This window comes from Citrobacter sp. Cm038 (assembly GCF_030333105.1).
Taxonomy (GTDB): domain Bacteria; phylum Pseudomonadota; class Gammaproteobacteria; order Enterobacterales; family Enterobacteriaceae; genus Citrobacter; species Citrobacter murliniae.
Genome location: NZ_JAOWGO010000016.1, coordinates 519044 through 749074, shown reverse-complemented (window position 1 = coordinate 749074; position 230031 = coordinate 519044). Strand labels below are relative to the sequence as shown.

Sequence of the window (230031 nt, the reverse complement as noted above, 5' to 3'; positions counted from 1 at the left end):
TATGTTTATCTGCGCCGGGTTAGGTTCTTCCACGCTCTACTGGGGCGTTGCAGAATGGGCCTATTATTACCAGACACCGGGCCTGAATATCGCCCCCCACTCGCAAAAAGCACTGGAATTCAGCCTGCCCTACTCTTTTTTCCATTGGGGGATCAGCGCGTGGGCAACCTATACGCTGGCCTCATTAACCATGGCTTATCACTTCCATGTGCGTAAAAACAAAGGGTTGAGCCTGTCCGGTATTATTGCTGCAATTACTGGCGTTCATCCGCAAGGCGTCTGGGGGCGCTTAGTCGACCTGATGTTCCTGATTGCCACCGTCGGCGCGTTAACCATCTCCCTGGTCGTCACCGCAGCCACCTTTACTCGTGGCTTATCGGCTCTCACTGGTCTGCCGGATAACTTTACGGTGCAGGCATTTGTGATCCTGTTTTCGGGGGGCATCTTCTGTCTCAGCTCCTGGATTGGCATCAATAACGGCTTACAACGTCTGAGCAAAATGGTTGGCTGGGGCGCATTTTTGCTGCCGCTGCTGGTATTGATCGTCGGCCCAACCGAGTTCATCACTAACAACATCATCAATGCCATCGGCCTGACAACACAAAACTTTTTGCAAATGAGCCTGTTTACCGACCCTCTCGGTAATGGTGAGTTTACCCGCAACTGGACGGTATTTTACTGGCTGTGGTGGATCTCCTATACCCCTGGCGTGGCGATGTTTGTTACCCGCGTTTCCCGTGGACGCAAAATTAAGGAAGTGATCTGGGCATTGATCCTTGGTAGCACCGTCGGTTGCTGGTTCTTCTTCGGGGTGATGGAAAGTTACTCTATCCATCAGTTTGTTAACGGTGTAATTGATGTTCCGCAAATAATGGCAACGCTTGGCGGCGAAACGGCCGTCCAGCAGGTACTGATGTCACTACCCGCCGGGAAACTGTTCCTGGTGGCCTATCTGGCTATCATGATTATTTTCCTCGCCTCACATATGGATGCTGTGGCCTATACCATGGCGGCCACCAGCACGCGCAATCTTCAGGAAGGTGAAGATCCCGAGCGCGGCTTACGCCTGTTCTGGTGCGTGGTCATTACCTTGATTCCATTATCGATTCTGTTTACCGGTGCTTCACTGGAAACCATGAAGACTACCGTGGTACTGACCGCACTTCCCTTCCTCGCCATTTTGCTGGTGAAGGTCGGTGGTTTTCTTCGCTGGGTTAAACAGGACTATGCCCATATTCCTGCTCACCAAATTGAAAGTCATCTTCCCGACGCACAGGGCGGCGAGCCAGTTACGCCACCCGCCGGGGCATTACTCAAAGGCGACAGTTGAGCGCCAGTACAAAAACATCCTCTTACTCACAAATTAAAGGTAATCCAATGAGCAATCTGAGCCCTGAGTTTATTCTGCCGCAAAATTTTTGTGCCAACCCGCAGGACGCATGGACCATCCCGGCACGGTTTTATACCGATCAACAGGCGTTTGAGCACGAGCAAGAGAACGTGTTTGCCAAAAGTTGGATTTGCGTAGCCCACAGCAGCGAACTGGCAAAACCAAATGACTATGTCACTCGTGAAGTGATTGGCGAAAATATCGTGCTGGTACGGGGTCGCGATAATGTGCTGCGCGCTTTCTACAACGTCTGCCCACATCGGGGTCATCAGTTGCTAAGCGGCGAAGGGAAAGCGAAGAATGTCATTACCTGTCCCTATCACGCCTGGGCTTTTAAGCTCGATGGCAACCTGGCACACGCCCGTAACTGTGAAAACGTGGCCAATTTCGATAGTGAGAAAGCCCATCTCACACCGGTACGTCTTGAAGAATATGCCGGATTCGTATTTATCAATATGGATCCGAATGCCGGCAGCGTTGAAGATCAACTCCCGGGACTGGCAGCGAAAGTTGTCGAAGCCTGCCCTGATGTACACGATCTGAAACTGGCTGCGCGCTTTACGACTCGCACACCTGCCAACTGGAAAAATATCGTTGATAACTATCTGGAGTGCTACCACTGCGGTCCGGCACACCCTGGTTTTTCCGACTCGGTACAGGTTGACCGCTACTGGCACACCATGCATGGCAACTGGACTCTGCAATACGGTTTTGCCAAACCATCAGAGCAGTCATTTAAGTTCGAAGAAGGCGTTGATGCCGCCTTCCACGGTTTCTGGTTGTGGCCATGCACCATGCTCAACGTCACGCCAATTAAAGGCATGATGACCGTTATCTATGAGTTCCCGGTGGATGCAGAAACCACACTGCAAAACTACGACATCTACTTCACCAATGAAGAACTCACCGAAGAGCAGAAAGAGCTGATTGAATGGTATCGCAATGTCTTCCGCCCTGAAGATTTACGTCTGGTCGAAAGCGTACAAAAAGGGCTGAAATCACGCGGCTATCGCGGTCAGGGACGCATTATGGCAGATACCAGCGGCAGCGGGATTTCTGAACACGGTATTGCCCATTTCCATAACCTGGTAGCCCAGGTGTTTCAGGATTAATCCTTGAAGGAGTTCGTCATGACCGTCTTTCAGACTTCACTTTTCCGCCAGCAGGCGTTTATCGCCGGGAACTGGTGCGACGCCGATGACAACAATACGTTATCGGTCAGCAATCCGGCGACAGGCGCTATTCTGGGGAAAATACCCAATATGGGAATGTCAGAGACTCAGCGGGCTATTGATGCCGCCTCTCAGGCGTTACCCAACTGGCGTGCAATGACCGCAGCCCAGCGTTCCACTCTGCTCAAAGCCTGGCATCACTTAATTCTCGACAACAAAACGGCGCTGGCGCAAATCATGACTGCCGAACAGGGAAAACCGCAGACAGAAGCGGAAGGCGAAATTGTCTATGCCGCTTCGTTTATTGAGTGGTTTGCCGAACAGGCAAAACGCACCAACGGTGAAATCATTCCCTCTCCTACAACGGACAAGCGGTTGATGGTGATCCGCCAGGGCGTCGGCATCTGCGCCGCGATTACGCCGTGGAACTTCCCCGCCGCCATGATCACCCGCAAAGCCGGTCCGGCACTGGCTGCAGGCTGTACGATGGTGATAAAACCGGCCAACGAGACGCCGTTCACAGCACTGGCGCTGGCCGAGCTCGCACGTCAGGCCGGCATTCCCTCAGGCGTCATCAACGTCGTAACAGGAAAATCACGCGAAATTGGCGCTCAGTTCACCGCTGATGATCGTGTACGTAAGCTCTCGTTCACGGGTTCAACAGAAGTCGGACGCGTCCTGATGCGCCAGTGTTCTGACTCCATCAAAAAGGTGTCACTGGAGCTGGGGGGTAATGCGCCGTTTATTGTGTTTGATGACGCAGATATTGATAAAGCCGTCGAAGGGGCGTTGGTTGCCAAGTTTCGCAACGCCGGACAGACCTGTGTCTGTGTGAATCGTTTTTATATTCATCAGGCCATTTACGACACGTTTTGCGAGAAGTTTGTCGCCCGTGTCGCCGCGCTGAAGGTAGGCAATGGTGAGCAACCAGGCGTACAGACCGGACCACTGATCAACAGCGCCGCCGTAGACAAAGTGCAGTCACTTCTTGATGACGCCCTGACGCGTGGTGCCACGCTGTTAACCGGCGGCCAACGCCATGCGCTGGGCGGAAACTATTTTACCCCTACCGTCATCGGCAACGTGCAGCCAGGCACGCAACTGTTACAGGAAGAAATCTTCGGACCGGTCGCCGCGCTGGTGAAATTTGACGATGAACAGGACGTGATCCACCAGGCAAACGATACGATCTACGGTCTGGCATCTTACTTCTATAGTAATGACGCTGCGCGTATCTGGCGAGTTTCTGAGCAGCTTGAATACGGCATGGTGGGGATCAATACCGGGCTTATCTCTAATGAAGTTGCCCCGTTTGGCGGCGTCAAACAGTCCGGCCTTGGGCGTGAAGGCTCTGAACACGGTATCGAAGATTACCTGGAGATGAAATATCTCTGCCAGGGGCTGTGACACAGATTCCGGCGCGCAGGGTTAACCCGCGCCGGACAGATTTTTAAGGGAGTGCCGCGATGTCTGAATATCAAATGCATGAAGTGCGGGTCAGCCGGATTGAGACCATTACTCCACATGTAAAACGTTTCACCTTAGTTGCCTCTGCAGGCGGCTCGTTACCCGCGTTCAGTGGAGGCAGCCATATAATCGTGCAGATGCGCGATGGCGAAAATCTCTACAGCAATGCCTATTCGCTGATGAGTTCACCGCTTGATACCACCGCTTATCAAATAGCTGTACGACTGGAGGATGAGTCCAAAGGCGGCTCACGTTTCTTACACCAGAACGTGAACGCTGGCGACACGCTGACGATATCCACACCAAATAATCTCTTTGCCCTCGAACCTCAGGCACGAAAACATATACTGATTGCAGGAGGCATTGGCATAACCCCCTTTTTATCGCAGATCCCGGAGCTGGAACAATCACACGCTGAGTGGCAACTGCATTACTGCTCCCACAGCCCGGAAAGCTGCGCATTTCATCATGAACTCACTCAGCACATCAACGCCGAGCGCATTCATCTGCACCTTTCTACCGAAGGCACCCGCCTTGACCTGGCGCGTCTGCTGGCCGATGTAGAACCCGGCACGCATATTTACACCTGCGGCCCTGCTGTACTTAACGATGCCGTAAGACGCGAAGCCGCCCGCCACGCTCTGGACAACGATACGCTACATTTCGAACAATTTGCCGTGGAAGATAAGAGCGGTGATGCGTTCACCCTTGTGCTGGCACGTTCTGGACGTGAATTTGTCGTTCCGGAAGAGATGACTATTTTACAGGTTATCGAAAATAACAAAGCGGCCAGGGTGGAATGTCTATGTCGCGAAGGCGTGTGCGGTACCTGTGAAACAACAATTATTGAAGGGGAAGCGGATCATCGCGATCAGTATTTCAGCGACGATGAGAAGGCCAGCCAGCAAAGTATGCTCATCTGTTGCTCGCGCGCCAAAGGCAAACGTCTGGTCCTTGATTTGTAATCACATCAGGCCGGGTAAGCGATAGCGCTACCCGGCTTAGTCTGGTCAACTTACTGCGGATATTCCAGCAACAGTGCGTTAAGACGCTCGGCCATCAGTTCACCACGCCAACCGGAAATCAGTTCCGGCAGGGAAGCCTGCGGCTTTAGTTTCCAGTGCCAGTTGAGGAGCTGATTAATCTGACGGCGCGAAGCCAGTAACTCAACGCTGAGATTATGTTCCGCACTCACCTCTGCAACCAGTGCCTTAATGGCCTTGAATGCCTTGCGATATCCCGGCATATCCATCAGGTTCAGCAACGGTTCCGGCAATGATTCTTCCGGCAGAGCCTGAGCCTTCTCCACCAGCGAAATCAGCGTCTTGCCGTGAAAACGAATCTCGCTACCGGAAAGACCCAGACTGTCCAGTTCACCCAGACTACCTGGCATATAGCGAGCGACAGACCACAGGTGTTCTTCACGTACCACAAAGTTCACCGCCAGATCGCGCTCACGCGCCTTACGTAATCGCCAGTCAGCCAGCAGTTGCAGGCAGGCAAGCTGGCGGGTTCGTAGTTGCCAGGCATTGGTTATCTCGCGCCACGCATCTTCAGGCGCCAGAATTTCCTGACGACGCTGCTGCATCAAACGGCACTCATCCAGCGCGGCGGGCAGCCAGCCAGAGGCATCAGTCTCTGTCATCAGCTTTTGGGTGATCGGTAATAAATACCAGACATCCGCTGCCGCATACTCACACTGACGCTCAGTTAACGGACGCGCCAGCCAGTCAGTGCGGGATTCGCTTTTATCCAGCGCCACTCCCGTATACTCTTCCACCATCGCGGCAAATCCCCACGATAATGGACGTCCGCAGAACGCAGCCAGAATTTGTGTATCAATCAGCGGCTGTGGAAGTTCGCCAAAGGCGTTGAGAAACACTTCCAGGTCTTCACTTCCTGCATGCAGGAATTTGGTAATGGCAGTGTCCTGCAAAATGGTCTTCAGCGGTGACCAGTCGGTGATCCCAAGCGGATCAATCAGAGCAACGTGTTTGCCATCAAACAACTGGATCAGACCCAGTTGCGGGTAATAGGTACGTGTGCGAACAAATTCAGTATCCAGGGCAATAGCCGGAAACTCACGAACGGCTTCGCACAGCGTGGCCAACGCGTCGTTCGTGGTGATCATTTGGTAATTCAAATCGTGCTCTCTCAGGTTTGCACCAAAAAAAACGCCGGTTTAACCGGCGCTTTCTGATGGCTGTCTTAACGCTTAGCTTTTATTGTCCACTTTGCCACGTGCTTCGTCACGTAATTCTCGTCGCAAAATTTTGCCAACGTTTGATTTTGGCAGCTCATCACGGAATTCCACCAGCTTCGGCACTTTATAGCCCGTCAGCTGACGTCGACAAAAGGTAATCAAGGCTTCATCGGTTAACGAGGCGTCTTTCTTCACCACAAAAATTTTCACAGCCTCACCGCTGCTGCCCGACGGCACACCAACTGCGGCCACTTCCTGGACACCTGGGTGTTGCATAACCACATCTTCAATCTCGTTCGGATAGACGTTGAAACCTGAAACCAGGATCATATCTTTTTTGCGATCGACAATCCGCAGGAAACCTTCATCATCCATCACCGCAATATCACCGGTGTGCAACCAACCGTCTTTGACAATTTCATCTGTTGCATCTGGTCGCTGCCAGTACCCCAGCATTACCTGCGGACCTTTAACGCACAGCTCGCCAGGTTCCCCTGGTGGCACTTCGTTATCGTCGTCATCCACCAGTTTAACGTCAGTGGAAGGAACCGGCAGGCCGATACTGCCACTGTGATAATCGATATCGTGAGGGTTGACACTCACCAACGGCGCACACTCGGTCAGGCCGTAACCTTCCAGCAGATACTGTCCGGTCAGCTTCACCCAGCGTTCTGCTACCGCCTGCTGTACCGGCATACCACCACCCGCGGAGAGATGCAGTGATGAAAAGTCCAGTTGCTGAAATTCTTTGTTATTCAACAAAGCGTTAAACAGCGTATTGACGCCGGTCATCGCGGTAAACGGGTATTTTGCCAGCTCTTTCACCAGACCCGGAATATCTCGCGGGTTAGTGATCAACAGGTTTTGACCACCCAGTTCGATAAACAACAGGCAGTTCATGGTCAACGCGAAGATGTGATACAACGGCAGCGCAGTCACCACCAGCTCTTTACCCGGATGCAGCAATGGACCGTAGGTAGCATTGACCTGTTCCAGGTTAGCCAGCATATTGCGGTGCGTTAGCATTGCGCCTTTCGCCACGCCGGTGGTGCCACCGGTATACTGCAGGAAAGCCAGATCTTCAGAGACCACTTCAGGCTTCACATACTGCATGCGATAGCCGTTTTGTAACGCGCTGCGAAACGAGATGGCATCAGGCAGGTGGTATTTCGGCACCAGACGCTTGATGTACTTGACGACAAAGTTAACCAGCGTCCCTTTAGCGGTAGAAAGCTGATCGCCCATACGCGTCAGGATCACATGTTGAACCGACGTTTTATCGACCACTTTCTCCAGCGTATGAGCAAAGTTGGAGACAATCACGATCGCCGCCGCACCGCTGTCATTAAGCTGATGCTCCAGTTCCCGCGGCGTATACAACGGGTTAACATTCACGACGATCATTCCGGCACGCAGGATGCCGAACAATGCCACAGGATACTGCAGCAGGTTAGGCATCATTAGCGCGACACGATCGCCCTTTTTCAGCCCAAGCCCCTGTTGCAAGTAGGCCGCAAATGCCCGACTACGCTCCTCCAGTTTGCGGAAGGTCATCACCTCCCCCATATTTACAAACGCGGGCTGGTCAGCATAGCGCCTTACTGAGTGTTCAAAGAGCTCCACCAGGGATTGATAACGGTCAGGATTGATCTCCGCGGGAACGCCCTCGGGATAACGGTTAAGCCAAACCTTTTTCAATACATCACCTCTAAAATGCGTATTCGTCGTCATCACAACCCCAGACAATAAACAAACTGTTAACATAATATTAACTCAGCGTACCAGTTTGTTTATTACACAACGACAAGGTTGCGAAGCGCGTCACTATTTATTTTTTTTATATCCACGTTAATGCAGAAACAGCGGACGAGCCGCTGTTTCTTTTACCAATAAAACAAAGAGTTACTCTGTTACTATCGTCTGAACCTGTGCGGGACCGGGATTGTACCATCCCCAACCGCCATAGCCGTATGGCCAGCCACGCGCACCATAGAACCAGGGGTCAATCGGTTGCGGTGGCATCACGATCTGCTGAGTAATATGCCAGCGTTTATAACCTGTTACCTGCATCAGCATAAACTTATACGGCGTACTACCGATTTTACCGTCTACCGTGCCGCTAATCGGTCCCACGACGGTAACCAGTTGTCCACGAAAATCAACCGGATCGAGGAAGCCGTTTACATCAGCATAAATCCTTCCGCGTGAGGCTTCTCCCAGTATTGGTCGCGCGCCACTGTCGAGCGGAACGGTAGCAATTTCCAGACGGGATTTCCCCTGCTGATTCTGAATGTCCACCACTTTACCGCCGAAACGCGCTTCCTGTCCGACGTACAACTGCGGTGCATTCATCACCCGCACCAGATCCTGCTGCGGTGTAGGGCTTGAACCTTTAATCGCATCCGGAATGGTGACGCAACCGCTTAGCATTAATGCTAATACACCAGCCAGTACACCTTTCATTACCTGTTTTTGAACCGCCATGTGCGACTCCCTTTTCTCAGCGCCTGCCCTGTCTCTGTCAAACTGCCGCGTATGAACTGCAATTCAAATTAATCAGGGTATTTACTACTAAGATTCATTCTTTCCCAGGAAGTTTCTTCCACGCTACGGTGTTACGTAAATAAACCGGTTCAGCATGTTCCACCGCAACCGTCTTTCCTGCTGCCAGCATTTGAGTGGCGACAGGCAACATGTCTTCAGCAGCCGGAAGCAAAACGCCGCCATCAATCAGCATCAGACCACTGTCTTTGCCGAGTTCAGGCCATGCCGACCAGCCTGTGCCAACCGTCGCCCAATCGCCGGAAAGTTGCAGCAAACGCTCATGAACTTGTTCTGGTGTTAATACCGCTTCCGTCTCTTCGCCGTTCCAGACGCCGTCTTCATCACGCTGGTATTCGGCCCAGTAAACTTCACCCATACGTGCGTCAATCGCCGCCAGCACGCGCATTGCCCCAGTTTTACGCCAGGCTCCCTGCGCCATTGTTGCCAGAGTTGAAACGCCGATCATGGGTAATTCCGCACCTAATGCCAGCCCCTGAGCAATACCGATACCAATACGTACACCAGTAAAACTTCCGGGACCGCGACCAAACGCCAGCGCGTCGATCTCCGTTAAGGTAGTACCGTCATCAGCCAGGATGTCCTGAACCATCGGCAGGATTCGTTGGGTATGTTCTCGTGGGCAAAGCTCGAAATGAGCCTTGATATTACCGTCATTCCACAGGGCAACAGAGCACGCTTCTGTGGCGGTATCGATAGCCAGAATTCGCATGGGTCTTCGTGATCAGATCAATAAATTTGGCGCGCATCTTACCATACTCCGTAACAAATTACTCAGCCGTTGGTATAGCAAGAAATCGAACAGCGCGGGCAATGTCACGCGTACGCGGTGCCGGCGGCAAACTCGCCAGGAAGGTGGCTCCATAGGGTCGCATCACCAGCCGGTTGTCACAAATCACCAGCACACCGCGATCGTCAGCATCACGTATCAAACGCCCCACCCCCTGTTTCAGGGTGATAACCGCATCCGGGAGCTGGACTTCGTCAAAAGGATCGCCGCCGCGCAGGCGGCAATCTTCCATTCGCGCTTTCAACAATGGATCGTCCGGTGAGGTAAACGGCAGCTTGTCGATAATAACCAGCGAAAGCGTATCACCACGCACGTCCACCCCTTCCCAGAAACTACTGGTAGCCACCAGTAAAGCATTCCCCGCGCTAACAAACTGTTGCAGCAGTTGCCCTTTGCTGGTCTCTCCCTGCAACAACACGGGAAGCGTCATGGTGGCGCGAAACTGTTCCGCCAGGTCGCGCATCATCGCGTGCGAGGTACACAGCATAAAACAACGACCGTTGTTCGCCTCGATGATTGGCCGCAACATAGATGCCAACTGGCGCGCCGCCCCTGGCTGATTGGTTTGCGGTAGATTACGTGGTACGCACAGCAGCGCCTGACGCGTGTAATCAAAGGGGCTAGGCAGCAGCATCGACTCCGCCTGTTCAATACCCAGCCGCGCCGTAAAGTGGTGGAGATCATCGTTTACCGACAACGTCGCTGAGGTGAAAATCCAGCAGCCCGGTTTTTGTTCCATCACTTCTTTGAATTTATCCGCCACCGTGAGTGGCGTCAGCGCCAGGGTGAAATGGCGCGAGGTGCATTCATACCAGTAGCTGAACCCTGGCTGGTTAATCTCTTTTAGCCGTTTCAAACGGGTGCGATACAACGTGGCTCGCTCAAACGCCGCATCCAGCAGTGCCGAACGTCCCAGAGAGAGTTTTGCCACGTCGTAACACAGCTCCAGGGTATCATCGAGCAGTAAAAATGCTCTCTGCACACGCTGATCCGCCAGCATCTCCCGCAGGTTGCCGCGATAGCCCGGCTCACCCAATTGCAGGCGAAAATCCTGTGCGCTTTGAGCAAGACGGTCAGCACACTTTTGTAGCTGTTGAGTATCTTTCAGCTCGGTGCGATACGCGATGGTAATGTCCTTTGCAAGGTCGAGAAGTTGGCGGCTGGAGAGTGACTGACCAAAATACTGGCTGGCGATATCCGGTAGCTGATGGGCTTCATCAAAGATCATCACGTCGGCCTCAGGGATCAGTTCACCGAAACCACTCTCTTTCACCACCATATCGGCAAGAAACAGATGGTGGTTTACCACTATAACGTCTGCGTCCATCGCTTTTTTACGCGCTTTGACAACAAAGCACTCTTTATACAGCGGGCAGTCGCTGCCCAAACAGTTGTCGTTGGTGCTGGTCACCAGCGGCCAGGCCTGTGAATCTTCGGCCACACTGACACAGGTGCTGATGTCTCCATCGAGGGTTTGATTTGACCACGATCGCAACAGAATAACGTCGCTTAATATCTGGACCGGCAGGTCACCGCCCGCCAGTGCCTGTTGTTCAAGTCGCTCCAGGCAAAGGTAGTTGGAGCGCCCTTTCAATAGCGCCAGTTTGCCGGTGAATTTCAACGCTTTTGCCACAGTAGGCAGATCGCGGCTGTAAAGCTGATCCTGCAGTGCTTTCGATCCGGTAGAGATGATGACTTTCTTTCCAGCGCGCAGCGCGGGGGCAAGATAGGCGTAGGTTTTCCCTGTTCCGGTCCCGGCCTCTACGACAAGCGGCTGTGATTTTTCAATGGCATGCGCGACGGCCAGGGCCATCTGTCGTTGTGGTTCACGTGGTTTAAAACCCGGTATCGCTTTAGCCAACTGACCGTCTGCTGCAAAATCGTCCGTCACACTACCCCCTGTTCATTTGAACAGGGATTATGTCAGGCCATCGGGTCTTTCGCCAGTTGAAGAGGTGACGTCAGACTGACATTATGGCAGTCTTGCGGCGTAAAAATGGAAATTTAACGAGGAAAAATGTATGACTATCGTGCGTATTGATGCCGAGGATCGTTGGTCTGACGTGGTGATTCACAACAACACGTTGTATTACACCGGTGTGCCGGAAAATCTGGATGCAGACGCATTCGAACAAACGGCAAACACGCTGGCGCAAATTGATGCTGTGCTGGAAAAACAGGGCAGCAACAAGTCACGTATTCTTGATGCTACCCTGTTTCTGGCTGACAAGAACGATTTTGCCGCTATGAATAAGGCCTGGGATGCCTGGGTTGTTGCCGGTCACGCCCCGGTACGCTGCACCGTACAAGCCGGGTTAATGAACCCAAAATACAAAGTTGAGATAAAGATTATCGCTGCGGTGTAACCGACGTTACTCGTCTTCGTCTTCATCTTCAAAACGCGCCACGATCCGTTCGCCGGTATGGCTGGCGCGTAATTCAGCAGCCACTTTCGTAATCGCCTCGCCACTGCTCATCCCCTGGGATATCAGTTCATGAATGCGTTCAACCGCCTGTTGCTGCTGATCGTGCGTGAGTGAAGGTAAACCTGCAATCATGGTGAACTCCTGCTAAATTATTAGCGCTAATTATTTCATGCTACCCGGCACATAGCCAGTGAAGTAGCAACGAGTCAGGACTGATGAAGACGTTATCTCCCGCTGTAATCACACTACCCTGGCGTCTGGACGCCGCTGAGCACTATTTTGCCACATTAAGCCACCAGCCCTGGGCAATGCTTTTGCATTCAGGCCATGCCGACCATCCGCATAGTCGCTTTGATATTCTGGTCGCCGACCCCATCACAACGCTGGTCACACGTGCTGAAGAGACCGTTGTGCATGACCGGCACGGTACTATGCAAACGGTTGATGATCCGATGACGGTCTTACACTCGGCGCTGACATCGCTGGCTATTCAGCCCGATTATAATCCCGATCTTCCGTTTCAGGGAGGCGCGCTGGGTCTGTTTGGCTATGATTTAGGCCGCCGTTTTGAATCTCTGCCAACGGAAGCCGAACAGGATATCACGCTACCGGACATGGCGGTTGGCATTTACGATTGGGCGCTGATTGTCGATCATCAGTTGCAAAAGGTGTCACTACTTAGCCACTCCGATGTGCAGGCACGACGCCGTTGGCTGGAAAATCAACAGATATCCGTGCGCGAACCGTTTTCGTTAACATCCTCGTGGCGGTCCAATATGACCCGTGCGCAGTACAGTGAAAAATTCCGTCAGGTGCAGCGTTATCTGCACAGCGGCGATTGCTATCAGGTCAATCTTGCCCAGCGCTTTCAGGCGCATTATCAGGGCGATGAGTGGCTGGCGTTTGTACGTCTAAACCATGCGAACCGCGCCCCGTTCAGTGCATTTTTACGTTTTGAGGAAGGGGCGATTCTCAGCCTTTCGCCTGAACGTTTTATTCAGTTAGAAAACCAGCACATCCAGACGCGTCCCATTAAAGGCACATTACCCAGACTGGACTCCCCTGATGCCGATCGCCTGCAGGCTCAAACACTGGCGAACTCTCCAAAGGATCGGGCGGAAAATCTGATGATCGTCGACTTGATGCGCAACGATATAGGCCGCGTTGCCGTGCCAGGCTCGGTAAACGTACCAGAACTCTTTGTGGTTGAGCCGTTCCCAGCCGTGCATCATCTGGTCAGTACCATCACCGCGCATTTGCCAGAGACGTTGCATGCAACAGATTTGCTACGCGCAGCCTTCCCAGGAGGGTCAATTACCGGCGCGCCGAAAGTTCGGGCAATGGAAATTATTGATGAACTGGAGCCACAAAGACGTAACGCCTGGTGCGGCAGTATTGGTTATCTGAGTTTTTGCGGCAATATGGATACCAGTATCACCATCCGTACTCTGACAGCTGTAGACGGACAGATCTACTGCTCTGCGGGCGGCGGCATTGTTGCAGACAGTCAGGAAGACGCGGAATATCAGGAAACGTTTGATAAAGTGAATCGTATTTTGCACCAACTGGAGAACTAAACAGTGGAATACAGCAACCTGACGCTTGATGATTTTTTATCGCGCTTCCAACTTTTGCGTCCGCAAATAAACCGGGAAGCGTTAAACCAGCGCCAGGCAGCTGTACTTATTCCTGTAGTCCGGCGCGCGCAACCAGGACTCCTGTTGACCCAACGTTCCGTTCATCTACGCAAGCACGCCGGACAGGTCGCTTTTCCCGGCGGTGCCGTGGACAGCAGCGACGCTTCACTGATTGCCGCCGCGTTGCGCGAAGCACAGGAAGAAGTCGCGATTCCGCCCGAATCAGTGGAAGTGATCGGCGTTTTGCCTCCGGTCGACAGCGTAACGGGCTTCCAGGTCACTCCTGTAGTGGGGATAATTCCACCTAATTTGCCCTATCGGGCCAGCGAAGATGAAGTTTCCGCCGTTTTTGAAATGCCGTTGGCACAGGCCCTGCATTTGGGACGCTACCATCCACTGGATGTTTATCGTCGTGGCGATTCTCATCGGGTCTGGCTCTCCTGGTATGAGCATTATTTCGTCTGGGGAATGACCGCTGGGATAATTCGTGAGCTGGCGCTGCAAATTGGCGTGAAACCCTGACTATACTTATCTTTACGCGCAGAAGACACAACCTGAAACTCCCGTCACAACATTAGTAAAATCGCGGTTATCTATTAGTTTAATTCATGTGAATAGTTAAGCCGATCGCCGCGTTCCCTCTTACACTATGCGCAGTTATAACATCGTTACTGGAAAGCCCAGTCGCCCTGTAGGAGTATTATCGTGATTAGTCTATTCGACATGTTTAAGGTGGGGATTGGTCCCTCATCTTCCCATACCGTAGGGCCTATGAAGGCAGGTAAACAGTTCGTCGATGACCTGGTCGAAAAAGGATTACTGGACAGCATTACTCGTGTTGCCGTCGACGTGTATGGTTCACTGTCGCTCACGGGTAAAGGTCACCACACCGATATCGCCATTATTATGGGTCTGGCAGGTAATGAACCTGCGACCGTAGACATTGACAGCATTCCCGGATTTATCCGCGACGTAGAAGCGCGTGGTCGCCTGCTGCTTGCGCAAGGCCAGCACGAAGTTGATTTCCCGCAGAATGACGGAATGCGTTTTCACAACGGTAACCTGCCGTTGCATGAAAACGGTATGCAGATCCATGCGTACAACGGCGAAACCGTCGTTTACAGCAAAACATACTATTCGATCGGCGGTGGATTCATCGTTGATGAAGAACATTTTGGCCAGGATGCAGCGAATGAGGTCAGCGTGCCTTATCCGTTCAAGTCCGCAACCGAAATGCTGGAGTACTGTAACAGCACTGGCTTGTCGCTCTCTGGCATGGTGATGCAGAACGAACTTGCGCTGCACAGCAAGAAAGAGATTGAAGAGTACTTTGGCAACGTCTGGCAAACCATGCAGGCCTGTATTGACCGTGGGATGAATACCGAAGGGATTCTGCCGGGTCCGTTGCGCGTTCCTCGCCGAGCTTCTGCCCTGCGCCGTATGCTGGTCTCCAGCGATAAACTCTCCAGCGATCCGATGAATGTGATCGACTGGGTGAACATGTTTGCGCTGGCCGTTAACGAAGAGAACGCCGCCGGTGGCCGCGTGGTGACTGCACCAACCAACGGTGCCTGCGGCATCGTGCCTGCGGTACTGGCTTATTATGACCATTTCATTGAGTCCGTCAGCCCGGATATTTATACCCGCTATTTCCTGGCGGCCGGTGCAATTGGCGCATTATACAAAATGAACGCCTCTATCTCTGGCGCGGAAGTGGGCTGTCAGGGCGAGGTTGGCGTGGCATGCTCGATGGCTGCGGCAGGTCTGGCGGAACTGCTGGGTGCAAGTCCTGAGCAGGTTTGTGTTGCTGCCGAAATCGGTATGGAGCACAACCTGGGGCTGACCTGTGATCCGGTTGCCGGACAGGTTCAGGTGCCTTGTATTGAACGTAACGCGATTGCCTCCGTTAAGGCTATCAACGCTGCACGAATGGCAATGCGTCGTACCAGCGCCCCGCGCGTCTCGCTGGATAAAGTCATTGAAACAATGTACGAAACCGGCAAGGACATGAACGCCAAATACCGTGAAACATCACGCGGTGGCCTGGCGATTAAAGTCCAGTGTGACTAATACTTATTTTTCGCCCATCTGCGACGGATGGGCGAATTTACTTCCTCATCCTCGTCTAGCGTAATTTTCCCCACTACACTTGCTCTGTTGCTGTTGGCTAATGTGACCAACGGCTTATCGGGCGGCCCGCATGCAAACAGCACAACGGATCATCAAAACTTATCGTCGTAACCGCTTAATCGTCTGCACAATTTGTGCACTGTTGACGCTCATACTCACATTGTCTGCCCGATTTATTTCGGAGCGTAATTTAAATCACCATTACACTGTCACTTTTGCCAATCATGCCGTAGAAGCGCTGGATAACGTGCTCCTTCCCCTACAGGCCGGACGCGATGTGCTACTGCCGTTGATAGGTTTGCCCTGTTCCGTGGCGCGTTTACCCCTGAGCAAACATGCCGCCAGACTACAGACAGTGCGCTCTATAAGCCTGATCCAGCGCGGCATTCTCTATTGCTCAAGCATTTTTGGTTATCGCAATACCCCAATTCGCCAGCTACAACCTGAGTTGCCCAGCAGGGAGCCGCAGCTTTTGTTGTCTACCGACCATTCGCTTATCAAAGGCAGCCCTATTCTTACGCAATGGTATCCGTCGTCTGTTGATGGTGAAGATGGCGTTCTGGAGATCGTCAATATTGATTTGTTATCAACGATGCTGCTTGAGCCTCAGCCGCCGCAGATAACCAAAGCAAGTCTGACTGTCGGCAACCGTCACCTGCTTTACGGTCAAGGTGTTGTAGATACGCTGCCTGCACTTGATGATGAAAAAAGCTACCAGTTGTCATCACAACATTTTCCTTTCGCAATCAGCGTTACAGGCCCTGGGGCCAGCGAGCTGGCGTTAAAAAATCTGCCTACTCAATTACCCTTAGCGGTGATGCTCAGCCTGTTAGTGGGCTACCTTGCATGGCTGGCTACGGCCAACAGAATGAGTTTTTCCTGGGAAATCAATCTGGCCCTCGCTGCACGCGAGTTTGAGTTATTTTGCCAGCCTCTGCTAAATGCCAGCACCCAACAGTGCACCGGTGTTGAAATCCTCTTGCGCTGGAATAACCCCCGTCAGGGCTGGATTTCGCCTGAAGTTTTCATTCCTATTGCTGAAGAGCACAACCTGATCGTACCGCTGACCCGCCATGTCATTGCAGAAACCATTCAGCAACGACACGTTTTCCCGATGAGCAGCCAGTTTCATATCGGTATCAACGTTGCCGCCAGCCATTTTCGCCATGGAACGCTGTTAAAAGATCTCAACCAATACTGGTTCAGCCAGCACCCTATTCAGCAGTTAGTCATTGAGTTGACTGAGCGTGATGCCTTGCTTGATGTGGATTATCGGGTAGTGCGCGAATTACATCGTATGGGGATTAAACTGGCCATTGACGATTTTGGTACCGGAAACAGCTCACTCTCCTGGCTGGAAAAGTTACGTCCGGATATTCTGAAGATTGATAAATCATTCACCTCCGCGATCGGCACTGACGCCGTGAACTCGACGGTTACCGACATCATCATCGCGCTGGGGAAAAAACTAAATATTGAACTGGTGGCTGAAGGGGTAGAAACGCAGGCGCAGGCACAACATTTGCGGCGTCATGGCGTGCATGTATTGCAGGGATTTCTCTATGCCCAGCCGATGCCGCTGCGTGATTTTCCTAAATGGTTGGCGGGCAGTACGCCACCACCCGCCCGGCATAAGGGCCATATCATGCCCCTTATGCCGTTTCGCTGAACCGAATTATACGTCTTCGTCGTGAGCCGATTGTTCTTTAACAATGCGAACTAAATCCACACGGTAATCGTTGGCTTCGACAATCGTAATGCTCAGCGGAGCGACCTCAATAACATCCCCGACACGCGGAATGTGGCCGTTAACCGCAATCACCAATCCAGCCACCGTGGCGATATCCTGGTCTTCATCCACCAGCGTATCAACGTCCAGCGCCTGCTGCAGAGCATGCAGATCGGTTCCACCTTTCACCAGCCAGCTACCCGCTTCGGCAACTATCTCGGGCGTTTCATCGGCATCCGGGAACTCACCGGCGATGGCTTCTAATACATCCAGCGGTGTCACCAGCCCCTGGACAACACCGAACTCGTTAGTGACGATAACAAAGCTACCGCGGGCACGACGCAATACACCTAACAAATTAATCGGATCCAGCGTTTCCGGTACAACGATAGCCGGAGAGGCTGAAGCAATCGCAGCCACATCTACGCCATCCTCAAGCGCCACCAACAGCTCTTTTGCCCGAACGATACCGATAATTTCGTCAAGCTCACCACGACACACCGGGAACAGGCTGTGCGGAGAAGAGAGCAGCTGTTCTCGGATTTCCGCCACGCTCAGGTCAGCATCAACCCAACTGATTTCACCACGCGGCGTCATAATGCCACGTAATGAACGCGATGCCAGGGACAGAACGCCGTTGATCATGTAACGCTCTTCTTCAACGAACTCCCCTTCTGGTACAGGTACCGGCACCGGATTGTCAGATTCAAGCTGCGCACCGGTCTGACGCTTACCGCCCATCAGACGCAGAATGGCATCGGCCGTACGTGCACGCAGCGGCAATGTCGACTGGTGGCGAATAAAGTTACGGCGGGCAATCTGGTTAAACAGTTCGATTATGATCGAGAAGCCAATGGCCGCGTACAGATAACCTTTCGGAATGTGGAAGCCAAACCCTTCGGCGACCAGACTCAAACCGATCATCAGCAGGAAGCTCAGACACAGCACCACGACCGTTGGATGTTGATTCACAAATCGTGTCAGCGGCTTTGATGCCAGCAGCATTACCGCCATCGCTATCACGACAGCAGCCATCATAACCGGCAGATGGTTCACCATACCCACCGCGGTAATTACTGCGTCCAGGGAGAAGACCGCATCCAGGATAACAATCTGCGTCACTACGACCCAGAAGCTCGCATAGCCTTTTGACTGGCCGGTATCGTGTTCTCGGTTTTCCAGCCGTTCATGTAGCTCGGTAGTGGCCTTGAACAAGAGGAAGATACCCCCCAGCAGCATAATCAGGTCTCGCCCGGAGAACGCGTACTCCATCACCGTGAAAAGCGGTTTTGTCAGCGTCACCATCCAGGAAATAACGGACAGCAAGCCTAAACGCATAACCAGTGCCAGTGACAACCCGATCAGACGTGCTTTATCCCGCTGTTTAGGCGGCAGTTTATCAGCCAGAATCGCAATAAAGACCAGGTTATCAATACCCAGAACAATTTCGAGAACAACAAGCGTGAGCAAACCCACCCAAATCGAGGGGTCCATTAAGAATTCCATGACAAGCTCCTGCTTAAAGAATGACCAAACTGCGCCCTGAACATCTCAGGCGTTAAAGCAATATGCAGAAAAATTTTGTGGCAAAAAGTGCCAAACTGACAGGCGTGATACGGCCTAAAGGTGAAATGACGTCGGTGACGATCCATACGGTGGGCTACTACCCTATACTCCTGAGTTATTAAACATATGCTAAACATAACAGAGACAACCGTTTTTTAGCAAAGATTTACCTTCCTTTGCAATAAGTTGTTTCGGAGATATTTTACTCTTCGAAATTTCTTTTCATCGGAAGTTAATTTACGGATCTTCATCACACAAAATAATTTTTTCGATATCTAAAATAATTCACGAAATCATATGTTTTTCTTTGTAACCCTTATCTGAATCGATTCGATTGCGGACGACGATTCAAAATACATCTTCATGTTGATGTGTTAACGATAATAAAGGAGGTAGCAAGTGACCATTGCTATTGTAATAGGCACACATGGTTGGGCTGCAGAGCAGTTACTTAAAACAGCAGAAATGCTGTTAGGCGAGCAGGAAAATGTCGGCTGGATCGATTTCGTTCCAGGCGAAAATGCCGAAACGCTGATTGAAAAGTACAACGCTCAGTTGGCAAAACTCGACACCAGTAAAGGCGTGCTGTTTCTCGTTGACACATGGGGAGGCAGTCCGTTCAACGCTGCGAGCCGCATTGTCGTCGATAAAGAGCATTACGAAGTGATCGCCGGCGTGAACATTCCGATGTTGGTAGAAACGTTCATGGCGCGCGATGACAACCCAAGCTTCGACGAATTAGTCGCTCTGGCGGTTGAAACCGGTAGCGAAGGCGTGAAAGCGCTGAAAGCAAAACCGGTTGAAAAAGCCACGCCAGCCCCGGTTGTAGCACCAAAAGCTGCAACGCCCGCAAAACCAATGGGACCGAACGATTATATGCACATCGGCCTGGCGCGTATTGATGACCGTTTAATCCACGGTCAGGTGGCAACTCGCTGGACCAAAGAAACTAACGTCACCCGTATTATCGTCGTCAGTGATGAAGTCGCAGCAGATACCGTACGTAAAACGCTGCTAACTCAGGTTGCTCCCCCAGGTGTTACGGCGCACGTGGTTGATGTCGCAAAAATGATTCGCGTCTACAACAACCCAAAATACGCTGGCGAACGTGTGATGCTGCTGTTCACTAATCCGACCGACGTAGAACGTATCGTCGAAGGTGGCGTGAAAATTACCTCCGTGAACATTGGCGGCATGGCTTTCCGTCAGGGTAAAACTCAGGTAAATAACGCAATTTCCGTTGATGAAAAAGACATCGAAGCCTTCAAGAAACTCAACGCGCGCGGTATTGAGCTCGAAGCCCGTAAAGTTTCTACCGATCAGAAATTGAAAATGATGGATTTGATTGCCAAAGCGGCGAAATAACCACCTGGCATTTACTTAGTTTTCACACTTAAGTCTGTATAGCAATAGGAGAAGTACAATGGAGATTACCACTCTTCAGATTGTGCTGGTGTTCATCGTCGCATGTATCGCGGGTATGGAGTCGGTGCTCGATGAATTTCAGTTCCACCGTCCGCTGGTGGCCTGTACGTTGATTGGCGCCGTTCTCGGGGATATGAAAACCGGTATTATCATCGGTGGTACCCTGGAAATGATCGCCCTCGGCTGGATGAACATCGGTGCAGCTGTTGCGCCGGATGCCGCACTGGCCTCAATTATTTCTACTGTTCTGGTTATCGCGGGCCATCAAAGCATTGGTGCCGGCATCGCGCTGGCTATCCCACTGGCAGCAGCAGGCCAGGTTCTGACCATCATTGTTCGTACCATCACCGTTGCATTCCAGCACGCCGCGGATAAGGCAGCCGAAAGTGGCAACCTGACGGCGCTATCCTGGCTGCATGTGTCCTCTCTGTTCCTGCAGGCAATGCGTATCGCTATCCCGGCGGTTATCGTGGCGATTTCTGTTGGGACCAGTGAAGTCCAGAGCATGCTGAATGCCATTCCTGAAGTGGTTACCGGTGGCCTGAACATTGCTGGTGGTATGATCGTCGTAGTCGGTTATGCAATGGTCATCAACATGATGCGTGCAGGCTATCTGATGCCATTCTTCTACCTCGGCTTCGTCACTGCGGCGTTTACTAACTTCAACCTGGTTGCTCTGGGTGTGATTGGCGCAGTTATGGCCATCCTCTACATTCAGCTGAGCCCGAAATATAACCGCGTAGCCGGTGCGCCAGCGCAGGCTGCTGGTAATAACGATCTTGATAACGAACTGGACTAGCAGGTGAGCGAAATGGTTGATATGACTAAAACTACCACCGAGAAAAAACTCACTCCGAGTGACATTCGTGGCGTGTTCATTCGTTCTAACCTGTTTCAGGGGTCATGGAACTTCGAACGTATGCAGGCGCTGGGTTTTTGCTTCTCCATGGTACCGGCTATCCGCCGTCTGTATCCGGAGAACAACGACGCACGTAAACAGGCTATTAAGCGTCACCTGGAATTCTTCAACACCCACCCGTACGTAGCGGCACCAGTACTCGGCGTAACGCTGGCGATGGAAGAGCAGCGTGCTAACGGCGCAGATATCGACGATGGTGCTATTAACGGTATCAAAGTTGGTCTGATGGGACCGCTGGCAGGCGTGGGCGACCCTATTTTCTGGGGAACCGTTCGTCCAGTATTTGCCGCACTCGGCGCCGGTATCGCAATGAGTGGCAGCTTGCTGGGTCCGTTGCTGTTCTTTATCCTGTTTAACCTGGTTCGTCTGGCTACGCGTTACTACGGCGTGGCTTACGGTTACCGCAAAGGTGTCGATATCGTTAAAGATATGGGCGGCGGCTTCCTGCAGAAACTGACTGAGGGGGCGTCAATCCTCGGCCTGTTTGTCATGGGAGCATTGGTTAACAAGTGGACGCATGTAAACATTCCGCTGGTGGTTTCCACTATCACCGGTCAGGATGGTCAGACTCGCGTTACCACCGTGCAGACTATCCTTGACCAGCTGATGCCGGGCCTGGTGCCTCTGCTGCTGACCTTCGCCTGTATGTGGCTGCTACGTAAGAAAGTTAACGCCCTGTGGATCATCGTTGGCTTCTTCGTCATCGGTATCGCGGGTTACTCTGTCGGCCTGCTCGGCCTGTAAGAGTGCTGTACATCACCGGGGGCATGCCCCCGGTTTTTCTATTTAGAGGGTTGAGGATTCATGACTATCACGGACCTGGTGCTGGTTCTTTTTATCTTATCGCTACTGGCGTTTGCTATTTACGATCAGTTCATCATGCCCCGCCGTAATGGCCCTACTCTGCTCGCAGTTCCCCTGCTTCCTCGTAGCCGTGTTGATAGCGTCATCTTCATTGGGCTGATCGTTATTCTTATCTACAACAACATCACCAGCCACGGGGCGCAATTCACCACATGGTTATTATGTGCACTGGTACTAATGGGGATATATCTGTTCTGGATCCGCACCCCAAAAATCATCTTTAAACAAAAAGGATTCTTCTTCGCCAATGTCTGGATTGAATATAACCGGATAAAAGAAATGAATTTATCTGAAGATGGCGTACTGGTAATGCAATTAGAACAGAGACGATTGCTCATTCGCGTACGAAATATAGACGATCTCGAAAAAATATATAAACTTTTAATTTCAAATCAATAAGTTAAAAAGATAGCCTGAACTATGTTTTTTTGTATTTCACCGAAAACACAACATAGCTAAGGCTATATTCTGGCGCTATGAATGTTATTTATTTTAACGTTTTATCCACACTTAAATCTAAATGAAAATCGTTTTCAATTAGAAGTCAAATAATATTTCCCCCTTTCTTGTTTTATATTCTCAAAATATGTTAAGGTTGCGCCCGTCGTTGGGGAGTAGCCGATTTCCAGAATCCGGAAATGTACGTGTCAACATACTCGTCGCAAGACGTGGCACGTACGGACTAATCATAATTAGTCAGGCGAGACCATAGACACATCAACTGCAATGCATGCTTTATGAACCGCGTGTTCTGGCATGTATGGTTACTGGGGGCAGTGATGTGTTATATGGATACCCCGGTCAGGACGCTGTTATGAATATCACCGCTACTGTTCTTCTCGCTTTCGGCATGTCGATGGATGCCTTCGCAGCATCGATTGGCAAAGGTGCCACCCTACATAAACCCAAATTCTCAGAAGCCCTGCGTACTGGCCTTATTTTTGGCGCAGTTGAAACACTCACGCCGCTGATCGGCTGGGGTATGGGCATGCTGGCAAGTAAATTTGTACTCGAATGGAACCACTGGATTGCGTTCATCCTGCTGATTTTTCTGGGCGGACGAATGATCATTGAAGGCTTCCGCGACAACGATGATGAAGATGAAGAGCCGCAGCGTCGACATGGTTTCTGGCTGCTGGTCACTACCGCGATTGCCACCAGTCTGGATGCGATGGCTGTCGGTGTGGGTTTGGCTTTCCTGCAGGTAAACATCATCGCAACTGCCCTGGCCATAGGCTGTGCCACGCTAATAATGTCTACACTGGGAATGATGATTGGTCGCTTTATCGGCCCGATGTTGGGCAAAAGGGCTGAAATTCTGGGTGGGCTGGTACTGATTGGCATCGGTGCCCAGATCCTCTGGGCACATTTCCACGGTTAATTTTCACGCTGCCAGATATGAATGCTAAAGTCTGTCTGGCAGTCAAATGTCGTTTTCCCCGCCAGCGTCTCCCAGACCTCCGGTTTTGCCCGCCAGGCGAACGGTGTCATTTGCAGTAATGCCACTGCCTCACTGCCGCTCAGTTGCATCTGATATCCCAGCGCAATGCTCTGTTGCAGGTCAAAGCCTTCCAGTTGCTCGGTATGGGGCGCATGCAGACGCACGTCGTCATAGATCAGCCCTTTCAGCTCCATTAAATGACGCGGTCCCGGCGTGGCCGTAATCACCCATCCGCCAGGTTTAACAACCCTGGCAAGCTCTTGCGCCTTGCAGGGGGCATAAATCCTGACAATGGCGTCCATTGATGCATCAGCAAATGGCAAACGATGACTTGATGCTACGCAAAATGTCACCTGCGGATACCGCCTGGCTGCGGCCTTAATCGCCACTTTTGAAACATCCAGACCGAATGTTGAGTTGCCCGTTATCGCGTCGGCAAAAGCATGCGTGTAATACCCTTCCCCACAGCCGATATCAAGAATCGCCGCCTGCTCTGACACGAGTCTTTCTTTCAGTACATTCACAATCGCATCGCGCAGCGGCTGATAATGTCCGGCATCGAGAAATGCCCGGCGTGCTTGCATCATTTCTGCGCTGTCACCGGGATCGCGCGACCGCTTATGCTGAACAGGAAGTAAGTTGACATACCCTTCTTTAGCCACGTCAAACTGATGCCGTTGAGGGCATATAAAGCTGTTTTTATCTTGAGTAAGAGATTGATGGCAAAGGGGACAGGAAAACGACATGACAACTCCGGCTGATGACTTCGGGGCGCAAGTGTAACGCGAATTACGCCCCGGGAAAATAACTTACAACGATGGTGCAGAGAGCTTATCGTCGTGCATAACCAGCAAATGGCTCGAGTCGGCGGGCATTCCATCCGGTTTAACGTTCTCCAGACGCAGAACGTCCCCCATTATCTGGCTAAATACAGGAGCCGATACTGCGCCACCATAGTAAGCCCCATTTTGTGGGTTGTTGATAACGACCACCAGTGCAAATTTAGGGTCGCTTGCCGGAGCGACACCTGCGGTATAGGCCACGTATTTATCGACATATTTACCGTCATCGCCAATTTTTTTCGCCGTACCGGTTTTAACCGCAACCCGATAATCTCTCACCGCAGCCTTTGTTCCCCCGCCACCAGGTAAAGCGACACTTTCCATCATATGTTCAACTTGATGAACTAACGCTTCCGGCATGACGCGTCTGCCAATGACCGGCGGGTCGATACGGGTGATGGAAAGCGGTCGGTAAATGCCAAAGCTGCCAATCGTGGCATAAACATGCGCCAGCTGTAGCGGCGTCACCATCAAACCGTAACCAAACGCGAAAGTTGCACGGTCCAGATCGCTCCAGTAACGCCTCTGAGGCATTAGACCGTTGCTTTCACCGGTTAATCCCAACCCGGTAGGATCGCCAAAACCAAAGCTTTTGTAGGTATCAAGCAAGCGCTGTACGGGCATTGCAAGTGAGAGATGGGAGACACCAGTATCGCTCGACTTTTGCAAAATACCGGTCAAAGATAGTTCAGGATAAAATCCTACGTCACGAATGCGATGCCCATCGACATAAAAAGGATGAGTATCAATCACGCTGTCTGGCTGCACAATTCCCTGTTGAAGAGCCGTCATAATTACCAGCGGCTTGACGGTAGAGCCAGGCTCAAAAGTATCGCTAATCGCACGATTGCGAAAATCATCCAGCACCGCACCGTCGCGGTTGTTGGGGTTGAAGTCAGGGAAACTTGCCATAGAGAGAATTTCACCCGTGGCAATACTGACCAGCACTGCAGCACCGGACTCTGCCCTGTTCCACGTAACGGCATTGTCCAGCGCGTCCTCGGTTACTGTCTGCAAACGTTCATCAATACTAAGCTGCAATTCATGCGCAGGTACCGGCATTACTTCGGTGATATTTTCTATTACATGCCCAAATTTGTCTTTACGTACCAGCCGGGAACCCGGTTTACCCATCAACTGGGCATTGAAGCTTTTCTCAATCCCTTCGATACCCTGACCATCAATGTTAGTAAAGCCAATCAGGTTGGCAGCGACATGCCCTGCGGGATAGAAGCGACGGGTCTCTTCGCGCAGATTGATACCCGGAAGATTGAGCTTATCGATCCATTCAGCTTGCTGAGGTGAAATCTGTCGAGCCAGGTAGATAAAACGTCCGGCAGGATTGCTGTTAACCCGTGCAGCCAGTGTACTAAGCGACAGATGCAGCGTCTTTGCCAGCGCTTGCCAGCGTTCGCTATATCCAACTCCCCCCTTGCTAATAATGATCTTAGGATCGGCCCAGACAGCATTAACCGGTACGCTTACTGCCAGCGGACGCCCTTCTCTGTCAGTAATCATTCCGCGTGGCGAGGCCGTTGTCACCTCACGTAAAGAACGCATATCTTCCTGTTTTACCAGACTCGTTGGCGTAACAATTTGCAGCCATGCCACCCGACCAAGTAACAACCCCAGACTCAACAATATTGCCACGCAGAGCAGGGCAAAACGTACGGGAGTAAAATTGCGTGTATCGCCGTCGTTTCTCTTTTTCACCCGACCTCCAGCAAGATAGTTTTTCAGGTGACTGATTTAACGGGAATTGACGAGAGAAAGCGGGAAAAACAATGCTACGAACATCGTGCCTTTGCAACAAAGCGCTAATGGGAGGGCATTCAGAAATGTTTTGACGTAATTTGAATTAAAAAGCCCCGCATATGCGAGGCTTTATATCTGAGGTTGATGCGCCTGGGCGCTTCAAATCAGTGGTATCGATCAGATAGCTGTTACGTTAACAGCAGCCGGACCTTTCTGGCCGTCCTGAATTTCGAACTCAACGTTCTGGCCTTCAGCCAGAGTTTTGAAGCCGTTACCCTGGATTGCAGAGAAGTGTACGAACACGTCTTTGCTGCCGTCAGCAGGAGTAATGAAACCAAAACCTTTAGACTCGTTGAACCACTTAACTTGACCTTTAATCTTTGCCATTTGCAAAATTCCTTAGAGTATTTTCTTCGCCCGCAGGCATAACATAGATAAAACTGAGACATTACTGCTTGAGGCACTAATATAAGGTTCGGCAGAGAAGCGGTATTCAACGTCAACGTGTTTACTCAGGACTTCTTTACTGAAAATGCCACACATAAACAGAACTGTACCTCGTTTAACCCAAAACGTGTTATCACATACAACGATAATAATGGCAAGCCATTTTTAAACGTGTCTCGATCGGTCGCACAAATCCAGAAGTTCATCAAACAGCGACTGCACAGTTATGCGCCAAATCGAGTAAGGATATATCCATACCGCCCTCGCCCTGCCCCAACTGGCTTGCGCCATTGCCGGGACATTTCTACCATAGCTCAATAGGTTCGGTTGTTCCAGATTCTCTGATGCGTCGTGTGCTGAATATCATTTTTTATGCTTAGTAATGCATAAATTATCACAACGGTAAAAATGGGATCCGCATTCTGATTTTGCAGAAAAATAATGAAAGAATGATGACAATGCACAAAAAAGTTAGAGAAACGTTTCGCTGATAATAAAAACGATCGCTATCACAAAAATGCAATAATCATATTATTAACGTATGGATAATTATATTTAAGCCATTTCAGGAATAAGGAATTAATTGGTCAGGGGGTCTGGAGAAGTAACGTTGTGTGCATGATCACACGTGTATTGCACAACCGAGACAGCGGAAAATGATCTTGATATTGTTGTCGACAGGATGAAGCATCTGAGAACAATGTCAGCAGACTCTCACCCTGTCTTTCTGGTTACTACCGTTCTGCTACCAGGCGGATGATGTCGTCATCTTCATCCTGTTTTTGCACCGCAGGCTCTGCTGCCTTCTCGGGCTCGTTAGCTTCACAAAGACGACGAAGCAAAGCGTTCTGTCGTTTTTGCTGCTCCAACAATGCTTCGAGCAACTCAATCTGCTCATTAGTACGTGAACTTGCACGATTGATGAAAAACCACAGCACAAGCCCGATTACCAGAACCACCACCGATACAACTAAAGACGCAAAATTCAACACGCCAGAGTTCAAAACTTCGTTCATTTCACCACCTCAATGTAGACAGCGTAGTTTACCACTGCCGCACAAGAAGGTAATCAACTGTTGCAAAAATGCGCTTACCAGGGAATAAATTTATTGATGGCGCAAATGCCGCTGAAAAATTGTACGTCCTGATCGCACATGATGTTGAACACCTGCGCCCACATCAGTATGCCCACCAGCACGACAACAATCAGAACCACCCATCGAATTTTTCTCACTCCAACTCCACTCTCCGAATCCAGATTTTATGCTGCTAAATTATCACGCATTACCTAAACCCAGCGTTAACTGTAGCGGCATTAACTATTTTTAGGAATGATTCACTTGTTTCATCCAGTGTACAAGCTAATCTTATAATAACGAGAAAAGATAAGAGGTTGTAATGCGTCTGATTATTCGCGCTATTGTATTGTTGGCTCTGGTTTGGATTGGTTTATTACTCAGTGGCTACGGAGTTTTGATAGGAAGCAAGGAGAACGCGGCAGGTCTCGGTCTGCAATGCCAGTATCTGACCGCACGTGGCACCAGTACCGCACAGTACGTTCACAGCAACAGCGGTATCATCGGTCTGTCTGATTGCCCCGTGTTACGCAAAAGCACAGTGGTTGTCGATAACGGTTAATATAAGAGCAATATAGCCGGTAAGTTATTTATTACATCTTCAACTTATATTGACTATTAAAAAAGCCCCGGAAAAATATCTGGGGCTTTTTAACATGTCGAAAACTAGCCAGATCAGAATGGGTAGTCGTTATAACCCATTTGTTCTGAAATTTTACGCGCTGCTGTGTGCAACATCGCGACATACTCATGTAAGCGCTCTTCGGAGAAACGCAAGGTCGGGAATGAAATACTCAGTCCCGCAATCACGACACCGAAACGGTCAAACACTGGTACGCCGATGCAACGCAGACCTTCTTCCTGCTCTTCGTTATCTTCGCCGTAGCCCTGCTCACGCACTTTATCTAACAGCAATAGCAGCTCATCAGTATTGGTTATTGTGCGCTCAGTGCTGCGTTTGTACTCAATACCATCGAGGATCTGCTTCACTTCCTCACGGTCACGCCAGGCCAGCAGTACTTTACCAATAGCTGTACTGTACAATGGGTTACGGCGACCTACGCGAGAATACATGCGTAAATTGTACATCGAGTCGATTTTATGAATGTAGACAATGCTGTCTTCGTCCAGAGCCCCCAGATGCACAGTCTCTTTTGTCAGACGCGAAAGTTCGCGCATCTGGATGTCAGCGCTTCTAATCAAATCAACGTTTTGCAACGCGCGAGCGCCCAACTCAAACAATTTCAGGGTCAGCGAGTATTTCTCAGACTCCCCTTCTTGTGCCACATACCCCAGCGTTTTCATGGTCTGCAAAAAGCGATAAACGGTGCTTTTCGACATCATGACGCGTTGCGACAGTTCGGTAATACCAATTTCGCGCTCTTCACCCAGCGCCTGCAGGATGCCAAAAACCTTCAGCACGGAAGATACAGAATCGGGTTGTTTATCCAGATCTGCGATTGCCATTTATCACCTCATTACGAGTGTTTTATAAAAATCAGAACCGGTTTTTATTATAATTTCACGCAATGCCCCTCGCAATCCATCTTTGCTTACTTAGTTACAAATCTGCGACATAACGCCTGAATATCAATGCTAATATCATTATTCTCATCATCATACCCGACAACATTGACTTCCTATGGAAAGAATCCAGGCCGATGGCCTGCCATTGCCCCAGCGATATGGCGCAATTTTAACCATTATTATTGGTATCTCTATGGCAGTGCTGGATGGTGCAATTGCTAACGTTGCTCTTCCGACGATTGCCGCAGATCTTCAGGCCTCCGCAGCCAGTTCAATTTGGGTCGTTAACGCCTATCAAATTGCGATTGTCGTCTCACTCCTGTCACTCTCATTTTTGGGCGATATGTTTGGCTACCGACGTATTTATAAATGTGGGTTGGTCATTTTTCTGTTCGCTTCATTATTTTGTGCCTTATCAGATTCCTTACAAATGCTAACGCTGGCGCGAGTGGCTCAAGGTTTTGGCGGGGCAGCGCTAATGAGCGTTAATACGGCGCTGATAAGACTTATTTATCCCCAACGCCAGCTTGGCCGGGGGATGGGCATTAACTCCTTTATTGTGGCGGTCTCTTCAGCAGCCGGTCCTACAATTGCCGCGGCAATACTGTCCGTTGCGTCATGGAAATGGTTATTTTTGATTAACGTGCCGTTGGGGATTATTGCGTTACTACTGGCAATGCGTTTTTTACCGGCCAATGCTGCCAGGCAGTCAACACCACGTTTTGACTTACCGAGCGCGGTGATGAATGCCCTGACCTTCGGATTGCTGATTACCGCACTCAGTGGATTTGCGCAGGGACAGTCTTTGACGCTCATTGGTATAGAACTGGCGATGATGATCGTGGTCGGTTTTTTCTTTATTCGCCGTCAACTGTCACTACCAGTCCCTCTGCTGCCGGTCGACTTGCTGCGTATCCCACTTTTCTCATTGTCTATCGGCACGTCTATCTGTTCTTTTTGCGCTCAGATGTTAGCTATGGTGTCACTCCCCTTTTACCTGCAAACCGTGTTGGGTCGCAGTGAAGTGGAAACAGGTTTGCTATTGACTCCCTGGCCGCTAGCCACCATGGTCATGGCCCCACTTGCTGGCTATTTAATTGAACGGGTACATGCCGGACTATTGGGGGCAATGGGGCTGGCGACAATGGCTGTTGGCCTTTTCTCGCTGATGCTACTACCCGCTTCACCGTCTGATTTTAATATCATCTGGCCGATGATACTTTGTGGCGCCGGATTTGGCCTTTTCCAGTCACCAAATAACCATACTATCATCATGTCGGCCCCCCGGGATCGTAGCGGAGGCGCAAGCGGTATGTTGGGGACGGCACGTTTGCTGGGACAAAGCAGCGGTGCGGCGTTAGTCGCGTTGATGCTGAATCAGTTTGGTGACAGCGGGACGCACATGTCGTTAATGACGGCAGGTATTCTGGCCACGGTAGCCGCGATTGTGAGTGGTTTACGTATTACGCAACCTCGGGTTCAGGGGTAAAAAAAAAGCGCGTCCAGGGACGCGCTTTTCTCTCATGCTTCCGCAGGTTATTTCAGGTATTCCCCACTGCGCAACGCTTCAATACGTTTATCCAACGGAGGGTGGGTCATAAACAACTCACTCAACGATTTAGATTTACCATTGATGCAGAACGCCATCATGCTGGTTGCTTCCTGTGGCTCATAGCTGGTTTTCAGACGCTGCAGTGCAGCAATCATTTTCTCACGACCAACCAGTTTTGCTGAACCCGCATCCGCATGGAATTCACGATGACGCGAGAACCACATGGTAATAATGCTCGCCAGAATACCAAACACCAGTTCCAGCACCGTCGCTACCGCAAAATAAATTAACGGGTTGCCGTTGCTGCCCTCACCTTCTTCACGGTTTCCGCCCATAAAACCAGCGGCAATCTGCGCGAGAATACGCGAGATAAAGATTACGAAGGTGTTCACCACGCCCTGAATCAGCGTCATGGTGACCATATCGCCATTGGCAATGTGGCTTATCTCATGTGCAATAACGGCTTCAGCTTCATCCGGGCTCATGTTTTGCAGCAAGCCCGTACTGACCGCCACCAGTGACGCATCACGGCGCGCACCAGTGGCAAACGCGTTAATATCTGGCGCATGGTAGATAGCAACCTGCGGCATAGCGATACCAGCCTGACGAGCCTGTGTGGCTACAGTATTCATCAGCCAGCGTTCTCTTTCATTACGGGGCTGTTCAATTACTTCCCCGCCAACGGACTTTAACGCCATCCATTTTGACATCAGCAGCGAAATGAAGGAACCACCAAAACCAAACAGCAGTGCCATGATCAACAAGCCTTGAACGCTGCTTGACTGGATCCCTGTCAGGCTCAATACCAGCCCGAAAACGACCATCACAGCCAGGTTCGTCAGCAGGAAGAGCGCGATTCGCATCATAATTTTCTTTTAACCTCAATTTAACAAAACGCACTATGCGATTACCCATATCGTATGGGTCTTACAGCTATTTTCAAGCATGCATACGTGCTAAGTCACCAGAAAGACACAACTTTACATTTTATCGTATCAGGCTGACGACTTCATGCGCTTGTTAAAACAAACAGGCACAATTTCTTGTGCCTGTTTGTTTTTACTGACTTGTTGCGGGCTGTTCCGCTGGCTTATCTTTTTCCAGATGCGCCAGATCGAGCGCGATTTTAACCGTTTCATCCAGGTACGGATCCGGCTCCTGGTAATCCTTCGGCAGATCGTCCAGTTTCTTCAGCGGCGGCTTGCCTTCACGTTTAAAACGATCGTTTATGCGCGCCAGACGCATCGCGTCATCTTCGTTATTCTCTTTCTCACGCTGGGCGTAATTAAGAGAAGCGATGTTGCGCTTATCCTTCATTGCATTGAAACGGGCAATATCTTTCATGATGTACTGGAACTCAGGATCGTTCGCAATACGTGCATTATGCTCTTTCAGCAATTCAGGACCGAACGGCGTCAAATTATCCGACTTCGTATAGGTCGCCGCATCGATGCTATCCCAAGGCAAAGCGTTATCTTCAAACTTCTCACCGGTTTCTGTTTCTTCATTACCTGTCGGCATGATGATATCCGGCGTAACGCCCTTACGCTGCGTACTGCCACCGTTTACACGGTAGAACTTCTGAATAGTGTACTGAACTGAACCCAGCGCAGGCCATTCCGGACGTAACATCTGATCGTAGATACGGTTCAGAGAACGGTACTGCTGTACCGTGCCTTTCCCGAAGGTCGGTTCACCGACAATCAACGCACGACCGTAGTCCTGCATTGCCGCAGCAAAAATCTCCGATGCCGAGGCACTGAAGCGGTCAACCAACACCACCAGCGGACCTTTGTAGTAAACAACGCCGTCGGTATCGCTGTCTTCGCGCACCTTACCGTTATTATCACGAACCTGAACAACCGGACCAGAAGGAATAAACAGACCGGAAAGCGAAACGGCTTCAGTAAGCGCCCCACCACCATTAGTACGCAGATCGATAATCACACTGCTGACATTCTGTTTTTCCAGCTTCTGCAGCTGAACTTTGACATCGTCCGTCAGACCAACATAGAAGCCTGGAATATCCAGTACGCCGACTTTTTCTTTGCCAACGGTTTTCACGGACATTTTAACAGCACGATCTTCCAGACGAATGCGTTCACGCGTCAGCGTTACAGTACGCGTCTTAGTGCCTTTACCGGCAGGCAGGATCTCAAGACGAACCTTGCTGCCTTTTGGTCCTTTGATCAGCGCTACAACGTCATCAAGACGCCAGCCAATGACATCAACCATGCCTTTACCCGACTGACCTACGCCGACAATGCGATCGCCTACGCTAATCGCCTTGCTCTTGGCCGCCGGGCCACCCGCAACCATAGAATTAATGACGGTATAGTCATCATCCATTTGCAGAACGGCACCAATACCTTCCAGAGACAAACTCATTTCGGTATTGAACTGTTCAGTGTTACGCGGGGACAAGTAGTTAGTATGCGGATCGATTTCGCGCGCAAAAGCGGTCATAGCCAGTGAGAACACGTCTTCACTGTTAGTCTGCGCCAGGCGGCGGATCGCAAATTTGTAACGACGCGTCAGCGTTTCACGAATTTCTGCATCGGTCTTGCCGGTCAGTTTCAGGCTAAGTTCGTCGAATTTAACTTTGCCGTCCCACAGAGCATTAAGCTCTGCTTCGCTTTTCGGCCACGGCGCTTTGCTGCGATCAAGATTAAAGGTGTCGTTACCGGTGAAATCCATTGGACGCGCCAGCACGCTTAATGCGTACTGATAGCGTTCAAATCGACGTTTTTGCGCCAGATTATAGAGGTCGTAAAACACATCCAGCTTGCCCGTACGCAGTTCATCAGCCAGGACGGCTTTCTTTTTGGCAAACTGCTCTATATCACTCGCCAACAGCACGTTATGGCTGTAGTCGAGCAAATTCAGATAGCGGTCAAAAATTTTTGCCGAAAACGCCTGATCCAGATCGAACTGGCGATAATGTGAACGCGTAAAGCGCGATGTTACACGTTCACTCACTGTCGCATGCTGCGTTTCTTCCTTTAAAACGGGGATTTGATCGGCACGCGTGATGTCTTCCACAGCGAATGCCTGGCCTGCTAATGCAAGCAGACCAGCTAACGCGGTAAGCCTAAAAAAAGTGTTCATGCCAGGCCAGGCCTCCGTTTCAGAACACCAGGTGTTCTGCGCGTACAATCAAAGACATACCCGAATTCAGCTGTACACGGACGCCATCTTTGGTGATTTCTAATACGGTGGCATCCATCGCATTATTTCCTGCTTTCACCTTCAAAGACTGCCCTACCTTCAGCACTGAAATATCAGAGACTGGGGTATGCTGTTCTTCACGAGGAGCACGCGGTGCCTGAGCAGCCGGTTTTTCAGCGCGAGGATTACGCGGAGCTGCATCTTTACGACGCGGAGCAGGACGCGGCTTACGCTCACGACGCGGTGCGTCCTCTTTTTCACCCGCAGCAGCGGCCGCTTCGCGTTTTTTCGCCTGTTGCTCTGCACGCTGCGCCTGAACGCGAGCTTTTGCTTCTTCAAGCTGTTTACGCGCATGCTCAACGTGCTGCTCATCCAGCTCACCACATGGGTTGCCGTCGAGGTCAACACGCGTTGCGCCCAGCTTAACGCCATACAGATAGCGCCAGCTTGAAGTATATAGACGTAAGGCAGAACGAAGCTGAGTCTTGCTGAGGTTCATTTCACCCTCAACACGCTCTACCAGATCCTGAAAAATGCCAATTTTCAGCGGGCGCGCTTCGCCTTCCGCACTAAAACACTGCGGGAAGCGTTCGGCCAGAAACGCGATGACTTCTTTACTACTATTCAACTTAGGTTGATTTTCCATGAAATTTCCTGATTACAACGGACGTAGCCAACAAGCGCAGGCATGAACAGGCGTCATTATAATGACGCCATCAGTAATTGCTACGTTATCCGTTGATTATCCTGCGACGGGAGCAAAGAATTTTTTGTAATCCGTCGTTGCAAGCACGGTTTCAAGCTGTGCCACGAGCGTACGCAGCCCCTGTTCATCTTCTTCAGTAAAGCGGCCAAAAGCCGTGCTATCAATATCCAGCACGCCTATTATCTGATTTTCGACCGTTATCGGCAGTACAATTTCAGCGTTGCTGGCCGCATCGCAAGCGATATGCCCATCAAAAGCATGAACGTCTTCAATGCGCTGAACCTGGTTCTGCGCCACTGCGGTGCCGCATACCCCCCGACCAACCGGAATACGTACGCAGGCGATCTTGCCCTGGAAAGGGCCAAGCACCAGCGTGTCGTTTTCGAGCAGGTAAAAACCAGCCCAGTTCACTTCTGCAAGACGCTCGTACAACAAAGCGCTGGTATTCGCCAGCGTTGCCAGAAAACTGGTTTCACCTGCCATTAATGCGCGAAAATCACGGTTCAGATCCGTGTATAGCTCTATTTTGTTCATTATGTAATCACTTAGTTGTCTTACTCAAAACTGCAGCCTACTAAAATAAACATTAAATGCGTTAATGCTCAAGATCATTCCCGTCATGAGTTAAGATAACATTACTCTAACACTTTGATCTGCGATACATGGCCTTAAATACTCCGCGCACCAAGCCATCGAAAAAAATAGCGATCAGGTCCATCGGTGAGGCGCTACCCCGCGCACATTATCAGCGGTGCCCTGAATGTGACACGCTATTTAGCTTGCCGAAAATGCGTTCGCACCAAAGTGCATACTGCCCTCGCTGTCAGGCAAAAATACGCGACGGACGCGACTGGTCATTGACGCGACTGGCGGCGATGGCCGTCACAATGTTGCTACTGATGCCCTTTGCCTGGGGAGAACCACTGTTACACATCTATTTATTGGGCATCCGTATTGACGCTAATGTGGTACAGGGTATCTGGCAAATGACCCGGCAAGGCGATCCGCTAACCGCATCCATCGTGCTATTTTGCGTAGCCGGCGCGCCGATAATACTCGTCTCCTCAATCGCATATCTGTGGTTTGGTAATATTCTCGGTATGAACCTGCGCCCGGTATTGCTGATGCTGGAAAGGCTTAAAGAGTGGGTCATGCTGGATATCTATCTGGTGGGTATTGGCGTCGCTTCAATCAAAGTTCAAGATTATGCTTTTCTGCAACCCGGTGTGGGGCTTTTTGCATTTATCGCGTTGGTGATCCTCAGTATTCTGACGCTATCGCACCTCAATGTTGAGCAACTGTGGGAACGTTTTTATCCGCAAAGACCAGCCCGTCGCCCTGATGAAAAGCTTCGCGTCTGCCTTGGCTGTCACTTTACAGGCTATCCCGATGCTCGCGGACGTTGCCCCCGTTGCCATATTCCGCTGCGCTGGCGCAGGAATCAGAGCATCCAAAAGTGCTGGGCTGCACTGTTAGCCTCGATTGTCTTTCTCCTGCCTGCTAATCTGCTGCCTATATCGGTCATATACGTTAACGGATCCCGGCAGGAAGACACTATTCTCTCGGGGATCATGTCTCTGGCCAACAGTAATGTCGGCGTCGCGGCAATCGTCTTTATCGCCAGTATCCTGGTGCCTTTCACCAAAGTGATTGTGATGTTTACTTTGTTGTTCAGCATCCACTTTAAATGTGAACAAGGATTACGCACGCGCATCTTATTACTGCGCATGGTGACCTGGATTGGCCGCTGGTCAATGCTGGATCTCTTTGTTATCGCCTTAACTATGTCGCTGATTAACCGCGATCAGATACTTGCTTTTACTATGGGACCGGCTGCGTTTTATTTCGGCGCAGCGGTAATATTGACTATTCTTGCTGTGGAATGGCTGGACAGCCGCTTACTTTGGGATGCACATGAGTCAGGAAACGCCCGCTTCGCAGACTGAAGCACAGATTAAAACAAAACGCCGCATTTCTCCGTTCTGGCTGCTGCCGATCATTGCATTGATGATCGCTGGATGGCTTATCTGGGGAAGCTATGAAGATCGCGGCAACACCGTAACCATCGACTTTATGTCTGCGGATGGCATTGTACCGGGCCGTACTCCCGTTCGTTACCAGGGTGTCGAAGTTGGTACAGTGCAGGATATCAGTCTCAGCAAAGATCTGCGTAAGATTGAGGTTCGGGTTAGCATCAAATCCAGCATGAAAGATGCTCTGCGTAAAGACACACAATTCTGGCTGGTGACGCCGAAAGCATCGCTGGCAGGCGTCTCTGGCCTTGATGCACTGGTTGGCGGTAACTATATCGGAATGATGCCCGGAACCGGTGAAGCAGAGGATCATTTTGTCGCGCTTGATACGCAACCAAAGTACCGCCTGAACAACGGCGATTTGATGCTTCATCTGCATGCGCCCGACCTCGGCTCCCTCAACAGTGGTTCATTGGTTTACTTCCGCAAGATACCGGTAGGCCGGGTGTATGACTACACCATAAATCCCAACAATCAGGGCGTGACTATCGACGTACTGATTGAGCGCCGATTTACCAATCTGGTGAAAAAAGGCAGCCGTTTCTGGAATGTTTCCGGTGTAAATGCGGATGTCAGCCTCAGCGGCGCGAAGGTCAAACTGGAAAGCCTCGCTGCACTGGTTAATGGCGCGATCGCCTTTGATTCACCGGAGGATTCGCAACCCGCCGTCGCAGACGATACGTTCGGTTTGTACCAGGACCTGGCACACAGCCAACGCGGCGTGATAGTGAAACTCGAACTCCCCAGTGGCGATGGTCTAAAAGCAGGCTCAACAGCACTGATGTACCAGGGGCTGGAGGTAGGCGAACTCACTAAACTGGATTTGAATCCAGGGGGTAAAGTCACCGGTGAGATGACGGTCGACCCCAGCGTCGTCACGCTGCTGCGGGAGAACACGCGTATCGAATTACACAGCCCCAAATTGTCGTTGAGCGATGTGAATCTCAGTTCACTGCTCACGGGTAAAACCTTCGAACTGGTGCCCGGTGAGGGCGAGCCTCGAAGCCAGTTTGTGGTTGTTCCCGGCGAGAAATCCTTGCTTCATGACCCGGGCGTGATGACGTTCACCCTGACGGCACCGGAAAGCTATGGCATTGATGCCGGGCAACCGTTGATCCTGCACGGTGTACAAGTCGGACAAGTTATTGAGCGAACCCTATCCAGCAAAGGCGTCTCTTTTACCGTCGCCATCGAACCGCAACATCGCGACCTGGTGCTGGGTGACAGTAAATTTGTGGTCAATAGCCGGGTGGATGTCAAAGTAGGTATTGATGGCGTGGAGTTCCTCGGCGCCAGTGCCAGCGAATGGATTAGCGGAGGCATTCGCATTTTACCGGGTACGAAAGGTGAAATGAAAAGCAGCTATCCGCTGTATGCCAATCTGGAAAAAGCCATCGAAAACAGCCTGAGCGATCTACCGACCACCACGCTCAGCCTGCGTGCCGAAACGCTGCCGGATGTGCAAGCTGGCTCAGTGGTGTTATACCGTAAATTTGAGGTGGGCGAAGTTATTAGTGTACGTCCTCGTGCCGAGGCGTTTGACATCGATCTGCATATCAAACCTGAATATCGCAATCTGTTGACCAGCAACAGCGTGTTCTGGGCTGAAGGTGGCGCAAAAGTTCAACTCAACGGCAGCGGTTTGACCGTTCAGGCATCCCCTCTGTCGCGCGCGCTCAAGGGTGCGATTAGCTTCGATAACCTGAGCGGAGCCAGCGCCAGTCAGCGCAAAGGCGACAAACGTATCCTGTATGCCTCTGAAACCGCTGCGCGTGCTGTGGGGGGGCAAATTACCTTGCACGCATTTGATGCCGGTAAGCTCGCCGCGGGCATGCCGATTCGCTACCTGGGTATCGATATCGGTCAGATCCAGACTCTTGAACTGATCACTGCTCGTAACGAAGTTCAGGCGAAAGCGGTACTATACCCGGAGTATGTCCAGACTTTTGCACGTGCCGGCACCCGCTTCTCGGTCATTACTCCACAAATCTCCGCCGCAGGCGTGGAGCACCTGGATACAATCCTGCAACCTTACATTAATGTTGAACCAGGACGAGGCAATCCACGCCGCGATTTCGAACTACAAGAAGCCACTATTACTGATTCGCGTTACCTTGATGGCCTGAGCATCGTGGTGGAAGCATCAGAAGCTGGATCGCTAAATATCGGTACACCAGTCCTGTTCAGAGGGATTGAAGTGGGAACCGTCACCGGACTGACGCTGGGTTCACTTTCTGACCGCGTAATGATCGCCATGCGTATCAGCAAGCGCTATCAGCATCTGGTGCGTAATAATTCCGTGTTCTGGCTGGCCTCCGGTTACAACCTCGACTTCGGCCTGACTGGCGGCGTCGTGAAAACCGGTACCTTCAACCAATTCATTCGCGGCGGTATCGCCTTCGCTACCCCACCGGGCACTCCACTGGCTCCAAAAGCACAGGAGGGTAAACACTTCCTGTTGCTGGAGAGCGAACCGAAAGAATGGCGCGAATGGGGTACCGCCCTGCCGCGCTAATGTCCCCTGCTCCGGCGTACGCGCGCCGGAGCGTTTATACCTTTCATACTTCAAGTTGCAGGTGAGTTGGTTTCACTCGCTTACCGCGTTACTGGCCTGTGGCCTCGACCCTTAGCGGCCAGCGCAAGCGTTGTTGTCCTGCAACTCGAAATATTCAGGGTATATGCTAAACTGCGCACCTGTTTTTTTGCCGGTGCGACCAAGTGGCTTATTTTCCAGACGCCTTTCTGACTCAAATGCGTGAAGCAATGCCTTCCACGCTCTCTTTCGATGACTTTCTTGCCGCCTGCCAGCGTCCGTTACGCCGCAGCATTCGCGTGAATACACTAAAAATCTCCGTTGCCGATTTTCTCGACCTAACTGCACCTTACGGCTGGTCGCTCACGCCAGTTCCCTGGTGTGAGGAAGGTTTCTGGATCGAACGTGGTGATGAAGAGTCAGTGCCGCTGGGCAGCACCGCTGAGCATTTAAGCGGTCTTTTTTATATTCAGGAAGCCAGCTCAATGCTGCCGGTTGCCGCGCTGTTTGCCGAAGGTAATATGCCGGATCGTGTGATGGATGTCGCAGCAGCTCCTGGCTCTAAAACCACACAAATAGCGGCAAAAATGAATAACAAGGGCGCAATCCTGGCGAATGAGTTTTCCGCCAGTCGCGTTAAAGTGCTGCATGCCAATATCAGCCGCTGCGGGATCAGTAACGTCGCCTTAACCCACTTTGACGGGCGCGTGTTTGGCGCTGCTCTTCCGGAAACTTTTGATGCGATTTTACTGGATGCTCCGTGTTCCGGCGAAGGCGTGGTGCGTAAAGATCCCGATGCGCTGAAAAACTGGTCCGTTGAAAGTAATCTTGAGATTGCCGCCACGCAGCGCGAACTGCTCGACAGCGCATTTCACGCCTTACGTCCCGGTGGCACGCTGGTTTATTCAACGTGCACCTTAAACCGTGAAGAAAACGAATCCATCATGCAGTGGCTGATAGAAACTTATCCAGATGCCGTCGAGTTTCTTCCATTGGGTGACTTATTTCCTGGAGCCGAACGCGCCCTCACGCCGGAGGGATTTCTACATGTATTCCCGCAAATTTACGACTGTGAAGGGTTCTTTGTCGCGCGTTTGCGCAAAACCGCCGCGATTCACGCCCTGCCAGCCCCAAAATACAAGGTTGGAAACTTTCCATTCAGTCCGCTGAAAGGACGTGAAACTGCGCAAATCACCGCCGCGGCGAATGCCTGTGCAATACAATGGGATAATAATCTGCGTCTCTGGCAACGTGATAAAGAGCTCTGGCTATTCCCCGTAGAAATTGAAGCGCTGATCGGTAGGGTCCGTTTTTCCCGCCTCGGGATCAAGCTGGCTGAAACCCATAATAAAGGATACCGCTGGCAGCATGAGGCAGTGATCGCCCTTGCTAATCCGAATCACAATAATGCGTTCGAACTGACCCTTGAGGAAGCGGAAGAGTGGTATCGCGGCAGAGATGTCTATCCGCAAACCTCACCGGCCACCGACGACGTGCTGGTCACATTCCAGCAGCAGCCAATTGGTCTGGCGAAGCGTATTGGTTCGCGATTAAAGAACAGTTATCCGCGCGATCTTGTCCGGGATGGCAAACTCTTTACAGGATAACGCACATTTTTACTGGCGCTTTTGCTGACGTTGACTACGCTGAAAAATGGACGACCCAACTGGTCGTACCACAACCAGCAAATCAACGGAGAGCACGATGATGAAAACCAGTGTGCGCATTGGCGCTTTTGAAATCGACGACGCCGAGTTACATGGCGAATCGCCGGGAGACCGAACGTTAACCATTCCGTGCAAATCCGATCCGGATTTATGCATGCAACTGGATGCCTGGGACGCCGATACCAGCATCCCGGCACTCCTTAATGGGGAACATTCTGTTCTATTCCGTCAGCACTACGATCGTAAGTCAGATGCCTGGATCATGCGTTTTGCCTGATTCAAAAAGAACCCGTCGCCAGGCGGGTTATTTCTTTTCTTAATTTCCCCCTCGCTTCAACCTCTTCTACACTATCGGTACGGCAGTACAATTTGAGGATGTAATGTTCACGCTGGTTCTTTTTGTTTGCTACCTGGATGGCGGTTGTGAAGATATCGTGGTCGATGTCTACAATACGGAACAGCAGTGCCTTATTTCGATGGACGATCAGCGTATTCGCAACGGAGGATGTCTACCTGCGGATGGCTATATCGACAGTTTCTGGCGCCCGGCGCAGGAATACAGCGATTTTTGATTATTGTAACTGCACCAGCGTAAGCTCACCGCCAAACACCGCGCCGGTATCAATATAGTGCAGGTTATCGATATCCAGCCGATGGCGTAGCGGCGTATGGCCAAACCAAAAATGATCCGCCCCACGTATCCCCCCGCGTTTGCTCATCAACCTTTCGCGACCCCAAATAACACCTTGTAAATCAACATCTTTCTGCCACTGATAATTCTCATCAGGGTAATCAGCATGGGCAATAACATGTATACCGGTCTGACAGTGAAGTTCCAGAATCCAGGGTAATTGTTGACAGAATTCAAGTGCGATTCGCGCGCTCGGTTGTGGCGCACGGGTAAACCAGGATCCCCCATTCAGCAACCACAGCAGCTGCTCGCCCGTCGCCAGCGCATCCAGTGCCATCTGCTCGTGATTGCCTCTGACCGCCACAACCCAGGTTTTACGCAGTAATTTCAGGCAGCGGAGGCTGTCTGGCCCACGGTCAATAACATCCCCGACAGACACCAACAGATCCTGCCACGGGTCAAAACGGCACTGGCGCAATTTATCCACCAGCATGGAGAAACAGCCGTGGATATCCCCGACGACCCAGACATGACGCCAGCGTGTACCTTCCACTCTCTGGTAGATATTACCAGGCAGCCCCATTTGACCTCCTGCACAGAAAATTATCTACACATGTAGGAAAACCATGCGCGATACTTACATGAGCCTTCCCTTTCAACGCCTTCATGCAGTTAGCCTGTACGAATTTGTTCAGAAAATCTCTGACAATGTCCAGATTATCTGGCTCTAAATGTCCGTCACCATCCGGGTATTTGGATTATCTTCTCCAGCCAGGGAAAATCGTATTTATTCCCCAGAATAATCGACGTAGTTAGAGTATAGTAAAAGAAATCTGAACAAATTAACGAGACGGTTATTATTTTGTTTAAAAACCTCCACATCATTAATTAATGAGAGATTAAAAAACATATTTACAGTCAACTTACACTATACGTTCGAGAAGTTACTTTTTTACTCCCCAGCTCCGTTTCGCAATGACCGAGATATATACGCAATGTCATCATCATGATGATAACATTCATCAAGCAGGAGTCTGCAGGCTGAATGGGCTTACAAACGGGCACTGGTCTGATCAGATTGAATAGACTAAGCTAATCATGCACACTACGCGCCCTCACAACTAACAAGAGGTTACTTTCCTGATGGATCAGGTTGCCATTCTCCAACAGATGTTCGAGCAAGTGAGAAAGGAGTTAAATTTTTCCTGGTTTTATTCTGAATTGAAGCGACACAACATTGCGCATTATATCTACTATCTGGCTACAGATAACATCAGGATCGTCACGCATAATGACGACGTTTTGTTAATAAGAGGATACAGAAGCTTATTAAAAATCAGTACGATTAAGAACGTCGAACTTATAAAAGAAGCGGCACGGATTCATATCTCCGGGAAGTCAACATTTCGGGAGTACTGCATCACACTTGCCAGTGCTGGTGTTTTTCGCTGGGTAACCGATGTCAATGATAATAAACGTTGTTATTATTCTTTTGATAATTCACTTTTATATATTGAAGATATCGAGAACAATAAACCCCTCATATAATGCTTTGGGCCCTTGGTCTGGGACCCTTAATGGAAACGGCAGAATGTAAAAAATCGCAGGTGCATTTTGCACCTGCGACTGTGAAAATACATCCTGATAGCCAGTTCTCTCAATACGCAGACGTCACCGAAGTTGTTCAGGCTTCGGCAACCTGCTAAGCGTATCAAGTGAGAGGAGGAATTACCCCACACCCCGTTCATGCGGTGATCTTAGAGCCTATCCCATTGGGCTATTTTATTTAATGTACTGCGCTTCGCGATAACAAATTAATAATGAGAACACCTGCACAAATTAGTGCCATTCCGATAATAGCGGGCAAATCCAGTCGTTGCCCATGTATAACCCAGGCAAGAAGACTGATCAGCACAATACCCACACCAGACCAGATAGCATATGCAATTCCTGTAGGTATATGCGCCAGCGTCTGGGAAAGCAGCCAGAATGAAGCACAGTAACACACAATCGTACCAACAGAAGGCCATAGCCGAGTGAACCCATCGGTAAACTTCATTAACGTTGTCCCGGTCACTTCAGCCAGAATAGCCGCACCAAGATAGATATAAGTATTCATAACCATTCATTTTTTAAACAAGACAAAGAAAGATTCTACTATATCTTCACCTTACATGATCTTTTCTTGCTGCAGCTTCTTTCTGTATACATATGTTGCGGTTTCGAAAGAACATGGAAATTCGGCTGTTTTCGAGCTACTGTGCGCTAAAACCGGGGAGAGCTTCACGGTTAGCGTGATATTAAAAATTATGCTTCATACCTGCCATGGCACAGCTGTCCCTGTACCCCTTATTCCTCATCCGAGCACTATTTGCTGATCTAATTTTCTGCGCAAATGAATTGTGATTGTTAAAAAACGTGTGGTATAACGAATGAACAGCAAAAATCAGAATTCGGACAGATTTCGGGCATAGAACCTTAATTGTTTGAAATCAAAGTCTGATAAAAAGAGACCGAATAAAGCTTCACGAACAACAAGCCAGGAGTTGGAAGTGACGGTCGGAACAATTCAGTCAGATAAATTTCAGCTTGGATATAAGGTCATTGGCTCAGGGGCTGCGGCAATCATTGTTGGTAGCAACCTGTATTATTCCCGCACTTTCTCGACTGACCTTGCAAAGCGTTTTTGCCTATACTTTATCGATCATCGAGCCTATGCTCCGGCAAGCAAACCCGTTCAAGAGGATGATTTCTCCTTAGATAAGGTCGTTAGTGATATTGAATTGTCTCGTGTTGCCCTTGGCGTTGATAGAATGACGATCATCGGGCACTCTGGAAACGGATTCATGGCACTGGAATACGCGCGTCTGTATCCTAGCCGGGTATCACATGTAATACTCATTAGCACTCCACCCAATTTGAGCGCCGATCTCAATGATAAATCGGAACAAAGATTCAAGACAGAAGCGTCTAAGCTCCGTCAGGAAATATACGATAAAGAAATATCCCTGCTTTCATCGGATGCAAAAAAGCACCCGCAGGAGCAATTCAAATATCTTCTCCTCCGAACCGGTCCCCGGTCTTGGTTAGACCCATTTTTTGACGCGGCTCCACTCTGGCGTGATGTTATCACGCACGATGTCGGATTTGACTTGCTCTGGGGAAAGGTGTTTCCCGACTTCGATATGAAATGTGTTGCAGCAGCGATCAGCGCGCCCGTTTTCTTGGCCCTTGGTCGTCACGACTATATCAATCCACCAATCGAATCGTGGAAAGAGTATCAAGGCTATTTCAGAGACATTGAGATCGAAATTTTTGAGAAAAGCGGCCACACGCCGCAACTTGAAGAACCGGAGAGGTTCAACGAGGCCCTGATAAGATTCATTCAACGCCATCAATAGGGATTGTCGCGGAAATACTGATTATCTGACTGGATCGCCGCAATCTGATTTCGTTCAACAATTGCTATCGCAAAACCGTCCTTGCGGCGACGTCTCCATTCATCAGAGCGGGCGCTTTTTCCGGCATGCCGCCTTTGTAAATCAGTAAACATCGACTCTCTGGCAGATAATTTCCGCGTACGTATCGATACTGTGCAGGATGTTGGCAGCGCCAAAGCACTCCGAACTGATATCGAAAGCGCGAAGGTTACGCTGGGTTCAGCCTTGTTCACCGAATTGAAGAACAAAGCAGTTAAGCGCTATTGCCTGGTGGATGCACATAACAAGGTAGAAGCCGAGATCAACTCCCTGCCTACTCCGAACGAACCGGATGCAGCAGAACGGTTTGGGGAAGTTGAGCGAGTTCTTGTAACGGCGAAAAGTCACAGGGTGGCGAACTGAACGATCAGTTCAGCATCCTCCTGGCAGATATGAAACCGGTAATATGTGGGCTAACTGAGCTGGAATGGTTCGCCTTCCCCTTGAGGAGATGTAATGCGACTGATTAACCGAGGCAATCAGCAATCCCCGTTAGCGCGTCAGGCATGCGACATCAAGCTGGCCATTCATCACGCTCCGGAACTTCACGGTAAAGAATATAAGGTTCAGCCTGATGCCATCTGTGTGGATCCGAGCAAAACGAATCTTCGTCCCAAAAGATCGACAGGAAAGACGCTATTTCTCAGGCCATCGTGGTCAATAACTACATTGAAAGGAATCCGGCAGAGCCGACAAGAACGCCGACGCCCAAAGTGAAGCGTGAGCGTCTTTTGCTTGAGCAGTTCGAGATAATAAGGGATGCCGCAACCGCCCATTCCGAATGGGCTGCAAATGCATGTGGTCTGGCACTTGTCACCGGGCAAAGAAGAGAGGACGTATCGTTGTTCAGATTCAGCGATATCAGGGATTCTACAGAGTTAAAGTTTGGCCCCAACCCTCCTCCTTTCCATGAGATCAGGAGCTTGGCGAGCAGACTGTGTGAAAGGGAGCGTGGAGAGGATTTCGCACAGAGACTGCTGGGGCATAAAAATTTAACAATGACCAAAAAATACCTGGACGCACGCGGTGCAGAATATGTTATGGTTTAGACAGGATATGGAAATTTCGAGTAATTTTCGTGGGGTTTCGTGAAAGCACCGAGAAAACCCAACGAAAATAAGCTCATAAAAAGAGACCGAATACGATTCCTGTATTCGGTCCAGGGAAATGGCTCTTGGGAGAGAGCCGTGCGCTAAAAGTTGGCATTAATGCAGGCTAAGTTACCCTGCCATTTAAGAATAGATGACAGCGCCAGGTTTTCCAGTCCGTGACTAAAGTGGCCTGAAAAAAAGGACGATTGTCACCCGCAACAACGCAAAAACCGCAAGTTCTCCTGAGAGATCCTTGCGGTTTTTTATTGGAAATCAGAGAGGTATATCTGACAACTAACAGAGCTTTTCTGCACGTTCGATAAACGGCGCAAGGCTCATTTTTTCGCCTTGTTTTGCCGGATCATCAATCTGAATAATGTCGATCGGTTTTGCCGTCGTTTTACCGTTTTCAACCTGCTCTCTGGCAATATCATTCAGTGGGTATTGCACCAACGTGCTGGGATTAATGACATACAGTGCGTTGCCAGGCCGACAGGTCAACATCACCTCTTCACGATTAAACGCCCACTTATCTTTACCAACCTCAAAACGGCTGACGGTAATGACCTGTGGTGCAGCCAGTGCAGCTCCTGAACTTGTCAGGAGTAATAAAGAGATAACTATTTTTTTCATACGTTTGCCAGTCCATCAGAAAGGTTCAAGAGTTGCAAACAGGCTGACAATCGCCAGCACGACAGCCCCTATTCCCCATTCAAGCTTCGTCATCCAGATAAAGTAGAGAGTCATACAGCGGTTATCTTGCTGCATGCGTGGTACGAGAACATACCGATTCACGAGTGCAATCGCCACCATTAGCGCGACCAGGGCACATTTTAACAAAAGCAATTGCCCATACGCTGCGTGCCAGGGGACTGACAAACCGACAATAAACAACACATTCGCCATGCCGGTAAGCAATACGCCGATAACAAAAAGATGCCCGTAGCGGGAAAATCGCATCATAGTGCTAATAGCCTGCTGTCGCCAACGGCCCTTAGCCATCCTCATACAGTAAATAACTGGCAGCAGGCCGCCAAACCAGGCTGCAGCGCATATCAGATGTAACGCATGATTAAGCTGCTGTATAGCCCGCACGACGCCGTCATGTAGGGTTGCATGTCCGACACCAGCCAATAGGATAAACTGGGCAATTGTCATAATCAGCAACAACCGTGACATGCTGTGCGGCACAATGATAGTTACCACCAGCGTGACCAGCGCGAGAATAATCTGCCATAACCACACGCCACCAAACTGCGTTTGCAGAACCGCTCCCCATATTTCTACAGAGATAACATCCTGCCAGCCCGATCCCATTAATCCACCCTGGATCGCCAACATCAGCGTTGCGCTAATAAAACTCCATGTCGCGGCATGCCGTTGCAAACGCAAAAAGCGGCGCATCATCAAGCGACGGACTGAGACAGGAGCCAGCCATGCACTGTAAAGCGCACAGCCAAATACCAGCATTAAAGTGGTGAAATGGATAAAACGCAGAGCGACCCAGGTAAGTGCCAGCATGGTTTATTTCACGCTAAAGGTATATTGCCCTTTCGTCTTGTGACCATCCACTGATACAACATGCCAGTCAACCGTATATTTCCCGGCATCCAGTGACTGAGCGAGCGGAATGATCAGTTGCGTCTTATCTTGTTCATTGCGCGTCGGCTTGCCGGTTTTGATCTGTGTCTGTTTTGGGCCTGTAAGCGTTGCGCCACTGAACGCAGGCTCAACGCCTTCAGAAAAATTAAGAGTCAACGCCTGGGGAGAGGCTATGATCTGCGCATCCGCCTCAGGACTTTGCGTTGTCAAATGCGCATGAGCCAGCGCTGCGGGAGTTGCCAGAGCGGAAGTCAGTGCGATGAGGGCATAGCGAAGTAAAGATGCAGTAGAAACCATATCAACTATTCCTTTTTGTTATGTCTAATTTGTAGAGAATAACCTTCTACAATGATCGAGTCGAGAATCATCATTTCTGGCTTGCCATTAATGCACTCTCTTAGTAACTTTTGCGCGCCAATGAATAGAGATAAGGAGAAGCCCATGAACATCAACCTGGCTAAACTTGAACAAGATGAGATGGATAAGGTCAATGTTGATCTGGCCGCGGCAGGTGTCGCATTCAAAGAGCGCTATAACATGCCTGTCGTTGCAGAAGTCGTCGAGCGCGAGCAACCTGAACATCTACGCGACTGGTTTCGCGAGCGGCTGATCGCACACCGTTTGGCATCGGTTTCCCTCTCACGTTTACCTTACGAGCCGAAAGTTAAATAAACCTTATATTACGTTACAATTCCTTACATGGTGGCTGCTAAAGTATAAGCACATTCTTAATCTATAATTTAAGGATGATTGTAGACACTATGAAAAGGAAGTCATTATGTCACACTGGAAAATTGCCGCAGCACAGTACGAACCTCTACAGACAACGTTAACAGAACATGTCGCGCATCACCTGCAATTCATCAGAGCAGCTGCCAAATGTCAGTGTGAATTGCTGGTTTTCCCCTCCCTTTCGCTGTTGGGATGCGTCGATGGGGATGATTTTCTTCCGGCACCTCCTGATGAGGCTCTCCTGCAACCTCTGGCCCATGCCGCTGCGAGTTATCGCATGACCATTATTGCGGGGTTACCGGTTGAACATAGCAACCAGTTTGTGAAGGGCATTGCCCTTTTTTCACCCGGACTGGCATCACCGTTAACATTTCATCAGAGCCATGGAGCCTGTATTGCCAGACAGCGAAATACCATAAGCGTTGTCGATACTCAGCCGGAAGGCATTGATATTGACCCTGAGTTTTCGCTGTTCACCACCAGCCAGTGTATCAGCGAACCTGAGCTTCTCTCCTCCACCTCGCGACTGCAAAGTTTTTCGCATAAATTCGCCATTGCAGTGCTGATGGCCAATGCGCGCGGCAGCAGCGCTTTATGGGATGAGCGCGGTCGTTTGATTGTGCGCGCCGACCGCGGTTCACTGCTCTTAACCGGTCAACGCACCTCTCAGGGTTGGCAAGGTGATATCATTCCATTACGCTAGTCGTTTTGGTCAGGAGCTTGGCATGTTGCGCATAATAGATACAGAAACCTGTGGCCTGCAGGGAGGCATTGTTGAGATTGCTTCTGTCGATGTAGTAGACGGACAGATTGTCAATCCAATGAGCCACCTGGTGCGCCCTGACCGTCCCATTAGTCCTCAGGCGATGGCAATTCACCGTATTACCGAATCCATGGTGGCGGATAAACCCTGGATTGAAGACGTCATCCCGCATTATTACGGCAGCGAGTGGTACGTAGCGCACAATGCGAGTTTTGACCGTCGTGTATTGCCAGACATGCCCGGAGAGTGGATTTGCACCATGAAGCTTTCCCGCCGTCTGTGGCCGGGAATTAAATACAGCAATATGGCACTCTATAAATCCCGCAAACTGAATGTACAGACGCCTTCCGGTCTGCATCATCACCGTGCCCTTTACGATTGCTACATCACTGCGGCATTGCTGATCGACATCATAAACACGTCGGGTTGGTCAGCAGAGCAAATGGCCGACATCACCGGTCGCCCGGCACTGTTGACCACATTTACCTTTGGCAAATACCGCGGCAAAGCGGTATCAGAAGTGGCTGAACGCGATCCGGGCTACTTGCGCTGGTTGTTTAATAACCTTGACAGTATGAGTCCGGAACTACGACTAACGCTTAAGCACTATCTCGATAACGCCTGAGTTGTTGCCTGCCCGGGTAGTGTCCCTTGCGCCAGTCCTATCAAAAAAGCGAACTCAAGGGCCACGCCTTCATACGATTTAAAGCGACCAGATTTGCCCCCGTGCCCGGAGTCCATATCCGTACACAGTAGCAGCAGGTGGTCATCCGTTTTCAGCTCCCGCAGTTTCGCTACCCACTTTGCCGGTTCCCAGTATTGCACCTGAGAATCATGTAGCCCGGTGGTGACCAACAGATGTGGATAAGCTTGCGCGGTGACATTATCGTACGGGCTGTAGCTTTTCATGTAGGCATAGTACTCCGCGTCCTGCGGATTACCCCACTCTTCAAATTCCCCGGTGGTCAGTGGAATTGACTCATCCAGCATCGTGGTCACGACATCGACGAACGGTACCTGTGCAATAACACCATGAAACAGCTGCGGGCGTTCGTTAATTGCAACCCCCATTAGCATCCCACCAGCGCTTCCCCCCATGCCATAACACAGTGAAGGTGCACCGTAACCCAGTTTTAATAGTGCCTCGCAAACATCGAGATAATCATTAAAGGTATTTTTCTTTTGCAGAAACTTACCATCTTCGTACCACTGCTGTCCCAGTTCACCGCCGCCCCGCACATGGGCGATGGCATAAACAAACCCCCGATCCAGCAGACTCAGGCGACTGCTGCTGAAATCTGCATCCATGCTAGCGCCATAAGAGCCATAACCATAAACCAGTAAGGGATTTTTCCCTTTGCGAAAATGCTTTTGATGGTAAACCAGCGAGACAGGAACCTCCGTACCATCGCGCGCGGTGATCCACACATGCTCACTGCGGTAATCGGCCGCGTCGAATCCGGGGACATTCGTCTGTTTGAGTACACGTCGCTCTCCGGTGTCCATATCCAGTTCAAACAGGGTGTCCGGCGTCGTCATGGATGAATAGCCATAACGCAAGCGCGATGTCTCCGGCTCGGGATTGTACGCCAGCCACGTTACGTAAGCCGGATCGTCGAAAGCAATCCCGACCACTTCACGCGTTTTGCGGTTGATTTGTCGTAAACTGGTTAAACCACGCTGACGCTCCTCCACCACCAGCCAGTCGGTAAACAGCGTAAATCCTTCCAGCATGACGCTATCACGCGGCGGGATCAGCACTTCCCAGGCCTGTTCATCACGCACGCGGGTGCGATACAAACCAAAGTTTTTCCCCTGACGGTTAGATCGCAGATAAAACGCGTGCTGATAGTGATCAAGGCTGTACTCATGGTCTTTACGCCGTGGCAAAAAAACCAGCGGCTCGGCATCGGCCAGCTCCGCATCAAGCAACAATACTTCGCTGGTTGTCGCGCTGGCGACATGGATAACAACATAATGCTGCGAGGTGGTTTTGTGCAGACTGACATAAAACATATCGTCAGCTTCTTCATACACCAGTTGATCATGAATGGATGGTGAGCCAACGGTATGCCGCCATACCTGATACGGTAATAATGTTGTTTCATGTTTGCGAACATAATAAAAGGTCTGCGAATCGTTCGCCCAGACCAATTCCGGCTCAACATTATCCAGTACTTCCGGATACCAGTTCCCGGTTTGTAGATTGCGAAAACGAATGCCATATTGCCGACGAGACAGGTAATCCTCCGCCAGAGCCATAACGGTATTATCGGGTGATATTGCGAGTCCTCCCAGCGTATAGAATTCGCTGTGGGCTGCACGCTGGTTACCATCCAGCAAGGTATCCCATTCATCCCACTCTTCATTGAGAGCAGACTGGCGCTGATAAATGGCATATTCACATCCCGGTTCATAAATATGCCGGTAGCGATAACCATTTTTCACATAAGGAGCGGAAACATCCTGAGGGGGAATACGGTCGATAATTTCTTTCAGCACACGATCCTGCAATGCCTGCTGGGAAGCCATAACCTGGCGGCCATATGCATTTTCTTGTTGCAGATAGTCCAGCACTTCTGGCTGCGAGCGGGTGTCATCTCGCAACCAGTAATAATTATCAACACGAGTATCGCCATGCTGCGTCATGGCATGTGGAATACGAGGAGCTTTTGGTAGCATGTCATTGTTCTTCTGCTTAAACATCCTATAAGGGTGGCAAAAGTCAGCAATGATGCAAGCGAAACGTGCTCCTCAAGCGTAACTATTTAACCCGGCAACGCCTGTTTTTGCTGTTTGAGATCCTGCTCGATACCCTCACGAACATCCTGTGGGATCTTCAGTGCATCACCCAGCGCATTCAGATAACTGCGCTCCATAAAGTGGTCGATATCAATAGCTGCACAGCTCAGGAAGTAAATTTCCAGCGCCTCTTCTTCGTTGCGGATCCCTTGAGCGAGGCGTTGAGGATCAAGCGGTTGTTCAATGGCCCGCTCAATCAGAACACGCCCTTGCTCTTCCACTCCCGCGTCACGCAGCTGTTGTTCGATAGCGGCTCGCTCTTTAGCATCAATATGACCATCGCTTTTAGCCGCAAATACCAGCGCCAGGATCAGACGTTCAGTACGTTCATCCAGCGGTGTACTCTGCGTGCCAAACTGAGGTTCATCCTGGTGCGCTGCGCGGACTTTATCTTTGTATTTATTCCATAAAACGCTACCGGCGATCGCACCGCCACCAACCAACAGTGCGCTGGTACCGTATTTAGTGAGTAATTTGCGTGAGGATTTGTTGGCGACCAGTAATCCTGCCAGACCGCCTAATGCACCGGGAACCAGCAGTTTGCTCAGTCCTTGTTCACCGGAAGATGAACCGGATGATCCTTTTTGCCCAAGAAGAGATTGAAGTTGATTCAGCCAGTTAGCCATTTTGCCCCTCAAGTACAGACGAATAATCATCAAAGCGTACCCGAGGGGATGTCAGGAAGTGTTCAGGTCATCAAAAGATGTGCAAATTCAGCTACTGACGTTGCAGGTACTCCGCCGTGCCGGCTTTACAATCAAGCTTAACCTGATATTGAATATCGCTGCTTTTCCCACGAACGGTAAGAGGTACCGTCCATTGTCCGTCTTTACCAACAATATCCTGCGGGTTCACCCAGGCAACAGGATCAAGTTGCCCGAGCCTTTTTTGATCGTCGGCCCAACGTACAATACGGTTTTGCAGGTAGTCGCGTTTCACACTTGCCGCGATACCGTCAGCTTTCAAACCTTCACAGTTTGGAAAATTGACTGATTTACTCTCCGTATTAGCCGCAAAAACTGACACGCTGGCAGATAACAGCAGCAGGCTCAACAACGCTCTTGTTTTATTCATTCTTTTCTCCTTTATCCCCTTCGTCTTTCAGTCGCTATTAATGCAACGTGAAATCAGTTGGGTACAGCACAATGATTCAGGGAAAAGCATGGTACAAAACCTCAGGAGCGCAAGTCGGATCAGGCAGCCTGTGTATCATCCTCAGCAGAAGCATCGTTATCGACCACCTGTGGGGATGGCAGTTTGCCGTTTTTCAGGATCGCGCTCAGCACATCTTTTTGCTCAGCCAACCACAGGGAAAGCGCTTCACGCTGCTCATCTTCCAGCGCGACCGGTGACTGCTCCAGCCACGTATCGAGCAGATCTGCTGTATCAAGCATTTTGTCATAGGCATCGGCTTCCTTTTTGCTGGTAAACGACATTTTTTCCTCACCTTCCCGAATGACTACGTATTTAACTTCAACCGCCATTTTTGCAGCCTCATAAATCACCTGTATTTATGTACAGTGTATTCTTTTTCACCCTTGAAATCAACCTGGTAATAAAGACAGACGCAAACGTTTTCGTATATACTGCGCCCAGATAAAACAGGGGATGAATTTATGACGTTATTAGGCACAGCGCTGCGTCCGGCAGCAACGCGAGTGATGTTATTAGGATCAGGTGAACTGGGTAAAGAAGTCGCGATTGAATGCCAACGCCTGGGTGTAGAAGTCATTGCCGTGGATCGTTACCCTGACGCACCAGCTATGCACGTTGCCCATCGCTCATACGTAATCAATATGCTGGATGGTGACGCTTTGCGTCAGGTTGTCGCGCACGAAAAACCACACTATATCGTTCCTGAGATTGAAGCCATTGCCACGAGTACGTTGGTAGCGCTGGAGCAGGAAGGTCTGAACGTCGTGCCTTGCGCGCGCGCGACCCAACTGACCATGAATCGTGAAGGTATCCGTCGCCTCGCCGCGGAAGAACTGTCCTTACCGACCTCATCATTCCGCTTTGCTGACAGCGAAACTCGCTTTCGCGAAGCCGTGGCCGAAATTGGATTCCCCTGCATCGTGAAGCCGGTGATGAGTTCCTCCGGAAAAGGACAGAGTTTTATCCGTTCAGCAGATCAGCTTGCCAGAGCCTGGGATTATGCCCAGCAGGGTGGCCGAGCGGGCGCAGGACGCGTTATCGTGGAAGGTGTGGTTAATTTCGACTTTGAAATCACCCTGTTGACCGTAAGCGCCGTCGATGGTGTGCACTTTTGTGCGCCGGTAGGCCATCGTCAGGAAGATGGCGACTATCGTGAATCCTGGCAGCCCCAGAAAATGAGCGAACTGGCGCTGGAACGTGCACAGGAAATCGCTCGCAAAGTGGTACTGGCGTTGGGCGGTTACGGATTGTTTGGCGTAGAGCTGTTTGTGTGCGGTGACGAGGTGATTTTCAGCGAGGTATCCCCTCGCCCACATGATACGGGTATGGTGACATTGATTTCACAGGATCTATCCGAGTTTGCCCTGCACGTTCGCGCATTCCTCGGGCTTCCGGTTGGCGCAATCCGCCAGTATGGGCCATCTGCATCAGCCGTTATCCTGCCACAACTTACCAGTCAGAATGTCACATTTGATAACGTTGACAGTGCCGTTGGTGCAGGGTTGCAACTCCGTCTGTTCGGTAAACCTGAAATCGACGGAACCCGTCGCTTAGGCGTCGTACTGGCGACGGCAGACAACGTTGACGAGGCGGTTGAACGCGCGAAAAACGCCGCCGCGCAGGTGAATGTAGAAGGATAAAAAAAAACGGGCCCGATGGCCCATTTTAAAGTATTCGCAGGCCGGGTCAGTGCAGCACTGCCCGGCACAACAGATCTTACTGCTTCGCGCCTTCTACGGCTTCGCGAGCCAGTTTAGTGATGCGATCGTAATCACCCGCTTCCAGCGCGTCTGCCGGAACCAGCCAGGATCCACCGATGCACAGTACGCTTTTCAGCGCCAGGTAGTCACGGTAATTCGCCGGGGAGATACCACCGGTCGGGCAGAAACGTACCTGGGAGAACGGACCTGCAATCGCCTGCAACGCTTTAGTACCGCCGTTAGCTTCTGCCGGGAAGAATTTAAACTCTTTCAAACCATAGTCCATACCCAGCATCAGTTCAGAAACGGTGCTGATACCTGGGATCAACGGAATAGTTCCTTCAGTTGCGGCTTTCAACAGGGGCTCGGTCAGACCTGGGCTAATCGCAAACTGCGCGCCCGCTTCAGTTACTTCCGCCAGTTGCTGTGGATTCAGAACGGTACCTGCGCCGACAATCGCGTCCGGGACTTCTTTAGCTATCGCGCGAATGGCATCCATCGCACATGCGGTACGTAAGGTCACTTCCAGAACGCGCACGCCCCCTGCAACCAACGCTTTCGCCATCGGCACCGCGTGTTCCAGTTTATTTACCACGATAACCGGTACTACCGGGCCAGTGGTCAGGATTGCTTCTGCACTTGTCTTCCAGTTTTTCATCAGAGTTTTCTCTCGCCTGATTACAAAATTTGTCGTTTAAAAAGTGATACAGGTTGCGCCCTGCTCCGCACCGGACAGCTTTTCGCGCAACGCGCTGAACATCTCACGGCCTGTTCCCACACGCGAAGCGCTGAGGTCAGGAATATGAGGCTGACGAGAGGCAAGTTCCTCTTCATCCACCAGCAGCGTCAATTCACCTGTCTGTCCATTCACACGAATGATGTCGCCATCACGCACTTTAGCCAGCAGCCCGCCATCATAGGCTTCCGGGGTTACATGGATTGCTGAAGGCACTTTACCTGAAGCACCTGAAAGCCGTCCATCGGTAACTAACGCGATTTTGAAACAACGGTCCAATAATACACCAAGTGGCGGCATGAGTTTATGTAATTCTGGCATTCCATTCGCTTTTGGTCCCTGATGGCGCACAACCACCACGCAATCGCGGTCCAACAGACCAGCATCAAAAGCAGGTAACACATCATGCTGACTTTCAAAGACAATAGCCGGAGCCTCTATGACCTGGTTCTCTACCGGCACGGCTGATGTCTTCATCACCGCACGTCCCAGGTTACCACTCAGCACTTTAGTACCGCCGTGATGCGAGAACGGCTTATCGAAAGTCGCGATCACATTGCTGTCGAGAGACTTCGTGGCACCTTCACGCCAGTCCAGCTCACCGTTGTTAAGCCATGGCTCAAGGGTGTAGCGAGATAAACCAAACCCGGCTACGGTGTTAACATCTTCGTGCAGCAGACCTGCATTAAGCAGTTCACGCATTAATACCGGTACACCACCTGCAGCCTGGAAGTGGTTGATATCCGCCGGACCATTCGGGTACAAGCGTGCCATCAGCGGCACGATATCGGACAGATCGGAGAAGTCATCCCAGTTGATCAAAATTCCGGCCGCGCGCGCCATCGCTACCAGATGCATCGTATGGTTGGTAGACCCCCCTGTCGCCAGCAGCGCTACGATCCCGTTGACCACCACTTTTTCATCGATCATTTTGCCGATCGGCATCCATTCGTTGCCATTTCCGGTCAGGCGCGTTACCTGACGAGCAGCAGCGGCTGTCAGCGCTTCACGTAACGGAGCATCCGGATGTACGAAAGAGGAGCCTGGCAGTTGCATCCCCATAAACTCAACGACCATCTGGTTGGTATTAGCGGTGCCGTAGAACGTACAGGTTCCTGGTGCGTGATAAGACGCAGCCTCGGATTCAAGCAGAGCCATACGGTCTACTTTTCCTTCTGCATACAGCTGACGAATACGCACTTTTTCTTTGTTCGCCAGACCGCTCGCCATCGGACCTGATGGGATAAAGACAGAAGGCAGATGACCAAAGGACAACGCCGCCATCGCCAGGCCCGGGACAATTTTATCGCACACGCCGAGGAACAATGCGCCGTCGAACATATTATGAGATAAACCCACCGCCGCAGACATCGCAATCACTTCGCGGCTTAGCAGTGAAAGCTCCATCCCATCCTGCCCCTGGGTCACGCCATCACACATAGCAGGCACACCACCGGCAACCTGCCCTACCGCATTGGCTTCATGCAGTGCTTTGCGAATGATAGCCGGATAATGTTCATACGGCTGATGCGCGGAAAGCATGTCGTTATAGGAGGTAATGATCGCGATATTGTTACGCAACATGCTTTTCAGCGATGCTTTGTCGTCAGGCTGACAGGCAGCAAAACCGTGCGCCAGATTTCCGCATGCCAACTGTGAACGGTGAACAGTTGTCGTTTTAGCCTGTTCGATGCGCGAGAGGTAGGCGGAACGTGTCTCACGAGAACGTTCGATGATACGTTGTGTTACGCGTAACAAATTCGGATTCATAGAGGCTCCTAAAATTTATCTGTCAGAGCGGTCGGATTAACAATGCGTTTCAAGATAGTTAAATTATGCTGAATCGCTTACTAGCCGTAGCTCAGGGGCAAAATCGTTTCAGGCAGTGTAGTAAAAAAAGCCTCGCGGGTGAATCCACGCGAGGCTTAAAAGTGCAAAAATTATTCTACAATCTGTGTTAGATCATGTTACCGGTAAAATAACACCTAATGATTAGGTGATATTTTATTCGAATTCATTCCAGGAACGACCGTCACGAGTGATCATCGCCACGGAGGCAACCGGTCCCCAGGTCCCCGCCTGGTATGGCTTCGGCGCGTCGTTATCCATCGCCCAGGCTTCGGTGATGGAGTCGACCCACTTCCACGCTTCTTCTACCTCATCACGGCGTACAAACAGCGCCTGAATACCACGCATGGTTTCCAGCAGCAAACGTTCGTAAGCATCGGCCAGATGCGTTTGATTGAAGGTTTCGGAATAACTCAGATCCAGCTTGGTGATCTGCAGATTATGCTTGTGGTCCAGGCCCGGCACTTTGTTAAGCACCTGAATATCGACACCCTCATCAGGCTGCAAACGGATTGTCAGTTTGTTCTGCGGCAGATCCTGCCAGGATTCTTTAAACAGATTCAGCTCAGGCGTTTTGAAGTAGACAACAACTTCAGAGCATTTCGTCGGCAGGCGCTTACCGGTACGCAGGTAGAATGGAACACCCGCCCAGCGCCAGTTGTCGATATCCACGCGGATAGCAACAAAGGTTTCCGTATTGCTGCTCTTGTTCGCGCCTTCTTCTTCCAGATACCCAGGAACTTTTTTACCCTGAGCAAATCCAGTGGTGTACTGGCCACGAACCGTTTTTTCACGTACGTTCGAGCGATCAATACGGCGCAATGATTTCAGTACCTTCACTTTTTCGTCACGGATGCTGTCAGCGCTCAGGTCGGACGGCGGCGACATCGCGATCATGCACAGGATCTGCAACAGGTGGTTCTGGATCATATCGCGCATTTGACCGGCCTGGTCAAAATAACCCCAACGACCTTCAATACCCACCTCTTCCGCCACGGTAATTTCTACGTGATCGATAGTGCGGTTATCCCAGTTGTTCACAAACAGGGAGTTGGCAAAACGCAGTGCCAACAGGTTCAGTACCGTCTCTTTGCCGAGATAGTGGTCGATACGGTAAACCTGGCACTCTTCGAAATACTCGCCCACCTGGTCGTTGATTTCGCGGGAGGTCGCCAGCGACGTCCCCAACGGTTTTTCCATTACCACACGAGCAGGTTTAGCGTTCAGTTTTGCTTCGCCCAAACCTTTGCAGATTGCGCCAAAGGTGCTTGGCGGCATAGCAAAATAGTTAATAGTGGTACGTGCTTTCTGATCCAGCATCTCGCCCAGACGGTTAAATGCCGCGGTATCATTAACGTCCAGATTACAAAACTCCAGGCGACCACTGAGGGTGTCCCACAAACCTTCATCAATCTTTTCTTTCATGAAGGTTTCGAGCGCTTCGCGTACAACCTTGGTATAGGCTGCTTTGTCCCAGTCGGCACGTCCTACCCCTATAATGCGGGTATCCGGGCTAATCTGACCGGCCTTTTCCAGTTGATACAGGGAAGGCAGCAATTTCCGTCGCGCAAGATCGCCCTTCGCACCGAAAATGACCAGGTCACATGCCTGGGCTGTTTGCGTTACCGCCATGTCATTCTCCTCAGTTAAGTGCCTGGTGCTTTTGCCAGACACTGGTTGTAATTTTATTACAGTGCACTGTACTGCTTTTACGTGATTCAGTGAACCGTAAACGCTTATCCAGCCGTGCTGTTACCGTAAACAACGGCTTTGTTGGCGTTTACCGCAGCAAAATGGATAAAAAAGTCGCTTTTTTTCGTAGCCATAAAGAACCAGGAAAACCCGACTCCGATCATGTAATGAAAAAAAACAACAACTTTTCTGTCCATTTTGCCCCGTTCCTTCCTTAGCAGGGGTACTATCTACCAAAATTATCTCTCGATTTCCTGTATCGTTGAAATCGTTTTTGCCCATGACCCATGAGTCCACCTACATCATGAATATGCTGGAAAAAATCCAGTTAAAACTGGAACATCTGAGCAAGTCAGAACGTAAAGTCGCCGACGTTATTCTTACTTCACCCGACCAGGCAATTCATTCAAGCATTGCCACGCTGGCCCTGGAAGCCAATGTCAGCGAACCGACCGTCAATCGATTCTGTCGCAGTATGGACACGCGTGGTTTTCCTGATTTTAAACTGCATCTGGCGCAAAGTCTGGCAAATGGTACCCCTTATGTTAATCGCAATGTGGACGAGGATGACAGCGTAGAATCCTACACGGGGAAAATCTTCGAATCGGCGATGGCTAGCCTGGATCATGTTCGTCAGTCGCTGGATAACTCGGCGGTAAATCGTGCAGTCGATCTATTAACCCAGGCGAAAAAAATTGCCTTTTTTGGGCTGGGTTCATCAGCAGCCGTGGCGCACGACGCCATGAATAAATTCTTCCGTTTTAACGTTCCAGTTATTTATTCAGACGACATAGTTCTGCAACGCATGAGTTGTATGAATTGTAGCGATGATGATGTCATTGTGCTCATTTCCCATACCGGAAGAACAAAGAGCCTGGTGGAGCTGGCTCAGCTGGCACGGGAAAACGATGCGATGGTAATCGCATTGACTTCTCCCGGAACGCCTCTGGCGCGAGAAGCTACGTTAGCTATTACCCTCGACGTACCGGAAGATACTGACATTTATATGCCCATGGTCTCTCGACTTGCTCAACTGACCGTGATAGATGTGCTGGCTACAGGATTTACTTTGCGCCGAGGGGCAAAATTTAGAGATAACTTGAAGCGTGTCAAGGAAGCGCTCAAGGAATCGCGTTTTGATAAAGAATTACTCATCAAGGGTAATGACCGCTAAAAGCAATAACAATGTTCTACCCTTTTATCATCCGGGTCGTTCATTTTTACCGTTAATTTTTGAGAACGGCCGGATCAATGTTCACGCAACACCTAGTTGTTTCAGTCAACGGAGTATTACATGTCCAGAAGGCTTCGCAGAACCAAAATCGTTACCACGTTAGGCCCGGCAACTGACCGCGATAACAACCTTGAAAAAATTATCGCTGCGGGTGCGAACGTCGTACGTATGAACTTTTCACACGGCTCTCCAGAAGATCACAAAATGCGTGCGGATAAGGTCCGTGAAATAGCCGCAAAACTGGGACGCCATGTAGCCATTTTGGGTGACCTGCAGGGGCCTAAAATCCGCGTATCCACCTTTAAAGAAGGTAAAGTATTTCTCAATGTTGGCGACAAGTTCCTGTTAGACGCCAACCTGGGTAAAGGTGAAGGCGACAAGGAAAAAGTTGGTATTGATTATAAAGGACTGCCAGCCGACGTCGTGCCAGGCGATATCCTGCTGCTGGACGATGGTCGCGTACAGCTAAAAGTACTGGAAGTTCAGGGCATGAAAGTCTTTACCGAAGTCACCGTCGGCGGCCCGCTCTCCAACAACAAAGGCATCAACAAACTGGGTGGTGGCCTCTCTGCTGAAGCGCTGACCGACAAAGACAAGGCCGACATTATTACTGCCGCACAGATAAGCGTCGACTATCTGGCGGTCTCCTTCCCACGCTGTGGCGAAGATCTTAACTATGCCCGCCGTCTGGCGCGCGATGCAGGTTGTGATGCGAAGATTGTCGCAAAAGTAGAACGTGCAGAAGCTGTCTGTGACCAGAATGCGATGGATGACATCATCCTTGCGTCTGACGTGGTCATGGTTGCTCGTGGTGATCTGGGCGTTGAGATTGGCGACCCGGAACTGGTGGGTATTCAGAAAGCGTTGATTCGTCGTGCTCGTCAGTTGAACCGTGCGGTCATTACCGCTACGCAGATGATGGAGTCGATGATCACCAACCCGATGCCAACCCGTGCGGAAGTCATGGACGTAGCTAACGCCGTGCTGGATGGCACCGACGCCGTGATGCTTTCGGCAGAAACAGCCGCAGGCCAGTACCCGGCTGAAACCGTCGCGGCAATGGCGCGCGTATGTCTGGGTGCTGAAAAAATCCCAAGTATTAATGTCTCTAAACACCGCCTCGACGTACAGTTTGATAACGTTGAAGAAGCGATTGCCATGTCCGCAATGTATGCCGCTAACCACCTGAAAGGGGTGACCGCTATCATCGCCATGACGGAATCAGGACGTACTGCGCTGATGACTTCGCGTATCAGTTCCGGTCTGCCGATTTTCGCCATGTCCCGTCATGAGCGTACGCTGAACCTGACATCTCTGTACCGTGGCGTCACGCCGGTTCATTTTGACAGCGAAACTGACGGCGTAGTTGCGGCCAGTGAGGCAGTTAACCTGCTGCGCGACAAAGGCTATCTGGTCTCCGGTGACCTGGTTATTGTGACGCAGGGCGATGTCATGAGCACCATAGGCTCCACTAACACCACGCGTATTCTGACTGTAGAATAGTGACGCGGTTGTATGTAAAAAAGCCTCTCTAACGAGAGGCTTTTTTTTACTTTTTAGGGTAGAGATCTTTGCGTTTGTACGGCTCAATTTCGCCAGGTTTACGGGTCTTAAGCAACTTTAAAATCCAGGTATACTGTTCGAGGTGCGGAGCGACAAAAATCTCCACCTCTTCATTCATCCGTCTGGCAATGGTGTTGTCATCCGCCGTCAGAATGTCGTCCATGGGCGGACGTACCTGAATCGTCAGACGGTGCGTTTTGCCGTCATACACCGGGAAAAGCGGCACTACGCGAGCATGACATACCTTCATCAGGCGGCCAATCGCCGGCAATGTTGCTTTATAGGTGGCAAAGAAATCCACAAACTCGCTATGCTCGGGACCATGATCCTGATCCGGCAAATAGTATCCCCAGTATCCCTGACGAACCGACTGAATAAAGGGTTTGATACCATCATTACGCGCATGTAAACGACCGCCGAAACGACGGCGTACTGTGTTCCAGACATAATCAAATACCGGGTTTCCCTGGTTGTGGAACATCGCGGCCATTTTCTGCCCCTGAGACGCCATCAGCATCGCCGGGATGTCCACGCCCCAACCGTGAGGAACGAGAAAAATCACCTTCTCGTTGTTCTGGCGCATCTCATCAATGAGATCCAGACCTTGCCAGTCTACCCGATGTTGAATTTTCTCCGGACCACGCAGCGCCAGCTCTGCCATCATGACCATAGCCTGAGGTGCGGTCGCAAACATCTCATCGACAATGGCTTCGCGCTCGGCTTCACTACGTTCAGGAAAGCAGAGAGATAAATTGATTAACGCTCTGCGGCGGGAGCTTTTCCCCAGACGACCAACAAGACGCCCCAGCTTCGCCAGAAGAGGATCGCGAAACGACGCAGGTGTTAATGCAATCCCTGCTATCGCCGCCACTCCCAGCCAGGCGCCCCAGTAGCGCGGATGACGAAATGATTTATGAAACTCCGGAATGTACTCAATATTCTTTTTTTTCGTTTCCATGCTCTTCCAGTATCTGGTGCCGCGAAAAGTAAATCTGCTGATAGTGTAGCGGCGCAGTGTGTCCCGTACAAAATAAAAAAAGCCGGCACGCATTGCGTACCGGCTCCATCAGTATGTTTATTAATCGAAGCGCAGTTGAGGCAGAACCTCTTTCACCTGTGCCAGGTAATCGGTACGATCCGAGCCGGTCAACCCTTCCGTACGCGGCAGTTTTGCCGTCAGCGGATTCACGGCCTGCTGGTTAACCCATACTTCGTAGTGCAGATGTGGACCGGTTGAACGTCCGGTGTTGCCTGAAAGCGCAATACGGTCGCCACGTTTCACTTTCTGCCCCGGCTTAACCAACAGCTTACGCAGGTGCATATAGCGGGTGGTATAGGTACGGCCATGACGGATAGCTACATAGTAACCAGCAGCACCACTGCGTTTCGCGACAACCACTTCACCATCACCCACCGACAGTACCGGCGTCCCCTGCGGCATCGCAAAATCGACACCTTTATGCGGTGCAACGCGTCCGGTTACCGGATTCAGGCGGCGCGGGTTAAAGTTCGATGAGATACGGAATTGCTTCGCCGTAGGGAAGCGCATAAAACCTTTCGCAAGCCCCGTACCATTACGGTCATAGAATTTACCGTCTTCAGCGCGGATCGCGTAATAATCTTTGCCTTCAGAGCGTAAGCGTACGCCCAGCAACTGACTTTGTTCACGCTTCCCGTCCAGCATTTCGCGAGACATCAGAACCGAGAACTCATCGCCTTTTTTCAGTTTACGGAAGTCCATCTGCCACTGCATGGCCTTGATCACCGCACTGATTTCAGAACTGGTCAATCCGGCATCTCTTGCGCTGGCGACAAAACTCCCACCCACGGTTCCTTTGATACGGCTGTTAACCCAGTCGCCCTGCTGCATTTCGCTGCTCATTTTGAAACCCGTCGCGGTGCGATCGTAAGTGCGGGTTTCACGACGAGAAACTTCCCAGGTCAAGCGCTGTAAATCACCTTCCGAACTCAGTGTCCAGGAAAGCTGCTGACCAATTTTCAGGTTTCGCAACTCTTTATCCGCAGCGGCAAGCTGGCTGATATCACCCATATCAATGCCATACTGATTCAGAATGCTGCTCAGCGTATCACCGGTAGAAACAACATATTCATGAACGCCAACCTCGCCAGAGGTTTTATCATCCAGCTCATCCTGTGGAATTGCTTCATCTTCCTGAGCGGCCTGATCGATAGGTTCGCTGGCCTCGGGCAACAGAGAACGGATCTCGCTTTTTTCCAGCTCGATGGTTTTAACAATTGGTGCAGATTCGGGGTGGTAAACATAAGGCCGCCAGACGGCGACGGCCAGTGTAAGAACGGTAAGCGACCCCAGCATAACGCGATGGGGTCGGGGCAGATTATTAAATGCCAGAGCGACAGAGCGGGCTATCTGTTGCACGTATTCACTTCCTCATTAATCTCCTTTCAGGCAGCTCGCATACTGGTTGGCTAATTGGTTCAGAAACGCTGAATAGCTTGTTTTACCCAGTTTGATATTTGTTCCGAGGGGATCCAACGTTCCCATTCGAACGGACGTCCCTCTCGCAACGGCTTCAACGACCGCTGGCCTGAACTGTGGCTCAGCAAAAACGCAGGTTGCTTTTTGCTCAACCAACTGTGTTCTTATTTCATGTAAACGCTGCGCACCAGGCTGAATCTCAGGGTTCACGGTAAAGTGACCAAGCGGTGTTAGTCCGTAGTGTTTTTCGTAGTAGCCGTAAGCATCATGAAAAACGAAATAACCTTTACCCTTGAGCGGCGCGAGCTCGTTACCTACCTGCTTATCGGTTGCGGCTAATTGTGCCTCAAAATCCTTCAGGTTGGCGTCAAGTTTGGCTCGACTTTGCGGCATAAGTTCCACTAATTTTTCATGGATTGCAACCGCTGAAGCCCGCGCTATCTCTGGGGAGAGCCAAAGATGCATGTTGTAATCACCATGATGGTGATGTTCGTCACTTTTTTCACCATGTGCATCACCGTGCCCATGATCGTCATCGTCATCGTCAGCCCCTTTCATGAGCAACGGTTTCACGTCGGAGAGCTGCGCAATCGTTACCTGTTTTCCATTAGGAATATTCTTGACGGATTTTTCCATAAACGCTTCCATTTCTGGGCCAATCCAGACAACTAAGTCCGCGCCCTGTAAGCGTTTTACGTCTGATGGACGTAATGAATAATCATGTTCGGATGCGCCATCAGGCAGGAGAACCTGGGTGTCTGTTACCCCATCAGCAATCGCTGAAGCGATGAAACCTAGTGGCTTGAGAGAGGCCACCACAGCGGCATTTGCAGCCTGTGTTGCACTACCCCAAAGAGCAGCGGATAATGCTGCGAAAAGAAGCGTATTTTTATGTAACATAATGCGACCAATCATCGTAATGAATGTGAGAAATGTGATATTATAACATTCTATAACTTCTGCAAGACTAAAATTGATATGACGACTTTGGTTTCACTGGAAAATGTCTCGGTCTCTTATGGTCAACGCCGCGTCCTTTCTGACGTATCGCTTGAGCTTCGACCCGGTAAAATTTTAACGCTCCTCGGCCCGAATGGCGCCGGGAAGTCTACGCTGGTGCGCGTTGTCCTGGGGCTGGTAGCGGCTGATGAAGGAGTTATCACGCGCAACGGACAGTTGCGAATTGGCTATGTGCCACAAAAACTATACCTCGACACCACGCTGCCACTAACGGTAAGCCGTTTTCTACGCTTACGTCCAGACACGCAAAAAGCAGATATTCTTCCTGCTCTCAAACGCGTTCAGGCCGGACACCTGATGAATGCGCCGATGCAAAAGCTGTCTGGCGGAGAAACACAGCGTGTTCTGCTGGCCCGCGCATTGCTAAACAAACCCCAGTTACTGGTGCTTGATGAGCCGACTCAAGGAGTCGATGTGAATGGTCAGGTCGCTTTGTACGACCTTATTGATCAACTGCGACGTGAACTGGACTGTGCCGTATTGATGGTTTCTCATGACCTGCATCTGGTGATGGCAAAAACAGATGAAGTACTGTGTCTGAACCATCACATTTGCTGCTCCGGCACGCCGGAAGTGGTTTCTATGCATCCGGAATTCATCTCTATGTTCGGGCAGCGCGGCGCCGAACAACTCGGAATATACCGCCACAACCATAATCATCGCCACGATTTACAGGGTCGTATCGTATTACGTCGGGGAAATGGTCACTCATGATTGAATTGTTATTGCCCGGTTGGTTAGCCGGGATCATGCTGGCCTGCGCTGCCGGCCCGCTCGGCTCGTTTGTTGTCTGGCGTCGTATGTCCTATTTTGGCGATACACTGGCGCATGCCTCACTGCTGGGTGTCGCCTTTGGCCTGCTGCTGGATGTTAATCCTTTCTATGCCGTCATTGCTGTCACGCTAATGCTGGCCGCTGGCCTGGTGTGGCTGGAGAAACGCCCTCACCTCGCGATCGATACTTTACTCGGCATTATGGCGCACAGTGCGTTGTCACTGGGTCTGGTTGTCGTTAGCCTGATGTCCAATATTCGCGTGGATCTGATGGCTTATCTGTTCGGTGATTTGCTGGCTGTTACGCCGGAGGATTTGATCTCCATTGCCATTGGCGTTGTGATTGTGCTGGCAATACTTTTTTGGCAGTGGCGCAACTTACTGTCGATGACCATCAGCCCGGACCTCGCATTTGTCGATGGCGTGAAGCTGCAGCGCGTTAAATTGCTGCTGATGCTGGTGACAGCGTTAACTATTGGTGTCGCGATGAAGTTCGTTGGGGCTCTGATTATTACCTCACTGCTGATAATCCCGGCAGCAACCGCACGTCGTTTCGCTCGTACGCCAGAGCAGATGGCAGGCGTTGCTGTTGGAGTGGGAATAATAGCGGTTACAGGCGGGTTAACGTTCTCAGCCTTCTATGATACGCCAGCAGGTCCTTCAGTAGTGCTGTGCGCTGCGCTGCTGTTTATCTTCAGTATGATGAAGAAGCAGGCTAGCTGAGTGCGCTGCATTAGCGAATAGTGATGCTGATGTATCTTATCCGGCCTACAGAATTGTAGGTCGGATAAACGCATAACGCTGACTCAGGGCATTGCAGGCGGTGTAATACCGAAATGGTTCCACGCGCGAACCGTCGCCATGCGTCCTCGCGGCGTACGTTGCAGAAACCCTTGTTGAATCAAATACGGTTCCAGCACGTCCTCAATGGTTTCGCGTTCTTCCCCAATCGCAGCGGCCAGGTTGTCCAGCCCCACTGGTCCACCAAAGAATTTATCGATCACTGCCAGCAACAGTTTGCGGTCCATGTAGTCGAACCCTTCGGCGTCAACATTGAGCATATCCAGCGCCTGGGCAGCAATATCCGCTGAGATTGTTCCGTCATGCTTCACTTCGGCAAAATCTCGCACGCGACGTAGCAAGCGGTTGGCTATACGCGGGGTGCCACGTGCACGACGAGCCACTTCCAGCGCCCCTTCGTCACTCATTTCCAGCCCCATGTAACGTGCGCTACGCCCGACAATGTGCTGAAGGTCCGCAACCTGATAGAACTCCAGTCGCTGCACAATACCAAAACGATCGCGCAATGGGGACGTTAACGACCCGGCACGGGTTGTCGCGCCGATCAACGTAAACGGTGGCAAATCAATCTTAATAGAGCGCGCAGCCGGCCCTTCGCCAATCATGATATCCAGCTGATAATCTTCCATCGCCGGATACAGAACCTCTTCCACAACGGGCGATAAGCGATGAATTTCATCGATAAACAGGACATCGTGAGGTTCAAGGTTGGTGAGCATTGCTGCCAAATCGCCTGCTTTTTCCAGTACCGGGCCGGAAGTGGTACGCAGGTTTACCCCCATTTCATTGGCAACGATATTGGCAAGTGTCGTTTTTCCGAGACCGGGAGGCCCAAAGATCAGCAGGTGATCGAGGGCATCGCCGCGCAGTTTCGCTGCCTGGATAAAGATTTCCATTTGCGAGCGAACCTGAGGCTGGCCGATATACTCCTCCAGCAATTTGGGGCGGATCGCGCGATCCACCAGGTCTTCAGGCGTGGTGCTGGCAGCCGAAATCAGGCGATCTGCTTCAATCATCCTTTACCTCACAATGCAGCGCGGAGCGCTTCACGAATCAGGGTTTCACTGCTGGCATCAGGGCGGGCAATTTTGCTCACCATGCGACTGGCTTCCTGTGGTTTATAGCCTAACGCCACGAGCGCAGCAACCGCTTCCTGCTCAGCGTCATCCGTTTCCGGACCGGCAGGTGACGTCAGCACCAGATCGGCTGCCGGCGTGAAGAGATCGCCATGCAGACCCTTAAAGCGGTCCTTCATCTCGACAATCAGGCGTTCAGCGGTTTTCTTACCAATACCCGGTAGTTTGACCAGCGCGCCTAGCTCTTCGCGTTCAACGGCATTAACGAACTGCTGCGCAGACATACCCGAGAGAATAGCCAGTGCCAGCTTGGGTCCAACGCCGTTGGTTTTTATTAACTCTTTAAACAGTGTACGTTCCTGTTTGTTATTAAAGCCGTACAGCAACTGTGCGTCTTCACGTACGACAAAATGCGTGAAAACAATGGCTTCTTTTCCTGACTCCGGCAGCTCATAGAAGCAGGTCATCGGCATGTGGACTTCATAGCCTACACCGCCTACTTCTAACAGTACCAGCGGGGGTTGTTTTTCGAGAATGATGCCTCTGAGTCTGCCAATCACGTGACGCTCCTGCGTTAAGGGCTAAAAGGTAATGCGCTATCATAAAAAAAGGCTGGATAGATATCCAGCCTCATTTATCACTAACGTAATCGACCACGCGCTAAATTCAGCCGGGTATCGCTCATTTGCATGGCGTTCTGGCTGACGTGGCAGTGGGTGATGGCAATAGCCAGCGCATCCGCAGCATCTGCCTGGGGGTTTGCCGGGAGTTTAAGTAACGTGCGCACCATGTGCTGTACCTGACTTTTCTCCGCACTGCCTATCCCTACGACGGTTTGTTTCACCTGCCGCGCAGCATATTCAAACACCGGAAGGTCCTGGTTTACAGCAGCAACAATCGCTACTCCGCGCGCTTGCCCGAGCTTGAGCGCCGAGTCAGCGTTTTTCGCCATAAAGACCTGCTCTATGGCGAAATAATCTGGCTGAAACTGGGTGATTATTTCCGAAACGCCCGCATAAATCAGCTTCAGGCGAGACGGCAGATCGTCAACTTTAGTGCGAATACACCCACTACCGAGATAGGTTAGCTGTCTGCCAACCTGACGGATTACGCCATAACCGGTGATGCGCGATCCCGGGTCAATGCCGAGAATAATAGACATCACGCATCTCCTGTTAGTTTATGGCTTAACCACATCATTCTAACGTAGCGGCAACCTCATCAGAGATCTCACCGTTATGATAAACTTCCTGAACGTCGTCGCAGTCTTCCAGCATATCGATCAGACGCATCAGTTTCGGCGCAGTTTCTGCATCCATATCCGCTTTGGTTGACGGGATCATCGTCACTTCAGCGCTGTCTGCTTTCAGACCTGCAGCTTCCAGTGCATCACGCACTTTACCCATCTCTTCCCACGCGGTGTAAACGTCAATTGCACCGTCGTCGAAGGTTACAACGTCTTCAGCACCCGCTTCCAACGCCGCTTCCATGATGGTGTCTTCGTCACCCTGCTCGAAGGAAATCACGCCTTTTTTGCTGAACAGGTAAGCAACGGAACCGTCGGTGCCAAGGTTGCCACCGGTTTTGGTGAACGCATGGCGCACTTCCGCAACGGTACGGTTACGGTTATCAGACAGGCATTCAATCATGACCGCAGTGCCGCCAGGACCATAACCTTCATAGATGATGGTTTCCATGTTCGCATCATCATCACCGCCGACGCCACGCGCGATTGCACGGTTCAGGGTGTCACGCGTCATGTTGTTAGCCAGTGCTTTATCAACCGCTGCGCGCAGACGCGGGTTCGCATCCGGATCGCCGCCGCCAAGTTTGGCCGCCGTCACCAGCTCACGAATGATCTTGGTGAAGATTTTGCCACGCTTAGCATCCTGCGCTGCTTTACGATGTCTGGTGTTGGCCCATTTACTATGACCTGCCATAAATAATATCTCCAAAAAGCGTGCCTTCTCAGGCGACGTTAATTACAAATTCTTCAATCGCCTGCCGGTTACTCCACGACTTGGTTAACTGTGCAGCCTCTGCTGCATCAACCCAACGATAGGTCAGATGTTCGGTGAACACGATCTCTCGTTCAGAGGGAAGTGTCAGGCAAAACCAGGATTCCGTATTTCGTTCGATTCCCGGTGCGTAGCGATGACGTAAATGACTAAAAATCTCGAACTCCACCGTGCGCTGGCAGTCAATTAAGGTCAGTTGCTCGCAGGCAACATCAATGGTGACCTCTTCCTTTACTTCGCGCATGGCGGCTTGCGACGCGGTTTCACCTTCTTCAAGGCTGCCGGTGACCGACTGCCAGAAATCAGGATCGTCGCGTCGCTGTAACATCAGCACTCTCCCGGTGTCCTTTGCATAAATCACGACTAACACCGAGACAGGCTGTTTGTACTTCATATCAGTTATTCTCTGCCTTCTTCACAACCTGGATGCTCAGTTCCGCCAGCGCAGCTTCGTTGGCAAAACTTGGCGCTTCGGTCATCAGACACGCGGCAGCCGTCGTTTTCGGGAAGGCAATAACGTCACGAATGTTGTCGGTACCGGTCAACAGCATGGTCAGACGATCCAGACCAAATGCCAGACCCGCATGCGGCGGAGTACCGTATTTCAGCGCATCCAGCAGGAAGCCGAACTTCTCGCGCTGTTCTTGCTCATTAATACCCAGAATACCGAATACAGTCTGCTGCATGTCACCGTTGTGGATACGTACAGAACCGCCACCCACTTCATAACCGTTGATAACCATATCGTAAGCGTTGGCAACCGCATCTTCCGGCGCAGCTTTCAGCTCTGCGGCAGTCATATCTTTCGGTGCGGTAAACGGATGGTGCATCGCGGTCAGGCCGCCTTCGCCGTCGTCTTCGAACATTGGGAAATCGATGACCCACAGCGGCGCCCATTTGGATTCATCTGTCAGGTTCAGGTCTTTACCCAGTTTCAGACGCAGTGCGCCCAGGGCATCAGCAACCACCTTCTTGTTGTCGGCACCAAAGAAAATCATATCGCCGTCTTGTGCGCCGGTACGTTCCAGAATCGCTTCTACGATTGAAGCATTCAGGAACTTAGCCACCGGACTGTTGATCCCTTCCAGACCTTTCGCACGCTCGGTGACTTTGATGTAAGCCAGACCTTTAGCGCCGTAGATCTTAATGAAGTTACCGTAGTCGTCGATCTGCTTACGACTCAGAGCGGCACCGCCAGGTACGCGCAGGGCAGCTACGCGGCCTTTCGGATCGTTAGACGGGCCAGAGAACACAGCAAATTCGACAGATTTCAGCAGGTCAGCAACGTCGACCAGTTCCATCGGGTTACGCAGATCCGGCTTATCGGAACCGTAACGACGCTCAGCTTCGGCAAAGGTCATGATCGGGAAATCGCCCAGGTCCACACCTTTTACTTCCAGCCACAAATTACGCACCAGAGCTTCCATCACTTCACGCACCTGTGGTGCAGTCATGAAGGAAGTCTCAACATCGATCTGGGTAAATTCAGGCTGACGGTCAGCACGTAAATCTTCGTCACGGAAGCATTTGACGATCTGGTAGTAACGGTCGAAGCCGGACATCATCAGCAGCTGTTTAAACAACTGAGGAGACTGCGGCAGCGCGTAGAATTTACCTTTATGCACACGTGAAGGCACCAGATAGTCGCGCGCGCCTTCCGGTGTAGCTTTGGTCAACATCGGGGTTTCGATGTCGAGGAAGCCATGGTCATCCATAAAGCGACGCACCAGGCTGGTAATTTTAGCGCGAGTCTTCAGACGCTGCGCCATTTCCGGGCGACGCAGATCCAGATAGCGATACTTCAGACGCGCTTCTTCAGTATTTACATGGTTAGAGTCGAGCGGCAGTGAATCTGAACGGTTAATGATGGTCAGATCGGACGCCAGAACTTCAATTTCGCCGGTCGCCATATCGGCGTTGACGTTTTTCGCATCACGCGCACGCACAGTGCCCGTAACCTGAATGCAGAACTCATTACGCAGTTCGGAGGCCAGCTTTAACGCGTCCGCACGGTCCGGATCGAAAAACACCTGCACGATACCTTCGCGATCGCGCATATCGATAAAGATCAGGCTACCAAGATCACGACGACGGTTGACCCAACCACACAGAGTCACCTGCTGCCCCTCGTGGGACAGGCGTAGCTGTCCGCAATATTCTGTACGCATGAGATATCCCTTAACTTTGCCGCAGGCGGATTGTCATCTGCTTTGCAGATGACGAAGTCGCAGCTTTAGCTGAATGTCACAACTGAATGAAAAAAGGCGGCTATTATACTGGAAATTCTGCCGCACGATAAGTCCGGTACTGACTGTACGCGTGTTTCCTACGCGGGTATTGCGTAATCTCACAAAAAATAACAAAAATTGTCGCCCCTTTCACACAGAATCGCGATTAAGGTGTAACGGAATTCTTTTTTTACTGGAGTCACCATGCTGGAACTGAACCCTAAAACTACCGCCCTTGTCGCAATTGACCTACAGGAAGGGATTTTGCCCTTTGCCGGTGGTCCTCACACAGCTAACGACGTTGTGGCCCGTGCGGCAAGCCTCGCGGAAAAATTTCGTACTCACGGTTCGCCAGTAGTGTGGGTTCGCGTCGGCTGGTCTGATAATTATGCCGAAGCGTTGAAACAGCCGGTTGATGCACAGATCCCGGCAAAAGCATTACCCGACAACTGGTGGGATTACCCGCACGCTCTGGGCAAATGTGCCAGCGATCTGGAAGTTACCAAACGCCAGTGGGGAGCATTCTACGGCACTGACCTTGAGCTACAATTGCGCCGTCGCGGCATCGACACCATCGTCCTGTGCGGCATCTCCACCAATATCGGCGTCGAGTCAACGGCTCGTAACGCCTGGGAACTGGGTTTCAGCCTTATCATTGCGGAAGACGCCTGTAGCGCCGCCAGTGCCGATCAACATCAGGGCAGCATGACGCATATTTTCCCGCGTATTGCTCGCGTGCGCAGCGTTAACGAGATCCTGCAAGCGCTATGATCTATATCGGCTTACCGCAGTGGTCGCACCCGAAATGGGTGCGCCTGGGTATAACCAGTCTGGAAGAGTATGCCCGCCACTTTAACTGTGTGGAAGGCAATACTACTCTGTACGCGCTGCCGAAAGTCGATATCGTTTCTCGCTGGCATGCTCAAACCACAGACGCATTTCGGTTCTGCTTTAAGTTTCCAGCCACAATTTCGCATCAGGCCGCGCTGCGTAACTGCGACGATTTAGTGCAGGAATTTTTAACGCGTATGTCCCCGCTGGAAGCACGGATTGGGCAATACTGGCTACAGTTACCCGCGACTTTTGGCCCGAGTGACCTCAATGCCCTGTGGCATTTTCTCGATACGCTCCCCGCAACCTTTACCTACGGCGTTGAAGTGCGTCATCCCGCGTTTTTTGCCAAAGGCGAGGAAGAGAAACAACTTAATCGCGGTCTGCATGAGCGTGGGGTCAATCGGGTCGTTTTAGATAGCCGCCCGGTACACGCGGCAATCCCTCATACTGAAGCCATACGCGATGCGCAACGTAAGAAGCCGAAGGTGCCGGTTCATGCCGTAGTGACAGCAAACAATCCGATGGTACGGTTTATCGGTAGCGATGATATGCCGCAAAATCAGCAATTTTTTGCCGTCTGGCTGGCAAAGCTATCGCTCTGGCGGCAGACCTCAACGCCATATCTGTTCTTGCATACGCCCGACATCGCACAAGCGCCACAACTGGTGGATACGCTATGGAGCGATCTGCGCACCGTGCTGCCAGAGATCGGATCAGCGCCATCTATTCCACAGCAATCTTCTCTTTTCTGAAAATGCCACCTATCATAGACAGTGCCATCAGCCATTTTAAAGGGAGTTTGTATGGTAAGCGCGCTTTATGCCGTATTAGGTGCGTTATTGTTGATAAAGTTCTCCTTTGACGTCGTTCGCCTACGTATGCAGTATCGCGTTGCCTATGGCGACGGCGGCTTTAGTGAACTGCAAAGTGCTATCCGCATTCATGGTAATGCAGTGGAATATATTCCTGTCGCATTAGTGCTGCTGTTATTTATGGAAATGAACGGCGCAGAAACGTGGATGGTGCATATTTGCGGGCTTATTTTGATTGCCGGTCGACTGATGCATTATTACGGATTCCACCACCGCCTGTTTCGCTGGCGTCGTTCTGGCATGAGCGCCACCTGGTGTTCACTGTTGCTGATGGTGCTGGCGAATCTTTGGTATATGCCCTGGGAGTTGGTTTTCTCCCTGCATTAGCGCACAATACGCCACTTTATTTTTCCCGGATTTTTACGTTATGTCTCACCGCGACACGCTTTTTTCTGCGCCTATCGCCAGTCTGGGTGACTGGACCTTTGATGAACGGGTAGCTGAAGTCTTCCCGGACATGATCCAGCGTTCCGTTCCCGGCTACTCAAACATCATTTCAATGATTGGTATGCTGGCCGAACGTTTCGTGCAACCCCACTCACAGATCTATGATCTGGGCTGCTCTCTGGGCGCTGCGACGCTCTCGGTGCGTCGCAATATTCATCATGATAATTGCAAAATTATCGCCGTCGATAATTCCCCGGCGATGGTCGAACGTTGCCGCCGCCATATTGATGCCTATAAAGCACCGACTCCGGTCGAGATTGTCGAGGGAGATATTCGCAACATCACTATTGAAAACGCCTCTATGGTGGTGCTGAATTTTACCCTGCAATTCCTTGAGCCGGCTGAGCGCCAGGCATTGTTGGATAAGATTTATCAGGGGCTGAATCCCGGTGGCGCACTAGTGCTGTCAGAGAAATTCAGCTTCGAAGATACCCACGTTGGCGAACTGCTGTTCAACATGCACCACGACTTCAAACGGGCAAATGGCTACAGCGAACTGGAAATCAGCCAGAAGCGCAGCATGCTGGAAAACGTGATGCTGACCGACTCTGTTGAAACTCACAAAGCGCGTCTGCGCAAGGCCGGCTTTGAACACAGCGAACTGTGGTTCCAGTGCTTCAATTTTGGTTCTCTGGTAGCGCTCAAAGCTGAGGTTTCTGCATGATCGACTTTGGTAACTTTTATCAGCTAATCGCCAAGAATCATCTTTCTCATTGGCTGGAAACACTACCGGCGCAAATTGCCGCCTGGCAGCGAGATCAACATGGCTTGTTTAAGCAGTGGTCGAACGCGGTCGAGTTTTTACCGGAGCTGACGCCACATCGTCTGGATTTACTGCACAGCGTGACCGCCGAAAGTGCAGAGCCACTGAGTGAAGGGCAGCGCAAACGCATCAATACCCTGATGCGTAACTTGATGCCGTGGCGTAAAGGGCCCTACTCGCTGTACGGTGTGAATATCGATACCGAATGGCGCTCTGACTGGAAATGGGATCGCGTTTTGCCGCATCTGTCTGATCTAACCGGGCGAACCATTCTTGATGTTGGCTGTGGCAGCGGATACCACATGTGGCGCATGATTGGCGCAGGTGCGCATCTGGCGGTGGGGATTGATCCTACGCAGCTGTTCCTGTGTCAGTTTGAAGCGGTACGTAAGCTTTTAGGCAACGACCAACGCGCACACCTGCTGCCGCTGGGTATTGAGCAGCTTCCGGCGCTAAAGGCATTTGATACCGTTTTCTCGATGGGCGTGCTTTATCACCGCCGTTCTCCGCTGGAACATCTCTGGCAGTTGAAAGATCAACTGGTACAAGATGGTGAACTGGTGCTGGAAACGCTGGTGGTCGAAGGTGACGAAAACACCGTGCTGGTGCCGGGTGACCGCTACGCGCAAATGCGTAACGTCTATTTTATTCCTTCTGCGCTGGCGCTTAAAAACTGGCTGGAAAAATGTGGATTTGTCGATGTGCGTATCGCTGACGTGAGTGTTACCAGCACAGAAGAACAGCGCCGTACCGAGTGGATGATTACCGAATCACTGGCCGACTTCCTTGACCCGAACGACCACAGCAAAACGGTTGAAGGCTACCCCGCCCCATTACGTGCGGTTTTGATTGCGCGTAAACCGTAATGGATTGCCAGATAGCTGTTACGTATAGCACCACTTCTCCAAAATAGTTCAAGTTGCAGCAAGGCAGCCAACACCGCTGCGGCTTAGAATATGAAGGAGAAAAAAAGGCCCCTGTTGAAATTGCAGGGGCCTGGTACGAGCAAGCATCATATTGGGCGACATGATGCAACGGTAAAAATCAGCTGGCCTGATGGCATGCAATGATTGCTTTCATTTCAGCAACCGCCGCCCCGTCTACCGCATAGCGGGAATATTCATCCGCTTGTGCATCCGAAGACATCGACAACCCCGAATTGCGATAACGCATGGGTGAAGCCAGCCATACTCCGGCAGAACTGTGGACTTCCTGCACTCCGGCGTCGAGGAACTGCGACAAATTCGCGGCGCGAACCCCCGCTCCGGCCATAATGATTGGAGCACCCTCCTGCGCAATAAGTTCCATTATTTTTGTTAAACCTTGCTGTGCGTCTGATTTTTGACCAGAAGTCAGTACTCTTGCGATGCCCAATTGAGATAAATTTTTCAGTGTATTTAATGGGTTAGAACACATATCAAAGGCCCGGTGAAAGGTGACGCTTAACGGGCCGGCGGCAGCCATTATTTTTTCCATACGCGGCATATTGATATTGCCATCGACATCTAATACGCCGGTCACCACCCCTGAGAACCCCAACTCTTTGACCATAGCGATATCATCAAGCATCGCGGCAAATTCCCCATCGGTATAACAAAAATCCCCCCCACGCGGACGGATAATTGGGTTAACAGGGATGGAAACGTGCTGACGTACTGACCGCAATACGCCCAGAGACGGCGTTAAGCCTCCCTCCTTGGGGGCAGAGCAAAGTTCTATGCGATCCGCGCCATATTGCTGCGCTGTGCGCGCACACTCCATGCTGTAACAGCAGATTTCCAGCAATGCCATACTCACTCCTGTTGTTCGCTTGCCACAATCGCTTCAATTGACCACGGATGAAACTTGATGGTCACATTACCATCGCTAACCGCCAGCGTCGGATTCGGTAAACGCTCACGCTCTCCTTTCGGCGAACTGGTCTTGACGAATATTCCCGGCTGACTTAATCCCTCATCACACAGCAGTGCCAGTGCCCGGGTATTAAGTAATTCCGGGTCGCCAGGCAGAACGATTTCAATATGCTCCCAACCCTCGTGCGGGTAACGCTTCTCACCCGGCCATGGCAACTCGACAACTGTAAACTGCCAGTGTGCTACACAAACCGGCTCATTCAGTTTGAACAGGCAAATGGGTCTGCCGTTAATGATATTTTCCGACAGCAGTTCGCCACACTGTTCGAATCCCCGGCGCCAGCGCTCTGCGGTAGTATTTTGATGACAGCGCAGAGAAATGTGATCGGCTTCAAGCGATGAGATATCCAGACCAAGACGGGTGGAAAGCTCCGTTAACGCCTGAGTGAAATGCGGTAAATCTGCGGAAATATCATGCAGTTCTTCAACAGTCTGCCAGTTAGCCATATTGAATGCTCATATCCATATTCAAAGCCGCTAATTTACTCTGTTGCGCAGCCCCATCCAACTGCTGATTTTTTCAGATACAACATGAATAATTATACGTAATTACATTGTTTATATTTCAGTCAGCCGGCGACACTCGCAATGCTGACGGCAACGGCCATTTGCAGTATACTCCCGCCCTAAATTCTTAAACTGGTGCGGTGTATATCAACCCGCTTCATAAATGTAAGGTATTCCGGTGAATATTCAGGCTCTTCTCTCAGAAAAAGTCAGTCAGGCCATGATTGCTGCAGGCGCGCCTGCAGATTGCGAACCACAGGTTCGTCAGTCAGCAAAAGTACAGTTCGGCGACTATCAGGCCAACGGCATGATGGCAGTTGCTAAAAAACTGGGTATGGCGCCGCGACAACTTGCAGAGCAGGTGCTGACTCATCTGGATCTCAACGGGATTGCCAGCAAAGTTGAAATCGCTGGCCCGGGCTTTATCAACATTTTTCTCGATCCGGCATTTCTGGCGCAACACGTCCAGCAGGCGCTGACTTCCGAGCGTTTGGGCGTCACCCAGCCCGCTAAACAAACCGTTGTCGTCGACTACTCTGCGCCTAACGTGGCGAAAGAGATGCACGTTGGTCACCTGCGCTCTACCATCATCGGTGACGCGGCGGTACGTACACTGGAGTTCCTTGGTCACAATGTGATTCGCGCGAACCACGTCGGTGACTGGGGTACGCAGTTCGGTATGCTCATCGCGTGGCTGGAAAAACAACAGCAGGAAAATGCCGGAGAGATGGCGCTGGCCGATCTTGAAGGTTTCTACCGCGATGCAAAAAAACATTACGACGAAGATGAAGAATTCGCCGAGCGCGCCCGTAGCTATGTGGTGAAGTTGCAAGGTGGCGATGCCTATTTCCGCGAGATGTGGCGCAAGCTGGTGGACATCACCATGTCGCAGAACCAGTTAACCTACGATCGTCTGAACGTCACTCTGACGCGCGATGACGTGATGGGTGAAAGCCTGTACAACCCAATGCTGCCTGGCATTGTTGCTGACCTGAAAGCCAAAGGCCTGGCCGTTGAGAGTGAAGGCGCAACCGTTGTATTCCTTGATGAGTATAAAAACAAGGAAGGCGAACCGATGGGCGTTATCATTCAGAAGAAAGATGGCGGCTATCTCTACACCACGACTGATATCGCCTGTGCGAAGTATCGTTATGAAACGCTGCACGCCGATCGTGTACTGTATTACATCGACTCCCGCCAGCATCAGCATTTAATGCAGGCATGGACTATCGTGCGTAAAGCCGGTTACGTGCCAGACTCCGTACCACTGGAACACCACATGTTCGGTATGATGCTCGGTAAAGACGGGAAGCCGTTTAAAACGCGTGCCGGCGGTACGGTAAAACTGGCCGATCTGCTGGATGAAGCGCTGGAGCGCGCACGTCGCCTGGTGGCTGAAAAGAACCCGGACATGCCTGCCGACGAACTGGAAAAACTGGCGAATGCGGTCGGTATCGGCGCGGTGAAATATGCAGATCTGTCAAAAAACCGTACTACCGACTACATCTTCGACTGGGACAACATGCTCGCCTTTGAAGGCAATACCGCACCGTATATGCAGTATGCCTACACCCGTGTGCTGTCAGTTTTCCGTAAAGCGGATATCGATGAAAGCGCGCTTGCCAGTGCGCAGGTCATTATCAGCGAAGATCGCGAAGCCCAGTTGGCGGCCCGCCTGCTGCAGTTTGAAGAAACACTGACCGTTGTTGCGCGCGAAGGTACGCCGCACGTGATGTGTGCCTACCTGTACGACGTTGCCGGTCTGTTCTCTGGCTTCTACGAACATTGTCCAATCCTCAGCGCTGAAAACGAAGAGATCCGTAACAGCCGCCTGAAACTGGCACAGTTAACGGCGAAAACGCTGAAACTGGGTCTGGATACACTGGGTATCGAAACCGTAGAACGCATGTAAGCATATTAAAATATACCAGGCCTGAGTTCGTAATCCGGACTCAGGCCTTTTTTATTTCCGGACATGCTGATCTGAAACAATTCACAAGGAATGACACATTTCCATAGAGAGATGGAACATCTTTTGTCTGTTATCCCATTTCAGCCTCCGTATCATTAGGCGGCGAATTAATCGGGTACGGGTCAATGACATTCAGAGATTTTGCAGCGGAAGAGAAACTCTTTCAGCGACGGGTAATGGTGGCCTTTGGCCTGGTCGTCATCTGTTTTGGCATCCTTGTCTATAACCTCTACAACTTACAAATTCGCGAGCACCAGTATTACACCACCCGCTCGAATGCCAATGACATCAAAATGTTGCCTGTCGCCCCAACACGCGGCATCATTTACGATCGCAACGGTATCCCACTGGTACGCAACGTCACCTGGTACGATATTTCAGTTACCCCTTATAAGATCAACGACATGGATACACTTCTAAAACAGTTAACGCCAATTGTTGACCTTACTGCGGATGATATTGACCAGTTTCGCCATGATCTGAAATCCAGCAGCCGCTATCGCCCTGTGGTGCTTAAAAATGCTCTGACCGATGTGGAGATCGCCCGCTTCTCGGTTAACCAGTTTCATTTCAGCGGCGTCACCATCAACAGCTATGAAGATCGCCAGTACCCTTATGGTGCAGAGCTGGCGCATGTACTCGGCTATGTCTCTAAAATCAACGACAGCGATCTAAAAGCGCTGGATAAAAAAGGGCTGGCAGAAAATTATGCCGCCGACCATAACATCGGCAAACAGGGAATTGAGCACTACTACGAAAACGATCTGCACGGTAAAACCGGGTATCAGGAAGTGGAAGTGGATAACCACGGACGCATCGTGCGCTTGCTAAAAGATGTACCGCCTGTCGCCGGTAAGGATGTTCATCTGACGCTGGATTTACACTTACAGGAATATATTGAGAGCCTGTTGGCAGGTCAGCGTGCTGCCGTACTGGTTGAAGATCCGCACGACGGTTCAGTGCTGGCCATGGTGTCGAATCCCAGCTACGACCCGAATCCGTTTGTAAAAGGCATTAGCTATCAGGACTATAACAAGCTACTACAGGATAAAGACCTGCCGCTGATAAACCGCGTCACGCAAGGGTTGTATCCCCCCGCCTCAACCGTAAAACCATACATGGCAATGTCAGCCTTATTGAGCGGAGTAATCACGCCACAAACCAGCTTCTTCGGCGCCTCGACCTGGACGCTACCCGGCACTGAACGCCATTACCGTGACTGGAAAAAAACCGGTCACGGTATGCTGGATGTGACCAAAGCAATAGAAGAATCTGCCGATACATTCTTCTATCAGGTGGCATATATGATGGGCATAGACCGGATACACAACACGCTCAGTCAGTTTGGCTACGGTAAACCCACCGGCATCGATCTCGATGAAGAGTACGACGGTCTGTTACCAAGCCGCGACTGGAAACAGCGGGTACATAAAAAAGCCTGGTATCAGGGTGATACGATTTCAGTCGGCATTGGTCAGGGTTACTGGATAGCCACGCCGATCCAGATGGTGAAAGCCATGGTGGCGCTAATTAACAATGGGAAAGTGATCTCCCCTCACCTGTTACAAGATGAAGAAAGCGGCCAATCCGTCACACCTTATCAGGCACCAAAAACGTCAACACAAATTGCCTCTGCCGCATCTCCCTATTGGGGGCTGGTGCGTCAGGCGATGTTTGGCATGGCGAATGAACCGAACGGCACGGGTTACAAATTTTTCCACACCGCGCCCTATGGTATTGCCGCTAAAAGTGGCACATCACAGGTTTTTAGTTTGAAGGAAAACCAGACCTACAATGCGAAGATGATCCCCATCCGCTTGCGGGATCATGTGTTCTATACCGCTTTTGCTCCGTATAAAAACCCGAAAGTCGCAGTGGCGTTGATTCTCGAGAACGGCGGCAGCGACGGTGTTACCGCCGCACCGATAATGCGTCAAATCATGGATCATCTGTTTGCGCCGCAGGAGAGCAACACACCATCAGATGCCACAGCAACACCAGGCCCGATCATTGCGGCGTCATCGGGCCTCGCCATCAAAAATACTTACGCAAGTATTCGGTAAGACACAACATCGCCATCGCCTGTCCATAAGGCATCGAGGTCAGCGGGATATGGCGATAAAAATCGAGGTTGTGCCCCATCCCGGTACCAAAGGAGGTTTGCAGCAGTTCACCTTCCGGCGAAATATGTTTCACAATGCCTCTAATGGCCTTCTCCGCCACAGCCGCGTATTCCTGACCGACATAGCGTTTACGCACTGCTTTCAGGATCCCATAAGCAAACCCCGCAGTGGCCGAGGCTTCCAGATAAGAGTGCGGATCGTCCAACAACGTATGCCATAAACCACTCTCATCCTGACATTTCGCCAGAGCTGCAATCTGCGCGTTCAACACCTGTACCAGATAGCGGCGAACCGCATTATTTTCCGGTAAATCTACCAGTTCAAGGAAGTCAGGAATAACGATAGTTAACCAGCTGTTCCCGCGCGCCCAGCGCGCGTTGGCGAAGTTATGATGCCCTTCATAGTTCCAGCCGTGAAACCACAGCCCCGTTTCTTTATCCATCAGGTTTTGTACATGCAACAGGAACTGATACGTCGCTTCTTCGACATATTCTGGTCGGTTGAGCAATTGACCAATCTTCGCCAACGGTAAAACCGTCATCATCAGCGTGTCATCCCACATCTGCTGATGATTCTCTTCCGCCAGCGTAATGTGCTGCATGCCGCCGAAGTCAGTACGCGGCATTTCATACATTGCCCACTCAGCCCAGGAATCAAGCCACGGTAAATAAGCGGGATTACGCGTTTCTTCATAGCGATATGCCAGCGTTAAAAACGGTGCCATGGTGTTGACGTTTTTGGTGGTAGCCCCTTCAGCAAAGCGGTCGGCAAACCAGCTGTCGATGGTATCGCGCATCGTTTCATCGCCAGTTTGCTGATAATACTGATACATTCCGTACAAGCCGACACCGTGCGTCCACTCCCATCCAGCCCATCCTTTGGTATCAATGACGCGTCCATCGTCCAGTCGCAACAAGAACTCACCTGTTTGATCATTGATATTGACCAGGTTATGGGTCACCTTCTTAATAAGGTTTTTTAATTCATCTCTGGCAATAAAATGTTCTGGCTGACGCAACAACGGACTGTGTTTCACCGGGTAAACAATCATCTACTTAACCTCTGTGCAATGTCGAATTCAATGCTGTGCCATGTTCCAGCCGTGACGCAGCAGGTTTATTACGATTCAGGTAACCAATATTGTTATTACCCCAAAGCGATTCATACGGCATGCCCGACAGCATCTCTACGGTAGCGCGAACCTGTGGCGTGAGCGTTTCCGGCATCGCCCGCCCCGACTCACGCATTTTCGCAGTCTCTTCACGCAGGATGCTATGCGTTTGCAGGTTTAGCTTGAAACGCAGGGAAACGAGGAATCCAAGCGCCAGAACAATTAGCGTCCCGCAGCTCAGGATTAACAAGATGGTATGGCTGACCGCCGCAGGTTGCGTGCTTTGACCTGATACAAATCCAGACATCTGCATGACAATCCCCACCAGCATGACGGCTCCCGCCTGTGAGGCTTTGCGCGTTAGCGTCATAATGCCCGCGAAGATCCCTTCGCGACGCTGACCCGTAATCACCTCATCAACATCGGCAATATAAGTGTAGGTATTCCACGGTACGTAATTGATGCCGCCACGCCCCAGACCAGCCATGGCGGAAACCAGCAACAATAAGGTATAAATATCGCTCAACCCGGCGTAATAGAGCACTGCGTAAGAGAGTGAACTCAAACCAAACAGCACAACCACCATTCGGTAAGACGGCGCAGGTCCAAAGCGGATGCACAGCGGTATCATGGCGATAACCGCAATAAACTGGAAGATAGCCATCGTCCCCAGCAGATTCGAGGCCATTGAGGCATCCTGCATCAGCACGAAAACAACGTAATAAGTAAAGACTGCATTAAAGACGTCCTGCGCGATGTAGCCACCCAGATACATGCCCAAATGTTGGCGGAAAATCCTGACCCGCAGCGTCGAACTTAGCTCGACAAACAGACGGTTCATACTCTGACCAAAGCTCAGGCTTTTCTTCTCTTCTTCAGCCCGAAGCGCTGCTTCGGTCCATTCCTCACGCGGGCGCTCCCAGGTAAAAAACCATACGAAGGTTAGCATCAGCGCACACAGCACCGAAAACACCAGACTCGCATAGAAAAATGAAACAGGGTTGTCTTTACCAAACAGAGTGAGCAGCACTCCCGGTAAGAACGAGGCAAGAATGGCTGACATTTGCGCCATTGAAATACGTGCACCAGAAAACTTGGTTTTCTGTTTAAAGTCATCCGTCATTTCCGGTACCAGTGTTTCATAAGGCACCAGAATCATGGTGTAAACCACATCAAACAGCAGATAAGTCAGCAGGTAATACCAGAACCCCATATCGCCAACCCACATTATTGAGTAGCTAAAAACACAGGGAATACCCAGAAGAATAAAGAATTTACGGCGGCCAAAACGCTTGCCAAGCCAGGTCGAACCAAAATTATCCGTTAAAAAACCCATTAACGGGCTAACCACCGCATCCAGCACCCTGGCGGTGGCAAAAATAAACGTCGCCTCGATAGGTGTCAGTCCACAGAAGGTAGTGTAGAAATAGAGTAACCATGCGGCGGTTAGCGCCGTTGTCCCCGCTCCTAAAAAGTCACCTGAACCGTAAGCAAAATAATTTACCAGACTAATTTTACGCGTGTTCATTGCCGTTACCCCTGCAAATTAATGGGAGGCCCCGCAATCCTCGTTTTGACATTGGGCATCCTTACAGGGTCACAGTAAAAGCTAACAGCAAGTGAAACCTTTCTATTTCTGCCAGCAATTCTGACGAAATGGCAACAGCACAAAGAGTCCGGCAACGTACGTCACCTATTTTATAAAACAGTGTTTCTTTTTAATCAAAGAGGTAGGTCAAAATTGCGAGGAAGCCAGCAGTTTCATCTGCTGGCTGATATAACGAAGGGAATTAACGGTAGTTCACAATCACCTGGTTACTTTGAACCTGCAAAGCCGGGATCAGACGTCCGCCACCGGGGACTTCCCAGACAAAATGCATCGGCTCAACGGCGGGAACATTGTTAAACCCGTGAGTCGTCCCGCTTTGCCCGTCAAGCTCGACACAGCGGGACTGAGAACATAAACGTACCCGTAATCCCGCAGGTGTTGGACCATTCAGCTCGTAACGCCAGGCTACCAGAGTCATCAACCCGGAAACTGGCTGGCTGGAGACAAGCGGTGCTGATGAGGCTGACTCACCACGATAATTTAAGGTAATGCCCATACCGCTTGCCTGCCAGGCGCCTTCTCCGGCGGCCTGCACCGCCAGAGGAAAGAGTAACAGCCAAAGAAACTTGCGCATTATTTACCCCCAATGGTCGCAGTCATGCGGATATGGCGGTTATCGGACAGCTCCATGTTCGACAGCACCACCAGTTGCGGTATGCTGCGACGTAGAAAGCGGGCCAGTAACGGACGCAATGCATGATTAACCAGCAGTACCGGCGGCGCCCCCAGCATCTCCTGACGTGATAATGCTTCCTGAGTCTGCGCCAGAAGTCGGTCTGCCAGCCCAGGCTCCAGACCACCACCGCCCTGCAGTGCTTGCAACAGCAAACGCTCAAGTGGCGTATCAAGGCCAATAACCTGAACTTCTTCGTTACCCGGGAACCACTGCTGAGTGATCGCCCGCCCCAGCGCAACACGCACCACAGCGGTAAGTTCATGCGGATCGTTCTGTAAAGGCGCGTGCTCTGCCAGCGTTTCGAGAATGGTGCGCATATCTCGAATGGGCACTTTTTCATCCAACAAATTCTGCAGAACTTTATGCAGCGTGGTCAGCGTCACGACGCCTGGCACTAAATCTTCAGTCAGTTTTGGCATCTCCTGCGAAACGCGATCCAGCAGCTGTTGCGCCTCCTGACGACCAAACAGCTCGGCGGCGAACTGACCAATCAAGTGATTAAGGTGGGTGGCGACGACGGTACTGGCTTCCACAACCGTAAAGCCCTGAATTTGTGCCTGTTCTTTTAGCGCGCTTTCAATCCAGATAGCATCCAGACCGAAGGCCGGGTCAACCGTTTTTTCGCCTGGCAGCGACCCGGCTGCCGTACCAGGGTTGATTGCCAGCCAGCGCCCCGGATAGGCGTCACCGCTGCCAATCTCAACGCCTTTCATCAGAATGCGATAGCGGGCGGGTTGCAGATCCATATTGTCGCGGATGTGTACCACCGGCGGCAGGAAGCCCATATCCTGGGCAAACTTCTTGCGAATGCTGCGAATTCGCCCCAGTAGCTCGCCATCCTGCTGAAAGTCCACCATCGGGATCAGGCGATAACCAACCTCCATTCCCAGAGAATCTTCCAGTTGCACATCGTTCCATGTGGCTTCCACCACCGAGTTATTTTCCGGCATCTTCACCGACTGAGGTTCCTCTGGCGCTTTTTTCTCACGACCGCGCAACCACCAGGCAAGGCCCAGCAACGCTGCGGTAAACATCAGAAATACCAGGTTGGGCATCCCCGGAACCAGACCCAATAAGCCGAGTACCGCAGCACTGAGCAACATGACGCTGGGGTTACTGAACAGCTGGGTAACCATCTGTTCACCGACGTCCTGATCGGTACTCACGCGGGTTACGATAACGCCCGCCGCCGTAGAGATAACCAGAGCAGGGATTTGCGCAACCAGCCCGTCACCGATAGTCAACAGGGTATAACTTTCTGCCGCGCTTCCCATGCTCATGCCATGCTGCAATACCCCTACCAGCAAACCGCCGATCACGTTGATAACCATGATCAAAATACCGGCGATGGCATCTCCGCGCACGAATTTACTCGCACCGTCCATTGAGCCGTAAAAATCCGCTTCCTGCGTCACTTCTGAACGACGTTTTTTAGCCTCGTCTTCACCAATAAGTCCGGCATTCAGATCGGCGTCAATTGCCATCTGTTTGCCCGGCATCCCGTCCAGCACAAAGCGCGCGCCGACCTCGGCAATACGCCCGGCACCTTTGGTGATAACCATAAAGTTGATAATGACGAGAATAACGAAGACCACGATACCGATAGCAAAGTTACCGCCAACCAGAAAGTGACCAAAGGCCTCCACTACCTTTCCCGCCGCTGCCGAGCCGGTATGACCTTCCATCAAAATAATACGTGTAGATGCAACGTTCAGCGCAAGGCGTAACAATGTAGTGAACAGCAAAATCGTCGGGAAGGCGGCAAATTCCAGCGTACGCTGGGTAAACATAGCTACCAGCAGTACCATGATCGACAGCGCAATGTTAAAGGTAAACAATAAGTCGAGGATGAAAGCCGGCAGCGGCAGCACCATCATCGACAGGATCAGCAGGATGAGGATCGGCCCGGCAAGAATTTGCCATTGCGTGGATTTCAGATTGTTGGGCAGACGCAGCATCGCGACCAGATTAGCCATCAGTATTCTTCTCGTTCATGAAATCCAGTGCTTCTGGCACTGGAAGATTTCCAGGTTGTGGTGGACGCGTTCCGCCGGCCAGACGCCAGCGTTTTAGCTGCCATACCCAGGCCAGTACTTCCGCGACGGCCGCATACAATTGGCCAGGTATTTGCTGACCAATATCAGCATGGCGATATAGCGCACGCGCCAGCGGCGGTGCTTCTAAAGTGGGAATACGATGCTCAGCGCCTATTTCACGAATACGCAAGGCCACCAGCCCTGCGCCTTTGGCAATGACTCTTGGCGCACTCATTTTATTTTCGTCATACTGCAAGGCGACCGAGTAGTGCGTGGGGTTGGTCACGATAACATCCGCTTTCGGCACATCCGCCATCATGCGACGCTGCGCTGCGGCACGCTGCATTTGGCGAATTTTTCCCTTCACATGCGGATCACCTTCACTTTCTTTAAACTCATCGCGAATATCCTGGCGTGACATCCGCAGCTTTTTAATGTGGCTATAAATCTGGAAAAAGACGTCAAACCCCACCATCGGAATGACCCCAAGCACCACCAGGAGTGCGCACATACCGACTAAATCCAGGGCATTACCCATCGCCGTCACCGGCGACTCGGCCATCAGACGCATCATCTCCGGCCAGTTATGCCAGAGATAAAATCCGGTTACGCTGCCAACCAGCGTGGATTTCAATATCGCTTTTAACAACTCCGCCCCGGTTTGCGCTGAAAACATGCGCTTAATACCCGGCAGCGGATTTAACTTCGAGAATTTGGGTTGCAGCGATTTACCACTGAAGATCAAGCCTCCCAGCATCACCGGAGAGATCAAAGCCACCAGAACCACGCCGGTAATCAGCGGTAACAGCGCAACCATGGCATCTTTAATCAGCAGGATGATTTGGCTGAGGATCAGGTTAGGGTCATTGACCATACTGTGATCAAAGCGCAGACCGGCAGACAACATTCCGGCCAGTTTACGGGCAAGCGACTCCCCACCGATCCAGATAATGCACACGCCCACCAGCAAAATAAGCAGTGAGGTAAGCTCTTTGGAACGGGGGATCTGCCCCTCTTCCCGCGCTTTTTCAAGTCGGTGGGGTGTGGGGGCTTCTGTTTTGTCGTCGTCGCTTTCTTCTGCCACGCATCAGACCCTGGATCGAGAGATAGGCGAGAATGATGCCAGAACAGTAATCCAGCAATGGGAAGAGTAAGCGGTAAAAAAGATGGGATTTATAGCTTTAACGCCAATTAGCAGCTCCGGCCTACATGCAAGTGTAGGCCGGATAAGATGCACGGACATCTCCATCCGGCAAATACGTATCAGAATCCGAGACTATCCAGCAGGTCGTCCACCTGATCCTGGCTTGCCACCACGCCGGCTTTCGAAGTATCAACCTGTGGGCCGTTGAGCAAGCTTTCGTTTTCGCGTTTTGGACGAGCGCCCTGCTCCGGAATATTCTCCAGCAGCACCATCAGCAGTTGACGCTCAATTTCCTGAATAACATCCATCATACGCTTGATAACCTGACCGGTCAGATCCTGGAAATCCTGCGCCATCATGATGTCCAGCAATTGGGCGTTGGTAAAGCTGGTATGACCGGGGACATCGCCCAGGAACTGTCGGGTGTCAGTGACCAGTTCACGGGCATCGGACAGCTCAATAGGATTTTCGAACCATTCATCCCAGCGTTTGGTCAGGGCTTTGGCCCCTTTTTCCATCGCATCCTGGTGCGGCTGCGAGGCTTCCACGCTGTTCAGTGCGCGCTCTGCCGCTTGCGCGGTCATCTGTACAACATAATCCAGACGATCGCGCGCATCGGGAATCGCTTCCGCCGCTTCTGCAATCGCCTGATCCAGCCCCAGTTCACGCAGGCTGTCGCGCAGCATTCGGGTTAAACTACCGATGCGCGCGATGATATCCCCTGCTGAATGTTCATCAACAGGTTTAATTTGTGGTTGCATCATCATCACACCCTCACATGCCCAGTTTCTCAAAGATTTTATTGAGTTTCTCTTCCAGCGTCGCTGCCGTGAAAGGCTTCACAACATAACCACTGGCGCCAGCCTGTGCTGCCGCAATGATGTTTTCTTTCTTCGCTTCAGCTGTCACCATCAGCACCGGCAGGGAGGACATGCCACCATCTGCACGAATAGTTTTCAGCAGTTCCAGACCGTCCATATTGGGCATATTCCAGTCGGAAATGACAAAACCAAACCCACCCGCCTGCAGCTTGTTCAGCGCATCCACGCCGTCCTCAGCTTCTTCAACATTGTTGAATCCCAGCTCTTTAAGCAGGTTACGCACGATGCGACGCATGGTGGAAAAGTCATCCACAACCAAAAATCTCAGCTCTTTATCCGCCATAAAATACTGCTCCTCATTAAATACGTATTGCCTGTCCGGCACTGATTTTCGCCAGCATCTGCTGGCTTACCTGGCTAAGATCGACCACTTCGCTCACGCCACCCATATTGATGGCCTCGCGCGGCATGCCGAACACCACACAACTTGCTTCGTTTTGCGCGATAGTCCAGGCGCCAGCCTGGTGCATCGCTAACATTCCGGCAGCGCCATCGTTACCCATCCCCGTGAGGATCACTCCCACGGCATTGCGCCCCGCGTGTTTTGCTACCGAATGAAACAGCACATCCACAGAAGGCCGGTGCCGGTTCACCGGCGGGCCATCATGAATTTTGATCTGATAGTTGGCCCCGCTGCGGGCCAGCTCCATATGTTTGTCGCCAGGTGCGATATACGCATGCCCGGGTAAGACGCGCTCCCCGTCTTCTGCCTCTTTCACGCTGATCTGACACAACTTGTTCAGACGTTCGGCAAACGACCGGGTAAACCCAGGCGGCATATGCTGCGTGATAATCACCGCCGGGCTGGAAAGCGGCAGTGGTTGCAGTACATGGCGTATAGCTTCCGTTCCCCCGGTCGATGCGCCAATGGCGATCAGTTTTTCAGAGCTGAGCAGCGGCACAGCTTTCAGCGTCGCCGGTGCAGAAATCGGCTTATGCGCCGCCAGACGCGCGCGCGATGCGGTACGAACTTTCTCCGCAATCATCTCGCTATAGGCCAGCATCCCTTCACGGATCCCCAACTGTGGCTTGGTGACAAAATCAATAGCACCCAGCTCCAGCGCCCGCAGCGTCACTTCAGAGCCTTTTCCGGTCAAAGAAGAGACCATCACCACCGGCATCGGGCGCAAGCGCATGAGTTTCTCGAGAAAATCGAGACCGTCCATGCGCGGCATTTCCACATCCAGGGTCAGGACATCGGGATTGAATTTTTTGATCAAATCCCGGGCTACCAGCGGATCCGGCGCAGTTGCGACCATTTCCATATCACTGTGGCTGTTAATAATCTCGGTCATGATTTGACGCATCAATGCGGAGTCATCGACCGACAATACCCTGATTTTACTCATGCTTTATCCTTACCTAGCGCATACACCGTCTGTCCGCGCAGGCTAAACTCGCGCACGAGGTTGCTAAAGTTTTCTGAATGACCGGCAAATAACAGTCCGTCAGGTTTAAGGAGTGGAACAAAACGGTGCAAAATGTCCTGTTGAGTCGTTTTATCAAAATAGATCATGACGTTACGACAAAATATGGCGTCGAATGGACCGGGCACGTTGTATTTTTTATCCAACAAATTCACACTGGAAAATTCAACATGACTCGCCAGTTCTTGTCGTACTCGGACCAGTCCTTCATGTGGCCCGGTACCGCGCATGAAATAACGCTGCAGCTGCTGTGGCGACAGGGTTTTCAGTTCATCAAGGCGGTAAATTCCGTTTCTGGCCTTTTCCAGCACTTCAGTATCAATATCGCTGGCAAAAACGCGCCAGCGCCCCGGCGCCATACCTAAGGCATCAGCCAGCGTAATTGCAATACTGTAGGGTTCTTCCCCTGTAGACGCCGCCGCGCTCCAGACGCGGTATTCACCGTTGCGTCGACGAGCGTGGTCAGACAGCACCGGAAAATGATGCCCTTCGCGAAAAAAAGCGGTCAGATTGGTGGTCAGGGAGTTAATAAAGGCCTGCCACTCAGCACTGTTCTGGTTAGCTTCCAGCATGCTGAGATAACGACCAAAATCATCCAGTTCCAGGGTACGCAACCGACGAACCAGGCGGTTATAAACCATGTCCCGCTTGTGGTCGGCCAACACGATTCCCGCGCGCTGGTAGATTAATTGACATATCCGACGAAAATGCGCGTCAGACAGCGCGAGGCGCTGTGTCATCTGTAACAATAATGACGTTTGCCCGGAGGGCAGAGATGATGTCATAGCGCCTTCTCAATCACATTCAGGATACAACAGGTACAACCTTTGGCTGCGCCAGTTCTCGTTGTACTACGGTTTGCTCTTCAAGCTTAAAAAACGCGACGCAAGCTGAGAGATGATCGGCCTGATCGGCCAGTTGCCCGGTAGCAGCGGCTGCCTCTTCGACCAGTCCGGCGTTTTGCTGCGTCACCGAGTCCATTTGGCTGACGGCCTGCGCCACCTGCTCAATTCCTCTACGTTGTTCATCGGAGGCCGAGGCAATCTCCCCCATAATGTCGTTAACCCGGGTAACCGAGCTGACAATCTCTGTCATAGTGCGCGCTGCCATATCCACCAGTTGCGATCCCTGATGCACACGGGTGACGGACTCCTCAATCAGTCCTTTGATTTCTTTCGCAGCCTGCGCGCTGCGGCTGGCCAGATTACGAACTTCCCCAGCCACCACGGCAAAGCCACGCCCCTGTTCACCTGCACGGGCGGCTTCTACTGCGGCGTTGAGTGCCAGAATGTTGGTCTGAAAAGCAATGCTGTCAATCACGCCGATAATATCGCCTATCTTTTGCGAACTGGCTGTAATCTCATGCATCGTACTGGCGACTTTAGCCGTCTGTTCACCGCCTTTGTGCGCAGTGTCTGCGGCACTTTTCGCTATTCCGGATGCCTGGCGCGCATTATCGGCATTCTGTCCAACGGTGGCGGTAAGCTGTTCCATACTGGCTGCTGTTTGTGCCAGCGATGCAGCCTGCTGCTCGGTACGCGAAGACAAATCGTTATTGCCCATCGCTATCTCCGAGATCCCGGTATGCATCGCGGAACTGCCCTGGCGAACATCATTCACCGTTGTGCGCAGCGCCTGTTGCATCGACTTCAGGCTGGCAAAAATAGCTGATATTTCATTACGGCCATACACAGCAACCGGTCGTGCGAGGTTCCCCGCCGCGATGCTGTCGAAATGACTACCAATAATAGCCAGCGGCTGCACAATCATTTTGCGTGACCAGAACAATCCCGCGGTTGTTAACAGTACTGCCAGCACCAGCATGCTGGCGAAAATCACCGCCGACATATGGTAATTACGCTGGCTATGTTCCCCTGCCGTCTGCAAAACACGGTCAATGTTGCTCTGCCATGCATTAACGTTCTTATCAAAATCGTCCTGAGACGCCTGCACTGGCGCAGTCAAAAAATCTGACAACTGATTACTTTCAAGCCAGGTCGCCTGATGCTCCAGATCGCTATGCCACTGGATGAAACTTTTCTCCGTCGCGTTTTGTAGCGCGTTCCCTTCTCCCGCATTCTGAGTCGTCGCCATAAAACGTTTAAACAGCAATCCAGACTGCGCCAGGCTATCTCGCGCAAGGATCATCAGCGTTTTAATCTCCTCTGGCGGATAGCTAAGAGCAGTTAGCGTCCCGGCCTTGTTTAACGCTGTACTGGCCTGTAATAACACAGCGCGGGTTTGCGCCAACGCAGCGCGTTGCTGATTACTCTGTTCGACCTGATTGAGACTCTGAAAACCGTCCCGAAATGCCCAGAAAGACAAGCCATTACTGCCAATCTGCAAAACACCGCAGAGGATTAAAATCAAAAACAGCGTGGTCGAAATTCGAATACGATTAAACATCAACGCTCCCATCAGGCGGCGCGGGCCGCGGTTCAACTATCAGTCAAAATGTTTCCCAATTAGTGTCTTGTTCGGTGGCCGTCTGTCGCGGATGCGACGCCGGAGCCGTTGTTGCAGAAGGCCGGGTATCACGCAATTTAGCCGACACAGGACGTGATGCCAGGCGGAAGGTTGATACGGACTGGGTTAAGCGACTGGCCTGTTCTTCCAGTGCTGCTGCAGCGGCGGCGGACTCCTGCACCAGCGAGGCGTTCTGTTGCGTCACGCGGTCCATCTCAGATACGGCAAGCGCAACCTGGTCTATCCCGCGACTTTGTTCATCAGAAGCCGAAGCAATTTCACCCATAATGTCAGTGACGCGCGTCACTGCATTGACGATGTCATTCATGGTTTCTCCGGCGCTTTCTACCAGAACAGAACCGGTATCGACCCGCGAGACAGAATCTTCAATTAAGGCTTTAATCTCTTTCGCCGCCTGCGCGCTACGGCTCGCCAGGTTACGCACTTCTCCCGCCACCACCGCAAAACCACGGCCCTGCTCACCTGCACGGGCGGCTTCTACCGCTGCGTTCAACGCAAGAATGTTGGTCTGGAATGCGATACCGTCAATGACGCTGATGATGTCGGCAATTTTCTTCGAACTGTCGGCTATTTCGTGCATGGTGTTAACCACACCATCAACCACTTTGCCGCCATGTTGGGCCGTATCGGAGGCGCTTTTCGCCAGTTGAGATGCCTGACGCGCGTTATCCGCGTTTTGCTTAACAGTTGCCGTAAGCTGCTCCATGCTGGCTGCGGTTTCTTCCAGCGCAGAGGCCTGCTGCTCAGTACGGGATGAAAGGTCAGTGTTGCCACTGGCAATTTCACTGGTGCCGGAATAAATCGCATCGGATCCTTCACGCACCAGCGTTACCGTTTCAATCAGCGAACGCTGCATATGATCGACTGTGCTTGCCAGTTCGCCGATTTCATTACGCCCGCTGACGGTCAGCGATGTTGTTAAATTACCGCTGGCAATCTCACGAATATGGGCAATAACGCGGGACAACGGGTTGAGCAGGGTATGACGTATGCCGTACCAGACCACCACCAGAATCAGCACCAGTACCACGGCCAGAATACCGAGCTGCCACTGGGCAAAGTGGTAATCCCGTGCGCTTTCATCAAAAGCATGCAGGTAGAGTTTTTCGCTAACGCTGGCATATTTTCCTAACGCTTCACCGAGGGCGTTTTGCATCCCCTGAGTAGGCTGAGCGAAATATGCATCCATATTGCCGCTTTCCAGGAACTGAACCAGCTCCACTAACGCCGCATGATACTGCTGATATTTCTCATCAACGTTGCCGCTGGCTTCTGCCATATCAGGCAAAGGCGTGATGTTTTTAAAGTTTGCGTAATGCGCTTCTGCTTGCGCCAATGTGCCTTTCGCATTCTTCAGCAGATCGTTTTTCGCGCTGCTCTGCTGATTAGATGCGTCCATCATCATGCGCGCCGATGAACGGCTCAGGTTAATGCGCGTTTGCAGCATTAAGTCCCATGTTGAGGTGAGTTCACTTTGCTGCTGTCGAAGATCGTTTGAAATAACAAAACTTTGCTGGTTCTGTTGCAATGACGAGAACAACAGACCACCGGAAACAAGCTGTAGCAGTGCGAAAACCCCCAGCACCATCATCAGCATTGTTACAACGCGGATACGGTTAAACATAAGGCACCTTCCTGAAAACGAGTTATCAACGTTATCGGCACTCACTGAGATAACTTTACGTTTGCGAAAAGGAAAACCTGGGGGAAATGAACGGCTGAGGCTGATGTGAAGACATTAACGTGCTGACGCCACAAATCGCCAACAAATAAACACCATAATTATCATGTGTATAACACGAGAAAACGGTTATTACGACGACTAACTGACCATCACTGAATGCCACTATGTGATTTAGATCACATAATCACGCCTCAAATACCACAACAAAATGGATAAAAAATTAAAAAAAGTTGTATCCGAGTACGCTTTAATTCAATTTATATGATGAATATTTCGTTACCACTTAATAAGTATAAAAAATGAGTAACCGATCAATAAATGTTAAATCCTGAGAGGGCTTTTTAGTGGCAAGTGCAAACAAACTCACGTTGTTTATCGTGATCTTCATGCTGGCGGGGATCCTGTCGGGCGCGGTGATCCACTCCTATGCCTCCCCAGGTGTCGTTACCACCTGGGCTGATAATATTACACTGCTTACCGACATCTTCTTGCGGCTGATTAAAATGGTCATCGCACCTTTAGTCTTTAGCACGCTGACTGTCGGTATCATGCGCCTGGGAGAAACGTCGACTATCGGACGCGTTGGCGGTAAAGCGATGATCTGGTTTATCAGTTCCTCTGTACTGTCTATTCTGGTAGGCCTTTTCGTTGTCTCCCTTGAGCAACCGGGAAGCGGGCTGAACCTGGCGATTCCGCTGGAAGCAACGGATACCGGTCTGGCCGTCGGTGGCATGAGCCTGAAAGGTTTTCTGTCTCATACCATCCCAACCAGCATTGCCGACGCCATGGCAAACAATGAGATCCTGCAAATCGTCGTGTTCTCAATGTTTTTCGGTATCGGTGGGGCATCGCTGGGTGAGAAATTTAACGCACCGCTGGTCGCTGCGCTGGACGTGGTTTCCCACATTATGTTGAAGGTGACGGGTTATGTTATGTACGTCGCGCCGTTGGCTATCTTCGCCGCTATCTCTTCCGTCATTGCCACGCAGGGATTGGGTATTCTGCTCAACTACGCCTCATTTATTGGCGGCTATTACGTCGCCATCCTGCTGACCTGTCTGGTATTGCTGGCTGTAGGTTATATCGTGCTGAAGAAAGAGGTGTTCCGGCTGGTCAGCATGCTGAAAGATCCGGTGTTAGTCGCCTTCACTACCAGCAGCTCAGAGGCAGCCTATCCGAAAACACTGGAACAGTTAACGACGTTTGGCTGCTCCCGCAATATCGTGTCGTTTGTGCTACCCATCGGCTATTCGTTTAACCTGGTCGGCTCGATGGTGTATTGCTCATTTGCCTCAATGTTTATCGCTCAGGCCTATAACATCCACCTCTCATTCGCGGAAATTACCGTACTGATGCTAACGCTGATGTTGGCTTCAAAAGGGATTGCAGGTGTGCCACGCTCAGCGCTGGTGGTACTGGCTGCGACCATTCCGAACTTCAATATTCCGGTTGCAGGGATCCTGTTACTGATGGGTATTGACCACTTCCTCGATATGGGACGTTCGGCGATTAACGTTTTAGGCAACGGGATCGCTACGGCAATGCTGGCGAAGGATGAAGGTTTGCTACAGGAAGAACCCGAACTGGTTGAGCAGAAAGTGTAAGGTGTAAAAAAGCCGGGTATCGCTAACGCTTACCCGGCCCTTTGAAATATGCCACTGTGTTCCGGCTTTATTTATGCCACGTGATTAGCCGCAATATCCAACAACGCCATCTCTTCGCTGTTAAGCAACTTCTCAATATTTACCAGAATCAGCATCCGATCGCCCAGCGCGCCCAGTCCGGTCAGGTATTCCGTTGACAGCGTGACCGCAAATTCCGGCGCAGGACGGATTTGATCTGTAGTCAGCGACAACACATCAGAAACACCATCAACCACAATACCCACCACACGTTGTCCCAGATTCAGTACAATCACTACGGTGTTCTCGTTGTAATCAACATCGCTCTGGCTGAACTTCACACGCAGGTCAACGATCGGCACAATCACACCGCGCAGGTTAGTGACCCCTTTAATAAAAGAAGGTGTATTGGCAATACGCGTGACCTGATCGTAGCCACGAATTTCCTGCACTTTCAGGATATCGATACCGTACTCTTCATCCCCCAGCGTGAACACGAGGAATTCCTGACCTGACGGTTCGCCGGCCAGTTTAGTTACATTACTCATACCGGTCATATTATTCCCTTTCTTACTCAATCAGGCGGCTGTGATCGCCACACGTTGTTCGCGGTTTAACCCCTGCAATGCAGAAACATCGACAATCAGCGCGACGCTACCGTCGCCGAGGATCGTTGCAGCAGAGATGCCAGGCACTTTGCGGTAGTTGCTTTCCAGGTTTTTTACCACCACCTGGTGTTGACCAATTAACTGATCAACCAACAGCGCGTATCGACGCCCCGCGCTTTGCAAAATCACCACGATGCCCTGAGTCGCTTCGGTTTTTGCACCTTCGACTTCAAAGACTTTCCACAACTCAACCAGCGGTAGATATTCGCCGCGCACTTCCAGAACACGTTCTCCCCCGGCCAGCGGATGGAGATCTTCTTCGCGGGGTTGCAGTGATTCCATGACGGCATTCAGCGGCAGAATAAACACCTCATCCGCCACGCGGACGGACATGCCATCAAGGATAGCCAGCGTTAGCGGCAGCAAAATCCTGATAGTCGTACCCTGGCCCTGTTTTGACTGGATCTCAACATGTCCTCCCATCTCCTGGATATTACGCTTCACCACATCCATACCGACACCACGGCCGGAAACATCCGTTACCTGTTCGGCGGTCGAGAAACCAGGCGCGAAGATCAGCATGCCGACTTCGTCATCGCTCATGTTGTCGTGGATTGGCATCCCCTGGGAGATAGCTTTCGCCAGGATACGCTCACGGTTCAGGCCTGCGCCGTCGTCGGTAACTTCGATACAGATATTCCCGCCCTGGTGTTCAGCAGAAAGCGTCAAATTACCGATCGGACTTTTCCCGGACTCGAGGCGTTTTTCCGGCAGTTCAATACCGTGATCAAGGCTGTTACGCACCAGGTGCGTCAGCGGATCGATAATGCGCTCAATCAGACTCTTGTCGAGTTCAGTAGAGCTACCAATCTGCGTCAGCTCGACCTGTTTACCCAGTTTGCCCGCCAGATCGCGAACCAGACGAGGGAAACGGCTGAAGACGTACTCCATAGGCATCATACGAATCGACATCACCGATTCTTGCAAATCGCGGGCGTTACGTTGTAACTGACCCATGCTGGTGATGAGATCGCCGTGATTTACCGGATCCAATTCGTTAGAACGTTGGGCCAGCATCGACTGCGTAATCACCAATTCACCGACCAGGTTAATCAACTGATCGACTTTCTCTACCGCTACGCGAATGCTGGTTGACTCACTCGCACGAGCAGGTTTTTCACGTTCCGCACGTCCATGTTGCGGTTCACTGGCGGCCACTTTAACCGCTGGCACCGGGGCAACCGGCTGCGGCTCGTCGACGACGGCAACCGCTGCAACTTCCGCTTCAGCAGGTGCTGAAGTGACGGTTTCAAATTCAATCTGATCGGCTTCGATCACGAAGCAGAGCACGGCGATAATGTCATCTTCTGCGAGGTCACCATCGAGCGTTGCCGACAGCGAATCGCTTCCCTTTACCACATCCGTCAAGGTCGCCAGATTCCCCAGTTCCTCTTCCAGTAAATCTACTTCACTGGTTTTCAGACGCGAGAGAACAATACGTTTTTTGACCTCTTCACCTGCTGTCGGGGCGTCTGGTGCCATCGCCTCTTCCTGCATCGCCGCACTGTCAACAACGCTCAGTTTGGCGGAGTTGACGACCGCCGGTGCGGTTTCGCCTTTGGCTTCGAGCGCTAACTGTCGTAACGCATTACAAATGTACTCAAAGCTGGCGGCATCCGGCTCCTCTGAGTTTTTATAGGCGTCGAGCTGTTCCTGCATAATATCTTTCGTTTCCAAAAACAGGTTGATAATGTCGGCATTGAGCTGCATCTCGCCACGCCGCGCTTCATCCAGCAGGTTTTCCATTAAATGGGTCGTTTCCTGCAAAATAGTAAAGCCGAAGGTGCCCGCGCCGCCTTTAATCGAGTGCGCTGCACGAAAAATGGCATTCAGTTGTTCGGAATCCGGGGCTTCAGGAACCAAATCAAGCAGGTGCTGCTCCATGTCGGCCAACAGTTCGTCAGCTTCATCAAAAAAGGTCTGATAAAAATCGCTAATATCCATGCTCACGCTATCACCTCGGATTGGCTGGTGGCGATGTGGGAACGCTTGCCGACGGCATTGCCGCAGGCTGTTGTAATACACTTACCGGCTCATTCTGGCTTTCAGCGTTTTCATGCAAAATGGCCTCTTCCGCCTGCTTATTGAGTACCAGCAGACTTATACGGCGGTTGATGGCGTCCTCAGGACCGCGATCGCTCAGACGCATCGTGGCGGCCATGCCTACCACCCGTAATACTTTTCCCGTGTCCAGGCCTCCGCTGACCAGCTCGCGACGCGATGCATTGGCGCGATCGGCAGACAACTCCCAGTTGCTGTACCCTTTCTCACCGTTGGCATAAGGATAATCATCCGTATGGCCGGAGAGACTGATGCGGTTAGGGATCCCATTCAGGACAGGTGCAATGGCTCGCAGGATATCGCGCATGTAAGGCTCAACCTCGGCGCTGCCAGTCTTAAACATCGGGCGGTTCTGGCTGTCGATAATCTGAATCCGCAGCCCTTCCTGAACTAAATCAATCTTCAAATGCGGACGTAGCGCACGCAGTTTAGGATCGGACTCGATTAACTGGTCCAGATCACCGCGTAATTTACTCAAGCGACTCTGCTCCATGCGCTTTCTCAGGTCATCGATATTCGGCTGCTTATTCACTTCACCCTGTTGCTGGGTGTAATCGTCCCCGCCGCCAGGTATTGGGCTTTGGCTATTCGAAATACGATTTCCACCGGTCACCGCAGTGGCCAGAGGGGTACGAAAATACTCTGCAATCTGGATCAACTCTTTCGGGCTGGAAATGGAAATCAGCCACATCACCAGAAAGAAGGCCATCATCGCAGTCATAAAATCGGCGTAGGCAATTTTCCATGAACCATGCGCCCCACCGCTGTGATTTTTATGTTTTCGTCGTTTTACGACGATAATAGGATGGGCCTGATTTTTCATGCGTCCTCGGTCGTTTGCTGCGGAGTCGGGTTTCTCACCGCACGAACATGTTCTTCCAGTTCGATAAACGAAGGACGCTCACTGGAATACAGCGTTTTACGACCAAATTCGACGGCAATAGGAGGGGCATAGCCATTCAGGTTTGAGAGCAGAGTGATCTTCACGCACTGCATCATTTTGGTCGTTTCAGCACTCTTCTGGCGCAGTACGCTGGCAAGCGGAGAAATGAATCCATAGGCCAGTAAAATACCGAGGAAGGTTCCTACCATGGCGTGCGCAATCAGCGCACCCAGTTCAGCCGCCGGACGATCGGCTGAGGCCAGTGCATGCACAACGCCCATAACTGCCGCTACGATACCGAATGCGGGTAAAGAATCACCGACCATCGCCAGGCTGTTGGCCGGGACTTCAGCTTCACTCTCATGAGTCTCAATTTCTTCGTCCATCAGCGCTTCAATTTCAAACGTATTCATATTGCCGCTGATAATCAGGCGCAGGTAATCGACGATAAAATCAAGCATGATGGCATCCGCGAGGATGCGCGGATAACTGGCGAAAATTTCACTTTCTTTTGGGTTTTCAATATCGCGCTCGAGCGAGAACATGCCCTGCTGACGAGACTTGGCCATCAGGCGATAAAGCAGTGCCAGCAGATCCATATACATGGCTTTGGTGTATTTCGAGCGACGAAAAAGCAACGGGATCGCTTTCATCGTCCCTTTGATGGCTTTGCCGTTATTGCCGACGATGAATGCCCCAATACCCGCACCACCGATGATCACCAGCTCAGCCGGTTGATAGAGTGCCCCAAGGTGTCCGCCGGTCATCATATAACCGCCGAAAACTGTACCAATAACAACCAGGTAACCTAATAAGATAAGCACGACATCATCCTTTCGCAATTGACTATGACAGGATGCGCAGTCGGGCAGTTAACTCAGAGGTCAGGACAAAAAAAAGCAGCGGTAATCTCTTACCGCTGCTGGAGTGTTTATCCACACCGTATCAGTTAAACAGCCTGTTCGATCTGTTCATCCAGCAGTTGTGGAATAATATCGGCAGCATTCTGGGAAAGTTTACGTCTTTTTACGGCCCGCGATGGCGGCTGGCATAAACTGCATGCAAAGCTGCCCACAGGTTGATGCGCGTGAGTAATAAAATTCCCGCCGCAGCAGTTGCAGGTGGACAGTTCCAGCAAGCCACTGTCGACAAAGCGCACAAGAGTCCACGCGCGTGTTAACGCCAGCAAGGGTCCTTCCTCAGGCTGCGGACACTGTTCAAGATATAAACGGTAGGCTTTAATTACGGCATCCACGCCGCTGCACAGACCCGTTTTAAGAAGAAACTGCCAGGCGTTGCAAAACATAGAAGCATGTATATTTTGCTCCCACGTCATAAACCAGTCGGTTGAGAAAGGGAGCATCCCTTTTGGCGGAGGGCTACCGCGTAATTCTTTGTAGAGCTTAATGAGTCGGCCACGGCTTAACTGCGTTTCGCTTTCCAGCATTTGCAAACGGGCGCCCAATGTGATTAATTCCATCGCTAGCTGGATATCACGCGCTTCCTGAACAATGCTTTTTTCGCTCATCATCAAGCCCTTTTCTTACGCGCCGCATCATCAATGTCGCTTAACAGACGCGTTGAAAGCATGATACCGGTGTGAATTTGCTGAAGATCGTCAACGCGAGAATCTTGCGTCAGTCGAGTAACAGTTTGGTGATCATCGAAACGGAAATGACATACCAGTTGATTTGTTTCAGCCAGTTTGACCATTTGAGGAAGTGTTAGTGTTGCCAACGTGTCCGCCATCTCTTCGCTGATACCAAGGCGGAACATCGCGGATGCTTTATCCTGAACGATCAAACGCTGTGCAAGCAATAAATATGACAAATTGATGTCATAAATGTGTTTCAGCAACTCGGATGTATGCATTATTTGCATCCATAATAACCAACATGATTTTTATGCGGTAAAACCGCACCCCGTGATGTCGCCGGGAAGGCCCGGTAAAAAAAAACAAAAGGTCAAATACATAGCAGCGTTACGGCACTTACGCGTTGTGTAAACATTCCCTTTTAAGAAGGCCGCGTTCCTTACAAGCTCACATCAATTCTTACAAATGTCTAAGATTTTTCCTAATTCGACGCAACTCTACCCGCCACCCGTTACACATACAACGGAGCGATGCTGCGAATTTAAAGAATATGTGACACAGATCACATAAAGCAGCTAAAGGATTAACATAAATCCATCAGCGTGGCTTTTACTTTGCTTGTTTTTTGAACTATCGTTCTTCATTTCAATTCCATGCGTACGAATATTATTACAATGAAACCGAATAGCGTCTTATTTACCTGCGTTAATATCACGCACTGAAATAACATGCTGAATAACTTATTCACCATGAAACGTTATTTCATTAAATGCTTTATAAACAACAACTTAAATATTAAGGTCAATTAATTAATACCGCATGGTGACGACATCTTAAATGTTAATTAATGTTTAATTTTTATTAACACATTGTTTTCATTAGCAGTTGATTTCACTTAAATCACCTGAATGCATTTCAGGCTCATTTGACGTGATTATTCTATTTATAAGAATAATTAATGAATAATCATGATGGCATTCACACTATTGTCAGGTGAAACGATGCAGTATTGAGCTAACCCGAGTAAACATGAAAGTTCTCTCATAATTCTTATATAAAGGAGCGAGTTATGAGCTATGCGCACATTCTTGTCGCTGTTGCAGCCACCCCCGAAAGCCACCAGCTGTTAGCGAAGGCCGTTTCTATCGCTCGCCCTGTAAATGCCCGTATTAGCCTGATAACCCTTGTCTCGGACCCTGAACTGTATAATCAATTCGCTGCACCAATGCTGGAAGACCTGCGTGAAGTGATGCAAGAAGAGACACAGGATTTTATTGATAAGCTCAGTAAAGAGGCTCAGTACCCCATTGAGAACACCTTCATCACCTATGGGGCACTGAACGAACATATTCTCGACGTGTGCCGCAAGCACGCTGTCGATCTTGTCATTTATGGCAACCATAACCAGAGCTTCTTTTCGCGAGCATCCTGCTCAGCGAAAAGCGTTGTCAGCGCAAGTCAGGTGGATGTGCTGCTGGTTCCGCTGGCGGGTGACTAATCACCGAGCATCGGATTTCAGGCCAGTTTGGGCAATGAGGCCACGTTGTCGTGCGGCTGGCTTTCAGCATGACGTGGCGCGACCTTTTTTAGGTCACGAATAAAACTGGCCTGCCAGTTGTCGATATCGTTTTTGACAATCGTCTCCAGCATCCCGGCGTGACGCGAAATACGCTCATCAAGCGGCATGATTAACGCTCTGTTCAACGCGCTGGCAACGTCATCCCGATCGTAAGGGTTAACGATCAGCGCGGAGGCCAGCTCATTCGCCGCCCCGGCAAACTGTGATAACACCAGTACGCCGGGATTGGCAGGATCCTGTGCGGCGACAAACTCTTTTGCCACCAGATTCATGCCGTCCCGTAATGGCGTAACCAGCCCAACATCCGAGTAACGGAAAATCTTCATCAGCAATTTGCGGTCAAAGTACTGGTTCAGGTAGTAGAGAGGCGTCCAGCCCAGTTGACCATATTTGCCGTTAATTCGCCCGGCTTCGGTCTCTAGCTGATGACGAATATCCTGATAAGCCTGAACTTCTTCGCGCGATGTCGGCGCTATCTGTGTATAACGAATCTTACCGTGGTGCTGAGGGTAATTTTCTAACAAAGACTCATAGGCCTGAAATCGCTCCGGCAGGCCTTTGGAGTAATCCAGCCGCTCGACGGAAAATATATTCTTCACATTCTTTAATTCAGCCTTTAACTGCGCCATTTTCGGCGGAAGCGGCCCTGCCGCCTGTTTGGCGATTTCATCCGGCGCAATACCGATAGGATACACCTCAGTGCGAAACGCTTTATTCCAGGCATGGTGATGTTTGTCGCGTGTGGTCACTCTGGTTTGAGCGCTCAGACAATCGAGAAAAGCCTGACGATCATTTTCGGTCTGGAACCCGAGTAAATCAAAATCACACAACTGCTCAAGCAATACTTTGTGTGGCGGTAGCGCGGTGAAAATTTCGGGCGTCGGAAAAGGAATATGCAGGAAAAAACCAATACGGTTATTCACACCACGCTTACGCAGTTCACTGGCAAACGGGAGTAAATGGTAGTCGTGAACCCAGATGATGTCGTCATCACTCAGCAGTGGCAGCAGTTTATCAACCAGTAAGGCATTCACCCGCTGATAGCCTTCCCATGCAGGACGCTGAAACTGCACCAGATCCAGCCGGTAGTGAAATGCAGGCCATAAAACGGCGTTCGAAAACTGACAGTAATACTCTTCGTAATCCTGTTCGCTCAGATTAAACGATGCCCAGGTAATATTGCCGCGGGTAACTTTTTTTAGCGGTTTATCTTCATTGCCTGTTTCACCGCTCCAGCCAAACCATAGCCCGCCTGCGGCCTTCAGAGCGCCCAGTACACCGACCGCAAGACCACCTGCGTTCCCTTTATCATCCGGTGAGGCAATTCGATTAGATACTACGACTAAACGGCTCATAGCTATCTCTCCTGTCATTCGTTGTTTTTTGTTCTTGCTGCGGACAGTTGATTTGCTCCAGCCAGCGCCAAACATCTGTTACGCCTGCCAGACGCCATGTCGCCTGAGTCGCCCCGCTTCCCACCTTTACGGAGATACCGCCGGCGCGGTTCACTACTCTAAAACCGGCCTCATCCGTCAGGTCATCACCAATAAAAACGGGTACTCTTCCGGCAAAAGGGGCTTCCTGCATAAAGGCATCTATAGCTTCTCCTTTATTCGTACCTTTTGGTTTAATCTCCACGACGCATTTCCCAGGCTGTAGCGCAAGCTGCGGCCATTTATGGATGATGTGCTGAGCCAGTGCCAACAGCGCCGCCTCATGCTCAGGAGCCTGTCGATAATGCAGGGCAAAAGCCATGCCTTTTGCTTCAAGCGTGGTGCCTGGCAGTTCTGCCATCGCCGCATTTAGTAGCACACCAATTTCACGTTCAACATCCTGAGGTAGACTCACAATATGGGCATGGCCATTGATGTCGCGGCGTTCTGCCCCATGCACTCCGGCAAGCGGAAAGCGAAAGGGAGTAGTGAGTACGTCAAGCTCAGCCATTGAGCGCCCTGAAATCAATGCCAGTGCTCCCGCATTTTGCGCCGCCAGGCGATGTAACAAATGCAGGACTGTCTTAGGGACAACTACCTGATCAGGATGCGGTTTAATCTCTGCCAGGGTTCCATCAAGATCGAAAAAATAAGCACAGTTTGCAGATAGCTCAGGGGTTACGGTTAGCGATGCTGTCACCCGAATCTCCTCCTCATCATTGTCTGTGCGACGCGCGGATCGCGCCGTATATGTGATGTATGACGGATATAAGTATAGACAGTGTGACCAGGCTCGCCATTTGGAAAAACAATCGCCAGCCGGTATAGCGGCTGGCGATGAGGAGAAGCTAGACTAAAAAGTTGGCAATGAAATTATCAAACAGTACGCTTCGCTTTTTGTTTGTAACGGTCGAAGATCACCGCCGCCAGCAGGATTAAGCCTCGAACCACATATTGTGCAAACGGAGAAATGTTCAGCAGGTTCATCGCGTTTTCAACGGTTCCAAGAATCAGCACCCCGGCGACTACATATGAGATTTTTCCGATGCCGCCTTTGAGTGAAACACCCCCTAAAACACAGGCTGAAATCACAATAAGCTCATAACCGATAGAGGTCATTGGCTGGCCGCTGGTCATGCGCGATGCCAGAATAATCCCCGCAACGGCGGATACCAGGCCGGAAAGAATAAAGATAATTATCTTGGTGCGTACTACCGGAACCCCGGCCAGACGCGCAGCCTCCTCATTACCACCAATTGCCAGCGTATTACGTCCAAAGGTGGTTTTATTCAGCAGTAGGCCAAAAATAATAAAGCAGCCTACCGTCAACCAGATGGGTGCCGGCAACCCTAACCAGTTGGCATAGCCGAGTGCAAAAAAGCGCTCGTCTTCAATCCCTACCGCTTTACCGTCGGAGATAATGTAGGCCAGACCGCGAACAATCTGCATAGTTGCAAGCGTGGTGATCAGCGCATTAATTTTTAAACGTGCAATTACGAACCCATTCACCAGGCCGCACAGAACGCCTAACAACAGTCCTGCGGCAACGCCAATCCACAGGCTTTCCGTCATATTGATGACCACAGCGGTTGTAACCCCGGCGCAGGCAATTACCGAAGCGACCGAGAGGTCAAAGTCACCGGATGCCAGGCAAAACAGCATCCCGCAGGCGACCATACCCGACATGGAAACAGCCAGCCCCAGCCCCTTCATATTAATAAAAGTGGCAAAGTTAGGTACGAAGATGGCGCAAACCAGGAACAATGCGGCGAAAACCACCAGCATCCCATATTGATCCCAAATTCTGCCAAGATTTAGCGCCGATTTTGATGCGCCAGAACCCGATGTAGAAACCGAAGACATTATACTCTCCTTATTCAGGCTACAGCCTGGCTGACTTTAGGCATAGCAAGGCTTAGCGCCTGCCGTTCATCCGCCTGTTCATGAAGTAACACCCCCGCAATCTCCCCTTCCCTCATCACTACGATACGGTCGGCGACACCGAGAACCTCCGGCAGGTCACTGGACGCAAACAGCACGGCAACGCCGCGCGCCGCCAGCGCATAGATCACGTTATAAATCTCATGTTTCGCCCCCACATCAATGCCGCGCGTAGGTTCGTCGAGCAGAATCACTTTCATCTCTTCCGATAACCAACGCCCCAGAATGGCCTTCTGCTGATTACCGCCGGAAAGGTTCATGATTAATTGCTCTGCACCCGGCGTTTTAATGTTCAGTGCGCGAATATGGTGGTCGGCATTCGTTTCTTCCCAGTTGTTGTTGATCAGGCAACCACCAAGTACATGTTTACGACGCGCGCTGATATTGATGTTGTTACGTACCGAATGCACAGGAATAATCCCTTCGGCTTTTCGATCCTCAGGACACAGCATCATCCCCGCCTCGATAGCGTGGCTGGGTTTACGGATGTTGATTGACTTTTCATCAATAAATACCTGACCGGCGGTGATCCGCGTCCCTCCAAACAGCCCTTTCATCAGTTCGCTACGTCCGGCTCCAACCAGCCCGAACAACCCGACGATTTCGCCACTGCGTACTGATAAACTGATCGGCGTACGTACACCGGGCGCCTTCACCTCATGCAGACGCAGACGTTCTGCACCATAAGGTCTGGATTTCCAGCCGTAGATATCTCCGAGGTCACGCCCCACCATTGCCTGTACCAGCGCCTCGTGATCAACCTGCTGCATATCTGTAAAGGTTTTAACGTACTGACCATCTTTAAACACGGTGATGGCATCACTGAGGGCGAAAATCTCTTCCATTCGGTGCGAAACATACAGAATGACGCGCCCCTCATTACGCAGTTCACGAATGACGCGAAACAGATTCTCAATCTCCCTGGCGGAAAGGGAGCTGGTTGGTTCATCAAAGGCGATAATTTTGGCATTGCGCGCCAACGCTTTCGCAATCTCCACCATTTGCCACTGACCAATAGAGAGATATTTCAATGGGGTGGACGGATCGATATCCATCCCTAAATGTTTTAACTGCAGACCCGCTTCGTAGTTCAGTAGCGAGCGATTAACAATTCCACCCTTGTGCGGAAGCTGGCCTAAATAGATGTTCTCGGCGACGGTCATTTCCGGCACCAGATGCAGCTCCTGATAAATTATGGCGACACCGGCGTTCAGCGCGGTGGTTGTATCCGCAAAGGAAACCTCCTGTCCGCGGATCACCAAAGAACCCGTCGTTGGCGCATAGTTACCGCTGAGAATTTTTAATAATGTTGATTTCCCGGCGCCATTTTCACCCATCAGGGCATGCACCTGACCGGCATAGCAGTCAAAGCTGATATCCGTTAGCGCCTTAACGCCAGGAAAGGTTTTGCCAATGCCACGAAATGAGAGATACGGGGTAGACTGTTGCATAACGTCTCCGTGAGTCAGTATCGTTCTAACCTGTTGCCGGATGGCGGCGTTGCCTTGTCCGACCTGGAGTTAGCAGGTCGGACAGACGTTTCACAATTGTCGTGTTACTTACCGCCCAGCCCTTTCTTCGCCAGTTCTTCTTTGAAGTTTTCGCGGGTGATCAACACCACATCCGTGACTTCGGTGAAGACCGGGGGTTCTGCGCCTTTAGTCACCCAGTTGTAGAGCATCTCGCTGGATTTATAGCCGTGGACGTCCGGGCTTGGCAGCAGTGAGCCATAGAACCCGGTCGCTTCACCCTTGGAGAGTTCACTAATCGCATCAACGCCGTTAATGCCGATACCAATCACGTTCGGAGCTTTAAAGCCTTGTCCCTCAGTAGCACGAACGCCACCCAGTACGGTGTTGTCGTTCATACCGACAATCAGCCAGTGTTTAACCTCTGGGTGCTGAACCAGCATGGAGTTGGCGGCGTCGAATGCGCCAGGGATATCATTGGATTTGGTCGGAACCTGGTAAATCTGTTTTTCCGGGAAGCCCGCAGCTTTGAGTGCTTCCATTGATCCGGAAGTACGACGACGTGCGGTATCCAGTTCATTAGCGGTAATGGCCATCACGGCAGAAGATTTCACATCCCAGCCGCGTTTCTGCATTTCGTTATATAACTCCTGTCCCTGACGCTCACCAATTTTTGTTGCCGCCATCATTACCAACGGTACGGTATCCATTGGCTTACCTTTGGCGTTGGCGAACTGGTCATCCACAGCGATGACTTTCATATCATAGCCACGTGCCTTGGCCATAATGGCTGGCCCAAGTTTCGGGTCAGGGGTACAAATCACGAACCCTTTTGCGCCACTTGCCGCCAGGCTGTCGATAGCATTAAGGGTTTTTTCACCGTCCGGGACAGCAATTTTAATTACCTCAAAGCCAAGATCTTTACCGGCTTTATCCGCAAAATTCCATTCTGTCTGGAACCAGGGTTCCTCCGGTTGTTTCACCAGGAAACCGAGCTTCATGGATTCAGCGATAGCGGATTGTGACATAACGGCAGCCAGACCGATGGCCGCCAGCGCTTTAGTGAATTTGTGCATGGTTAACTCCAGCTTTAACGTTCTTTTATGTAGGGTAAAATCAAACGATTTTTTGTAATTCAGACATAAAACAAGGCATTACTTTGATTGATAAGATCAACGCCAGTGCTGAGAGTAGTTGTAGCGGGAAATTGATTCTCCATAAGAGAGCGGCATCACACCACAGAATTACAGTAATTGCGTACATAAATTCAGTGGGAAATGACATAAAAAAGCGCTGCATTTTTGAAGGGAATAATAAGGAGCAGCAGATTAATCCATAACATCAGCCAGCGAATCCTTGTTCCCGAATACCGAAGCATTCGGGGATCCAGAGATTACCATGTGTAATAAATGTGTTCGGCGTGATCGCGAACAGAAGCGTCATCATCTAACAGACGAGCTGAGAGCGTGAAAGCAAAATCAAAAATATGCCCTAAACCTTTACCACTGAGAAGATTCCCATCTTCCACGACGGGCGCATCAACATATTCCCCGTCAGTAACATTTGCCCACAGTTCACCAGAGCACACATAGCGGCGTCCTTTCAACAAACCGTTACCGCCCAGCACCCGGGCTGCGGCAGAACAAACCGGGCAGATAAGTTTCCCGGCTTCATCATGACGAGCAACAAACTGGACTACCGCATCACTGGCAGCAAGGTTAACGCTTCCCTGTGGACCGCCGGGCAGCACAACTGCGTCATAAACAGTCTCCAGTCGGGCCATCAGAGTACTGTCGGTCACCATCGGGATATCGTGATAGCTCACTACCGCTCGAGACTCGGCGCAGGCCAGGGTCTCAACATCAATATTAAGACGACGCAAAATATCGATGGTAACAATGGCTTCAGCCTCTTCAAAACCGGGAGCCAGCAGCACCGCAACCTTCTTCATATACAACTCCTCGTTTAACCCACATAAACACCACAACAAATACCGAATTATTTATGCCGTCAGAGTAATTAAATTCGTTAAAACTGATCTGACGCATAAAATTAACCACCAGATAATTTCCATCAGCGTCGCTGAGAACAGAAAAATTCCATTAGCGTAATGATTGAAAATCGCCTGTAGAACCAGATTATCTTGTTGTAGAATTTATTTTTGTGACATGAAATAGCATTTCATTATTTTTATTTACCATTAATTATTGATACATCAATCAGTTAAACACACCACACTATGCAGCGGCGACAGATGCACAAATATTTTTATGACGATATGTAAAAAAATATAAATATGTAGTTTTAAGGATTTTCTTATGACCAGGCTGGCGTTATGATTATTTGTGATCGGTAAAGAGATCACTCTTTGGTCACCTAAAGGACCGGCGGAACGGAATTATTCTGCTAACAGTATGACTTGTACGTTGATGTGAAGTGCAGCGACAGCCCGTTGTACTGCCGTTAGTAACGTACAGCTTTCTTTCTGGAAATAAGGATATTGATATGGCTGCAGTTGGAATTGTTCACAAACTCAACGCGCAAATGAATCTTGAGTTTTACGCATCGAATCTCTACCTTCACTTTAGTGAATGGTGCTATGAGCATAGCCTGACAGGCACCGCAACGTTTCTGCGTACTCAGGCGCAGGCGAACGTGACGCAAATGATGCGGGTGTTTAATTTTATGAAAAAAGCAGGCGCTAATCCTATCGTGAAAGCCATCGATGTTCCCGGAGATGAGCTGACATCCCTTGAAGAGTTGTTTCAAAAAACGCTTGATGAATATCAGCAGCGCTCCAGCACGCTGTCGCGCTTAGCGATCGAAGCTGAAGCATTGAACGATGCCCCTACCATTGATTTTCTGAACGATCTGGAAAAAGAGCAGCAACAGGATGGCATGCTGTTACAAACGATTCTCGATGAAGTTCGTAGCGCCAAACAGGCAGGCCTGTGTATGGCGCAAATGGATAAGCACCTGCTAAATGTCGTTAACTACCAGCAGCACTAATCTTTGATTCACTCTGCTTTCATGCCGGATGGTGATGCGATTCACCTTACCCGGCTTACACTCGGTCATCTATACGTTCACGCCTCCCGTTCCGGGAGGCGCAAAAAAACCTTTCTAAAACCTGAAACAACGGTTTATTTTAGTGAGACTCATTCTGCGGAGTGAATTTCAGTTCGATCAATGCAACCGCTTTTTGAATTGCACGCATAGTCACCGGATCGGCACCCGCCGGGTGACTGGAAAAATCGATGTTTTTAAGCTGGCTGGACATTTTCTCCCGGACTTCAACCGGGGCAATGACATCAATGATATCCAGAATTTGCTTGATAACCAGTTGGCAGGCAACAACATCCGAGAGCAGTTCCTGATCGGCATTCAGTGTTTGGGACATAGTGAGCTCCTTATAGAAAGGTCGTCATAGTACCCATTCAGCTGTCGAAACGATAGCGGCGCAAGCAGTGTAGCTGCGCTGAAAATAAAAAAAACAGTCAATTTCTTTGAGATGGCAAGCACGACATGAGTGAACATTTAGCGGTTGAGAAATTACGTGGCCTTTCGCCGGCAGCACTGCTCGTTGCCGGGGCCTTCTTTATGGAATTTATCGATGGCACGGTCATTGCCACCGCCCTGCCCGATATGGCAAAAAGCTTTGGTGTGCAGGCGGTTGACCTGAACATCGGCATCAGTGCCTATTTGATTACGCTGGCGGTCCTGATCCCCGCCAGCGGCTGGATAGCCGATCGTTTTGGCGCACGTAAGGTATTTACCCTGGCGCTGGCAATATTTACCCTCGCATCCGTCTTTTGCGGATTATCCACCAGCCTCGAAGGCTTTGTGGCGATGCGTATATTACAGGGTGTGGGCGGCGCACTGATGGTTCCGGTCGGTCGTCTCGCCGTCCTGCGTACAACGCCAAAGCATCAATTAATCACCGCCATTGCCACTCTGACCTGGCCTGCACTGGTTGCCCCGATCATCGGCCCGCCGCTCGGCGGGTTTATCACCAGCTATGCCAACTGGCGCTGGATCTTTTTTATCAATGTACCGTTGGGACTGCTGGCGATAGCTCTTGCGTTACGTATTATTCCGGATATTCATGACGACGAGCGCCGTCCGTTTGACTTCCCCGGTTTTATGGCAATGTCTGTCGCTATGGTCAGTCTGGTGTACGCCATGGAGTTACTGGGTTCACAACAGCCTCAGGGTTGGCTCACCGCCGGGCTGCTCACTCTCGGGATTGCCACCTTCATATTCGCTCTGCGCCACTTTCATCATGCCGCCTGGCCGATGATTCGTCTGGAGGCTATGCAGGTACCAACATTCCGCGTCACGATGTACGGCGGCTCACTGTTTCGTGCATCTATCAGCGCCGTACCTTTTCTGCTGCCGTTAATGTTTCAGGTCGGCTTTGGCATGAACGCCTTTCATGCCGGATCCCTGGTGCTGGCAGTGTTTGTGGGAAACCTGACGATTAAACCAGCCACCACACCATTGATACGCTGGCTGGGCTTTAAGAAACTGCTGTTGATTAACGGAGTTCTGAATGTTCTGGCGCTGCTGGCCTGCGCACTGATTACTCCACAAACTCCGGTATGGGTGATTTTACTGGTGCTATATCTGGGCGGCGTTTTCCGCTCGATACAGTTTACCGGCGTCAGCACGCTTGCCTTCGCGGATGTCCCTGCACCACAGATGAGCTATGCCAATACGTTGTTTAGTACGGCAACACAATTAGCGGTAGGGTTGGGGATATCACTGGCGGCTATCGGGATCCGAATTGGCGATAAAATCAGTGAATGGTTGGCGCTGGACAATATTCCGGGGATCAGTTTTCGTCTGGCATTTGTGGCTATCGCCATCATTTGCCTGATTGGTATGGTTGATACATTGCGTCTGACCCGCGATGCAGGAAGCGCGGTATCAAACAAAAATCGTTAAGCCCGGCAGACCGCTACCACCGGGCAACAGGATTTAGCCAATGATCTTACGGACAAACGCTTCGATCGCTTTGTCCTGGCAATTTTCAAAGAAACACTGTTGGAAACGCGGGCCCGACACGGCGGTTTTCACCAGTTCAGGATCGATAGCGCGCAGGGTATCAAGATAGTTTTCTTTTACCACTGCCGCTTTCACCTGATTCAAAATACCTGCGTTACGCACCTGCGGTTCTTTGCGCTCCGGCGGGTAACCTTCGCCATTACGACCGGTAAATGCTTTTTCAAACATGTAGCGCACGTTCAGCTCAGCGCCCCAGCCAAAGCCTTTGGCGAACGCCAGGGAGAGCGCATTACCATTATTGATCTGCGCAAACAGGAAGGCATCTGCCGGATCGAGACAATAGCCACACACCACACCAGGATGGATATTCAGCGACATCATCGCACCTTGTCCGGTGCCACAGCCTGTCACCACAAAATCGACCGCTTTGGAATTGAGCAGAATGCTGGCCATAATACCGAGGTGAATATAGGTCAAATGATGGTCGTTTTCGTCACTCATTCCAACGTTGAAAACAGGAAAACCTTTCTCATCCGCGACAGCCTTAAGCTCGTTATGAATGATCGCGTTTTTGCTTGCCTGGCTGTTTTCCATCATCAATGCAATTTTCATTCTGTATTCTCCTGAATGCGTCGCGGGGATTCCGCTATGAGTCATAACATTCAGGTCACATTACTATCTCTCAAACGCACTTTCAAATTTAATGAAATTTAGTTTTAAGAAATAATGAGATGTTCACATTTCCCCCGTTAAACGCCAGAATTCCTTACAACAAAAGCGTCGTTGTGATTAATCGCAGGTGATCTTCACGTTATTCAACCCATTGACTCGTCGCTGTATCAGTCAGGATAACGTATCACCGAATTTTCAGAGCGATATCATGAAGCCTCTTATTCTTGCACTCTTGCCGCTCGTGCTAACGGGATGCACTATCACAAAACAGGCGCAGGTCAGCGAAGCCAGCCCCATCACTGGCGTGGTTCGTCTTACTTACAACCAGGCAATGCTACAAACAGCGCGCACAGACAACTATATTGCCCAGAGTACGGCAACAAAAGAGTGTCAGCGGATGGGATACGCCAGCGCTGTAGCATTTGGTCAGCCAGTGGCAACTTGTAGCGTTTACGCAGGTTCCCTGTGTATGAATACCAGGATTACGCTTGCCTGGCAGTGTCATGGTGTGGCCGTGTCGCAGACACAACCTTTCGGCTATTAACCTTTCTGACCTGCATTGTTTTGCTGGTCTTTTATTACTTATATACCCGCCATACTTCAAACTGCAGGTGCGTTGACTACACTCAGAAACCCCAGTCACATAGTTATTTATGCTCCTGGGGATTTCCTCCCTTGCCGGGTGACTCGGCCTACGGCCTCGCCCCTTTGGGACCTGCGCAAGCGCTGTTCAAAATACCTGCTGCATTTTGTCCTGCAACTCAAATTATTTAGAATATATCGCTCTTTTAATAGTATTAATGCGTTTTATTCCCATTCTCATTTTTAATAAATAAATTTATTATTTTACCTTTTGCAAATAATTAAATAACAAATTATAGTGGCGCCACGTAAATATATAATTAATGTTCGTGGAGCAGAACCATGCTGAAAACAGAAATGATCGACAAACTGAATGAGCAAATGAATCTTGAACTTTATTCATCTCTGCTCTATCAACAGATGAGCGCGTGGTGCAGCTACCACAGCTTCGAAGGTGCCGCTGCGTTTCTGCGTCGCCACGCCCAGGAAGAGATGACGCACATGCAGCGTCTGTTCGATTACCTGACAGATACCGGTAGCTTGCCGTGCATTAATACTGTGCCGTCACCGTTTGCTGAATATGCTTCTCTGGATGAACTGTTCCGTGTCACCTATGAACATGAGCAGTTGATCACGCAAAAAATTAATGAGCTGGCTCATGCGGCAATGACTCACCAGGATTATCCAACATTTAATTTCCTGCAGTGGTATGTTGCCGAGCAGCATGAAGAAGAGAAATTATTTAAATCTGTTATTGATAAGTTATCACTGGCAGGAAAAAGCGGTGAAGGTCTTTATTTCATCGATAAAGAACTGGCTACGCTTGATACACAGAATTAATTCTGTTGGATTACGGTGGCTGACCGCCACCGTAATTCGAGGATCTTAATGGCGGCAGATCTTGCTTTCATGAGTAGAAAAACCGTCATCGCTGGCAATGAATTTCCCCTTCGCCGCCAAAAACGCCACCAGCTCAGCCGCCGTCATGCCTTCAGCAGAACAGGTATGAAAACGCGCCTGCTCACCAAAACGGGCCGTAATCGCCGCTTCAAGACTGGCATTTGAATACTGCTCGCCAGACTCAATCATCATGTTGAGCACTTCGTGACCGTGAATAGAATCCATACTCCCTCCTTAATAAACCCCGTAGCCTAATGTGAACCATATTGCACTGCTTTGCGCTAACGCAGGTTTATGCTGGCAGGACACAAAAAATATCATCTGTAATACATCTTCACCGCCAAATATTCGTAAATTAATCTGTACACAGATTGTAACGGTGATTTGACGAAAATATCGTTATGCCTTAACCTGCGCCGCAGATATAACCGTTGATTATCTCTGGGACAGAGGAAAGCGTGAAGAATAGAACTCTGGGTAGTATTTTTATCGTGGCAGGAACCACGATTGGCGCCGGTATGTTGGCGATGCCGTTGGCTGCGGCGGGCGTGGGGTTTAGCGTCACGCTGGCGTTGTTGGTTGGGCTATGGGCACTCATGTGTTACACCGCGCTGTTGCTGCTCGAAGTGTATCAGCATGTACCAGCGGACACCGGACTTGGCACGCTGGCTAAACGCTATCTTGGTCGCTACGGGCAGTGGGTGACAGGCTTTAGCATGATGTTTTTAATGTACGCGCTAACGGCTGCATACATCAGTGGCGCAGGTGAATTACTGGCGTCAAGCATCAGCGACTGGACCGGTGCCAGCATATCCCCTACGGCGGGTGTACTGCTGTTCACCTTTGTTGCCGGGGGTGTGGTATGTGTCGGGACGTCACTGGTCGATCTGTTCAATCGCCTGTTATTCAGCGCCAAGATTATCTTCCTTGTCGTCATGCTCGCCCTGCTGATGCCGCATATCCATAAAGTGAATCTTCTCACTCTGCCGCTACAACAAGGCCTCGCACTCTCCGCAATTCCGGTGATTTTCACCTCGTTCGGTTTTCATGGCAGCGTTCCCAGCATCGTCAGCTATATGAACGGTAATATCCGTAAACTGCGCTGGGTGTTTATCACGGGTAGCGCTATTCCACTGGTCGCCTATATTTTCTGGCAACTCGCTACACTCGGCAGTATCAATTCATCGACGTTTATGGGGCTGCTCGCCAACCATGCTGGCTTAAACGGTTTGTTACAGGCGTTACGTGAAGTAGTTGCCTCGCCACACGTAGAGCTGGCGGTGCATCTGTTTGCCGACCTCGCGCTGGCAACATCCTTCCTTGGCGTCGCACTGGGATTATTCGACTATCTGGCCGATCTCTTCCAGCGCCGTAATACCGTAACAGGCAGAATACAAACCGGTGTGGTGACGTTCCTGCCGCCGCTGGCGTTCGCTCTCTTCTATCCGCGTGGTTTTGTGATGGCATTAGGCTATGCAGGCGTTGCCCTGGCGGTGCTGGCTCTGCTCATCCCGTCAATGCTGGTCTGGCAAAGCAGAAAACACAATCCACAAACAACCTGGCGGGTGGCGGGTGGTACACCAGCACTGGCGCTGGTTTTCATTTGCGGGATCATCGTGATAGGCGTGCAATTTTCTATCGCAGCAGGACTGCTACCTGAAGTCGGTTAAAACAATAGCTTTAGAGTCGCATTAAAGTTGTTAGTAAGACGAAGGGGCTAAACGCCCCTTTTTCTTAATGCAGACAGCACTGCTTATACTTTTTACCACTACCACATGGGCACGGATCGTTACGCCCAATTTTGGCATCCGTTTTTAACGGAACCTTCACCGGCGCTTCCTGTGGATGCGCCATCCAGTAGGCATGCAGATCCAGAGCCGCCAGGCGGATCGCATCCACGCTCTCGTCAAATGCTTCAGGAGTCAGTTTCTCAACGACCTCGAAGTTCTCTTCCGTACCGTGCAACGCAATTGCTTCAAGCGCCGGCTTTAACGAATCCGGTAATGAAGACCAGTCAGACAGCGCGACACCTCGCATATAGCCAAAGCACCACTCTTCAACAATAGTCAGCTCATGCTCTTCAATTTCGCGCAGGCCAAACAGCGGTTCAAACTGCTCAGGAAATTCGTCAAGGCGATCGGCTGTATCAGCCATATGCTGAAACGTCAGGTTCATGAAACGCGTCATTTCTTTCTCGGAGGACCAGCGAGGGACATACTGCGCGCCTCCCCATATAGCGACCAGCCACTGCTCCGGCTCAATTTCATAAGGTGAACTGAGCACCGCCGTCAATAAGCCATCCAGCTCTGACACATCCAGAATTGCCTTGTCCGTATTGTACTTAGTCAGTACATCATCCAGCCATTCCAGTTCGCTTTCGTTTAGTGGTCCCGTTTTCATAACGCTTTTCCTTAGTAAAAATTCTTGCCTGTGATTATCTTACATGGCTGGTGGGATAACAGATACAAATGGGCATGAGCGGTTCACTGACACCGCCTGTTCAGGTTAACAGGAAACGAGGGTAATTCCGGTAGTTAACGCACAAAAGAGGTCACAAAAAACCTGGCATCATCTTCTGATAACCAGAAAACCACCCGCAGGTGGTTTATTGTTGTTCAATATGGTTGAGCGTGGCCGTATATCCTGTTTTTGCTACCGCCTTGAGTAGCGTATCAGTAGAGAAATCTTCAGGCACGATCACTTCAGCCTGGCGCGTCTTCAGCGACGATTTAGCCTTGATCACGCCGTCAGTTTCACGCAGCGCCTGATTAACAGAAATGACGCACAGCGAGCAGGTCATATTTTGTATATCCAGCACCACTTTTTGATGAGCTGCCTGAGCCCACAACGGCAGCAATAAGCAAGCGATCAGAGTGACTATTTTCATTCAAATACCTCATAAAACCAGGCAACCAGCGTTGGATAAAATAACACCGGTAAAATCACTATCAGCGCACACCAGTAGAGAATACGCGTCTGTTTCAGGGTCAGCCAGCCGGTACACCACAACCTTTTGGAAAAATAGAGCCGCCAAAAGAGGCGCAACAGCAGCCCAAGCGTCAGCAGAATCAAGGGGAGACGCAAAAACTCGAAACGAGCGAATACCGTAAAACTTGCCGCCGAAATGCCAAACAGCAAATATAACAGTGGCCCTACGCAGCATAATCCTGCGGTGACGGCAGCCACAGCGGCCGTCAGCAGAGTGAGGCCAGCGCCTTTAGCGTTGTTCTGTTGCGACATAGTTGTAGGAGAACGCTTTAGGGTCATAGAAGTTGATCGGATCGCCGTCTACTTCCGCATAGGGGTAACCAAAATTGTTCATCGCCCCCTGTTCTGTGGCCGGATACAGTTCAAAATCACGTCCGTAGTTGAACCCTACCCAGTTCATTTCCCAGTTACCGAACAGGTAGGTGTTAACGGCCTGCACATCAGCATCCTGATGCGTTTTTTTCTCGGCCAGACGCATTTTCGTCACGTCCGCCGGGTCGCAAGGCAACCAGCCGTAACCAGCCAGATAAAACTCTGCGCGACAGTGCTGACCTCCACTCACATCAGCTACCCCGGCACCGTCGGCTTTACCAAAGGCGCTTTTCGAGTAGCGTTCAAGCTTATTGGCTTTCCCCAGACGAATCCCGAATAATTCACGCGCCGGAATGCCGCTGGCACGTGCCAGAGCGACGAAAACGGAACTCATATCGGTGCATTTCCCTTTGAGTTTGCCACTCTTCAGAATCTCCGCCACATCACCCGTTCCGCAGCCGATAACGTCATTATCACGCTCCATATGGCTACTGACCCACTCATAGATCAGGCGTGCTTTTTTCAATGGGTCCTGCTCGTTGCCGGTGATTTTACGCGCTGTTTCCTGCACAAGCCCGTCAACGGGAGTATGCGCAGTCGGCAATAAATAGGGTTTCACATCCAACGGATAAACGATCTGCTCCGGCGCATGCCAGGTTTTTAGCGCATCCTGCTTCAGCGGCTCCCAATCGGCGGTTTCAATGTCAATATCAACCTTAATTAACAACTCTCCTTGTGAATTGGGCCAACTGGCAAACAACGTTTTCGCGCCATAAGCATTATTGGTAGTGACATATGCCTGCTTATAGTTGCCGCTAAAAACAAGGTCTGTCATCTGCTGAAATGCTGTATCTACCGGCAACGGGATCCACAGTTTCACCACACCGCTTGAGCCTTGTGGCGGATTCAATTTATAGGTTTGCGATAAGACAAAGCGCCGACGTACTACAGGCGCAACTAATGGCTCTGCGGCTTGTACCGTCTGGCTAACGACGGAAGGACCGACTAAACCGGCCGCAGAAAGGAGAACACTATTTTTAAGAAATTGTCGACGTTGCATTGCTGTCTGTCCATGTTGTATGAGTTGAGCGACGGCTAAACGGGCAGAGACCGTACACGATCATCACAGCAGACAGACGCTGACGTAAAAAGGCGAGTCGATGGAGTTTATTCATCAATAACAGACCTGTTAACTGTGAATGAAAAGAGAAACAATTAAGCCATTTTCAACCACAAGAGTACAGGCGCAGCATTAAAAAAGACGAAAAACGCATAATAACAGGCAGGCTCCATATCCTTAAAAACCGGCCACATCAAAATATGTACACGTTGGTTCCTAGTTTACGGGCTAACCCTTTTGCTCCCTCACGCATTACCGTATCGTGATTCCAGCGAAAGACGGGCGCTGCCAGTGGAGCAAGGTAGTTCATCCAGCGAATAGTGGTCCGTACATGCCAGTCATACCTGACGATAGTTTCCTTGCCGTTGTCGGAAAAAGACCATACTCCTCGCCCTTCAACTTCACCACTCGCCTCCCCTTCCAGCAGACAACAAGGCAGTATATTCAGTACGTTAATATCAAAGGTTAGACGATAAGGCAGCGCCCCTTTCCAGGTATAGCGGTGCAACGCGCCAATGCCCTGTATATCCCCTTTCTTTATTTCAATAATTCGCTCCAGGCTTCCCCACCATTCAGGCCACTGATCCGGGTGAGAGAAAACATCCCATACATCCTGGATCGAAGCTTCAACCCGCCAGACGGTGGAAAACTGATATTCGGCCATAAACTCCGCGCCCTTAAGGTGTGAAAAAATCCACGGGAAAACGAATATTGATGATCATGGCATCCATAAGTACGGTTTCCAGCCACTTTCCACCAGCATCGTAACTGAGCACTTTCACGGGTAGTCGATGGTAGTTATCGAACCAAACGTCATACCGGTGAACACCATCAACGACCATCGTCCCCGGCCCCGTCACGCAGACGTGCGTGGTCGAACGCCCTGATACGCTCTCCTCCCCGATTATCGCCGTTTCCCCCTCTCGCTGCAGGTGACGAATATTGTCCAACAATGCGCCAATGTCAGACTGATCGACCCGATGGCCACGCTCGTCTTTTATTAAAGAATTTGTTGGGGAGAGGTTTAATACAGGCAAAGTTCCCAACCCAAACGGCCAAAGCTTCACGTGATTACTGACCGGGTTATAGGTAAGAACGGCCCCAGGATGCGGCTGAGTAAAATCCATCCTTATAAAGCCTGGCTTTTTATAGCTATATCGAATGATTTTACTTTCGGCCTGGACGGAAGAGGAACGAATAAGAACCTGATAAGACTGGAGCTTATCAAAATGCTGCCGGGCGATAACGATGTGGTCTGTAGTTGTGGAACGTTGTGACAGCAGTGATGCAACGGCCAAACTTTTGTCCACCGGATATATAATGCAGCTAAGGACAAGTAATGCTGCAAACATTACCGTCGGAGAAAGTAAGTCTCTGATGTAACCTCCTGCATCTGCATGGTGAACAAACAGGGGTGATCGCCTGTTACCTGTTCAATTATAGTGCTTAATGCCCCCCTTTGACCTTCCTGTACCGTCATCATGAACAGGGACATAACAGCTAAATTGTTCGTCCTGCACCGGGTATCGTCGCAACCAAAAGCTATACTTTAATAGCCATACTTTTTATGAGTATTAATCATGAAACTGCCATGGGCGCTTTCCTGCGCTGCCCTCGCCATCCTGTTAATGACCTCCTCCCATCTCACTGCCAGCACTTTGCAAGACCAGGCTGAACTGGAGCGAGAGTTAAGTGCCGCTTTAGCAACCGGACACAGCGTCATTATTATTGGTGGAACGGAGAATTTCGGTTTCACGCTCAGAGCCAGAAACAGGATCCACAGACCATTTGCTATCCAGGATGGTATTGGCGATCCCGTGATGATTAACGGTTTTCAGGACCACAACTATAACCCTGCACGGGATGGATTTATGAATAATCCTGCCCGGGGACGTTTTATGTTGAACGCACCTGTTCGCCGCTAAGTGCGATATACATGGCGAGTCACTAACGAGGAGGGATTGCTGGTGGTTTTGTATTAACGGGTCATGTGCTGCATGATAATGAACAGTTCGCGAAAACACGCACAAAAAAACCGCCGAAGCGAGTTATGATTGGGAGGATTTTTAAATAGTTACCGCCAGCGGGCTTAACATTCGTTAGGTGAATTTTTACGGTCTGAAAACGAGTCGTTCCCCGCGACTCATCTCCCACATGGATCTTCCCCCCCCCTGCCGGGAGTATCTTTATAATTAATAATCAGTGATATTGACACTTATCATGTATTGCTGTTTTGTAAACAGAGAATATTTTTCAATAGCTGGCTCTATTGCTGCTGTTAATTTCTCACCAGCGCCATCATTAATTTTGGGGCTCTTATCTGCGTTATTATTGATTCTTTATAACTTTGCCAGAGGCAAGGAAAAGCCGGTGAAGAAATCTGCAGGAACATACAGTTCATCGGGTTTACATAAAACCATAGAAAAACAATCTAAGCTTAATGCCGGAGCGGCAATATGCGCTGCTACGGGCGTCACTGTCAATGCCGCCAGAACCGTTTGTGCCCGTTCAACCTGGCGATCGGCCTGTTTTATTGCTCAGTATCTGCCGTTCGGTTTACACGATTTTATATATGCCATTTGGTAAGTGCGTAGCCGCATAAAAAACAATGGTGAAAGCAATGAGCAAACCCTGGGATAACCTACTGATATAAAAAAGGTTGTTTGAGTGTACTTAGCGAGCGGACAAAACCTAATGACAGTTAGTTATGGGATTAACAAATTTCAATTAGATCTTATATAATTTGTACGAATTCATACAAATTTATACTGAACCTGAAATCTGTATATACGTCTTGTATATAGCGACAGGCCTCAGTAACCACATCACTTTCAATCAAACCATTCACGGGGATGATTATTTACGTACATGTATCATTTCAACAAATGCAATCATAAAAAAATCACCCTTAATCCTACCTCATATGGAATTACTACAAAAATGGATTGAAAAACTATAAGCAGAAACAGCACAGGTAAAAAAAACCGAAATACATGCAACTTTCTTATCAACTCGACAAGACTGAGTTGCGCTGTGGTTTGGGAGTTTTGAAATTTCAAGAAATGTGATCTTCCGTTTGTCATACTGAAACAACAAATAAAAGAAAATGATTCAGCCCCTTCAAACTCTGACTATGAGCAATGGGAGCGTTCTTGTTTTCAATATGGTGAACATACGGAAGCAACATTTAATACACAAGAACTACATTGAACTGAGCTCATCAGGTTCAACTAATTAAAGAAGAAATGATAATGCATAAAATCTCGGGTACTGAAAGAAGCAGAAACTTTTGCTTCTTTGCATGGTTACAAATTTTTGTACAAGTATTATTTCCCCTGGTTCCAATCATGCCCCACAGTGTTCTGGCGGACAGCTTACCTCTTTCTTCGGCTACGTCTTCTCCATTTTCGACTGTACATAGCACGACATCAACCGACTCTACGCTGCCTTATACCGGAACATTAAACACCGTCGCCAGTTCGCTCTCTTCCAGCGGAAAAAACGGCGTAGTCAACAGTGCCAAATCAGCCGCCTCCGGTTATACCTCTTCAACGACTCAGCAGTGGCTCAGCCAGTTCGGTACCGCGCGCGTTCAGCTCAACATTGACGACAGTGGCAACTGGGACGAAAGCGCCGTCGATTTCCTTGCCCCTCTGTATGACAATAAAAACGCAGTGCTGTTTACCCAGCTTGGTCTGCGAGCTCCCGACGGGCGCACGACCGGCAATATCGGCATGGGTGTACGAACTTTCTACACCGACAAATGGATGTTTGGCGGAAATGTCTTTTTTGATGACGATTTCACAGGCAAAAACCGCCGCGTCGGTATTGGTGCAGAAGCCTGGACAGATTATCTGAAGCTTTCCGCCAACACCTATATCGGTACAACTGAATGGCATAGTTCACGTGACTTCGAGGACTATAATGAAAAACCGGCTGACGGCTATGATATCCGTGCCGAAGGCTATCTCCCTACATATCCACTGCTGGGTGCCCGGGCTATGTATGAACAATATTATGGAAATGATGTTGCCCTATTCGACAAAGACCACCTGCAGAGCAACCCTTCCGCTATAACCGTCGGTCTGAACTACACGCCAGTTCCGCTGGTTACTGCTGGTATTGATTATAAGCACGGTCAGGATTCTATGGATGAAACCCGCTTCAGTCTGAACTTCCATTACACTTTAGGTCAGTCCTGGCAGTCGCAGATGTCCTCAGACCAGGTTGCCCTGCGCCGTAGTCTCGCTGGCAGCCGCTATGACCTTGTAGAACGTAACAATGAAATCATCCTGCAGTATAAGAAAAAAGATGACACCGCAGTTCTCACAGACATGACTCTAACGAGCGTTAAAGACAACAGCCCAGCAGACGGTATTGCTACTAATACAGTGACGCTTCACGCTATTACATCTGATAATAAAGCTGCATCAAATGCATCTATTACCTGGGCCGTCACTGGTAGTGCAAAACTTAGTACGACCACATCGATGACCGACGCCAATGGTAATGCTTCAGTCAATCTGACCAGTACAACTGCCGAACAGGTTATCGTCTCAGCTTCATCTGGAACATTGACCCGCACAATGCCAAGTTCATTTTCGCTGTCAGTGGCATCACTAAATCTCAACCTGACTAAAAATAACAGCCAGGCTGACGGTAATGATCAAAATATTGGCCAGGTAGTATTGAAAGATGCCAGTGGTAAAGTTCTTTCCGGCGTTGCAGTTGCATGGCAGGTAAACAGTGGAGCCACTATCGTCAGTAGCGAAAGCGCTACTGACAGCGACGGTGAGGCAACCATAAATTTCACCAGTAAAACCGTCGGCCCTGTAAAATTAAGCGCTACGGCAGGAGGAAAAACAGAGTCGGTTAACTCAGCCTTTATTAACCAGGCTATTTCAAATGTGACTGTCAGTATGAACAACAATAATGCCCCGGCTGACGGCAACACTGCGAACGTAGCTCAGGCTGTGGTAACAGACTCTAACGGCCAGCCAATGGTTGGCGTCAGTGTGACATGGAGTCTTGGCGTCGGTAGCGCAAAACCGGTTTCGCCACTGACGGTTATAACCAATTCCAGTGGAATTGCCACGTTAAACCTCACTGATACGGTGGCTCAGGATATTCATGTGGCCGCAAGCGCTGGAGATAAAACAGGCAATACGACTGCGACATTTGCAGAGGTGCCGTCCATTCTGGCGATTACAATGAGCCCAGATAATTCGCCAGCTGACGGTAGCACACAAAACGTCGCGCAAATCACGGTAACCCGTGCAGGCAATCCTGTAGAAGGGGCATCCGTACAATGGAGTAAATCTTCTGCGAATGCACAATATGCTTCAGCGACCGCAACATCTACGAATGCCCAGGGTGTCGCGACACTCTCGTTGACTGATCTGACAGCAGAACAATTCACCGTGACAGCAACGGTGAACGGTAGTAACAGCACCTCAGTGCAAACAACCTTTACACCAACAGACTTTGGGCCAATAACCATATCAATACCTGAAGCCGGTAATCCGTCGATTGTGAGTGTTAACCTGGCTTTGGATGGGGTTGATGTTGTGGTGGCTGCCTACAACAACATGGCAGCAGGTGATCAAATAACAGTAAGCTCAGTTATTTCAGGGGATGAATTTGGAAAAACACTCCCATATACCTCACCCATTCATATCGTATCCAGTTCAGAGGTAGGCCAGAATATTGCGTTGACTATCCCGTCGGATAACCTGATGAAAGTGGAAGGAGGTGATGGGCAACCCAAGGCACAGCTAAATGTCAGAGCTGATATTACAAAAGGTACGGTAACAAAGAGCAGCGATACGCTGAAAAGCATTATCGACACCTGCGCCCCCGGTGATACAGGTTGCTGATAATCAGTAAAACAAACAGCCCCTACAATTTGGCGCTATGGCAGGGGTACTGTTGCAATGCACCGTAGCGCCCCCCCTGCCGTATCACTGGAAAGCCAAAACCCCGCGCAGGCGGGGTTCTCGTTATGTTCAGATTTGCGCAGTTAAAATTAAACTGTAGATCGGTTGTCTGTATTTCTGGGTGTGCAAAATTAAAATAATAATCCCACATGTAACAAAGTCATCTTAGGAAAGATGTTAGGAAATCAAATTTCAGGCACAAAAAAACCACCCGTAGGTGGTTTCACGACACTGCTTATTGCTTTGATTATTCTGTTCTTTCCCATGGTACCCGGAGTGGGACTTGAACCCACACAGCGCGAACGCCGAGGGATTTTAAATCACGCGTGTTATCAAACACTATCAACAAGTTACGCCGTTTTTTCGCCAATAACCCATGATTTTAAGATCAACTTAATCAATAGCTTATAATCATCAAGAAGGTACAATGGTGAAACATTTTTTGCTCTCAACATCGTCCTAACGTGTCGGGTGAATGAGGTTAAAATCCTCGCACAATTTAAGCTATTCACATTACCGGGCAGTCATCAAACTCCGCGTTCCTGGCATCATTAATGATGTACGTGATCACCCCAAATATAGCGGGTGCAGAACTGTAACCGTCATCATCTACTGGTAGCGCTTCCCTTCTCCCGTTCTCCAGATTAACCAGGTGGGGCTGAGGGTGAGTTCGATATCGCTTGATCCTGAACTCCCCGTCTATTGCACATACAAGCAGTGAACCATCACAGGCAGTAAGTGACGCATCCACAACAAGCAGCGCCCCCTGGAGTATTCCTTCCCTGAAATGTGAACGCGATGCCCGCATGAAATAAGTCGCTGCGGGCTGGCTGATTAGCTGCTGATCGAGGGAGATTCGTGTTTCAACATAATCTGCCGCAGGTGAAGGAAAGCCCATGTTTATGCCCTCTCTTGAATACTGGATAAAAACACAGTATAAATACTGTGTATCCATACAGTAAAGAGGCAATACACAATGTTCGTGGAACTCGTTTATGACAAAAGAAATTTTGATGGTCTGCCCGGCGCAAAAGATATCATTCTGGGCGAATTGAGTAAGAGGGTTCACCGGATATTCCCCGATGCTGATGTTCGGGTTAAACCGATGATGACACTGCCGGCGATTAACACTGACGCCAGCAAGCATGAGAAAGAACAGATAAGCCGGACTGTTCAGGAAATGTTTGAAGAGGCTGATATGTGGCTGGTTTCAGATTAAACACATTGATTCGTCATATTGCACAGGTACAATCCGATGCGACTGGGAACCACCCAATACTCGCTATATTGTAAGGTAACCAGTCGGCCGCAGTTACGTTCTTGCATACGACGTGACTGCGGCAATTCATATCACAAGAAAGGCATCACACACTGCTGTTCTGAAGTTCAGTAATTTGTTTCTGTAATGCCTGAATTGATAACGTCAGTTTGGCAATCATTGCTGTCTCATCCAGAGAATATGCGTCGGTAGTATCATTCTCATCATATCCATCTTCCAGACCTTTTCCCTTCACACACTCCGGGGACGTCACCACCAGGTCATTTGCGATAAATCCAAGCTTCGTTTCGCTCTCAGGAATAATACCTCGCTTCTTAAACCTGAACGTCGCGGGCTTCCATTCCATAACTTCATTCAGTGCTGTGGCAGATGCGGACAACTCACCCATCACGTTTTTATCCGAGAGATATTTTATTTCTTTTTTAAGATGTCTGTCGGATGTGGTTGTTAGCTGGAGTGCCCCCATTCGCGAATTATCAACCCATAAATCTACAGGCCCGCCAACGAAATTAAGGAAGGTTGAGTACATTTGCGGACCACCATAAATACCGGGCTGGCATAAAATGCCTCCGTTGGCGTAAAACACGGTACGCCTGTTCCCAACGGAATCAAGGTTCAGGATCACACGGTTAGTACCATCGGTAAAATCAGCACGTGACCCACGGAGTCTGGCCGCTTCCTGTCCGGGGATTACATCAAACCCCAGAGAGTGAGAGAAAACGCCATCCGTTCCCCATGCCAGATTCACACCACTATTAATTTGACCACCGGTTTTACCATTTATGGTGTTCAGACGCGAATCATCACCACCTGCAACCGTTCCCACTTTCGTGCCAACGTTCCTAGTGGCGCTATCTCCTAAACCGAGGTTTGAGCGAGCGCCAGATGCAGTGGTAGAACCGGTGCCGCCCTGATCAACAGGTACAGCCCCGTCCGACTTTGTAGCCATATTGTCAGACAGATATTTCCATGATGGTCCTGTATATGAACTTCCATCCGGCAGTTTTACTGTGATATTTCCCGTACCACTGAATACCTGCTGCCAGTTTTGCTTGTCGTAGTTCAGGCCACGAAGTGCTTCAGCACTTTGGGTTACCAGCGCCGCGGTAACCATATTCAGCGCCACGCGGGGAACGGCAGACCAGGCCGCGCCGGATTGTGTTGGTCCAGTGAAATTGCTAACCAAAGTCAGCCCTGTACCACTTTCCACGGACTTAACCGGGAGCGTATAGGGAATACCACCGACAGTAACAACAATAAAATCTCCTGCCGCCACCTCAGTAGTAAACGCGGTCCCGCTGCCAGCGACCGCAGCAGAGTTATTCGTTAGGGTTAAGGTTCCTGCTGACATAGTTTTTCCTCAGTACATATTCGGAAGAATAAGAATGGGCATGGCGATATTTCTGTTTCGGGTCATATCCCATGCGCCAGAATTGCGGTCCGCAAATACTTTGTTGTAGGCTGACCTGACGCTACCGCCTGACATGACCACGCCTTTAGTTCTGATATTTCCCCATCCGCTGAGCATACGTACCTGAACGCCGGTATAGACTATCTGGCAAAACCCGCCGCCAATATCCTGAAAGGCATCGGTAATCTGGATTTGTCGGTCATATACAAAGGGGCGTTTCAGCGTGGAGAACGTGACCTGGCCTGCTGCGTTGGTCATCGTGATACCGTCGCCGCCGACTGGTGCTGTCTGATTGAATATCACCAGGTCAATCGTCGCCGTTCCGGCCACGTCGTCCCGCCCTGTGTAGGAAATATCGCGAACGATGATGTTGCCGCCATCAAACCCCACCGACACATTTGGGTTATCCCATTTACCAAAAGGAATACCGCCCACCGGAAGCGGAGCGCTGCCGTTAACCGTAATGCGCCCGGAATAAGCGCAGGTCATCAGCGCGGCCTGGTTGGATATGGCGGTGAAGTCAGTCGAGTTCGAAACCAGTAATCCTTCGTTATAAGTGGCTGCTGGCAGCAGCTCCATGACATAACCAGACCAGTCCGGAGTGAGGGCCTTACCCCCGATGGTTTCTGCACCAATGATGACCCCGGAGTCCCCGTTTCGGGTGACCCCCGTCATAATGGCCACATCAAATTCAGCAAAGGAATAGATGTAAATGGGATTGGTGGGCACCACGATGACCTGTGAACCGGGAACAAGTGGCGTATTGACCGGGTACTGCATTGACTGGGATGACCAGCCCGAGAAGGTTGTGCAAAAACTGGGGGCACGCAGCCCTGCAGTAATTGCCATTACCGGACGTCCATCGTTATAGTCGATTAATATCCCTTCCGGCATTATGACCACCTCCCGACGACAACTCTGCCACCGCCAGAGAGATTTACAGTGATCCCATTGCCGTCAATGCGAGTAACGTTATTCACTCCGTTAAATGCAAATTCACCACTGTCAGCATAGAGTTTCCCATGGAATTCTGGGCTACCAGATTTCGGTAAATTCCATCCACGTCCACCACCACCGGGGACGAAGTTCGCAGACTGAAGTGAGTCGGTAATTTTCGCAAAATCGATGGATGCTTCCTGAATTAATGCGCTGCGAATAAATACCTGCCCGTTATAGACGAAAAATGCAGCCTGCCAGTTACCTGGATTGTTACCGGAATAAATACCGAACTGATCGGCGGCAAATACAACCGTGGATTTATAGCTGTTTCCATCAGGTTCGATGGACATACCGAAACCCGTGTTGTATTTAACACCATTTCTTACGATACCCATGTTCAGCGTGTAGGAGGCTTTGGCTGTTCCGTCGCTGTTCACCACCGCAGTCATTTTCTGGTTTACCGCAGAGGTCAGACTGCCATCAGGTCCTATTTGAGCCTGGACATAAGTGGATAAGTCAGCGAGCCCCTGCTCAGCAGTAGCCACCGTGGTTTTTACGACCAGAATATCAGCGCGTACCTCACCATATTGTTGATACTGATGCTCAACGGTTCCATGGTTCGCCAGCGCATTTTCCATAATGCCTTCCAGGTTAGTATCAACCCCATCCTTAATATTCTGAAAGGCATCAGAGTTCTGAATATGGTCATCAATGATGTCAATCAGCCCGCCTGTGTCCATAGAGCACAACGCCGGAACTTCGATAAACCCGGATGCACCAAAGGCGTTAACCGTTCTGATGTACCAGTAGTAGGTATGTCCAACCTGTAGCTGATTGCTGGTCCAGGTCGTTCCCATCCCCTCGCGGCTGGCATTCCCTTCCACGGTTTCTGTTGAGGTATTTGGCAGTTTCGTTTCACCTGACGTCCAGAAATCGAACTGTGTGGAAACATTAGTAATTGCCGCCAGACGCGGGATCAGCGTGACGGAAAAGAAGCCCTGCTCAATATCAACATGGGAAGGTGCTGGCGGGGCTTCAATGCTGAATTCCAGATACCCTTCTGGCGACTCTGCCCCCATCTGGTTTACAGCAATAACGTGGGCTGTGTAGGTATTTTTCGGTAACCCGGTAAGACGCGTGAACGTCCCCGGAACCTGGACGGACATGACCATCTGACCATTACGGCGAATGATCACTTTGTTATAGACAACCTGCCCGATGTTCTGCCAGGACAAAATTCCCTGTACAACCTGACCGATTTCCTCCACGGTGTATTTCAGGTTCTGCGGTTGCGCCACTCCGCCGGATGGCAACTGAGTGAACGGCGGTCGCTCAATCGGTTTGCCAACGGCGTCGCCCCAGACATCTGCGGTTTCCTGCTTCAGTGTCAGTTGCACGCCATTCTGAACACCGAACTTCCAGTCAGTTACCCGCATCTCAACATTCACGATACCGATAGACGGGAAATTCACCTTCACATACATTCCCGGGCGGTAACGGTACCCGCTCAGGTTTAACGTAACGTTCATGGTTCTGGCGATGCGGGTGCGCTTTAACTTCACGTCTGCAAGACGCTGGGCCTGAAATTCAGATGTCACAAATCTCAGTTTCATATCCTGCGATATTTCCACGCCGTCTTCCGTCACCCATTCACTGACAGACACTGAGGGGAAATCCGCTTCGGTATAACCCTGCTGCGGATCGACAAATGTCCCCTTGATGGTGTTAACACGTTCCGCCTGAGAGACTTCCGGCATGATTTCGATATCACCTGCCAGCTGGCTTTCAGTGATCACCTCTGTCGCAGGACCATAATAGGCCCCGACCAGAAGACCATGTTTACCAGCGGTATACGTTACATCACCGGCGCATGCCGCCAGCATTCCTTCCAGAATACTGACTTTGTTTTCACTGAGATCGAACTCACCGTTAATCGTATAACGCTTCTCAACGGTATTACCGCCAGTAATCACATCCTCATCACAGATGTTCGCCGCTTCCTGAAACTGGTCCCAGAGAATATCGGTGTCGGGCACTTTCAGGTAATTGCGGTAATAGTCCAGGATAACCAGCGCCGCGTTATTGCTGTAACCCGTCAACCCGGTACGCGGGTCATAAACGGCACGACCGTACTTTTCGATCTTGATATTCGGGATGCCTGACGGGAATTTTTCTGCGCTGAATTTGAGAGACACACGCAGCCAGGTGATCCCCTTTCCGATCATGTCTTCTTTCCATGACGGACAGTTTGCCAGCATGTACGGATCTACGGTCTGGCGATTGGTATGCAGTTCAAAAGACGCATGTTCCGGAAAACTGCTGATCGGTTCGTCACCCAGCCAGACGGTTCCAATACTTGATAATGAGTGACCTGCCAGAGCAACAGCCAGGTGTAGCATTTCACCGTCATCCTGTTGCCCCGACTCTTCTTCTGAAAAGAACAATGTTCCCGCTGTCGTGGTGTGACCATAAACAACCGTTTTGGCGCTGGCTGCGGCACGAAGGACCTGTTTACGTTCCGATGTGTCACGGTATGAATCCAGTGATGGTTTTTTGGTCAGTGCCTGAGTTGCCACCTGAGCGGCCACGGTGATAGCCATTGCAATCCCGTAATACTGATATGAGGCGGCAGCACCTGCAGCGACGGTCGCAATGATAGGAATAGCAGCAGGCATTAACGCACCCTCCAGACACTCAGCGGCTTAACCCGCAGACTGACAAGACCATTTTCGCCAGGCACCCATACAACGCCGGAATACACCACCCCGGCACACCGCGATCCCGCATTTTCAACAACGGCAACATCACCACGCTGCGCCAGCTTCACCGGTACTTCATCGAGATACCGGGCCAGCACCTTTTCAAGCGAGCCGCCACCGCACAATATCGCCTTTTTTGCCCCATGTTCGCTGTCGTAGGTTCCGCGCCAGGCCGCCGCAAAATCCTCGCCGCACATGGCCTGAGCACAGTCAGCCGCGAACAGGCAGCAGTCATGACTACCCCATAAAAAAGGCCGCTTTTCAGCGGCCCTTATCACGGTGATTAATCTGTTATGCCAGTCCGGATGCTTCATGCTTCCTCACTTATAGGTAAATCCTGGTGCATCTTTTTTATTGCCCCAGTAAATTGAACGTTCAGCCATCTGCGCCACATAACGGAATATGTGATCGCCGGGATAAGCGGCCTGTTGCGATTCATCGGTATAGCGATCGGGAAAAGGACGTTGCCAGTCTTCAAAAATATTACTGAGGGTGTATTGCAGGGCGTTCGTCTCTCCGGCTGTCGCCCCCGTACTGGACACCTTCCCCTTGAACAGGAGATCAGCAACCTGGACAACGCCGTTATCATCCATGGCCACCAGATAGATTTCGGCATTTCTGCCCACGCATCGCTCATTCAGCGTCGTAGCAAAGAGGGCCATATCCAGACCTGAGAGAGTCATTTTGACCTGCGTGGGGCTTGTTGTGCTGGTTTCACTGGCATCATCAACTGAACCCATGCGCCCCATGCCGTAATAGACATAACCACCGAGAACCAGCGTCCCGGTACCGGAATGCACATAGACGGTGCCGGACTCAAACTGAATATTGGCGGCGATCGCAACCGTCACCCTGTCGCGGGATAACCAGTCCACCATCGAATCCGAAAAGGGGGAATACAGCATTAAAATGCCTCCTCAAGCTCCAGCGTATAACTGGTAAAAACACCCGGCACACGGTTACCGGCACCCTGCTGGTTATCCTTCAGTTTGAAAATGCCGTAGGGTTTCTCGACCTCAATGACAGCATTAGCAGGCGGCGAACTACGCAACATCGGCGCAAATGCAATCATTGCGGTACCGCTCGCTGCACTCGTCACATCAGCTGTGACCATCTTCAGCTCGTCGTTAACAGTGAAATAATCGCCCTGTCTGAGCACCACTGTTCCTGGCGTCCAGCCCTTACTCTGAATCTGGGTCCCTGTCTGATTAGCGCCATCAACAACGGGCACGCCCGCTGGCACTCTGCCACTTCTCCCCCAGTCGCGAACCTTTACCCTGCCATACTCGCCATCGAGGGAAGCCACCAGAGCATCAATACGCCTGGATTTTTCATCTGTCAGGTTATTGAAGGTCAGGGAACATACCCAGCGGGTGCCTGGAAAGCGTGCTGTCTGTGATGACCCATTGAAGGGGGAACGAAAAGTTTTGGTATTACTCTCCGGTCGCCAGGTAAGCGACGCGGGACAGATATCTTCCGGCCATTCGAGTACCGCCATAGGTTCTCCTGCATTATTCTGCGCACGGCGGCGCTACTGATCATTTGTCAGGATGTTACTGATTTACATACCTGGTTATGGTTGTTACTCAGCCCGTCAGTGGTGGGACACCGGCGAACTAATGTTTGGAGGGATGGCTGATTACCTCTGAAAAAGGAAATTACTAATGGGAAAATTTTCCATCACATCTATCAGAGATATTGACTGGCAATCAGACCCTGGAAGGCCAGGAAATTGCAATGTAACGGTTGGTCTCAATACGCCAGTAGGGTTTGTACAAATTTCCTTTGACCCAGGTGAACTGGATGTCAGAAAGGCAACCATTGAGGAACTCGAAAAGGTAGCTATCGCGAAGTTTCACGAGCGCTTAGAGCAGTAGTATCAATATAGGCACTAAACTCATCAATTCGATTTCGTAGAATTTGTTCAAGTCGGGAAAGCTGCTCATCTTTATTGCTTACCCGGCTTTCCAGTTCTTTTACATTAAGCTCAAGAGCCTCAACTCGTTGCTCTAAAGTCATAACTGTCTCCCGCCTTTCGGCTTAATGAATATTAATAACGCTTACACGCCAAGCAATCGCCTTGCCTGTCCACGATTAGAGAAGTCCTGCAAGATATCCTGACGCGCCTGTTTCGCACCGTCATTCGCGCCCTGTCGCGCAGCTTCCTGCATAGCCTGCTTCAGTGCCGCGTCTCCGTTACCGGATATGTTGAAGTGCTGATGAATAATCGTATCACCACCGCCTGACGTGGCCCTAGGAGTACCAACCATGCGAACACCCAGCGAACCATCCGCCGATCGAGTCAGTGGCATAATGGCTTCCGGCCCAGCTTCTCCCATAAGCCCAGCGCCTTTTGCAAAAGCAAAATATGTCGGTGTGCTAACAATGCTGTTGCTGTAAGCGCTAAGACTTTCAGATGCATATGCGCCACCTTTCGCATTTAACTTTATGCCAGATGCGGCAGAGTTATAAGCGCCAGAAGGAGTGCTGCCAGATGCAGCGCCAGCCCCCGCCCCAAACATACCGCCGATCGAACTGAAAAAACCGCTGTTACTGGCTGAGCGCAAAGAATCCACCAGCATCGCATTGAGGATAATTTTCTGCATAGACTGAAGCACCGAACTAGCCCAGTCTTCCCAGTCAACCTTATTACCGGCCAGTGCATCAGAAATGTTACCCACCAGCCCGGACATTGCGTTATTCACCAGGTCAGCAGACTGAGATGCGTAATCAGAAGCAGTGTCAGCCCAGTTCGCAAAACCTTCACGCATACCCGTTGTCCAGTCACTGCGCTGGGCATCAGAGGCTGAGTAGTAAGCTTCCTGATCTCGTAACCGTTCAACGAGATAACGTTTATTTAGTTCCAGTTCCTGACGGTATAGGTCTTCAGAAATATCACCTGACTGGTACTGCCGCTGAAGATCAACGTTCTTCTGCTGAAATTCCTCCCGGATGCGTAGCATTTCCTGCATACGTTCACGCATTCGGCTTCCCTGTCCATACCCGGTAAGTTCTGCATGGTTAGATGCTCGCGCGCTGGCGTTTGAGTCAGCGAGGTTGGCTTCATACGCCGCTAATTGTTCGCGGATTTTCTGCTGATCAATCAACGCGGCATTCTGCAACAGGGTTTGTTTTTGCGCTTCTGTGAGGGAAGTAAGTTCACCCTGACTAACCTGATATTTCAGTTTTGCCAGTTCGGTATTCTGACCAGCCAGAGCGATTTGCTCTTTCTGCTGCTTAATGAGTTTGTCGTAAGTATCCGCCGTTTTTTCTGCATCCGACTTACCACGACTCTGCCGATTGCTATCCCGAATAGCCTGAAGCTTTCGTTCTCCTTCAACAGATAGATTTATATACTTTTCATATTGACCAGCAGGAAGATTAAGGTCAGACGCTTCAAATTCTGCCTGTCTTTTGGTTTTTTCAATCCCCTTTAAACCAGCTAATTCATTTTGCCGCTGCACTTTGTCCATAGCGGCCTGCTGTTTTTGGTCAAGGGTGGGCAAAACAGGACCTGCATAAGTAGGTGTTGGCATCGTCACTAGTCCAGTGACTTTGTTCAGCCGTGTATACATTTCCGTTAATGAGCCAACAGCGCCAGCCATTTCAACGGTTTTATCTATTGCCTCACTCGTAATGTCGTTTATTAAGTCTTGAGTTTGATGACGCTTATTTAGCATCTGCTCAAGACGCCCCTCTTCAATTGCTAATTCTGATGCAAATGTTGCAGCTTTTTCAGTAGCATCATTATATAGCCACGTCCCCTCTGAGGCAGACTGCGCCGCTTGTTTGGCGTTATAGAGTTGGTTTGATAACTCTGCAATTTTTAGTTTAAGCTGCTCGATAGAATAATCTTGAGCATCAAGTGAAATATTAGCTTGCCCAAGGTTTGCCGATATCTGGGTTTGAGACATCGATTTTAAATTTTCTCTGACCTGTTCGATTGTGTCCGCATATTGGATAGCTGATTCACGAGCTTGTTCTTGCCGCTGGTACATTGTGTACCAGGCTCCCGCACCAAGCATCAAAATACCTGGTATTCCTCCGACTAACGAAAGCAGCCCGGATGCTCCGCTTTTAAACAGATTCATCGCTGAGGTTGCTTTATTAAGAGCATCCTGAGATGCAGAAACAGCACGGTTTGATTGAACCAACGTCGCATTAGCTGCAATCATCGCGCGACGCTTTATAATAGCGTTCTGTGTTGCCGTAGCCTCAGCGTTAGTATTTCTGGCAAGATCAAGCTCAGACTTAGCAAGCTGATAAGTACGTTCTGCGGCTATAGCATCAGCAGCGGCTTTACGCTGTGATTGAGTTGCGGACTCGGCACGAGCGGCCGCAAGGGCAATTTCATTTTTACGGGCGTCAATCAATTGCGCTGTTTGGTTCCCTATGTCACCAAACATTCCACCAAGATATCTTGCACCGCCAATAGCAGCCAGTACCCCAGCAGCAGTAGCTACAGTGTCAATATTGCTTGAGACCGTATCGAGCACACTAACAAGGGCGCTAGTTGCCCCAGTGGCTTCATTCGCACCGCCAACCCATGCCATGAACGCATTCTCAACCTTTGTAGTCGCAGCTGAAACAGTCTGAGGCATCGCTTCATACTCACCCCTGAGTGTTCCTAATTGACTTACAAGTGCAGGAACTACCTTGTCAGCGGTTAATTGTCCGGCATCAGCCATTGCTTTAAGATCTTTTCTGGCAACCCCCATTCCCGCCGCCAGAGCACGGATTACGCGATCACCATTTTCATTAACAGAGTTGAATTCTTCACCGCGTAAAACTCCTTGAGCCAGCGCCTGGCTGAATTGAGTAATAACAGAACTAGCCTCAGATGTACTGGCACCTGATAACTTCAACCCAGTTGATATAGATTCTGTTATTTTTAATACTTCTTCTGAACTATATCCAAATTCACGCATTGATGCAGCGGAACGGGCAAATAAACTAGCGTTATCTGAAAAAGCAGTTCCTGTACGCTGACTAATTTCCATCAGTGCTCGCTGGGATTCGCTAAAATCATCAGATGACTGTGATGCCTGTTTCAATCGTGCATTCACTGAGTTCCACTCATCAGCAAGTGAAATTAGATGACCTGTAGCAAAAGCCCCTGCAAACGCGCCAGCCATACCCAATGCAGATGCTTTGGCGGTGTTAATCTGATTGGTTACTTCGGCAAGCGCTCTTTGTGTCTCGCGTGAAGCTGCTGCAGCCTGGCGACCTCCAGTTTGCATTACGCGATAATAATCATTACCCATTCGAGAAGCGCGAGAAATTTCTGTCTGAAATGACTGAGAATTCGCAGAAATTTTAATTATCAGTTCACGTAGAGTTGCCATAATCCACCTAATAAAAAACCCCGCCGAAGCGAGGCTCATATATAATCATTTTTCTCGGTGGGCTATTTGTATCAATAAATCAATTTGAGCATCTTGCTTTTTATTTATTTCTTTAAGGGCTTCTACCTGTTCATTTGCCCTAACGCTAACACGTAATAAATAAAAAACTATAATTAAATTGATTAGCCAACCAAAAACACCGAATACAACAAAAAGTGGCTCCATGATTCCTCCAATGATTTCCAGAGGTAATCGTATATCTGTAATTGGGCTGTGTGAAGAATTATTGCGTTGCGGCAATCAATGCTTTTTCAAGCCCTGCGAATGGATCGGCCTCTTCTTCATCATGATCACGCTGCCATCGCAGCAACATATCACTCATCGTGGCCTTGCCGCCCTGTGCATTAAACACAGCGGTAGCAATTTGCGCCGCCTGAATGTCACCACGAATGTCACCTATTGGACTATGTTTATCAAACTCAGCCCACAGCCTAAGTTCACTGGCTGACATCACTCCCTGAAGCTCTGAAAGAGTGCGCCCCATACGGAGCGCTAGCGACATCAAAAACCGCATTCCGGGCTGAGCTACTTTCCCTCAGCCTCCTTTTGATCAGTAGTCAGGTTGAGGGCCTGACGAAGAAGACGCGCGTGGACTGGACCATAAACCGATTCAACCTCGGCAAAATCTTCCTTACTGAACACTGATTCTCCATGCTCATCAAACAGCACATCGATAAAAAGCGTAACATCAGCGCGTAGATTACGGTGTGCCCGTTCAGAGATAGATAACTCGCCTTCCGTCTCTCTCGGCTTAATTACATCCTGCCAGTGAAGCCATGCTTCTGCTGATGGTTCACGAAGAACAACTTTCACGCCATCCCATTCCGGCACGTTTACATCAATATGACGAAATGCTGACGCCCTGGACAGCGCCAGTTCTTTAAGACTTTTAGCCATTTTTTATCCCTGATTAAAGAAGATGAATTACGCTACCGTTACGACGCAGGTTGCTGAGGTGACTTTCCCAGCAGGTGTGGAGGCATCGGTAACTTCACAAACGTAATCACCGGCATCACCTGCAGCAGCATTTGCCTTGTTGAACGTTGCTGTCGTCTGTCCACTAACCGCGCTGCCGCCCTTCTTCCAGACGTAGGAATAAGGTGCCGTTCCCCCGGCAGCTACGACTGTCAGTGACAAAGCCGCACCAGAGGTAACAGATTTGGTGTCAGGCAGGTCGGTGGTCAGGCGCAGCGCGTTATCAATTTTCGTCGGCTTACCTTTCAGGCGTAACGAGAACGTTGCAGCCACCACGCTGTTTGTCCCTGAAGACCAGGTGTGCTGACGAACTTCAGACAAGAACTGGAAGCCAATACCAGACGGGAAGACAATCCGAAAACCATATGTGGTGTCGTTATCGTAAGCTTCACGCAGCGCATCCTGTGCCGGGTTAACATAGAAGTTACCGGACATAGAGATTTCTGACTGAGCGCCAAGGCCGTTAATGTTTTCCTGCTCGGTTGAGCACAGAGTTGTAACATCAATGTCCTGCTTCTGGCCGCCAGTAAACTGGACCTCTTTGATAGTACAGTGCAAATCCAGCCAGGTTGCGGCACCAATAGTGTCCAGTGTCGCTGGCGCAGAGGTGATCTGAATTTTCGTACCTTGCGATTTTTCATACAGTGAGGACATATTTGTCTCCTGAAAATAGAAAACCCGCCGTAGCGGGTCTGTGAGTTAATAGATGTGTCAGACAGTGACCTGAAATTCCAGCGTCGCCCGGTAATACCGGTTCTCTGGTTCATAACCAGGGGTTTTGCTTATATTGGTGGGATTGAGTGGCTTAACCACCTGAAGCGCCATATCACGAAGATTCCGCGCCTCTTTGAGAGTCAGTGAGTAAACATCCACCTGGACCGATATCCCTGATTCGGCCTGCCCACAAAGAACATCAGCGGTCACATCAGAAATAAGTGAAAAAATAACCCATGGCGGTGATATCGAGGGCTGGCCATCACTACCCAGCGGCGCAACGTAAGGATAAACTTGTCCATCGGCCAGAGGCTTCAGCAAAAGATAAAGGTCATCTTCCGTCATTTACTAAGCACCTCATCAATCGCCTGGTTCATACGTTTCATAGCGACTCGCGTTGCCAGTTCTTCACGGGTATCAAACGCAGGACGGACAAAAGGATGTGGGGGCAGATTCACTGTGCCCATTTCGACAAATCGCCAGTAAAACGCGTTACGTCGATCGGAGGCTTTCATTGAATTATCGCTGTTACCCGTTCGCATGTTTCGACCACGAATATGAACACCGGAAGAGATATCACCGCGTTTACGTGATCGCTGCGTCAGCACCACAACGTTTTTCTTCAGCTTGCCGGTTCGTTCAGGCGCTCTTACTACCACCTCATCTTTCAGAACCTCAGCACCAGCTCGAGTGGCATCACGCAGAACTTTGTTGTTTTCGGCGCGGCTCAGTAATTCCAGATCGCGGGATATCTCTTCAAGGCCAGAAAAATCCAGACTGATATCAATCATTTTTCTGCTCCATTTTTACAGAGTATTTCCAGCCTGGTGGCTTTACTGTCAGGTATGGGGGGACTGATGATATTCAGTACCGCGCCTTTAAATGGTCCTGTGAGCACCTTTAATCTTGACGCAGCAGTCACATCACTCCGGAAACGGACCCACACCCGAATTGTTGCCTGTGCCGTTTCTGCTCCTGATTGCAACTGCTCACGACCACTGATACCCAGCACTTCCGCCCATATGGTCTTTCCCTCCTGCCACTCTTCAACCGGCTGGCCTGTAGTATCCCGAAAAGAAGTAAAGTTCAGGATAGTAACGCGATGGCGTAATCGACCTGCCTGCATATACCCTCCTTATGTTCCCGGGTGCTTCCGGTGCGGCCCAAGGAGAGCCTGAACACCAAACGGCAATGTGCTTGTAATATTGCCAATATTTACCGGCTCTCTGTTCTCGTACCAGTGGCTGACAAGAAGCATTAACGCCAGTTTGATATCGTCGCTGATGATGATGCCATCAGGGTCACTATCCGGGATGCTCGTATCGTATAGAGCCCTGTTTACAATTTTCTCAGCATGGGACTTTGCTGCACTGAGATATATCGCCAGTGTCTGATCTTCAGAAACATCATCGCTGTCTATCCGGCATTGCTGCCGTAATTCGGCAATAGACGGTTTCATTTGGTCTTCTCACGTTTTGTTTTCGGTGGCTCTGGCTCTGGCTCTGGCTCTGGCTCTGGCTCTGGCTCTGGCTCTGCAGGAACATGAACACCGCCACTACCAAATTTGATAATGCCAAGTTCGGCAGCAATTTCCTCAGCGCGGGCAGGTAGCTCACCGTCCGAATACACCCCTGCGGGAATGGATTCGACAATACAACCATCTGGGGACCACTTAAGTTCACGCAATAACTCAGGCATAAATAACCTCGAAAAATCGGGGCCGAAGCCCCAGAGAATTAAGCGCCAGTGCCGATCTGCAGCAGTTTAATGGCCTGAGAATCCACCAGCATTCCCCCGGTTCGTTTGGTGGTGTAGAAACCAACGAATGGTTTTTTGGTGTAGGGGTCACGAAGAATGCGGGTGCCGATGCGGTCAACAATGGTGTAACCACGCTTGAAATTTCCAAATGCAATTGCTTTAGCATCAGCCGCGATATCCGGCATCTGTTCGTTCTCTGCCACACCGTACCCGGCCAGAGAGGAAGGCTGACCCAGTTCCAGACCAGGACGCCACAGGTAGTTGCCTTCTGAATCTTTCAGGATTCGGATAGCAAACAGACTGTTGTTGTTCATCATGAACTTAGCGCCATTACGATGCACTTTACGCAGCGTATAGACCAGTTTGATGATCGCATCAGCCGTTACGCCTGCCGCAGCGCCAGAAAGAATGTGCTGGAGAGTACCAAATGCACGAGTCTTGTCCGGATCAAGTGTGGAAGCGTATGCCAGAAAACCTTTCGGCTTCTTCGTCCCGTTACCGCTGGTAAAGGCGATTTCTTCCTGCTCTGCAAACTCAATTGCCAGTTCGCTGTTGATCCAGTCTTCGACGTTGAAAAAGGCATCATCCAGCATGGTTTGAGTCGCCTGCGGGTTACCGTAAATTTCTCCCATGAACGGCTCAATCTGACCGAGTTTAGACGCATCGGTTTCCGGGCGGGCATCCGTTTCACCAACCCAGCCGGAAGCCGTACCGCCGAGATTAACCAGTTTTTTATAGTTAGCGCCGCCGACTGTGATGGTTGTCGCCTCCTGGCGCATCACTACTTCATCTTTCAGAAGATTAAGGATCGTGCGATCCAGCTCTTCCGGCACGGCATAGCCACCATCTTCATCCACACCGACCTGCAGAGCTTTGCGTTCAAGTTCGCGCAGCCCGTCATCTTTACCCTTACGCATAAAGCCAATGAAAGCGGTTTTATGTTCGCTTGCGGCTTTGCTCTGAGGACCACCGGCTGGACGTTTAACCTGCTTCAGTTCCTCTTCCAGCGCAGATTTAAGCTCATCCAGTTCAGACAACTTGCCGTTTAAGGTTTCAACCTCCCCCGCCAGCTTGCCCTTTTCCTGTTCAACTGCTTCCAGGCGCTTATCGTTCTTTTCTTTGAACGCATCAAACTTCGCCTGCAGTTCCTGCGCGACCTGCTCTACGTCTTTAACGTCAACTGACATAATTAACTCCTGATTAAAATTTGATGTTTTTCAGTGCATCCAGTGCGGTACTCACTTCATCAACATCACGCTGTGAAAGTGAGCTATAACCCCCGGCCATGAATGCTTTAGCCTGGGTGCGTGAGAGCCCAACATCGCGCAGGACTCGTTCAATACTTTTTTGAGAAGGGATTTCTCCGCGGGAAAATGCGCTTTTGACATCACTTACACGCGCTTCATCGTTCGACGGAAACGTGACGAGACTGACTTCCCACAGGTCGATCTCTTTGAGAAGGAACACGCCCTTAACACGGTCGTACTCCCAGTCTTTCAGCATGTAACCAATAGAAAGGCCGGTTAAAGAACCGGCCTTCATGTGGGCGTGTGCGCGTTTCGAAAGGGGGTCGTCATCAATGAGTAACCGGCCTTTAACATAAAGGCCAACCTCATCCTCTTTCATCTCAGTGTAAATACCGATGGGTTCATCCATACGGTGCTGCCAGAGTAATGCAGGGAGAGCATTCTTTTCTTTCCATGCCTGAAGGGAGGCCGAAAAAGCGCCTGGCACAACAACATCATCGTAGCTGTCCTTTACGCCAAAAACAGAGCCATAGCCTTCAAACTCCCCGCTGTCGCTGACAGACTTTAGCTGTAGCGGAATATCCAGCCGCTGTTTAGTCATCGGCATTATGTTGTTCCTCGGTTGTTTTGTTCTTGCTGCTGTCTGACGGCTTCGTCGTCATGTTCATTGGCGTAAGGTAAATATCTCCTCCTGCGCGTGGGTTAAGTTCTTCAAGCTCCCGGCAGTCATTTGGTGAGTAAATCCCCCAGTTAATGCCTGTTGAATACGCCTCAAATCGCGACTTCATATCCCCGCGCAGCAATGCGCCGGCATTGAATTTTGCGTAGTACACACCCTGCTTTGATTCCTTCACCAGCCCGATGTTGATTCGCTGCTCAATGCGGGTCATGTACGGAACGAGTGAATAATTGATAAACCCCATGCCGAGGTTTTCAATATTGTTAAACGTCGAGCGGTCAGTGTTCTGCACCATGTGCATCGGCACCCGGAACAGGCGGCATATTTCCTCCAGCTGGAATTTCCTGGTCTCAAGGAACTGACTGTCTTCCGCATTGAGCGCCATCGACTTCCAGTCCAGTCCCATTTCGAGAATCATTGGTCGGTGCGCGTTGCTCAGCCCGAGGTGACGATCCTCAAAATCCTTTTTCAGCCTTGCGTAAGCAGCGTCAGTGAGCGTTTGCTCAGTGCGGAGTACGCCGGAGGTAACCGCGCCATTTGAGAACAACCGCGCCCCATGTTCCTCTGTTGCCATTCCCAGAGATATTGCTTCTCTTGCATAGGCTATAGGGTTCAGCCCCACCAGCCCGTCAAAGGTAAGCGTTCTGACATGCCAGATATCATCCTGCCCAAGCACGTCTGTTGAGCCATCGGGGAATGTTACCTGGTAAACCGGTTGCCACTGGCTGTTAAGCTTTGGTTCAACACACCCTGGGTCAATGGGAAGAAGCTCCACCACCTCACCAAGCGCTTTAACTTTGTAGGCGTAAAAATTACCGCGAAGACAAAGACAGACAATGACAAGTTCCCAGAACTCCTGAGGGGTCATGTAATCATTTGGCTTCATCGTCAGTAATTTATGCAGCCTTTCGGAAGCCGCTTTTTGTTTACTGTTTCCGGTTATCTTGTACAGGTTACAGGGCAGCATGCCCATCGACTCAGCAAGAACCCTGATACAACCGAAAACTGCTGTAAGCCGCATGGCTTTCTGGCTGCTTACCCTTTTCCCTGTATAGGTGTCGTAAGTCATTCCCACTGCTTCAGCGAGTTCTGCCGGAGTAGTGACAGGAGCGTCACTTTTTTTGAACATTCCGGGGAAAAACATCAGTCAGTCCCTCCTCGCAATGTTTTCCCGGCCAGCGAAAGCGTGCGGGAAACCAGCCATGACCAGATAAGGCAAAGCATACCCGCACTGATTAAGCCTCCTGGCGGATAAATCATCCATACACCAAACGAAAGCAAAATAGCGCCCATCACCCCGATCAGTGGGGCGAGAATCATCAGGATCATAACTGCCTCTTTATAATGAACGGACGCCGTAACTTTCCAGATGGTCAGAGAGGCTGTCCTGTTGTTCGCCGCCGTTTACAAGCATGCGGCTCATTGCGGTAAACAAGGCGGCAGGCCCGTCTATTTTCGCTTCTGGCGTGGATTTGTTCGGAAAGATATTGTCGTTTTTGTCAGGCTTGACGGTGACGTTAGACATCATCCAGTTCATAACCGGATGATTGCTGTGATGAAAACGCCCGCCATAAACCAGAGACTCCACCTCTTTCATTGACTCAGAAAAGTTTCTGACCGTCTGCGGAACCTCCACCAGCGGTACACCCTCTTCTGCCAGAGCCAGGCTAAACTGCGTTGCGCTCCAAGGGTCGAACCCAGTTTCCTTCAGGTTTTCGCCACTAATCCATTCCAGAAAATCTGCTTTAATCTGCGCATGATCGATAACATCACCATCGGTCAGTTCCAGCTTCCCAAGCTCAGCCCATTTGCGATACATCTGCGCCATTTGAGCGGAACATTTTTCCAGTCGCCCTTCTGGTAACCAGAATTTAAAGTCTGCGTGCGCATGACCGTTATCTGCCCGCCAGAGTTTTACCGCAGCGCAAATATCAATCTTGTGGGCCAGATCCACGCCAGCCCACATCGGGTAAGTTCTCAGCTCATGACGGGGGGCGATAAACTCGCAGTTTTCCCACTTAATCATGTCCATCCAGGCTGACTCAGCGGTCACCCAGATATTCATGTGTTTGGTGAAAAAGTTAACCCTGGCGGAAACCTGTTCTTTGGCCTTCTTAGCCAGGCGGCGAAGATCGTCCCAGCGCTTACAGATACCCAGCCCGGGGTTAGCCTTTTGCCAGACCGTTTCATCAAACGGATCATCATCTTTATCCAGGGTGAAGATGATGGCGAAAAAGGTGTCATCCTTCACCGCGCCTTCCACTTCGCTGTTATAGCCACGCAGCACCTTAATGGCATAATCGCGCAGCTCGTAACAAATCCCTTCTTTATTAAACCCGGCTGTCGTTATGCCAAACAGAAGAGACTGCAATCGTGCGCCGGTTGCAGTCTCCAGAACGTCCCAGACATCACGGGTTTTATGCGCATGAAGTTCGTCGACGATGCCACAATGGATATTGAGACCATCCAGATTGTTGGCATCAGAAGAAAGCGGTTCAAACTTGGATGCTGTCTGCTCCTGGTAGATCGCCAGTTTATTGAATTCAAACAGTCGCCCCAGTGTGGGTTTCGCTTTTTTAACCATGTTTTTCGCATCTTCAAAAACGATGCGAGCCTGATCCCGCGTTGTCGCTGCGGAATAAACCTCTGCCCCACCCTCACCATCGGCGCCAGCCATATAAAGACCAACACCAGAAGATAATGTCGACTTGGCGTTTTTACGGGCTACCTCGTTATATGCTGTGCGAAACCGGCGGACCATCACCGGACGACCGCTGCCATCATTACGCAGCACAACTTCGCCTGTTTCTTCATTTACCAGGGGAATAACAAAACCGAAAATGTTGATCAGAATGAAAACATGCCAGTCCATCAGCTTAATCGGCTGGCCTGCCAGTGCTCCTTTAACATGAGGCACGAATTTATAAAAATTGAGGATATGTTGTGCGCGGGGCTCGCTGAAATAGATGCCACGTTCTTCACCGTGCTTCAGATCATCAAGAAATCGCTGACAGGAAAGACGGACAAATTCACAGGCAATAACCTCCCCGGCAACGACGCGTTCGGCGTAACGTATGCCATCAGTAACTTTTGCCATCAGTCCCTCGAATTAAGAAATTGACTTAACAGATCATCATCGTCTGGTTTGTCCTTACTGACCTTAGACCTGCTGGAAGGAGTCATACCAAACTCCGCTAACATCGCGCGAAGTCGCTTCCAGGCATCAGCTTTCATCATGGCTGCCGGATGCGGCTTGATCATGCGTATTTCTCGTTCTTTCCCTTCATCAGCATCATCATCGCTGTATACCGCATAGGTATAACCTTCCCGATCCAGCGTTTCACAATGATGGCGGTATTCCGTATATGCTTCTACCAGCAACTCCAGAGCCCTGGCATCCAGCTGAGATATGACGCCAATGGCATCAAGTTCTTCGGCCATCCGCTTAAACCAGTACTTCCCTTGCTTGTCAAAATGCTTGGGAACTGGGGGGACCCCTTTAGGTGGCTGTGGCTCGTTTTTGTTGATTGGTCGTTTGGATGGGTTACCCCTCACCAAACGCAGATGGGTAGGGGTTTTCGGCGGTCCTGACATAATCGAAAACTCCTATTAATCATCGGCTGGGGGACCCCAAAAAAAGTTTTCTAACCTGCGGCGATGTGAAGAAATGCTAGGCGGCGGTCCTTTGGGCGCCCGACTACAGGGATTTGACCTCCCCCTCCCCTCCATGACCATTGATGAGAATCAATATCATTTGGTGCGTTCACGCCCTGTTTTCGAACGGTGACAGGGCCAGCACAAGCTTTCGAGGTTCGAATCATCATCGGTACCCCCATGAGCCTTGGCCTTGATATGGTCAACGGTTGTGGCCGCGACAGCGCGTCCAGTACGCAGGCAGTTCTGACACAGATGATTATCACGCTTCAGAATACGAGCACGCTTGATATCCCACTTGCTACCGTAACCACGTTCATGGCGACTCTTACCTTGTTGGTGCTGCTGCCAGCCTTCGTTGCGATGTTGCTCGCAGTAGCCAGAGCGATCCGTTGTCGTACCAGGGCAACCGCGCTTGCGACAGGCACGGGGTATTAGTGCTGGCATGGTTCACCATTACGCAAATCAATAGTAATTTGGTTTTCAGCGTGGTTTTTATCAAGATTAAATACCGCTGTTACGGTTGGGATCTCTCTACACTGAGTATCTATAACCGTCGATACCTGGTTATCAAGAAGCTGTCCATTCACAGCAATTCCATAACCCATGAAGCACTCTCCGCGATACAACTTAGCGATCTGAAACTTCATAACGATTTCCTTTTAGACGTGAGCCTGTCGCACGGCAATGCCGCCCGAGAGGTAAACGCAACCTAACGGCATCACCCAGGCTCACTACTGAAAGACTCTCTTCATGGTGCGCGTGCGAAGCGCATAAAAAAGCCCCGCATATGCGAGGCTTGTTAATTAGATAGGATTGAATGCTATGCAATGTATTTTCAGATTTTCTCTTCTTGATTCAAAGTCACTCATTAAACTCTCAAAAACCTCAACAGCACTAACTCCCTCCTCAGAGGTGAAAGTATCAGAACCGGAATATTCGAGTAACTTTTCACCCGTTACTGAGTCATAAGCGACCCATGAAAAAAACCAGTATTTTTTAATATTCATTGCCCCTCCGCTTTATGGAGTAGCATATATAGCATTATCACAGGCACTCAGTGAATGCCTGCTGTAATGCCGCTAGTCGTCGAGTTGCAATACACCGTGCTCCAGTGACTCGGAATAGGCAATCAGCCCGGTGTACTCAGGGATAACCTCACCATCATCAGCTTCGAACTCAGGGATCGTCCCGGTAGTGATAGTGTATTGTGGCTGACCATCTTCTTTAGCGAATGCTGCCAGGTCTTCAATCTGCTTTGCTGTAAGAACAACTGTCATGCTCGGTCCTCTGTAGTTAAAAAGCCTCGCTATTTCGAGGCTATAGGATTGTTATTTGACTCTCTCACTGACTCGTAAACCTTCTCGCACGTCATTCCTGCGCGGTAGCTTTCGTCAGATCGCTCAGCATAATATCGAGCTTCTTCTGCAAGGCGTCCGAGCATGTCGGCGAGCACTGCGGCGTCGGCTCCGGCTGTTTTGCTTCTGACGGCAGCGGCAAGATTTGCGGTGTGCTTTGCGGCGTCCAGGCGGGTGGCAAGCTTTGTTGCTTCGGTGCGCAGCTGGCTAACAGTGGCAGACAGGCCAGCAGCAGTGGCAGCAGATTTAGCGGCTTGTGCTTGTGCATCTTTTACAGCCTCATCACGGGCAATAATGCGCCCTTGTTCAATCATGCGTGCTGCGGTCTGTGCGTTCGCTGTTTGCGATGATTCTACGCTGTCACGCTCGGCCCACTTCTTTTCCCAACCGCTGCTGCTCCATACACTACCCGCGATGAATGCGACTGCCACCAGCAGCGAAATAGCAATGAACTGATAGCGCAGGCTCACTGGTCTATCCCCCAGCACGCCAGCGCGCTTTCCTGATCTCGTCGCTCTACCTGCCCATAGCAACCATTTTTCTGGCCTTTGGTCAGGCGGCAATCGCGGCCACCGTCTTTAATCCACCAGCGGATCGCTGCACAGGCGTCTTTACGGTCTCCAGCGTTAATGCGCTTGTAAAACGTAGACGGGAAACATTTTCCGGGGCCGATGTTGTATGGGCAGAAAGATGCGATCCCGGCTTTCTGTGGTTCGGTCAGTGGTACCTTGATATTTCTCTCAACCCACGCCAGCGCCTTATCGCGCTCAATGGCGTTTACCTGGGCGCATTTCTCAGCAGACAGCTTCATGCCCTGCACTACGATTCTCCCATCAACCATTGTGGCGCCACGGCAAATCGTCCAGATACCGGAACCATCTTTGTAAGCTGTCAGGCTGTTCCCTTCTTTCTCATCCAGAAACTGATCGAGAATCACGGGCGCGGAGGCCCCAGCAAGAATCAAACCGACGACCGCTGCGCTCAATTTATTCTTCAGCTTTGGTGGCATAGCCATTGCGCCGATCCTCCCGTTCTTTCCAGCGGAAATACCAGTTCACTGCACAGGTAATAACGGTGCATGCGATACCGACAATAATTGCCCAGTCGCTCAGGCTTAACCCTGCAATTCTGTCGGCCAACATCCAGGACACCTCTTTTGCTGTTTTAGCTGTTTCGGCATATGCCTTCGCTGATACACCGCAGCCGGCAAGCGTGGTCCCTGATCCATATGAAAGTCTGCTGTAAATGGTGCTCATTCTGGTCATAGCCTCACCTCCGATAGTTCGGATGGCGCTGTGTGATGAAAGGGTCAGGCTTCACGGGCTGGATTTATCAACAAAGCACGTAGTAATTGATTCCCGTGAGCCTGAAATTTAAAAGGCCGCCAAATGGCAGCCTTTAGATTGATGAGATTGCTTGTTGTATTCTTTCACCTAACCATTTCATTACAGGTACCGGCATTGAATTACCAAGCGCCTTGTAACGTGGTAAGGGTGAATTTGATCGCCACGGAATATTTGTATGCCCAACAGGAAAACCCTGGAGCCGTTCACATTCAGATGGAGTAAGCCGCCGAACTCTCAAAGTTGGAGCTGCTTCGACAATTAGACCACCTCGCATACGCATATCCTGGTTAGATGTCCCGTTATAACTCGCGAGCAGAGTCCCTGCCGTTTCAGGAATCGCGCTCAGACAGTATCGATGGAATTCTCTTTCAACGCCTGAATAAGTTTTGGTGCCGGATTTTTTCTGTTTTCCGTAATATTTTTCAGTGCGCGGCGGCAAAGATGGGAACTCAAATAAAACGGCTCCGGGGTCAAATCCTTGTCGAGCACTTGCCATAACGAAGACTCGCTTACGAGACTGGGGCACTCCGAAAAATTCGGCGTTGAGGACTCGCCAGGCAATTGTTCTCGATGGTCCAGAGACAACACCAGCGTTTGCCCATCTTTTCCCTGCTGGCTGTAATGCGCAGCTTTCCCCGGCCAGCGCACCAAGAAAGCAACCGAATGCATTATCATGGCTATTAAGTACCCCTGTTACATTTTCCCAAAGAATGACCGCCGGCTCTTTCCCGGATTCAAAACGAGAGCTGTCAATCTGATCTGCCAGCTCAACGAAAGACAAGGTAAGTTGACCGCGTTCATCATCCAGCCCTTTACGCTTCCCGGCAACACTGAATGCCTGGCAAGGCGTTCCGCCAACCAATACAGCTGGCGCTGCAATTTCACCGTCACGAATTCGGCCAGCAATTCGGGTCATATCGCCAAGGTTTGGTACGTTGGGCCAGTGGTGCTGCAATACAGCACAGGGAAATTTTTCAATCTCTGAAAACCACTCGGCCTTCCATTCGAGCGATTCCCAAGCAATTGATGCGGCTTCTATTCCTGAACAAACAGAGCCGTAAGTTACAGATGTTAAATTACTGGTCATTTATACAGTATTCCATTAGTATCACCAGGCTAGCTAGCGTGGTGGGCCTTGGTTTACTTCATGACCGTATTCATGGGTAAATGGCTGTTGGCAGGGTCTAGACTGTCAACGGTCGCCCATTTTCACGAAGCCCGCAAATAAGCGGGTATTCTTCATTCAAACCACACTCTCGCAGTGGCCTCGCCCATGCCCTTGAGTCCGTAGTCAGGGGTATCTCATGAATCCCTCACCTCTAACCGGAGAACGATTGGCGATCGTTCTGGAGTACCGGCACACCTCTTCTTTATAAACCCTAACCAGCGTGTGTCGCAGTTCGTACCTGCGTCTGGCTCTCTCATGGAGACTCGGGGCAGCATCATTACTGCTGCATTGCCTTCGACTGCGGTCTATCCGTATTCCTAGTGCATTTTCATACCCTCCAGAAACGCAAAAACCCGCACGATGGCGGGTTTCTTTTTTGTTCTGTTGCTCAGTTCGCTTTAACGTCCCGAGCCTACCACAATTTAAGCACTTTCTTGCTCACTATTCAACTTAAATCTGTCGCTATTTGTGCCGAATGCGTCACAAACTGGAGCGTACAGGATCGATTCTGCCAGACTTAGCCAAGTGTCAATGCGTCGACGACAGGTGATCAGCGGCCAGTCAGGATGTTTAGCCTGCAGTTCATTGGCCATCTGCAGCTTGCTCTTGCGTAGGCGATGGCGGTCGACAATCGCGCTATAGAGCGATCGATAGTCATCATTCATCAGTACAGAAGCAATGACACCGTCCACTAACAACCCTTCTTCATCTGAACAGAACGCCAGGCCGCTTTTATTTTTGCTGTTGAGGATTTCACGCAGGTACGTTTCAAGTTCAGGTTTGGTAATACCTGATTTCTTCATACGGCGCAGAGCATCATTGATAGCTGTCTTGGTGATTTTCCCGGATGCAAGTAGCTGGTTAAACATGTTCCCACCACTACCACCGCCGATATAAGACCAGCGGCCCCACATACGCAACTTACCCTGTATCCAGATGCTTTCCAGAGTACGAAGACGAACCATTTCACCAGATTTACCAACTTCAGAAGGATTAATCATTTAGCGTTCTCCACTTACGCCAGTACGCCGATTGCCAGCGCACGATCTATAACCCGAAACACCAGGACCAGCTGGTCACCGTATTTCGCTTCAAATGCCACAGGATCAGCATGCAACTCGTCGTGATGCTCTCTGCACAGAGGAATCACAAACAGGTCGTGTGCCTTTGTACCCATTCCACCCTGCCCGTGCCCAATCAGGTGGTGGGGGTCGTCAGCTTGCTTGTTACAGCAGACACACGGCTGGGCCTTAACCCATCTCGTGTATTTCTCATTCACCCAGCGACGACGCTTGGGTTTAAGCATGAAGGATTCCGGCGTCTCCGGGTCTACCTTCATCGCCACTATCTTTTTCGCTTTCTCCTGTACCTGTTGTTGCGCGGGTATTGTCGGAACAATATCGCTTTCACGTGTTACCGACTGGTGTGACTCTTTCTTCAGACGAAGGGCTTTATGCGCTACGGCTTCAGGTATCTCATCAGCCAGGTCGTTCCTTACCATCCACCAGCAAAACTCCGGCAGCGTAAGAACGTGGTCTTCACTGAAGCCTAATTGACCGTTTACGACCTTCAGAAGCCAGGATACCAGGTTTTGACGGGCAATACCCGCCAGACCTTCAGTGAACTGCTCACGAATTTTTAAGTCACAGCCCCAGCACGTGCGGATTGAGCCAGGCGCATGCCGGGTGATGGTGTAGTTGCGATCGTGCCACTCGCTATGTGGGTACTGACATTCCAGTTTTCTTTCGAGCCATGCATCCAGTGAATTGAGGCCACCAGCACGATGTATTACCTTCTGATTTTCGAAGACATCACGCATTAGCGGATCGTTCTGAAGCTCCTGAGCTGTCTCCGGCAACAGGCCAGACGGTAAATCAGCCATAGACTCTACCTGTGGCTCGATAAGAACACGTCCATGTCTGAACAGATGCATCAGTTCACTGCCTGGGCGAAATATCACTACCCCGGTCATCGGTGCCACTTCAGGTGTCAGTAATGCCCTCACGCTACCCGCCCCTTAGCAATATGTTCAGCCCACAGGCCACCAATCCAGCGAACACCCTTGGCGGTGAAGCGGGACTGATTGAACGCGTAATTTGTCTGGTTTGTCGTGCCCGTCTTCACCTCGAAGCGCCCTGCTTCGATATGCTTGCTCTTTGGCGTGAGAACACGGTTAAGCCGGTACATGATGCCGTTCTCAATCAGGAACATCGCAAACTCTGGCTCTTTGGCATTAAGCAGCTTGGCGACTTGTCGGAAAGTCATTGAACCAGTAGCCGTAACATAACGATCAACAAACTCGGCCTTCGGTGCGGCTACCGCCAGTTCTTCACTCAGGCGCTGTTTCTGTTCTGCCAGATCAGCAGCAAGGCGCAGTGCCTCAGGAAGTGACCGGGGAACAATCATTCCACCGTTGCTCTCCAGTTCCTGCCAGCGGTCAACAAGTCTGGCGGTAAACTCCGGCGATAACTGGGCAACGATCACATAGCTGTCTCGCTTGTTCACTTCATAGTGATGGTAGGTCTGCCCGTTCTGCGGGTGGGTGTACTGCAATGCAGCATACCCTCCAATCACACCGGAATTCATAAGGCGCTCTATCGTTACGCAGACATTGCTATGCCGGGAATCAACCAGCTTCGCAATCTCACGGCTGGACATGGTGATCTGCTGCCCTACCGTTGCTGCATGATGGGTCGGACACGTTACTGTTATGCTCATCTGTTGCATGCTCTGTCTCCACTTATCAGGCGGCTGCACCCGCCATTGGTACATGTTTACTGATCGATATTTCTACCCGTCCACCAGGTACTTTCGGTCCCCACTCCACCAGCATTCGGCGCACCTGGCTATCGTCCTCCCAGATTCCTGCATGTGTAAGCGCGTCAAACAGCGCTTTGTTGTAGTTGTCTATGTCACGGCGGCGTTCATCAGGTGGATATAGAACAATCTCTACTGATGCCAGTGATGATGACGGCTTAGGGAGCATGCGAAGTTGCTCAACGATAGCCACGCATGCCGCGCTCTGGTATGCCCTGCCTTTGGCACTGATGAGATGGCGGCCAGCCAGCGGCCCCTTGTTCGGAGCACGCCAGTAGGTGTTCACGCTGGGTGGAAATGGAAGTACCAGTTTCATCATGATTCCACTCCAAATCGCCCGTTCATGCGCCCTATTTTTCCTACGAACTCCAGCAGGGTTATCCCCAGCGGCCTTATCTTCTCGTGATGTTTCTTCAGGATCGGCGGTACTGTCTCGTTCCAGTTAGGTTTGGGCTTCACTTTCATTGCTTTTCTGATTTCGTCGCTGCAGCGTTTAGCCTGAGCCTGAATGGCGTTCTCGGTTTCCTGGTTCATGCGCCTTCTCCTTTCGCCCAGTCGATGTGCATTACGTTGCCCGGAATCAGATGAAGGTCTGGTTTAACAGACTGGTTCCCCCAGTGGTGCCAACCGGGAACAGCGCAGCGGCTGAACAACTCAATGCGTGACACATCGCCGTATAACTGCTCCAGACGGTAACGCACTTCTGCTGGCTTCTGGCTGTGCTCACCGAGTGGGCTGTAGACAACCTGTTTTATGCTGGCGTTCTGACGCTCCAGACCTTTCCCTCTGGTGGCAATCAGCAGATCCTCGGTATTTGCGCGGGTATGGTTACCACCGTTCATTCGGGTCTGAGCGTTCAACAGGTCGATGAAGTCGTAAAAGTCCTCTACTCCACCAGCCTGAAGCGCTTTGTTGATGTGCTGCTCAGCCAGTGAGTTAAACTTCACCCAGGTGAATCCCTTCATGGTCCGAACCTTAAAACCCCATGCCTCAGCAAGTTCTATCGCTTCACGGGTATGTGTACCGGTGAACCACATGGCCAGAACGGAATCTTCCGCAGCCAGCTCCCAGACAGGCAGGCGTTTTATGTCGATGAGCTTCATCGTGCCGTAATGGTTTTCCGCTGCGCCATTGCTGACGGTGTTCCCGTATTCCCACGGCGGATCGGCGTAAATCAGTGAATAGCCCATTAACGACCTCCCGAAAATCGACCAGCCAGATAACATCCGTCTTCGGCAATAACCGCTGGTTTAGCTAGGCCAAGGCAGCGCTGACGTTCTGCCAGTATTGCTGCTCGCTCTGATTCAATGGATGATGCGCTGAACGCCTCCATGTAAATCGTCGCGGCACGGTGAAAGAGACCTTTCGACTCCAGGCCTTTCGCCGTTTCCATCAAAGAGCTGACTTCCGGAGTTGGTTCAAACACTTCGAAGTGGCAATCTGCTGGCGGTTCCGCGTAGTACCGAAATTGGCGACCGTCACGTTTACGCGTTGTCAGTTCTGAAGCATGAAGGCGGCAAACAGCAAGTTGAAGCTGGTCCTGACTGTATTGGGTCAGACCTTCGATGATGTCCCTGGTCGTGGAGCCGGGATTCATGGCAATAAACATCTGGACTGTTTTCAGAATGCTCATCGTTACCCCCTGAATCCTGGTGGAATAGCGCTGTAATCAGTGTTCTTGAAGCTGGGTTTGAAGATGCCATCTTCGCGGGCCCATTCCCCATTCACTCGTTCTGGTCGTCCAGCTTTGTCCCAGTTATTTGCAGACTTGAGGTATCCAGGAAACTTTGACGGTTGGAAAAGCGTCTGTGGTCGCAGATAGTCAGACATCTTCAGGTCATCACCCCACTTCGCGTTGCAGTAATCCACCACCAGCGACAGCTCTTCAACGGTGAAGCCTTCGCCGATTCGTGCTCGGATGTTTTGCAGTGACGTGGTTGAAACCTGGTAGCGTGAGTTCGTGACCTGGTTCAGGTGAACCAGAACCTGTTTAGCCTTATCAGTAATCAACACATCTCGGTCTGGTTGCGCCGCAACCGGACAAGAGTCTTTACCTGTAATCTCTGTAGTACTCTCTGTTGTATTCTCTGTAGGATCATCAGTGCATTTTGACCTGATGACATCGGTTCGTTTTGACCTGATGGAGCGTGTCACTTTGGCCTCTTCCATCGTGTCATTTTGACCTGATGGAGCAGCGCATTTTGACCTCTTCGATTCGGTCACTTTGACTTCATCTAAAAGCTCGCTTTCATAGTTGATCGTGTAGAAGTTGGTCATGTCGCGTTGAGACTTGTTCAGTTGCTCTATTTTGAGCACGCCGAGGGTCTTCAGGCGGGTGAAGGTGCGCTTCAGAGTCGACTCTGACCAGAATGGGAACTGCTCCAGCCACTGTTCAGTCGTGTTGTAAATCCAGCGAACACCATCACGCTCCATGCCAGACGTTGTTTCTTTCAGCCAGTAGTTAATCTGCTGCAGAGCAATCGCCTCGTTCAGGCCAATGCTGTATGCAAGGTCAGGATTTATCACTATTGGCCGGGATGTCATTAAAAGGCTCATTCGGATCCTCTATTTCCCTGAATTTACGCTGAAACTGTTCGAGAGGACTGAAGCACTCATGCTCGTATCCGTCGCGCAGGTATATAACCCGTTGAGTTTCTGGCTCCCACCGGATAACCCTGACTGGGACGCCGTAGCTGTCTTTAAACCGTCTGTTGAGTGCTTGCATTCGACCTTCTCCGCCTGGCCGTTGAAATCACCTACAACCCAATCGGCAAACTGGTAGCAGACAGGCTCAAAGCATCCGGATACCATTACCCCATACACGAACTGCGCCGGACCTTTTCCACCCGACATAGGTCGAGCAATAAGTTGCGACCTGCGGTACTGTGTTGTTACACTGTTCATGCGTTAGTTTCTCCACTGAATACGACACGCCACGACGCCAGGAGCTGCACACTCGCTGGCGTCACTTCTTTTGACGGCGGCTGAATAAGGCCACAATCGCGCGGATTTCTTCTTCACGTGCTGCCAGATGACGGCGGTGATGTTCCTGAATCTCTTCGGCTTCATACTTTTCAATCACTCCATCTTCAAGCGCCTTCTGGATAATCTGATCAACCTGCCCTCTTGCAACTGCTGTACGCATTGCACGGCTGAACAAGTCAACACGGTCCAGATCTTCCAGATTTGGTACATCCACCAGCAGTGCACCGCGACGCTTAGCAAAGTAGTCGGCAACAAATGACGTATTGGAAATGTCTTCCATCGCTTCCAACTCGGTGACTTCAAAGAAACGACAACCGTTTTTCTCGTACAGATTGTTGTTGAATTGGGTTTCTGACATGCCTAACGCACCAGCCATAGCCTGACGGCCTCCGGGGTACGCCTTGCACATCGCTTTCACAACTTCTTTCAGGGTCTGCTCTACCATCTTGTTTTTCCTTTGGTAGTTACTAAGTGCGTGATCATCAGTTACGGTGTTACTGCAACGTCTGGGTCAGCGGGTTTATATTTATTTGGAAAAGGTCGAACTTCTTCAGCCTCGATTTTCCCGTCTTCCTTAACCAGGATGTTCACTCTTCGGTTGCGCTTCAGAGCTTTACTGATGGCGCTTTGGTAAACCCCAAGAGCCTCAGCTGTTTTGGCCTGGCCGTTTTCCAAAACATATTCAGATAGCGGAATAATTTTCATTAGATTTCCTCGTGGATGCACACAAGGAGTATCACTGTTAGTGATAATATTGTCAACACTAGCGGTGATTGGTAAATATGCCGTGCGGTGATAAATTATGAGAATGAAAAAGAAACCTTTGACCGCCGAACAATTGGCTGACGCCAGTAGGCTTAAAGCCATTTTTGAGTCCAAGAAGAAATCTCTTGGGCTCTCTCAGGAGACGCTGGCTGAACAGATGGGTATGGGTCAGAGTGGCGTTGCACAACTGCTTAATGGGACCAACGCAATTAATGCAACTCATGCAGCTCAGTTCGCTAAAATTCTGGGTGTAAAAGTTGACGACTTCAGCCCATCGCTTGCAGCTGAAATATCAGCAATGTTCGAAGCTATCGCAAACGGAAAAAACCATTCTTCAGTTTATGAATATCCACTACTAACCGAAGTTCAGGCTGGTTCCTTCTGTCCTGTAAGCTCCTATACTGAGCGAGATGCAAAGGAATGGGTTTCCACTACAGTAAAAGCCAGTGAGTCAGCTTTTTGGCTTGAAGTTTCTGGACACTCAATGACCGCACCACCTGGTGTAAAGCCAAGCTTTCCTGAGGGTATGCTAATCCTCATAGATCCAGAACAGGATGTTGAGGCCGGTGATTTTTGCGTTGCTGGTATTTTTAACGATTCAGAAGTGACATTTAAGAGATTCGTTCGTGAGGATGGAAGGCCGTGGCTTGAACCACTCAATCCTAGCCCACGATACCAAGCAATTGAATGTAATGAACATTGCAGGATTATAGGTAAGGTTGTTAAGGCCCAATGGCCTGAAAATATCTTCGAATAAGGAGCCAATCGGCTCCTTTTTTTTTCATCTTTTTTCACCTTAATAATCATGAAGTTAACACTTTTAGTAATAATTTTATCACTAGAGGTGTTGACCAATTAATCACTATTGGTGATACTCAATATGCACCGCAGTGATACATTCTTAATTACGAGGAGACAGGTGTTTCAGTCAGTCACGGTAAGCATCTCGCGGGGTTCTTACCGGGACTGGAAGAGTTACCACTTGGAGACGGTCCTTTTAAATGTCCTGGACAGTGGCGCTTTGGTCGCGATAACAACCACTCCAGTTGATCCTGGGAGTTATCAGGTCAGTGAGATGCCAGCACTCTCGACGGCAGTGACAGCCGGAAGTAGACGGCGAAGCCCAGACGATATCTGAGTGGCTTTAAAAACAGATGGGAGTCGGTGGAATCCCGACAAATGGGTTTCATGTACCGAATGAACACATGATGACGCGGGGAAAGAACCGTGACAGGAGGGAAGTAGACCCCACGAACACAACATGAAAGCGCACTCCTTCACTTACAAGTTATGGGTGACAGGTGTGAAACAGGTGGAGTGCGCTTCCAGTTGTGGCATTAGCTCAGTTGGATAGAGCAACGGCCTTCTAAGCCGTGGGTCGCAGGTTCGAACCCTGCATGCTGCACCAGAATCACGTAGTTCTCGTGATCCAAGGAAGTAAGAAAGCTGTGTGGAGTCTTGGCGGTGCCAGTACCAACCTTTGAAGTCCCTGGTACCGCCCTTTTTACTCAACTGAAAGCGCGTTCTGTCCCTTGTCATTAAGTGCCAGTTCGTTAAAGCGGAACGCGCTTTCAATTGAGTGGAGAACTAAGCACCGGCATTGCAGTACCGGTTATGGCGATCATCCTCAAGCATCCACTGGGTGCTTGGTGATGGTAATAACGCCATCTCAACCTTACAGGAGACGTTGAGACTGTTCTGGTTGAATTGGAGAAATATTCTTAGCCCGCTTCGCGGCGGGCACTTTTTCTGGAGGTTGTATGTCTGCGAATGATCTGGCTGTTAAGTACGGTACTTACCAGCCCGAAAATTTACTGATTATTCTCCCACTGGACGAAGCATCAGACATCATTCGCGAGCGTCTTCGCGCCGAAGTAAGGAGTGAGCTGGAATCTGAATATGAAGATCGTATTTCAGACGCCGAAGAAGATGCTTCCGAATGGGAATCGAAATCTGATAGTTACGAATGTGATGCTACCTGCTTCGCCAGAGCAGTTGAACAGGCTTTACTGGCACCATCATTCGAAGAGGCAAAGATTATTCTCGAACGAGTTAGATCGGATAACAGGGAATATTTTTAACTAATTATTAATTCAGCGAATTAGGCAGCATTCATAGTGCCGGGATTCGTTCAACCAAAATTCAGCGCCGTGCAGGGCGCATATAACACGGAGAAACTAATCATGACGACCACACAGAACGTCACTGAGTTACAACCACGAATGACCAGAGAGCAGTTGATCGATGCAGCCCGTAAAGCCGCCCCTCTCCTGCCAATTGCTTCCCAGTGGCTGATGAATGAACTGGCGAACCGCTACGATGTTCAGGGTGTCGCGCTGTGCGAATCAATGGAACAGCGTAAAGCACTGGCCATCGAGAACACCGTTTTACGCGACGATGTTAATTGTTGGGCCAAAGAGTGCGACCGCATCGTTGAACGTCATACCAAATCGCCGACCAATATGCACATGCTGGAGGCCCAGAGAGAATTACGCGAGTTAACTCCAGTAACCGATCAGGTTATTCGCGATATCCAAGCCACTGGCGTGGAAAAGTACGCAAACGTCACTATTGCCATAGGGAAAGAAGAGCAAGAAGAAAGCATTGTTTACGCTGGTAATCAGGCTCTGTTATTCGCTAACCAACTTCGTGAAGGTACTGCGTAATGGCCGCCAACTCATTCAAACAGATGTCACGTGACGGGACCATCAAGCGCACCGATACCGGGATGTTTATTAGCCTTGAACATATCCACGTGCGTGAAGGTTTCAACAAGCGTGAAGACGACGAACGCACCCGCCAGGCAGATGACGACCTGTTTAACTATCTGATGAACGGTGGAACCGTCCCTCCACTGGAGGTTATCGCACGTGATGAAGGCGGTGTGTGGGTTGTTGAAGGCCACCGCCGTCGCCGTTGCTATGCGCGTTGTGCTGAAGCTGGTAAGCCAGTAGACCGCATTCATATCATGCCGTTTAACGGTAACGATGTGCAGCGTCTGGCTCGCATCATGACCAGTAATAACCAACTCCCCCTTTCCGATATTGAACAGGCTGCTGTTATTCAGGAGCTTCATAACGCTTTCAACCAGACCACCAGCGAGATTGCAAAGTTGGTCAATAAATCCGTGGCCACTGTTGAGAAGTTGCTACTCCTCAGCACAGCGAACCATGACGTTCAGCAGGAAGTTAAATCCGGCGCCGTTTCCGTTGATGTTGCTGTTGATCGAGTTAAAGAGTTTGGCGAGAAAGCCGGTGAAGTTCTCCAGCATGATAAAGCCGTTGCTGCTGCCCAGGGGAAATCAAAAGTTACCAGAAGTTCTATAGCTCCAGAACTTAGCGTGAAGAGCGCACGACGGTTCGTCGAGTTAATGGCTAATGCTTCAATCAGTGACGATGGTGTGTTCACTATCGAAGGTCCTGCGCTTGCTGAAGCGCTTTCAATTATCGACGAACACAACACTATTGCTGAAGCGAGAGAAACGTACCGCTTGTCGCAGCCAGTTCCAACTACAGAAGTTCGTGGAAGAAGTTTGTATGTGATGTACGACGGTAAGGAAATTGGTCGGGCATCACTTTATCGCGGTAAAACCGTCTGGCTTGACATGGGTGACAAAAGCATTGTTACCAGCCAGTCAAAAGCTGTCGCGTTCTTCGTCAAAAAGTACAAACAGCAGCAGGAGAATCATCATGACAGCAACCAATAAACCAATGACCGGCGCACAGCTGGATGAACTGATGGCTGTTGCCATGCGCATGCAGTCTGACAGCGAAAAGATGGGTGATCGTTCTGTGTCCATGTTTGCCTATGCGGTTCAGGTTGCTGTTTTAGAAATTCGCGAAACACGTTGTAAGTACGGAGATCTGCAATCACAAAACGCAGACCTTGCAGTACAGCTCGCTAACGCCGAGAGCAAGTGCAGGGATCTGGCAGCGGAGAATGCGGGGTTGATGGCTGCGGGGAATAAAATGTTCCTAAGCGCAATTAGTTTGATGGAAGACCCTGAGCTGAAGATAGACCATGCTCGCGACATCAAAGACTGGGAGAAAATCAAAACCCCAGCCACCGACGCTTTCCTAGCTGAAGTGCGGGCCAGCACACTCGACGAATTTGCCAAAGCTCAGGATGAGCAAGCCAAAAAGTATTATGAGATTTCCCCTGGTTGCTCAGGCCAAAACGAATGCCAATTCGCGGCTGGTCAGGCGTGGTATTACGCAGAATGCATTCGCAAAGGAGCCGCGCTATGAGCAAGAAAGCAGGATGGGCAAGACCGATTAACGCCAATAAACACCATTTCTTCTCAGAGGGTGAAGCTACAAGTATCTGTGGCCGTTGGATGTATTTCGGTCAAGACCGTGAGCCAGACACTTTCGAAAGTCCTGATGACTGTGTCGCATGTCGCCGTAAATTGAAAAAGGAGGCAGCCCAATGACAGCACTCAACAAACAGGCGCTGCTAATCGAAAACGGTCAACTTGTTGCCGATACGCTGCGCCACTTAGCCGATAACGAAATCGACTCTGATTATTTTGCTATCACCTCAACGAGTGAAAACGGCACCGAGATTGAGCATGAACTGGTTATCACTGATTACGCACTACAGGCTGCCGGAACGGTAGACGAATTGGTTAGAGCACTGGAAGCCGTAGAGAGGCGCATAGCAGAACTTGAGTCGCGGACCGTTACGCTGCCGACACCGTATCCGAAAGGTTACGGGATAGTTGCTGATAAATATAACTTTGCACTGGAAGAATGCGCCGACGCAATCCGCGCCGCTGGCATTGGCGTGAAGGGGGAGTGATGGCAGAGCAAACCATTTTAGACGTGTGCTGCGGCTCCCGCATGTTCTGGTTCAACAAGCAGGACACCCGCGCCGTGTTTGCTGATATCCGTGCCGAAGAGCACGAGCTGTGCGACGGTCGCCGCCTGGTTATCAGTCCCGACCTGATTGCCGACTTTCGTTCACTGCCGTTCGCTGATTCTTCTTTTCCGGTTGTAGTGTTTGACCCACCACACCTCGAGCGCGTGGGCCAGTCTGCCTGGATGGGTAAAAAATACGGGCGACTGAACAAATTAACGTGGCGCTCTGACTTACGCTCCGGTTTCAAAGAAGCGTTTCGTGTGTTGCGGCCACACGGCGTTCTCATATTCAAATGGAACGAGACGCAGATCCCGGTTAGCCAGATTCTGGCGCTTACAGATGTAAAACCTGCAATTGGTCAACGTACTGGGAAAAACGACAAAACCCACTGGATTATTTTTGTGAAGGACTAACCCATGACAACTAACAACCACCCGGCGAACGGTCCTGTATCACTCGATCGCCTGCACCAGATACGTGAAATACTCAGCAAAGCAGCAGCACAAAGTGATGGCGGTAATCTTGGCTACGCAATGGCTGATGCTGTGAAGGTGATTGATGGAGCGATTGCGGAGTTTGGTGCTGAGCCTGTTGAATTCCTTCCCGATAACCTGGATAGGGCATTAACCATACTCGGCGTGGCGCTGCCAGTATCGAAAGAGGAATTTAACCTCGATGCTGAGCGCTGGATGCAAAGGCTAATTAATCGCGTCATCCGCCTTGAAAGCGAACTGACACCTCCAGCGACGGTAGTGCCTGAGTGGACAAACGATCAGTGCCTGGAATTCCTGTCTATCGCTTTCCGTCACGCTGAAATTAAAGGTGACTTGGAGCTGGATGATATTCGATTGGGCGTAAAGATGGTCAATGGTGGCAGCGACTCCATGCTTAAAGGAGATGCAAAATGACCACCATTACCAAAGAACGACTGCGAGAAGTCATCGATGGCGATATTTTATTCACCGATGAGCAGAGAGAGCTGGCGCGTATCGCTCTGTCATCTATGGATGCTGAGCCTGTTGGTTACTTCTACGCAGATAAACCAGACGATTGGTATCAAATTTCAGATGGTGACAGAGTACCAAGCAACAGGCGTATACCGCTCTACGCTAATCCGCAGTCATCGCCAGTAGTGAAACTACCGAATGAATTCACCAGCAGTGAGGGTATCGTTGTTCAGATAGAAAAGTTGATGGCTGTGTTAGCTGTGCATGGAATTCAGTATGAGCGCAGAGGTAACGCATGCCACGCCGCCATGCTTCAGGCTGGCAACTCTCCGGTAAATCCGGATGGTTACGTTCCGGTCCCGAATAAACTAACCGCTGAGAACGGCGCAAAGAGTGTGCTGTCCGGTGAGTTTTCAGAAACGAAATATATAAACTGCCCAGAGTGTTTTGGTGATGATGAATGCGAAACATGCGACGGAAGCGGAAGAATTGAAATCACCGTTCCTGTCACATGGACAACCATCAAAGCTATTTGGGCTAAAGGTGTCGAGCATTTCGCAGCAGCACCGGAGCAGGAGGTGAAGTGATGGACGATAACAGCGATAACGTCATCACCCTAGTGCAGCCAAAATCGGAAGAAGAAAAGCTTCTGAACGTAGTCATAACCGAAAGGAAAAGCACTGGGCAGAAATACTGCAAGCATAACCAGACCCAAATATCTGAAGCCAACAGGACGCTGACCTGTCGTCAGTGCGGATCAATCCTTGACCCGTTCGAAGTCATTCTTGATAGAGCCCGTAACGGTGAAAATATTGTGTTTGAGATTAAGGCGCTGTATGCGAAGCGTGACGAGTTGCGAGAGGCTGTGGCCAACCTCGAACGCGAAGAGAAAAACGCCAAAGCGCGGTTACGTTCAGCCAGAACATCGATCCTATTTGCTGAGAATGACCTGAAAAATACTGAGCAGGGAGTGAAGTGATGCCGCCAGTTAAAGTGGTTGTTATTACCGTGGTGATGCTAGCGATCTGCCAGTTAGTTTCCATGACGGGATATGGCATATGGTGAGCAAACTCAAAAAGCGGCGTACGCGCCGCCTAAAAGCAGATGTGGCTTGGTGGAAATCTGAAGCTGAGTACTGTAAGGCGAGAGTTTTCGAACAGGCAAACGAAATTGCTGAACTAAGAAGCATGGTGATTCGTGTACCAATGCCAGTAATGGTGCCAGTAGAGATACTTCATCATCTAAATGGGAAGGGTTCGAAAGAATATCCATTATGTCGCAATTGCAACGATGGAACCCGTCACGGTTGTTCATCGTGTGCTTACAGAATGAAGTAACCGGGTGCAGCCGGTTTAAGTGGAGAACTATCTATGAGCGGACAAATCCAACGTTTTCTTACTCCAGATGACCTCTATCAATTAACTGGTTATCGTCGCCCTTCCCTACAGTGTAAAGCTCTGAGGGATAGTGGAGTATTTTTTATCCCACGTAAGGACGGCAGACCAGGAACAACATGGGATCATGTATCAAACCCTGTTGGCCTTAAGTTGATAGTGAGCAATCCAGAGGAAGAAGAACCAAACTTTAAGGATATGTAATGTCTAGAGCTCGCAAAAACCCCGATGATAACTGGATGCCTCCCCGCGTTCGCCGGGGAAAATCTGCTTATGAGTTTCGTACAACAGATGGTCGTACCGTCAGGTTGTGCAATCCTGATCTAACAAAATCGCAGGTATGGGCAGCTTACGAAAACTTCATAAACGATTTAAAGGTTGGTACGAACTTCAACGCACTTTGTGAAGAGTTCTTTAATTCCGGCGATTTCCACGAGTTAGCAACTGAAACACGTAAAGACTACAGAAAATACAGTTCAAAGGTAAATATTGTCTTCGGGAAAATGAAGCCGGATAACATCAAGCCAGAGCACATCAGAAAATACATGGATAAACGAGGTGTTAAGAGCAGGGTTCAGGCGAACCGAGAGAAAGCGTTTATGTCGAGGGTGTTTAGGTGGGCATATGAGCGTGGCAAAGTGAAGATGAATCCATGCCAGGGTGTGAAGCAATTTAAGGAGCAGGCGCGCACCCGTTACGTCACGGACAAAGAATATGAAGCACTATTTAGCGTTTCATCAGTACCGGTGAAGATTGCAATGGAGTTAGCCTATTTATGCTGCGCACGTCAGGGTGACATTCTTGATCTTAAAAAGAGTCAGATACTTGATGAAGGTATTCTAATTCAGCAAAGCAAGACGGCCGTTAGCCAGATTAAGGCTTGGACTGTGCGCCTCTCGAATGCGATCAACCTGGCCGATTCCCTTCCATTAAACAGCGGCATGGTGAGCCTGTACGTGATCCACCAGCAGTCAGGTTCTCGTTACACCCGGGATGCATTTAATGCTCAGTGGATGAAAGCGAAAAAGTTAGCCGCTGAAAAGTTTCCTGAGCTCGAATTTAACTTCACGTTCCATGATCTGAAAGCTAAGGGGATATCTGATCTGGAAGGAACGCTGCATGAGAAACAGGAAATATCAGGCCACAAAAATGCTTCGCAGACTGCAAGATATAACCGCAAAATATCTGTTGTTCCGGTCGTTGGGGGGCAGTAATGCCCTCTTTTTATGGCGATGCTGAATGGCGAAACAATGGTGAACATGGAGCACAAAAACAAAAAAACCACCCGTAGGTGGTTTCACGACACTGCTTATTGCTTTGATTATTCTATTCTTTCCCATGGTACCCGGAGTGGGACTTGAACCCACACAGCGCGAACGCCGAGGGATTTTAAATCCCTTGTGTCTACCGATTCCACCATCCGGGCTCGGGAAGAAATTGGAGGCGCGTTCCGGAGTCGAACCGGACTAGACGGATTTGCAATCCGCTACATAACCGCTTTGCTAACGCGCCGAAATCTTCAGGCTTTTCAGCCAACATCCGCAAATGCCGATGTTTAAAATTTGGAGCGGGAAACGAGACTCGAACTCGCGACCCCGACCTTGGCAAGGTCGTGCTCTACCAACTGAGCTATTCCCGCATCATCAAGTAACTTTGTTAATCACTTGATTTTGCTATCGTCTGGCAATCAGTGCTGCCGTTCGATGCGTTGCATTCTACTTACCTGACGCACTGAGTCAACGATATTTTTCACCACTGACGATCGTTTGCTGAAATTTGCGGCGAAACGATCACTGATCAAGCAAATCTCCGCGTGCGGCGCTCAAATACTGGAACATTGACCATAATGTCAGGATCGCGGCAACAAAGAAAAGTGCGATCCCGGCGTACTCAACCCAGATGTTTGGACGCCACAGTAACCAGGCCAGTGCCGCCATCTGCGACGTGGTTTTAACTTTACCGATCCAGGAAACGGCCACGCTGCTACGCTTGCCGAGTTCGGCCATCCATTCACGCAGCGCAGAAATGATAATCTCACGCGCTATCATCGTGGCGGCGGGTAATGTCACCCACCAGCTGTGATAGTGCTCCGTCACCAGCACCATCGCGATAGCCACCAGCACTTTATCCGCGACCGGATCCAGGAAAGCACCAAAACGCGTGCTTTGGTTCCAGCGGCGCGCCAGAAAACCGTCAAACCAGTCGGTAACCGCCGCGATACAGAAGATAAGTGCGCAAACAAACGGAGCCCAGGTGAATGGCAGGTAAAATGCCAATACAAAGAAAGGGATCAGAATGACGCGAAACAGCGTGAGCAATGTAGGGATATTAAATTGCATATGACGGATAACTATCTGTTGTCAGTGAAATTACCCCTATGTTGCTACAGAGGGCCTAATGTTTCAACGAGTAGAAGATCTTTTCTGCCAGACCTTGCGAAATACCCGGCACTTTTGCAATTTCTTCGACACTTGCGTTACGAAGCCCTTGCAACCCGCCCATATACTTTAACAGCATCTGTCGACGTTTAGGTCCGACGCCCTCAATAGTTTCAAGCGTACTGGTGCTTTTCACCTTCGCGCGTTTTTTACGGTGTCCGCTGATGGCATGATCGTGAGACTCATCGCGAATATGCTGAATAACGTGTAGTGCTGGCGAGTCAGGCGGCAGACTGAACCCCTCTCCTTCCGGTTCAAAAAACAGCGTTTCCAGACCGGCTTTACGATCGGCACCCTTCGCCACCCCGAGCAACAGCGGATGTTGTTTATCCCAGGGTACATCCAGCTCAGCAAAAACGGCTTTCGCCTGCCCCAGTTGACCTTTGCCGCCGTCGATCAGAATGACATCCGGGATTTTACTCTCTTCAATTGCCTTGCCGTAGCGTCGACGCAGCACCTGGTTCATCGCCGCATAATCATCGCCCGGCGTGATACCGGTGATGTTATAGCGACGATATTCCGCACGCAGCGGTCCGTTAGCATCAAAAACCACGCAGGAGGCCACCGTCTGCTCGCCCATCGTGTGGCTGATGTCAAAACACTCCATGCGTTTCACCGCAGGTAACTTCAGCACCGATGCAAGAGCCGTCAGACGCTGAGTAATGGTGGACTGCTGAGAAAGCTTTGTGGTTAGCGCCGTTGCCGCATTGGTACGAGCCAGCTTCAGATAACGCGCGCGATCTCCTCGCGGTTTCGTCTGGACATTAATTCGTCGTCCGGCCAGCTCAGATAAGGAGTCCGCCAACAGCATCTTATCGCTAAGATTAAAGTCGAGCAGGATCTCACCGGGTAAGGTGCGCATCTGGCTGCCCTGTAAATAGAACTGCCCAACAAAAGTTTCAACAACTTCGCCCAACTCTGTTCCGCCCGGAACTTTAGGGAAATAGCTGCGACTGCCCAGTACCTTACCCTGGCGAATAAACAGAACGTGTACACAAGCCATCCCGGCGTCAAATGCTACGCCGATGACGTCCAGATCATCACCGGTATTCGAAACGAACTGTTTCTCGGTCACACGGCGTACGGCCTGAATTTGGTCACGAATACGCGCAGCTTCCTCAAACTCCAGATTCTGGCTGGCTTTTTCCATCCGGGCGATCAATTGTGTCAGGACCTGATCGTCTTTGCCGGATAAGAACAACCGGACGTAATCAACCTGCTGCGAATACTCTTCTTCACTCACCAGACCTGCCACACACGGCCCAAGACAGCGGCCAATCTGGTATTGCAGGCAAGGTCTCGAACGGTTGCGGTAGACACTGTTTTCACACTGGCGAATAGGGAATATTTTCTGCAATAGCGCCAGCGTTTCACGTACCGCATAACCGTTTGGGAACGGTCCAAAGTACTCACCTTTTGCATGCTTGGCCCCACGATGCATCGCCAGGCGTGGATGAGTGTCACCACTAAGGAAAATAAAAGGATAGGATTTATCGTCACGCAGCAGCACGTTGTAGCGTGGCTGATACAACTTGATGTAGTTGTGTTCGAGCAATAATGCTTCGGTCTCGGTATGCGTCACCGTAACATCAATCTGCTGGATTTGCGCGACCAGCGCTTCAGTTTTACGTGAAGCGAGATTGCTGCGGAAATAGCTGGAAAGCCGCTTTTTCAGGTCTTTCGCTTTACCGACATAGATAACCGTCCCGGCGCTATCGTACATACGATAAACACCGGGCTGACTGGTCACGGTTTTCAGAAACGCTTTTGCATCAAACTGATCGGTCACTGGCTTGTTAATGTCTCCGCATTACACAGGCCATGGCGAATTGCCAGGTGAGTCAGTTCTACATCGCCGTGAATGTTTAATTTACTGAACATTCGATAGCGGTAACTGTTCACCGTTTTAGGACTGAGATTCAGCTGCTCTGAGATCTCATTGACCTTCTGGCCTTTAGTGATCATCAGCATAATCTGCAACTCGCGTTCAGACAAACTGGCAAACGGTGTCTCCGTTTTCTCAGGCTCAATCTGGCTAAGTGCCATCTGTTGAGCGATATCGGAGGCAATATAGCGCTGCCCGGAAAAAACCGAACGAATCGCACTAACAACTTCCTGAGGCGCGGCCCCCTTGCTGAGATACCCCGCGGCACCTGCCTGCATGACTTTTGCCGGCAACGGGTTTTCGGTATGGACTGTCAGCATAATCACTTTGATGTCAGCTGTTGAACGTGCAATTTTGCGGGTTGCTTCAAGACCGCCAATACCGGGCATATTCATGTCCATCAGCACAACATCGACGGAGTTTGAACGGCACCATTTCACCGCATCCTCGCCGCAGCACGCTTCGCCGACAACTTTTATGCCTTTTATATCTTCAAGAATGCGTCGTATCCCTGCGCGCACCAGTTCGTGGTCATCAACAAGAAAAACGTTGATCAAAGGAATATCTCCAGAATAGGGATAACGCTACCGATAGTTAATCGGTCCTATGTTAACGGGTTTTATCTCAACTTTGAAATGTAAAAAACACCCGACTTTCGATTTTGCTCTCGTTTTTGGAAATTAGATTGTACGAAGAGTGGAAACTTCCACAGCGGACAACCTTCAGAGACAGTTATATCGGTCTGGCTGTTTCAGAATAGTGACAAAAAATTCATATTCTTACGCTGAATGATAAATAGCAAAGCAAGCTTGTAACAATAATTAACGAGTCGAATACTCGCAATATACAAAGAATGGAGAAAATATATGCACTGCAACATATTGTTTATTTTAATATCGCCAGCGGGCGTTTGCGCAAAAAACAACCTCTGATATTTTTAGCAAAGCTTATGGTATACTCCGGCGCCTTAAGATTTGCCATCGCACTTTTTCATTGAAACATAACGAGGAAAATAAATGAGTACGCCTGATTTTTCCACTGCCGAGAATAATCAAGAACTGGCTAATGAAGTCACCTGCCTGAAAGCCATGTTAACGCTGATGCTGCAGGCAATGGGACAAGCCGATGCAGGACGCGTGATTCTTAAAATGGAAAAACAGATCGCGCTGATTGAGGACGAAACACAGGCTGAGGTATTCTCCAGCACTGTTAAGCAAATTAAACAGGCCTACCGTCAGTAATAAGAAACCGGCTGACAGCATTGCTCTCAGCCGGTTTTTGCGCCTGATACTCAGAACGACAATTTACTCAGATAAGCCCGGTTGCTGCGGCATAGCAGGCAATCTGTGTTTTGTTCGGGGCATTGAACTTCTTCTGCATATTCTTCTGATGGAAGTTAACAGTATTTTCAGAAATCGACAGAATCATCGCTATCTCTGAAGATGTTTTTCCCTCTGCGGTCCATTTCAATATTTCTTTTTCCCGCTTGCTAAAACGCATCTCCGGCGTCATGACCATGTCATCTTCCAGTCGAGTTAGAACTGACAGACTTTCCCGTATTAGCAGTTGCATCCTTAGTTCCACCTCATCCTGCTCAAAGCTGCTATTACGCACGCTCGCACGCGACACGGACAGGAAGCCCAAAGCCCGATTCGGCAACATTAAGCACTGGGTTATCCCCTTACGTAATCCGTGATTACGCGCCGCATCCCACAGTGGTTGGGCATCGCGGAACAACGTGTCATTCCAGGGCAGATGGCCCTGACTGAAATTTTCAGGCTTCAGCACCGGATCAATAGCGAAATAATTTTCGGATTGATAATGCGCCACCCATGCTTTGGGATACGTCGTATGAAGTGCCGTTTTAGGCCGGGTAAATGGTACGGGATGACGGACACAGAGCGCGTAAAAATCGAACTCCAGATGTTGCGTCTGATGTTGTAATTCATTATAGACATCCTCTGCCGTCGCCATTTCCTGAAAGCGTAACAGCATACTCCGTCGCCAGGTGAAGAAATCATGATCCTGCATACTAAGTGGTAATGCTCCTGAGATTGATAATCATCACAAATGTATGAACACGCTAACACATAAATGTATTTTATATATGCAAATTATCGGACAAGTGTGGAATTACTTGAGTATGGCTCAACAACAGGCTATTGCAGCAGAGTGGTGAGTCAATATTAAATCAATAATTATAAATAGTTATGCAGGGCACTCACCAAAACGGCTTTGGTGAGTGCTGTGGCACTATTTATTGCATCAGAAATTTTTCAAGAAACTGGCGAGTACGAGGTTGCTGAGGATCGGTAAATAAAGCCTTTGCAGGTCCCTGCTCCACTATCCGTCCTTGATCCATAAATATCGCCCGGTCGGCAACATCACGTGCAAAGCTCATTTCATGCGTCACAATAACCATGGTGCGTTTTTCCAGCGCCAACTGACGAATGGTGCTCAGTACCTCGCCAACCAGTTCCGGATCAAGCGCGGACGTTGGCTCATCAAAGAGGATCACTTCCGGACGCATCGCCAGCGCCCGGGCAATAGCCACGCGCTGCTGCTGTCCGCCGGATAAACGCCGCGGATAACTTGTTTCTTTACCCGCAAGCCCTACCTTCGCCAGCAGTTCACGCGCACGGGCTGTCGCTTCATCCTTCGCCTCACCTTTGACAATAACCGGCCCTTCAATAATGTTCTCCAGCACCGTACGATGCGGAAACAAATTAAAGTTCTGGAACACGAAGCCCACGTGCTGACGCAACTGACGGATTAATCCCTTTTGCTGATTCAGGGAGCGTGCGGTATCAATAGTAATGTCACCAACTTTGATCGTGCCCGCCTCCGGTTGCTCGAGCAAATTAATGCTACGCAACAGGGTGGTTTTCCCCGAGCCGCTCGGCCCGATAATTGCCACGACTTCACCGGGTTTAACATCCAGATCGATACCGTGTAGCACCGTTTGCCCGTGAAATTTTTTCACCAGGTTTCTGACTTCGATAGCACTCATTTCGGCTCTCTCTCCTGGCGGTTTAGCTGCTCTTCAAAATAGTTCTGCAGTGCGGAAAGCACCGTCGCCATCACCCAGTAAATCAGCGAGGCCGCCAGATACATGGTGAACACCTCCAGCGTACGCGAAGTAATCAGTTGTGCCTGACGGAACAGTTCCGGTACCTGAATCGTCGCGGCCAGTGAAGTGTCTTTCACCAGGCTGATAAAGCTGTTACTCAGCGGCGGCAAGGCTACGCGCGCAGCCTGTGGCAGGATCGCCCTGCGCATTGTCTGCCACGGCGTCATACCAATACTCGCCCCGGCCTCCCACTGGCCTTTGTCGATGGAGGAGATTGCCGCGCGCAGCGTTTCCGCCGCGTAAGCCGCCGTATTCAGCGACAGACCAATCATCGCCGCCGGGACAGGATCCAGTTCAATGCCAAACTGCGGCAGGCCGTAATAGATCATGAACAGCTGGGCTATCAGCGGGGTTCCGCGAAAAATAGAAATGTAAAAGCGCGCCAGCCAGCGGACAGGTAACAGCGGCGACAGGCGCATCAGTGCGAGGATAAACCCCAGCACCAGCCCGAAAAACATCCCGCCAATACTCAGCTGAAGCGTAAATACCGCACCTTTCAGCAGATATGGCAGCGAATCAATCACCAGTTGGATACTTTCTTGCATTAGCGTTTTTCTACCTTGCCGTTACACATGAGGATGGTAGGCAAACAGCGCAGGCGCCCCACCGGTATGAATAAAGAGAATTGGCCCTTCATCTTTAAAGCGTTTCTGGCTGATGCCGTCGATTAATCCTGCCATCGCTTTACCGGTATAGACCGGATCCAACAAGATACCTTCCAGACGCGCTAACAGTTTTACCGCTTCCATGCCTTCTTCATTTGGCATACCGTAGCCCGGCGCAAAATACTCATCCCACAACAGAATATCTGCCGCAGCCGTCAGTTCCAGTTCACTGGCAATAGCCTGTTGTAGTGTAACAACTTTAGGCTTTTGATCGGCTACACTGCGCGATACGGTCACCCCTATCAGCTCAACACCTGGCATCAGTTGTTCCAGGCCAACGGCCAGACCGGCATGCGTTCCCGCGCTGCCTGATGCTACCACGACAGAAGAGAGCTCAACCGCGCCCTCACACTGTTGAGCAATTTCCAGCGCGCTTTCAACATAGCCCAATGCACCAAGCGCATTTGAACCGCCGACCGGGATCACATACGGACGAAACCCTTGAGCCTCAATGCGTGTCGCCAGTTCCTGGAGCTGCGCGTTCGGGTCAGTCAGCGCATCACACATTTCAATCTGGGTATTGAACAGATCTAACAGCAGGCGGTTACCGTTACTGAGATAGTTTTCAGCAGTTGTGCCAATCGGGTTTTCCAGCAGCGCCACGCAATGTAGCCCCAGCTTCGCCGCCACCGCCGCCGTCTGGCGAACGTGGTTAGACTGAATGGCGCCCGCGGTTATCAGCGTATCTGCACCTTCACGCAGCGCGTCCGCCGCCAGAAACTCCAGCTTGCGCAGCTTATTGCCGCCCATTGCCATCGGCGTGACGTCATCACGTTTAATGAAAATATCGCGTCCGAGATAATCGGAAAAACGCGGGAGATATTCGAGCGGCGTTGGCGCGCCAATAAATTCCAGACGCGGAAAGCGCGTTAAGTTATGCAGTGGCATAGAGCCTCCGGTATTGACTCGTTGTCTTTCGGGCCGCACGTACATTGGCTGCAACCCAAAATCCATTGAGCAGACGTTGTTGTGATGTTCTTTTTATTATGCACATTAAGGCGCTGTGAAATAAAAAAAGGCGCTGTTAAAGGCGCCTTTTTTATTCGGGTGACGATTATTTCGTCACATCCGCCCCAAACCATTTCTCAGAAAGGGCTTTCAGCGTACCGTCTTTCTGCATATCCGCAATTGCTGCATCCACTGCTTTCAGCAGATCTTCGTTGCCTTTACGCAGCGCCACGCCAGACTCCTGACGGGAGAAGGCTTCACCGGTTACAGCCAGCGTGTCTTTGGTTTTCTTAACCAGATCCAACGCAGCCAGACGGTCAACCAGAATGGCGTCAATACGGCCTACGCGCAAATCCTGGTATTTAGTCGGATCGTCATCATAGGTGCGGATATCTACGCCCTGTACGTTCTGGCGCAGCCACTCTTCATAGTTGGTTCCCAGACCGACGCCAACTTTTTTACCTTTCAGATCAGCAGCGGTCTTAATAACGCCTTCATTGCCTTTTTTCACCAGCGCCTGGATACCGGAAACCGTATACGGGGTAGAGAAATCATATTTTTTCTTACGTTCGTCAGAGATGGTCACCTGGTTGATGACGACATCAATGCGCTTTGAATCAAGTGATGCCAGCATGCCATCCCATTTGGTCGGCTTCAGCGAGGCCTGAACCCCAAGGTGCTTTGCCAGTTCCTGGGCAAATTCCACCTCAAAACCGGTCAACTTGCCGTCATCACCCTGAAAACTAAACGGGGGATAGGTCCCTTCAAGACCCACCAGCAGCGTGCCGCGCTCTTTCACTTTATTTAACAGACCTTCATCCGCATAAGTCTTTACACTCATTCCGGCGACAAGTGCAACAGCCATTACACCCATCAGAGCCTGACGTCCCAGAAGTGCTAATTTCATAGTTACCCCGAATATTGTCATTAGTGACTGCTATTTATGAGCATAGTGTAAAGCGTTTGCCGTGATCCACAAACACGACTCTGTTACACCTTATTCGTTTTTAATATATATCAGAACTGGCTGTCCAGGAGGATTTCTGCATATGTCCCATATGCGTATGGGCTTTAAACTGCTCATATTTTCGCAGCGCAATGCGGTAATTGTTAGTACTGGTTTGCGGTAACCACGGGGCGAGGTTTTCGTCGAGGAATCCTTCCTGCAGCAGGTCATGGGAGATATTCTGCTCGGTCAGATGATTGCCGAGGCGACGCAGGCGAACGACATATTCGCGTACCGTACCGTGGCTCATCTCGGTTTGCTCAAACAAAAATTGTTTAAAGCCGATGATGTCAAAAAAGTCGCTTTGTTCTTTGCAATGCAAATCACCGCAAAAACGGCATAACGCCACCCACTCTTTTTTTTCCTGCTCCCAGGCGGCGTCATCCATCAGCGTATCCAGGCGGGCGATAGCGATTTTATTCACAATCTGTCCCCGGCGGACCAACGTGATCCTGTCGAGTAACTTAAAGCAATGGGCGCAATGCGTCTGGCTGTGTTTGAAATCTTTGAGGTAGCGGCTTAGAGGCCGTCTTTTTGATTGCTGCACCGTCATGATAACTCCTGGTAGTCAATACGTTATGCGGCATTGTTCAGGGGTAAAATTACCCCTAGAGCTTACCCAGTTTGGTGCGTAGACGTTTGATAGCCTGGCTGTGCAACTGACTGACCCGTGATTCGCCCACTTCCAGAACAGCACCAATCTCTTTCAGATTCAGCTCTTCCTGGTAGTACAGCGTCAACACCAGTTTCTCGCGCTCCGGCAACGCGTCAATCGCGTCCATCACGCGCTGGCGCAGGTTCCCCTCAAGAAGCTGTTGTAACGGGTTTTCCTGCTGGTGCTCTTCGGTCACCAGCTCAATACTATCGCCATGCTCTTCCCGCCACTCATCGTATGAGAAGAGTTGGCTGTTATTGGTATCAAGCAACATCTGACGATACTCTTGCACAGGAATAGCCAGACGCTCCGCCACTTCGGTTTCCGTCGCGTTGCGCCCTAATTCCTGCTCCAGTTGCCCCATCGCCTGTGCCACTTCGCGAGCATTGCGCCGGACACTACGCGGCACCCAATCCCGGCTGCGTAGTTCGTCCAGCATAGCTCCACGAATACGCTGCACTGCGTAAGTGGTAAATGCCGTTCCTTGCAAAGCGTCATATCGGTCAACTGCATTCAATAACCCGATGCCGCCCGCTTGTAGCAGGTCATCCAGTTCTACGCTCGCCGGCAAGCGCACCTGAAGGCGCAATGCTTCGTGACGCACCAACGGTACATAACGCTGCCACAGCGAGTGTTTATCCATTACACCTTCAGCGGTATACAGTGAATTCACGATAAACAGCCCTGCGTTAAATGAGTTATCGGCATGATTATCCGTTTCTGCAGGGGTTTTAATCGGGTGAATAGTGGGTGAAATGAGGGGTTATTTGGGGGTTACGGGTAAAGCTGAATGTAAAAAACCCCGCCGTAGCGGGGTTTGCGCGATAAGTGTAAATTAACGCAGCAGAGACAGAACGTTCTGCGTGGTCTGGTTAGCCTGAGCCAGAACAGAAGTACCTGCCTGTTGCAGAATGTTTGCACGAGACATGTTGGACACTTCGGTCGCGTAGTCAGCATCTTCGATACGGCTACGAGCTTCAGACAGGTTGTTTACGGTGTTACCCAGGTTGGTGATGGTAGAGTTGAAACGGTTCTGTACCGCACCCAGGTCGGAACGCAGGTCAGCAACCTGAGCCAGCGCCGCGTCGATTTTCGCCAGCGGGCTTTCGGTTTTCTTGGCAGCGACTTCGTTCAGCGCTGCACCTGATTTAAAATCGTGGCCTTTTACGCTGGACGCCAGATATTGTTTGCCATCCACGTTAGCTACTTCAGTTTTTCCGTTCACGCCGCCGAACTGTACAGCTGCTTTTTGACCCACGGCGTTAGAATCAGTGTAATCAACAGTTTTAGCCGTGATAGTTTTGGTTTTTTCATCAAAATCAGCAGCATAATACTTACCACCAACTTCAAGTGCATACCCACCATCAATTGCTTTGCCATTTTTATCTTCAAAAGACATTTTGACAAGAGTGGTGTTAGCGGCAGTTGCTCCTGCAACACCACCAGTAACCAGTGCGGCAGCGGCTGCAGTGGTGTCAACCTTCGCAGCGGCATCTACTTCCTGAACTTTAGTTGGCGCAGTTGTCTCAGCAAGAGTAATTGTAGTTTCTTTGCCTCCAGCGATTGTAACAACGCCACCAGCATCCACTGTAGCCTTATACAAACCATCGCCATTAGTACCACCTGTAGAACCAGTAATATTAACGTAATAGTTACCGTCTTTAAATCTAACAGTACCAGTACCACCATCACCAGCAGCTGTCCCTGCTGCCGCTTCAATAGCTGCTGCTGCAGGTTGTGTAATACCTTGTGCTCCATCCTTATAGGATGTAGTTGTTACTGCCGTACCAACCTGCTTGTAAGCTTCCTGCACGCTCAGGCTATCCAGACCCAGCGTTTTGGAGTTGATTTCTTTCAGGTTGATATCGATGGTTTCACCATCGTTTGCACCGACCTGGATGGTCAGGGTGTTGTCTTTCGCCAGTACTTTCACGCCGTTGAACTGGGTCTGACCGGATACGCGGTCGATTTCGTTCAGACGCTGAGTGATTTCAGCCTGGATGGAGTCGAGGTCAGACTGGGAGTTAGTACCAGTAGAAGACTGAACCGCCAGCTCACGAACACGCTGCAGGTTGTTGTTGATTTCAGACAGAGAACCTTCGGTGGTCTGCGCGATGGAGATACCATCGTTGGCGTTACGGGACGCCTGAGTCAGACCTTTGATGTTAGAGGTGAAGCGGTTAGCGATCGCCTGACCAGCAGCATCGTCTTTCGCGCTGTTGATACGCAGACCGGAAGACAGACGCTCGATAGCGGAGCTCAGGGAAGACTGAGATTTGTTCAGGTTATTCTGGGTCAACAGCGACAGGCTGTTTGTATTGATGACTTGTGCCATGATCTTTTCCTTATCAATTACAACTTGATGTTATTGGGCTGTTGCCCACGGTTTCTCACCGTAACCCATGTATCGGCACGTTAATTTCGAACTTTAGAAAATTTTCACTTTCCGCCCTCTTTTTTCTTAGCCCCTGAAATACCCTCTTTAATTGCCACTATTCTGCGCATTATTTTTGCAAAACTATTATTAAACTTTGCGCGCAGATTGCCGATAAAGCGCTTAACTACTGTTTGCAATCACAAGGAATTAGGCATGCCTTCATTTACATCACTGGGCGTTGGTTCGAACTTACCGCTGGATACATTGCTGACAAACTTAACGACGGCTGAGAAAAAGCGCTTAACGCCTATTACCCAGCAACAGAGCGCTAACACCTCGCGTCTTACCGCTTACGGCACGCTAAAAAGTGCATTAGAAAAATTTCAGACGGCGAATACCGCACTAAACAGCGCCGATCTGTTTAAAAGCACCACAGCCACCAGCAGCACAGAAGATTTAAAAGTCAGCACCAGCGCAGGTGCGGCTCCGGGTAAATATACCGTTAGCGTGACCCAACTGGCACAGGCGCAGTCGTTATCGACTACGTCAAAAATTACCTCTACCAAAGAACAGTTGGGCGATACCAGCGTTGATGAGCGCACTATTACGATCTCACAACCAGGCCGTAAAGAACCGCTGGAAATCAAGTTAGGCAAAGGCGAAACCTCTCTCGAAGATATCCGGGATGCCATTAACGATGCTGACAGTGGCATTTCTGCAAGCCTGGTAAAAGTGAAAGATGACGATTACCAGTTGGTATTAACCGCAGAGAGCGGCACCGAAAGCGAAATGACGATCTCGGTGTCGAATGATACGAAACTGAACGATTTACTGTCTTATGACAGCAAAGCCGGCAGCGGGAAGATGAAACAACTGGTCGGTGCGCAAAATGCACAGTTGACCGTCAACGGCATCGATATTGAACGTCAAAGCAATACCGTAACCGACGCACCGCAAGGCATCACGCTCCAACTGACTAAAGAAATCAAAGATGCTTCCATCACTGTCACAAAAAGTGATGAAAAGGCCACTGCCGCAATTAAGACCTGGGTGGATGCCTATAACTCGCTGGTCGATACCTTTGGCACGCTGACTAAATATAAAGAAGTTGAACCGGGTGAAGCAGCAAGTACGGATAACGGCGCACTGTTGGGTGACAGTGTTTTACGTACTATCCAAAACGGTATTCGTGCTCCATTTGCGAACAGTGGCAGCGAATCCCCGTTTAAAACCATGTCTGAGATTGGCATTACTCAGGACGGCGGCACCGGTAAGCTAAAAATTGATGAAGAGAAGCTGGCTAAGGCGCTGAAAGATAACACAGCAGCCACCCGCGAACTGCTGGTTGGCGATGGCAAAGAAACGGGGATTACCACCAAGATTGCCACTGAAGTAAAAAGCTATCTGGCTGATGACGGCATTATCGACAATGCGCAGGACAATATTAACGCCAATCTGAAACTGCTGACTAAGCAGTATCTGACTGTAAGTAATAGCATTGACGAAGTCGTGGCACGCTATAAAGCGCAGTTTACGCAACTGGACTCAATGATGAGCAAACTGAACAGCACCAGTACTTATCTGGGTCAACAATTTTCAGCGATGAATAATTCCTGATAACACGAGGTAAGCATGTATACCGCGAGCGGTACCAAAGCCTATGCACAGGTCAGTGTGGAGAGCGCCGTGATGAGCGCCAGTCCGCATCAGCTGATCGAAATGTTGTTTGATGGCGCGCACAGCGCCCTGGTGCGCGCTCGCCTGTTTATGCAGCAGGGTGATATCGTTGCCAAAGGTGAAGCATTGAGCAAGGCGATCAATATTATCGACAATGGCCTGAAGGCAGGCCTGGACCATGAAAAAGGTGGGGAGCTCGCAACCCATCTGTCATCACTTTATGACTATATGGTTCGTCGTTTGTTGCACGCAAATCTGAACAATGATTGCCAGGCCATTGAAGAAGTCGAAGCATTGCTCGGCAATATTGCGGAAGCCTGGAAACAGATCTCACCCAACGCGTCGTCCCAGGAGTCCCGTTAATGACCTCAGCCGTGGAGTTTATCAACCGTTGGCAGCGCATCGCGCTACTCAGTCACTCGCTGCTGGAACTGGCGCAGCGCGGTGAATGGGACCTTTTACTGGAACAGGAAGTTAGCTATCTGCAAAGTATTGAAGTGGTCATGGAAGAAAAAACTCCACCAGGCATTACGCGAAGCGTTCAGGATCTGGTTGCCGGGTATATTAAACAGACGCTGGATAACGAACAGTTACTCAAAGCATTGCTGCAACAGCGGCTGGATGAACTCAGCGGTCTGATCGGTCAGTCAACCCGTCAGAAGACGCTGAATAACGCCTATGGTCGTCTTTCTGGCATGCTGTTGGTTCCCGACGCTCCAACCACCCCATAATAATTTCCCGTCTCGCCTGAATAATCTTCCATACTCCAGAGGTCGGCCAATCGACTTCTGGAGCACGGAAGATGAAAAATCCCACGTTATTGCAGTACTTCCACTGGTATTACCCTGATGGTGGTCACCTGTGGTCCGAACTTGCCGCACGCGCTGGCGGACTCAATGATATCGGCATCAATATGGTATGGCTTCCGCCCGCCTATAAAGGCGCTTCAGGCGGGTATTCTGTCGGTTACGACTCTTACGATCTGTTTGATCTGGGCGAGTTCGATCAAAAAGGCACCATCGCCACTAAATACGGCGATAAAAACCAACTGCTGGCGGCAATAGATGCGCTGAAACACAACGATATTGCCGTCCTGCTGGACGTGGTGGTCAACCACAAAATGGGCGCGGATGAGAAAGAAGCAATCCGTGTCCAGCGCGTTAACGCCGAGGACCGCACGCAAATTGACGACGAGATCGTCGAATGTGAAGGCTGGACACGCTACACCTTCCCTGCCCGCGCGGGTCAGTATTCTCAATTCATCTGGGACTTTAAATGCTTCAGCGGCATCGATCACATCGAAAACCCGACCGAGGATGGCATTTTCAAAATCGTTAATGATTACACCGGTGAAGGCTGGAACGATCAGGTTGATGATGAATTAGGCAATTTTGACTATCTGATGGGCGAGAATATCGATTTCCGTAACCATGCCGTGACCGAAGAGCTCAAATACTGGGCACGTTGGGTGATGGATCAAACACATTGTGACGGCTTTCGCCTCGATGCGGTGAAGCACATTCCAGCCTGGTTTTATAAGGAGTGGATCGAACACGTGCAAGAGGTTGCGCCAAAGCCGCTGTTTATTGTCGCTGAATACTGGTCTCACGAAGTGGACAAACTACAAACCTATATCAACCAGGTGGAGGGGAAAACCATGCTTTTCGATGCCCCTTTGCAAATGAAGTTTCATGAAGCGTCCCGTCAGGGCCGCGATTATGATATGAGCCAGATATTCACCGACACGCTGGTTGAGGCCGACCCATTCCATGCGGTGACGTTAGTCGCCAATCACGATACCCAGCCGTTACAGGCGCTGGAAGCCCCCGTAGAGCCCTGGTTTAAACCGTTGGCCTACGCGCTGATCCTGTTGCGAGAAAATGGTGTACCGTCGGTTTTCTATCCCGATTTATACGGCGCGCACTACGAAGATACCGGAGGCGATGGCGAAACCTATCCTATCGACATGCCAATCATTGAACAGCTTGATGAGCTAATCCTGGCCCGCCAGCGCTTCGCCCATGGCATACAAACGTTGTATTTTGATCACCCCAACTGTATTGCTTTTAGCCGGAGCGGCACAGACGACGATCCGGGCTGTGTGGTAGTGCTGTCCAACGGTGATGACGGTGAAAAGACCATCGCGCTCGGCGTGAATTACGCCAATAAAACCTGGCGTGACTATCTGGGCAATCGAGAAGAAAGTGTGGTGACAGACGAAAATGGCGAGGCGACGTTTTTCTGCAATGGCGGCAGCGTTAGCGTATGGGTGATTGAAGAGGTGTTGTAATGCACAACCCCGGTGGCGCGGGCTACCGGGGCACAAAGCTTATGGCAGCGGTGTAGCCAGTGGCGTTTTCTTTAACACCTCAGCACACTCCTGCGTTGGGCGATCAACTCGTTGCAGCGTCATGCCGTCGTATTCCAGCGTATTGCCTTCGCGGTCAATTTCATACAGCTCGCGCTTCGCCGTCACGTTGGTGAGATCGCCGGAGATCATTGTCAATTTCCCCGGAACGGCAATCACCCGCTGCCACTGGCGACAATCCAGCGTATCCCCCTCTTTAGTGACCACCAGACTGGCGATGGCTTCCGGACTCACCAGCGCACGCTGCGGACCTTTTGACTGCCAGTACCCTTCCAGACCGGCGGGGGCTGGCGTTTTCACCACGTCGTTATAATTTTCTACCTCGGCGCATCCGGCAAGGGCCAGCAACGCACCAATGATTGCTAATTTTTTCATCATTCATCCTGCATGCGAAGAAAGTGGGATTGTGGCATTAAACCCCTGATGTCGCCAGCCTTTCGGGTGTGCGGATAAATATTGATCCAGGCAATAATACTTCTTATTACTAATAGTCAAAAATTCTGAACGGTGTAGTATCCACAACTCTTGTTAAATACCTTCTGAGTTCAGAGGCAAAACGCATGTCATGGCAACACTTCAAACAGGCCTGGTTAATTAAATTTTGGGCCCCTGCCCCTGCGGTCATCGCGGCGGGTATTCTCTCCACTTACTATTTCGGCATTACGGGTACCTTCTGGGCCGTTACCGGTGAATTCACCCGCTGGGGTGGTCAAATCCTGCAACTGTTTGGCATTCACGCCGAAGAGTGGGGATACTACAAACTGATCCACCTCGAAGGCTCTCCGCTGACCCGCATCGACGGGATGATGATCCTCGGTATGTTCGGTGGCTGCTTTGCCGCCGCGCTGTGGGCCAACAACGTTAAATTACGCATGCCTCGTAGCCGGGTACGTATTATGCAGGCGATTATCGGTGGGATGATTGCCGGTTTCGGCGCACGTCTGGCCATGGGTTGTAACCTTGCTGCGTTTTTCACTGGTATTCCGCAGTTCTCATTGCATGCCTGGTTCTTCGCACTGGCTACGGCGATTGGTTCATGGTTCGGCGCGCGCTTTACCCTGTTACCAATGTTTCGTATTCCGGTCAAAATGCAGAAAGTGTCCGCGGCATCACCGTTAACGCAAAAACCAGAGCAGGCTCGTCGCCGCTTTCGCCTTGGTATGCTGGTGTTTATCGGCATGATCGGTTGGGCGCTGCTGACGGCAATGGATAAACCCAAGCTCGGGCTTGCCATGCTGTTCGGTGTTGGTTTTGGCCTGCTGATTGAACGGGCGCAAATCTGTTTCACCTCGGCCTTCCGCGATCTGTGGATTTCCGGGCGCACCCATATGGCAAAAGCGATCATCTTCGGGATGGCGGTCAGCGCCATCGGTATTTTCAGCTATGTACAACTGGGCGTCGAGCCGAAGATCATGTGGGCAGGTCCCAACGCAGTGATCGGTGGCTTACTGTTTGGCTTTGGGATCGTGCTGGCTGGCGGCTGTGAAACTGGCTGGATGTACCGAGCAGTTGAGGGTCAGGTGCACTACTGGTGGGTCGGTCTGGGTAACGTTATCGGCTCTACCATTCTGGCGTACTACTGGGATGACTTTGCTCCTGCACTTGCCACCAGTTGGGATAAAGTGAATCTGCTTAATACCTTTGGTCCACTCGGTGGCCTGCTGGTGACTTATCTGCTGTTGTTTGCCGCGCTGATGCTGATCATTGGCTGGGAAAAACGCTTCTTCCGCCGTGCCGGGCTGACGCCGGCTAAGGAATCCGCATGAAAAATATCGTCCCTGATTACCGCCTCGACATGGTTGGTGAACCATGCCCATACCCGGCCGTTGCAACGCTGGAGGCGATGCCACAGTTGAAGAAAGGTGAAATTCTGGAAGTGGTGAGCGATTGCCCGCAGTCGATTAACAATATCCCACTGGATGCCCGTAATCACGGATATACAGTTCTGGATATTCAGCAGGATGGCCCAACGATTCGCTATCTGATTCAGAAGTAGATAGACACTCCCGTTGCGTCGTGCAGCGGGAGATTTTCAGCTCACTACACCTGCATGCTCATCACTTCCTGGTACGCCGATACCAGTTTGTTTCGCACCTGAATGCCCATTTGCATTGAGACCGACGCTTTTTGCATATCGGTCATCACATCATTCAACGCAATACCGGGTTCGCCCAGAGTAAATTTTTCTGCCTGCACGCGAGAGGCAGTTTGCACATCGCTGATTCGGTCTAACGCCGCATGCAGCTGACCGGCAAAGCTCACGGTTGGCTGTGGCTGCATATCCTGCATTTTCGCTGACGTCGCCGTGGCCTGTAGCTGGCTGATGACCCCTTCAATCCCCTGTATTGCCGACATACTGATCCCCTGGATGTTTTTTTACTTAGCAGAGATTACCAGCTCGTCAATAAGATAAAGGCGCTAAATAACGATAAAAAACCTCGGTTTTTGGCGCATAGAAAAATGAGAAACCGCAAATAATGAGACCGTCAATTTTTCGAGTTTGCTGACCCGGGAGTGAGTCTTGTTCCACTTTGCAAAAAACGCCGTCCACGATAATCCACGAGGTGCGAGATGAGTGCGACAGCATCGACTGCAACCCAACTTAAACCTCTCGAGTGGTTAAATCGCCTGCGCGCGAATCCCAGAATTCCTCTGATTGTGGCGGGTGCTGCCGCCGTCGCTATTATTGTGGCGATGGTCCTGTGGGCCAAAGCGCCTGATTACCGCACACTGTTCAGCAACCTTTCCGATCAGGACGGCGGCGCAATCGTCACCCAACTGACGCAGATGAACGTTCCCTATCGTTTCACCGAGGGAAGCGGCGCTATTGAAGTCCCTGCTGATAAAGTCCATGAACTGCGTTTGCGCCTGGCGCAGCAAGGCCTGCCGAAAGGTGGCGCGGTGGGCTTTGAGCTGCTGGATCAGGAAAAATTTGGCATCAGCCAGTTTAGCGAGCAAGTGAACTACCAGCGTGCGCTGGAAGGCGAGCTGGCCCGTACCATTGAAACTTTGGGACCGGTCAAACGCGCCCGTGTTCACCTGGCGATGCCAAAACCTTCGCTGTTCGTACGTGAGCAAAAATCACCTTCTGCCTCTGTCACCGTGAATCTTGAACCGGGACGGGCGCTTGATGAAGGTCAAATTAGCGCGGTAACACACCTGGTTTCCAGTGCCGTCGCGGGTTTGCCGCCTGGCAACGTCACGCTGGTCGATCAGGCGGGTCATCTGTTAACCCAGTCGAATACCAGCAGCCGCGATCTGAACGATGCGCAGTTGAAATATGCCAGCGATGTTGAAAGTCGTGTTCAGCGTCGCATTGAATCGATCCTGTCCCCTATCGTCGGTAACGGTAACGTCCACGCGCAGGTTACCGCACAGCTGGATTTTGCCAGCAAAGAGCAAACCGAAGAGCAGTACAGTCCGAACGGCGATGAGTCGCAGGCGGTACTGCGTTCACGTCAGTTGAACGTCAGCGAGCAGATAGGTAGTGGGTATCCTGGCGGAGTTCCAGGAGCGTTGTCTAATCAGCCAGCCCCGGCTAATACCGCACCAATCGCTACGCCACCGGCTAATCAGCAAAATGCACAGAATGCACAAACGACGCAGACGGCCAATAACGCCAACACTAGCCCGCGTAATACCCAGCGCAATGAGACCAGCAACTACGAAGTCGACCGTACCATTCGCCACACCAAGATGAATGTGGGCGATGTGCAACGCCTCTCCGTAGCGGTCGTGGTCAACTATAAAACGTTGCCGGATGGCAAGCCCCTGCCGTTAACCGCTGATCAGATGAAACAAATTGAGGACCTGACCCGCGAAGCTATGGGCTTCTCCGATAAACGCGGCGATACCCTCAACGTGGTGAATTCACCCTTCACGGCGACAGACGAAACAGGCGGAGAATTACCGTTCTGGCAGCAGCAGTCCTTTATTGAACAGCTGATGGTTGCCGGACGTTGGTTACTGGTTCTGCTGGTTGCCTGGATCCTGTGGCGTAAAGCAGTACGTCCGCAACTCCTGCGTCGCAGCGAAGAGGCGAAAGCCGCGAACGAGCAGACGCGAGTCCGTCAGGAAACCGAAGAAGCGGTAGAAGTTCGTCTCAGCAAAGATGAGCAGACCCAGCAACGTCGTACGAATCAGCGTCTGGGTGCAGAAGTCATGAGCCAGCGTATTCGCGAAATGTCAGATAACGATCCGCGCGTCGTGGCGCTGGTCATCCGCCAGTGGATAAATAACGAACATGAGTAATCTTAGCGGCACCGATAAAAGCGTCATTTTACTGATGACCATTGGCGAAGATCGCGCGGCTGAGGTGTTTAAGCACCTTTCCACGCGTGAAGTTCAGGCACTCAGTACGGCGATGGCCAATGTCCGGCAGATCTCCAATAAACAATTGACGGATGTACTGGCCGAGTTTGAGCAAGAAGCAGAACAGTTCGCGGCGCTGAACATCAACGCTAACGAATACCTGCGTTCTGTCCTGGTGAAAGCGCTGGGCGAAGAACGTGCCTCCAGCCTGCTGGAAGATATTCTGGAAACTCGCGATACCACCAGCGGCATTGAAACGCTCAACTTTATGGAGCCACAAAGCGCCGCCGACCTTATCCGCGACGAACACCCGCAGATCATTGCCACTATTCTGGTACACCTCAAACGTGGTCAGGCTGCCGATATTCTGGCGCTGTTTGACGAGCGTTTACGCCACGATGTGATGCTGCGTATTGCCACCTTCGGCGGCGTGCAACCTGCCGCACTGGCTGAGCTGACCGAAGTACTGAACGGCCTGCTCGACGGTCAGAACCTCAAACGCAGCAAAATGGGCGGCGTGAGAACAGCAGCAGAAATTATCAACCTGATGAAAACACAACAGGAAGAAGCAGTTATTACCGCCGTACGCGAATTCGACGGCGAGCTGGCGCAGAAAATTATCGACGAGATGTTCCTGTTCGAAAACCTGGTGGATGTCGACGATCGCAGCATCCAGCGTCTGCTGCAGGAAGTGGATTCCGAATCGCTGTTGATCGCCCTGAAAGGTGCCGAACAGCCGCTGCGCGAGAAGTTCCTGCGCAATATGTCGCAGCGTGCCGCCGATATCCTGCGCGACGACCTCGCCAACCGCGGTCCGGTACGTTTGTCTCAGGTGGAAAACGAACAGAAAGCCATTCTGCTTATTGTGCGTCGCCTGGCAGAAACCGGCGAAATGGTGATCGGCAGCGGCGAGGATACCTATGTCTAACGAACTGCCATGGAAAGTCTGGACACCGGACGATCTCGCACCGCCAATGGCGGAGTTTGTACTGGCCGAACACAGCGATGATCCGCTGTCCGAAGAGGCAGAAGAGCCACAGCTATCTGCTGAGCAGCAGCTTGAACAACAGCTGGCGCAGATGCAGCTCCAGGCCCATGAGCAGGGGTATAACGCCGGTCTGGCTGAAGGTCGACAGAAAGGACATGAGCAGGGTTATCAGGATGGTTTAGCACAGGGTCTGGAACAAGGTCAGAACCAGGCCCGCGCTCAGCATGCGCCGATTCATGCCCGCATGCAGCAACTGGTGAGCGAGTTTCAAAATACGCTGGATGCGCTGGACAGCGTGATCGCCTCACGCCTGATGCAGATGGCGCTGGAGGCAGCACGTCAGGTTATTGGTCAGACACCGATTGTCGATAACGCCGCGCTGATTAAACAAATCCAGCAGTTGTTACAACAAGAGCCGCTGTTCAGCGGTAAGCCGCAGTTACGCGTACACCCGGACGATCTCCAGCGTGTAGAAGAGATGCTGGGCGCGACCCTTAGCCTGCACGGTTGGCGGCTACGCGGCGACCCTACTTTGCACCATGGCGGGTGCAAAGTGTCGGCCGACGAAGGCGATCTTGACGCCAGCGTTGCTACACGCTGGCAAGAACTTTGCCGCCTGGCAGCACCAGGAGTCGTGTAATGACAACGCGCCTGACTCGCTGGCTCAATACGCTGGATAACTTCGAAGAGAAAATGTCGCTGCTACCGTCTGTGCGTCGCTACGGACGCCTGACCCGTGCAACGGGGCTGGTACTGGAGGCTACAGGCTTACAACTGCCGCTGGGCGCAACCTGCGTCATTGAGCGTCAGGAAGGTACTGAAACTCAGGAAGTTGAAAGCGAGGTAGTGGGCTTTAACGGCCAACGGCTGTTTCTGATGCCGCTCGAAGAAGTTGAAGGCGTTCTGCCCGGTGCACGCGTTTACGCGAAAAACATTGCAGGTGAAGGACTGCAAAGCGGAAAACAATTGCCGCTTGGCCCGGCCCTGTTGGGGCGTGTTCTCGACGGCAGCGGTAAACCGCTCGATGGCCTGCCTGCTCCCGATACTACGGAAACCGGTGCGTTAATCACGCCACCGTTTAACCCGCTGCAACGTACCGCGATTGAACACGTGCTGGATACCGGAGTGCGCCCCATCAATGCGCTGTTAACCGTTGGACGAGGTCAGCGTATGGGGCTTTTCGCCGGTTCCGGCGTCGGTAAAAGTGTCCTGCTCGGCATGATGGCACGTTACACCCAGGCCGATGTTATCGTCGTTGGCCTGATAGGCGAACGTGGTCGCGAAGTTAAAGACTTTATCGAAAATATTCTCGGGGCTGACGGTCGCGCACGCTCCGTGGTGATTGCCGCTCCGGCGGATGTGTCCCCGCTGTTGCGTATGCAGGGTGCCGCTTATGCCACACGCATTGCCGAAGATTTTCGCGATCGCGGTCAGCACGTGCTGCTGATTATGGATTCCCTCACCCGCTACGCGATGGCGCAGCGTGAGATTGCTCTGGCTATCGGCGAACCGCCCGCGACCAAAGGCTATCCGCCATCGGTGTTTGCGAAATTGCCCGCGCTGGTGGAACGTGCCGGGAACGGTATTCACGGCGGCGGTTCAGTTACCGCATTTTATACCGTACTGACCGAGGGCGATGACCAGCAGGATCCGATAGCCGACTCCGCCCGTGCGATCCTTGACGGACACATTGTCCTGTCTCGTCATCTGGCTGAAGCTGGCCACTATCCGGCAATAGATATCGAGGCGTCAATCAGCCGCGCAATGACCGCGCTCATTAGTGAAAAACACTATGCGCGGGTGCGTAACTTTAAACAGCTACTGTCCAGTTTCCAGCGTAACCGCGATTTAGTCAGCGTGGGCGCGTATGCCAAAGGCAGCGATCCGATGCTGGATAAAGCCATCGCCTTGTGGCCGCAACTGGAAGCATTTTTACAGCAAGGCATCTTTGAACGAGCCGACTGGGAAGACTCCCTGCAGGCTTTGGATCTGATTTTCCCTGGGGTGTGATAAAGCAGGAGAACATAGGTCATGGCACAACATGGTGCGCTGGCAACGCTGAAAGACCTGGCTGAAAAAGAGGTAGATGACGCCGCGATTCTTTTGGGAGAAATGCGTCGTGGATGTCAGCAGGCGGAAGAACAGTTGAAGATGCTGATCGATTATCAGCATGAGTACCGTACCAATCTTAATAGCGATATGGGTCAGGGTATTACCAGTAACCGCTGGATTAACTACCAGCAATTTATTCAAACGCTGGAAAAAGCGATTGAACAGCATCGCCAACAGCTTAATCAGTGGACGCAGAAAGTTGACCAGGCGCTCAACAGCTGGCGCGATAAAAAGCAACGGCTTCAGGCATGGCAGACTCTGCAGGACAGACAGACCACGGCGGCCTTACTGGCTGAAAACCGACTGGATCAGAAGAAAATGGATGAATTTGCTCAGCGTGCAGCTATGAGGAAACCCGAATGATTACTTTGCCCCAACTGATCACCACCGACACCGACGTAGCCGCAGGTCTTCAGTCAGGAAAAGCGGTAGATTCACCCGAGAATTTTTTAGCTCTGCTGGCTGGCGCACTAGGCGCGGGCGACGCGCAGGGTAAAGATGCGCCACTGTCCTTTGCGGATTTACAGGCGGCAGGAAGCAAACTGCAAAAGGGATTGCTGCAAAAAAATGGCGACACCACGCAAACAGCAAAGCTAGCCGACCTCCTGGCACAAAAAGAGGTGCAGACAGATGCCACGCTGGGCGATTTGACTGACGCACAGCAACTGCTGTCAGCACTTACCCCGTCGCTGAAAGTCAATGCCCTGTCAACGTTGAGCAAGGCCGCCCAACAGGACGAAAAAACGACAACGCTGAGCGATGAAGATCTCGCCAAGCTGAGTGCGCTGTTCGCCATGCTGCCAGGTCAACCAGCCGTTACGCCAGCCGCTGACACACCGACTGCACCGGCCGATACCGCCCTGACCACCCTGTTACGCGGCAATGCGCACGGTGCTAATGGGGATAATACCGCGGCGCTCGCAGCAGGTGACATGAAAAAAGGTAAAACGGATACCGCAGTACACACCAGTGGCGTTGATCAGGCCAGTAATCCGACATTAACACCGATGGCGGCTGCCGCTGCTGCCAGAACTGAGATCGAGAGCGCCCCCTCGCCAACGACCGCGAGTGTAGCAATAGCACCGCCGGTTGGCAGCCAAACACACGCGCAGCCACTGCCCACAGCCGCACCGGTATTGAGCGCGCCATTGGGTAGCCACGAATGGCAGCAATCGCTGAGCCAGCACGTTACGTTGTTCACTCGTCAGGGCCAGCAAAGCGCCGAACTGCGTCTGCATCCGCAGGATTTGGGTCAGGTACAAATTTCTCTCAAGCTCGATGACAACATGGCGCAGTTGCAAATGATGTCGCCGCATAGCCATGTTCGAGCGGCACTGGAAGCGGCATTACCGATGCTGCGCACTCAGTTGGCTGAAAGCGGGATCCAGTTGGGGCAAAGTAGCATCAGCAGCGAAAGTTTTGCCGGTCAACAGCAGTCATCTGCCCAGCAGCAACAGACTGGTCGCGCCCACGGGCAAGATCTTTTTGCCTCCGAAGATGAAGCAATGATGGCAGCACCGGCCTCGTTGCAAGCCATTGCGCGCGGTGATGGCGCAGTAGACATCTTCGCCTAACGCCAGAGGTAGCATGATTATCCGCGTCTTTTCCACGCTTTGTCGTGGACAGGACACGGGATAATCAGCCCATAAGCTGTACCGAAACAGGAAGCCCGTATCTGATGACTGACTCCGCGATTAACAAAAAGAGTAAACGCGCTATTTGGATCCCTCTGCTGGTGTTAATTACCCTCGCCGCCTGCGCAACTGCGGGATATAGCTACTGGCGCATGCAGCAGCAGCCGTCCGCCAGCGTCAAAGCGGAACCAGCCCCACCGCCGGCCCCGGTCTTTTTTGCACTGGATACGTTTACCGTCAATCTGGGCGATGCGGATCGCGTATTGTATATCGGCGTTACGCTACGCATGAAAGACGAAGCTACGCGCGCGCGTCTTAACGAATATCTACCAGAAGTACGCAGCCGTTTACTGCTGCTGTTTTCTCGTCAAAATGCCGCCACGCTCTCCACTGAGGAAGGCAAGCAACAACTGATTGCCGCCATCAAAGAGACACTCGCGACTCCGCTCGTTGTCGGGCAACCAAAACAGGTTGTCACCGACGTTCTTTATACAGCTTTTATTCTGCGGTAAAGACATGGGCGACAGTATTCTTTCTCAGGCTGAAATTGACGCATTGCTTAACGGCGATAGCGAAACTAAAGACGAACCCATTTCCGGTATTGCAAACGAAAGCAATATTCGTCCGTATGATCCCAATACGCAACGCCGCGTAGTACGTGAGCGTTTGCAAGCGCTGGAGATTATTAACGAACGTTTTGCGCGCCAGTTCCGGATGGGGTTATTTAACCTGCTACGCCGTAGCCCGGATATTACCGTGGGTGCGATCCGTATCCAGCCATATCACGAGTTTGCGCGTAACTTACCGGTTCCGACCAACCTGAACTTAATCCACCTGAAACCACTACGCGGTACGGGTCTGGTGGTGTTCTCGCCAAGTCTGGTGTTTATCGCCGTCGATAACCTGTTCGGCGGTGATGGCCGTTTCCCGACAAAAGTGGAAGGGCGCGAGTTTACCCATACTGAACAGCGCGTGATCAATCGCATGCTGAAGCTGGCGCTGGAAAGCTACAGCGACGCATGGAAAGCGATCAACCCGTTGGAAGTGGAGTACGTTCGTTCCGAGATGCAGGTGAAGTTTACCAATATCACCACATCACCCAATGACATCGTCGTGAATACGCCCTTCCATGTTGAGATTGGCAACCTGACCGGTGAATTTAACATCTGTCTGCCATTCAGCATGATTGAACCTTTACGCGAACTACTGGTTAACCCGCCGCTGGAAAACTCGCGTAATGAAGATCAGAACTGGCGCAATAATCTGGTGCGTCAGGTTCAGCATTCTGAGCTGGAGCTGGTGGCAAACTTTGCCGACATTCCGCTGCGGCTATCCCAGATTTTAAAGCTGAAACCCGGCGATGTACTGCCGATTGAAAAACCCGACCGCATTATTGCTCATGTGGACGGCGTGCCTGTGCTGACCAGCCAATATGGCACCGTAAACGGTCAGTATGCGTTACGCGTAGAACATTTGATAAACCCGATTTTGAATTCGCTGAATGAGGAACAGCCCAAATGAGTGATATGAATAATCCGTCCGATGAGAACACTGGCGCATTGGACGATCTGTGGGCTGACGCGTTAAACGAGCAAAAAACAACCACAACTAAAAGTGCGGCCGATGCAGTATTTCAGCAGCTAGGCGGTGGCGACGTCAGCGGTGCTCTGCAGGATATCGATCTGATCATGGATATTCCGGTCAAACTGACCGTCGAACTGGGGCGCACGCGCATGACCATTAAAGAGCTGCTGCGTCTGACGCAGGGTTCCGTCGTTGCACTGGACGGCCTGGCGGGGGAACCGCTGGATATTCTGATCAACGGTTATCTAATTGCCCAGGGCGAAGTCGTCGTTGTCGCGGATAAATACGGTGTACGTATCACCGATATTATTACGCCGTCTGAACGTATGCGCCGTCTGAGTCGTTAATGATGAATACCCAGGCCACTGTTTCTCAGCCAGCCGCTGTATCCGGATCTCCGTTGGTACAGGTAAGTGGCGCGCTGCTCGGGATCATCGTGTTGATCCTGGCGGCAGCCTGGGTCATTAAACGTCTGGGATTTGCACCGAAAGGGACCGGTACGCGAGGGCTAAAAGTCTCGGCCAGCACTTCATTAGGTCCGCGCGAGCGCGTGGTCATTGTTGAGGTCGAGGATGCGCGCCTGGTGCTGGGCGTCACTGCATCACAGATAAACGTACTGCACACCCTCCCCCCTGCGCCCATTATTGCAGAAGAAAAACCGGCCTCCCCTGCGGATTTCCAGGCCATGATGAAGAGTTTGCTCAAGCGTCCCGGGAGATCCTGATGCGCCGTTTGTTTTCCCTCACGCTGGTAGGCTTGTGGTTGATCAGCCCTGCCGCCTTCGCCCAGCTTCCTGGCCTTGTCAGCCAACCGTTGCCCGGCGGAGGTCAGAGCTGGTCTTTGCCTGTACAAACGCTGGTGTTTATCACCTCCCTGACGTTCCTGCCCGCTATTTTACTGATGATGACCAGCTTCACCCGCATCATCATCGTATTCGGTCTTTTGCGTAACGCGCTGGGAACACCGTCCGCCCCACCCAACCAGGTTCTGCTCGGACTGGCGCTGTTTCTGACTTTTTTCATCATGTCTCCGGTGATCGACAAAATCTACGTTGACGCGTATCAACCGTTCAGCGAAGAGAAGATCTCCATGCAGGAAGCAATGGAGAAAGGTGCTCAGCCGTTGCGTGAATTTATGCTACGCCAGACCCGTGAAGCTGACCTGGCGTTATTTGCGCGCCTGGCAAACAGCGGACCGTTACAGGGACCGGAAGCGGTTTCCATGCGTATTTTGCTTCCCGCTTACGTCACCAGTGAACTGAAAACAGCATTTCAGATAGGTTTTACTATTTTCATTCCCTTCCTGATCATCGATCTGGTTATCGCCAGCGTACTGATGGCGCTCGGGATGATGATGGTGCCACCTGCCACCATTGCGCTGCCATTTAAGCTGATGTTGTTTGTGCTGGTTGATGGCTGGCAGTTGCTTGTCGGCTCGCTTGCACAAAGCTTTTACAGTTAGAGGCGCGAAATGACTCCTGAATCGGTCATGATGATGGGCACAGAGGCAATGAAAGTTGCCCTTGCCCTCGCCGCACCTTTGCTGCTGGTGGCTCTCGTCACGGGGCTTATCATCAGTATTCTGCAAGCAGCAACCCAGATTAACGAAATGACGCTGTCCTTCATTCCCAAAATCGTCGCCGTCTTTATTGCCATCATCGTTGCCGGCCCGTGGATGCTTAACCTGTTGCTCGACTACGTACGTACGTTGTTCGGCAATATCCCCTATATCATCGGGTAGACAACACTATGCTGCAGGTGACCAGCGTTGAGTGGCTCCACTGGCTGAATCTTTACTTCTGGCCACTGCTGCGCGTGCTGGCGCTCATTTCTACAGCACCAATTCTCAGTGAGCGTGCGATACCCAAACGGGTGAAACTGGGGTTGGGACTGATGATAACCATTGTTATCGCCCCGTCACTTCCCTCGATTGACGTCCCCATTTTTTCCGCCGGGGCGTTATGGCTGGCGATGCAGCAAATCCTGATCGGTATCGCGTTAGGATTCACTATGCAGTTTGCATTTGCCGCGGTTCGTACAGCCGGTGAATTAATCGGCCTGCAAATGGGCCTTTCCTTCGCCACCTTCTTCGACCCAGGAAGTCGTCTGAATATGCCTGTGCTGGCAAGACTGATGGATATGCTCGCAATGTTGCTGTTTTTGACCTTTAACGGTCACTTATGGCTGATCTCACTGCTGGTAGATACCTTTCATACCCTGCCCATAGGGGGCAATCCGGTTAACAGTAATGCGTTTCTCGCCCTCGCCCGCGCAGGCAGCTTAATCTTCCTCAACGGACTGATGCTTGCCCTGCCGGTAATGACCTTGTTGCTTACCCTCAACCTCGCACTCGGATTACTAAATCGTATGGCGCCACAGTTGTCGGTATTTGTGATTGGCTTTCCGCTGACCCTGACCGTGGGTATTTCATTAATGGCCGCCCTGATGCCATTAATTGCACCGTTTTGTGAGCGATTATTCAGTGAAATTTTTAATTTGTTGGCCGATATCGTCAGCGAAATGCCTGTAAATAATAGTCCATAACTTTTATCCTGTTTTACTAAGGATTGTCCTAAATTTATAAACCAACAACATCCACCAGGATATATCTGTCGCGGTTTATTTGTTTTAGCCTCACTCACATATCGCAACATTTACTTTACTTTAAGATGTTTCCTGGCAAATTATACTCAACTTTACGGGATAGTAATTTCGCCTGAAAAACAGCGAAAGCGTCATCTTGGGTAGTTATTATTCCGTTTAGTTGTGATGCAATAATCAGGTAAGGGGAATTATCGTTACGCATTGAGTGAGGGTATGCCATGTCAACGATTATTATGGATCTATGCAGTTACACCCGGTTAGGGTTGACCGGGTATCTGGTAAGTCGGGGGGTGAGGAAAAGGGAAATCAACGATATTTCAACCGTTGACGAACTCCGCATCGCCTGCGAATCACTGCACCCTGCTGTGGTGTTTATTAATGAGGACTGTTTCATCCACGATCCAGATAACAGTCAGCAAATAAAGCAAATCATTAATCAACATCCCAGTACATTATTTATTGTGTTTATGGCAATTGCCAACGTACATTTTGATGAGTATCTCTTAGTAAGAAAAAATTTATTGATTAGTTCTAAATCGATTAAGCCCAATTCACTGGATGAACTTCTTGGCGATATTCTGAAAAAGGAAGTCGATATTGTCGTTGATGTAAAACTGCCGACATTATCATTAAGTCGCACCGAATCCAGTATGCTACGTATGTGGATGGCGGGTCAGGGAACAATTCAGATTTCTGATCAAATGAATATCAAGGCAAAGACGGTGTCATCCCATAAGGGGAATATAAAAAGGAAGATTAAGACGCATAATAAGCAGGTTATCTATCACGTCGTTCGACTCACCGATAACGTCACCAACGGGATCTTTGTGAATATGCGGTAAAACGTTCTGACTGGTGGGTCTTCCACCAGTCAGAATAAACCCGAAAGACTTACATCACTCCAGTTTTTCCACAAAGATACCATCCTGATGTCCTGACTCATTAAAGAACCAGATACCGAGCGGGTAGTCTTCCAGCGAAACCAGGTACATTGTGCCTTCACTAAACTCTTCGATTGCCAGTACCACGCCCGGTCGACGAGGTCCGCCGTCCGTTTTGACTGTAACCCGATCATTCACCTTCATAGTTTTCCTCCTGTGGCTTTGTGCCAGTGTAGAACAAATTCCTTTTTCTGGCAGCGCCTGGCGCGTGTGATTGCGGGTTTTCTCGACGGTCTATACTTAAGTAGCGTGCATCAGAAGTTTTGCGGCGCGCGCCCGATATCCGTAACGGTTGAGAGGTATGAGGATGAAAACCGCGAAAGAGTACAGCGATACGGCCAAACGCGAAGTCGGCGTCGATGTGGACGCTTTGCTGAAGGCAATCAACGAAATCTGCGAGAGCGAAATTCACCGAAGCCACGATGACCCGGAACGCGTTAGCGTTGACGGTCGTGATTACCACACATGGCATGAACTGGCTGAAGCGTTCGAGCTTGATATCCATGATTTCAGCGTGTCTGAGATCAATCGCTGACTATGGGCGAAAAAAATCCCGGCCCTTATCGGGTCGGGATCAAGCTTGCTTATGCAAGAAGCACTTGAAAATTCGTTACACCAGGAAATCTGATGTGTTGGCAACCTTATCTGCAATTTTTTTGTCTGACAAGTAAATAATTCTCACTAAAATGATAAATATAACTAATGATTGAGATATCACCGGGTTACGTTTGAGCGATATATTCAGATTTCCTGGCTAAGCGGTCTTCGTTCACCGGACACCAGTTCATCTTCGCGGAACGCCTCCCGCTTGACGCCAAAGCCGTCGTACCAGCGACACTCCACCATACCGCTGGCATACCCGGTAACGATCATACGTGGGCCGCCCTCTTTCGCGGTAACTTCCTCACTGACAGAAAAGACCATACCTGCCCCCTGTATCAAGAGAAACCTTTTCACCTTAGACGACAAAGAGCAGTTTTGCGTAACCAACCACAGAACATTTAGTGCGAAACACCGCGCAATTTTGCCACCATTTTCACCAACAGCACCACGATACCGCCAATGATGAAACCGAGGACGAGGTTAAGCAGGGTCGGAAGCATAAGCGCGATAAATGCGCTTTGCTGCTGCGAAAAATGTTCAATCGCATGATGTAACGGCGCAATGCCGTGCACCACAATTCCGCCACCCACCAGAAACATCGCCAGAGTACCGACTACGGACAACGTTTTCATAAGCCAGGGCGCGACTACCAGCAACCCTTTACCTGTCAACTGTGCGAGGGTACTGGTCTTTTCTACCAGCCAGTATCCGATGTCATCAAGCTTGACGATAATGCCAACCAGGCCGTACACGCCAATAGTCACCGCTAAGGCGATACCAGAAAGTACCAGCACCTGATTCAGCAAAGGTGCATCCGCCACAATACCTAAAGTAATCGCGACAATCTCAGCAGATAAAATAAAGTCGGTACGCACGGCCCCTTTGATTTTATCTTTCTCAAAGGTCAGTGGATCCTGCGCCGCAAGGGTGGCAAGACGTTGCTGACGTTCCACAGGGGTTTCCTGGTGCTTGCGGGCTTCCAGAGTATGAAGGACTTTCTCCACTCCTTCGAAGCAGAGAAACGCCCCGCCAATCATAAGTAACGGCGTGATAGCCCAGGGTATGAAAGCACTGATCAACAACGCCAACGGCACGAGGATAACTTTGTTGACGAAAGATCCTTTTGCCACGCTCCATACAACCGGAAGCTCGCGGTTAGCGCGTACCCCCGACACTTGCTGCGCATTGAGCGACAGGTCGTCCCCCAACACTCCCGCTGTTTTTTTCGCGGCCAGTTTTCCCATCATGGAGATATCGTCGAGAAGCGTGGCGATATCATCAAGTAAAGTGAGTAAGCTACTTCCTGCCAAAATTTTTACCCTCAATATTATTTTTTTGCAGTCGTAAGTATGAAGTAAAACACGTAATGCTGAAACCGGCCTTTCTGGTCAACAATTATTTAACAACAGCGGACAATTATAAATCTCGCCAGCAAGATAGTTTTGACGTTTACTATGTTGCACCTTTTTATTTCCACCGTGAGGGATTATGCGTTTCAGGCAATTGTTACCACTTTTCAGTGCGCTGTTCGCGCTGTATATCATTTGGGGTTCCACGTACTTCGTTATCCGTATCGGTGTTGAAAGCTGGCCGCCGTTGATGATGGCTGGCGTGCGTTTTCTCTCTGCGGGAATTCTATTAACTGCGTTTTTACTTATTCGCGGTCATAAGCTGCCGCCTTTACGCCCGCTCCTTAATGCCGCGCTGATCGGTATTCTGCTGCTGGCAGTGGGTAATGGTCTGGTTACCGTCGCAGAACACCAAAATGTCCCTTCCGGCATCGCTGCCGTGGTAGTCGCCACGGTTCCACTGTTTACTCTTTGCTTTAGTTATTTTTTTGGTATCAAAACGCGCAAACTGGAATGGGTGGGGATTGCTATCGGACTGGCAGGGATCATCATGCTCAACAGCGGGGGAAATCTGAGTGGCAATCCGTGGGGGGCCGTGTTAATTCTAATCGGCTCGATGAGCTGGGCATTTGGCTCCGTATACGGCTCACGCATAACCTTACCCGTCGGCATGATGGCTGGTGCGATTGAAATGTTAGCTGCGGGTATTGTGCTGATGTGCGCATCGCTTCTCAGCGGAGAAAAATTAACCACTATGCCATCACTTTCCGGCTTTATGGCGGTGGCTTACCTGGCCCTGTTTGGCTCTATCATCGCCATCAACGCTTATATGTACCTTATCCGCAATGTTAGCCCAGCCCTGGCGACCAGTTACGCTTACGTCAATCCTGTGGTGGCTGTGTTGCTAGGAACAGGTCTGGGCGGTGAAAGCCTGGCGCTCATCGAGTGGTTGGCTCTGGGCGTGATAGTTTTCGCGGTAATACTGGTGACACTGGGTAAATACCTTTTTCCCGCCAGGGCCGACGCTGTCGCGGCTCCATCGGAAAAGTCCTTACAGTAAATGAATGCCAAGAGTGTCAATCTGCGCGGTGGAGCCACCGCCGCAGATCCACTCAATAACGCGTTCCGACAGTGCCTCATCCGCGAGTTTTTTTCGTCCCCGTAACGCACATTCCCAGACAATCAGTACACGCCAGCCTTGCGCCTGTAGCTTTTCGCGATCCCGTCCGTCACGCTCGACATTCTTGCTTATTTTATCCAGCCAGAAGGCTGTTCGGGTGGCTGGCGTCTTAAACAAATAACAGTTGTGGTGATGCCAGAAACAGCCATGGGTGAAAATCACGCACTGATAGTCATCCACGACAAAATCAGGGCGACCCGGTAACGCAGCATCCTGAACGCGAAAAGTAACTCCCTGCTCTGTCAACACGCTGGCCAGTCTTTTTTCAATAGCCGTATCGCGGGTGGCGATTGCCCGCATATTTTTACTGCGTGTTGCTTTATCGTGAACGTCTGCCATGCAGATTCTCTTTTTCTCGCATCGCAACGGCCTGTTTGATTTTTGGCTCCAGCAGTCTGGCAACCGCTGCGAATGCAGGGACGACCACCGAGTTACCAAACTGACGATAGGCCTGGGTATCTGACACCGGAATTCTGAACTGATATCCCTGAGGTGATTCAAATCCCATCAGACGCGCGCACTCTCTGGGCGTTAGTCTGCGTGGACGGTGCAACTGATTCTTGGGATCGTCGAAATCTTTTTCCCCCAGCGCCATGTCCCAGCCACGATCAATCAGGATTTCCGCCCCGTCTTTGTAATAGCGTGCAGATAGTGTGCGCGTCACGGTATCCGGGTTGTCGGGATACACCATGCCGTAACCAAACCCGTTTCCGCGCGCCTGATGCTTTTTCGCATAACGATAGAGATATTTCCACAGCACTGGCGTCAGTACATATTTCGCATCAACCGTCGGCTCAAGTAGTTCCGCCAGCGTAAGACGTCGCTGCGGGTAGCGGGTAACAATATTGCGCAGCGTAAAGTCTGTTTTCAAATTCAGACAGCGTCGAAAACCAACGAGCACAATACGTTCGCGATGCTGGGGCAAAAAATGTTTTCCATCGATGATTTTGGGATCATCCGGTCCGTTATCCGCCGCATCCGCTACGTCATAACCCAGTTCATCCAGCGTCTGCATAATGATACGAAACGTTTTTCCCTGGTCATGACTCTTCAAGTTTTTGACATTTTCGAGCACAAATATAGCCGGACGTCGCGCATCAATAATTCGGACGACATCAAAAAATAGCGTGCCTTGTGTATCGCAGGCAAAACCGTGAGCACGACCTAACGCATTTTTCTTTGATACGCCAGCCAGAGAGAACGGCTGACAAGGAAAACCCGCCAGCAGCACATCATGCTCAGGAACATGCTGGCGAATATGTTCTGCCGCCTGTTGGTCACTCACCCCTTCATGGTGACTGAGCGTGATATCGCGAATATCTTCATTAAAGTAATGTTGATTCGGATCGCAATAGTTGTTCGCTTTGTAAGTTCGCACCGCATGCTTGTTCCACTCGCTGGTAAAAACACACTGTCCGCCTATTGCTTCAAAACCTCGGCGAATGCCACCAATTCCGGCAAAAAGATCGATAAAACGAAAAGCATAATATGGATGATGCGCGGGCGGCGTGGGAAGCAAAGTCTTCAGATGAGCAAGTTCATTATCGCTAAGGCGATGCCATGTCTCATTCGCAACTACGCGCTTAAAGATTGCCGGGCTCCAGTGATTCTCGCCAATCCCATTAAGATGAGCGACCAGCGTTTTTACGTCGTAGATCTCAAGCAACTTCACCAAAATCGCCTGCGCGGCGGTCCCGGTATCATCTGTCATCAGGTTCATGGTGCCTGCTACTGAAAATTTTTCCTGCATACGTTTAACCGGCCGAAATGGATGGTCGACAGGTTAACATAAAATAGAGGTGTTGACGTTTTGACTGTTATGTCTACTGATTTGATGTAAAGGGTTGAATAGCAGCGAGATCCAGCATTTCATATTCCCCTTTCAGCTCTGCGCTTAATTTCGCCATATAGGTCAGCAAAAAGTCAGCATTATGTTGTGCCAGATGCCGTCCTTGCTCAGTTTGCATCGTCATCGGTAACGTCAGCAATTTGGTCTGAAAATGGTCAAGCGCATATTGCTTATCGTCTGGGGTCCGGTGTCGGGCAAAAGGATCTTCCGCGTCAAACAATGCTACGCCCAATGCGCCCGAAACAGCAAACACACGTGCTAAACCGATGGCCCCTAAAGCTTCAAGTCTGTCAGCATCCTGGACAATTTTAGCTTCAATAGTCTCAGGCGTGATTTTTGCGCTAAAGCTGTGCGCTTCAATGGCGTGACTCACCGCTGGTAAATGGTCTTCAGGAAAATCAGGAAAGTCTTGAACCAACAAACGGCGCGTCTCCTCTGCGGCCAACACTGACGAACGATGACGGTCAGGATGGTTTTTCGGCAAGCTGACAAGATCATGGAAATAGCAGGCTGTCAGAACCACCAACCAGTCAATCTCTGCGCCATTACCCAGCTTTTGCGACGTCATCCACACGCGTCGAAAATGAAAAATGTCATGCGCAGCATCTTGTCCCAAGTGATTTTTGCGTAACCACGCTTCAAACTGCGACTGCCAGTATTGTAAATCCACGTTAACGCTCTCAGCAGAAAGAAAACTACCTTAACAATAAAAGTCATCACAGACCACATACAGTTGTGTTCTTTATAAGAAGTAATTACTACATAGCATCAAAGAATGAATACAACCAAGTTTACAATATGACATGGCAACAATATGCGATTAAAGAAATCATTCCTTACGCACATAATATATAAAATCACCATGATTAAAATATAACCCATAACATCATGAAAACATACATTTAAATATTTAATAAAACAATAAGGCACATATTAAATAGTTATCAAAAAACCAAACGGAAACATATTGAAATATTTAAAATATATTTGTTACATGTTATCTTTTAAATCAATCGAACTTAATAGAATAGTATCTAAATGTAGTTACTGGATAGAGCTACATATTCTTATCAATTATTATTAAAGGAAATATATAATGAAAAGAAAAGTTTTGGCATTACTTCTTCCTGCGTTATTAGCTGCCGGCGCAGCAAATGCTGCTGAAATCTATAATAAGAATGGCAATAAACTCGACGTGTACGGCAAAGTTGATGGTCTGCGTTATTTTTCTAATGATGCAGGCAGTGACGGTGATCAGACCTATGCGCGTCTTGGCTTTAAAGGTGAAACCCAGATCAACGATATGATGACGGGCTACGGTCAGTGGGAATACCACATTCAGGCCAACGGCCCCGAAAGCGATCACGGTGATTCCTGGACTCGTCTGGCCTTTGCCGGTTTAGGCTTCGGTCAGAATGGTACCTTCGACTATGGTCGTAATTACGGTGTAGTCTACGACGTTGAAGCGTGGACCGATATGCTGCCAGAGTTTGGTGGTGATACCTACGCCCAGACCGATGTTTACATGACAGGGCGTACCAACGGCGTTGCAACCTACCGTAACAATGGCTTCTTTGGTCAGGTTGATGGTCTGAACTTTGCGCTGCAATATCAGGGTAATAATGAAGGGCACAGCGCAAATCAGGAAGGTTCTGGTAATGGCAATAGTCGTAAACTGGCTAAACAAAATGGCGATGGTTATGGCATGTCCGCCTCTTATGACTTTGACTTCGGTTTAAGCATGGGTGCTGCCTATTCCAGTTCAGATCGTACAAATGATCAGGTTGCAAAAAGCAACCGCAATGACAAATCCAGCATTACTGCGGGCGGCGATACAGCTGACGCATGGACTGTTGGTACTAAATACGATGCGAATGATGTTTACCTGGCGGCAATGTATGCTGAAACTCGCAATATGACCTCATATGGCAACAGTGACGGGATCGCGAATAAAACGCAGAACTTTGAAATCACAGCCCAGTATCAGTTTGACTTTGGTCTGCGCCCTTCCGTTTCCTACCTGTTGTCTAAAGGTAAGGACTTAGGTGGTCAGGGCGTTTATAATAACCGTGGTATCGCTCAGTACACCGACAAAGATCTGGTGAAATATGTCGACGTCGGTGCGACTTACTACTTCAACAAAAATATGTCCACCTACGTTGATTATAAAATCAACCTGCTGGATGAAGACGATCAGTTCTACGCCGATAACGGGATCGCGACTGACGACATCGTTGCAGTTGGTTTAGTCTATCAGTTCTAATCTGCTCATTAATACGCAAGCCCGCTTTATATAAAGCGGGCTATTTTATTTATGCTGACCCGTCCTGAATGACGTTTTTAAATTGCGAGGAAGTATCAGGTATTTCCTCGCCGAAAGTACTCAGTTAACGTCCACCCAAATTCGATTAAAATCTGGCCATCCCTGGGGAAATACAGTTACGTCGCAGATCCCCTTGCTTGCCCGCACTTCAAACTTCAGGGTGAATAGCGGAGACACGCAGCCAGTCCTGATCAGTAAGTCCATTATCCTGCGTATACGCTCAGGATAGCGTGCTTCATCCCGTCCAAGGCGAATCAGGAGCTGACTAAGCCTGCTATAAAATGTCGGTGGCGTGAATTGCCGGATCATAACCGAATGACAGAAGCGAGTTTCTGGTGCGAACCACCATGGGGTTTGAAAGCGCAGATCCGACACACCTATATCGCAGTCATCCCATTTTTCAGGCAGGAACCACAAATTGGCATCAATGGGGCGTATCGTCAGTTTACATCCCCAGTAACGCATCTGACGCTGAAGATTTTTCATCAATGCTTCCGTCTCAGGCGCCCAAAAGTAGCCGAGCGTCACCGCTGGCGGCAGCAAAACGACTTCCGCATTCTCAGACAATGCAGGTACTGACCATTGCTCACTGACAGGTGATACATTCTCACGCCCAATAAGCGATCTCAGAGCAACGCCAGCCAGTGCCTGAATAAAACGTTGCTGCGATGGGTTCAGACTCCCACTGCGATTATTAAATGCAAGGTAGACAAAACCAGCATCATCTTTCGGGAGATACTGAAACGTCGCTCCCTCCGGCTCCTCATCCGGGTGTAGCAGGACCACTGTGGTCCACTGCCTGCCAGGCAAACGGGCCTCAATACTGTACTCGATGGTCTGTATCCGCGGTTTCGTACCGTGATAACAATAAGATGCCTCAAGCTGCAATTGATGATCGTTATGCACCCGGATCGCGAAAGGCCCTAACCCCGTTTCCCCCGACTGCGGGTGAGCAAGCCGGTGTACCGGATCGGCCAATCGGTATGCCAGCATCGCATCAGGTCGGGACAGTGACAAAATCAGGGTATCTATACCGCGGTCTTTTTCCAGCTCGACGGAAGTCACATGAGAAAATGCAGGACGAGCAAGGTGAATCTGCAACGACTGTAACAACTGGTCGGCATGAACAGGCTCCCCATTGTGCCAGGTCAGGCCTTGTCGTAAAGGAAATCGCCAGGTCTGTAAATTCTGGCTTTTTTTTGCAGCCATCGCCACGTCCGGCACTGCAACACCTTGATCGTTGATGGAAGTCAGTCCGGCATGAACCATATTCAACAGATGGCGTTCAACCCTCCCGGTATGGTCAGAGGGCACAATGGCATCAATTGGACGGTAGAAACGAATACACACACGGTTACTGCTAACATCCTCTGGGGGAGAACTTTCATATTCTGAATCTAACGTCGCGCTCACTTCGAGGAAAATTTTCTCTTTTTCCTGCATAGAGACATCTTTCACACGGCAGTGTAAACGCCCCCTGGCTCCCTGGCCACGCTGTCCGGTCCAAGATAGCCACTGACGTGCCATCATCGACTGGAGTAACACCCGAGTATAGCGACGGCAGCATCCCAGTTCTTCAGCAATTTCCTGTAGCGTCACCGCCGCGGCAGTCGTCTGCCAGCGAGCAACTAATCGTTGATAGTGAGATTCCAGACAGGATGTCTTGGGGGCGTATTTTCTATCCCGATTCATTACTGACATCATCCATTCCTTTATTTTTACAACCTTTCCTGATACCGCGAGTGGTGCAGAATATTTTCAGTTAATAGAGCATAGAAAAACAATCAGTGTTATGCCCCCAAAAAAACTTAAATAGAGGTATAACACCACTTATTCTCGCAGGGTTTATTCAGTCACTTTCAGTCGTATGCGTGGTTTTTCGTCCCTGTCAGATTTTGCTGTAAAAAAAGGCGTGATGCACTGACGGTTATTCATGCCCATTTTAGGCAGAGTACTGGCGATAGCTGTTGCAGGTGAAACTGTTGCCTTAAGCCTGCGAGTTGGCTCATAACGCTTCCACCACAGAATAAAATCCATCAGCTCGACATTGTTGCTCAAGCTAAATTTGCGCATGAGACTGTGTTTCTGTGAACTTACCGTCTTCGGACTTAGAGCCAGCCTGTCCACCAACTCTGATAACGACGTTCCCTGGCTTAAATAGTCGATAACTCGTTCCTCAGATTTAGTTAATAGCAACGGACGACAGGCATGACAACTAACCTCTTTCGTCTGAAACCGGCGATGCCAGGCCAGTATTATCTGACGCCGAATTTCCGCAAGAGTATCTGTTCTGTGCAGAAACACACAGTTATGCTGACACGGAAGAATTGTGTTCTGCGAAATCTCTCCGCGTGCCGAGCTGATGACAATCAGCAGGCTGCACTGCTTACGTAATCTGTATTCAGGGCGACACATTGCCTGCACACCTGCAGCACAATGATCAACATAGATATCCGCAACACGGATGGAGGAATTGCCAGGCGCCCCAGTCATTCGGGACAATGAAATCCCCATTCCATGGGTAAAAATATCTTCCAGTAAAGACAACATTCCCTGGCTGTAAATCTGGTTATCATCATTAAATGCTACCAGTAATGTTGAAGATTTAAATTTCATTCATGTATTCCTGCTGCTCACTTGTGAAGCTTTGGTTTATCGCCCGGTTAAATATTTGGCAATAACCGAAGACGACATCAATTCGTAATAATGACTGAAATATACGATCGTTAATCACTCATATTTTTACGATATATTTAGCCAGCTGTTAATAGCAGCCAAATGAATATCCCTTCTGTGATATATATTGTGTATAAATGCGGGTTCTAAATCACTAACAGAAATAATGACTCATGTTGTATTTTTGGCGACACCCAACGACATAAAAAACCAAGCCCCCAGGACATACAGATAAATATACATCAACGTTACCAGTGTGATGCTTCACAAGCTGGAAAAGAACACTAAAACATCATAACGGACGAATTTGAAAATCATCCACTTAAAAAAACGGATAAAATTATTAGTGATTTCCTTTTGCAATTTACAAAAAATAATTTCAATTCAAATAATCACAAACTCCAGTCAGATAGAGAACCTAAAAAACATTATACCTAATAATAAGTTACTATAAAATAACGCGACGGCCGTAAAAGTTATTTTTGCAGTTAAACACTCCGCACAAACAAAAAAAACACAATTTAATTCGTTCGTAATCAAACTAATCCCATTAAAGCAGTGTAAAACTCTACGCGAGCACAAAAACACACCCAATAAAAAATAACATGCAACATAATAGCAACCAAAACCAAACTATACAGCCACAACAAATAATAAAAATTCACTTTACCAGTAATTGAGACCTAAAAATTGTTAGCGCAAATCTATAACAGGTGCTCTTATTTTTTGTGCACGGAATTATCAAACCTGGCGTAAAAAACATTAAAGGGAACGGGCTTGCTAAATAGATACCCTTGCCCAAGAGCAACCCCCATCTGCTGGAGTTTCTCCTGTTGTTTTTTATTTTCAATACCTTCAGCAACCAAAGGAATCTGTACCAGTTGAGAGAGATGAACAATGTTGCTGACGATGGACTCTTCAACGCCTCCTCTGCCCAGTGAATCAATAAACATCTTATCTATTTTCAGATATTGAGGAGAAATTCTCTGCAACGCCGCATGGTTTGAATAACCAGTACCAAAATCATCCAGAGCCAGCGATGCACCTGCGTCTTTCAATCGGTTAAGTACATTTTCCTGGATTAGATTCAGCTGCCTTTCAGTGATTTCCAGCATCACACCGATATCAATCAGACTCATGCGTTGAATAAATCGAATACAGGCGTCTGTAAATTTATTGCACTCCAGGGATTCAGGCGGGATGTTAATACCGATATGAAACGATGTCTCTCTGCGATTACCTATTTGTTGCATATCCACTTCTACCCGCTCCAGTAAACTGAGCGTCATTGCATTAATCAGCCCATTTTTTTCCGCATCATGAATAAACTCATTAGGTGGAACAATCCCCCGCTCCGGATGGTTCCATCGGGCAAGAACTTCAGCTCCTACAATTTTTCCGGACATGAGTTCTACGACAGGTTGATAATATGGAATAAATTCGTCGTTATCTATCGCCCGTGCAAGCGTTTCAATCGATGACAATCGCTGTATATGACGCAGGTGAACACATGATTTTATCAACAGAATCAAAAATAAAATAATGATATAGCGATTATCTTGTAAATAATCACCGACCTGTCGATTGGATTTATCCACAATCCAGAAAGGATAATTATGTGAAGCCACCCGGGTCATAGATTTGCTATCGGGGTGCAGTAAGAACAACGCATCTATTTTTTTATCATGGGAAAATTTTTGTAAAATATTATCGATGACTGCCTTATAGACCGCAACCGCAACCACTTGCCCCGCTGCAGGGAAATAAACCATATACATATCCGTCTTTTGACGATGAACCAACTCAATCATCAAAGAGTGAGTGGTTGTACCTGACGAATGAATTCCCAGCGATTCCCTGCCTTCAAGAGATGAGCAAGTCCATTCGCCGTTTTCGATAATATTGAGTGAGCGGATGCTGTCTTCTGATGCCGTCAGACGGTTCAGTGTTCGCAACAACTCGTCCGTACAGGCTTCGTGGATATGTGTACTGGCAAGTGCTGCCAGTGTCCGTGCGCCATTAAAAACACGATTAATTTCTTCTACCAGATTACCTACTGCGTGTTCCCTGATGAGTTCTTCCTCTTTATTCCATTGCAACCATGAGGCCAGCATTCCGGTCAGAAGAAAAAGCAACACCATCACTGTGGGCGCAGCTTTCTTGGTTATAGACATAATTAACTCGTATTATCGGACAAAGCACCCACCGGGGTGCTTCCGGTATAGTTAAGAAATTCAGGCGAAAGTCTTACATGCTGCATCAATCCAACGGCATCAGAAATTCCATTTCACACCGACCATTGCGGCGCTGTCGTTATAGCCTTTATCGCCAACCTGAACGCCAACGTTACCCCACAGATTCAGACGGGAAGTTACCTGACCTTCCACACCAACCTTAACTTCACCGATGTTTTTCGCACCATTCTGACGTACATTCACGCCATCCATCGTTGCACTAAAATCTCGGCTATTGTGGATCCAGTTAATCTCAGCAAAAGGCTGGAATTCTCGCGATTTACCGTTATCCATCTGATGATGGCTGTTAATCCAGGTTTTCATGCCCAGACGCGTCTGTAAGTTACTGCTGCCGTTGCTGCTGACTCGCGTCCCGTTGCTTTCAAGATGATCGTCAGCGTCCACTCCCATCCACACAGCCTGCGCCTGAGGCTGTACATACCATTCGTTCAGTGTCCCTTTGCTACCATTGAACACACCCAGTTTCTGGGTGTAGCCCGTTTCCAGTGAGGCCGTTACTCCGCTGGATTTATACGACTCGCCCTGCAGATCATCGCCCTTCACATGGTTATTGAACCAGTTGTACTGTACCCAACTATCCAGATACGCGCCGTTGTGTGACTCATCATTGGCGTACCATGTCGCATATACGCCGGCACTATAGCCATTCACCGATCCCTTAGCATCGTATCCGGTTCGTGAAGACCGGGTGTTGTTGTGTTCATTGCCATAGCCCGCCATCACGCCAAGATGCCAGCGATCAACCTCGTTCTGACTCCACTGAGCAATATCTCCCCCCAGCTGCAGCACATAGCGATTGCTCTGGGTTTTCAACTGCCCGCTGCCATCACGCCAGCTATTGTGTCCTCCGACATGGCGCATCCACATACTGGTAATTTTCTGCTTCCCGGTAAGTGCATCCGTGTACCGGGTCTCACCCTGGCGATCGTGAAGTCGCGTGACGAACATATTGTTCGCTGCTGCCAGGTTTGCGGTGTAGCTGCTACCTTCCGGACGCAGGTCCTTCTCGGTATCTGGATTGGGTTTCGGATCGGGATCCGGATTGGTTTTACCGCTGGTGAGGTACCAGTTGCCGCTGTTCTCATCCAGACCACGCCCCAGGGTATAATCGTAGGCACCCGCGACGATACGTCCCGCCTGGGTAAATTCACCGTTTGACTGTCCATCAACGTGAATCACCTCTATTCCGTCAACAGTCGCAGCCCCTTTACCACCCGCATTCGTCACACTGACAGACGTTTTGCCACTCGTATCGCCATTAATCACCAGCTTATCCGTAACGGAACTGTCGTCACCCAACGCCGCATTTAATGACAGATGGCCATCGTTACCGGTGTAGTTCCCCTTAACGACCAGTTGATTACCCGCCAGTTGACCATGAATACCAGTAACAAGGTCACCGCTGTTCAACAAATCACCACCTACAGTAAACAGCTGAGGGTTGTCGCTCACCACCGACCCGACCAGTAACATACCGTCGTTATCGATGTTGCCTGCTACTCCACCAGAGCCGGAGAGCACCGCCCCGTCATGAATAGTGACCTGCGTACTGGCAAGTACCACCGGAGAGTCTGCCTGTCCCAGTTCCAGTCTACCTTGTTCGATAACAGTCTGGCCGGTCCAGGCCGCGTTATCACCTACGGTAATGGTCCCGGCGCCTGTTTTGGTTACGCTTCCCTGACCGTAAATCTCGTTGTCGAGTTGCCATGTGCTCTCACTGTTAAGTACCAGTGAACCGACATTACTGACTTGCGCATCGCCCAGGTTTTCCGCCGTCGAAGCCGTAAGCCGGGAGTCCGCATCAATGGTGAACTGCCCGGAGAAATCACTGTTATTCCCTGCCAGCACCACATCGCTGCCGCTCAGTTCTACCAACCCAGCGTCACTGATATTGTTATATAGCGTGCCTACGGATTTGCTCAGAGACAGCGTGCCCGCTGCGACGATATTTCCCACCCCCAGCCCAAGGGTATTATTCATCAACACACTTGCATCTTCTGCGATGGTTGTTTTAGCCGTCAGCGCACTGTTTTCACCGGTTACCGTCAACGTGTCGCCGATAATCTTCAGCTCGCCGCTGCCAGCCAGCGTACCGTCAACAGAACCACCATGTTGCAGCGTCAGGCTTCCGCCGTTGATATTCAGCAACGAATCCGCCACAGCAGACAGTTGATCAATTGTCTGGCTGTGACCATTCATATCAAAACCGGTTTCTGCTGCCAGACGAAGTTCACTCGTTTGCCCAAGAACGTTGTCGTTTTGCATCAGCAAATTACCACCACGAACATCGGTGACCCCGGTGTAATCATTATCAGTATTAGACAACGAAACGGTCTGCCCTTTCTGACTGTCAATTGCCAGATCGCCATTACCCGTTACACGGGCACTGAGGTCTGCCGCATTTCCGCTATTACCATTCGCACCCAGGGCCAGCGCATTATCGCCAGACGCAAGAAGTTCCACCTGCGTCAGCCCGTAACTGATATACAACCCGTCATTATTCTCACCGCTGGTAAGACGGTAATCATAGGTCCCTTCAGCTACAACCTCGCCGTTCTGACTGATAGAGGATTCGACGGCATCACTGATAACCTTTCCGTTCTGGTCCGTCAGTATCAAATTTCCTGCGCTGCCGATAGTGTCCCCATCACTGGAAACGAGTTGAATCAGGCTGTTTCCATCATCCTGCTCCAGAAGAGTAATATGGGTATTCGGTGTGGGAGTATCGTTATTTATCATTCCCCCCGTGGTTACCTGTATCGTTCCCTTTCCTGAAACATCCAGATCTCCGGTGGTATGAACTGTTTCCGTGCTTTCTGTCTGACCTGGGATAACATCTCCGAACACCAGCTTCCCACCATCAAACGCAAGCTCGTCAATAACCTGTTGACCATTCCCAACACTGACCACACTTCCTTCACCTAAACTCAGCAACATATTTTTCAGCGCAGCGGTATTCGTACCTGCCAGAGAAAATAATGTGTCTTTAAGCGCCAGCGTGCCGTTGAAATTCTCAGTCACTTCGGAGGAGTTAAAATCAAATGTATTTCCCGCTGCATTAATCTGAAGTACGCCCTGCCCAGTAAGCGTGTTAATAAACTGCCAGTCGTGAGCTGCGTCAATCTCCAGTAAGCCTCCGGTCATGGTAATTTCATTTGTGCCGATATTTTGTTGTTCTGAAATAACCAGTGTGGCAGGAGAGGAAATATTAAAACGCCCCCGAAAAGCGGAGTTATCACCGGACAAGGTAGAAACCCCACTCTCAGCATTTACTGAACCTGTACCGCTTATATCCGCATCAAGGACAAAATCCGTGTTGGTATGATTAAGTGTTAATACACCATCACCAACACCAAAAATAATTTTCTTAGTATCAATAATGCCGGCAACCGCCGCATCAGCACCCGCTCTGGCACCTACTGCCAGTTCACCGCTGGACCCGGAATCTTGCGCGATAACAATCTCTGGAGCACTGAGTATTCCACTATCGGAAGCAACCGCCGTCCCCTTACCCTGAAGTCCAACAGTCATTTTATCATTCGACGATATTATTGAATCAGCACCCTTTACGCTCATCAGATTATCGTAGGCTTTCGTCTCATCCATATTGCCTACCGAGATTGTGGCTTCACTATGGGTATGTCCACCATTTGACGTGGTGAGGCTTCCGGAGCCGTATGTTCCGACATGAATACTGCCCACACTCCATAATTCACTGTCTGTACCATCAACACTCACAACACCTGACGTTTCTCCGGATGAAGATGCCCTGCCGCCGATCCATATACCACCGGATTGATGGCGAACTTTTCCGCCATCAGAAATATTCATAAACCCATTTCCGTCCCCGGCCCCCACCTGGAGAGCTGCAGCATTTGTAGAGGATATGGTGACGAGACTTCCCTGCCCGGAAACATTAAGAGTGCCAGTCCCTTTATGGTTTTGACCATCGATAGACCCTCCAATATCAAAGGGATAACTCATTGATTCTGCGCTAACTGTCAATTTCCCGCCATCAATGACATTTACTGTACCGGTAGAATCTTCCTGGCCAATATGGAAGTATTTAGTTAAAACGTCACCACCTTGAACAATATTCAGAGCACCGTCTGTTTCATACCCAACTCTGATGCGACTCGGGTTGTTTGAGGTCTCATCCCATACGGAATCAATTGTAACTTCCTGGTTATTATTGATATCATTAGCCATTGCACTTGTAGTACACAGCGCAGATATAACAGCAATAAACACTTTGCTTAATTGCATAAACACAGCCTTACATTAGAATAGATACAGCAACGGATAATGACCATCAGTTATATTGATCACTATTTTCGTCACATATGAATGATGATGTAACCATTAGTCTGGCTAGCAAATCTGGGCAAAAAATACCTGAGCGATACCATTAATCAGGCGTTTGATTATTATGATTAAATATATTTTAAGATTAATGCGTACACTGAAGTTTCTTTAGGCTCTATTTTTAAGATAATAGTAAAGACATTCCTCTTTCCTGAACCAGCAAGGTCAAATCCAGCCCGTCATTATTCAACGATAATTTTATCGTTTCTGAATTAATCGATCTTCACTTTTACTTTGATGTGAAAGATCAGCCTAAAACACCTTCAGACACACCTGGGTTGAATCAGGAAAAATATCTCAGAGCACAGGCATCTTATCGACACCCAAAATCAAATTCAACAATATTTGAAAACAATATTTTTGTTGAATTTAAGGGCCGCAAGATTTACCATTTAGAAACAATGGCATAGAAAAAACCAACGCAATTAAAAATAGGATTTATCTGCTTAAAAACGCTATAAACCAATTATCACCTGGAAAATAATCATACAAAAAATTATTCGCTTGCTTACTTTTACACCAACACGTTGCTTGTTTCCTGTGATCTGTAAACAAGATTTTACGACAAAAACAAACATTTGTTGAAAAATACAATTTCGTTTAATTCAGGGCGGAGCTGTGGTAACGTTATGGCATCCCCCCCGATGAGTAAGACTAAAGTATGAGTATTAAGCGCTATGCCACCAGTAAGCCCTTCCCTTTTTCCGATGCAGTTCAAGGGAATGGCATGGTATTTCTTTCAGGTCAGGTATCTATGACAGAGGAGGGTGAACCCATGTATGGCTCTGTGACTGAACAAACGCAGAGGATCATGCATACCATTGTTGAAACGCTGAAAAGTACAGGTATTTCGCAAGATAATGTCGTCAAAGTACAGGTATGGTTAAGTGATATGAAATATTTTGCTGAGTTTAACGCAGCATATTGCACGTGGTTCCCAAATGGTTACCCTGCAAGGACAGTAACAACCAGCCGCCTTGCCTTTGAATTGGATGTTGAGATAGAGGTACAGGCAGTCGCCTCGTAAAGAGACCATAATGAAAAACGAACGTGATCACTTAATAACTGTGCTGAGCGCTTCACTGGAAGCTCTGCGTACAACTCTCCCCTCAAATACTGAAGCCGTGTTACACGATCTTACACAGCCGGAAAAATCAGTTATCAGTATTGTCAACGGGCATATAAGTGGTCGGAAAATTGGAGATGCGCTGCTATCGGGACCGGATGATGACGCCGGCTTTTTAGGGCTACTCGATGCTTCACAGCCCGTCCCTACCCGTGTATTCAGTGGATATACAACAACAACGGTCGCAGGAACAAAGCTGAATAGTGCATCAACAATTTACTACAGCAAATCAGGTAGTCCTCTGGTGGCCTTCTGTATAAATGTTGATATTGAGGCCGTGGTACGGTTAAAGCGTGAGCTTGATTATCTTCTGCCAACACCTGTCGAGACAGAAAGCGCTGACAGTATCCCCAGAGATATTCAAGATAAGTCACTGGACGAAGTTCTTGCTCAATATCGACCAACAGGCTCAGAAAGCAAAACAGACTTTAGAAAGCGGGTCGTATCTGAAATACATGCAATGGGATTTTTTAAAATTAAAGGCAGCGTTAACCATGTAGCAAGAGCATTAGGCGTAACGCGATATACAATCTATAACTATCTGGACAAAATCAATGATAAATAATATCACAACCAGCCTCCCCTTTTACCAGGTGGATGCTTTTACGTCGCTCCCCTTTGGAGGCAATCCCGCTGCTGTATGCCCATTAACGGCATGGCTGGATGATGATATTTTGCAATCGATCGCTGCAGAAAATAATCTCTCAGAAACCGCGTTTTTCGTACCTGTTGAAGATGGATATCATCTCCGCTGGTTTACACCGGCGACAGAAGTTGATTTATGCGGTCACGCAACGCTGGCAACATCATGGGTAATGTTCAATAAACTAAATCATCCTGGCAAATCTATTCGTTTCCATACGCGCAGTGGCATTCTGACTGTGACTCAGCAAGGTCATGAATATTGCATGGACTTTCCGGCAAAGTCTGCCACAGAAGTTGAAGCGCCTGCAGGGTTACTTGAAGCACTCGGTATCACCACCGGTGTGATTAGTGTATGGCAATCAGACGATCTGATTGTGCTGGTGGACGATAAAGCAATCATTGATAAATTAGCGCCGGACTTCAATAAATTGGCTTTATTTGATACCCGTGGCGTCATTGTCACTGCCGGGGATAAAGAGTTTGATTTTGTCTCTCGCTGGTTTGGACCGCAAGTTGGCGTAAATGAAGATCCCGTTACCGGATCAGCACATACTTTTCTTGCCCCGTTTTGGGCATCACGGTTAGGCAAAACAGAATTAACGGCGCAACAAGGCGGTGCGCGAAAGGGCACATTGCGTTGCGTTGTAGGCGATAATAAGCGTGTAGAATTATACGGTGCCGCCCGCTTGATGATTGAAGGGATGTTTCAGTTGTAATATTACAGCCCTGATTTGTAATGGTGAATATTTTCACCATTACTCATGCTCAGAAAATCATACTTTACCCCTCCAGTGATATTGATAACACAATCAATAAATATGGCAATATCATAAATGCGAGTTTATAAATGACAGCAAACACAAAACTATCCTTGCCAGAAACTATGGCACTTGGCGGAATGACGCTAGCTCTTTTTCTCGGTGCCGGCAATATCATATTCCCACCGTTGGTTGGTCTGCAAGCCGGTACAAACACGTTTAACGCTGGTTTTGGTTTTATTATTACAGCTGTGTTATTTCCTGCATTAGCAATAATTTCACTTGCGATTAATGAAGGTAGTATCAATGAACTCACCAGGCCATTAGGAAAATGGGTCAGCTTTATATTCATCGGTATTTGTTTTTTAACTCTTGGTATGTTATTTGGTACTCCACGCACAGCTACCATTAGTTATGAAGTAATAACTAATGGAGCAGCAGACATATGGTGGAAAAAACTTATTTTTTCTGCTGTTTTTTTCGGACTGGCAGGCGCAATTTTAGCAAAGCCAGGTAAGATGCTTGAAGTCGTCGGCTTTGTCCTGTCACCGGTAAAAATTAGTGTGCTGATTTTCATTGGCGTATGCGCATGGTTTCATCCCATAGGCGAGATCACTACGGCGACAACTATATATGAAACACAAGCTTTCAGAGCAGGGTTTGTAAATGGTTACCAAACATTAGACGTGATCAGCGCACTATGTTTTGGGGCTATTATCTCACACACGCTTAAGCAACGTGGGGTTACACATACTAAAGGCATTTTCCGATATTCTGCTTCATCAGCATTTATTGCTGCCACCGGACTAACTCTGATTTACATTTGCTACATATCGATGGGCGCACACACTCCAGAGATTGGTGCGACAAACGGTATGCAAATCATGAGTGCATATGTAGAGACTGTTTTTGGAACATATGGCAGAGAATTGCTGGCAGCCATTATTACTCTGGCCTGCCTTGTCACCGCAATAGGACTCACGAGCGGTACAGCACAATTTTTCAAGCAGAACACAGGTATTTCTTACGGCGTATTTGTGACTCTGTCTCTTATATTCTCAGCAGCAATTGCTATTCTGGGCTTGAATTCGCTGACAACACTGGCGATACCGGTTCTTTGCTCTATCTATCCGGCTGTTCTGGTTGTAGTAATATTAGGCATATTTCGTAGATGGTTTGATATTCCGGATAATTTATACAGAGTCTTTTTTTATAGTGCGCTGGGAGTCGGCATTCTCAGTCTGTTTGTGAAAGGATAAATTAGTCCCTAATGGCAACCTCTCTCCGATTATACGATGAGGGTTTTGTGTAATCTTAAGCCTGCGCTATCTCCTGATTTCTGTGAAACGCCAGAGAGATGGCGCCGCCTCCGTCTTTTCAGGAAAATTTATTAAAAGTGATACTTCACGCCTGACGCCATTGCCCGTCTGGGCAACATAGCTGTTACTCTGAACAACCGTCACATCTGTAAACAGGGACCCGTCGATGGGTATCGGTCAGATTGTCGAAAACCTCAGTCTCTGATGTTGAAATCGCCATACCAGCCTTCCGAAGCCTTAGCACATCGGCAGCAATCCTCTGGATCCCAAACCAAAAAAGTCCATCCAGCGCAGTAACCGGTAACCCTGCCTCAAGTGCCATTCTCAGTCGTTCGCGCGGAGACTTCACTGTTTTTGCTATTTGCTGGTAAGGTGCGGCCGTGATCCCGGATACATCCACCCGCCGAATGCGATTGGACAGATGATAGTGAAACTCATCTGGTATCCCGCTCAAATCCGCCTTCAGACTCCAGACACAACCAAAACGTTTCCCGTTGAAAACCACATTCTTTTGGTTGAGTTGCCATTCATCACGCACACTGGCTATTAGCTGTGGAGTGCGTACCAGCAACAACCGAAAAGGTAGCTCAAAGCTGGTCACATAATCCACGTTAAGCAACGCAATACGCAGGCGCTCCTCTGCCCCTGCTTTTTTATCCTGACATTCAGCAATAACATCCGCCCACTGACGGGTTAACCTGGGGGACTCCCCTCTTTCCGTTAAACAGTACTTTTCAATCTGGTAGTCAATGGATGAGGACACTCCGATTCCCTTCAGTATGCAGTTAAGTATTGAGTTGCTTATTTTACCAGCAGCCAGATGTAACGGGAAGCATACTATTAAACGGAAACCTGCCGTTTCAGCGATAAATATTTCACTACGAAACGCTGCGTAACGTCTCAAGGGCATGAGCTTATATCAGAAGCAAAACGACAGAAATTTAGTATTGATATAGTAAGGCGCATCCGGATATTCCTGAGTGAATATCCGGTATTTGGGCTGAGGAACAACCTTATTAAAGTGCAACACTTCGACTGAAGTCACAAAATGAATGACATGCTGGTAAAGCTCTACCTGGAATGCTGGCTAAGTGATAACTTGTGTAGCTGCGAGTTTGCCCAATGCATACCAGGACAATACCCAGCAAACCAGTTATGAATGGCATACTGAACAAATAAAGTTTTAGCTGAAAGAGATATAAATCGATTGGGTTGAGGCGGTGTTTTGGCGGAGAGAGGGGGATTTGAACCCCCGGTAGAGTTGCCCCTACTCCGGTTTTCGAGACCGGTCCATTCAGCCGCTCTGGCATCTCTCCGTTCTGGCGGTTGCCATGATGCCAGGTAATTTGGCATTTTAACAGACCCAGTTCCGTCAATTTCGTTCAAGTGACGAGTTTGCGAGCAAAACGATGATTAAGTGGCCCTGGAAAGAACAAGAAACAGTCCGTAATGATGAGTGGCCCTGGGATGATGCCCTGGCAATTCCTCTTCTGGTGAATCTCACTGAACAAGAACAAGCCAGACTGATCGCCCTGGCCGAACGCTTTTTACAGCAAAAAAGGTTAGTTGCCCTTCAGGGATTTGAACTGGACCCACTGAAAAGTGCGCGTATAGCTTTGCTTTTCTGTTTGCCCATACTGGAATTGGGTATTGAGTGGCTTGATGGTTTTCACGAAGTGCTCATCTACCCTGCCCCATTTGTCGTGGATGACGAGTGGGAAGATGATATTGGGCTGGTGCATAATCAACGCGTAGTTCAGTCCGGACAGAGTTGGCAGCAAGGTCCGATCATCCTGAACTGGCTCGATATCCAGGATTCCTTCGATGCCTCCGGCTTTAATCTGATTATCCATGAAGTGGCGCATAAACTTGATATGCGTAATGGTGATCGCGCCAGCGGCGTCCCGGCAATCCCTTTGCGAGAAATTGCAAACTGGGAACACGATCTGCATGCGGCAATGAACAACATTCAGGACGAAATCGATCTGGTGGGTGAAACCGCATGCAGTATAGATGCATATGCTGCGACCGATCCTGCCGAATGTTTTGCCGTATTATCCGAGTATTTTTTCAGCGCTCCCGAATTGTTTGCACCGCGTTTTCCCGCATTATGGCAGAGGTTCTTCCAGTTCTATCGGCAAAACCCAATGCTACGGTTGCGCGATAGCCGGGAAGATGACGATTATCGCTCATCGAATGTGCATTAATACTACGTTTTGAGGATTAATTAACCAATTGATATGGCGTGCTAATTTTACTGTTGACACGATATAGTGAGGTCAGTAATATGCGCCTCGTTCACACGATTCCTCTGTAGTTCAGTCGGTAGAACGGCGGACTGTTAATCCGTATGTCACTGGTTCGAGTCCAGTCAGAGGAGCCAAATTTAGAAAAGCCCGCTTTTTAGCGGGCTTTTTGCTTTAGATCTGATAATCAATCATCACTTCATCTGGCTCCATAGCCTGTCGTTTGATCTCATCCACCGATAAGCCCGCATTACATAACTCAATGAATCGCCAGACGTAATTACGCTGTAATTGACCTCGTTTCAGGCCAAGCCAGACGGTATTCGCATCAAATAAATGCCGGGTATCCAGACGGATCAACGTGCCCTCTTCCTGCTCACCGCTGGATTGCTCCGCCACCAGTCCAATCCCCAGTCCCAATGCCACATAGGTTTTAATCACATCCGAGTCCTGAGCGCTAAGGATAATATCGGGCACCAGTCCTTTACGCGCAAATGCCTCATCAATGCGGGAACGTCCCGTAATACCTTGTCGATATGTAATTAGTGGCCAGTGAGCAATAGACTCTAACGTCAATGGAGAAGCCTGAACTAACGGATGATCATGAGGAACAAGCAGGCTGTGATGCCAACGGAACCAGGGAAAGGCCACCAGCAGTGGATCGCTACTTAACCGTTCGCTGGCAATCCCGATATCTGCCCCGCCATTTTGCAATAGCACGTCAATTTCTTGCGGCGTCCCCTGTACTAACTCAAGACGGACTTCAGGAAAGAGTTCGCGAAATGCCTTAATCACCGACGGCAGGCTGTAGCGAGCCTGTGTGTGCGTGGTAGCAATCGTCAGAACACCGGACGTGTCATTTGTAAACAAATCCGCCAGTCGGCGAACATTACTGGCTTCATTAAGAATACGTTCGGCGATAACCAGCAATGCTTTGCCCGGCTCAGTCATGCCCAGCAGGCGTTTACCGCGCCGGATAAATATTTCAATACCGAGTTCATCTTCAAGCTCGCGAATATGCCGGCTTACGCCAGACTGCGAGGTATAAAGAATGTTCGCGACTTCCGTCAGGTTGTAATCCTGACGGGCCGCCTCGCGGATAATTTTAAGTTGCTGGAAATTCACGCTTCGCTCCGGGTACATCAGACATTACGCTATTGTTAAAGTCTGACGCCCGGCATAACAAATAATAAAAACCTGCATCTTATTCCTGTCGGGAATAAGGTTTAACTGACCAGCTGCAATTCGCGGTTTTCCAGCGCCGGACGGCTGACCAGTGATAACAGAATTTCTTTTACCGCTTGTGCCTGCGGCGACAAACTCCCTCTGGCCGATACATTCAGCGATAATGGCAAGCTCATCGACGGCGTTGTAATCCGGGCCATCCAGCCATTTGCGGCATTACATAATGAACGAGCGGCCGACTCAGGCAAAACAGTCACCCCCATACCGCTTGCAATAGCTGCAGTTAATGTGGAGATGGACTCGATTTCCCCGATTACTTTGGCCGTTAAGCGACGTAGCGAAAAGGCTTCGTCCACACGTAAACGTACCGCACTATAATCTCGCGGAAGAAACAGATTCATTTGAGCTACTGCGATTAAATCAACACTTTGACCCGGACAGTCACGCGTGCCAACAAGGAAAAGATCTTCTTTTAGCAATGGTTGACTGGAAATCCCAGCCACCGGCGAACGCTCATAGAGCACAGCCATATCAAGTTGACCACTGAGCAGTTTGTCGTTGAGCACTGCGCCACTGTTTTCATGCAGGTAAACCAAAACATCCGGCAGCTCGGCACGTACAGTTTGTAATAACGGCATCGTTATTGAGGATGCGGCAGTTCCAGGTGCGAGCCCAATAGACACCTGCCCACTCAACGTCTGCCCGACATTATTGACCGCGAGCTGCGCCTGTTCACACTGACGCAAGATAGTCCGGGCGTGAGTATAAAGAACCTTTCCGGCCTCAGTTGGCGTCACGCCGCGCTTGGTACGAATCAACAATTGCTGATCCAGTTCACCTTCCAGCGTAGCAACCTGCTGACTCAGCGCAGGTTGCGCAATGTGCAACACCTCCGCGGCCTGGGTCAGGCTACCAATATCGACGATTTTTACGAAGTATTTCAGTCGTCTGAAGTTCATTTTGCCTCCTGTCGGAATACCAGAACCCGTGCTGGCAGTCATATTTATCAGGTTGCAAGATGCTTGCCAGTTTCGCCTGGCTGCGGTTAATCGCGCTAACCACCCGAAAAATAAGGGCCGATGGTGAATAATAACTATTCTCGATGCTTTGCGCAGTTTTCTGCCTGCCCCAACACGGGTAGGCGCGCACCAGAATGGAGCAAAAACATAAAAAGATTGAAAGATCGTCGCTTTGTTGATTTTGTCAGCAAACAAACTCACATTTGCATTTACCCCTTTGACAACCCCTACGACCCTCGCTAATATGCGCCTCGTTCACACGATTCCTCTGTAGTTCAGTCGGTAGAACGGCGGACTGTTAATCCGTATGTCACTGGTTCGAGTCCAGTCAGAGGAGCCAAATTTCTATTTTCAGGTGTGCTTATAAGTCCCTATTCAATTAGGTTTCAATAAGTTAGCGTGAAAATCTTTCCCGATGCGTATCTGGTTTTCCCTGCGCATCCGGCGAAATTGGTGGTCTGATTTGGGGTCATTTCAGTTCGATAATGGAGTGACCACCATATGTCCCTGTCCGACGCGAAAATCCGCAGTATTAAGCCTTCTGATAAACCCTTTAAACTGACTGATTCACACGGTCTGTATCTGCTTGTCAATCCGGGTGGCTCGCGCCTCTGGTATCTCAAATATCGCTTCAACCGAAAAGAATCCCGCATCGCACTGGGTGCCTATCCGCAGGTCTCGCTTTCCGATGCCCGCCAGCAGCGCGACGGTATCCGTAAGCTGCTGGCGCAGAATATCAATCCCGCACAACAACGCATGACTGAAAAAGCCGCCGCGTCACCGGAAAAATGCTTTGAGGCCGTTGCGGTGGCATGGCACAAAACCAACAAGAAATGGTCGGCTGACTATGCAGAGCGCATCCTCGCCAGTATGAAGAATCATATCTTTCCGGCGATTGGTCACCTGCCCGTCACGATGCTGAAAACGCAGCATTTCACGGCGTTATTGAAAGTTATCGAGGATAAAGGCTTTCTGGAAGTCGCGTCCCGTACCCGGCAGCAACTCTGCAACATCATGCGTTACGCCGTTCAGCAGGGACTGACCGAAAACAACCCGGCGCAACATCTGGAAGGCGTCACCGCACCGCCGGTTAAAAATCATTATCCCGCCCTGCCGCTGGAACGGTTGCCCGAATTGTTTGAGCGCATTGGCGACTATCAGCAGGGACGGCAGCTTACGAGGCTGGCGGTGGTGTTGACTCTCCACCTGTTTATTCGCTCCAGCGAGCTGCGCTTTGCCCGCTGGAGCGAGATAGATTTCAGACATAAAATCTGGACCATTCCCGCCACCCGCGAGGCAATCGACAAAGTTCGTTTTTCAGGTCGTGGCGCTAAGATGCGTACTCCGCATATTGTGCCACTTTCTCAACAGGCTATCGCTATTCTGAAGCAGATACAGGAAATTTCCGGCCATCTGGAGCTGGTCTTTCCCGGCGACCATAACCCGTATAAACCGATGAGTGAAAACACCATAAACCGGGCGCTGCGTCTGATGGGCTATGATACCAAAACCGATGTCTGTGGACATGGCTTCCGGGCAATGGCCTGTAGCGCACTGGTTGAATCGGAACTCTGGTCGCGGGATGCGGTGGAACGGCAGATGAGTCATCAGGAGCGGAACAGCGTGCGGGCGGCGTACATCCACCGCGCCGAGCATCTTGACGCCCGTAAAGACATGATGCAGTGGTGGTCGGACTATCTGGACGTGAGCCGCGAGGGGTACGTTGCGCCCTATATTTATGCCCGGCGGCATAAGGCTGCCTGAGCCAGTAATAGTGTGATTCGTTAAAAATGAAAAAGCAGATCCTGATTGAATCCGGATCTGCTTTTTGCATTGAAAGGATTTGTCTTCAATTTTTGGGTTATTAATCGGAAAGCGTGCAAAATTATTCGACGCAGAATAATTTTGTACGAAAACCTATCGATATATTATGAATCAATAGGCAAAAAACGGAAATTATTCACAGTAAATAATTTCAGGCGATAACTGCCAGACAATCTGCACCAGAACCTGATTTGCCAATACGCCACAACTGCACCGGTTCAATGCCACCGTTTACCTGCGCCAGTCCGCCGTCACCTGCCGTGTCAGGACTGCGCCAGATATTATCGGATAAATATAGAACTGCACCAGTGTTAAGGCCCTTTCAGCCCTTTGGCCTTTTCCGGTCTGGCGCTGTTACCCTTAGCCGCCCCTTACCCTTTCCGGCCTTTTTCCTTTTGCTGGCGCAATCACCAGAAAAAATACCGGAATGCTGCACCAGAAGCCTGTTAATAGGCCATACCGTTCAGAAGCATTGTTATTGAGAGGAAATCATACAAAAAATTTTGGCCCCAAAATTTTTTGTACGAAAACCAATGAATAGCGTGAAATTAATAGGAAACTACCCAAAATTATTTGGGGCAAAAAATTTTGTACGGAAAACGATGAATAACATCATATTGCAAGTCTTAAGCTATCAATCAGCATCCCCCTTTCTCCCGTAAACCTGCGCCACATACCGCCCGCGCCCGTCGCCGTGGCCCAAATCCATCGCCGTCATTGCCAGTGCTTCCTTCTCACAAAAACCCTGCGCCAGATAATGACGGATCGCATCCTGCGCCCAGGCATAGCGCAACGAGTGCGGAGAATATGCGCCCGTTAACCCGAGACGTGCCGCCTGACTGTGCCAGTATTTCATGGCGGTTTTCAGATCCGGCTTATCTATCAGCCTGCCGTGACGATCTTCTGCCACAGCCAGCGCATTATCCAGCGCTTTTCTGACTGCTACCGCATCAAGAATAATCGTCTCACGGGGTCGCCCGCCTTTGGTGCCAAAGACCACGGTTAAGCGGGTGTCACCACGATCCAGCGCCTGCAACCACGTTTTCAGCGACTGTACGCTCTGCACCGTCTCCTGCGAACGCAATCCCATCAGCCTTGAGAGTTCCAGTGCTGCCGCCATCCCCAGATCTTTTACGCGGGCCGTTTCCAGCACGTCGCGATAGTGCTCCGGCGTGATAGCCTGCTTTGTACCGTTGCGGGATACGCCAGACAGACCAAGAGAACGGTTGTTCAGCCGCTCACTCTGTGCCAGCCTGTCACGCCCGGCCTGTTTCAGAATGCAACGTACCGCTGCCATCTCATTTTGCAGGGAACGCTTTGTAATGCCCTGCGCCAGCCGTTCACAAACATAGCCTTCAATATGCCGCGCCTTAAGCTGTTCCAACCGGCGGATCTGCACATTCTGCGCCAGTACCAGACGTTCACAAAACCGCTGCGCCAGCTTAATGCGATCATGAACTGTCTTATGGCTGCCGCCTGCCTGCTGCGCCAGTCGCTTCATTTCCTGCTCCAGTATTCCCACACATTCCCCTTTTCATGAATGCCACAAACTCATTCCCCAAAAATCCAAAACTGATACAGCTTTCCCCGGCGCACAGGCCGATAGCCCCTGTTTTTTTGTCGGGGCTGCGAACGATACCTGAGCGCCGGGGCGGCAGCCGTTGAGGTGTGGTGGGGCTTCGGTTGTGCTCTCTGAGCAGCCGCCCGCCTTAGCGGGTTATCCCCCGGATCGTCCTGATCCCCCTCCGGTATCGGTTCATGTTCTCCTTATGGGTAAAATGGCCTGAAAAGGCGGTGTCAGAATCCAGCCGTGAGCTGGCGCAGTTGAGTTTTCTGGTGCAGGTCGAAAGGGCTGCGTGCGTCACTTTCCCGCTTTGCGCGGTTAAAGTGACGCACTGGACTGGTGCAGTGTCTGAAAATTCATCGTTGGTGCAGTTTTACGGCCACGCGGCAGCAAATGCCTTCGGCAAATGCAGGCCGCAGCCCGTAAGATAAATGGCGCTTCTTTCAGGTTGTGAAGCGTGGCGCTGTCAACGACAGCATAGGGCAAGGGGGAGACTATGCCAGTACCGCTGGCGGAGAAAGGAGAAACTGTTTTTACCTGCAAAAGGATTTTTAATCAAATGTCGTTAAAAAAATGAGGGCGCTGTATGTGACAGCGCCCTCGTTCAGGTTACATAAAAAACATCAGCTCAGAATGGCTTCCAGTCGGGCCAGCACTTCATTCACGACAGAGTCGGGTATACGCTCCAGTCGCTTACCATTTCGGGCTCCCATATCAATGGTTCTGGGCTGGTCGCAGCGGATCACGCCCGTTGTTTTTGTTCCCGCCCCGTCCAGTGAAACGGTAAAACCGGCTTCGCGAGCAAAGTTTCCGCCGCTGGTTACAGGGACAACAACGGGCAACCGGGTGAACGTGTTAAATGATGCCTTCGATACGATAAGCACCGGACGTTTTCCGCTTTGCTCGTGGCCAGCAATCGGATCCAGTGAAACGAGCCAAATTTCCCCTCTGTCCATCTACAGGATCTCCTTGCCCACCGCAGGCGCATCAATCCATTCCCGAGCCTCTTCGCTTATTTCAGCGTGCGGATCGCACTGCGCCAGCAGTTCTTCGAGCGAATAGCGGGGACGTTTTTGAGGTTCAATAATCAGGCAGCCATTATCAATGATCATGCCCACTTCGCTGTCCGTCGACAGCTCCAGCGTTTTCAGCACGGCGGGAGGAACCGCCAGCATGATGGATCCGCCAACCTTTTTCAGACGAGTGATATACATAGAGCACCTCCGGATATTATATTTTAATATAACATCTGCGGCGGGAGATGCACAATTATTCATCAGGTTCATTGTGATTTCCTTAGCGTAATAAAGCGTGGAGAAAGCCTTAATCCATCGGAAGACAGATCCGGCAGTTTTCAAAGGCGACATTGCCGGTAAAAGGGCAACCGTCCTGATACATCAGGCGCTTCTTTCAGGTCATGAAGCATTTCGTACAGACGGGAGCTTAGTGCGTAACAAAGAAGGCCGATAATAGAAAACTGTTTTTACAGTTCAAAGGATTATGACGGATCGGATAAACAAAATACGGCGCAGCTTCCATATCCGGGCTGCGCCGCAGGAACATCAGCGGTAGCGCGAAGGCCAGATTTGCTCAGGCGCGATATCTAACGCTTCGGCAATTAACCTTTCACCTTTGGGCCAGCGGCGGGTAAGCGCATTAGCCAGCGTGGAGGATGCCAGCCCCGCCTGACGCGAAAGTGCTGACAGCGAAGTGCCACGTTTTTTCAGCCCGGCAATAATATCAGCAGGATGCCAGTCCTGTTGCATCATGCAGTCACCTCACTGATAAATTTCACACCATCGGCGGTACGCAGCCAGCGCGGCGCTTTTAGCCCCTCGGTAAAGTACCAGACCAGTTCGCACAGCAGCCCGGTCAGAGTTTGCTCTGTTTTTGGCTCCGCCGGGCGTTCCAGCAGAAGCTGGAGCAGCGCCAGGCAGTATTCGCACAACGAGTCAGGTTCGGGGTCGAAGTGTTGTGGTGTAATGGGAAGGGTATCAACGGTCAGGCTTTCGGTAAGGTGCGGCGGGATGGGGTCGTGCAGTGTGGGTTGCAGCAGCGCAAGGCAGGCGTGAAGCCGTCCGCAAAGCGCCAGCCGCAGCGCGGGATCGTCGGTTTCTATCAGGGTTTCGGCAAAGCGGGCGCAGTAGTCGGCAAGGACGGTGAAGTCCGTGGCGGTGTTGAAGGGGACAGACAGCAGATCGAGTACATCGCAGTCAGGGGTGAGGATTGTAGCCATAGGGCAACCTCCAGTGAGTAATGTTTATTACCGCCGCCGGAGAGGTCAATCTCACGGGTGGCGGAACCGGACGGGGTTGACCTTACCGGCCTCACTGACACCGGCGCGTCTTGCGACGCCCCCGCCCGGCCCGCCATTGAGGTGTAGCCGTGCGCACGACACAAAAAAAGCGCAGACGCGCCTTGTGTCGTCAGTGAAGGATTTCAGGAGGTCAAGCCCGACGCCTGATTTTGCAGACGTCGGGCAAGGATACTGCGATGGATAAACAGTGGCAAGGAGTAACAGAAAAAAGAATGACGCAGAAGTCTGCCGAGATTTCAATCTCTTATTGAACACCGTGTTCCAACAGGCATACACTCCTCAGTGAGACTCAGACTGAGCCAGCCTGTGAACACAGTATTTTCAGCAAGGAAAAATATGGCTAATTATATCGACGTAGATCGGCGTTTTTATAAGCACACCAATCCACTGGAAGAGATCCCTAAGCAGATCTACGTTGACTGGTTTGAGGATAACGGAAGCGCAGGCTGGAATGAGCTATTGAAATATTCACGAGTTATCATTCTGGCTGAGGCCGGAATGGGAAAATCCCGGGAAATGAAGGAACAGTCAATAAAGCTGCATCAGGCGGGTCAGTTTTCATTTGTTATCCCGACAGAAGCGCTAACAGAAGAGCGCATAGTAGATATACTGCCCCCTGATGATAAAGCCCGATTTGAACAATGGGAAAAACGTTCCGAACACGCTTACTTCTTTCTGGATGCTGTCGATGAATTAAAGTTAAAAGGCGATAAGTTTGAAAAACTATTGCGGAAATTACGTCCGCAGTTAGAAAAAAATCTTTCCAGAGTTCGGCTGATAATCTCCTGTCGCCCCAGTGACTGGAATAACTACGACTCAGATCTTCTAGAACAATGGCTACCTGTTAATTCGCATACAGAAAATCAGATAATGCCCGCATCACATAAATCCGGACGCGAATTTTTTAAGGACATAGTTTCCGGCTGGTTCAGCCAGCCAGTCCACAACGATCCGCTGGAAGAACTGGAAAAGGGACTGGAGCCAGAAGCTGAGGAATATTATCAGGTCCATTGTTTTCATATGCGCCCGATGACTAATCAGCAAATAAAAAAATTTACCCATGGATCTATTGTTTCTGAACCGGAACGTTTCCTGCAACAGCTTCATGCCCTGAACGCCGAAGTTTTCGCCAGCCGCCCACAAGATTTACTCTCACTGATTGCATACTGGAATACCCATAAGCAGTTTGACTCTGAATTAGTCCTGCATGAAGCAGATATTAAAAACAAATTAACAGAAAATTATGAGCGTTGTGAGCTGGTAATAAAATCCCCGCGTGAAATACGGGATGCTGTGGAGCGACTGGCGCTGGCGATGAGCCTGACGCGGAAGTACACTATCACTATTGTTGAATCATCTGTAACCGATGGCCTTTCACTAAATCCTGCGAAAATATTAACTGACTGGTTGCCCAAAGATATTAACGCACTCCTCAGGTTGGCTATTTTTGAACCTGCCACCTACGAGCGCGTCCGCTTTCATCACCGCTCAGTACAGGAATATCTGGCCGCCTGCCGGTTGCGGCATTTGAAAGATAAAGGTATGTCGATCGGCGCGTGTTTTAATTTATTATTTTCAGAGCGCTGTAACTTTTCTGTTGTTGTCCCCTCTATGCGCCCGGTAGCGGCATGGTTATCGCTTTGGGACCGTGACGTGCGAGAAGAACTGACACACAGAGCACCAGAGGTTTTACTTTTATTGGGCGATCCTGGCTCCCTGCCAGTTGAAGTCCGTTCAGAATTGCTAAAAAGTTTTGTTTCACACTATAAGCATGGCTTGTCAAGGGGGATCAATATTCCATTGATGCAGGTGGCGCGATTTTCACACCCGGAACTTCAGCCAGTGATCAAGCAATTATGGGCTGAAGGGTATCCGAATGAAGATGTCAGGGAATTACTGCTGGAAATTATCTGGACGGGGAAACTTCAGGATTGCAATGAGTTGCTGGAACGCACCGTCTATGATTCAAACATTGACATTACCGATAGGATCGTCGCCATAAAAGCTATCGCGGCAACCAATGATTTAACGCTTCAACAGAAAATAGTACATGATGTAATAAATGTTTCTGAATTATGGCCTGATAAGTTCATTTTCCATTTCGCCGAAGAACTTTTTCCTCAGTTGCTTTCCATTGATGATTTATTGGCGCTAATAAAGCGAACAGCAGAGCCGAACGGTTCAACCAACGGTTTTAAATGGGCATTATATAATGTAGCCGCAGAGATAGTGCCTGATTCTGATGCTGCGATTGCTTTTCGGGATCGGATCGCATTGCTTATCCTTGATAATTTCGAAGAGACCGGGCATTACTATCCTGAAAGCCAGTACGGACATTTAACCCGCACACTGGCTAAGATTTGCGCCAGACAGTTAGTCTGTAACGTTAACCCTGACGATGAATCTCTCATTTTCGCATGTATAGTTTGCCGTTTGTTTAGCAAAGCGGAGTCCCATTATATCAATGATGAACTCTCTGCCATTAAGAGTGTACTAAACAGCATAACCACTATTCGGGAAGTCATTTTTCTTACCGAATGGCATTTGTTAGCACACGTTGTTAAGCATGATATTGATGCCTTTCAACTCAAGGAATACAGCGTGTTATCCGATTTTGGGAAAGATGACTTACCGTGGATGATTTCATTGCTGGGCAATAAATCGTTCCCACAGTCGCGAACAATATTACTGAAATTTCTGTTTCAGTTCACGCCGCTAATCGATAATCTTCCGGAATTCCAGGAGCCATTAACAAATGCGATTAACGATGATAAGGCATTACTATCCATAGCCTGTGAGCGAGTAAAACCGAGATCTGACAACGCAGAATATATCCGCAGACAAGAAATTCGTGAGGAAGAAGAGAGAATCAGACAAAAAACAGAAAAAGAGAAAAAGAATAAAAAAATAGAGGAATGGCTGAACTGGTACGATACATTTACAACTGATATCACATGGACTCTTTCCGGGGATGGGCAATATTCAGTATTGAAGCGTATTGTGGATATCATGCAAAATACGCATAGAGGCTATTCACCTGAGGACTTCTGGGATAATAAACTACTCCATACTTCTTTTAATGATAGTTGTGTGAAACAAATTGAAAAATCTTTTCAACAATACTGGCGGAATACCCCCACGCAATTGTGGCACACCAGAGATCGGGAACATAAAAATTCATTAACGCAGAGCGAAATTATTGCATTCACGGGATTATTTATTGAAAGTGAATCTCAGGGATGGGAGAAAATGCTCAGTCATGACGAAGCATCACTGGCTATAAAATACGCGACATTATCACGCAATAACTTCGCACCATTCATCTGTGAGCTGGCTATTTCATTCCCTGATATTGTAAAGGAGGTCATTGGCATCGCGCTTCAGGATGCGATTCATTACATTGATAATGATAATTACATCCCGATAATCAGCCAGATTTCCAGTGCTGACATCTCGCTACGAAAGTTATTATCCGACGACTTATTAAAGGCGGCTAACTGCTATCTGTTAAATAACAAAGAATGCGCTAGAAAAAATATACTCTTTTCGGTTGAGAAACTTTTAACATCTTTAGCTGATGTTATTCCAGACGATAGCCGGAAATTTATTGCCCAAAATTGTGCTGGTTTTTATAAAACAGCCCCCTATAATTCCGGGTGTTATTTATTCCTGAAATATGCTTTTATTTTCTCACCTGATACGGGTATGGAAATTTTCCAAAAAATGCTCAGGAAATGTCGGGACAAAGATCAGTATATTACAGGACTCTACGCCGCCTTGTTTTCACATCGCGCTTCACGAAGGCATCGTTCGCTGTTTGATGATAATGACCCTTCACAACAAATTTCCCTGGCCGGGAAGCTACTGAATATTGCATACCAGTTTATCAGGCGTGAAGATGACCAGGAACATGATGATGTTTATACGCCTGACGCCCGGGACAGAGCAGAAGAAGCACGCGGGG

At 50.1% G+C, this 230031-nt stretch carries 241 protein-coding genes, 7 tRNA genes, 5 pseudogenes and 1 riboswitch (2 of these 254 only partly in view); of the genes and pseudogenes, 101 read left to right on the top strand and 152 right to left on the bottom strand.

The window, feature by feature from the left end:
• The 4 genes in view from OGY01_RS05935 to OGY01_RS05920 are tightly spaced (at most 59 nt apart) and all read left to right on the top strand, a layout consistent with a single transcriptional unit that may run on beyond the window.
• A protein-coding gene (locus tag OGY01_RS05935) for a BCCT family transporter (RefSeq protein ID WP_045443903.1) crosses the window boundary here: on the top strand, positions 1-1330 show its 3' portion. It extends 272 nt beyond the left edge of the window; only the last 1330 of its 1602 coding nucleotides appear in the window; its start codon lies beyond the left edge, outside the window; its stop codon occupies positions 1328-1330.
• A gap of 47 nt (positions 1331-1377) precedes the next feature.
• Positions 1378-2502 (top strand): carnitine monooxygenase, oxygenase subunit YeaW, encoded by a 1125-nt coding sequence (yeaW, locus tag OGY01_RS05930; RefSeq protein ID WP_045443906.1) that lies wholly within the window; start codon positions 1378-1380, stop codon positions 2500-2502.
• 18 nt (positions 2503-2520) lie between these two features.
• Positions 2521-3969, top strand: a complete 1449-nt coding sequence (locus OGY01_RS05925) for an NAD-dependent succinate-semialdehyde dehydrogenase (RefSeq protein WP_200011065.1) — start codon at positions 2521-2523, stop codon at positions 3967-3969.
• A 59-nt stretch (positions 3970-4028) separates the two neighbouring features.
• Positions 4029-4994: a PDR/VanB family oxidoreductase gene (locus OGY01_RS05920; RefSeq protein ID WP_286492630.1), complete on the top strand. Its 966-nt coding sequence runs from the start codon at positions 4029-4031 to the stop codon at positions 4992-4994.
• 50 nt (positions 4995-5044) lie between these two features.
• On the opposite strand, the gene rnd is transcribed toward OGY01_RS05920, so the two are convergent.
• From rnd to yoaA, 5 genes are all read right to left on the bottom strand, one after another.
• On the bottom strand, positions 5045-6160 hold the full coding sequence (gene rnd, locus OGY01_RS05915) for a ribonuclease D (protein WP_045443915.1): 1116 nt from the start codon (positions 6158-6160) through the stop codon (positions 5045-5047).
• A gap of 84 nt (positions 6161-6244) precedes the next feature.
• Positions 6245-7930 carry a long-chain-fatty-acid--CoA ligase FadD gene (fadD, locus tag OGY01_RS05910; RefSeq protein WP_136345473.1) on the bottom strand — a complete coding sequence of 562 codons (1686 nt, stop codon included), beginning with the start codon at positions 7928-7930 and terminating at the stop codon, positions 6245-6247.
• Positions 7931-8134: 204 nt separating this feature from the next.
• Positions 8135-8716: a Slp family lipoprotein gene (locus OGY01_RS05905; RefSeq protein ID WP_045443922.1), complete on the bottom strand. Its 582-nt coding sequence runs from the start codon at positions 8714-8716 to the stop codon at positions 8135-8137.
• Between the two features lie 94 nt (positions 8717-8810).
• On the bottom strand, positions 8811-9506 hold the full coding sequence (tsaB, locus tag OGY01_RS05900) for a tRNA (adenosine(37)-N6)-threonylcarbamoyltransferase complex dimerization subunit type 1 TsaB (protein ID WP_045443925.1): 696 nt from the start codon (positions 9504-9506) through the stop codon (positions 8811-8813).
• 58 nt (positions 9507-9564) lie between these two features.
• A complete protein-coding gene (gene yoaA, locus OGY01_RS05895) occupies positions 9565-11475 on the bottom strand; it encodes a DNA repair helicase YoaA (RefSeq protein ID WP_286492629.1) in 1911 nt (636 codons plus the stop codon).
• Between the two features lie 130 nt (positions 11476-11605).
• Between yoaA and OGY01_RS05890 the strand changes: the two genes are divergently transcribed.
• The gene (locus tag OGY01_RS05890) at positions 11606-11950 is read left to right on the top strand and encodes a RidA family protein (protein ID WP_045443929.1); all 345 of its coding nucleotides are present in this window, start codon (positions 11606-11608) and stop codon (positions 11948-11950) included.
• Between the two features lie 6 nt (positions 11951-11956).
• On the opposite strand, the gene OGY01_RS05885 is transcribed toward OGY01_RS05890, so the two are convergent.
• Positions 11957-12142: a YoaH family protein gene (locus tag OGY01_RS05885; protein WP_045443940.1), complete on the bottom strand. Its 186-nt coding sequence runs from the start codon at positions 12140-12142 to the stop codon at positions 11957-11959.
• A gap of 83 nt (positions 12143-12225) precedes the next feature.
• Between OGY01_RS05885 and pabB the strand changes: the two genes are divergently transcribed.
• The 4 genes from pabB (at position 12226) to pdeD (ending at position 17446) form a co-directional block, all read left to right on the top strand.
• On the top strand, positions 12226-13587 hold the full coding sequence (gene pabB, locus OGY01_RS05880) for an aminodeoxychorismate synthase component 1 (protein ID WP_286492627.1): 1362 nt from the start codon (positions 12226-12228) through the stop codon (positions 13585-13587).
• Positions 13588-13590: 3 nt separating this feature from the next.
• On the top strand, positions 13591-14169 hold the full coding sequence (locus OGY01_RS05875; protein ID WP_045443946.1) for a CoA pyrophosphatase: 579 nt from the start codon (positions 13591-13593) through the stop codon (positions 14167-14169).
• A gap of 183 nt (positions 14170-14352) precedes the next feature.
• On the top strand, positions 14353-15717 hold the full coding sequence (gene sdaA / locus OGY01_RS05870) for an L-serine ammonia-lyase (RefSeq protein WP_045443949.1): 1365 nt from the start codon (positions 14353-14355) through the stop codon (positions 15715-15717).
• Positions 15718-15847: 130 nt separating this feature from the next.
• A complete protein-coding gene (pdeD, locus tag OGY01_RS05865) occupies positions 15848-17446 on the top strand; it encodes a cyclic di-3',5'-guanosine monophosphate phosphodiesterase PdeD (protein ID WP_048221311.1) in 1599 nt (532 codons plus the stop codon).
• A 6-nt stretch (positions 17447-17452) separates the two neighbouring features.
• Here pdeD and yoaE read toward each other — a convergent pair whose 3' ends face one another.
• Together yoaE and OGY01_RS23760 are read right to left on the bottom strand one after the other, a co-directional pair.
• Entirely contained in the window at positions 17453-19012 is a 1560-nt protein-coding gene (gene yoaE, locus OGY01_RS05860; RefSeq protein WP_045443964.1) for a CNNM family cation transport protein YoaE, read from the bottom strand.
• Positions 19000-19158 carry a protein YoaL gene (locus tag OGY01_RS23760; RefSeq protein WP_404979409.1) on the bottom strand — a complete coding sequence of 53 codons (159 nt, stop codon included), beginning with the start codon at positions 19156-19158 and terminating at the stop codon, positions 19000-19002. Before OGY01_RS23760 ends, yoaE begins: the two co-directional genes overlap by 13 nt.
• A gap of 313 nt (positions 19159-19471) precedes the next feature.
• On the opposite strand from OGY01_RS23760, the gene manX reads away from it, so the two are divergent.
• The 5 genes from manX to mntP all read left to right on the top strand — a co-directional run bounded on the left by manX (position 19472) and on the right by mntP (position 23661).
• The gene (gene manX / locus OGY01_RS05855; protein WP_045443967.1) at positions 19472-20437 is read left to right on the top strand and encodes a PTS mannose transporter subunit IIAB; all 966 of its coding nucleotides are present in this window, start codon (positions 19472-19474) and stop codon (positions 20435-20437) included.
• A gap of 58 nt (positions 20438-20495) precedes the next feature.
• On the top strand, positions 20496-21296 hold the full coding sequence (locus OGY01_RS05850; protein WP_045443971.1) for a PTS mannose/fructose/sorbose transporter subunit IIC: 801 nt from the start codon (positions 20496-20498) through the stop codon (positions 21294-21296).
• A 12-nt stretch (positions 21297-21308) separates the two neighbouring features.
• Positions 21309-22160: a PTS mannose transporter subunit IID gene (locus tag OGY01_RS05845; protein WP_045443974.1), complete on the top strand. Its 852-nt coding sequence runs from the start codon at positions 21309-21311 to the stop codon at positions 22158-22160.
• Between the two features lie 60 nt (positions 22161-22220).
• On the top strand, positions 22221-22679 hold the full coding sequence (locus OGY01_RS05840) for a DUF986 family protein (protein ID WP_045443977.1): 459 nt from the start codon (positions 22221-22223) through the stop codon (positions 22677-22679).
• A gap of 198 nt (positions 22680-22877) precedes the next feature.
• Positions 22878-22978: riboswitch (yybP-ykoY riboswitch) on the top strand.
• Between the two features lie 116 nt (positions 22979-23094).
• The gene (gene mntP, locus OGY01_RS05835; protein WP_045449666.1) at positions 23095-23661 is read left to right on the top strand and encodes a manganese efflux pump MntP; all 567 of its coding nucleotides are present in this window, start codon (positions 23095-23097) and stop codon (positions 23659-23661) included.
• On the opposite strand, the gene rlmA is transcribed toward mntP, so the two are convergent.
• The 6 genes from rlmA to mgrB form a co-directional block, all read right to left on the bottom strand.
• On the bottom strand, positions 23658-24467 hold the full coding sequence (rlmA, locus tag OGY01_RS05830; protein WP_045443980.1) for a 23S rRNA (guanine(745)-N(1))-methyltransferase: 810 nt from the start codon (positions 24465-24467) through the stop codon (positions 23658-23660). The genes mntP and rlmA overlap by 4 nt on opposite strands.
• A 63-nt stretch (positions 24468-24530) precedes the next feature.
• Positions 24531-26276 (bottom strand): peptidoglycan DD-transpeptidase FtsI2/PBP3(PARA), encoded by a 1746-nt coding sequence (ftsI2, locus tag OGY01_RS05825; RefSeq protein WP_048221309.1) that lies wholly within the window; start codon positions 26274-26276, stop codon positions 24531-24533.
• Between the two features lie 219 nt (positions 26277-26495).
• On the bottom strand, positions 26496-26705 hold the full coding sequence (gene cspE / locus OGY01_RS05820; RefSeq protein ID WP_001062678.1) for a transcription antiterminator/RNA stability regulator CspE: 210 nt from the start codon (positions 26703-26705) through the stop codon (positions 26496-26498).
• A gap of 12 nt (positions 26706-26717) precedes the next feature.
• Positions 26718-26861: a DUF2627 domain-containing protein gene (locus OGY01_RS05815; RefSeq protein WP_003034983.1), complete on the bottom strand. Its 144-nt coding sequence runs from the start codon at positions 26859-26861 to the stop codon at positions 26718-26720.
• A 638-nt stretch (positions 26862-27499) separates the two neighbouring features.
• Complete coding sequence (locus tag OGY01_RS05810; RefSeq protein WP_045443989.1) at positions 27500-27781, bottom strand: YebO family protein; 282 nt, start codon at positions 27779-27781, stop codon at positions 27500-27502.
• A 74-nt stretch (positions 27782-27855) separates the two neighbouring features.
• Positions 27856-27999, bottom strand: coding sequence for a PhoP/PhoQ regulatory lipoprotein MgrB (mgrB, locus tag OGY01_RS05805; RefSeq protein WP_200011075.1), 144 nt, complete (start codon positions 27997-27999; stop codon positions 27856-27858).
• 164 nt (positions 28000-28163) lie between these two features.
• Between mgrB and OGY01_RS05800 the strand changes: the two genes are divergently transcribed.
• Entirely contained in the window at positions 28164-28403 is a 240-nt protein-coding gene (locus tag OGY01_RS05800; protein ID WP_045444005.1) for a YobH family protein, read from the top strand.
• Between the two features lie 113 nt (positions 28404-28516).
• On the opposite strand, the gene kdgR is transcribed toward OGY01_RS05800, so the two are convergent.
• Positions 28517-29308 (bottom strand): DNA-binding transcriptional regulator KdgR, encoded by a 792-nt coding sequence (gene kdgR, locus OGY01_RS05795; protein WP_045444008.1) that lies wholly within the window; start codon positions 29306-29308, stop codon positions 28517-28519.
• 175 nt (positions 29309-29483) lie between these two features.
• On the opposite strand from kdgR, the gene OGY01_RS05790 reads away from it, so the two are divergent.
• Positions 29484-30857: an MFS transporter gene (locus OGY01_RS05790; RefSeq protein WP_045444011.1), complete on the top strand. Its 1374-nt coding sequence runs from the start codon at positions 29484-29486 to the stop codon at positions 30855-30857.
• A gap of 47 nt (positions 30858-30904) precedes the next feature.
• Here the strand turns inward: OGY01_RS05790 and htpX are convergent, their stop codons facing one another.
• From htpX to msrC, 4 genes are all read right to left on the bottom strand, one after another.
• Positions 30905-31786, bottom strand: a complete 882-nt coding sequence (htpX, locus tag OGY01_RS05785) for a protease HtpX (protein ID WP_045444014.1) — start codon at positions 31784-31786, stop codon at positions 30905-30907.
• Positions 31787-31979: 193 nt separating this feature from the next.
• Complete coding sequence (gene prc / locus OGY01_RS05780; protein ID WP_200011078.1) at positions 31980-34028, bottom strand: carboxy terminal-processing peptidase; 2049 nt, start codon at positions 34026-34028, stop codon at positions 31980-31982.
• 19 nt (positions 34029-34047) lie between these two features.
• Complete coding sequence (gene proQ / locus OGY01_RS05775) at positions 34048-34734, bottom strand: RNA chaperone ProQ (protein WP_045444020.1); 687 nt, start codon at positions 34732-34734, stop codon at positions 34048-34050.
• 96 nt (positions 34735-34830) lie between these two features.
• Positions 34831-35328, bottom strand: a complete 498-nt coding sequence (msrC, locus tag OGY01_RS05770) for a free L-methionine (R)-S-oxide reductase MsrC (protein WP_045444023.1) — start codon at positions 35326-35328, stop codon at positions 34831-34833.
• 128 nt (positions 35329-35456) lie between these two features.
• Between msrC and yebS the strand changes: the two genes are divergently transcribed.
• From yebS to OGY01_RS05745, 5 genes are all read left to right on the top strand, one after another.
• Positions 35457-36740 carry a membrane integrity lipid transport subunit YebS gene (yebS, locus tag OGY01_RS05765; protein WP_045444026.1) on the top strand — a complete coding sequence of 428 codons (1284 nt, stop codon included), beginning with the start codon at positions 35457-35459 and terminating at the stop codon, positions 36738-36740.
• Entirely contained in the window at positions 36709-39342 is a 2634-nt protein-coding gene (locus tag OGY01_RS05760; protein ID WP_045444028.1) for a PqiB family protein, read from the top strand. The genes yebS and OGY01_RS05760 overlap by 32 nt, the downstream gene beginning before the upstream one ends.
• 203 nt (positions 39343-39545) lie before the next feature.
• Positions 39546-40967 carry a 16S rRNA (cytosine(1407)-C(5))-methyltransferase RsmF gene (gene rsmF, locus OGY01_RS05755; RefSeq protein WP_225761070.1) on the top strand — a complete coding sequence of 474 codons (1422 nt, stop codon included), beginning with the start codon at positions 39546-39548 and terminating at the stop codon, positions 40965-40967.
• Between the two features lie 100 nt (positions 40968-41067).
• Positions 41068-41304: a YebV family protein gene (locus OGY01_RS05750; protein ID WP_167493956.1), complete on the top strand. Its 237-nt coding sequence runs from the start codon at positions 41068-41070 to the stop codon at positions 41302-41304.
• 103 nt (positions 41305-41407) lie between these two features.
• Positions 41408-41599, top strand: a complete 192-nt coding sequence (locus tag OGY01_RS05745; RefSeq protein ID WP_045444034.1) for a YdfD/YebW family protein — start codon at positions 41408-41410, stop codon at positions 41597-41599.
• On the opposite strand, the gene pphA is transcribed toward OGY01_RS05745, so the two are convergent.
• Positions 41600-42241: a protein-serine/threonine phosphatase gene (gene pphA, locus OGY01_RS05740; protein WP_200011079.1), complete on the bottom strand. Its 642-nt coding sequence runs from the start codon at positions 42239-42241 to the stop codon at positions 41600-41602.
• 560 nt (positions 42242-42801) lie between these two features.
• Here pphA and OGY01_RS05735 point away from each other — a divergent pair.
• Positions 42802-43206, top strand: coding sequence for a DUF1398 domain-containing protein (locus OGY01_RS05735; protein WP_048221305.1), 405 nt, complete (start codon positions 42802-42804; stop codon positions 43204-43206).
• Positions 43207-43444: 238 nt separating this feature from the next.
• On the opposite strand, the gene OGY01_RS05730 is transcribed toward OGY01_RS05735, so the two are convergent.
• A complete protein-coding gene (locus tag OGY01_RS05730) occupies positions 43445-43777 on the bottom strand; it encodes an EmrE family multidrug efflux SMR transporter (protein WP_045444043.1) in 333 nt (110 codons plus the stop codon).
• A 433-nt stretch (positions 43778-44210) separates the two neighbouring features.
• On the opposite strand from OGY01_RS05730, the gene OGY01_RS05725 reads away from it, so the two are divergent.
• The 4 genes and pseudogenes from OGY01_RS05725 to OGY01_RS05710 all read left to right on the top strand — a co-directional run bounded on the left by OGY01_RS05725 (position 44211) and on the right by OGY01_RS05710 (position 46186).
• Positions 44211-45059: an alpha/beta fold hydrolase gene (locus tag OGY01_RS05725; RefSeq protein ID WP_048221304.1), complete on the top strand. Its 849-nt coding sequence runs from the start codon at positions 44211-44213 to the stop codon at positions 45057-45059.
• Between the two features lie 141 nt (positions 45060-45200).
• Positions 45201-45607 (top strand): annotated as a pseudogene (locus OGY01_RS05720) (hypothetical protein); the annotation flags it as partial.
• Positions 45594-45854 (top strand): DUF4060 family protein, encoded by a 261-nt coding sequence (locus OGY01_RS23755; RefSeq protein ID WP_404979408.1) that lies wholly within the window; start codon positions 45594-45596, stop codon positions 45852-45854. The pseudogene OGY01_RS05720 and the gene OGY01_RS23755, both read left to right, overlap by 14 nt.
• Positions 45791-46186, top strand: coding sequence for a tyrosine-type recombinase/integrase (locus tag OGY01_RS05710; RefSeq protein ID WP_311315585.1), 396 nt, complete (start codon positions 45791-45793; stop codon positions 46184-46186). Before OGY01_RS23755 ends, OGY01_RS05710 begins: the two co-directional genes overlap by 64 nt.
• A 336-nt stretch (positions 46187-46522) precedes the next feature.
• On the opposite strand, the gene OGY01_RS05705 is transcribed toward OGY01_RS05710, so the two are convergent.
• Genes OGY01_RS05705 through yobA form a run of 3 tightly spaced genes read right to left on the bottom strand, consistent with a single transcriptional unit; the run spans position 46523 to position 48127 of the window.
• Positions 46523-46861 (bottom strand): YebY family protein, encoded by a 339-nt coding sequence (locus tag OGY01_RS05705; protein ID WP_286492625.1) that lies wholly within the window; start codon positions 46859-46861, stop codon positions 46523-46525.
• 15 nt (positions 46862-46876) lie between these two features.
• Complete coding sequence (gene copD / locus OGY01_RS05700) at positions 46877-47749, bottom strand: copper homeostasis membrane protein CopD (RefSeq protein ID WP_286492623.1); 873 nt, start codon at positions 47747-47749, stop codon at positions 46877-46879.
• A gap of 3 nt (positions 47750-47752) precedes the next feature.
• Positions 47753-48127, bottom strand: a complete 375-nt coding sequence (yobA, locus tag OGY01_RS05695) for a CopC domain-containing protein YobA (RefSeq protein ID WP_286492622.1) — start codon at positions 48125-48127, stop codon at positions 47753-47755.
• A 144-nt stretch (positions 48128-48271) separates the two neighbouring features.
• On the opposite strand from yobA, the gene OGY01_RS05690 reads away from it, so the two are divergent.
• From OGY01_RS05690 to exoX, 3 genes are all read left to right on the top strand, one after another.
• Positions 48272-48502, top strand: coding sequence for a DNA polymerase III subunit theta (locus tag OGY01_RS05690; protein WP_045444060.1), 231 nt, complete (start codon positions 48272-48274; stop codon positions 48500-48502).
• Positions 48503-48608: 106 nt separating this feature from the next.
• A complete protein-coding gene (locus tag OGY01_RS05685) occupies positions 48609-49265 on the top strand; it encodes a carbon-nitrogen hydrolase family protein (RefSeq protein WP_286492621.1) in 657 nt (218 codons plus the stop codon).
• 22 nt (positions 49266-49287) lie between these two features.
• Positions 49288-49950, top strand: a complete 663-nt coding sequence (gene exoX, locus OGY01_RS05680; RefSeq protein WP_045444066.1) for an exodeoxyribonuclease X — start codon at positions 49288-49290, stop codon at positions 49948-49950.
• Here the strand turns inward: exoX and ptrB are convergent.
• The 4 genes from ptrB to yebG form a co-directional block, all read right to left on the bottom strand.
• Positions 49932-52007, bottom strand: a complete 2076-nt coding sequence (gene ptrB, locus OGY01_RS05675; RefSeq protein WP_286492620.1) for an oligopeptidase B — start codon at positions 52005-52007, stop codon at positions 49932-49934. The genes exoX and ptrB overlap by 19 nt on opposite strands.
• Positions 52008-52093: 86 nt before the next feature.
• Positions 52094-52753 carry a tellurite resistance TerB family protein gene (locus OGY01_RS05670; protein ID WP_045444076.1) on the bottom strand — a complete coding sequence of 220 codons (660 nt, stop codon included), beginning with the start codon at positions 52751-52753 and terminating at the stop codon, positions 52094-52096.
• A 91-nt stretch (positions 52754-52844) separates the two neighbouring features.
• A complete protein-coding gene (yebF, locus tag OGY01_RS05665) occupies positions 52845-53201 on the bottom strand; it encodes a protein YebF (RefSeq protein ID WP_045444079.1) in 357 nt (118 codons plus the stop codon).
• A gap of 119 nt (positions 53202-53320) precedes the next feature.
• A complete protein-coding gene (gene yebG / locus OGY01_RS05660; protein WP_045444082.1) occupies positions 53321-53611 on the bottom strand; it encodes a DNA damage-inducible protein YebG in 291 nt (96 codons plus the stop codon).
• A gap of 132 nt (positions 53612-53743) precedes the next feature.
• Here yebG and purT point away from each other — a divergent pair, with 132 nt between their 5' ends.
• Positions 53744-54922 (top strand): formate-dependent phosphoribosylglycinamide formyltransferase, encoded by a 1179-nt coding sequence (gene purT / locus OGY01_RS05655; protein WP_286492619.1) that lies wholly within the window; start codon positions 53744-53746, stop codon positions 54920-54922.
• Between the two features lie 76 nt (positions 54923-54998).
• Here the strand turns inward: purT and kdgA are convergent, their stop codons facing one another.
• From kdgA to zwf, 3 genes are all read right to left on the bottom strand, one after another.
• On the bottom strand, positions 54999-55640 hold the full coding sequence (kdgA, locus tag OGY01_RS05650) for a bifunctional 4-hydroxy-2-oxoglutarate aldolase/2-dehydro-3-deoxy-phosphogluconate aldolase (protein WP_003034901.1): 642 nt from the start codon (positions 55638-55640) through the stop codon (positions 54999-55001).
• 36 nt (positions 55641-55676) lie between these two features.
• Positions 55677-57488, bottom strand: a complete 1812-nt coding sequence (gene edd / locus OGY01_RS05645) for a phosphogluconate dehydratase (protein WP_045444097.1) — start codon at positions 57486-57488, stop codon at positions 55677-55679.
• Between the two features lie 234 nt (positions 57489-57722).
• On the bottom strand, positions 57723-59198 hold the full coding sequence (zwf, locus tag OGY01_RS05640; RefSeq protein WP_045444100.1) for a glucose-6-phosphate dehydrogenase: 1476 nt from the start codon (positions 59196-59198) through the stop codon (positions 57723-57725).
• A gap of 364 nt (positions 59199-59562) precedes the next feature.
• On the opposite strand from zwf, the gene OGY01_RS05635 reads away from it, so the two are divergent.
• Both OGY01_RS05635 and pyk read left to right on the top strand, forming a co-directional pair.
• Positions 59563-60432: a MurR/RpiR family transcriptional regulator gene (locus OGY01_RS05635; protein WP_045444103.1), complete on the top strand. Its 870-nt coding sequence runs from the start codon at positions 59563-59565 to the stop codon at positions 60430-60432.
• Between the two features lie 120 nt (positions 60433-60552).
• Positions 60553-61995: a pyruvate kinase gene (gene pyk / locus OGY01_RS05630; protein WP_045444106.1), complete on the top strand. Its 1443-nt coding sequence runs from the start codon at positions 60553-60555 to the stop codon at positions 61993-61995.
• Positions 61996-62041: 46 nt separating this feature from the next.
• Here pyk and lpxM read toward each other — a convergent pair whose 3' ends face one another.
• From lpxM to znuA, 3 genes are all read right to left on the bottom strand, one after another.
• On the bottom strand, positions 62042-63013 hold the full coding sequence (gene lpxM / locus OGY01_RS05625; RefSeq protein WP_286492618.1) for a lauroyl-Kdo(2)-lipid IV(A) myristoyltransferase: 972 nt from the start codon (positions 63011-63013) through the stop codon (positions 62042-62044).
• Positions 63014-63133: 120 nt separating this feature from the next.
• On the bottom strand, positions 63134-64453 hold the full coding sequence (gene mepM, locus OGY01_RS05620) for a murein DD-endopeptidase MepM (protein WP_071828974.1): 1320 nt from the start codon (positions 64451-64453) through the stop codon (positions 63134-63136).
• 15 nt (positions 64454-64468) lie between these two features.
• Complete coding sequence (gene znuA / locus OGY01_RS05615; protein WP_045449673.1) at positions 64469-65413, bottom strand: zinc ABC transporter substrate-binding protein ZnuA; 945 nt, start codon at positions 65411-65413, stop codon at positions 64469-64471.
• 78 nt (positions 65414-65491) lie between these two features.
• Here znuA and znuC point away from each other — a divergent pair, with 78 nt between their 5' ends.
• Together znuC and znuB are read left to right on the top strand one after the other, a co-directional pair.
• Positions 65492-66247, top strand: coding sequence for a zinc ABC transporter ATP-binding protein ZnuC (gene znuC / locus OGY01_RS05610; protein ID WP_045444112.1), 756 nt, complete (start codon positions 65492-65494; stop codon positions 66245-66247).
• Positions 66244-67029: a zinc ABC transporter permease subunit ZnuB gene (znuB, locus tag OGY01_RS05605; protein ID WP_048221298.1), complete on the top strand. Its 786-nt coding sequence runs from the start codon at positions 66244-66246 to the stop codon at positions 67027-67029. Before znuC ends, znuB begins: the two co-directional genes overlap by 4 nt.
• Positions 67030-67112: 83 nt before the next feature.
• On the opposite strand, the gene ruvB is transcribed toward znuB, so the two are convergent.
• The 6 genes from ruvB to aspS form a co-directional block, all read right to left on the bottom strand.
• A complete protein-coding gene (gene ruvB, locus OGY01_RS05600; RefSeq protein WP_045444118.1) occupies positions 67113-68123 on the bottom strand; it encodes a Holliday junction branch migration DNA helicase RuvB in 1011 nt (336 codons plus the stop codon).
• An 8-nt stretch (positions 68124-68131) separates the two neighbouring features.
• The gene (ruvA, locus tag OGY01_RS05595) at positions 68132-68743 is read right to left on the bottom strand and encodes a Holliday junction branch migration protein RuvA (protein ID WP_045444121.1); all 612 of its coding nucleotides are present in this window, start codon (positions 68741-68743) and stop codon (positions 68132-68134) included.
• Positions 68744-68823: 80 nt separating this feature from the next.
• A complete protein-coding gene (gene ruvC, locus OGY01_RS05590) occupies positions 68824-69345 on the bottom strand; it encodes a crossover junction endodeoxyribonuclease RuvC (protein ID WP_045444124.1) in 522 nt (173 codons plus the stop codon).
• Positions 69346-69379: 34 nt separating this feature from the next.
• Positions 69380-70123 (bottom strand): YebC/PmpR family DNA-binding transcriptional regulator, encoded by a 744-nt coding sequence (locus OGY01_RS05585; protein WP_045444127.1) that lies wholly within the window; start codon positions 70121-70123, stop codon positions 69380-69382.
• Positions 70124-70151: 28 nt separating this feature from the next.
• Positions 70152-70595, bottom strand: coding sequence for a dihydroneopterin triphosphate diphosphatase (nudB, locus tag OGY01_RS05580; protein WP_286492617.1), 444 nt, complete (start codon positions 70593-70595; stop codon positions 70152-70154).
• Position 70596: 1 nt separating this feature from the next.
• Positions 70597-72369 (bottom strand): aspartate--tRNA ligase, encoded by a 1773-nt coding sequence (gene aspS, locus OGY01_RS05575; RefSeq protein WP_286492615.1) that lies wholly within the window; start codon positions 72367-72369, stop codon positions 70597-70599.
• Between the two features lie 264 nt (positions 72370-72633).
• Here aspS and OGY01_RS05570 point away from each other — a divergent pair, with 264 nt between their 5' ends.
• The 5 genes from OGY01_RS05570 to cmoB are packed head-to-tail and all read left to right on the top strand — an operon-like array spanning position 72634 to position 76211.
• Complete coding sequence (locus tag OGY01_RS05570; protein ID WP_286492614.1) at positions 72634-73200, top strand: hydrolase; 567 nt, start codon at positions 72634-72636, stop codon at positions 73198-73200.
• A complete protein-coding gene (locus OGY01_RS05565; RefSeq protein WP_136345469.1) occupies positions 73197-74015 on the top strand; it encodes a DUF72 domain-containing protein in 819 nt (272 codons plus the stop codon). The genes OGY01_RS05570 and OGY01_RS05565 overlap by 4 nt, the downstream gene beginning before the upstream one ends.
• Positions 74016-74066: 51 nt before the next feature.
• Positions 74067-74462 (top strand): MAPEG family protein, encoded by a 396-nt coding sequence (locus OGY01_RS05560; protein WP_016153418.1) that lies wholly within the window; start codon positions 74067-74069, stop codon positions 74460-74462.
• A gap of 40 nt (positions 74463-74502) precedes the next feature.
• Positions 74503-75246 carry a carboxy-S-adenosyl-L-methionine synthase CmoA gene (gene cmoA, locus OGY01_RS05555; protein ID WP_045444142.1) on the top strand — a complete coding sequence of 248 codons (744 nt, stop codon included), beginning with the start codon at positions 74503-74505 and terminating at the stop codon, positions 75244-75246.
• On the top strand, positions 75243-76211 hold the full coding sequence (gene cmoB / locus OGY01_RS05550) for a tRNA 5-methoxyuridine(34)/uridine 5-oxyacetic acid(34) synthase CmoB (protein WP_286492613.1): 969 nt from the start codon (positions 75243-75245) through the stop codon (positions 76209-76211). The genes cmoA and cmoB overlap by 4 nt, the downstream gene beginning before the upstream one ends.
• Positions 76212-76389: 178 nt before the next feature.
• Here the strand turns inward: cmoB and cutC are convergent, their stop codons facing one another.
• Positions 76390-77136, bottom strand: coding sequence for a copper homeostasis protein CutC (gene cutC, locus OGY01_RS05545; protein ID WP_286492611.1), 747 nt, complete (start codon positions 77134-77136; stop codon positions 76390-76392).
• 2 nt (positions 77137-77138) lie between these two features.
• Complete coding sequence (locus tag OGY01_RS05540) at positions 77139-77705, bottom strand: VOC family protein (protein ID WP_045444150.1); 567 nt, start codon at positions 77703-77705, stop codon at positions 77139-77141.
• 238 nt (positions 77706-77943) lie between these two features.
• On the opposite strand from OGY01_RS05540, the gene argS reads away from it, so the two are divergent.
• Both argS and mrdA2 read left to right on the top strand, forming a co-directional pair.
• Positions 77944-79677 carry an arginine--tRNA ligase gene (gene argS, locus OGY01_RS05535; protein WP_048221257.1) on the top strand — a complete coding sequence of 578 codons (1734 nt, stop codon included), beginning with the start codon at positions 77944-77946 and terminating at the stop codon, positions 79675-79677.
• A gap of 185 nt (positions 79678-79862) precedes the next feature.
• A complete protein-coding gene (mrdA2, locus tag OGY01_RS05530; RefSeq protein WP_286492610.1) occupies positions 79863-81800 on the top strand; it encodes a peptidoglycan DD-transpeptidase MrdA2 in 1938 nt (645 codons plus the stop codon).
• Here the strand turns inward: mrdA2 and bglB are convergent.
• From bglB to tar, 11 genes are all read right to left on the bottom strand, one after another.
• Positions 81772-82911 carry a beta-galactosidase BglB gene (gene bglB / locus OGY01_RS05525; protein WP_200042322.1) on the bottom strand — a complete coding sequence of 380 codons (1140 nt, stop codon included), beginning with the start codon at positions 82909-82911 and terminating at the stop codon, positions 81772-81774. The two genes, mrdA2 and bglB, sit on opposite strands and share 29 nt — an antisense overlap.
• 4 nt (positions 82912-82915) lie before the next feature.
• A complete protein-coding gene (locus OGY01_RS05520) occupies positions 82916-84499 on the bottom strand; it encodes an MFS transporter (protein WP_286492609.1) in 1584 nt (527 codons plus the stop codon).
• Between the two features lie 262 nt (positions 84500-84761).
• Complete coding sequence (flhE, locus tag OGY01_RS05515; protein WP_045444162.1) at positions 84762-85154, bottom strand: flagellar protein FlhE; 393 nt, start codon at positions 85152-85154, stop codon at positions 84762-84764.
• Positions 85154-87232, bottom strand: coding sequence for a flagellar biosynthesis protein FlhA (gene flhA / locus OGY01_RS05510; RefSeq protein WP_045444164.1), 2079 nt, complete (start codon positions 87230-87232; stop codon positions 85154-85156). Before flhA ends, flhE begins: the two co-directional genes overlap by 1 nt.
• On the bottom strand, positions 87225-88376 hold the full coding sequence (flhB, locus tag OGY01_RS05505; RefSeq protein ID WP_045444166.1) for a flagellar biosynthesis protein FlhB: 1152 nt from the start codon (positions 88374-88376) through the stop codon (positions 87225-87227). The genes flhA and flhB overlap by 8 nt, the downstream gene beginning before the upstream one ends.
• Before the next feature lie 179 nt (positions 88377-88555).
• Positions 88556-89200, bottom strand: a complete 645-nt coding sequence (cheZ, locus tag OGY01_RS05500) for a protein phosphatase CheZ (protein WP_045444169.1) — start codon at positions 89198-89200, stop codon at positions 88556-88558.
• 10 nt (positions 89201-89210) lie between these two features.
• Positions 89211-89600 (bottom strand): chemotaxis response regulator CheY, encoded by a 390-nt coding sequence (gene cheY / locus OGY01_RS05495; RefSeq protein WP_045444172.1) that lies wholly within the window; start codon positions 89598-89600, stop codon positions 89211-89213.
• Positions 89601-89616: 16 nt separating this feature from the next.
• On the bottom strand, positions 89617-90666 hold the full coding sequence (gene cheB, locus OGY01_RS05490) for a protein-glutamate methylesterase/protein glutamine deamidase (protein WP_045444175.1): 1050 nt from the start codon (positions 90664-90666) through the stop codon (positions 89617-89619).
• Positions 90663-91529, bottom strand: a complete 867-nt coding sequence (cheR, locus tag OGY01_RS05485) for a protein-glutamate O-methyltransferase CheR (protein ID WP_200012835.1) — start codon at positions 91527-91529, stop codon at positions 90663-90665. The genes cheB and cheR overlap by 4 nt, the downstream gene beginning before the upstream one ends.
• A gap of 19 nt (positions 91530-91548) precedes the next feature.
• On the bottom strand, positions 91549-93150 hold the full coding sequence (gene tap / locus OGY01_RS05480) for a methyl-accepting chemotaxis protein IV (RefSeq protein ID WP_200012833.1): 1602 nt from the start codon (positions 93148-93150) through the stop codon (positions 91549-91551).
• Between the two features lie 43 nt (positions 93151-93193).
• Complete coding sequence (gene tar, locus OGY01_RS05475; RefSeq protein WP_225761087.1) at positions 93194-94855, bottom strand: methyl-accepting chemotaxis protein II; 1662 nt, start codon at positions 94853-94855, stop codon at positions 93194-93196.
• Positions 94856-95259: 404 nt separating this feature from the next.
• Here tar and OGY01_RS05470 point away from each other — a divergent pair, with 404 nt between their 5' ends.
• Positions 95260-96519, top strand: a complete 1260-nt coding sequence (locus OGY01_RS05470; RefSeq protein ID WP_045444186.1) for a dicarboxylate/amino acid:cation symporter — start codon at positions 95260-95262, stop codon at positions 96517-96519.
• A gap of 71 nt (positions 96520-96590) precedes the next feature.
• Here OGY01_RS05470 and cheW read toward each other — a convergent pair whose 3' ends face one another.
• From cheW to flhD, 6 genes are all read right to left on the bottom strand, one after another.
• Complete coding sequence (gene cheW / locus OGY01_RS05465; RefSeq protein ID WP_045444189.1) at positions 96591-97094, bottom strand: chemotaxis protein CheW; 504 nt, start codon at positions 97092-97094, stop codon at positions 96591-96593.
• A 21-nt stretch (positions 97095-97115) separates the two neighbouring features.
• Positions 97116-99149: a chemotaxis protein CheA gene (gene cheA, locus OGY01_RS05460; RefSeq protein ID WP_286492820.1), complete on the bottom strand. Its 2034-nt coding sequence runs from the start codon at positions 99147-99149 to the stop codon at positions 97116-97118.
• A gap of 10 nt (positions 99150-99159) precedes the next feature.
• Positions 99160-100089, bottom strand: coding sequence for a flagellar motor protein MotB (gene motB / locus OGY01_RS05455; RefSeq protein WP_200012829.1), 930 nt, complete (start codon positions 100087-100089; stop codon positions 99160-99162).
• On the bottom strand, positions 100086-100973 hold the full coding sequence (motA, locus tag OGY01_RS05450; RefSeq protein WP_045444201.1) for a flagellar motor stator protein MotA: 888 nt from the start codon (positions 100971-100973) through the stop codon (positions 100086-100088). Before motA ends, motB begins: the two co-directional genes overlap by 4 nt.
• Positions 100974-101098: 125 nt before the next feature.
• The gene (gene flhC / locus OGY01_RS05445) at positions 101099-101677 is read right to left on the bottom strand and encodes a flagellar transcriptional regulator FlhC (protein WP_045449675.1); all 579 of its coding nucleotides are present in this window, start codon (positions 101675-101677) and stop codon (positions 101099-101101) included.
• Between the two features lie 2 nt (positions 101678-101679).
• Positions 101680-102021 (bottom strand): flagellar transcriptional regulator FlhD, encoded by a 342-nt coding sequence (gene flhD, locus OGY01_RS05440; RefSeq protein WP_003034622.1) that lies wholly within the window; start codon positions 102019-102021, stop codon positions 101680-101682.
• Between the two features lie 791 nt (positions 102022-102812).
• Here flhD and uspC point away from each other — a divergent pair.
• Positions 102813-103241: a universal stress protein UspC gene (gene uspC / locus OGY01_RS05435; protein ID WP_045444205.1), complete on the top strand. Its 429-nt coding sequence runs from the start codon at positions 102813-102815 to the stop codon at positions 103239-103241.
• Positions 103242-103258: 17 nt separating this feature from the next.
• Here the strand turns inward: uspC and otsA are convergent, their stop codons facing one another.
• The 6 genes from otsA to OGY01_RS05405 all read right to left on the bottom strand — a co-directional run bounded on the left by otsA (position 103259) and on the right by OGY01_RS05405 (position 110116).
• A complete protein-coding gene (otsA, locus tag OGY01_RS05430) occupies positions 103259-104677 on the bottom strand; it encodes an alpha,alpha-trehalose-phosphate synthase (protein WP_045444208.1) in 1419 nt (472 codons plus the stop codon).
• Positions 104652-105455, bottom strand: a complete 804-nt coding sequence (otsB, locus tag OGY01_RS05425) for a trehalose-phosphatase (protein ID WP_045444212.1) — start codon at positions 105453-105455, stop codon at positions 104652-104654. The genes otsA and otsB overlap by 26 nt, the downstream gene beginning before the upstream one ends.
• A gap of 176 nt (positions 105456-105631) precedes the next feature.
• On the bottom strand, positions 105632-106618 hold the full coding sequence (gene araH / locus OGY01_RS05420) for an arabinose ABC transporter permease AraH (RefSeq protein ID WP_045444215.1): 987 nt from the start codon (positions 106616-106618) through the stop codon (positions 105632-105634).
• A gap of 14 nt (positions 106619-106632) precedes the next feature.
• Complete coding sequence (gene araG, locus OGY01_RS05415) at positions 106633-108147, bottom strand: L-arabinose ABC transporter ATP-binding protein AraG (RefSeq protein ID WP_225761088.1); 1515 nt, start codon at positions 108145-108147, stop codon at positions 106633-106635.
• A gap of 104 nt (positions 108148-108251) precedes the next feature.
• The gene (locus tag OGY01_RS05410; protein ID WP_045444221.1) at positions 108252-109241 is read right to left on the bottom strand and encodes an arabinose ABC transporter substrate-binding protein; all 990 of its coding nucleotides are present in this window, start codon (positions 109239-109241) and stop codon (positions 108252-108254) included.
• 317 nt (positions 109242-109558) lie between these two features.
• A complete protein-coding gene (locus OGY01_RS05405; protein ID WP_286492608.1) occupies positions 109559-110116 on the bottom strand; it encodes a DJ-1/PfpI family protein in 558 nt (185 codons plus the stop codon).
• Between the two features lie 554 nt (positions 110117-110670).
• Between OGY01_RS05405 and OGY01_RS05400 the strand changes: the two genes are divergently transcribed.
• Complete coding sequence (locus tag OGY01_RS05400) at positions 110671-111174, top strand: non-heme ferritin-like protein (RefSeq protein ID WP_045444228.1); 504 nt, start codon at positions 110671-110673, stop codon at positions 111172-111174.
• A gap of 139 nt (positions 111175-111313) precedes the next feature.
• Here the strand turns inward: OGY01_RS05400 and OGY01_RS05395 are convergent, their stop codons facing one another.
• A complete protein-coding gene (locus OGY01_RS05395; RefSeq protein ID WP_045444231.1) occupies positions 111314-111565 on the bottom strand; it encodes a DUF2766 family protein in 252 nt (83 codons plus the stop codon).
• A gap of 125 nt (positions 111566-111690) precedes the next feature.
• Here OGY01_RS05395 and OGY01_RS05390 point away from each other — a divergent pair, with 125 nt between their 5' ends.
• Positions 111691-113112 (top strand): MFS transporter, encoded by a 1422-nt coding sequence (locus OGY01_RS05390; protein WP_045444234.1) that lies wholly within the window; start codon positions 111691-111693, stop codon positions 113110-113112.
• Between the two features lie 33 nt (positions 113113-113145).
• Here the strand turns inward: OGY01_RS05390 and OGY01_RS05385 are convergent, their stop codons facing one another.
• Positions 113146-113784 carry an RpiB/LacA/LacB family sugar-phosphate isomerase gene (locus OGY01_RS05385; RefSeq protein ID WP_045444237.1) on the bottom strand — a complete coding sequence of 213 codons (639 nt, stop codon included), beginning with the start codon at positions 113782-113784 and terminating at the stop codon, positions 113146-113148.
• 268 nt (positions 113785-114052) lie between these two features.
• Here OGY01_RS05385 and yecR point away from each other — a divergent pair, with 268 nt between their 5' ends.
• Together yecR and ftnA are read left to right on the top strand one after the other, a co-directional pair.
• On the top strand, positions 114053-114388 hold the full coding sequence (yecR, locus tag OGY01_RS05380) for a YecR family lipoprotein (protein WP_045444238.1): 336 nt from the start codon (positions 114053-114055) through the stop codon (positions 114386-114388).
• Between the two features lie 380 nt (positions 114389-114768).
• Positions 114769-115266, top strand: coding sequence for a non-heme ferritin (gene ftnA / locus OGY01_RS05375; RefSeq protein WP_045444240.1), 498 nt, complete (start codon positions 114769-114771; stop codon positions 115264-115266).
• A gap of 45 nt (positions 115267-115311) precedes the next feature.
• Here ftnA and OGY01_RS05370 read toward each other — a convergent pair whose 3' ends face one another.
• A complete protein-coding gene (locus OGY01_RS05370; RefSeq protein ID WP_045444242.1) occupies positions 115312-115551 on the bottom strand; it encodes a YecH family metal-binding protein in 240 nt (79 codons plus the stop codon).
• Positions 115552-115784: 233 nt separating this feature from the next.
• On the opposite strand from OGY01_RS05370, the gene tyrP reads away from it, so the two are divergent.
• A complete protein-coding gene (tyrP, locus tag OGY01_RS05365; protein WP_045444245.1) occupies positions 115785-116996 on the top strand; it encodes a tyrosine transporter TyrP in 1212 nt (403 codons plus the stop codon).
• 64 nt (positions 116997-117060) lie between these two features.
• Here tyrP and OGY01_RS05360 read toward each other — a convergent pair whose 3' ends face one another.
• From OGY01_RS05360 to OGY01_RS05335, 6 genes are all read right to left on the bottom strand, one after another.
• The gene (locus OGY01_RS05360; RefSeq protein ID WP_045444248.1) at positions 117061-117726 is read right to left on the bottom strand and encodes a YecA/YgfB family protein; all 666 of its coding nucleotides are present in this window, start codon (positions 117724-117726) and stop codon (positions 117061-117063) included.
• A gap of 205 nt (positions 117727-117931) precedes the next feature.
• Positions 117932-118213, bottom strand: coding sequence for a heavy-metal-associated domain-containing protein (locus OGY01_RS05355; RefSeq protein ID WP_045444251.1), 282 nt, complete (start codon positions 118211-118213; stop codon positions 117932-117934).
• Positions 118210-118566, bottom strand: coding sequence for a mercuric transporter MerT family protein (locus OGY01_RS05350; protein WP_200012821.1), 357 nt, complete (start codon positions 118564-118566; stop codon positions 118210-118212). Before OGY01_RS05350 ends, OGY01_RS05355 begins: the two co-directional genes overlap by 4 nt.
• Positions 118544-119686, bottom strand: a complete 1143-nt coding sequence (locus tag OGY01_RS05345) for a transglutaminase-like domain-containing protein (RefSeq protein WP_286492607.1) — start codon at positions 119684-119686, stop codon at positions 118544-118546. The genes OGY01_RS05350 and OGY01_RS05345 overlap by 23 nt, the downstream gene beginning before the upstream one ends.
• Before the next feature lie 253 nt (positions 119687-119939).
• The gene (locus OGY01_RS05340) at positions 119940-120410 is read right to left on the bottom strand and encodes an SRPBCC family protein (RefSeq protein WP_200012818.1); all 471 of its coding nucleotides are present in this window, start codon (positions 120408-120410) and stop codon (positions 119940-119942) included.
• Between the two features lie 13 nt (positions 120411-120423).
• Complete coding sequence (locus tag OGY01_RS05335) at positions 120424-120873, bottom strand: LolA-like protein (protein WP_286492606.1); 450 nt, start codon at positions 120871-120873, stop codon at positions 120424-120426.
• 453 nt (positions 120874-121326) lie between these two features.
• Between OGY01_RS05335 and OGY01_RS05330 the strand changes: the two genes are divergently transcribed.
• The 3 genes from OGY01_RS05330 (at position 121327) to OGY01_RS05320 (ending at position 125622) form a co-directional block, all read left to right on the top strand.
• The gene (locus tag OGY01_RS05330; RefSeq protein WP_200012814.1) at positions 121327-121671 is read left to right on the top strand and encodes a hypothetical protein; all 345 of its coding nucleotides are present in this window, start codon (positions 121327-121329) and stop codon (positions 121669-121671) included.
• A 283-nt stretch (positions 121672-121954) separates the two neighbouring features.
• Positions 121955-122332: a hypothetical protein gene (locus OGY01_RS05325; RefSeq protein ID WP_286492603.1), complete on the top strand. Its 378-nt coding sequence runs from the start codon at positions 121955-121957 to the stop codon at positions 122330-122332.
• Between the two features lie 761 nt (positions 122333-123093).
• Positions 123094-125622 (top strand): inverse autotransporter beta domain-containing protein, encoded by a 2529-nt coding sequence (locus tag OGY01_RS05320; RefSeq protein ID WP_286492601.1) that lies wholly within the window; start codon positions 123094-123096, stop codon positions 125620-125622.
• Between the two features lie 568 nt (positions 125623-126190).
• Here OGY01_RS05320 and OGY01_RS05315 read toward each other — a convergent pair.
• Entirely contained in the window at positions 126191-126580 is a 390-nt protein-coding gene (locus tag OGY01_RS05315) for a HumD family translesion DNA polymerase (protein WP_502873400.1), read from the bottom strand.
• Between the two features lie 78 nt (positions 126581-126658).
• Between OGY01_RS05315 and OGY01_RS05310 the strand changes: the two genes are divergently transcribed.
• On the top strand, positions 126659-126901 hold the full coding sequence (locus OGY01_RS05310; protein WP_038642073.1) for a DinI family protein: 243 nt from the start codon (positions 126659-126661) through the stop codon (positions 126899-126901).
• A gap of 145 nt (positions 126902-127046) precedes the next feature.
• Here the strand turns inward: OGY01_RS05310 and OGY01_RS05305 are convergent, their stop codons facing one another.
• The 42 genes from OGY01_RS05305 to OGY01_RS05100 all read right to left on the bottom strand — a co-directional run bounded on the left by OGY01_RS05305 (position 127047) and on the right by OGY01_RS05100 (position 156881).
• Entirely contained in the window at positions 127047-128312 is a 1266-nt protein-coding gene (locus OGY01_RS05305; protein ID WP_286492599.1) for a tail fiber domain-containing protein, read from the bottom strand.
• A gap of 9 nt (positions 128313-128321) precedes the next feature.
• Positions 128322-129266: a DUF6453 family protein gene (locus OGY01_RS05300; RefSeq protein ID WP_048221293.1), complete on the bottom strand. Its 945-nt coding sequence runs from the start codon at positions 129264-129266 to the stop codon at positions 128322-128324.
• On the bottom strand, positions 129266-131986 hold the full coding sequence (locus tag OGY01_RS05295) for a phage tail tip protein J-related protein (RefSeq protein ID WP_286492596.1): 2721 nt from the start codon (positions 131984-131986) through the stop codon (positions 129266-129268). Before OGY01_RS05295 ends, OGY01_RS05300 begins: the two co-directional genes overlap by 1 nt.
• Positions 131986-132384: a DUF6950 family protein gene (locus tag OGY01_RS05290; RefSeq protein WP_048221291.1), complete on the bottom strand. Its 399-nt coding sequence runs from the start codon at positions 132382-132384 to the stop codon at positions 131986-131988. Before OGY01_RS05290 ends, OGY01_RS05295 begins: the two co-directional genes overlap by 1 nt.
• A 6-nt stretch (positions 132385-132390) precedes the next feature.
• The gene (locus OGY01_RS05285) at positions 132391-132975 is read right to left on the bottom strand and encodes a hypothetical protein (protein WP_286492595.1); all 585 of its coding nucleotides are present in this window, start codon (positions 132973-132975) and stop codon (positions 132391-132393) included.
• Positions 132975-133568: a hypothetical protein gene (locus OGY01_RS05280; protein WP_286492594.1), complete on the bottom strand. Its 594-nt coding sequence runs from the start codon at positions 133566-133568 to the stop codon at positions 132975-132977. The genes OGY01_RS05285 and OGY01_RS05280 overlap by 1 nt, the downstream gene beginning before the upstream one ends.
• Before the next feature lie 344 nt (positions 133569-133912).
• Entirely contained in the window at positions 133913-134089 is a 177-nt protein-coding gene (locus OGY01_RS05275) for a hypothetical protein (protein ID WP_181817957.1), read from the bottom strand.
• A 41-nt stretch (positions 134090-134130) separates the two neighbouring features.
• A complete protein-coding gene (locus OGY01_RS05270) occupies positions 134131-137415 on the bottom strand; it encodes a phage tail tape measure protein (RefSeq protein WP_286492592.1) in 3285 nt (1094 codons plus the stop codon).
• Between the two features lie 45 nt (positions 137416-137460).
• On the bottom strand, positions 137461-137640 hold the full coding sequence (locus tag OGY01_RS05265) for a YebO family protein (RefSeq protein ID WP_038642089.1): 180 nt from the start codon (positions 137638-137640) through the stop codon (positions 137461-137463).
• Positions 137641-137698: 58 nt separating this feature from the next.
• Positions 137699-137989, bottom strand: coding sequence for a phage tail assembly protein T (locus OGY01_RS05260; RefSeq protein WP_114675596.1), 291 nt, complete (start codon positions 137987-137989; stop codon positions 137699-137701).
• 11 nt (positions 137990-138000) lie between these two features.
• Positions 138001-138372 carry a phage tail assembly chaperone gene (locus tag OGY01_RS05255; RefSeq protein ID WP_038642092.1) on the bottom strand — a complete coding sequence of 124 codons (372 nt, stop codon included), beginning with the start codon at positions 138370-138372 and terminating at the stop codon, positions 138001-138003.
• A 27-nt stretch (positions 138373-138399) separates the two neighbouring features.
• A complete protein-coding gene (locus OGY01_RS05250; RefSeq protein WP_103284059.1) occupies positions 138400-139104 on the bottom strand; it encodes an immunoglobulin domain-containing protein in 705 nt (234 codons plus the stop codon).
• Between the two features lie 57 nt (positions 139105-139161).
• Positions 139162-139509 carry a tail completion protein gp17 gene (gene gp17 / locus OGY01_RS05245; RefSeq protein WP_286492590.1) on the bottom strand — a complete coding sequence of 116 codons (348 nt, stop codon included), beginning with the start codon at positions 139507-139509 and terminating at the stop codon, positions 139162-139164.
• Positions 139506-139955, bottom strand: a complete 450-nt coding sequence (locus tag OGY01_RS05240; RefSeq protein ID WP_286492588.1) for an HK97-gp10 family putative phage morphogenesis protein — start codon at positions 139953-139955, stop codon at positions 139506-139508. Before OGY01_RS05240 ends, gp17 begins: the two co-directional genes overlap by 4 nt.
• Positions 139952-140290, bottom strand: coding sequence for a phage head closure protein (locus OGY01_RS05235; protein WP_286492586.1), 339 nt, complete (start codon positions 140288-140290; stop codon positions 139952-139954). Before OGY01_RS05235 ends, OGY01_RS05240 begins: the two co-directional genes overlap by 4 nt.
• Positions 140291-140299: 9 nt before the next feature.
• Complete coding sequence (locus OGY01_RS05230) at positions 140300-140623, bottom strand: head-tail connector protein (RefSeq protein WP_048221283.1); 324 nt, start codon at positions 140621-140623, stop codon at positions 140300-140302.
• On the bottom strand, positions 140620-140862 hold the full coding sequence (locus OGY01_RS05225) for a hypothetical protein (RefSeq protein ID WP_286492584.1): 243 nt from the start codon (positions 140860-140862) through the stop codon (positions 140620-140622). Before OGY01_RS05225 ends, OGY01_RS05230 begins: the two co-directional genes overlap by 4 nt.
• 38 nt (positions 140863-140900) lie before the next feature.
• The gene (locus tag OGY01_RS05220; protein WP_016150485.1) at positions 140901-142109 is read right to left on the bottom strand and encodes a phage major capsid protein; all 1209 of its coding nucleotides are present in this window, start codon (positions 142107-142109) and stop codon (positions 140901-140903) included.
• A 13-nt stretch (positions 142110-142122) separates the two neighbouring features.
• Positions 142123-142776, bottom strand: a complete 654-nt coding sequence (locus OGY01_RS05215) for an HK97 family phage prohead protease (protein WP_016150486.1) — start codon at positions 142774-142776, stop codon at positions 142123-142125.
• On the bottom strand, positions 142763-143992 hold the full coding sequence (locus OGY01_RS05210) for a phage portal protein (protein WP_286492583.1): 1230 nt from the start codon (positions 143990-143992) through the stop codon (positions 142763-142765). Before OGY01_RS05210 ends, OGY01_RS05215 begins: the two co-directional genes overlap by 14 nt.
• Positions 143992-144177: a hypothetical protein gene (locus OGY01_RS05205; RefSeq protein WP_008323320.1), complete on the bottom strand. Its 186-nt coding sequence runs from the start codon at positions 144175-144177 to the stop codon at positions 143992-143994. Before OGY01_RS05205 ends, OGY01_RS05210 begins: the two co-directional genes overlap by 1 nt.
• A 10-nt stretch (positions 144178-144187) precedes the next feature.
• The gene (locus OGY01_RS05200) at positions 144188-145945 is read right to left on the bottom strand and encodes a terminase large subunit (RefSeq protein ID WP_286492582.1); all 1758 of its coding nucleotides are present in this window, start codon (positions 145943-145945) and stop codon (positions 144188-144190) included.
• The gene (locus OGY01_RS05195) at positions 145945-146442 is read right to left on the bottom strand and encodes a phage terminase small subunit P27 family (RefSeq protein WP_003841734.1); all 498 of its coding nucleotides are present in this window, start codon (positions 146440-146442) and stop codon (positions 145945-145947) included. The genes OGY01_RS05200 and OGY01_RS05195 overlap by 1 nt, the downstream gene beginning before the upstream one ends.
• A 156-nt stretch (positions 146443-146598) precedes the next feature.
• The gene (locus OGY01_RS05190) at positions 146599-146949 is read right to left on the bottom strand and encodes an HNH endonuclease (RefSeq protein WP_148977686.1); all 351 of its coding nucleotides are present in this window, start codon (positions 146947-146949) and stop codon (positions 146599-146601) included.
• Entirely contained in the window at positions 146937-147152 is a 216-nt protein-coding gene (locus OGY01_RS05185) for a hypothetical protein (protein ID WP_286492580.1), read from the bottom strand. Before OGY01_RS05185 ends, OGY01_RS05190 begins: the two co-directional genes overlap by 13 nt.
• Before the next feature lie 156 nt (positions 147153-147308).
• Positions 147309-147512: a hypothetical protein gene (locus OGY01_RS05180; protein ID WP_121567043.1), complete on the bottom strand. Its 204-nt coding sequence runs from the start codon at positions 147510-147512 to the stop codon at positions 147309-147311.
• 72 nt (positions 147513-147584) lie between these two features.
• On the bottom strand, positions 147585-147782 hold the full coding sequence (locus OGY01_RS05175; protein WP_049015451.1) for a hypothetical protein: 198 nt from the start codon (positions 147780-147782) through the stop codon (positions 147585-147587).
• Between the two features lie 29 nt (positions 147783-147811).
• Positions 147812-148330: a DUF2514 domain-containing protein gene (locus OGY01_RS05170; RefSeq protein ID WP_286492818.1), complete on the bottom strand. Its 519-nt coding sequence runs from the start codon at positions 148328-148330 to the stop codon at positions 147812-147814.
• On the bottom strand, positions 148327-148875 hold the full coding sequence (locus OGY01_RS05165) for a lysozyme (RefSeq protein WP_286492578.1): 549 nt from the start codon (positions 148873-148875) through the stop codon (positions 148327-148329). Before OGY01_RS05165 ends, OGY01_RS05170 begins: the two co-directional genes overlap by 4 nt.
• Positions 148847-149125, bottom strand: a complete 279-nt coding sequence (locus OGY01_RS05160; protein WP_016150433.1) for a phage holin — start codon at positions 149123-149125, stop codon at positions 148847-148849. The genes OGY01_RS05165 and OGY01_RS05160 overlap by 29 nt, the downstream gene beginning before the upstream one ends.
• 133 nt (positions 149126-149258) lie before the next feature.
• On the bottom strand, positions 149259-150293 hold the full coding sequence (locus tag OGY01_RS05155) for a DNA cytosine methyltransferase (RefSeq protein WP_286492576.1): 1035 nt from the start codon (positions 150291-150293) through the stop codon (positions 149259-149261).
• 503 nt (positions 150294-150796) lie between these two features.
• Positions 150797-151375: a DUF1133 family protein gene (locus tag OGY01_RS05150; RefSeq protein WP_286492574.1), complete on the bottom strand. Its 579-nt coding sequence runs from the start codon at positions 151373-151375 to the stop codon at positions 150797-150799.
• Positions 151376-151389: 14 nt separating this feature from the next.
• Positions 151390-152379, bottom strand: a complete 990-nt coding sequence (locus OGY01_RS05145) for a DUF968 domain-containing protein (RefSeq protein ID WP_286492572.1) — start codon at positions 152377-152379, stop codon at positions 151390-151392.
• Positions 152376-153092: a phage antirepressor KilAC domain-containing protein gene (locus OGY01_RS05140; protein WP_353622509.1), complete on the bottom strand. Its 717-nt coding sequence runs from the start codon at positions 153090-153092 to the stop codon at positions 152376-152378. The genes OGY01_RS05145 and OGY01_RS05140 overlap by 4 nt, the downstream gene beginning before the upstream one ends.
• Before the next feature lie 25 nt (positions 153093-153117).
• Complete coding sequence (locus OGY01_RS05135) at positions 153118-153507, bottom strand: RusA family crossover junction endodeoxyribonuclease (RefSeq protein WP_235127599.1); 390 nt, start codon at positions 153505-153507, stop codon at positions 153118-153120.
• Positions 153507-153725, bottom strand: a complete 219-nt coding sequence (locus tag OGY01_RS05130; protein WP_286492567.1) for a hypothetical protein — start codon at positions 153723-153725, stop codon at positions 153507-153509. Before OGY01_RS05130 ends, OGY01_RS05135 begins: the two co-directional genes overlap by 1 nt.
• On the bottom strand, positions 153722-154381 hold the full coding sequence (locus OGY01_RS05125) for an MT-A70 family methyltransferase (RefSeq protein ID WP_286492566.1): 660 nt from the start codon (positions 154379-154381) through the stop codon (positions 153722-153724). The genes OGY01_RS05130 and OGY01_RS05125 overlap by 4 nt, the downstream gene beginning before the upstream one ends.
• A complete protein-coding gene (locus OGY01_RS05120) occupies positions 154381-154824 on the bottom strand; it encodes a hypothetical protein (protein ID WP_286492564.1) in 444 nt (147 codons plus the stop codon). Before OGY01_RS05120 ends, OGY01_RS05125 begins: the two co-directional genes overlap by 1 nt.
• 2 nt (positions 154825-154826) lie before the next feature.
• Positions 154827-155747 (bottom strand): conserved phage C-terminal domain-containing protein, encoded by a 921-nt coding sequence (locus OGY01_RS05115; RefSeq protein ID WP_286492562.1) that lies wholly within the window; start codon positions 155745-155747, stop codon positions 154827-154829.
• Positions 155704-155916, bottom strand: a complete 213-nt coding sequence (locus OGY01_RS05110; protein ID WP_286492561.1) for a DUF4222 domain-containing protein — start codon at positions 155914-155916, stop codon at positions 155704-155706. Before OGY01_RS05110 ends, OGY01_RS05115 begins: the two co-directional genes overlap by 44 nt.
• Before the next feature lie 240 nt (positions 155917-156156).
• Positions 156157-156621 (bottom strand): YmfL family putative regulatory protein, encoded by a 465-nt coding sequence (locus OGY01_RS05105; RefSeq protein ID WP_286492560.1) that lies wholly within the window; start codon positions 156619-156621, stop codon positions 156157-156159.
• 41 nt (positions 156622-156662) lie between these two features.
• Positions 156663-156881: a Cro/CI family transcriptional regulator gene (locus OGY01_RS05100; protein ID WP_047416137.1), complete on the bottom strand. Its 219-nt coding sequence runs from the start codon at positions 156879-156881 to the stop codon at positions 156663-156665.
• A gap of 97 nt (positions 156882-156978) precedes the next feature.
• Between OGY01_RS05100 and OGY01_RS05095 the strand changes: the two genes are divergently transcribed.
• The 14 genes and pseudogenes from OGY01_RS05095 (at position 156979) to OGY01_RS05030 (ending at position 165356) form a co-directional block, all read left to right on the top strand.
• Complete coding sequence (locus OGY01_RS05095) at positions 156979-157698, top strand: LexA family protein (protein ID WP_286492558.1); 720 nt, start codon at positions 156979-156981, stop codon at positions 157696-157698.
• Positions 157699-158272: 574 nt separating this feature from the next.
• Positions 158273-158349 (top strand) — tRNA-Arg (locus OGY01_RS05090).
• Positions 158350-158701: 352 nt separating this feature from the next.
• Entirely contained in the window at positions 158702-159022 is a 321-nt protein-coding gene (locus tag OGY01_RS05085; RefSeq protein WP_099530449.1) for a hypothetical protein, read from the top strand.
• Between the two features lie 102 nt (positions 159023-159124).
• Entirely contained in the window at positions 159125-159607 is a 483-nt protein-coding gene (locus OGY01_RS05080) for a hypothetical protein (protein WP_286492556.1), read from the top strand.
• Positions 159607-160647 (top strand): ParB-like helix-turn-helix domain-containing protein, encoded by a 1041-nt coding sequence (locus tag OGY01_RS05075; RefSeq protein ID WP_286492553.1) that lies wholly within the window; start codon positions 159607-159609, stop codon positions 160645-160647. The genes OGY01_RS05080 and OGY01_RS05075 overlap by 1 nt, the downstream gene beginning before the upstream one ends.
• Positions 160631-161188: a hypothetical protein gene (locus OGY01_RS05070; RefSeq protein WP_286492551.1), complete on the top strand. Its 558-nt coding sequence runs from the start codon at positions 160631-160633 to the stop codon at positions 161186-161188. The genes OGY01_RS05075 and OGY01_RS05070 overlap by 17 nt, the downstream gene beginning before the upstream one ends.
• Positions 161185-161373: a hypothetical protein gene (locus OGY01_RS05065; protein WP_286492549.1), complete on the top strand. Its 189-nt coding sequence runs from the start codon at positions 161185-161187 to the stop codon at positions 161371-161373. Before OGY01_RS05070 ends, OGY01_RS05065 begins: the two co-directional genes overlap by 4 nt.
• Positions 161374-161375: 2 nt before the next feature.
• Positions 161376-161633 (top strand): annotated as a pseudogene (locus tag OGY01_RS05060) (ead/Ea22-like family protein); the annotation flags it as partial.
• 107 nt (positions 161634-161740) lie between these two features.
• Positions 161741-162214, top strand: coding sequence for a class I SAM-dependent methyltransferase (locus OGY01_RS05055; RefSeq protein ID WP_286492547.1), 474 nt, complete (start codon positions 161741-161743; stop codon positions 162212-162214).
• 3 nt (positions 162215-162217) lie between these two features.
• Positions 162218-162398 (top strand): annotated as a pseudogene (locus OGY01_RS23750) (hypothetical protein); the annotation flags it as partial.
• A gap of 307 nt (positions 162399-162705) precedes the next feature.
• Positions 162706-163335: a hypothetical protein gene (locus OGY01_RS05045; protein ID WP_286492545.1), complete on the top strand. Its 630-nt coding sequence runs from the start codon at positions 162706-162708 to the stop codon at positions 163333-163335.
• Positions 163335-163727: a hypothetical protein gene (locus tag OGY01_RS05040; RefSeq protein ID WP_286492544.1), complete on the top strand. Its 393-nt coding sequence runs from the start codon at positions 163335-163337 to the stop codon at positions 163725-163727. Before OGY01_RS05045 ends, OGY01_RS05040 begins: the two co-directional genes overlap by 1 nt.
• 391 nt (positions 163728-164118) lie before the next feature.
• Positions 164119-164346 (top strand): DUF4224 domain-containing protein, encoded by a 228-nt coding sequence (locus OGY01_RS05035; protein WP_065944714.1) that lies wholly within the window; start codon positions 164119-164121, stop codon positions 164344-164346.
• Positions 164346-165356 carry a tyrosine-type recombinase/integrase gene (locus OGY01_RS05030; protein ID WP_286492543.1) on the top strand — a complete coding sequence of 337 codons (1011 nt, stop codon included), beginning with the start codon at positions 164346-164348 and terminating at the stop codon, positions 165354-165356. The genes OGY01_RS05035 and OGY01_RS05030 overlap by 1 nt, the downstream gene beginning before the upstream one ends.
• A gap of 125 nt (positions 165357-165481) precedes the next feature.
• Here OGY01_RS05030 and OGY01_RS05025 read toward each other — a convergent pair.
• The 6 genes from OGY01_RS05025 to uvrY all read right to left on the bottom strand — a co-directional run bounded on the left by OGY01_RS05025 (position 165482) and on the right by uvrY (position 169022).
• A tRNA-Leu gene (locus OGY01_RS05025) sits at positions 165482-165568 on the bottom strand.
• Between the two features lie 12 nt (positions 165569-165580).
• Positions 165581-165654, bottom strand: a tRNA-Cys gene (locus tag OGY01_RS05020).
• Positions 165655-165705: 51 nt separating this feature from the next.
• Positions 165706-165781 (bottom strand) — tRNA-Gly (locus tag OGY01_RS05015).
• A gap of 151 nt (positions 165782-165932) precedes the next feature.
• Positions 165933-166481, bottom strand: coding sequence for a CDP-diacylglycerol--glycerol-3-phosphate 3-phosphatidyltransferase (pgsA, locus tag OGY01_RS05010; RefSeq protein WP_003030490.1), 549 nt, complete (start codon positions 166479-166481; stop codon positions 165933-165935).
• Positions 166482-166536: 55 nt separating this feature from the next.
• Positions 166537-168369, bottom strand: a complete 1833-nt coding sequence (gene uvrC / locus OGY01_RS05005; RefSeq protein ID WP_200012809.1) for an excinuclease ABC subunit UvrC — start codon at positions 168367-168369, stop codon at positions 166537-166539.
• Positions 168366-169022, bottom strand: coding sequence for a UvrY/SirA/GacA family response regulator transcription factor (gene uvrY, locus OGY01_RS05000; RefSeq protein WP_003834023.1), 657 nt, complete (start codon positions 169020-169022; stop codon positions 168366-168368). Before uvrY ends, uvrC begins: the two co-directional genes overlap by 4 nt.
• Positions 169023-169318: 296 nt before the next feature.
• Between uvrY and OGY01_RS23745 the strand changes: the two are divergent.
• The 3 genes and pseudogenes from OGY01_RS23745 to OGY01_RS04990 form a co-directional block, all read left to right on the top strand.
• Positions 169319-169399 (top strand): annotated as a pseudogene (locus tag OGY01_RS23745) (hypothetical protein); the annotation flags it as partial.
• Positions 169375-169485: pseudogene (locus OGY01_RS04995) on the top strand (hypothetical protein); the annotation flags it as partial. The pseudogenes OGY01_RS23745 and OGY01_RS04995, both read left to right, overlap by 25 nt.
• Entirely contained in the window at positions 169482-169706 is a 225-nt protein-coding gene (locus tag OGY01_RS04990; protein ID WP_045444275.1) for a DUF2594 family protein, read from the top strand. The pseudogene OGY01_RS04995 and the gene OGY01_RS04990, both read left to right, overlap by 4 nt.
• 67 nt (positions 169707-169773) lie before the next feature.
• On the opposite strand, the gene sdiA is transcribed toward OGY01_RS04990, so the two are convergent.
• The 8 genes from sdiA to OGY01_RS04950 form a co-directional block, all read right to left on the bottom strand.
• Complete coding sequence (sdiA, locus tag OGY01_RS04985; RefSeq protein WP_045444278.1) at positions 169774-170496, bottom strand: quorum-sensing transcriptional regulator SdiA; 723 nt, start codon at positions 170494-170496, stop codon at positions 169774-169776.
• 226 nt (positions 170497-170722) lie between these two features.
• On the bottom strand, positions 170723-171475 hold the full coding sequence (gene tcyN / locus OGY01_RS04980) for an L-cystine ABC transporter ATP-binding protein TcyN (protein ID WP_045444281.1): 753 nt from the start codon (positions 171473-171475) through the stop codon (positions 170723-170725).
• On the bottom strand, positions 171472-172140 hold the full coding sequence (gene tcyL / locus OGY01_RS04975) for a cystine ABC transporter permease (protein ID WP_045444284.1): 669 nt from the start codon (positions 172138-172140) through the stop codon (positions 171472-171474). The genes tcyN and tcyL overlap by 4 nt, the downstream gene beginning before the upstream one ends.
• Before the next feature lie 21 nt (positions 172141-172161).
• Complete coding sequence (dcyD, locus tag OGY01_RS04970) at positions 172162-173148, bottom strand: D-cysteine desulfhydrase (RefSeq protein ID WP_045444287.1); 987 nt, start codon at positions 173146-173148, stop codon at positions 172162-172164.
• 166 nt (positions 173149-173314) lie between these two features.
• Positions 173315-174115, bottom strand: a complete 801-nt coding sequence (gene tcyJ / locus OGY01_RS04965; protein ID WP_045444291.1) for a cystine ABC transporter substrate-binding protein — start codon at positions 174113-174115, stop codon at positions 173315-173317.
• 100 nt (positions 174116-174215) lie between these two features.
• The gene (gene fliZ / locus OGY01_RS04960) at positions 174216-174767 is read right to left on the bottom strand and encodes a flagella biosynthesis regulatory protein FliZ (protein WP_045444294.1); all 552 of its coding nucleotides are present in this window, start codon (positions 174765-174767) and stop codon (positions 174216-174218) included.
• Between the two features lie 55 nt (positions 174768-174822).
• Complete coding sequence (locus OGY01_RS04955) at positions 174823-175542, bottom strand: RNA polymerase sigma factor FliA (protein WP_045444297.1); 720 nt, start codon at positions 175540-175542, stop codon at positions 174823-174825.
• Between the two features lie 162 nt (positions 175543-175704).
• Positions 175705-177204, bottom strand: a complete 1500-nt coding sequence (locus OGY01_RS04950) for a FliC/FljB family flagellin (protein WP_286492541.1) — start codon at positions 177202-177204, stop codon at positions 175705-175707.
• 255 nt (positions 177205-177459) lie between these two features.
• On the opposite strand from OGY01_RS04950, the gene fliD reads away from it, so the two are divergent.
• The 4 genes from fliD to amyA all read left to right on the top strand — a co-directional run bounded on the left by fliD (position 177460) and on the right by amyA (position 181213).
• Positions 177460-178863, top strand: coding sequence for a flagellar filament capping protein FliD (gene fliD, locus OGY01_RS04945; protein WP_045444303.1), 1404 nt, complete (start codon positions 177460-177462; stop codon positions 178861-178863).
• A 15-nt stretch (positions 178864-178878) separates the two neighbouring features.
• Complete coding sequence (gene fliS, locus OGY01_RS04940) at positions 178879-179286, top strand: flagellar export chaperone FliS (protein ID WP_045444306.1); 408 nt, start codon at positions 178879-178881, stop codon at positions 179284-179286.
• Entirely contained in the window at positions 179286-179654 is a 369-nt protein-coding gene (gene fliT / locus OGY01_RS04935; protein WP_045444309.1) for a flagella biosynthesis regulatory protein FliT, read from the top strand. The genes fliS and fliT overlap by 1 nt, the downstream gene beginning before the upstream one ends.
• A gap of 71 nt (positions 179655-179725) precedes the next feature.
• The gene (gene amyA, locus OGY01_RS04930; RefSeq protein WP_048221227.1) at positions 179726-181213 is read left to right on the top strand and encodes an alpha-amylase; all 1488 of its coding nucleotides are present in this window, start codon (positions 179726-179728) and stop codon (positions 181211-181213) included.
• A 39-nt stretch (positions 181214-181252) separates the two neighbouring features.
• Here amyA and yedD read toward each other — a convergent pair whose 3' ends face one another.
• On the bottom strand, positions 181253-181666 hold the full coding sequence (gene yedD, locus OGY01_RS04925; protein ID WP_045444315.1) for a lipoprotein YedD: 414 nt from the start codon (positions 181664-181666) through the stop codon (positions 181253-181255).
• A 185-nt stretch (positions 181667-181851) separates the two neighbouring features.
• Here yedD and yedE point away from each other — a divergent pair, with 185 nt between their 5' ends.
• Positions 181852-183057: a selenium metabolism membrane protein YedE/FdhT gene (gene yedE, locus OGY01_RS04920; protein ID WP_048221225.1), complete on the top strand. Its 1206-nt coding sequence runs from the start codon at positions 181852-181854 to the stop codon at positions 183055-183057.
• A complete protein-coding gene (yedF, locus tag OGY01_RS04915) occupies positions 183054-183287 on the top strand; it encodes a sulfurtransferase-like selenium metabolism protein YedF (protein ID WP_000790504.1) in 234 nt (77 codons plus the stop codon). Before yedE ends, yedF begins: the two co-directional genes overlap by 4 nt.
• Before the next feature lie 44 nt (positions 183288-183331).
• Here the strand turns inward: yedF and fliE are convergent, their stop codons facing one another.
• On the bottom strand, positions 183332-183646 hold the full coding sequence (gene fliE, locus OGY01_RS04910) for a flagellar hook-basal body complex protein FliE (protein ID WP_045444321.1): 315 nt from the start codon (positions 183644-183646) through the stop codon (positions 183332-183334).
• Between the two features lie 216 nt (positions 183647-183862).
• Between fliE and fliF the strand changes: the two genes are divergently transcribed.
• The 14 genes from fliF to rcsA all read left to right on the top strand — a co-directional run bounded on the left by fliF (position 183863) and on the right by rcsA (position 195365).
• The gene (fliF, locus tag OGY01_RS04905) at positions 183863-185542 is read left to right on the top strand and encodes a flagellar basal-body MS-ring/collar protein FliF (protein ID WP_045444324.1); all 1680 of its coding nucleotides are present in this window, start codon (positions 183863-183865) and stop codon (positions 185540-185542) included.
• Entirely contained in the window at positions 185535-186530 is a 996-nt protein-coding gene (fliG, locus tag OGY01_RS04900; protein WP_045444327.1) for a flagellar motor switch protein FliG, read from the top strand. The genes fliF and fliG overlap by 8 nt, the downstream gene beginning before the upstream one ends.
• Entirely contained in the window at positions 186523-187230 is a 708-nt protein-coding gene (gene fliH / locus OGY01_RS04895; RefSeq protein WP_045444329.1) for a flagellar assembly protein FliH, read from the top strand. The genes fliG and fliH overlap by 8 nt, the downstream gene beginning before the upstream one ends.
• Positions 187230-188600: a flagellar protein export ATPase FliI gene (gene fliI / locus OGY01_RS04890; RefSeq protein ID WP_045444331.1), complete on the top strand. Its 1371-nt coding sequence runs from the start codon at positions 187230-187232 to the stop codon at positions 188598-188600. Before fliH ends, fliI begins: the two co-directional genes overlap by 1 nt.
• A gap of 21 nt (positions 188601-188621) precedes the next feature.
• Positions 188622-189065 (top strand): flagellar export protein FliJ, encoded by a 444-nt coding sequence (gene fliJ / locus OGY01_RS04885; protein ID WP_045444334.1) that lies wholly within the window; start codon positions 188622-188624, stop codon positions 189063-189065.
• Positions 189062-190276, top strand: coding sequence for a flagellar hook length control protein FliK (gene fliK, locus OGY01_RS04880; protein WP_286492540.1), 1215 nt, complete (start codon positions 189062-189064; stop codon positions 190274-190276). The genes fliJ and fliK overlap by 4 nt, the downstream gene beginning before the upstream one ends.
• Positions 190277-190380: 104 nt before the next feature.
• Complete coding sequence (gene fliL / locus OGY01_RS04875) at positions 190381-190848, top strand: flagellar basal body-associated protein FliL (protein WP_045444339.1); 468 nt, start codon at positions 190381-190383, stop codon at positions 190846-190848.
• Between the two features lie 4 nt (positions 190849-190852).
• Positions 190853-191857 carry a flagellar motor switch protein FliM gene (gene fliM, locus OGY01_RS04870; RefSeq protein WP_045444342.1) on the top strand — a complete coding sequence of 335 codons (1005 nt, stop codon included), beginning with the start codon at positions 190853-190855 and terminating at the stop codon, positions 191855-191857.
• Entirely contained in the window at positions 191854-192267 is a 414-nt protein-coding gene (gene fliN / locus OGY01_RS04865; protein WP_005127761.1) for a flagellar motor switch protein FliN, read from the top strand. The genes fliM and fliN overlap by 4 nt, the downstream gene beginning before the upstream one ends.
• On the top strand, positions 192267-192644 hold the full coding sequence (fliO, locus tag OGY01_RS04860; protein ID WP_136345466.1) for a flagellar biosynthetic protein FliO: 378 nt from the start codon (positions 192267-192269) through the stop codon (positions 192642-192644). Before fliN ends, fliO begins: the two co-directional genes overlap by 1 nt.
• Positions 192644-193381: a flagellar type III secretion system pore protein FliP gene (gene fliP, locus OGY01_RS04855; RefSeq protein ID WP_045444346.1), complete on the top strand. Its 738-nt coding sequence runs from the start codon at positions 192644-192646 to the stop codon at positions 193379-193381. The genes fliO and fliP overlap by 1 nt, the downstream gene beginning before the upstream one ends.
• Before the next feature lie 9 nt (positions 193382-193390).
• Positions 193391-193660 carry a flagellar biosynthesis protein FliQ gene (gene fliQ, locus OGY01_RS04850; RefSeq protein WP_045444349.1) on the top strand — a complete coding sequence of 90 codons (270 nt, stop codon included), beginning with the start codon at positions 193391-193393 and terminating at the stop codon, positions 193658-193660.
• An 8-nt stretch (positions 193661-193668) separates the two neighbouring features.
• Entirely contained in the window at positions 193669-194463 is a 795-nt protein-coding gene (gene fliR / locus OGY01_RS04845; RefSeq protein ID WP_045444352.1) for a flagellar biosynthetic protein FliR, read from the top strand.
• 278 nt (positions 194464-194741) lie between these two features.
• A complete protein-coding gene (gene rcsA / locus OGY01_RS04840; RefSeq protein ID WP_286492539.1) occupies positions 194742-195365 on the top strand; it encodes a transcriptional regulator RcsA in 624 nt (207 codons plus the stop codon).
• A gap of 54 nt (positions 195366-195419) precedes the next feature.
• Here the strand turns inward: rcsA and dsrB are convergent, their stop codons facing one another.
• Positions 195420-195608 (bottom strand): protein DsrB, encoded by a 189-nt coding sequence (gene dsrB, locus OGY01_RS04835; RefSeq protein ID WP_045444358.1) that lies wholly within the window; start codon positions 195606-195608, stop codon positions 195420-195422.
• Between the two features lie 163 nt (positions 195609-195771).
• On the opposite strand from dsrB, the gene yodD reads away from it, so the two are divergent.
• Positions 195772-195999 (top strand): YodD family peroxide/acid resistance protein, encoded by a 228-nt coding sequence (gene yodD, locus OGY01_RS04830; RefSeq protein WP_045444359.1) that lies wholly within the window; start codon positions 195772-195774, stop codon positions 195997-195999.
• 206 nt (positions 196000-196205) lie between these two features.
• On the opposite strand, the gene OGY01_RS04825 is transcribed toward yodD, so the two are convergent.
• Positions 196206-196388, bottom strand: a complete 183-nt coding sequence (locus OGY01_RS04825; protein ID WP_045444360.1) for a YodC family protein — start codon at positions 196386-196388, stop codon at positions 196206-196208.
• A gap of 77 nt (positions 196389-196465) precedes the next feature.
• Positions 196466-197377 carry a DUF808 domain-containing protein gene (locus OGY01_RS04820; RefSeq protein ID WP_200012797.1) on the bottom strand — a complete coding sequence of 304 codons (912 nt, stop codon included), beginning with the start codon at positions 197375-197377 and terminating at the stop codon, positions 196466-196468.
• Between the two features lie 178 nt (positions 197378-197555).
• Between OGY01_RS04820 and yedA the strand changes: the two genes are divergently transcribed.
• Positions 197556-198476, top strand: coding sequence for a drug/metabolite exporter YedA (gene yedA / locus OGY01_RS04815; protein ID WP_284096955.1), 921 nt, complete (start codon positions 197556-197558; stop codon positions 198474-198476).
• On the opposite strand, the gene OGY01_RS04810 is transcribed toward yedA, so the two are convergent.
• The 3 genes from OGY01_RS04810 to OGY01_RS04800 form a co-directional block, all read right to left on the bottom strand.
• Complete coding sequence (locus OGY01_RS04810) at positions 198468-198935, bottom strand: very short patch repair endonuclease (protein ID WP_045444365.1); 468 nt, start codon at positions 198933-198935, stop codon at positions 198468-198470. The two genes, yedA and OGY01_RS04810, sit on opposite strands and share 9 nt — an antisense overlap.
• The gene (locus OGY01_RS04805; RefSeq protein WP_284096957.1) at positions 198916-200346 is read right to left on the bottom strand and encodes a DNA cytosine methyltransferase; all 1431 of its coding nucleotides are present in this window, start codon (positions 200344-200346) and stop codon (positions 198916-198918) included. The genes OGY01_RS04810 and OGY01_RS04805 overlap by 20 nt, the downstream gene beginning before the upstream one ends.
• 73 nt (positions 200347-200419) lie before the next feature.
• The gene (locus OGY01_RS04800) at positions 200420-201115 is read right to left on the bottom strand and encodes a phosphohydrolase (protein WP_225761105.1); all 696 of its coding nucleotides are present in this window, start codon (positions 201113-201115) and stop codon (positions 200420-200422) included.
• Between the two features lie 426 nt (positions 201116-201541).
• On the opposite strand from OGY01_RS04800, the gene ompC reads away from it, so the two are divergent.
• Entirely contained in the window at positions 201542-202708 is a 1167-nt protein-coding gene (gene ompC, locus OGY01_RS04795) for a porin OmpC (RefSeq protein ID WP_286492537.1), read from the top strand.
• A 120-nt stretch (positions 202709-202828) separates the two neighbouring features.
• On the opposite strand, the gene OGY01_RS04790 is transcribed toward ompC, so the two are convergent.
• The 4 genes from OGY01_RS04790 to OGY01_RS04775 form a co-directional block, all read right to left on the bottom strand.
• On the bottom strand, positions 202829-204460 hold the full coding sequence (locus tag OGY01_RS04790; RefSeq protein WP_225761106.1) for an SgrR family transcriptional regulator: 1632 nt from the start codon (positions 204458-204460) through the stop codon (positions 202829-202831).
• 153 nt (positions 204461-204613) lie between these two features.
• Positions 204614-205384 (bottom strand): response regulator transcription factor, encoded by a 771-nt coding sequence (locus OGY01_RS04785; RefSeq protein WP_048221214.1) that lies wholly within the window; start codon positions 205382-205384, stop codon positions 204614-204616.
• A gap of 779 nt (positions 205385-206163) precedes the next feature.
• Complete coding sequence (locus OGY01_RS04780) at positions 206164-207618, bottom strand: EAL domain-containing protein (RefSeq protein WP_286492536.1); 1455 nt, start codon at positions 207616-207618, stop codon at positions 206164-206166.
• 99 nt (positions 207619-207717) lie between these two features.
• On the bottom strand, positions 207718-211965 hold the full coding sequence (locus tag OGY01_RS04775) for an autotransporter outer membrane beta-barrel domain-containing protein (protein ID WP_286492535.1): 4248 nt from the start codon (positions 211963-211965) through the stop codon (positions 207718-207720).
• A gap of 760 nt (positions 211966-212725) precedes the next feature.
• Between OGY01_RS04775 and OGY01_RS04770 the strand changes: the two genes are divergently transcribed.
• From OGY01_RS04770 to brnQ, 4 genes are all read left to right on the top strand, one after another.
• A complete protein-coding gene (locus tag OGY01_RS04770) occupies positions 212726-213091 on the top strand; it encodes a RidA family protein (RefSeq protein ID WP_286492533.1) in 366 nt (121 codons plus the stop codon).
• Positions 213092-213101: 10 nt separating this feature from the next.
• Complete coding sequence (locus OGY01_RS04765; RefSeq protein ID WP_045444385.1) at positions 213102-213755, top strand: helix-turn-helix transcriptional regulator; 654 nt, start codon at positions 213102-213104, stop codon at positions 213753-213755.
• Positions 213745-214551 carry a PhzF family phenazine biosynthesis protein gene (locus tag OGY01_RS04760; protein ID WP_286492531.1) on the top strand — a complete coding sequence of 269 codons (807 nt, stop codon included), beginning with the start codon at positions 213745-213747 and terminating at the stop codon, positions 214549-214551. The genes OGY01_RS04765 and OGY01_RS04760 overlap by 11 nt, the downstream gene beginning before the upstream one ends.
• A gap of 131 nt (positions 214552-214682) precedes the next feature.
• The gene (brnQ, locus tag OGY01_RS04755; protein WP_045444390.1) at positions 214683-215852 is read left to right on the top strand and encodes a branched-chain amino acid transport system II carrier protein; all 1170 of its coding nucleotides are present in this window, start codon (positions 214683-214685) and stop codon (positions 215850-215852) included.
• A gap of 184 nt (positions 215853-216036) precedes the next feature.
• Here the strand turns inward: brnQ and OGY01_RS04750 are convergent, their stop codons facing one another.
• Entirely contained in the window at positions 216037-216675 is a 639-nt protein-coding gene (locus OGY01_RS04750; protein WP_045449685.1) for an ECs1377 family protein, read from the bottom strand.
• A 463-nt stretch (positions 216676-217138) separates the two neighbouring features.
• Positions 217139-217228: transfer RNA gene (locus tag OGY01_RS04745), tRNA-Ser, on the bottom strand.
• Between the two features lie 93 nt (positions 217229-217321).
• Between OGY01_RS04745 and mtfA the strand changes: the two genes are divergently transcribed.
• Together mtfA and OGY01_RS04735 are read left to right on the top strand one after the other, a co-directional pair.
• Complete coding sequence (mtfA, locus tag OGY01_RS04740; protein ID WP_045444392.1) at positions 217322-218119, top strand: DgsA anti-repressor MtfA; 798 nt, start codon at positions 217322-217324, stop codon at positions 218117-218119.
• 100 nt (positions 218120-218219) lie between these two features.
• A tRNA-Asn gene (locus OGY01_RS04735) sits at positions 218220-218295 on the top strand.
• 37 nt (positions 218296-218332) lie between these two features.
• On the opposite strand, the gene cbl is transcribed toward OGY01_RS04735, so the two are convergent.
• A complete protein-coding gene (gene cbl, locus OGY01_RS04730; protein ID WP_045444394.1) occupies positions 218333-219283 on the bottom strand; it encodes an HTH-type transcriptional regulator Cbl in 951 nt (316 codons plus the stop codon).
• A gap of 101 nt (positions 219284-219384) precedes the next feature.
• The gene (gene nac, locus OGY01_RS04725) at positions 219385-220302 is read right to left on the bottom strand and encodes a nitrogen assimilation transcriptional regulator NAC (RefSeq protein WP_045444396.1); all 918 of its coding nucleotides are present in this window, start codon (positions 220300-220302) and stop codon (positions 219385-219387) included.
• Between the two features lie 324 nt (positions 220303-220626).
• On the opposite strand from nac, the gene OGY01_RS04720 reads away from it, so the two are divergent.
• Both OGY01_RS04720 and OGY01_RS04715 read left to right on the top strand, forming a co-directional pair.
• A tRNA-Asn gene (locus tag OGY01_RS04720) sits at positions 220627-220702 on the top strand.
• A gap of 161 nt (positions 220703-220863) precedes the next feature.
• Positions 220864-222126, top strand: coding sequence for a tyrosine-type recombinase/integrase (locus tag OGY01_RS04715; RefSeq protein ID WP_286492530.1), 1263 nt, complete (start codon positions 220864-220866; stop codon positions 222124-222126).
• Positions 222127-222820: 694 nt separating this feature from the next.
• Here the strand turns inward: OGY01_RS04715 and OGY01_RS04710 are convergent.
• The 5 genes from OGY01_RS04710 to OGY01_RS04690 all read right to left on the bottom strand — a co-directional run bounded on the left by OGY01_RS04710 (position 222821) and on the right by OGY01_RS04690 (position 225986).
• Positions 222821-223708, bottom strand: coding sequence for an integrase domain-containing protein (locus OGY01_RS04710; RefSeq protein ID WP_286492529.1), 888 nt, complete (start codon positions 223706-223708; stop codon positions 222821-222823).
• Positions 223709-224373: 665 nt separating this feature from the next.
• On the bottom strand, positions 224374-224706 hold the full coding sequence (locus OGY01_RS04705) for a type II toxin-antitoxin system PemK/MazF family toxin (RefSeq protein ID WP_187239912.1): 333 nt from the start codon (positions 224704-224706) through the stop codon (positions 224374-224376).
• On the bottom strand, positions 224707-224964 hold the full coding sequence (locus tag OGY01_RS04700) for an AbrB/MazE/SpoVT family DNA-binding domain-containing protein (protein WP_286492528.1): 258 nt from the start codon (positions 224962-224964) through the stop codon (positions 224707-224709).
• A 348-nt stretch (positions 224965-225312) separates the two neighbouring features.
• Complete coding sequence (locus OGY01_RS04695; RefSeq protein ID WP_286492526.1) at positions 225313-225519, bottom strand: helix-turn-helix domain-containing protein; 207 nt, start codon at positions 225517-225519, stop codon at positions 225313-225315.
• Positions 225516-225986 (bottom strand): hypothetical protein, encoded by a 471-nt coding sequence (locus OGY01_RS04690; protein WP_286492524.1) that lies wholly within the window; start codon positions 225984-225986, stop codon positions 225516-225518. Before OGY01_RS04690 ends, OGY01_RS04695 begins: the two co-directional genes overlap by 4 nt.
• A 417-nt stretch (positions 225987-226403) precedes the next feature.
• Here OGY01_RS04690 and OGY01_RS04685 point away from each other — a divergent pair, with 417 nt between their 5' ends.
• Positions 226404-230031, top strand: the 5' portion of a protein-coding gene (locus tag OGY01_RS04685; RefSeq protein WP_286492523.1) for an NACHT domain-containing protein. Its footprint extends 779 nt past the window's final position; the window shows 3628 of its 4407 coding nt (coding positions 1-3628); it begins with the start codon at positions 226404-226406; the stop codon falls past the right edge of the window.

Coding starts and splice junctions, on each gene's coding strand:
- OGY01_RS05115 (WP_286492562.1), bottom strand. CDS start 155,747: ATGAGCCTTTTAATGACATCCCGGCCAATAGTGATAAATCCTGACCTT.
- OGY01_RS05280 (WP_286492594.1), bottom strand. CDS start 133,568: ATGGCGGTACTCGAATGGCCGGAAGATATCTGTCCCGCGTCGCTTACC.
- OGY01_RS05840 (WP_045443977.1), top strand. CDS start 22,221: ATGACTATCACGGACCTGGTGCTGGTTCTTTTTATCTTATCGCTACTG.
- OGY01_RS05520 (WP_286492609.1), bottom strand. CDS start 84,499: ATGAACACGCGTAAAATTAGTCTGGTAAATTATTTTGCTTACGGTTCA.
- cheB (WP_045444175.1), bottom strand. CDS start 90,666: ATGAGTAAAATCAGGGTATTGTCGGTCGATGACTCCGCATTGATGCGT.
- OGY01_RS05355 (WP_045444251.1), bottom strand. CDS start 118,213: ATGAAAATAGTCACTCTGATCGCTTGCTTATTGCTGCCGTTGTGGGCT.
- flhE (WP_045444162.1), bottom strand. CDS start 85,154: ATGCGCAAGTTTCTTTGGCTGTTACTCTTTCCTCTGGCGGTGCAGGCC.
- fliZ (WP_045444294.1), bottom strand. CDS start 174,767: ATGACGGTGCAGCAATCAAAAAGACGGCCTCTAAGCCGCTACCTCAAA.
- znuC (WP_045444112.1), top strand. CDS start 65,492: ATGACGACTTTGGTTTCACTGGAAAATGTCTCGGTCTCTTATGGTCAA.
- OGY01_RS05810 (WP_045443989.1), bottom strand. CDS start 27,781: ATGAACGAAGTTTTGAACTCTGGCGTGTTGAATTTTGCGTCTTTAGTT.
- OGY01_RS05540 (WP_045444150.1), bottom strand. CDS start 77,705: ATGGCTAACTGGCAGACTGTTGAAGAACTGCATGATATTTCCGCAGAT.
- araH (WP_045444215.1), bottom strand. CDS start 106,618: ATGTCTTCGGTTTCTACATCGGGTTCTGGCGCATCAAAATCGGCGCTA.
- OGY01_RS05080 (WP_286492556.1), top strand. CDS start 159,125: ATGACGACCACACAGAACGTCACTGAGTTACAACCACGAATGACCAGA.
- yodD (WP_045444359.1), top strand. CDS start 195,772: ATGAAAACCGCGAAAGAGTACAGCGATACGGCCAAACGCGAAGTCGGC.
- OGY01_RS05210 (WP_286492583.1), bottom strand. CDS start 143,992: ATGTTTTTCCCCGGAATGTTCAAAAAAAGTGACGCTCCTGTCACTACT.
- znuB (WP_048221298.1), top strand. CDS start 66,244: ATGATTGAATTGTTATTGCCCGGTTGGTTAGCCGGGATCATGCTGGCC.
- OGY01_RS05165 (WP_286492578.1), bottom strand. CDS start 148,875: ATGGCTATGCCACCAAAGCTGAAGAATAAATTGAGCGCAGCGGTCGTC.
- OGY01_RS05345 (WP_286492607.1), bottom strand. CDS start 119,686: ATGCAACGTCGACAATTTCTTAAAAATAGTGTTCTCCTTTCTGCGGCC.
- OGY01_RS05360 (WP_045444248.1), bottom strand. CDS start 117,726: ATGAAAACGGGACCACTAAACGAAAGCGAACTGGAATGGCTGGATGAT.
- OGY01_RS05315 (WP_502873400.1), bottom strand. CDS start 126,580: ATGGGCTTTCCTTCACCTGCGGCAGATTATGTTGAAACACGAATCTCC.
- edd (WP_045444097.1), bottom strand. CDS start 57,488: ATGAATCCGAATTTGTTACGCGTAACACAACGTATCATCGAACGTTCT.
- OGY01_RS05085 (WP_099530449.1), top strand. CDS start 158,702: ATGTCTGCGAATGATCTGGCTGTTAAGTACGGTACTTACCAGCCCGAA.
- fliF (WP_045444324.1), top strand. CDS start 183,863: ATGAGTGCGACAGCATCGACTGCAACCCAACTTAAACCTCTCGAGTGG.
- OGY01_RS05035 (WP_065944714.1), top strand. CDS start 164,119: ATGAGCGGACAAATCCAACGTTTTCTTACTCCAGATGACCTCTATCAA.
- yebG (WP_045444082.1), bottom strand. CDS start 53,611: ATGGCGGTTGAAGTTAAATACGTAGTCATTCGGGAAGGTGAGGAAAAA.
- OGY01_RS04780 (WP_286492536.1), bottom strand. CDS start 207,618: ATGTCTATAACCAAGAAAGCTGCGCCCACAGTGATGGTGTTGCTTTTT.
- OGY01_RS05040 (WP_286492544.1), top strand. CDS start 163,335: ATGGACGATAACAGCGATAACGTCATCACCCTAGTGCAGCCAAAATCG.
- OGY01_RS05240 (WP_286492588.1), bottom strand. CDS start 139,955: ATGATTGATATCAGTCTGGATTTTTCTGGCCTTGAAGAGATATCCCGC.
- OGY01_RS05075 (WP_286492553.1), top strand. CDS start 159,607: ATGGCCGCCAACTCATTCAAACAGATGTCACGTGACGGGACCATCAAG.
- OGY01_RS05255 (WP_038642092.1), bottom strand. CDS start 138,372: ATGGCTAAAAGTCTTAAAGAACTGGCGCTGTCCAGGGCGTCAGCATTT.
- fliK (WP_286492540.1), top strand. CDS start 189,062: ATGATTACTTTGCCCCAACTGATCACCACCGACACCGACGTAGCCGCA.
- OGY01_RS04705 (WP_187239912.1), bottom strand. CDS start 224,706: ATGGACAGAGGGGAAATTTGGCTCGTTTCACTGGATCCGATTGCTGGC.
- rcsA (WP_286492539.1), top strand. CDS start 194,742: ATGTCAACGATTATTATGGATCTATGCAGTTACACCCGGTTAGGGTTG.
- OGY01_RS05275 (WP_181817957.1), bottom strand. CDS start 134,089: ATGACTTTAGAGCAACGAGTTGAGGCTCTTGAGCTTAATGTAAAAGAA.
- dcyD (WP_045444287.1), bottom strand. CDS start 173,148: ATGCCACTGCATAACTTAACGCGCTTTCCGCGTCTGGAATTTATTGGC.
- OGY01_RS05310 (WP_038642073.1), top strand. CDS start 126,659: ATGTTCGTGGAACTCGTTTATGACAAAAGAAATTTTGATGGTCTGCCC.
- OGY01_RS05735 (WP_048221305.1), top strand. CDS start 42,802: ATGGATCAGGTTGCCATTCTCCAACAGATGTTCGAGCAAGTGAGAAAG.
- nac (WP_045444396.1), bottom strand. CDS start 220,302: ATGAACTTCAGACGACTGAAATACTTCGTAAAAATCGTCGATATTGGT.
- flhC (WP_045449675.1), bottom strand. CDS start 101,677: ATGAGCGAAAAAAGCATTGTTCAGGAAGCGCGTGATATCCAGCTAGCG.
- OGY01_RS05850 (WP_045443971.1), top strand. CDS start 20,496: ATGGAGATTACCACTCTTCAGATTGTGCTGGTGTTCATCGTCGCATGT.
- flhD (WP_003034622.1), bottom strand. CDS start 102,021: ATGCATACATCCGAGTTGCTGAAACACATTTATGACATCAATTTGTCA.
- proQ (WP_045444020.1), bottom strand. CDS start 34,734: ATGGAAAATCAACCTAAGTTGAATAGTAGTAAAGAAGTCATCGCGTTT.
- OGY01_RS05330 (WP_200012814.1), top strand. CDS start 121,327: ATGAAACTGCCATGGGCGCTTTCCTGCGCTGCCCTCGCCATCCTGTTA.
- OGY01_RS05745 (WP_045444034.1), top strand. CDS start 41,408: ATGTTCACGCTGGTTCTTTTTGTTTGCTACCTGGATGGCGGTTGTGAA.
- OGY01_RS05390 (WP_045444234.1), top strand. CDS start 111,691: ATGAGTGAACATTTAGCGGTTGAGAAATTACGTGGCCTTTCGCCGGCA.
- OGY01_RS05235 (WP_286492586.1), bottom strand. CDS start 140,290: ATGCAGGCAGGTCGATTACGCCATCGCGTTACTATCCTGAACTTTACT.
- OGY01_RS05225 (WP_286492584.1), bottom strand. CDS start 140,862: ATGCCTGAGTTATTGCGTGAACTTAAGTGGTCCCCAGATGGTTGTATT.
- exoX (WP_045444066.1), top strand. CDS start 49,288: ATGTTGCGCATAATAGATACAGAAACCTGTGGCCTGCAGGGAGGCATT.
- cmoA (WP_045444142.1), top strand. CDS start 74,503: ATGTCTCACCGCGACACGCTTTTTTCTGCGCCTATCGCCAGTCTGGGT.
- OGY01_RS05195 (WP_003841734.1), bottom strand. CDS start 146,442: ATGTCAGGACCGCCGAAAACCCCTACCCATCTGCGTTTGGTGAGGGGT.
- OGY01_RS05385 (WP_045444237.1), bottom strand. CDS start 113,784: ATGAAAATTGCATTGATGATGGAAAACAGCCAGGCAAGCAAAAACGCG.
- OGY01_RS04700 (WP_286492528.1), bottom strand. CDS start 224,964: ATGTATATCACTCGTCTGAAAAAGGTTGGCGGATCCATCATGCTGGCG.
- OGY01_RS05705 (WP_286492625.1), bottom strand. CDS start 46,861: ATGAAAAAAATAGTTATCTCTTTATTACTCCTGACAAGTTCAGGAGCT.
- yobA (WP_286492622.1), bottom strand. CDS start 48,127: ATGGTTTCTACTGCATCTTTACTTCGCTATGCCCTCATCGCACTGACT.
- tar (WP_225761087.1), bottom strand. CDS start 94,855: ATGTTTAACCGTATCCGCGTTGTAACAATGCTGATGATGGTGCTGGGG.
- OGY01_RS04790 (WP_225761106.1), bottom strand. CDS start 204,460: ATGAATCGGGATAGAAAATACGCCCCCAAGACATCCTGTCTGGAATCT.
- OGY01_RS05905 (WP_045443922.1), bottom strand. CDS start 8,716: ATGGCGGTTCAAAAACAGGTAATGAAAGGTGTACTGGCTGGTGTATTA.
- tap (WP_200012833.1), bottom strand. CDS start 93,150: ATGTTTAATCGTATTCGAATTTCGACCACGCTGTTTTTGATTTTAATC.
- uspC (WP_045444205.1), top strand. CDS start 102,813: ATGAGCTATGCGCACATTCTTGTCGCTGTTGCAGCCACCCCCGAAAGC.
- OGY01_RS04715 (WP_286492530.1), top strand. CDS start 220,864: ATGTCCCTGTCCGACGCGAAAATCCGCAGTATTAAGCCTTCTGATAAA.
- OGY01_RS05215 (WP_016150486.1), bottom strand. CDS start 142,776: ATGCCGATGACTAAACAGCGGCTGGATATTCCGCTACAGCTAAAGTCT.
- OGY01_RS05320 (WP_286492601.1), top strand. CDS start 123,094: ATGCCCCACAGTGTTCTGGCGGACAGCTTACCTCTTTCTTCGGCTACG.
- dsrB (WP_045444358.1), bottom strand. CDS start 195,608: ATGAAGGTGAATGATCGGGTTACAGTCAAAACGGACGGCGGACCTCGT.
- fliI (WP_045444331.1), top strand. CDS start 187,230: ATGACAACGCGCCTGACTCGCTGGCTCAATACGCTGGATAACTTCGAA.
- pdeD (WP_048221311.1), top strand. CDS start 15,848: ATGCAAACAGCACAACGGATCATCAAAACTTATCGTCGTAACCGCTTA.
- OGY01_RS05055 (WP_286492547.1), top strand. CDS start 161,741: ATGGCAGAGCAAACCATTTTAGACGTGTGCTGCGGCTCCCGCATGTTC.
- OGY01_RS05750 (WP_167493956.1), top strand. CDS start 41,068: ATGAAAACCAGTGTGCGCATTGGCGCTTTTGAAATCGACGACGCCGAG.
- fliN (WP_005127761.1), top strand. CDS start 191,854: ATGAGTGATATGAATAATCCGTCCGATGAGAACACTGGCGCATTGGAC.
- OGY01_RS05260 (WP_114675596.1), bottom strand. CDS start 137,989: ATGCGGTTTTTGATGTCGCTAGCGCTCCGTATGGGGCGCACTCTTTCA.
- OGY01_RS04695 (WP_286492526.1), bottom strand. CDS start 225,519: ATGATGCAACAGGACTGGCATCCTGCTGATATTATTGCCGGGCTGAAA.
- OGY01_RS05200 (WP_286492582.1), bottom strand. CDS start 145,945: ATGGCAAAAGTTACTGATGGCATACGTTACGCCGAACGCGTCGTTGCC.
- OGY01_RS05815 (WP_003034983.1), bottom strand. CDS start 26,861: ATGTGTGGCATTTTCAGTAAAGAAGTCCTGAGTAAACACGTTGACGTT.
- cheW (WP_045444189.1), bottom strand. CDS start 97,094: ATGACCGGTATGAGTAATGTAACTAAACTGGCCGGCGAACCGTCAGGT.
- copD (WP_286492623.1), bottom strand. CDS start 47,749: ATGCTGGCACTTACCTGGGTCGCTCTGCGTTTTATCCATTTCACCACT.
- cheY (WP_045444172.1), bottom strand. CDS start 89,600: ATGGCGGATAAAGAGCTGAGATTTTTGGTTGTGGATGACTTTTCCACC.
- OGY01_RS05305 (WP_286492599.1), bottom strand. CDS start 128,312: ATGTCAGCAGGAACCTTAACCCTAACGAATAACTCTGCTGCGGTCGCT.
- OGY01_RS05190 (WP_148977686.1), bottom strand. CDS start 146,949: ATGCCAGCACTAATACCCCGTGCCTGTCGCAAGCGCGGTTGCCCTGGT.
- OGY01_RS05220 (WP_016150485.1), bottom strand. CDS start 142,109: ATGTCAGTTGACGTTAAAGACGTAGAGCAGGTCGCGCAGGAACTGCAG.
- prc (WP_200011078.1), bottom strand. CDS start 34,028: ATGAACACTTTTTTTAGGCTTACCGCGTTAGCTGGTCTGCTTGCATTA.
- OGY01_RS05350 (WP_200012821.1), bottom strand. CDS start 118,566: ATGTCGCAACAGAACAACGCTAAAGGCGCTGGCCTCACTCTGCTGACG.
- yebF (WP_045444079.1), bottom strand. CDS start 53,201: ATGAATAAAACAAGAGCGTTGTTGAGCCTGCTGCTGTTATCTGCCAGC.
- OGY01_RS05070 (WP_286492551.1), top strand. CDS start 160,631: ATGACAGCAACCAATAAACCAATGACCGGCGCACAGCTGGATGAACTG.
- OGY01_RS23760 (WP_404979409.1), bottom strand. CDS start 19,158: ATGGATCGTCACCGACGTCATTTCACCTTTAGGCCGTATCACGCCTGT.
- OGY01_RS05180 (WP_121567043.1), bottom strand. CDS start 147,512: ATGAATATTAAAAAATACTGGTTTTTTTCATGGGTCGCTTATGACTCA.
- OGY01_RS05730 (WP_045444043.1), bottom strand. CDS start 43,777: ATGAATACTTATATCTATCTTGGTGCGGCTATTCTGGCTGAAGTGACC.
- OGY01_RS05150 (WP_286492574.1), bottom strand. CDS start 151,375: ATGATTAATCCTTCTGAAGTTGGTAAATCTGGTGAAATGGTTCGTCTT.
- OGY01_RS05100 (WP_047416137.1), bottom strand. CDS start 156,881: ATGAAAATTATTCCGCTATCTGAATATGTTTTGGAAAACGGCCAGGCC.
- brnQ (WP_045444390.1), top strand. CDS start 214,683: ATGACAGCAAACACAAAACTATCCTTGCCAGAAACTATGGCACTTGGC.
- OGY01_RS05285 (WP_286492595.1), bottom strand. CDS start 132,975: ATGCTGTATTCCCCCTTTTCGGATTCGATGGTGGACTGGTTATCCCGC.
- otsA (WP_045444208.1), bottom strand. CDS start 104,677: ATGAGCCGTTTAGTCGTAGTATCTAATCGAATTGCCTCACCGGATGAT.
- OGY01_RS05140 (WP_353622509.1), bottom strand. CDS start 153,092: ATGAGCATAACAGTAACGTGTCCGACCCATCATGCAGCAACGGTAGGG.
- fliG (WP_045444327.1), top strand. CDS start 185,535: ATGAGTAATCTTAGCGGCACCGATAAAAGCGTCATTTTACTGATGACC.
- tcyL (WP_045444284.1), bottom strand. CDS start 172,140: ATGCAAGAAAGTATCCAACTGGTGATTGATTCGCTGCCATATCTGCTG.
- fliS (WP_045444306.1), top strand. CDS start 178,879: ATGTATACCGCGAGCGGTACCAAAGCCTATGCACAGGTCAGTGTGGAG.
- mntP (WP_045449666.1), top strand. CDS start 23,095: ATGAATATCACCGCTACTGTTCTTCTCGCTTTCGGCATGTCGATGGAT.
- tcyN (WP_045444281.1), bottom strand. CDS start 171,475: ATGAGTGCTATCGAAGTCAGAAACCTGGTGAAAAAATTTCACGGGCAA.
- OGY01_RS05560 (WP_016153418.1), top strand. CDS start 74,067: ATGGTAAGCGCGCTTTATGCCGTATTAGGTGCGTTATTGTTGATAAAG.
- OGY01_RS05370 (WP_045444242.1), bottom strand. CDS start 115,551: ATGGATTCTATTCACGGTCACGAAGTGCTCAACATGATGATTGAGTCT.
- fliM (WP_045444342.1), top strand. CDS start 190,853: ATGGGCGACAGTATTCTTTCTCAGGCTGAAATTGACGCATTGCTTAAC.
- OGY01_RS05135 (WP_235127599.1), bottom strand. CDS start 153,507: ATGAAACTGGTACTTCCATTTCCACCCAGCGTGAACACCTACTGGCGT.
- OGY01_RS05760 (WP_045444028.1), top strand. CDS start 36,709: ATGAGTCAGGAAACGCCCGCTTCGCAGACTGAAGCACAGATTAAAACA.
- rlmA (WP_045443980.1), bottom strand. CDS start 24,467: ATGTCGTTTTCCTGTCCCCTTTGCCATCAATCTCTTACTCAAGATAAA.
- OGY01_RS05410 (WP_045444221.1), bottom strand. CDS start 109,241: ATGCACAAATTCACTAAAGCGCTGGCGGCCATCGGTCTGGCTGCCGTT.
- yebS (WP_045444026.1), top strand. CDS start 35,457: ATGGCCTTAAATACTCCGCGCACCAAGCCATCGAAAAAAATAGCGATC.
- OGY01_RS05270 (WP_286492592.1), bottom strand. CDS start 137,415: ATGGCAACTCTACGTGAACTGATAATTAAAATTTCTGCGAATTCTCAG.
- mtfA (WP_045444392.1), top strand. CDS start 217,322: ATGATTAAGTGGCCCTGGAAAGAACAAGAAACAGTCCGTAATGATGAG.
- aspS (WP_286492615.1), bottom strand. CDS start 72,369: ATGCGTACAGAATATTGCGGACAGCTACGCCTGTCCCACGAGGGGCAG.
- cmoB (WP_286492613.1), top strand. CDS start 75,243: ATGATCGACTTTGGTAACTTTTATCAGCTAATCGCCAAGAATCATCTT.
- fliP (WP_045444346.1), top strand. CDS start 192,644: ATGCGCCGTTTGTTTTCCCTCACGCTGGTAGGCTTGTGGTTGATCAGC.
- OGY01_RS04770 (WP_286492533.1), top strand. CDS start 212,726: ATGAGTATTAAGCGCTATGCCACCAGTAAGCCCTTCCCTTTTTCCGAT.
- OGY01_RS05300 (WP_048221293.1), bottom strand. CDS start 129,266: ATGCCGGAAGGGATATTAATCGACTATAACGATGGACGTCCGGTAATG.
- OGY01_RS05635 (WP_045444103.1), top strand. CDS start 59,563: ATGAATATGCTGGAAAAAATCCAGTTAAAACTGGAACATCTGAGCAAG.
- yedF (WP_000790504.1), top strand. CDS start 183,054: ATGAAAAATATCGTCCCTGATTACCGCCTCGACATGGTTGGTGAACCA.
- OGY01_RS05395 (WP_045444231.1), bottom strand. CDS start 111,565: ATGTCCCAAACACTGAATGCCGATCAGGAACTGCTCTCGGATGTTGTT.
- fliJ (WP_045444334.1), top strand. CDS start 188,622: ATGGCACAACATGGTGCGCTGGCAACGCTGAAAGACCTGGCTGAAAAA.
- OGY01_RS05335 (WP_286492606.1), bottom strand. CDS start 120,873: ATGGATTTTACTCAGCCGCATCCTGGGGCCGTTCTTACCTATAACCCG.
- pabB (WP_286492627.1), top strand. CDS start 12,226: ATGAAGACGTTATCTCCCGCTGTAATCACACTACCCTGGCGTCTGGAC.
- OGY01_RS05125 (WP_286492566.1), bottom strand. CDS start 154,381: ATGGGCTATTCACTGATTTACGCCGATCCGCCGTGGGAATACGGGAAC.
- OGY01_RS05250 (WP_103284059.1), bottom strand. CDS start 139,104: ATGTCCTCACTGTATGAAAAATCGCAAGGTACGAAAATTCAGATCACC.
- OGY01_RS04950 (WP_286492541.1), bottom strand. CDS start 177,204: ATGGCACAAGTCATCAATACAAACAGCCTGTCGCTGTTGACCCAGAAT.
- fliL (WP_045444339.1), top strand. CDS start 190,381: ATGACTGACTCCGCGATTAACAAAAAGAGTAAACGCGCTATTTGGATC.
- OGY01_RS05130 (WP_286492567.1), bottom strand. CDS start 153,725: ATGAACCAGGAAACCGAGAACGCCATTCAGGCTCAGGCTAAACGCTGC.
- OGY01_RS05110 (WP_286492561.1), bottom strand. CDS start 155,916: ATGCAAGCACTCAACAGACGGTTTAAAGACAGCTACGGCGTCCCAGTC.
- OGY01_RS05295 (WP_286492596.1), bottom strand. CDS start 131,986: ATGCCTGCTGCTATTCCTATCATTGCGACCGTCGCTGCAGGTGCTGCC.
- ptrB (WP_286492620.1), bottom strand. CDS start 52,007: ATGCTACCAAAAGCTCCTCGTATTCCACATGCCATGACGCAGCATGGC.
- htpX (WP_045444014.1), bottom strand. CDS start 31,786: ATGATGCGAATCGCGCTCTTCCTGCTGACGAACCTGGCTGTGATGGTC.
- cspE (WP_001062678.1), bottom strand. CDS start 26,705: ATGGCAAAGATTAAAGGTCAAGTTAAGTGGTTCAACGAGTCTAAAGGT.
- ruvB (WP_045444118.1), bottom strand. CDS start 68,123: ATGATTGAAGCAGATCGCCTGATTTCGGCTGCCAGCACCACGCCTGAA.
- ompC (WP_286492537.1), top strand. CDS start 201,542: ATGAAAAGAAAAGTTTTGGCATTACTTCTTCCTGCGTTATTAGCTGCC.
- OGY01_RS05265 (WP_038642089.1), bottom strand. CDS start 137,640: ATGGAGCCACTTTTTGTTGTATTCGGTGTTTTTGGTTGGCTAATCAAT.
- OGY01_RS05890 (WP_045443929.1), top strand. CDS start 11,606: ATGACTATCGTGCGTATTGATGCCGAGGATCGTTGGTCTGACGTGGTG.
- OGY01_RS05290 (WP_048221291.1), bottom strand. CDS start 132,384: ATGAAGCATCCGGACTGGCATAACAGATTAATCACCGTGATAAGGGCC.
- fliT (WP_045444309.1), top strand. CDS start 179,286: ATGACCTCAGCCGTGGAGTTTATCAACCGTTGGCAGCGCATCGCGCTA.
- rnd (WP_045443915.1), bottom strand. CDS start 6,160: ATGATCACCACGAACGACGCGTTGGCCACGCTGTGCGAAGCCGTTCGT.
- motB (WP_200012829.1), bottom strand. CDS start 100,089: ATGAAAAATCAGGCCCATCCTATTATCGTCGTAAAACGACGAAAACAT.
- cheR (WP_200012835.1), bottom strand. CDS start 91,529: ATGACATCATCTCTGCCCTCCGGGCAAACGTCATTATTGTTACAGATG.
- yedA (WP_284096955.1), top strand. CDS start 197,556: ATGCGTTTCAGGCAATTGTTACCACTTTTCAGTGCGCTGTTCGCGCTG.
- OGY01_RS05690 (WP_045444060.1), top strand. CDS start 48,272: ATGAACATCAACCTGGCTAAACTTGAACAAGATGAGATGGATAAGGTC.
- msrC (WP_045444023.1), bottom strand. CDS start 35,328: ATGAACAAAATAGAGCTATACACGGATCTGAACCGTGATTTTCGCGCA.
- OGY01_RS04765 (WP_045444385.1), top strand. CDS start 213,102: ATGAAAAACGAACGTGATCACTTAATAACTGTGCTGAGCGCTTCACTG.
- gp17 (WP_286492590.1), bottom strand. CDS start 139,509: ATGACGGAAGATGACCTTTATCTTTTGCTGAAGCCTCTGGCCGATGGA.
- yedD (WP_045444315.1), bottom strand. CDS start 181,666: ATGAAAAAATTAGCAATCATTGGTGCGTTGCTGGCCCTTGCCGGATGC.
- purT (WP_286492619.1), top strand. CDS start 53,744: ATGACGTTATTAGGCACAGCGCTGCGTCCGGCAGCAACGCGAGTGATG.
- cheZ (WP_045444169.1), bottom strand. CDS start 89,200: ATGATGCAACCACAAATTAAACCTGTTGATGAACATTCAGCAGGGGAT.
- yedE (WP_048221225.1), top strand. CDS start 181,852: ATGTCATGGCAACACTTCAAACAGGCCTGGTTAATTAAATTTTGGGCC.
- yoaE (WP_045443964.1), bottom strand. CDS start 19,012: ATGGAATTCTTAATGGACCCCTCGATTTGGGTGGGTTTGCTCACGCTT.
- OGY01_RS04990 (WP_045444275.1), top strand. CDS start 169,482: ATGAGTACGCCTGATTTTTCCACTGCCGAGAATAATCAAGAACTGGCT.
- OGY01_RS05570 (WP_286492614.1), top strand. CDS start 72,634: ATGCTGGAACTGAACCCTAAAACTACCGCCCTTGTCGCAATTGACCTA.
- fliR (WP_045444352.1), top strand. CDS start 193,669: ATGCTGCAGGTGACCAGCGTTGAGTGGCTCCACTGGCTGAATCTTTAC.
- fliH (WP_045444329.1), top strand. CDS start 186,523: ATGTCTAACGAACTGCCATGGAAAGTCTGGACACCGGACGATCTCGCA.
- cheA (WP_286492820.1), bottom strand. CDS start 99,149: ATGGATATTAGCGATTTTTATCAGACCTTTTTTGATGAAGCTGACGAA.
- OGY01_RS04810 (WP_045444365.1), bottom strand. CDS start 198,935: ATGGCAGACGTTCACGATAAAGCAACACGCAGTAAAAATATGCGGGCA.
- OGY01_RS05405 (WP_286492608.1), bottom strand. CDS start 110,116: ATGAAGAAGGTTGCGGTGCTGCTGGCTCCCGGTTTTGAAGAGGCTGAA.
- pphA (WP_200011079.1), bottom strand. CDS start 42,241: ATGGGGCTGCCTGGTAATATCTACCAGAGAGTGGAAGGTACACGCTGG.
- OGY01_RS05800 (WP_045444005.1), top strand. CDS start 28,164: ATGCGTCTGATTATTCGCGCTATTGTATTGTTGGCTCTGGTTTGGATT.
- OGY01_RS05105 (WP_286492560.1), bottom strand. CDS start 156,621: ATGGTAGAGCAGACCCTGAAAGAAGTTGTGAAAGCGATGTGCAAGGCG.
- OGY01_RS05185 (WP_286492580.1), bottom strand. CDS start 147,152: ATGAAGTTTCAGATCGCTAAGTTGTATCGCGGAGAGTGCTTCATGGGT.
- OGY01_RS05685 (WP_286492621.1), top strand. CDS start 48,609: ATGTCACACTGGAAAATTGCCGCAGCACAGTACGAACCTCTACAGACA.
- OGY01_RS05120 (WP_286492564.1), bottom strand. CDS start 154,824: ATGAGCATTCTGAAAACAGTCCAGATGTTTATTGCCATGAATCCCGGC.
- OGY01_RS05045 (WP_286492545.1), top strand. CDS start 162,706: ATGACCACCATTACCAAAGAACGACTGCGAGAAGTCATCGATGGCGAT.
- OGY01_RS05340 (WP_200012818.1), bottom strand. CDS start 120,410: ATGGCCGAATATCAGTTTTCCACCGTCTGGCGGGTTGAAGCTTCGATC.
- OGY01_RS05925 (WP_200011065.1), top strand. CDS start 2,521: ATGACCGTCTTTCAGACTTCACTTTTCCGCCAGCAGGCGTTTATCGCC.
- cutC (WP_286492611.1), bottom strand. CDS start 77,136: ATGGCATTGCTGGAAATCTGCTGTTACAGCATGGAGTGTGCGCGCACA.
- pgsA (WP_003030490.1), bottom strand. CDS start 166,481: ATGCAATTTAATATCCCTACATTGCTCACGCTGTTTCGCGTCATTCTG.
- flhA (WP_045444164.1), bottom strand. CDS start 87,232: ATGGCTAATCTGGTCGCGATGCTGCGTCTGCCCAACAATCTGAAATCC.
- amyA (WP_048221227.1), top strand. CDS start 179,726: ATGAAAAATCCCACGTTATTGCAGTACTTCCACTGGTATTACCCTGAT.
- OGY01_RS04805 (WP_284096957.1), bottom strand. CDS start 200,346: ATGCAGGAAAAATTTTCAGTAGCAGGCACCATGAACCTGATGACAGAT.
- OGY01_RS04785 (WP_048221214.1), bottom strand. CDS start 205,384: ATGAAATTTAAATCTTCAACATTACTGGTAGCATTTAATGATGATAAC.
- OGY01_RS23755 (WP_404979408.1), top strand. CDS start 45,594: ATGCGACTGATTAACCGAGGCAATCAGCAATCCCCGTTAGCGCGTCAG.
- fliQ (WP_045444349.1), top strand. CDS start 193,391: ATGACTCCTGAATCGGTCATGATGATGGGCACAGAGGCAATGAAAGTT.
- fliO (WP_136345466.1), top strand. CDS start 192,267: ATGATGAATACCCAGGCCACTGTTTCTCAGCCAGCCGCTGTATCCGGA.
- OGY01_RS05155 (WP_286492576.1), bottom strand. CDS start 150,293: ATGACCAGTAATTTAACATCTGTAACTTACGGCTCTGTTTGTTCAGGA.
- znuA (WP_045449673.1), bottom strand. CDS start 65,413: ATGTTACATAAAAATACGCTTCTTTTCGCAGCATTATCCGCTGCTCTT.
- OGY01_RS05230 (WP_048221283.1), bottom strand. CDS start 140,623: ATGAAACCGTCTATTGCCGAATTACGGCAGCAATGCCGGATAGACAGC.
- OGY01_RS05845 (WP_045443974.1), top strand. CDS start 21,309: ATGGTTGATATGACTAAAACTACCACCGAGAAAAAACTCACTCCGAGT.
- OGY01_RS04825 (WP_045444360.1), bottom strand. CDS start 196,388: ATGGTCTTTTCTGTCAGTGAGGAAGTTACCGCGAAAGAGGGCGGCCCA.
- OGY01_RS05920 (WP_286492630.1), top strand. CDS start 4,029: ATGTCTGAATATCAAATGCATGAAGTGCGGGTCAGCCGGATTGAGACC.
- nudB (WP_286492617.1), bottom strand. CDS start 70,595: ATGAAGTACAAACAGCCTGTCTCGGTGTTAGTCGTGATTTATGCAAAG.
- OGY01_RS05030 (WP_286492543.1), top strand. CDS start 164,346: ATGTCTAGAGCTCGCAAAAACCCCGATGATAACTGGATGCCTCCCCGC.
- mrdA2 (WP_286492610.1), top strand. CDS start 79,863: ATGACATTCAGAGATTTTGCAGCGGAAGAGAAACTCTTTCAGCGACGG.
- OGY01_RS04690 (WP_286492524.1), bottom strand. CDS start 225,986: ATGGCTACAATCCTCACCCCTGACTGCGATGTACTCGATCTGCTGTCT.
- OGY01_RS05670 (WP_045444076.1), bottom strand. CDS start 52,753: ATGGCTAACTGGCTGAATCAACTTCAATCTCTTCTTGGGCAAAAAGGA.
- lpxM (WP_286492618.1), bottom strand. CDS start 63,013: ATGGAAACGAAAAAAAAGAATATTGAGTACATTCCGGAGTTTCATAAA.
- yecR (WP_045444238.1), top strand. CDS start 114,053: ATGAAGCCTCTTATTCTTGCACTCTTGCCGCTCGTGCTAACGGGATGC.
- ruvC (WP_045444124.1), bottom strand. CDS start 69,345: ATGTCTATTATTCTCGGCATTGACCCGGGATCGCGCATCACCGGTTAT.
- OGY01_RS05205 (WP_008323320.1), bottom strand. CDS start 144,177: ATGATCCTGATGATTCTCGCCCCACTGATCGGGGTGATGGGCGCTATT.
- tcyJ (WP_045444291.1), bottom strand. CDS start 174,115: ATGAAATTAGCACTTCTGGGACGTCAGGCTCTGATGGGTGTAATGGCT.
- OGY01_RS05095 (WP_286492558.1), top strand. CDS start 156,979: ATGAGAATGAAAAAGAAACCTTTGACCGCCGAACAATTGGCTGACGCC.
- OGY01_RS05565 (WP_136345469.1), top strand. CDS start 73,197: ATGATCTATATCGGCTTACCGCAGTGGTCGCACCCGAAATGGGTGCGC.
- OGY01_RS05585 (WP_045444127.1), bottom strand. CDS start 70,123: ATGGCAGGTCATAGTAAATGGGCCAACACCAGACATCGTAAAGCAGCG.
- fliE (WP_045444321.1), bottom strand. CDS start 183,646: ATGTCGGCAATACAGGGGATTGAAGGGGTCATCAGCCAGCTACAGGCC.
- OGY01_RS04775 (WP_286492535.1), bottom strand. CDS start 211,965: ATGCAATTAAGCAAAGTGTTTATTGCTGTTATATCTGCGCTGTGTACT.
- bglB (WP_200042322.1), bottom strand. CDS start 82,911: ATGATTGTTTACCCGGTGAAACACAGTCCGTTGTTGCGTCAGCCAGAA.
- OGY01_RS05790 (WP_045444011.1), top strand. CDS start 29,484: ATGGAAAGAATCCAGGCCGATGGCCTGCCATTGCCCCAGCGATATGGC.
- OGY01_RS05400 (WP_045444228.1), top strand. CDS start 110,671: ATGGCTGCAGTTGGAATTGTTCACAAACTCAACGCGCAAATGAATCTT.
- kdgA (WP_003034901.1), bottom strand. CDS start 55,640: ATGAAAAACTGGAAGACAAGTGCAGAAGCAATCCTGACCACTGGCCCG.
- OGY01_RS05065 (WP_286492549.1), top strand. CDS start 161,185: ATGAGCAAGAAAGCAGGATGGGCAAGACCGATTAACGCCAATAAACAC.
- tsaB (WP_045443925.1), bottom strand. CDS start 9,506: ATGCGAATTCTGGCTATCGATACCGCCACAGAAGCGTGCTCTGTTGCC.
- fliD (WP_045444303.1), top strand. CDS start 177,460: ATGCCTTCATTTACATCACTGGGCGTTGGTTCGAACTTACCGCTGGAT.
- yeaW (WP_045443906.1), top strand. CDS start 1,378: ATGAGCAATCTGAGCCCTGAGTTTATTCTGCCGCAAAATTTTTGTGCC.
- kdgR (WP_045444008.1), bottom strand. CDS start 29,308: ATGGCAATCGCAGATCTGGATAAACAACCCGATTCTGTATCTTCCGTG.
- araG (WP_225761088.1), bottom strand. CDS start 108,147: ATGCAACAGTCTACCCCGTATCTCTCATTTCGTGGCATTGGCAAAACC.
- pyk (WP_045444106.1), top strand. CDS start 60,553: ATGTCCAGAAGGCTTCGCAGAACCAAAATCGTTACCACGTTAGGCCCG.
- zwf (WP_045444100.1), bottom strand. CDS start 59,198: ATGGCGGTAACGCAAACAGCCCAGGCATGTGACCTGGTCATTTTCGGT.
- sdiA (WP_045444278.1), bottom strand. CDS start 170,496: ATGCAGGATCATGATTTCTTCACCTGGCGACGGAGTATGCTGTTACGC.
- OGY01_RS05175 (WP_049015451.1), bottom strand. CDS start 147,782: ATGACAGTTGTTCTTACAGCAAAGCAGATTGAAGACCTGGCAGCATTC.
- OGY01_RS05885 (WP_045443940.1), bottom strand. CDS start 12,142: ATGATTGCAGGTTTACCTTCACTCACGCACGATCAGCAGCAACAGGCG.
- OGY01_RS04760 (WP_286492531.1), top strand. CDS start 213,745: ATGATAAATAATATCACAACCAGCCTCCCCTTTTACCAGGTGGATGCT.
- ftnA (WP_045444240.1), top strand. CDS start 114,769: ATGCTGAAAACAGAAATGATCGACAAACTGAATGAGCAAATGAATCTT.
- OGY01_RS05160 (WP_016150433.1), bottom strand. CDS start 149,125: ATGACCAGAATGAGCACCATTTACAGCAGACTTTCATATGGATCAGGG.